At 68.9% G+C, this 230686-nt stretch carries 199 protein-coding genes, 2 tRNA genes, 1 pseudogene and 2 riboswitches (2 of these 204 only partly in view); of the genes and pseudogenes, 82 read left to right on the plus strand and 120 right to left on the minus strand.

The annotated features are described in order from the left end of the window. Positions 1 to 2144: the 3' portion of a helicase HerA domain-containing protein gene (locus ABT352_RS00685; RefSeq protein WP_350941423.1), read on the plus strand. 1279 nt of this gene lie to the left of the window's left edge; the window shows 2144 of its 3423 coding nt (coding positions 1280-3423); its start codon lies off the left edge, out of view; it ends in the stop codon at positions 2142 to 2144. Here ABT352_RS00685 and ABT352_RS00690 read toward each other — a convergent pair. Continuing rightward, positions 2104 to 2850: a nucleoside/nucleotide kinase family protein gene (locus ABT352_RS00690; protein WP_350941425.1), complete on the minus strand. Its 747-nt coding sequence runs from the start codon at positions 2848 to 2850 to the stop codon at positions 2104 to 2106. The genes ABT352_RS00685 and ABT352_RS00690 overlap by 41 nt on opposite strands. A gap of 119 nt (positions 2851 to 2969) precedes the next feature. Here ABT352_RS00690 and ABT352_RS00695 point away from each other — a divergent pair, with 119 nt between their 5' ends. Next, complete coding sequence (locus ABT352_RS00695) at positions 2970 to 3470, plus strand: SigE family RNA polymerase sigma factor (protein ID WP_350941426.1); 501 nt, start codon at positions 2970 to 2972, stop codon at positions 3468 to 3470. Further along, positions 3467 to 4696, plus strand: a complete 1230-nt coding sequence (locus tag ABT352_RS00700; protein ID WP_350941427.1) for a TolB-like translocation protein — start codon at positions 3467 to 3469, stop codon at positions 4694 to 4696. Before ABT352_RS00695 ends, ABT352_RS00700 begins: the two co-directional genes overlap by 4 nt. A gap of 151 nt (positions 4697 to 4847) precedes the next feature. Here the strand turns inward: ABT352_RS00700 and ABT352_RS00705 are convergent, their stop codons facing one another. After that, entirely contained in the window at positions 4848 to 5471 is a 624-nt protein-coding gene (locus ABT352_RS00705) for a TetR/AcrR family transcriptional regulator (RefSeq protein WP_350941429.1), read from the minus strand. A 104-nt stretch (positions 5472 to 5575) separates the two neighbouring features. Between ABT352_RS00705 and ABT352_RS00710 the strand changes: the two genes are divergently transcribed. Continuing rightward, positions 5576 to 6808 (plus strand): cytochrome P450, encoded by a 1233-nt coding sequence (locus tag ABT352_RS00710; RefSeq protein WP_350941430.1) that lies wholly within the window; start codon positions 5576 to 5578, stop codon positions 6806 to 6808. 8 nt (positions 6809 to 6816) lie between these two features. Further along, positions 6817 to 7020 (plus strand): ferredoxin, encoded by a 204-nt coding sequence (locus tag ABT352_RS00715; protein WP_350941432.1) that lies wholly within the window; start codon positions 6817 to 6819, stop codon positions 7018 to 7020. A gap of 151 nt (positions 7021 to 7171) precedes the next feature. On the opposite strand, the gene ABT352_RS00720 is transcribed toward ABT352_RS00715, so the two are convergent. Next, positions 7172 to 8110 (minus strand): SDR family oxidoreductase, encoded by a 939-nt coding sequence (locus ABT352_RS00720; RefSeq protein ID WP_350941434.1) that lies wholly within the window; start codon positions 8108 to 8110, stop codon positions 7172 to 7174. A gap of 197 nt (positions 8111 to 8307) precedes the next feature. Between ABT352_RS00720 and ABT352_RS00725 the strand changes: the two genes are divergently transcribed. Continuing rightward, positions 8308 to 8874 carry a TetR/AcrR family transcriptional regulator gene (locus ABT352_RS00725; RefSeq protein ID WP_350941435.1) on the plus strand — a complete coding sequence of 189 codons (567 nt, stop codon included), beginning with the start codon at positions 8308 to 8310 and terminating at the stop codon, positions 8872 to 8874. A 72-nt stretch (positions 8875 to 8946) separates the two neighbouring features. Here ABT352_RS00725 and ABT352_RS00730 read toward each other — a convergent pair whose 3' ends face one another. Together ABT352_RS00730 and ABT352_RS00735 are read right to left on the minus strand one after the other, a co-directional pair. After that, the gene (locus tag ABT352_RS00730) at positions 8947 to 11325 is read right to left on the minus strand and encodes an ATP-binding cassette domain-containing protein (protein WP_350941436.1); all 2379 of its coding nucleotides are present in this window, start codon (positions 11323 to 11325) and stop codon (positions 8947 to 8949) included. A 65-nt stretch (positions 11326 to 11390) separates the two neighbouring features. Then, positions 11391 to 11801, minus strand: coding sequence for a VOC family protein (locus ABT352_RS00735; RefSeq protein WP_350941437.1), 411 nt, complete (start codon positions 11799 to 11801; stop codon positions 11391 to 11393). A gap of 212 nt (positions 11802 to 12013) precedes the next feature. On the opposite strand from ABT352_RS00735, the gene ABT352_RS00740 reads away from it, so the two are divergent. After that, positions 12014 to 12913: a TIGR03619 family F420-dependent LLM class oxidoreductase gene (locus tag ABT352_RS00740; RefSeq protein WP_350941438.1), complete on the plus strand. Its 900-nt coding sequence runs from the start codon at positions 12014 to 12016 to the stop codon at positions 12911 to 12913. A 98-nt stretch (positions 12914 to 13011) separates the two neighbouring features. On the opposite strand, the gene ABT352_RS00745 is transcribed toward ABT352_RS00740, so the two are convergent. The 4 genes from ABT352_RS00745 to ABT352_RS00760 all read right to left on the minus strand — a co-directional run bounded on the left by ABT352_RS00745 (position 13012) and on the right by ABT352_RS00760 (position 14605). Beyond that, positions 13012 to 13356 carry an ester cyclase gene (locus tag ABT352_RS00745; protein WP_350941439.1) on the minus strand — a complete coding sequence of 115 codons (345 nt, stop codon included), beginning with the start codon at positions 13354 to 13356 and terminating at the stop codon, positions 13012 to 13014. Then, positions 13353 to 13787, minus strand: a complete 435-nt coding sequence (locus ABT352_RS00750) for a MarR family winged helix-turn-helix transcriptional regulator (RefSeq protein ID WP_350941440.1) — start codon at positions 13785 to 13787, stop codon at positions 13353 to 13355. Before ABT352_RS00750 ends, ABT352_RS00745 begins: the two co-directional genes overlap by 4 nt. A 174-nt stretch (positions 13788 to 13961) precedes the next feature. Continuing rightward, the gene (locus ABT352_RS00755; protein WP_350941441.1) at positions 13962 to 14381 is read right to left on the minus strand and encodes a hypothetical protein; all 420 of its coding nucleotides are present in this window, start codon (positions 14379 to 14381) and stop codon (positions 13962 to 13964) included. After that, on the minus strand, positions 14378 to 14605 hold the full coding sequence (locus ABT352_RS00760) for a hypothetical protein (protein WP_350941442.1): 228 nt from the start codon (positions 14603 to 14605) through the stop codon (positions 14378 to 14380). Before ABT352_RS00760 ends, ABT352_RS00755 begins: the two co-directional genes overlap by 4 nt. 179 nt (positions 14606 to 14784) lie before the next feature. Here ABT352_RS00760 and ABT352_RS00765 point away from each other — a divergent pair, with 179 nt between their 5' ends. Both ABT352_RS00765 and ABT352_RS00770 read left to right on the plus strand, forming a co-directional pair. Continuing rightward, positions 14785 to 16104, plus strand: a complete 1320-nt coding sequence (locus ABT352_RS00765) for a helix-turn-helix domain-containing protein (RefSeq protein WP_350941443.1) — start codon at positions 14785 to 14787, stop codon at positions 16102 to 16104. A gap of 150 nt (positions 16105 to 16254) precedes the next feature. After that, positions 16255 to 17016 carry a GntR family transcriptional regulator gene (locus tag ABT352_RS00770; protein WP_350941445.1) on the plus strand — a complete coding sequence of 254 codons (762 nt, stop codon included), beginning with the start codon at positions 16255 to 16257 and terminating at the stop codon, positions 17014 to 17016. Between the two features lie 207 nt (positions 17017 to 17223). Here ABT352_RS00770 and ABT352_RS00775 read toward each other — a convergent pair whose 3' ends face one another. From ABT352_RS00775 to ABT352_RS00785, 3 genes are all read right to left on the minus strand, one after another. Beyond that, positions 17224 to 17841 (minus strand): RloB family protein, encoded by a 618-nt coding sequence (locus tag ABT352_RS00775; RefSeq protein ID WP_350941447.1) that lies wholly within the window; start codon positions 17839 to 17841, stop codon positions 17224 to 17226. Next, entirely contained in the window at positions 17841 to 19130 is a 1290-nt protein-coding gene (locus ABT352_RS00780) for an AAA family ATPase (RefSeq protein WP_350941449.1), read from the minus strand. The genes ABT352_RS00775 and ABT352_RS00780 overlap by 1 nt, the downstream gene beginning before the upstream one ends. Positions 19131 to 19510: 380 nt before the next feature. Continuing rightward, entirely contained in the window at positions 19511 to 20113 is a 603-nt protein-coding gene (locus ABT352_RS00785; protein WP_350941451.1) for a TetR/AcrR family transcriptional regulator, read from the minus strand. Positions 20114 to 20231: 118 nt separating this feature from the next. On the opposite strand from ABT352_RS00785, the gene ABT352_RS00790 reads away from it, so the two are divergent. Beyond that, positions 20232 to 21251 carry an aldo/keto reductase gene (locus ABT352_RS00790; RefSeq protein ID WP_350941452.1) on the plus strand — a complete coding sequence of 340 codons (1020 nt, stop codon included), beginning with the start codon at positions 20232 to 20234 and terminating at the stop codon, positions 21249 to 21251. A 236-nt stretch (positions 21252 to 21487) separates the two neighbouring features. Here ABT352_RS00790 and ABT352_RS00795 read toward each other — a convergent pair whose 3' ends face one another. The 4 genes from ABT352_RS00795 to ABT352_RS00810 all read right to left on the minus strand — a co-directional run bounded on the left by ABT352_RS00795 (position 21488) and on the right by ABT352_RS00810 (position 25293). After that, positions 21488 to 22090: a response regulator gene (locus ABT352_RS00795; protein WP_350941454.1), complete on the minus strand. Its 603-nt coding sequence runs from the start codon at positions 22088 to 22090 to the stop codon at positions 21488 to 21490. 63 nt (positions 22091 to 22153) lie between these two features. Beyond that, on the minus strand, positions 22154 to 23290 hold the full coding sequence (locus ABT352_RS00800; RefSeq protein ID WP_350941455.1) for a sensor histidine kinase: 1137 nt from the start codon (positions 23288 to 23290) through the stop codon (positions 22154 to 22156). A gap of 316 nt (positions 23291 to 23606) precedes the next feature. Then, positions 23607 to 24326 carry an ABC transporter permease gene (locus ABT352_RS00805; protein WP_350941457.1) on the minus strand — a complete coding sequence of 240 codons (720 nt, stop codon included), beginning with the start codon at positions 24324 to 24326 and terminating at the stop codon, positions 23607 to 23609. 76 nt (positions 24327 to 24402) lie between these two features. After that, positions 24403 to 25293 carry an ABC transporter ATP-binding protein gene (locus ABT352_RS00810; RefSeq protein ID WP_350941459.1) on the minus strand — a complete coding sequence of 297 codons (891 nt, stop codon included), beginning with the start codon at positions 25291 to 25293 and terminating at the stop codon, positions 24403 to 24405. A 201-nt stretch (positions 25294 to 25494) separates the two neighbouring features. On the opposite strand from ABT352_RS00810, the gene ABT352_RS00815 reads away from it, so the two are divergent. Next, complete coding sequence (locus tag ABT352_RS00815) at positions 25495 to 26523, plus strand: class I SAM-dependent methyltransferase (protein ID WP_350941461.1); 1029 nt, start codon at positions 25495 to 25497, stop codon at positions 26521 to 26523. 28 nt (positions 26524 to 26551) lie between these two features. Here the strand turns inward: ABT352_RS00815 and ABT352_RS00820 are convergent, their stop codons facing one another. From ABT352_RS00820 to ABT352_RS00860, 9 genes are all read right to left on the minus strand, one after another. After that, on the minus strand, positions 26552 to 27859 hold the full coding sequence (locus tag ABT352_RS00820; RefSeq protein ID WP_350941462.1) for a lipopolysaccharide biosynthesis protein: 1308 nt from the start codon (positions 27857 to 27859) through the stop codon (positions 26552 to 26554). Continuing rightward, positions 27856 to 29907, minus strand: coding sequence for an asparagine synthase (glutamine-hydrolyzing) (gene asnB / locus ABT352_RS00825; protein ID WP_350941463.1), 2052 nt, complete (start codon positions 29905 to 29907; stop codon positions 27856 to 27858). The genes ABT352_RS00820 and asnB overlap by 4 nt, the downstream gene beginning before the upstream one ends. Beyond that, positions 29895 to 31061 carry a glycosyltransferase gene (locus ABT352_RS00830; RefSeq protein WP_350941465.1) on the minus strand — a complete coding sequence of 389 codons (1167 nt, stop codon included), beginning with the start codon at positions 31059 to 31061 and terminating at the stop codon, positions 29895 to 29897. The genes asnB and ABT352_RS00830 overlap by 13 nt, the downstream gene beginning before the upstream one ends. Before the next feature lie 231 nt (positions 31062 to 31292). Then, positions 31293 to 32183 carry an SDR family oxidoreductase gene (locus tag ABT352_RS00835; RefSeq protein WP_350941466.1) on the minus strand — a complete coding sequence of 297 codons (891 nt, stop codon included), beginning with the start codon at positions 32181 to 32183 and terminating at the stop codon, positions 31293 to 31295. A gap of 127 nt (positions 32184 to 32310) precedes the next feature. Then, entirely contained in the window at positions 32311 to 32919 is a 609-nt protein-coding gene (locus ABT352_RS00840; protein WP_350941467.1) for a GTP-binding protein, read from the minus strand. Continuing rightward, positions 32900 to 33247: a DUF742 domain-containing protein gene (locus ABT352_RS00845; RefSeq protein WP_350941469.1), complete on the minus strand. Its 348-nt coding sequence runs from the start codon at positions 33245 to 33247 to the stop codon at positions 32900 to 32902. The genes ABT352_RS00840 and ABT352_RS00845 overlap by 20 nt, the downstream gene beginning before the upstream one ends. Next, positions 33247 to 33672 carry a roadblock/LC7 domain-containing protein gene (locus ABT352_RS00850; RefSeq protein WP_350941470.1) on the minus strand — a complete coding sequence of 142 codons (426 nt, stop codon included), beginning with the start codon at positions 33670 to 33672 and terminating at the stop codon, positions 33247 to 33249. Before ABT352_RS00850 ends, ABT352_RS00845 begins: the two co-directional genes overlap by 1 nt. Beyond that, entirely contained in the window at positions 33653 to 36064 is a 2412-nt protein-coding gene (locus tag ABT352_RS00855) for a sensor histidine kinase (RefSeq protein ID WP_350941472.1), read from the minus strand. Before ABT352_RS00855 ends, ABT352_RS00850 begins: the two co-directional genes overlap by 20 nt. Positions 36065 to 36530: 466 nt before the next feature. After that, positions 36531 to 37340 (minus strand): class I SAM-dependent methyltransferase, encoded by an 810-nt coding sequence (locus ABT352_RS00860; protein ID WP_350941474.1) that lies wholly within the window; start codon positions 37338 to 37340, stop codon positions 36531 to 36533. A 278-nt stretch (positions 37341 to 37618) separates the two neighbouring features. Here ABT352_RS00860 and ABT352_RS00865 point away from each other — a divergent pair, with 278 nt between their 5' ends. From ABT352_RS00865 to ABT352_RS00875, 3 genes are all read left to right on the plus strand, one after another. Next, entirely contained in the window at positions 37619 to 39352 is a 1734-nt protein-coding gene (locus ABT352_RS00865) for a pyruvate dehydrogenase (RefSeq protein ID WP_350941476.1), read from the plus strand. 237 nt (positions 39353 to 39589) lie between these two features. Beyond that, on the plus strand, positions 39590 to 40018 hold the full coding sequence (locus tag ABT352_RS00870; protein ID WP_350941478.1) for an MmcQ/YjbR family DNA-binding protein: 429 nt from the start codon (positions 39590 to 39592) through the stop codon (positions 40016 to 40018). A 268-nt stretch (positions 40019 to 40286) separates the two neighbouring features. Then, positions 40287 to 41066: a hypothetical protein gene (locus ABT352_RS00875; RefSeq protein WP_350941479.1), complete on the plus strand. Its 780-nt coding sequence runs from the start codon at positions 40287 to 40289 to the stop codon at positions 41064 to 41066. A 59-nt stretch (positions 41067 to 41125) separates the two neighbouring features. Here ABT352_RS00875 and ABT352_RS00880 read toward each other — a convergent pair whose 3' ends face one another. The 9 genes from ABT352_RS00880 to ABT352_RS00920 all read right to left on the minus strand — a co-directional run bounded on the left by ABT352_RS00880 (position 41126) and on the right by ABT352_RS00920 (position 48630). Beyond that, positions 41126 to 42097, minus strand: coding sequence for an amidohydrolase family protein (locus ABT352_RS00880; protein WP_350941480.1), 972 nt, complete (start codon positions 42095 to 42097; stop codon positions 41126 to 41128). 3 nt (positions 42098 to 42100) lie between these two features. Continuing rightward, positions 42101 to 42616, minus strand: coding sequence for a 3-hydroxyanthranilate 3,4-dioxygenase (locus ABT352_RS00885; protein WP_350941482.1), 516 nt, complete (start codon positions 42614 to 42616; stop codon positions 42101 to 42103). After that, positions 42613 to 43035 carry a RidA family protein gene (locus tag ABT352_RS00890; RefSeq protein WP_350941483.1) on the minus strand — a complete coding sequence of 141 codons (423 nt, stop codon included), beginning with the start codon at positions 43033 to 43035 and terminating at the stop codon, positions 42613 to 42615. The genes ABT352_RS00885 and ABT352_RS00890 overlap by 4 nt, the downstream gene beginning before the upstream one ends. After that, positions 43032 to 43922, minus strand: a complete 891-nt coding sequence (locus ABT352_RS00895) for a 2-keto-4-pentenoate hydratase (RefSeq protein WP_350941485.1) — start codon at positions 43920 to 43922, stop codon at positions 43032 to 43034. The genes ABT352_RS00890 and ABT352_RS00895 overlap by 4 nt, the downstream gene beginning before the upstream one ends. A gap of 189 nt (positions 43923 to 44111) precedes the next feature. Further along, positions 44112 to 45125, minus strand: a complete 1014-nt coding sequence (gene dmpG, locus ABT352_RS00900) for a 4-hydroxy-2-oxovalerate aldolase (RefSeq protein ID WP_350941487.1) — start codon at positions 45123 to 45125, stop codon at positions 44112 to 44114. Then, positions 45122 to 46114, minus strand: a complete 993-nt coding sequence (locus tag ABT352_RS00905) for an acetaldehyde dehydrogenase (acetylating) (protein WP_350941489.1) — start codon at positions 46112 to 46114, stop codon at positions 45122 to 45124. The genes dmpG and ABT352_RS00905 overlap by 4 nt, the downstream gene beginning before the upstream one ends. After that, a complete protein-coding gene (locus tag ABT352_RS00910; RefSeq protein ID WP_350941490.1) occupies positions 46111 to 46302 on the minus strand; it encodes a hypothetical protein in 192 nt (63 codons plus the stop codon). The genes ABT352_RS00905 and ABT352_RS00910 overlap by 4 nt, the downstream gene beginning before the upstream one ends. An 83-nt stretch (positions 46303 to 46385) precedes the next feature. Continuing rightward, positions 46386 to 47183: a 2-keto-4-pentenoate hydratase gene (locus ABT352_RS00915; RefSeq protein WP_350941492.1), complete on the minus strand. Its 798-nt coding sequence runs from the start codon at positions 47181 to 47183 to the stop codon at positions 46386 to 46388. Then, complete coding sequence (locus ABT352_RS00920; protein ID WP_350941493.1) at positions 47176 to 48630, minus strand: 2-hydroxymuconic semialdehyde dehydrogenase; 1455 nt, start codon at positions 48628 to 48630, stop codon at positions 47176 to 47178. The genes ABT352_RS00915 and ABT352_RS00920 overlap by 8 nt, the downstream gene beginning before the upstream one ends. A gap of 73 nt (positions 48631 to 48703) precedes the next feature. On the opposite strand from ABT352_RS00920, the gene ABT352_RS00925 reads away from it, so the two are divergent. The 5 genes from ABT352_RS00925 (at position 48704) to ABT352_RS00945 (ending at position 52484) form a co-directional block, all read left to right on the plus strand. Continuing rightward, positions 48704 to 49462, plus strand: a complete 759-nt coding sequence (locus tag ABT352_RS00925; protein ID WP_350941495.1) for an IclR family transcriptional regulator — start codon at positions 48704 to 48706, stop codon at positions 49460 to 49462. 363 nt (positions 49463 to 49825) lie between these two features. Further along, entirely contained in the window at positions 49826 to 50539 is a 714-nt protein-coding gene (locus tag ABT352_RS00930; RefSeq protein ID WP_350941496.1) for a dienelactone hydrolase family protein, read from the plus strand. Between the two features lie 142 nt (positions 50540 to 50681). Continuing rightward, the gene (locus ABT352_RS00935; protein WP_350941498.1) at positions 50682 to 51224 is read left to right on the plus strand and encodes a VanZ family protein; all 543 of its coding nucleotides are present in this window, start codon (positions 50682 to 50684) and stop codon (positions 51222 to 51224) included. A gap of 150 nt (positions 51225 to 51374) precedes the next feature. Next, positions 51375 to 52127: a GntR family transcriptional regulator gene (locus ABT352_RS00940; RefSeq protein WP_350941500.1), complete on the plus strand. Its 753-nt coding sequence runs from the start codon at positions 51375 to 51377 to the stop codon at positions 52125 to 52127. Between the two features lie 126 nt (positions 52128 to 52253). Further along, positions 52254 to 52484 carry a hypothetical protein gene (locus ABT352_RS00945; protein WP_350941501.1) on the plus strand — a complete coding sequence of 77 codons (231 nt, stop codon included), beginning with the start codon at positions 52254 to 52256 and terminating at the stop codon, positions 52482 to 52484. 242 nt (positions 52485 to 52726) lie between these two features. On the opposite strand, the gene ABT352_RS00950 is transcribed toward ABT352_RS00945, so the two are convergent. Further along, entirely contained in the window at positions 52727 to 54013 is a 1287-nt protein-coding gene (locus ABT352_RS00950) for a polarized growth protein Scy-related protein (protein WP_350941503.1), read from the minus strand. Positions 54014 to 54153: 140 nt separating this feature from the next. Between ABT352_RS00950 and ABT352_RS00955 the strand changes: the two genes are divergently transcribed. After that, the gene (locus ABT352_RS00955) at positions 54154 to 54696 is read left to right on the plus strand and encodes a gamma carbonic anhydrase family protein (RefSeq protein WP_350941505.1); all 543 of its coding nucleotides are present in this window, start codon (positions 54154 to 54156) and stop codon (positions 54694 to 54696) included. 178 nt (positions 54697 to 54874) lie between these two features. Next, positions 54875 to 56218 (plus strand): hypothetical protein, encoded by a 1344-nt coding sequence (locus tag ABT352_RS00960; protein WP_350941507.1) that lies wholly within the window; start codon positions 54875 to 54877, stop codon positions 56216 to 56218. A 485-nt stretch (positions 56219 to 56703) separates the two neighbouring features. Here ABT352_RS00960 and ABT352_RS00965 read toward each other — a convergent pair whose 3' ends face one another. From ABT352_RS00965 to ABT352_RS00990, 6 genes are all read right to left on the minus strand, one after another. Then, the gene (locus tag ABT352_RS00965; protein ID WP_350941509.1) at positions 56704 to 56985 is read right to left on the minus strand and encodes a metal-sensitive transcriptional regulator; all 282 of its coding nucleotides are present in this window, start codon (positions 56983 to 56985) and stop codon (positions 56704 to 56706) included. A gap of 18 nt (positions 56986 to 57003) precedes the next feature. Next, positions 57004 to 58080 carry a glycosyltransferase gene (locus ABT352_RS00970; protein ID WP_350941510.1) on the minus strand — a complete coding sequence of 359 codons (1077 nt, stop codon included), beginning with the start codon at positions 58078 to 58080 and terminating at the stop codon, positions 57004 to 57006. Then, on the minus strand, positions 58077 to 58871 hold the full coding sequence (locus tag ABT352_RS00975; RefSeq protein WP_350943515.1) for a hypothetical protein: 795 nt from the start codon (positions 58869 to 58871) through the stop codon (positions 58077 to 58079). Before ABT352_RS00975 ends, ABT352_RS00970 begins: the two co-directional genes overlap by 4 nt. Before the next feature lie 168 nt (positions 58872 to 59039). Then, entirely contained in the window at positions 59040 to 61190 is a 2151-nt protein-coding gene (locus tag ABT352_RS00980; protein WP_350941512.1) for a heterodisulfide reductase-related iron-sulfur binding cluster, read from the minus strand. 351 nt (positions 61191 to 61541) lie between these two features. Continuing rightward, positions 61542 to 62294: a TetR/AcrR family transcriptional regulator gene (locus ABT352_RS00985; RefSeq protein ID WP_350941513.1), complete on the minus strand. Its 753-nt coding sequence runs from the start codon at positions 62292 to 62294 to the stop codon at positions 61542 to 61544. Between the two features lie 11 nt (positions 62295 to 62305). Next, the gene (locus ABT352_RS00990; RefSeq protein WP_350941514.1) at positions 62306 to 63115 is read right to left on the minus strand and encodes a sugar phosphate isomerase/epimerase family protein; all 810 of its coding nucleotides are present in this window, start codon (positions 63113 to 63115) and stop codon (positions 62306 to 62308) included. 162 nt (positions 63116 to 63277) lie between these two features. On the opposite strand from ABT352_RS00990, the gene ABT352_RS00995 reads away from it, so the two are divergent. The 5 genes from ABT352_RS00995 (at position 63278) to disA (ending at position 67661) form a co-directional block, all read left to right on the plus strand. Next, a complete protein-coding gene (locus tag ABT352_RS00995) occupies positions 63278 to 63976 on the plus strand; it encodes a class I SAM-dependent methyltransferase (protein WP_350941515.1) in 699 nt (232 codons plus the stop codon). A gap of 100 nt (positions 63977 to 64076) precedes the next feature. Then, a complete protein-coding gene (locus tag ABT352_RS01000; protein ID WP_350941516.1) occupies positions 64077 to 64457 on the plus strand; it encodes a MerR family transcriptional regulator in 381 nt (126 codons plus the stop codon). Beyond that, positions 64454 to 64768, plus strand: coding sequence for a thioredoxin (gene trxA / locus ABT352_RS01005; protein ID WP_350941517.1), 315 nt, complete (start codon positions 64454 to 64456; stop codon positions 64766 to 64768). The genes ABT352_RS01000 and trxA overlap by 4 nt, the downstream gene beginning before the upstream one ends. A 93-nt stretch (positions 64769 to 64861) precedes the next feature. Then, entirely contained in the window at positions 64862 to 66265 is a 1404-nt protein-coding gene (gene radA / locus ABT352_RS01010) for a DNA repair protein RadA (protein WP_350941518.1), read from the plus strand. Between the two features lie 310 nt (positions 66266 to 66575). After that, the gene (disA, locus tag ABT352_RS01015; RefSeq protein ID WP_350941519.1) at positions 66576 to 67661 is read left to right on the plus strand and encodes a DNA integrity scanning diadenylate cyclase DisA; all 1086 of its coding nucleotides are present in this window, start codon (positions 66576 to 66578) and stop codon (positions 67659 to 67661) included. A gap of 22 nt (positions 67662 to 67683) precedes the next feature. Here disA and ABT352_RS01020 read toward each other — a convergent pair whose 3' ends face one another. After that, a complete protein-coding gene (locus tag ABT352_RS01020) occupies positions 67684 to 68349 on the minus strand; it encodes a hypothetical protein (protein WP_350941520.1) in 666 nt (221 codons plus the stop codon). A gap of 286 nt (positions 68350 to 68635) precedes the next feature. On the opposite strand from ABT352_RS01020, the gene ABT352_RS01025 reads away from it, so the two are divergent. Then, entirely contained in the window at positions 68636 to 69511 is an 876-nt protein-coding gene (locus tag ABT352_RS01025) for an HhH-GPD family protein (RefSeq protein WP_350941521.1), read from the plus strand. A gap of 80 nt (positions 69512 to 69591) precedes the next feature. Next, positions 69592 to 70752, plus strand: coding sequence for an alanine racemase (locus ABT352_RS01030; RefSeq protein ID WP_350941522.1), 1161 nt, complete (start codon positions 69592 to 69594; stop codon positions 70750 to 70752). Between the two features lie 163 nt (positions 70753 to 70915). On the opposite strand, the gene ABT352_RS01035 is transcribed toward ABT352_RS01030, so the two are convergent. From ABT352_RS01035 to ABT352_RS01055, 5 genes are all read right to left on the minus strand, one after another. Continuing rightward, positions 70916 to 71866, minus strand: a complete 951-nt coding sequence (locus ABT352_RS01035) for a TIM barrel protein (RefSeq protein WP_350941523.1) — start codon at positions 71864 to 71866, stop codon at positions 70916 to 70918. A gap of 394 nt (positions 71867 to 72260) precedes the next feature. Continuing rightward, the gene (locus ABT352_RS01040; RefSeq protein ID WP_350941525.1) at positions 72261 to 74753 is read right to left on the minus strand and encodes an ATP-dependent Clp protease ATP-binding subunit; all 2493 of its coding nucleotides are present in this window, start codon (positions 74751 to 74753) and stop codon (positions 72261 to 72263) included. A gap of 279 nt (positions 74754 to 75032) precedes the next feature. Next, positions 75033 to 75365 carry a histone-like nucleoid-structuring protein Lsr2 gene (locus ABT352_RS01045; protein WP_350941526.1) on the minus strand — a complete coding sequence of 111 codons (333 nt, stop codon included), beginning with the start codon at positions 75363 to 75365 and terminating at the stop codon, positions 75033 to 75035. Between the two features lie 1286 nt (positions 75366 to 76651). After that, on the minus strand, positions 76652 to 77722 hold the full coding sequence (locus ABT352_RS01050; protein ID WP_350941527.1) for an RDD family protein: 1071 nt from the start codon (positions 77720 to 77722) through the stop codon (positions 76652 to 76654). 228 nt (positions 77723 to 77950) lie between these two features. After that, complete coding sequence (locus tag ABT352_RS01055) at positions 77951 to 78511, minus strand: amino-acid N-acetyltransferase (RefSeq protein WP_502992830.1); 561 nt, start codon at positions 78509 to 78511, stop codon at positions 77951 to 77953. Between the two features lie 461 nt (positions 78512 to 78972). Beyond that, a riboswitch (cyclic di-AMP (ydaO/yuaA leader) is annotated at positions 78973 to 79120 on the plus strand. Between the two features lie 5 nt (positions 79121 to 79125). On the opposite strand from ABT352_RS01055, the gene ABT352_RS01060 reads away from it, so the two are divergent. Next, the gene (locus ABT352_RS01060; protein WP_350941528.1) at positions 79126 to 80175 is read left to right on the plus strand and encodes a C40 family peptidase; all 1050 of its coding nucleotides are present in this window, start codon (positions 79126 to 79128) and stop codon (positions 80173 to 80175) included. A gap of 69 nt (positions 80176 to 80244) precedes the next feature. Here ABT352_RS01060 and ABT352_RS01065 read toward each other — a convergent pair whose 3' ends face one another. From ABT352_RS01065 to ABT352_RS01090, 6 genes are all read right to left on the minus strand, one after another. Continuing rightward, positions 80245 to 80445 carry a helix-turn-helix domain-containing protein gene (locus ABT352_RS01065; protein WP_030905642.1) on the minus strand — a complete coding sequence of 67 codons (201 nt, stop codon included), beginning with the start codon at positions 80443 to 80445 and terminating at the stop codon, positions 80245 to 80247. A gap of 775 nt (positions 80446 to 81220) precedes the next feature. Beyond that, positions 81221 to 82723 (minus strand): bifunctional lysylphosphatidylglycerol synthetase/lysine--tRNA ligase LysX, encoded by a 1503-nt coding sequence (gene lysX, locus ABT352_RS01070; RefSeq protein WP_350941529.1) that lies wholly within the window; start codon positions 82721 to 82723, stop codon positions 81221 to 81223. A gap of 84 nt (positions 82724 to 82807) precedes the next feature. Next, positions 82808 to 83590: a type III pantothenate kinase gene (locus tag ABT352_RS01075; protein ID WP_350941530.1), complete on the minus strand. Its 783-nt coding sequence runs from the start codon at positions 83588 to 83590 to the stop codon at positions 82808 to 82810. Beyond that, positions 83590 to 86238: an L-aspartate oxidase gene (locus ABT352_RS01080; RefSeq protein WP_350941531.1), complete on the minus strand. Its 2649-nt coding sequence runs from the start codon at positions 86236 to 86238 to the stop codon at positions 83590 to 83592. Before ABT352_RS01080 ends, ABT352_RS01075 begins: the two co-directional genes overlap by 1 nt. Before the next feature lie 203 nt (positions 86239 to 86441). Continuing rightward, positions 86442 to 87245: a pantoate--beta-alanine ligase gene (panC, locus tag ABT352_RS01085; RefSeq protein WP_502992832.1), complete on the minus strand. Its 804-nt coding sequence runs from the start codon at positions 87243 to 87245 to the stop codon at positions 86442 to 86444. A gap of 122 nt (positions 87246 to 87367) precedes the next feature. Then, positions 87368 to 88258, minus strand: a complete 891-nt coding sequence (locus ABT352_RS01090) for a Rossmann-like and DUF2520 domain-containing protein (RefSeq protein ID WP_350941534.1) — start codon at positions 88256 to 88258, stop codon at positions 87368 to 87370. Between the two features lie 253 nt (positions 88259 to 88511). Between ABT352_RS01090 and ABT352_RS01095 the strand changes: the two genes are divergently transcribed. Then, positions 88512 to 89546: an SAM-dependent methyltransferase gene (locus ABT352_RS01095; RefSeq protein WP_350941536.1), complete on the plus strand. Its 1035-nt coding sequence runs from the start codon at positions 88512 to 88514 to the stop codon at positions 89544 to 89546. Positions 89547 to 89718: 172 nt separating this feature from the next. On the opposite strand, the gene ABT352_RS01100 is transcribed toward ABT352_RS01095, so the two are convergent. Both ABT352_RS01100 and ABT352_RS01105 read right to left on the minus strand, forming a co-directional pair. Next, complete coding sequence (locus ABT352_RS01100; protein ID WP_350941538.1) at positions 89719 to 90918, minus strand: cytochrome P450; 1200 nt, start codon at positions 90916 to 90918, stop codon at positions 89719 to 89721. A 19-nt stretch (positions 90919 to 90937) separates the two neighbouring features. Continuing rightward, a complete protein-coding gene (locus ABT352_RS01105; RefSeq protein ID WP_350941539.1) occupies positions 90938 to 91885 on the minus strand; it encodes a TerC family protein in 948 nt (315 codons plus the stop codon). Positions 91886 to 92126: 241 nt separating this feature from the next. After that, positions 92127 to 92242, plus strand: a riboswitch (SAM riboswitch). Positions 92243 to 92294: 52 nt separating this feature from the next. Between ABT352_RS01105 and ABT352_RS01110 the strand changes: the two genes are divergently transcribed. The 3 genes from ABT352_RS01110 to ABT352_RS01120 are packed head-to-tail and all read left to right on the plus strand — an operon-like array spanning position 92295 to position 96123. Next, positions 92295 to 93584 carry an aminotransferase class V-fold PLP-dependent enzyme gene (locus tag ABT352_RS01110; protein ID WP_502992736.1) on the plus strand — a complete coding sequence of 430 codons (1290 nt, stop codon included), beginning with the start codon at positions 92295 to 92297 and terminating at the stop codon, positions 93582 to 93584. A gap of 17 nt (positions 93585 to 93601) precedes the next feature. Then, positions 93602 to 94786, plus strand: coding sequence for an NADH-quinone oxidoreductase subunit D (locus tag ABT352_RS01115; protein WP_350941541.1), 1185 nt, complete (start codon positions 93602 to 93604; stop codon positions 94784 to 94786). Between the two features lie 17 nt (positions 94787 to 94803). Further along, positions 94804 to 96123: an acyltransferase family protein gene (locus ABT352_RS01120; RefSeq protein ID WP_350941543.1), complete on the plus strand. Its 1320-nt coding sequence runs from the start codon at positions 94804 to 94806 to the stop codon at positions 96121 to 96123. A gap of 22 nt (positions 96124 to 96145) precedes the next feature. Here ABT352_RS01120 and ABT352_RS01125 read toward each other — a convergent pair whose 3' ends face one another. The 11 genes from ABT352_RS01125 to dacB form a co-directional block, all read right to left on the minus strand. Then, positions 96146 to 96598 carry a DUF3180 domain-containing protein gene (locus ABT352_RS01125; RefSeq protein WP_350941545.1) on the minus strand — a complete coding sequence of 151 codons (453 nt, stop codon included), beginning with the start codon at positions 96596 to 96598 and terminating at the stop codon, positions 96146 to 96148. After that, on the minus strand, positions 96595 to 97092 hold the full coding sequence (gene folK / locus ABT352_RS01130) for a 2-amino-4-hydroxy-6-hydroxymethyldihydropteridine diphosphokinase (protein WP_350941546.1): 498 nt from the start codon (positions 97090 to 97092) through the stop codon (positions 96595 to 96597). Before folK ends, ABT352_RS01125 begins: the two co-directional genes overlap by 4 nt. Beyond that, the gene (folB, locus tag ABT352_RS01135) at positions 97089 to 97463 is read right to left on the minus strand and encodes a dihydroneopterin aldolase (protein WP_350943518.1); all 375 of its coding nucleotides are present in this window, start codon (positions 97461 to 97463) and stop codon (positions 97089 to 97091) included. Before folB ends, folK begins: the two co-directional genes overlap by 4 nt. A 170-nt stretch (positions 97464 to 97633) precedes the next feature. After that, a complete protein-coding gene (locus ABT352_RS01140) occupies positions 97634 to 98074 on the minus strand; it encodes a nuclear transport factor 2 family protein (RefSeq protein ID WP_350941547.1) in 441 nt (146 codons plus the stop codon). After that, positions 98071 to 98922 carry a dihydropteroate synthase gene (gene folP, locus ABT352_RS01145; protein WP_350941548.1) on the minus strand — a complete coding sequence of 284 codons (852 nt, stop codon included), beginning with the start codon at positions 98920 to 98922 and terminating at the stop codon, positions 98071 to 98073. The genes ABT352_RS01140 and folP overlap by 4 nt, the downstream gene beginning before the upstream one ends. A gap of 312 nt (positions 98923 to 99234) precedes the next feature. Beyond that, the gene (gene folE / locus ABT352_RS01150) at positions 99235 to 99825 is read right to left on the minus strand and encodes a GTP cyclohydrolase I FolE (RefSeq protein WP_350941549.1); all 591 of its coding nucleotides are present in this window, start codon (positions 99823 to 99825) and stop codon (positions 99235 to 99237) included. Next, a complete protein-coding gene (gene ftsH, locus ABT352_RS01155) occupies positions 99822 to 101828 on the minus strand; it encodes an ATP-dependent zinc metalloprotease FtsH (protein ID WP_350941550.1) in 2007 nt (668 codons plus the stop codon). Before ftsH ends, folE begins: the two co-directional genes overlap by 4 nt. A gap of 280 nt (positions 101829 to 102108) precedes the next feature. Next, positions 102109 to 102666, minus strand: coding sequence for a hypoxanthine phosphoribosyltransferase (gene hpt / locus ABT352_RS01160; protein ID WP_350941551.1), 558 nt, complete (start codon positions 102664 to 102666; stop codon positions 102109 to 102111). 12 nt (positions 102667 to 102678) lie between these two features. After that, the gene (tilS, locus tag ABT352_RS01165) at positions 102679 to 103692 is read right to left on the minus strand and encodes a tRNA lysidine(34) synthetase TilS (RefSeq protein WP_350941552.1); all 1014 of its coding nucleotides are present in this window, start codon (positions 103690 to 103692) and stop codon (positions 102679 to 102681) included. A gap of 24 nt (positions 103693 to 103716) precedes the next feature. Beyond that, on the minus strand, positions 103717 to 104808 hold the full coding sequence (locus tag ABT352_RS01170; protein WP_350941553.1) for an Rv3626c family coenzyme F420 biosynthesis-associated protein: 1092 nt from the start codon (positions 104806 to 104808) through the stop codon (positions 103717 to 103719). Positions 104809 to 104859: 51 nt separating this feature from the next. After that, a complete protein-coding gene (gene dacB / locus ABT352_RS01175; protein ID WP_350941554.1) occupies positions 104860 to 106245 on the minus strand; it encodes a D-alanyl-D-alanine carboxypeptidase/D-alanyl-D-alanine endopeptidase in 1386 nt (461 codons plus the stop codon). A gap of 104 nt (positions 106246 to 106349) precedes the next feature. On the opposite strand from dacB, the gene ABT352_RS01180 reads away from it, so the two are divergent. Further along, entirely contained in the window at positions 106350 to 106847 is a 498-nt protein-coding gene (locus ABT352_RS01180) for an inorganic diphosphatase (RefSeq protein ID WP_350941556.1), read from the plus strand. 172 nt (positions 106848 to 107019) lie between these two features. On the opposite strand, the gene ABT352_RS01185 is transcribed toward ABT352_RS01180, so the two are convergent. The 4 genes from ABT352_RS01185 to ABT352_RS01200 all read right to left on the minus strand — a co-directional run bounded on the left by ABT352_RS01185 (position 107020) and on the right by ABT352_RS01200 (position 113201). Next, complete coding sequence (locus tag ABT352_RS01185; RefSeq protein ID WP_350941558.1) at positions 107020 to 108309, minus strand: C40 family peptidase; 1290 nt, start codon at positions 108307 to 108309, stop codon at positions 107020 to 107022. 160 nt (positions 108310 to 108469) lie between these two features. After that, positions 108470 to 110314, minus strand: a complete 1845-nt coding sequence (locus ABT352_RS01190) for a hypothetical protein (protein WP_350941560.1) — start codon at positions 110312 to 110314, stop codon at positions 108470 to 108472. Positions 110315 to 110713: 399 nt separating this feature from the next. Next, on the minus strand, positions 110714 to 111526 hold the full coding sequence (locus ABT352_RS01195) for a hypothetical protein (RefSeq protein ID WP_350941562.1): 813 nt from the start codon (positions 111524 to 111526) through the stop codon (positions 110714 to 110716). 64 nt (positions 111527 to 111590) lie between these two features. Next, on the minus strand, positions 111591 to 113201 hold the full coding sequence (locus ABT352_RS01200) for an ABC-F family ATP-binding cassette domain-containing protein (protein ID WP_350941564.1): 1611 nt from the start codon (positions 113199 to 113201) through the stop codon (positions 111591 to 111593). A 199-nt stretch (positions 113202 to 113400) separates the two neighbouring features. On the opposite strand from ABT352_RS01200, the gene ABT352_RS01205 reads away from it, so the two are divergent. Further along, positions 113401 to 113994 (plus strand): MarR family transcriptional regulator, encoded by a 594-nt coding sequence (locus ABT352_RS01205; protein WP_350941566.1) that lies wholly within the window; start codon positions 113401 to 113403, stop codon positions 113992 to 113994. Between the two features lie 327 nt (positions 113995 to 114321). Then, complete coding sequence (locus tag ABT352_RS01210; RefSeq protein WP_350941567.1) at positions 114322 to 115716, plus strand: hypothetical protein; 1395 nt, start codon at positions 114322 to 114324, stop codon at positions 115714 to 115716. Between the two features lie 179 nt (positions 115717 to 115895). On the opposite strand, the gene ABT352_RS01215 is transcribed toward ABT352_RS01210, so the two are convergent. The 3 genes from ABT352_RS01215 to ABT352_RS01225 form a co-directional block, all read right to left on the minus strand. Next, positions 115896 to 117068, minus strand: coding sequence for a WD40 repeat domain-containing protein (locus ABT352_RS01215; protein ID WP_350941568.1), 1173 nt, complete (start codon positions 117066 to 117068; stop codon positions 115896 to 115898). After that, positions 117065 to 117616: a SigE family RNA polymerase sigma factor gene (locus ABT352_RS01220; protein WP_350941570.1), complete on the minus strand. Its 552-nt coding sequence runs from the start codon at positions 117614 to 117616 to the stop codon at positions 117065 to 117067. Before ABT352_RS01220 ends, ABT352_RS01215 begins: the two co-directional genes overlap by 4 nt. 261 nt (positions 117617 to 117877) lie before the next feature. Next, positions 117878 to 118327 carry a MarR family winged helix-turn-helix transcriptional regulator gene (locus ABT352_RS01225; RefSeq protein WP_350941572.1) on the minus strand — a complete coding sequence of 150 codons (450 nt, stop codon included), beginning with the start codon at positions 118325 to 118327 and terminating at the stop codon, positions 117878 to 117880. 84 nt (positions 118328 to 118411) lie between these two features. Here ABT352_RS01225 and ABT352_RS01230 point away from each other — a divergent pair, with 84 nt between their 5' ends. The 9 genes from ABT352_RS01230 (at position 118412) to ABT352_RS01270 (ending at position 130804) form a co-directional block, all read left to right on the plus strand. Continuing rightward, positions 118412 to 118882: a MarR family winged helix-turn-helix transcriptional regulator gene (locus ABT352_RS01230; protein WP_350941573.1), complete on the plus strand. Its 471-nt coding sequence runs from the start codon at positions 118412 to 118414 to the stop codon at positions 118880 to 118882. 145 nt (positions 118883 to 119027) lie between these two features. After that, positions 119028 to 120863, plus strand: a complete 1836-nt coding sequence (locus ABT352_RS01235) for an ABC transporter ATP-binding protein (RefSeq protein WP_350941574.1) — start codon at positions 119028 to 119030, stop codon at positions 120861 to 120863. Continuing rightward, positions 120863 to 122689: an ABC transporter ATP-binding protein gene (locus tag ABT352_RS01240; RefSeq protein ID WP_350941575.1), complete on the plus strand. Its 1827-nt coding sequence runs from the start codon at positions 120863 to 120865 to the stop codon at positions 122687 to 122689. Before ABT352_RS01235 ends, ABT352_RS01240 begins: the two co-directional genes overlap by 1 nt. Positions 122690 to 122901: 212 nt before the next feature. Then, positions 122902 to 123672, plus strand: coding sequence for a GNAT family N-acetyltransferase (locus tag ABT352_RS01245; RefSeq protein WP_350941576.1), 771 nt, complete (start codon positions 122902 to 122904; stop codon positions 123670 to 123672). 88 nt (positions 123673 to 123760) lie between these two features. Beyond that, on the plus strand, positions 123761 to 124561 hold the full coding sequence (locus tag ABT352_RS01250) for an alpha/beta fold hydrolase (protein WP_350941577.1): 801 nt from the start codon (positions 123761 to 123763) through the stop codon (positions 124559 to 124561). Positions 124562 to 124574: 13 nt separating this feature from the next. Continuing rightward, positions 124575 to 125012: a GbsR/MarR family transcriptional regulator gene (locus tag ABT352_RS01255; RefSeq protein ID WP_350941579.1), complete on the plus strand. Its 438-nt coding sequence runs from the start codon at positions 124575 to 124577 to the stop codon at positions 125010 to 125012. Positions 125013 to 125535: 523 nt separating this feature from the next. Next, a complete protein-coding gene (locus tag ABT352_RS01260) occupies positions 125536 to 128871 on the plus strand; it encodes a tetratricopeptide repeat protein (protein ID WP_350941580.1) in 3336 nt (1111 codons plus the stop codon). A 324-nt stretch (positions 128872 to 129195) separates the two neighbouring features. After that, on the plus strand, positions 129196 to 129783 hold the full coding sequence (locus ABT352_RS01265; protein ID WP_350941582.1) for a helix-turn-helix domain-containing protein: 588 nt from the start codon (positions 129196 to 129198) through the stop codon (positions 129781 to 129783). Between the two features lie 121 nt (positions 129784 to 129904). Continuing rightward, complete coding sequence (locus tag ABT352_RS01270; protein WP_350941583.1) at positions 129905 to 130804, plus strand: class I SAM-dependent methyltransferase; 900 nt, start codon at positions 129905 to 129907, stop codon at positions 130802 to 130804. A gap of 89 nt (positions 130805 to 130893) precedes the next feature. Here the strand turns inward: ABT352_RS01270 and ABT352_RS01275 are convergent, their stop codons facing one another. Further along, positions 130894 to 131301: a RidA family protein gene (locus ABT352_RS01275; RefSeq protein ID WP_350941584.1), complete on the minus strand. Its 408-nt coding sequence runs from the start codon at positions 131299 to 131301 to the stop codon at positions 130894 to 130896. 142 nt (positions 131302 to 131443) lie between these two features. On the opposite strand from ABT352_RS01275, the gene ABT352_RS01280 reads away from it, so the two are divergent. Then, positions 131444 to 131824: a winged helix-turn-helix transcriptional regulator gene (locus ABT352_RS01280; RefSeq protein WP_350941585.1), complete on the plus strand. Its 381-nt coding sequence runs from the start codon at positions 131444 to 131446 to the stop codon at positions 131822 to 131824. A 115-nt stretch (positions 131825 to 131939) separates the two neighbouring features. Here ABT352_RS01280 and ABT352_RS01285 read toward each other — a convergent pair whose 3' ends face one another. Further along, a complete protein-coding gene (locus tag ABT352_RS01285; protein ID WP_350941587.1) occupies positions 131940 to 132257 on the minus strand; it encodes a hypothetical protein in 318 nt (105 codons plus the stop codon). 442 nt (positions 132258 to 132699) lie between these two features. Here ABT352_RS01285 and ABT352_RS01290 point away from each other — a divergent pair, with 442 nt between their 5' ends. Next, positions 132700 to 132966, plus strand: coding sequence for a type II toxin-antitoxin system RelE/ParE family toxin (locus ABT352_RS01290; RefSeq protein WP_350941588.1), 267 nt, complete (start codon positions 132700 to 132702; stop codon positions 132964 to 132966). Positions 132967 to 132996: 30 nt separating this feature from the next. Further along, positions 132997 to 134091, plus strand: a complete 1095-nt coding sequence (locus ABT352_RS01295) for an ImmA/IrrE family metallo-endopeptidase (protein WP_350941589.1) — start codon at positions 132997 to 132999, stop codon at positions 134089 to 134091. 217 nt (positions 134092 to 134308) lie between these two features. On the opposite strand, the gene ABT352_RS01300 is transcribed toward ABT352_RS01295, so the two are convergent. The 4 genes from ABT352_RS01300 to ABT352_RS01315 all read right to left on the minus strand — a co-directional run bounded on the left by ABT352_RS01300 (position 134309) and on the right by ABT352_RS01315 (position 138528). Then, positions 134309 to 135820 carry a flavin-containing monooxygenase gene (locus ABT352_RS01300; protein WP_350941591.1) on the minus strand — a complete coding sequence of 504 codons (1512 nt, stop codon included), beginning with the start codon at positions 135818 to 135820 and terminating at the stop codon, positions 134309 to 134311. A 126-nt stretch (positions 135821 to 135946) separates the two neighbouring features. Continuing rightward, positions 135947 to 136729 (minus strand): amino acid ABC transporter ATP-binding protein, encoded by a 783-nt coding sequence (locus ABT352_RS01305; protein WP_350941593.1) that lies wholly within the window; start codon positions 136727 to 136729, stop codon positions 135947 to 135949. A gap of 6 nt (positions 136730 to 136735) precedes the next feature. After that, positions 136736 to 137665, minus strand: a complete 930-nt coding sequence (locus tag ABT352_RS01310; protein WP_350941595.1) for an amino acid ABC transporter permease — start codon at positions 137663 to 137665, stop codon at positions 136736 to 136738. Next, the gene (locus ABT352_RS01315; protein ID WP_350941596.1) at positions 137662 to 138528 is read right to left on the minus strand and encodes a transporter substrate-binding domain-containing protein; all 867 of its coding nucleotides are present in this window, start codon (positions 138526 to 138528) and stop codon (positions 137662 to 137664) included. Before ABT352_RS01315 ends, ABT352_RS01310 begins: the two co-directional genes overlap by 4 nt. Positions 138529 to 138695: 167 nt before the next feature. Here ABT352_RS01315 and ABT352_RS01320 point away from each other — a divergent pair, with 167 nt between their 5' ends. Then, positions 138696 to 140321: a PucR family transcriptional regulator gene (locus ABT352_RS01320; RefSeq protein ID WP_350941598.1), complete on the plus strand. Its 1626-nt coding sequence runs from the start codon at positions 138696 to 138698 to the stop codon at positions 140319 to 140321. Positions 140322 to 140373: 52 nt separating this feature from the next. Here the strand turns inward: ABT352_RS01320 and ABT352_RS01325 are convergent, their stop codons facing one another. Then, entirely contained in the window at positions 140374 to 142569 is a 2196-nt protein-coding gene (locus ABT352_RS01325) for a transglycosylase domain-containing protein (protein ID WP_350941599.1), read from the minus strand. Positions 142570 to 142853: 284 nt separating this feature from the next. On the opposite strand from ABT352_RS01325, the gene ABT352_RS01330 reads away from it, so the two are divergent. Continuing rightward, entirely contained in the window at positions 142854 to 146246 is a 3393-nt protein-coding gene (locus ABT352_RS01330) for an AfsR/SARP family transcriptional regulator (protein WP_350941600.1), read from the plus strand. Positions 146247 to 146435: 189 nt separating this feature from the next. Here the strand turns inward: ABT352_RS01330 and ABT352_RS01335 are convergent, their stop codons facing one another. Continuing rightward, positions 146436 to 146648, minus strand: a complete 213-nt coding sequence (locus tag ABT352_RS01335; protein WP_350941601.1) for a hypothetical protein — start codon at positions 146646 to 146648, stop codon at positions 146436 to 146438. A gap of 1057 nt (positions 146649 to 147705) precedes the next feature. On the opposite strand from ABT352_RS01335, the gene ABT352_RS40730 reads away from it, so the two are divergent. Together ABT352_RS40730 and fmdA are read left to right on the plus strand one after the other, a co-directional pair. Beyond that, positions 147706 to 147987 carry an FmdB family zinc ribbon protein gene (locus tag ABT352_RS40730; protein ID WP_502992740.1) on the plus strand — a complete coding sequence of 94 codons (282 nt, stop codon included), beginning with the start codon at positions 147706 to 147708 and terminating at the stop codon, positions 147985 to 147987. A 37-nt stretch (positions 147988 to 148024) separates the two neighbouring features. After that, positions 148025 to 149281, plus strand: coding sequence for a formamidase (gene fmdA, locus ABT352_RS01350; RefSeq protein WP_350941602.1), 1257 nt, complete (start codon positions 148025 to 148027; stop codon positions 149279 to 149281). A 339-nt stretch (positions 149282 to 149620) separates the two neighbouring features. On the opposite strand, the gene ABT352_RS01355 is transcribed toward fmdA, so the two are convergent. Next, positions 149621 to 149824: a hypothetical protein gene (locus ABT352_RS01355; RefSeq protein WP_502992741.1), complete on the minus strand. Its 204-nt coding sequence runs from the start codon at positions 149822 to 149824 to the stop codon at positions 149621 to 149623. 727 nt (positions 149825 to 150551) lie between these two features. On the opposite strand from ABT352_RS01355, the gene ABT352_RS01360 reads away from it, so the two are divergent. The 4 genes from ABT352_RS01360 (at position 150552) to ABT352_RS01375 (ending at position 154518) form a co-directional block, all read left to right on the plus strand. Next, entirely contained in the window at positions 150552 to 151778 is a 1227-nt protein-coding gene (locus ABT352_RS01360) for a chymotrypsin family serine protease (RefSeq protein WP_350941603.1), read from the plus strand. 159 nt (positions 151779 to 151937) lie between these two features. Then, positions 151938 to 153200 carry a chymotrypsin family serine protease gene (locus ABT352_RS01365; RefSeq protein WP_350941604.1) on the plus strand — a complete coding sequence of 421 codons (1263 nt, stop codon included), beginning with the start codon at positions 151938 to 151940 and terminating at the stop codon, positions 153198 to 153200. A gap of 151 nt (positions 153201 to 153351) precedes the next feature. Then, positions 153352 to 153747: a hypothetical protein gene (locus tag ABT352_RS01370; RefSeq protein WP_350941605.1), complete on the plus strand. Its 396-nt coding sequence runs from the start codon at positions 153352 to 153354 to the stop codon at positions 153745 to 153747. 174 nt (positions 153748 to 153921) lie between these two features. Beyond that, positions 153922 to 154518 (plus strand): hypothetical protein, encoded by a 597-nt coding sequence (locus ABT352_RS01375; RefSeq protein ID WP_350941606.1) that lies wholly within the window; start codon positions 153922 to 153924, stop codon positions 154516 to 154518. Between the two features lie 59 nt (positions 154519 to 154577). On the opposite strand, the gene ABT352_RS01380 is transcribed toward ABT352_RS01375, so the two are convergent. Beyond that, positions 154578 to 155219, minus strand: coding sequence for a hypothetical protein (locus ABT352_RS01380; RefSeq protein ID WP_350941607.1), 642 nt, complete (start codon positions 155217 to 155219; stop codon positions 154578 to 154580). Positions 155220 to 156123: 904 nt separating this feature from the next. Here ABT352_RS01380 and ltrA point away from each other — a divergent pair. Further along, the gene (gene ltrA / locus ABT352_RS01385; RefSeq protein ID WP_350941608.1) at positions 156124 to 157545 is read left to right on the plus strand and encodes a group II intron reverse transcriptase/maturase; all 1422 of its coding nucleotides are present in this window, start codon (positions 156124 to 156126) and stop codon (positions 157543 to 157545) included. Positions 157546 to 157915: 370 nt separating this feature from the next. Here the strand turns inward: ltrA and ABT352_RS01390 are convergent, their stop codons facing one another. From ABT352_RS01390 to topA, 10 genes are all read right to left on the minus strand, one after another. Next, complete coding sequence (locus tag ABT352_RS01390; RefSeq protein ID WP_350941610.1) at positions 157916 to 158395, minus strand: hypothetical protein; 480 nt, start codon at positions 158393 to 158395, stop codon at positions 157916 to 157918. A gap of 209 nt (positions 158396 to 158604) precedes the next feature. After that, a tRNA-Thr gene (locus ABT352_RS01395) sits at positions 158605 to 158681 on the minus strand. 63 nt (positions 158682 to 158744) lie between these two features. Continuing rightward, positions 158745 to 160247 (minus strand): alpha/beta hydrolase, encoded by a 1503-nt coding sequence (locus ABT352_RS01400; protein WP_350941612.1) that lies wholly within the window; start codon positions 160245 to 160247, stop codon positions 158745 to 158747. Between the two features lie 300 nt (positions 160248 to 160547). Next, positions 160548 to 161405, minus strand: a complete 858-nt coding sequence (locus tag ABT352_RS01405) for a PSP1 domain-containing protein (protein WP_502992743.1) — start codon at positions 161403 to 161405, stop codon at positions 160548 to 160550. Positions 161406 to 161784: 379 nt separating this feature from the next. Further along, positions 161785 to 162939: a glycosyltransferase family 4 protein gene (locus ABT352_RS01410; protein ID WP_350941614.1), complete on the minus strand. Its 1155-nt coding sequence runs from the start codon at positions 162937 to 162939 to the stop codon at positions 161785 to 161787. Beyond that, positions 162936 to 163706, minus strand: coding sequence for a hypothetical protein (locus tag ABT352_RS01415; protein WP_350941616.1), 771 nt, complete (start codon positions 163704 to 163706; stop codon positions 162936 to 162938). The genes ABT352_RS01410 and ABT352_RS01415 overlap by 4 nt, the downstream gene beginning before the upstream one ends. A 595-nt stretch (positions 163707 to 164301) precedes the next feature. Further along, entirely contained in the window at positions 164302 to 165483 is a 1182-nt protein-coding gene (locus tag ABT352_RS01420; protein WP_350941617.1) for a DNA polymerase III subunit delta', read from the minus strand. A 30-nt stretch (positions 165484 to 165513) separates the two neighbouring features. After that, positions 165514 to 167574, minus strand: a complete 2061-nt coding sequence (gene tmk, locus ABT352_RS01425) for a dTMP kinase (RefSeq protein ID WP_350941618.1) — start codon at positions 167572 to 167574, stop codon at positions 165514 to 165516. Between the two features lie 248 nt (positions 167575 to 167822). After that, positions 167823 to 169274: a metallophosphoesterase gene (locus tag ABT352_RS01430; protein ID WP_350941619.1), complete on the minus strand. Its 1452-nt coding sequence runs from the start codon at positions 169272 to 169274 to the stop codon at positions 167823 to 167825. 327 nt (positions 169275 to 169601) lie between these two features. Further along, positions 169602 to 172256, minus strand: a complete 2655-nt coding sequence (gene topA / locus ABT352_RS01435; protein ID WP_350941620.1) for a type I DNA topoisomerase — start codon at positions 172254 to 172256, stop codon at positions 169602 to 169604. Between topA and ABT352_RS40735 the strand changes: the two genes are divergently transcribed. Further along, positions 172183 to 172599, plus strand: a complete 417-nt coding sequence (locus ABT352_RS40735; RefSeq protein WP_502992744.1) for a DUF5703 family protein — start codon at positions 172183 to 172185, stop codon at positions 172597 to 172599. The genes topA and ABT352_RS40735 overlap by 74 nt on opposite strands. Before the next feature lie 218 nt (positions 172600 to 172817). Here the strand turns inward: ABT352_RS40735 and ABT352_RS01445 are convergent, their stop codons facing one another. The 3 genes from ABT352_RS01445 to ABT352_RS01455 form a co-directional block, all read right to left on the minus strand. Then, positions 172818 to 175088 carry a chaplin family protein gene (locus ABT352_RS01445; RefSeq protein ID WP_350941621.1) on the minus strand — a complete coding sequence of 757 codons (2271 nt, stop codon included), beginning with the start codon at positions 175086 to 175088 and terminating at the stop codon, positions 172818 to 172820. Between the two features lie 246 nt (positions 175089 to 175334). After that, positions 175335 to 175823 (minus strand): hypothetical protein, encoded by a 489-nt coding sequence (locus tag ABT352_RS01450; protein WP_350941622.1) that lies wholly within the window; start codon positions 175821 to 175823, stop codon positions 175335 to 175337. Positions 175824 to 176073: 250 nt separating this feature from the next. After that, on the minus strand, positions 176074 to 177381 hold the full coding sequence (locus ABT352_RS01455) for a M20/M25/M40 family metallo-hydrolase (RefSeq protein ID WP_350941623.1): 1308 nt from the start codon (positions 177379 to 177381) through the stop codon (positions 176074 to 176076). A 168-nt stretch (positions 177382 to 177549) separates the two neighbouring features. On the opposite strand from ABT352_RS01455, the gene ABT352_RS01460 reads away from it, so the two are divergent. Then, a tRNA-Leu gene (locus ABT352_RS01460) sits at positions 177550 to 177635 on the plus strand. 825 nt (positions 177636 to 178460) lie between these two features. After that, positions 178461 to 178639: pseudogene (locus tag ABT352_RS40740) on the plus strand (IS701 family transposase); the annotation flags it as partial. Positions 178640 to 178753: 114 nt separating this feature from the next. Here the strand turns inward: ABT352_RS40740 and ABT352_RS01470 are convergent. Next, positions 178754 to 179632 (minus strand): hypothetical protein, encoded by an 879-nt coding sequence (locus ABT352_RS01470; RefSeq protein WP_350941625.1) that lies wholly within the window; start codon positions 179630 to 179632, stop codon positions 178754 to 178756. Positions 179633 to 180253: 621 nt separating this feature from the next. Between ABT352_RS01470 and ABT352_RS01475 the strand changes: the two genes are divergently transcribed. Further along, entirely contained in the window at positions 180254 to 180433 is a 180-nt protein-coding gene (locus ABT352_RS01475; RefSeq protein ID WP_350941627.1) for a hypothetical protein, read from the plus strand. Between the two features lie 235 nt (positions 180434 to 180668). On the opposite strand, the gene ABT352_RS01480 is transcribed toward ABT352_RS01475, so the two are convergent. Further along, positions 180669 to 181469, minus strand: coding sequence for a WbqC family protein (locus tag ABT352_RS01480; RefSeq protein ID WP_350941628.1), 801 nt, complete (start codon positions 181467 to 181469; stop codon positions 180669 to 180671). After that, positions 181411 to 183195, minus strand: a complete 1785-nt coding sequence (locus tag ABT352_RS01485) for an ElyC/SanA/YdcF family protein (protein WP_350941629.1) — start codon at positions 183193 to 183195, stop codon at positions 181411 to 181413. The genes ABT352_RS01480 and ABT352_RS01485 overlap by 59 nt, the downstream gene beginning before the upstream one ends. Positions 183196 to 183352: 157 nt before the next feature. On the opposite strand from ABT352_RS01485, the gene ABT352_RS01490 reads away from it, so the two are divergent. The 6 genes from ABT352_RS01490 (at position 183353) to ABT352_RS01515 (ending at position 191324) form a co-directional block, all read left to right on the plus strand. Continuing rightward, positions 183353 to 183796 (plus strand): serine integrase family protein, encoded by a 444-nt coding sequence (locus tag ABT352_RS01490; protein ID WP_350941630.1) that lies wholly within the window; start codon positions 183353 to 183355, stop codon positions 183794 to 183796. 992 nt (positions 183797 to 184788) lie between these two features. Then, the gene (locus ABT352_RS01495) at positions 184789 to 184962 is read left to right on the plus strand and encodes an FxLD family lanthipeptide (RefSeq protein WP_350941631.1); all 174 of its coding nucleotides are present in this window, start codon (positions 184789 to 184791) and stop codon (positions 184960 to 184962) included. Positions 184963 to 185024: 62 nt separating this feature from the next. Next, positions 185025 to 187049 carry a lantibiotic dehydratase family protein gene (locus tag ABT352_RS01500; RefSeq protein WP_350941632.1) on the plus strand — a complete coding sequence of 675 codons (2025 nt, stop codon included), beginning with the start codon at positions 185025 to 185027 and terminating at the stop codon, positions 187047 to 187049. Then, positions 187046 to 188104 (plus strand): lanthionine synthetase C family protein, encoded by a 1059-nt coding sequence (locus ABT352_RS01505; RefSeq protein ID WP_350941633.1) that lies wholly within the window; start codon positions 187046 to 187048, stop codon positions 188102 to 188104. The genes ABT352_RS01500 and ABT352_RS01505 overlap by 4 nt, the downstream gene beginning before the upstream one ends. Positions 188105 to 188140: 36 nt before the next feature. Next, positions 188141 to 190189 (plus strand): methyltransferase, FxLD system, encoded by a 2049-nt coding sequence (gene fxlM / locus ABT352_RS01510; RefSeq protein ID WP_350941634.1) that lies wholly within the window; start codon positions 188141 to 188143, stop codon positions 190187 to 190189. 16 nt (positions 190190 to 190205) lie between these two features. Next, entirely contained in the window at positions 190206 to 191324 is a 1119-nt protein-coding gene (locus tag ABT352_RS01515; RefSeq protein ID WP_350941636.1) for a hypothetical protein, read from the plus strand. Positions 191325 to 191576: 252 nt separating this feature from the next. On the opposite strand, the gene ABT352_RS01520 is transcribed toward ABT352_RS01515, so the two are convergent. The 6 genes from ABT352_RS01520 to ABT352_RS01545 form a co-directional block, all read right to left on the minus strand. Continuing rightward, positions 191577 to 192602, minus strand: a complete 1026-nt coding sequence (locus ABT352_RS01520; RefSeq protein ID WP_350941637.1) for a hypothetical protein — start codon at positions 192600 to 192602, stop codon at positions 191577 to 191579. A gap of 75 nt (positions 192603 to 192677) precedes the next feature. Then, positions 192678 to 193676, minus strand: coding sequence for a protein kinase domain-containing protein (locus ABT352_RS01525; protein ID WP_350941638.1), 999 nt, complete (start codon positions 193674 to 193676; stop codon positions 192678 to 192680). Between the two features lie 380 nt (positions 193677 to 194056). Further along, entirely contained in the window at positions 194057 to 197221 is a 3165-nt protein-coding gene (locus tag ABT352_RS01530) for a chromosome partitioning protein ParA (protein ID WP_350941639.1), read from the minus strand. Further along, the gene (locus tag ABT352_RS01535; RefSeq protein WP_350941641.1) at positions 197218 to 197889 is read right to left on the minus strand and encodes a hypothetical protein; all 672 of its coding nucleotides are present in this window, start codon (positions 197887 to 197889) and stop codon (positions 197218 to 197220) included. Before ABT352_RS01535 ends, ABT352_RS01530 begins: the two co-directional genes overlap by 4 nt. After that, positions 197889 to 198131 (minus strand): hypothetical protein, encoded by a 243-nt coding sequence (locus ABT352_RS01540; RefSeq protein ID WP_350941643.1) that lies wholly within the window; start codon positions 198129 to 198131, stop codon positions 197889 to 197891. Before ABT352_RS01540 ends, ABT352_RS01535 begins: the two co-directional genes overlap by 1 nt. A gap of 302 nt (positions 198132 to 198433) precedes the next feature. Beyond that, positions 198434 to 199660 (minus strand): hypothetical protein, encoded by a 1227-nt coding sequence (locus ABT352_RS01545; protein ID WP_350941644.1) that lies wholly within the window; start codon positions 199658 to 199660, stop codon positions 198434 to 198436. A 629-nt stretch (positions 199661 to 200289) separates the two neighbouring features. On the opposite strand from ABT352_RS01545, the gene ABT352_RS01550 reads away from it, so the two are divergent. After that, positions 200290 to 200448, plus strand: coding sequence for a hypothetical protein (locus ABT352_RS01550; RefSeq protein ID WP_350941646.1), 159 nt, complete (start codon positions 200290 to 200292; stop codon positions 200446 to 200448). Between the two features lie 601 nt (positions 200449 to 201049). Here the strand turns inward: ABT352_RS01550 and ABT352_RS01555 are convergent. Continuing rightward, positions 201050 to 201757 (minus strand): hypothetical protein, encoded by a 708-nt coding sequence (locus ABT352_RS01555; RefSeq protein WP_350941648.1) that lies wholly within the window; start codon positions 201755 to 201757, stop codon positions 201050 to 201052. 429 nt (positions 201758 to 202186) lie between these two features. On the opposite strand from ABT352_RS01555, the gene ABT352_RS01560 reads away from it, so the two are divergent. Then, positions 202187 to 202690 (plus strand): hypothetical protein, encoded by a 504-nt coding sequence (locus ABT352_RS01560; protein ID WP_350941649.1) that lies wholly within the window; start codon positions 202187 to 202189, stop codon positions 202688 to 202690. 700 nt (positions 202691 to 203390) lie between these two features. Here the strand turns inward: ABT352_RS01560 and ABT352_RS01565 are convergent. Together ABT352_RS01565 and ABT352_RS01570 are read right to left on the minus strand one after the other, a co-directional pair. Beyond that, positions 203391 to 204152 (minus strand): DUF2637 domain-containing protein, encoded by a 762-nt coding sequence (locus ABT352_RS01565; RefSeq protein WP_350941650.1) that lies wholly within the window; start codon positions 204150 to 204152, stop codon positions 203391 to 203393. Positions 204153 to 205111: 959 nt separating this feature from the next. Further along, positions 205112 to 205582 carry a MarR family winged helix-turn-helix transcriptional regulator gene (locus ABT352_RS01570; protein ID WP_350941651.1) on the minus strand — a complete coding sequence of 157 codons (471 nt, stop codon included), beginning with the start codon at positions 205580 to 205582 and terminating at the stop codon, positions 205112 to 205114. Between the two features lie 245 nt (positions 205583 to 205827). Here ABT352_RS01570 and ABT352_RS01575 point away from each other — a divergent pair, with 245 nt between their 5' ends. Beyond that, the gene (locus ABT352_RS01575) at positions 205828 to 207681 is read left to right on the plus strand and encodes an extracellular catalytic domain type 1 short-chain-length polyhydroxyalkanoate depolymerase (protein ID WP_350941652.1); all 1854 of its coding nucleotides are present in this window, start codon (positions 205828 to 205830) and stop codon (positions 207679 to 207681) included. A 262-nt stretch (positions 207682 to 207943) separates the two neighbouring features. Here ABT352_RS01575 and ABT352_RS01580 read toward each other — a convergent pair whose 3' ends face one another. Beyond that, on the minus strand, positions 207944 to 208258 hold the full coding sequence (locus tag ABT352_RS01580; RefSeq protein WP_350941653.1) for a hypothetical protein: 315 nt from the start codon (positions 208256 to 208258) through the stop codon (positions 207944 to 207946). Between the two features lie 32 nt (positions 208259 to 208290). Between ABT352_RS01580 and ABT352_RS01585 the strand changes: the two genes are divergently transcribed. Beyond that, entirely contained in the window at positions 208291 to 208542 is a 252-nt protein-coding gene (locus ABT352_RS01585) for a hypothetical protein (RefSeq protein ID WP_350941654.1), read from the plus strand. Positions 208543 to 208682: 140 nt separating this feature from the next. Then, the gene (locus tag ABT352_RS01590; protein WP_350941655.1) at positions 208683 to 209318 is read left to right on the plus strand and encodes a LysE family translocator; all 636 of its coding nucleotides are present in this window, start codon (positions 208683 to 208685) and stop codon (positions 209316 to 209318) included. Between the two features lie 135 nt (positions 209319 to 209453). Here ABT352_RS01590 and ABT352_RS01595 read toward each other — a convergent pair whose 3' ends face one another. The 3 genes from ABT352_RS01595 to ABT352_RS01605 all read right to left on the minus strand — a co-directional run bounded on the left by ABT352_RS01595 (position 209454) and on the right by ABT352_RS01605 (position 211917). Continuing rightward, positions 209454 to 210086, minus strand: a complete 633-nt coding sequence (locus ABT352_RS01595; protein ID WP_350941656.1) for a hypothetical protein — start codon at positions 210084 to 210086, stop codon at positions 209454 to 209456. Between the two features lie 358 nt (positions 210087 to 210444). Next, complete coding sequence (locus ABT352_RS01600; protein ID WP_350941658.1) at positions 210445 to 211014, minus strand: dihydrofolate reductase family protein; 570 nt, start codon at positions 211012 to 211014, stop codon at positions 210445 to 210447. A 750-nt stretch (positions 211015 to 211764) separates the two neighbouring features. Beyond that, positions 211765 to 211917 carry a hypothetical protein gene (locus tag ABT352_RS01605; RefSeq protein WP_350941660.1) on the minus strand — a complete coding sequence of 51 codons (153 nt, stop codon included), beginning with the start codon at positions 211915 to 211917 and terminating at the stop codon, positions 211765 to 211767. A gap of 108 nt (positions 211918 to 212025) precedes the next feature. Between ABT352_RS01605 and ABT352_RS01610 the strand changes: the two genes are divergently transcribed. The 6 genes from ABT352_RS01610 (at position 212026) to ABT352_RS01635 (ending at position 218843) form a co-directional block, all read left to right on the plus strand. Beyond that, a complete protein-coding gene (locus ABT352_RS01610) occupies positions 212026 to 212670 on the plus strand; it encodes a DUF4352 domain-containing protein (protein WP_350941661.1) in 645 nt (214 codons plus the stop codon). A 133-nt stretch (positions 212671 to 212803) separates the two neighbouring features. After that, the gene (locus ABT352_RS01615) at positions 212804 to 214372 is read left to right on the plus strand and encodes an ABC transporter substrate-binding protein (protein ID WP_350941662.1); all 1569 of its coding nucleotides are present in this window, start codon (positions 212804 to 212806) and stop codon (positions 214370 to 214372) included. Beyond that, a complete protein-coding gene (locus ABT352_RS01620; RefSeq protein WP_350941663.1) occupies positions 214369 to 215559 on the plus strand; it encodes a hypothetical protein in 1191 nt (396 codons plus the stop codon). The genes ABT352_RS01615 and ABT352_RS01620 overlap by 4 nt, the downstream gene beginning before the upstream one ends. A 1-nt stretch (position 215560) precedes the next feature. Further along, entirely contained in the window at positions 215561 to 216493 is a 933-nt protein-coding gene (locus ABT352_RS01625; RefSeq protein WP_350941664.1) for an ABC transporter permease, read from the plus strand. After that, positions 216490 to 217296 carry an ABC transporter permease gene (locus tag ABT352_RS01630; protein WP_350941666.1) on the plus strand — a complete coding sequence of 269 codons (807 nt, stop codon included), beginning with the start codon at positions 216490 to 216492 and terminating at the stop codon, positions 217294 to 217296. Before ABT352_RS01625 ends, ABT352_RS01630 begins: the two co-directional genes overlap by 4 nt. Beyond that, positions 217293 to 218843: an ATP-binding cassette domain-containing protein gene (locus tag ABT352_RS01635; protein WP_350941667.1), complete on the plus strand. Its 1551-nt coding sequence runs from the start codon at positions 217293 to 217295 to the stop codon at positions 218841 to 218843. The genes ABT352_RS01630 and ABT352_RS01635 overlap by 4 nt, the downstream gene beginning before the upstream one ends. Positions 218844 to 218855: 12 nt before the next feature. Here the strand turns inward: ABT352_RS01635 and ABT352_RS01640 are convergent, their stop codons facing one another. Further along, positions 218856 to 219698, minus strand: coding sequence for an alpha/beta fold hydrolase (locus ABT352_RS01640; protein ID WP_350941669.1), 843 nt, complete (start codon positions 219696 to 219698; stop codon positions 218856 to 218858). Beyond that, positions 219682 to 220566 carry an alpha/beta fold hydrolase gene (locus ABT352_RS01645; RefSeq protein ID WP_350941670.1) on the minus strand — a complete coding sequence of 295 codons (885 nt, stop codon included), beginning with the start codon at positions 220564 to 220566 and terminating at the stop codon, positions 219682 to 219684. Before ABT352_RS01645 ends, ABT352_RS01640 begins: the two co-directional genes overlap by 17 nt. A gap of 129 nt (positions 220567 to 220695) precedes the next feature. Here ABT352_RS01645 and ABT352_RS01650 point away from each other — a divergent pair, with 129 nt between their 5' ends. From ABT352_RS01650 to ABT352_RS01665, 4 genes are read left to right on the plus strand one after another with little or no spacing between them, the layout of a single operon-like run. Then, entirely contained in the window at positions 220696 to 221883 is a 1188-nt protein-coding gene (locus ABT352_RS01650) for a CaiB/BaiF CoA transferase family protein (RefSeq protein ID WP_350941672.1), read from the plus strand. Further along, entirely contained in the window at positions 221880 to 222878 is a 999-nt protein-coding gene (locus ABT352_RS01655) for an NADPH:quinone oxidoreductase family protein (protein WP_350941674.1), read from the plus strand. The genes ABT352_RS01650 and ABT352_RS01655 overlap by 4 nt, the downstream gene beginning before the upstream one ends. Further along, entirely contained in the window at positions 222875 to 224314 is a 1440-nt protein-coding gene (locus tag ABT352_RS01660) for an MFS transporter (RefSeq protein WP_350941676.1), read from the plus strand. Before ABT352_RS01655 ends, ABT352_RS01660 begins: the two co-directional genes overlap by 4 nt. 20 nt (positions 224315 to 224334) lie before the next feature. Continuing rightward, entirely contained in the window at positions 224335 to 225156 is an 822-nt protein-coding gene (locus ABT352_RS01665) for an IclR family transcriptional regulator (protein WP_350941677.1), read from the plus strand. Here the strand turns inward: ABT352_RS01665 and ABT352_RS01670 are convergent. The 6 genes in view from ABT352_RS01670 to ABT352_RS01695 are tightly spaced (at most 50 nt apart) and all read right to left on the minus strand, a layout consistent with a single transcriptional unit that may run on beyond the window. Further along, positions 225128 to 226147, minus strand: coding sequence for an amidohydrolase family protein (locus tag ABT352_RS01670; RefSeq protein ID WP_350941679.1), 1020 nt, complete (start codon positions 226145 to 226147; stop codon positions 225128 to 225130). The genes ABT352_RS01665 and ABT352_RS01670 overlap by 29 nt on opposite strands. Continuing rightward, positions 226144 to 227712 (minus strand): class I adenylate-forming enzyme family protein, encoded by a 1569-nt coding sequence (locus ABT352_RS01675; protein ID WP_350941681.1) that lies wholly within the window; start codon positions 227710 to 227712, stop codon positions 226144 to 226146. The genes ABT352_RS01670 and ABT352_RS01675 overlap by 4 nt, the downstream gene beginning before the upstream one ends. Beyond that, positions 227709 to 228230: a 3-hydroxyanthranilate 3,4-dioxygenase gene (locus ABT352_RS01680; protein ID WP_350941683.1), complete on the minus strand. Its 522-nt coding sequence runs from the start codon at positions 228228 to 228230 to the stop codon at positions 227709 to 227711. The genes ABT352_RS01675 and ABT352_RS01680 overlap by 4 nt, the downstream gene beginning before the upstream one ends. Positions 228231 to 228251: 21 nt before the next feature. After that, positions 228252 to 229820, minus strand: coding sequence for an amidohydrolase (locus ABT352_RS01685; RefSeq protein WP_350941685.1), 1569 nt, complete (start codon positions 229818 to 229820; stop codon positions 228252 to 228254). Further along, the gene (locus ABT352_RS01690; RefSeq protein ID WP_350941687.1) at positions 229817 to 230233 is read right to left on the minus strand and encodes a RidA family protein; all 417 of its coding nucleotides are present in this window, start codon (positions 230231 to 230233) and stop codon (positions 229817 to 229819) included. The genes ABT352_RS01685 and ABT352_RS01690 overlap by 4 nt, the downstream gene beginning before the upstream one ends. 50 nt (positions 230234 to 230283) lie before the next feature. After that, positions 230284 to 230686: the final stretch of an aldehyde dehydrogenase gene (locus ABT352_RS01695; RefSeq protein ID WP_350941688.1), read on the minus strand. 1028 nt of this gene lie beyond the right edge of the window; 403 of the gene's 1431 nt are visible here — the last part of the coding sequence; its start codon lies beyond the right edge, outside the window; its stop codon occupies positions 230284 to 230286.

Here is a 230686-nt window from a genome sequence, read left to right on the forward strand (position 1 = left end):
TGCGAGACAGGGCGGACGTGACCTCGGCGACCGCTCCCTCGACCGAGGACATGACGATGCCCGCGCTGCTCTCGGCGGGGCTCAACGCCTGGATCGCCGAACAGGGCGACGCGGAACGCCTGTTCAGCCAGGATCCCCCGCCGAGCTCGAAGCCTCCCCTGCACGCGCGTCTGCGCCGCAGCCTGGACGAGACCACCGAGGACGAGGCGCACTGGTGCTTCCGTGCGATCGCCACCAAGCACGCCAACGCCGCGCTGGTCCGCCTGCGCAACGCCTCGGTGGCGGCGGGCCTGGACGCCGAAGTCCCGAAGCGGAAACTGTTCGTGCTGCGGAACGCGGAGTGGGCGAAAGGACCGCGCACCCGGGAGGTCCTCGCGGAGTTCGAGCGGGCGGGCGGCAGGGTGCTGCGTGTGGACGACGAGGACCTCAGGATCCTCACGGCGCTCCGTGACCTGTTCGTCGAGGACCCCGCGAACCTGCAGTCCTGGCTCGTCTCGCGGAAGCCCAGTGGTGACGTCAAGCTGTTCAGCGAGGCGCTGGGTGACGGGTGGACCGTTCCCGGCGAGCCATCCGGCCCCGAAGGTCCGCCCTCTCCCGTCACCTACGACGAGCCGACCGACCAGGTCGCTCTCGAAGATGCCGAGGAGGTGGCGGGGCACGCCACCGTAGTGGCCGACCTCGGACACACCGCCATCGGAGGACACCCCGGCCAGGTCACTTCCTCACCGCAGGTCTCCCCCGTGGCAAGACCCGCTCTGAGGCCCGACACGGAGTCCGACGCGAGACCCGCAAACCACGGACCCTCGAACCACGCGAACCGTCGTACAGAATCCGACGCGAGCCCTCATGCGAGCCCCGCGAACCACGCGCCCCTTCGTACGAGACCCGACGCGAACCGCGCGCCTTCCGTCACCCTCGGCAGGGCGATGACCGACGGCACCCCTCTCGAACTCGACCTGGAATCGCTCAGGAAACACACCGCGATCTTCGCCGGCTCCGGGTCGGGGAAGACCGTGCTCATTCGCGGCCTGATCGAGAAGTGCGCGCTCCAGGGCGTGTCGGCCATCGTGCTCGATCCCAACAACGACCTGGCACGTCTGGGAGACCCCTGGCCGTACCCGCCGGCACACTGGGACGCCGATGCCCCCGCGAAGGCCGAGAGGTATCTCGCCGACACCGACGTCGTGATCTGGACGCCGCGTCGCAGCGCGGGACGTCCCCTCAGCTTCCAGCCCCTGCCCGACTTCGCGAGCGTCCTCGACAACCCCGACGAGTTCACCGAGGCCGTGGAGGTGGCCGTCGCGTCCATCGTGCCGAGGATCAAACTGGACGCGAGAACGACCAAGGCCCAGCTCGGGCAGGCGGTGCTCAGGGAGACGCTCAGACACTACGGAAGGCAGGGGGCGAGCAGCCTCAGGGGGCTCATCGCGATGCTGTCGGCACTGCCGGACGGGGTGAGCGAGCTCGACAACGCGGAGAAGATCGCGTCCGAGCTGGCCCAGAGCCTGACCGCGGCCATGGTGAACGACCCGATGTTCGGCGGTGAGGGCGCGCCGGTGGATCCCGGGCTCCTGCTCACCCCTCCCCCTGGAAAGAAGGCTCGCGTCTCGGTGATCAGCCTTGTCGGGCTGCAGTCGGACTACCAGCGGCAGAGCTTCGTGAATCAACTGCAGATGGCCCTGTTCGCCTGGATCAAGAAGAACCCGGCCGGTGACCGGCCGCTGGGCGGGCTGTTCGTGATGGACGAGGCCCAGACGTTCGCGCCGTCCGGCACGATGACGCCCTGCACGCACAGCACGCTCGCGCTCGCCTCCCAGGCCCGCAAGTACGGACTTGGTCTCGTGTTCGCGACCCAGGCGCCCAAGGGACTGCACAACCGGATTCCCGGTAACGCCGCGACCCAGTTCTTCGGCCTGCTGAACAGCCCGATCCAGATCTCCGCCGCGAGGGAGATGGCCCAGGCCAAGGGGAGCGACGTCACCGACATCTCGCGGCTGCGGACGGGCCAGTTCTACGCGGCCTCCGAGGGGGCTGCGTTCGTGAAGGTGCAGGTCCCCATGTGCCTGAGCCACCATCCGAAAGACCCGCTCAGCACCGAGGAGGTCATCGCGAGGGCGGGGAGACCGGTGGCGGACTTCCGCTGACCTCGCCGATCGAGCGCAGGACGGCGTCGGGGACGACGAGGTCGGCGCGGAAGCGGGTGGTGGCGATGAGGTCGGCGTTGCGCTGGTCGGTGCCCAGCGCCCAGGCCGCGGCGGCCTCGGGGTCCTTGCCGAAGCGCTCGTGCCGGGCGACGAGGCGGCGTACGCGCTCGTCCGGGTCGAGGTCGCAGTACCAGACCTCGTGGAGCCACGATCGCACGCGTGCCCAGTCGCCCCGGTCGAGCAGCAGGTAGTTTCCCTCGGTGACGACGAGCCTGGCGGCCCGAGGGACCGGGATGCTTCCCGCGATCGGCTGCTCCAGATCACGTTCGAACGCGGGCGCGTAGACCATGTCGTCCTCGTCCTCGCGCAGGCGGCGCAGGAGCGCCGCGTATCCGGCGGCGTCGAAGGTGTCGGGCGCGCCCTTGCGCTCGCGGCGCCCGAGCCGGTCGAGCTCGACGTCGGCGAGGTGGAAGCCGTCCATCGGCACGTACGCCACCCACTCCCGCTCCGGCAGTCCCTCCGGAGGCGCCGATCGCAGCAGGCCGACCAGGTGCTCGGCGAGGGTGGTCTTGCCCGCCCCCGGGCTCCCGGTGACGCCGAGCAGCGCGCGGTGCCCCTCCCGTACGAGGGAGCGCGCCCTGACCACCAGGTCGTCGAGGGAGGTTGTCGGGTCGTCCCCGGCCGTAACCGCCGAAGTGCTCGTCACGTGAACGAACGTAGCCGAGCCGCCCGCCGACCTCCAGCGCGGCCCGTACGTCCCGACGGCGCTGCAACAATTCCGGTCCCTGCGCCGTCTAGGCCGTAACGACGCAGAAAGGACGACAGTTGGCCGACGAACCCGGCTTTGACGACTTCGTGGTCGAACGAGGCGAGGCGCTGCTCCGCTACGCGTACGTCCTGACCGGCAACCCGCACGACGCCGCCGACCTCACGCAGGAGGCGCTGACCCGATTACGCACCGCCTGGCCGAGGGTGCGGCGCAAGAGCGACGCGCTCGGTTACGCCCGGACGACGATGGCTCGGCTGCACATCAGCATCTGGCGCCGGCGCAGGCGCGAGCATCTCACCGGGGAGCCGCCCGAGCAGACCTGGGAGGTGGTCTTCCCGTCCGACGAGGACCGGGGGCTCTGGAAAGAACTGGCCGCGCTGCCCCGCAGACAGCGCGCCGTGCTGGTGCTCCGCTACTACGAACAGCTGACCGACGCCGAGATCGCCGAGGTGCTCCGCATCTCCCAGGGGACCGTGCGCAGCCAGGTCTCCCGGGGCCTGGACAAGCTGCGATCCGCCGTCTCCACCTCACCGAAGGCCTACGGGGGCACGCGATGACCGAGATCGAAGACAAGCTGAGCCGCGTCCTGTCCGCAGCCGCGGAGCAGGTGCCCGAGCAGGCGCGGATCACGTTGTCCGCGGCGGTCAGGGAACGCCGTCGGCCTCGGCGGGCGCCCGCCGCGCTACTCGCGGCGGTGGCCGTGGTCGTGGTGGCCGGTGGGGCGGGTACGGCGGTGCGAACCCTGGGCGCGTCGGCCGTACCCCAGCCCGCGGTGAACGCCACGGGTGCGCAGAAATCCACGCCACCGCCGATCCCGGGATGGGATGACGACCTGCCACCGCACATCGAGCGGGTATGGCCGCAGGCCCTGCACAAGATCCCGGCCAGGCTGCCCGATGGCCGTGTCTACCATCCGCAGTTGCTTCTCGACGATCGGACGCTGCTCGTCATAACGAGAGTGGGCGCCGAGAAAAGGCGGCTCCTGTGGAGCTACGACCTGGTGAGCGGCAAGCTCCGGCGGATCGCCGAGTTCCCGAGCCGGAATTCGACGCTCATCGCCGAAAACGTCACCGTGAACGGCGGAAACATCGCCTGGTGGGCGTCGTACAAGGAGCCGGGCAAGCAACGGGTCGCGCGGATCTGGACGGTGCCCGTCGGCGGCGGCACTCCCCGTAAGGTGACCGACGTCCCGCTGGAGGACGTCATGAAGAAGGGCCACATCCGGGCATTGGAAGTGGTGGGCTCGGACGTGGTCTTCTCCCGCGAGAGCGGCGGGGTGTACACGGCACCGCTACGCGGCGGCACTCCGCACCTGGTGCCGGGCACCGAAGGACAGCACCTCCTGGGGTGGCCCTGGGTCGGCTCCCACAGCAAACAGGCCGTCTTCGCCAAGCTGTTCAATATCAAGACGCGGGAGCGGCGCGACGCCGTCGTCAGGCCCGGCGAGAAGTTCGTCAGGTGCGGCGTCAACCGATGCTATGGCCACAGCTCGTCCGGCGGGCCCGGCCCGCGCGTCTTCGCCCGCGACCGCGACGGCTCCCGGGAGCAGACGCTGCCCTCCGTGATCGAGGTAGGTGACGATCCTGGCCTGGAGCGGTTCTACAAGGGGACGCTCATGAAAGGCGTCGTCCTCCACGACGCGCTTACCGGCACCTCCGCCGACCTGGGCGTACGGCAGGACAAACAGGGGGTGATGACCATCCCCGACGGCGGCTTCGACCGGCTGATGGCCTATCAGGTCGGCAAGGAGATGTACGTCGTGGACCTGGCTGCCATCGAATAGCGAAGATGCCGGGACTCATGCCCACCCCGGCACCTTCGGGGAACGCTCCTCACCGCGAGAACAGCCGACCTCTCCCCCTGAAGGAACCCGGGGAAGACCGGCCGGTCCGAGGTGTACGGATCATCGTCGGGGGCCGAAGGCGGAGGCGTGGTCAGAGCGGCGGCGTGGAGGCGGTGCGGAGGGCGGAGAGGACGAGTGCGCTCGCCTCGCGGCCGGCCTTCAGCATCTCCTCCGCCGAGCCGCCGTTGCTCAAGCTGACGACGGTGGCGAGCTTGCCCCCGCCGATCACCGCGCCGACGATCGCCGACGCCTCGACGAGGCTCAGCTCCTCCGGGCATGCCCGGTGCAGGGCCTCGGCGAGCTCCCGCTGGCTCTCGAAGAGGAGCAGCAGGCCGCGGGCCCGCAGCGAGGGGACAGTCATCACGAGGTGGTTGATCGGGCCTATCTCGCCCTGGAGCTGCTCGTCGAGGGTGATCGCGGAGAAGCCGGAGTCGACGGCGCGGGCAAGGAGGTCGATCGCCCGGTCTCCCGGACGGGGCTCCGCGATCACCCGCAGCACGCTCTCGACGCCCTCCCGCGAGTTGGAGAAGATCACGTCCTCCTTGCTCGCGAAGTAGCTGAAGAAGGTGCGCGTCGAGACGTCGGCGGCCGCGGCGATCTCCGAGACGGTGGTCTGCTCGTAGCCCTTTTCCATGAAGAGATCCAGCGCGGCGGCGATGAGCGCGTGCCGGGTGCGCAGTTTCTTGCGTTCGCGCAGTCCCAGTGCCTCACTCATGCGGGCAGTTTAATCCATCAAGCCATACTTTGCACCTATTGAAACTTTGCACTTGATGTAGTTTTCTGGATGGGACGGAGCGCATCACCGCAGAGGAGCGCGAGATGACACAGTCCCAACCGGAAGCACAGGCCCACCGGGAACAGGCTCACCAGGAAGCGGTCACCTTCCCCTTCGGACGTCCCAGCCCCTTCGAACCGCCCGAGCGCCTGACCTCGTTACGCGAGGAGGGGCCCATCACCCCGATGGTCTACCCGGACGGCGCGACGGGCTGGCTCGTGACCGGCTACTCCGCCGTACGGTCGATCCTGGCCGATCCCCGCTTCAGCTCCCGGCGCGAGCTGCTGCACGTCCCCATGCCCTTCCCGCTGATGCAGGAGATGCGCCAACCGGCCGACCCCGGCATGTTCATCCGGATGGACCCGCCCGACCACACCCGCTACCGCAAGCCGCTCACCGCGCAGTTCACGGTGCGGCGGATGAAGCAGCTGGAGCCGAGGATCCACGAGATCACCGAGGAGCGGCTCGACGCGATGGAGAAGGCCGGGCCTCCCCAGGACCTGGTGAAGGAGTTCGCGCTGCCCATCCCCTCCCTGGTGATCTGCGAGCTGCTCGGCGTCCCGTACGCCGACCGCGACGAGTTCCAGCGGTCCACCGCGGTGCTGCTGAACCTGGAGTCCTCCGTCGAGGACATCCGCGCGACGATCGCCGGCTTCGGCGCGTTCTTCGCCCGGCTCATCGAGGCCAAGCGGGCCGACCCGGCCGACGACCTGCTCAGCGGGCTGATCGAGAACGGCGAGCTGACCGACCAGGAGCTGAGCAACATCGGGTTCCTGCTGCTCGCCGCCGGGCACGAGACGACGGCGAACATGCTCGGCCTGGGCACGTTCGCCCTGCTCCAGCACCCCGACCAGCTCGCCGCGCTGCGCGCCGACCCCTCGCTGATCGACAACACGGTCGAGGAGCTGCTGCGCTATCTCGGGATCATCCACGTCGGCCCGCTCCGCGCGGCCCTGGAGGATGTCGAGGTCGAGGGGCGGCTCATCAAGGCGGGAGACCCGGTGACCCTCTCGCTCGTGGCCGCCAACCGCGACCCCGCCCGCTTCGCCGACCCCGAGCACCTGGACATCACCAACCCCGCGACCGGGCACCTCTCGTTCGGCCACGGGCTGCACCAGTGCCTCGGCCAGCAACTCGCCCGCGTGGAGATGCGCACAGCGTTCCCGATGCTGTTCGACCGCTTCCCCGGCCTGCGCCTCGCCGTACCGGCGGAGGAGGTCCCCATGCGCGAGAAGATGTCCATCTACGGTGTACGGGAGCTGCCGGTCAGATGGTAGGAGGCGACATGAAGGTCACCACGGACGTGGCGCGGTGCATCGGAGCGGGCATGTGCGTGCTCACCGCGCCCGAGGTCTTCGACCAGAGCGAGGACGAGGGCACCGTCGTGCTCCTCGACGAGACGCCCCCGCCCGAGTTGCACGCCGCCGTCCGCCGGGCCGTGCAGCTGTGCCCCTCGGGCGCGATCTCGGTGAGCGATCCGGAGAGCTGAGGCAAACGGACCGGTCGGCCCTGAACAGGAGGACTGAGGCCGGCGGGCCTGCCGGTCCTGAACGGGAGAGCCGAGGCCGGCGGGCCCGCCGACTCTGAACGGGAGGGTCGAGGTTACACGGGCCCGTCGGTCCTGAACGGTAGGGCCGAGGCTACGCGGGCCCGCCGGTCCTGAAGTAGTGGCCCTTCTCCAGGTCCTCGATCAGGCCCGGCTGGGTGGGCTGCCACCCCAGCAGTTCGCGGGTGAGTTCGCCGGAGGCGGGGTTGTCGGTGGCGAGGAACCATGACAGCCACCCGAAGTGCCCGGCCGCTTCGTCGACGGAGACGGAACGGGTCGGCAGATCGAGGTGACGGCCGACGACCTCGGCGATCGAGCGGATCGGCACGCCCTCTTCGGCGACCGCGTGCAGTACCGATCCGGGCGGCGCCCCCTCCAGGGCGAGCCGGAACAGGTGCGCGGCGTCGAGGCGGTGCGTGGCCGGCCAGCGCTGGGAGCCGTCGCCGACGTAGCCGGAGAAGCCCTTGTCGAGGGCGATGCCGACCAGGGCCGTCATGAACCCGTTGTCGCCCTCACCGTGCACGGTCGGCGGAAGTCGTACGACGGACGAGCGGATGTTCCGGTCGGCGAGGGCGAGGGTGAGGTGCGCGGTGCTCATCCGGGTCCGCGGGCCGCCGTCCAGGTCCGCGGGCAACGCCTCGGGGGTGAGTCCGTCCTCTTCCGTGCTCGTACGGCCCGGGGTGAGCCCGAGCACCCCGGAGGCGAGCAGGAACGGCCGGGCGGACCCGGCGAGCACCTCACCGAACGTCTCGACGACGCGGCGGTCCGCGTCGGCGGCGCCCTGGAAGTCTCCCGCGAAGGCGCTCTCGTGCTTGAACGCGAGGTGGATCACCCCGTCCGAGGCGGCGGCCGCGTCGCGCAGGACGTCGAGATCGTCGAGCGTGCCGCGGACCACCTCGACCCCGACCCCGGTGAGGGCGGCGGCCGAGGCGTCGGAACGGGCGAGCCCGACGACCCGGTGACCCGCGTCGATGAGTTCGGGGACGAGTGCGGAGCCGATCCATCCGGATGCTCCGGTGACGAAAACGCGCATGAGTCATGCCTCCAGCCCGGGTCGGTCGCCCTCGCGCGGCAAAGACGCGTCGGGCGGCCGACTAATGTCAGTCACTGCCATCACACCGTAGCAACCGATGTCAGTCGCTGTCATCACCCGACGGCACATAATGTCAGCGACTGTCATCACGCGACGCCGACCGATGTCAGCCACTGCCATCGGGTACACTGCCCGACATGGGAAGATGGGAGCCGAACGCACGATCTCGGCTCGAACAGGCGGCGCTGGATCTCTACCTTGAGCACGGCTTCGAACGCACCTCGGTCGCGGAGATCGCCCTGCGGGCGGGGCTGACCGAGCGGACGTTCTTCCGCCACTACGCGGACAAGCGCGAAGTGCTGTTCTCGTGTCCGAGCCTGCTGCAGCAGCTCTTCACGGACGCGGTCACCCAGGCCCCCGAGTCCGCCACCCCGATAGAAGCCGTGGCGGCGGCCATCGAGGCCACCGCGGCCGTGCTCCAGGAACGCCGGGAGTACACCCTCCGCCGCCAGACCATCATCGCCGCCAGCGCCGAGCTGCAGGAACGCGAGCTGATCAAACTCGCCTCACTGTCGGCCACACTCGCCGACGCGCTGCGGCAACGCGGAGTCGAGGACGCCTGCGCGAACCTCGCCGCCGAGGCGGGCATCGCCGTCTTCAAGGTCGCGACCCGCCTCTGGGTCGAGCAGTCCGGCCAGGGGGACCTCTCCCGGTTCGTCAAGGAGTCGTTCGAAGGACTCAGAGCGGTGACCGCGGGCACCTGACCCGCGAGGCCCGACCGGCTCGGATTCCCGGCGCTCGACGTTCCCCTTGGTCAGGTGCCCGCGTTCTCCCGGTCAGCTGCCGACGTAGGCCGCGAGGTGTTCGCCGGTGAGGGTGGAGCGGGCGGCGACGAGGTCGGCGGGGGTGCCCTCGAAGACGATCCGGCCGCCGTCGTGGCCGGCACCCGGGCCGAGGTCGATGATCCAGTCGGCGTGCGCCATCACCGCCTGGTGGTGCTCGATGACGATGACCGACTTGCCGGAGTCGACGAGCCGGTCCAGCAGGCCGAGCAGCTGCTCGACGTCGGCGAGGTGCAGGCCGGTGGTCGGCTCGTCGAGGACGTAGACGCCGCCCTTCTCCGCCATGTGGGTGGCGAGCTTGAGCCGCTGCCGCTCGCCGCCGGACAGCGTGGTGAGCGGCTGACCGAGGCTGAGGTAGCCGAGCCCGACGTCGGCGAGCCTGCCGAGGATGGCGTGCGCGGCCGGGGTGCGCGCCTCGCCCGCTCCGAAGAACTCCTCGGCCTCGACCACCGACATCGCGAGCACCTCGCTGATGTCGCGACCGCCGAAGCGGTATTCCAGCACCGACGCCTGGAACCGCTTCCCCTCGCACTCCTCGCAGACGGTGGCGACGCCCGCCATCATCGCCAGGTCGGTGTAGATGACGCCCGCGCCGTTGCACTCGGGGCAGGCACCCTCGGAGTTCGCGCTGAACAGTGCCGGCTTCACGCCGTTCGCCTTCGCGAACGCCTTGCGGATCGGTTCGAGCAGGCCGGTGTACGTCGCCGGGTTGCTGCGCCGCGAGCCCCGGATCGCGCTCTGGTCGACCGAGACCACCCCCGCGCCCCGGGGGATCGACCCGTGGATGAGCGAGCTCTTGCCGGACCCCGCGACACCGGTGACGACGACGAGCACCCCGAGCGGGATGTCGACGTCGACGTTCTGGAGGTTGTGGCGGTCGGCGCCGCGGATCTCCAGCGTGCCCTTGGGTGTCCGCACCGTCTCCTTGAGCGTGGACCGGTCGTCGAAGTGGCGGCCGGTGATCGTGCCGCCGGTCCTCAGCCCCTCGACGGTGCCCTCGAAGCAGACGGTGCCACCCGCCGTACCGGCGCCGGGGCCGAGGTCGACGACGTGGTCGGCGATCACGATCGTCTCCGGCTTGTGCTCCACGACGAGGACCGTGTTGCCCTTGTCCCGCAGCCGCAGCAGCAGGTTGTTCATCCGCTGGATGTCGTGGGGGTGCAGGCCGATGGTGGGCTCGTCGAAGACGTAGGTGACGTCGGTGAGCGAGGAGCCGAGGTGCCGGATCATCTTCACGCGCTGCGCCTCGCCGCCCGACAGCGTGCCCGCGGGCCGGTCGAGCGAGAGGTAACCCAGCCCGATCTCCACGAACGAGTCGAGGGTGTGCGCCAGCGTGCCGAGCAGCGGAGCCACCGAGGGCTCGTCCAGACCGCGTACCCATCCGGCCAGGTCGCTGATCTGCATCGCGCACGCGTCGGCGATGCTGACCCCACCGATGCGCGAGGACCTCGCCGCCTCGCTGAGCCGGGTGCCGTCGCACTCGGGGCAGGTGGTGAAGGTGACCGCCCGGTCCACGAACGCCCGGATGTGCGGCTGCATCCCCTCCCGGTCCTTCGACAGGAACGACTTCTGGATCTTCGGGATCAGTCCCTCGTAGGTGAGGTTGACGCCGTCGACCTTCACCTTGACCGGCTCCCCGTAGAGGAAGTCGTGCAGCTCCTTCTTGGTGTAGTCGCGGATCGGCTTGTCCGGGTCGACGAACCCCGACTCGGCGTAGACCCGTACGGTCCAGAAGCTGTCCGACTTCCAGCCGGGGATGGTGAACGCGCCCTCGGCGAGCGACTTGGAGTCGTCGTAGAGCTGGGTGAGGTCGATGTCGGAGACCGCTCCCCGGCCCTCGCAGCGCACGCACATGCCGCCGATACGGGTGAAGGTCGCCTTCTCGGCCTTGCGGGCACCGCGCTCGACCGTGATCGCACCGCTCGCCCGGACCGTGGCGACGTTGAAGGAGAACGCCTGCGGCGAGCCGATGTGCGGCTGCCCGAGCCGGCTGAAGAGGATGCGCAGCATCGCGTTCGCGTCGGTGGCGGTGCCGACCGTGGAGCGGGGGTCGCCACCCATCCGCTGCTGGTCCACGATGATCGCGGTCGTCAGCCCTTCGAGGACGTCGACCTCGGGCCGCGCCTGCGTCGGCATGAAGCCCTGCACGAAGGCGCTGTAGGTCTCATTGATCATCCGCTGCGACTCGGCGGCGATCGTACCGAAGACCAGAGAGCTCTTGCCCGAGCCGGAGACACCGGTGAACACCGTGAGCCGTCGCTTCGGGATCTCGACGCTCACGTCCTTGAGGTTGTTCACCCGCGCGCCGAGCACGCGGATCAGATCGTGGCTGTCGGCGGCGTGCGGCTCGGACGACCTCTCGGTCATGCTCATCGGCTCTCCAACTGTCTGCGGGGGCGGTTGTGCGAGTTCTTCTTGGCTGCGCTTTCCCCGGGGGATCAGCGCAGCTCCTGGATGCGGACCAGGTTGCCCGCGGGGTCACGGACGGCGCAGTCTCGAACGCCGTACGGCTGCTCGGTCGGCTCCTGGCTGATCTCGGCGCCACCCGCACGCAACCGTTCGAAAATACTATCGAGATCGTCGGTGGAGAGGACAATACCGGCGTAGGTGCCCTTCGCCATCATTTCCACGATGGTGCGGCGCTCGTCGTCGGTGACTCCGGGGTCGGCGACCGGCGGTTGCAGCACGATGGAGGTGCTCGGCTGCCCGGGGGGACCGACCGTGATCCAGCGCATCCCGGCGTATCCGGCGTCGTTGCGGACCTCGAAACCGAGGATGTCGCGGTAGAAGGCGAGTGAGGCTTCCGGGTCGTCGTGCGGAAGGAAGCTCGCGTGGATGGTGATGTCCATGGCATTCACGCTAGGTGCGGCCCGGGGGTGGTCGCTTCTCCGATCCTGACCGGTCGGGTCACCTGTCCGGCCAGGCAGGACGGTATTTCCGCCGCCGCCCGGCCGAATCCGCACGGAGATTTCGACATCCCTCCCGGGGAGAGCGCAAAAATCTCATGGCCGCTCCGACTACCCATCGAAAGGACACACCTCAACGATCATCGGAGAACGAGATGGACCTTCCTCGTATCGGCGTCAGCCTGCCGCACTTCGGACCGTACGCGGGCCCGGACGCCGTCGTCGCCGTGGCGCGGGCGACGGAGCGGCTCGGGTTCCACGCCGTGTCCGTCAGCGAACGGCTGCTCATGCCCGCCGCACCGGACTGGACCAACGACGCCGGTCTGCCCGAGTCCCACGTCTGGGACTCGCTGGAGATCCTGACCTGGGCCGCCGCCCACACGGAGCGAATCCGGGTGAGCACCGGAATCGTCAATTCGATCTTCCAGTCGCCCGTCATCCTCGCCCGCAGGCTGGCCACCCTCGACCGGCTGTCCGGTGGCCGTCTCGACGCCGGTATCGGCCAGGGGGGCGGCACGATGGAACCGCCGTACTACATTCCCGAGGAGTTCGTCGCGGCGGGAGTGCCGGCCTCGCGCAGGGGCGCCGGGTTCGTCGAGCACATCGCCGCGATGCGGGCCTGCTGGGGTCCGGACCCCGTCTCGCATCACGGCCGCCACTACCAGATCCCGTCGTCCCTGGTCGGGCCGAAGCCGTTCGGGGACACCATCCCCCTGTTCATCGGCGCGCTCACCCGGCACACCATCGAACGGGCGGCGCGCGTCGGTGACGGCTTCATCGTCGTGGCTTTGGACTGGAAGGAGACCCGGACCAAGATCCAGTGGTACCGGGAGGCGGGCGGCACCGGCACGGTCGTGGTGAACACGATCCAGGCCTACCCCGACACCCCGATCACCCCCGCCACGTTCACGGACGCCATGCTGAACGACCTCGAACGCGCCGCGAAAGCCGGCGCGGACGAGATGCACCTCACCCTCAACCTCAAGCCCGTCTCCCCTGACGATCAGATCGAACTGCTGGAGGCCCTCGCCGGCAAGCTCGGCCTGCCCGCCTGACGAGGCGCCGGTGAACGCCTCGTCCCGCGTTCACCGGCACCTCTCCCGTCGGCTTCTACGAGAGCGACGTCGTCGCCGCTACGCGCCGGACGACCCCCTCAGGAGTCGCGTCGCAGCGACGACAGCCCCCACAGCTCGGCGATGCGCCCGTCACGCACCCGGAAGATCTCCAACATGGTGGGTGATTCCCGGCCGGGAATCCCGTGCACGCTCGTGCGGACGGCGACTGTGTCCCCTTCGACGACCATGTCCTCGATGACGACCCGGGCATCGGGGAACGCCTCGTGGAACCCCTGCCATGCCCGGGTGACGCTCGCGGGGCCGGTCGTGCCCAGAGGGTGGCTGTAGAAGTCCGCCGTGAATATCCCCTCCGTCGCGGCGTGGTCGTGGGCGTTGAACGCCGCGTACATCCGCCGGGCGGCGGCCCGCACGTCTTCGGTCATCGGCCCTCCTGTTCGAGGATGTTCGCGCGGACGCGACGCAGGACATCCAGCACGATCTCCCGCTGTTGCGGGGTGGTCCGGTCGAGAAGCCGTTCCTGGTACGCCTGGTGTGCTCGCTCCAGATCGGCCGCCACCCGCTCACCGGCAGCGGTCAGCGCGGCCAGGGTGTAGCGGTTGTCCTCCGGGTCCAGGCGACGGCCGAGCAGTCCTTCGGCCTCGAATTCCTTGACCAGCCGGGTGACGCTCGCGCCGTCGACGCTCAGTGTCCGGCGCAGGTCACTGTGACTGGTCTCGCCGTCACGCCACAGCCGGATGAGCAGCTGCACTCGCTGAGGGCTCATCCCCACGTGCCGGGCGAATGCCTGCCGCAGCTCAGCACAGGACCCGCCAAGCTCACGGAAGAACGTGTCCTCCACCGTCTCTTCACGCATGATCTCTTTATATTCTCAACTCTTGACTTCATCAAGAGATTTATCGCCCCGCCCAGGACACGGAATCGAGGAAGATCAAGAAGTGACGCCGAAGCCACCTCGCGCCCTGCCCGACGTCCGCCGGGAGCGGTGCCCTCGCCACCCCTGACAAGGGCACCGCCACGGCGACCGGGGTCATGAGTCCCGGTCGCCCCCGGCCCCGCGAGCGATCCCGGAAGGTTCGCACCACCGCTCGCGCTCGCGGGAGTCGTCGGCGCGACGATCACGAGACCGCCGCCGCGCCCGTCCGGGAGACGTACCGGAGCCCTCCACCTCGGGGCGGACGGCCAGAGCCATCACGATCCCGTACATCTGGGCTTCGAGATCGTCGGCGGTGGCCCCCTGGAGGATCACCGGGCCGGGCACCGGCCAGGCCGCGATCGCGTAGAACAGCCGCGAGTGCGCGCCGTAGAAGACCGTCCAGTCCTTCCACTCGCGATCCAGCCGCTCCGCCTCACCACGGGCACGGTGATCCCACGTACGCCGGGGAACGAGGGCGGGAGCCATCCCGTCGCGGTGCCGCCCTCCGCCGGACGCGGGCCTGCGCCGGATCACGAGACCGCCTGCCCGCTCACCTGCCGAGCGGCACTCTCCTGCCGCTCGACCTCCTCCCGCAACTCGTCGAGAGTGTCGGCGTCGACCGTACGCGCCGCCCCGGCATCGAACTCCGCATCGGTGAACGGAACGACACGAGACGCCCACAACCGCCCCTTGTCACTGAGAATGACCCGCCAACCGGAAATCACCGGCTCGCGGGGCGTTGATTTATCATCGTCCATGGATCGGACCTCCATCCGATCAAGGGGCCCGTTCCGGCGTGTAGTGCCGTGGCGGGCTCCGCAATTTCACGGGGATCTTCGCCGCGTCCATGTAATAGTGGAATTGCCGAACGAGATATCCAAGAGGTTTACTGGGGGAAGAGGCACACCCCCCAAACTCCCCAATCCCGGAGTACGAAATGCCACGTACGTCCCAGCCGGTTAATCCCGCTGATTCACCTTGGCACCTGCTTGGCAGCACTATTCGCCATTGGCGGGAAAATGCCCGTTTTTCGCAGCGCGACCTCGCCGCGATGATCCACATGGACCACACGATGATCTCCGCCTGGGAGCGTGCCGCCTCACGCCTGGACACCACCAACGTCCGGGCAATCGATACGGCATTAGAGGCGAATGGGCAGATCTCAGAGCTTCATGCCCTCGTTGTGGAAGTTGACCGATTCCGGGTAAGTAAGGTGGAAACAGACACCTCAATATGTAATGAGGATGATGTGGAGCGCCGTACCCTTCTCCAGCTCTTGGCGATGATGGGTGCCGGTGCCGGCATCCCCGCTTCCGCCGTAGACGCTCTCCACGCGGACCTGTGGCGGGTCACGGACGCGGCCGACAACAGCGTGAGCGACTGGGAGCAGATCGCGTGGGACTACGCACAAGGCGTGTGGACCGAGCCACCGGGTTCCAGGAGCGCCGACCTGGCGGGCGACATCCGTAACCTGGGCCTTGCTTTGACGCGCTCCCACACCCCGGCCGACCGCACCACCTTGCTGCGCGTCTACGCCCAACTGGCGGCCTTCATGGCCCTTGATCTGGCTGAAACCTCCAGCGCCCGCGCATGCTGGCGTTCATGGCGTGCGGCCCGGTCGGCGGCCGACGCCTCAGGCGACCGTGAGCTGAGCGTGTGGGTACGCGCCGAAGAGGCCACCAAGTCGTTCTACATGCGTCGTCCCGGACCGGCCGCAGGTGTCCTGGTCGAGGAGGCCGTGCATCTCGCGGACGGCCATGCGTGTCTCGGCTTGTTGGAGGCACTGAAAACACGGAGCCGCATTCTCGCCGCAGACGGGCGGGTGGCCCCCGCCCGTGAGGTTCTCGACGATTTCAGGGACGTTTACGAGCGGCTCCCCGACTCCGTGACCAATGACCCCATCTCCGTGTGGGGATATCCCCTGGAAAGCGCACAGTACGCCGAGGCTTTTGTGCTCTCCATGCTGGGAGACGGGAAGTCGGCGACGCCGATACTGGAGCAGGCTCTCGCCTCATGCCCACGAGAGAAGGCCGGAGGCAGGGCCAACATCGGCCTCATCCAGGCATGGGGGCTAATCCAGGAGCGAGATGTGACCGAAGGGCTCGACCATGCTCTCAACATCGCGACATCCCTCCCCACCACAACCGCCAGACGCAAAATCATGCGGGAGGTCGTAACCGCCCTCCCCGAACGCGCCCGAACCCTGCCCGCCGCCCGCGAACTCCACGCCCTGACGACAGGAACCCGTTCGGGATGACACCTTGAAGAAACGTCCGCGTGACGGTGGGCTCCAGAATCCCGACCAAGTATCAATGCCTAATTCCGTCAGTTGCAAGACAGGTGATCATGGTGGAACCGGCCCACCTGTACGCTCCCGTCAGGCCAGACTGAAATTCAGGAGGTAGACGTGACCGAAAGGCCACATGCCTATCTCCGTATTGCCGATCACCTGCGAGAACTGATCGTGTCGGGCGAGCTCGCCCCAGGAGCGAAGCTGCCGACGCAACGGCTCCTTGCCGAGGAGCACGGGGTCTCCGACATCCTCATCCGGCGGGCGCTGGAGATCCTTCGCAACGAGGGCTTGGTCGAATCGCGCCAGGGCTCCGGAACGTACGTCCGGGAGCGTCTGCCTGTACGCCGCATCTGCATGGACCGCTACCTGATCGATGCGGGGCCGCAGGACAGTCCGCAGACGAGTTTCACACATGATGTCGGGATCACCTGGTCGCAGTACCGTCTCGACAAGGCTTACCGGATGATTCAAGCCGACGAGCGCCTGGCCGGCCTGTTCGGAGTCCCGGCCGGAACCCGGGTCCTTGAGCGCCGGTTCGTCTTCTACGCCTCGGGCAACCCGAGCCAAATGGCGCGCTCGTGCCTGTTGGCCGCTGACGTGGAGGGCACGCCGGTCGCCAACCCGAATAATGAGCCGTGGCCGGGCGGCAACATCGGTCAGCTGCGGACTCTCGGGATCGAGATCGACAAGATCACCGAAGAGACCGCGACGCGCATGCCGACACCGGAAGAGACCGAGCTGCTCAGGATCGCGGCTGGAGTTCCGGTCTTCGCGATCACGCGACTGATGTACTCGAAGAAGCGTGTCGTCGAGGTCGCGGATCCGATCGTCATCCCCGGCGACCGGGCCGTGCGGGTGGATCACATCGTGCTGTGAGAGGCAGCCCGCTCAGGGGTCCCAACAGAGGGTAAGGCGTCGTCGGCAGCCAATCGTGAGGGCCACGAAGACCTCGTGAATATCATCACGCGTCTCCCTCTCAACGGATACGTGGTCGGTGAAACCAGCGCAGCGGGCGATCGTCTGCTCGCCCTCCATCAGTCCAGCCCAGTCAACTGGCCCGTTAATTACAGAAGCACCTCGACACTATTCACCTTCAAGGCTCCGCAGAAATTTATACATCCCAGAGGATGGGTTGTCATGTGGAAAAGATGTGCCATTTTGCGCGTGCCGTGCATCGAGGCGCTTGGCGTGCTCGGCCGCCTTCTTTCTTAGAGGCATATAGACTTCGGGGTCGATCCTCTTTCCTGATCGGCCGTCCAGCGAACGGGATCGACTGTCTGCGGAATTCGTGTCCATAAATGCACTGCAGTTGCTGTAGTGCAAGATCAGCCACAGCTCGAAACACGGGTTTGATATCGCAAGGTTTATCCCGTTCGACCTCGCGAGATCTATTGCCTGCGGCAGGTTCGGGTGATTTTGGGGCCACTCCACATCAAAAAGGCACCAACATTCATCGATTTCAGGATCGCTCTTGTACGCCATGGCCTTCTTGACCAAAGTAAGAGGCACGCCCTGTTCGGGATGGATCTCTATGCTCAGCGCGGTGTTTTCGGCTATGTGTGGAAGCCTCTTCAGGCCGTTTATGTAATCGGGTTCAGAGTTCTGCCCTTCACAGAAGACCATTATCGTGCGGAGCTCAGGCCGCTTTTCAGCGGTCCTTCTCAGTGATTTTCCGCCCCTTTGGCGCCTACTCGAAATCATCAGCCGATTAATCCAAGAGCGCGCAGCAGGGCAGTCTGGTCCACTTGGGGTAGCGCGCCGAACCTGCCGTGAAGATAAGCATTCTCAAGGTTCTGCGATTTGCGCACACGCTCTCCGGAAAAATCAGCCAATGCGCCGAGGCGGGTGGAGCCGTCGGCTTGCTTTTCGGTCAGCCAGACTTCGTCTCGATTGAGGTGATTCAGAAGACTGGTGTCGTGAGACGTAAAGATCAATTGAGCACCGCGTGGATTGGTCACCGGACTACGGAAGATCCGTAGCAATTCCGCTGACAAGGTTGGGTGCAGGCTCGCGTCCAGCTCGTCGAACAGGACGACCGAACCCTGCCGCAGGGCAGTCAGAACTGGGCCGATCAGAGCGAACCATGTTCTCGTACCCTCTGACTCGACATCTAAATCAAACGGGACGCTCTCCTCTGTGGTCTTATGTAGAAGTCGCACCCTGCGTTGAGTACGCACCTCCGAGTCGGAATAGATGACCTCTCGGCGATCGATGACCACGTCTTCGATGCCAAGGTCGGCCAGACGCAACAGCGCCAATGCTTGTTGGCGAACTCCGATAAATCTCCCGCCAAGTTCGTTGTCATCGAAAAGGGTCAGTTGGTTGCCCTCCTCTTCGAACCAGCGAATTGTTGAGCGATGACTTGGGTTTCGATACGCTCCCGCCGGGAGGCGAGACTTGCTACGCCTGGGCATGTGACCAAGGTTCTGTATGCCTAGAAGCTCTCGCGTGAATTCCGACACCAGCGGTTCATCAAAACGTCGCGCGATCGAAAGTGCCAGAGTCCTGTGCGTGATAAGTTCGCGAGTGCCGGACAGACCGCCAAGCCCTCTTTGCAGCTTCAGCTCCAACTCTTCTCGCTCAAATATTCTCCTGCGCTTTTTCTCTGGATAGTGAAACAAGCCTTCATAGATCACATGTTCGCGGTCCAACTCAAGTACATACTCAAAACGAACGCCATCGATTATGACTTCGACGCTGAACTCACTCGCAAGTGCGCGACCATCACCAAAGGCGAATGGCTCAACCGGTATTTCGTCCTCCCAAAAACGAAAAGAAAAACTGACCGCATCACACAACCAGGAGAGCGCTGCTACGACGTTTGACTTTCCAGAGGCATTTGGTCCATATATCGCCGCAATTGGTAGAAGGCTCTCTCCGAGCAGCGGTACGGGGCGCGCTTCTTCGCGATCTCGATCGATTGCGACCATTGAAAGATCGACTGGCCCTCGGATGGAGCGATGGTTCGTGGCTCCGAATCTGATCAACACGATCTCACCCTACATGCACTCCAACTGCTGACACAGGACCTACGCCGTAAGTTTAAGACGAAATCAGTCCTCTGTCTGCAGCACTCCTGCATGCACGCGCCTACGTTGATGCGCCCCGCGATGATCGCCACGCCGAGATCGAGGTCGGCACACAACTGGGGGCATCGTTGCCACCCTGCTTTCAGTCCTCGGGGTTTACATGCCATCGAATAACAAGGACGGCTGAATACAGCAAAACCGCCCTGAACGATCAAAAGCACCAGACCGCATCTGCCGCTTAGAACTCCTGACAGAATGCGGCCGGCAGTTGAGGCCGCACCCTTCTACATCACTCCCAAGCCGGACAAACAGCGACCAAGTTTCTTACAACCTCCGTCCGGTCAGCGCGACGAGTCGGAGGAGACACGCCGGTGCGGGGTGCGCAGCCCGTCGATGAGCAGCGCAACCATCCGCCAGTTGTGGTCGTGGCCTTCGCCGGGTACGGGCATGCACAGATTGGCGACGGCGTACAGGAGGTCCCGGGCGCTGACGTCGTCGCGCACCGACCCGTCGGCCACGGCGGCGTCGAGCAGTGCCGTGAGAACGGGGCCTGCCTTGTCGATGAAGTAGCCGGAGAGGGTCTCGTAGGCCGGGTCGCCGGAGTGGAGGGCGGGGGCCAGTCCTCGTTTGGTCCCCAGGAGTTCGGCGTACCGGCGCAGCCACCGGGCGAGCGCTTCCGCGGGCTCGTGGGCGGCGCTGAGCTCGGGTCCTGCCGCGGCGACGGCGTCGATCCCGCTTTCCACGACCGCCTTGACCAGGTCCGAGCGCAGCGGGAAGTGCCGGTAGAGAGTTCCGACGCCGAGTCCGGCCAGGTCGGTGATCTCTTTCGCGGGTGCATCGACACCGGTCGTGTCGAAGACCGTCTTCGCCGCCTCGATCAGGGCGTCGACGTTGCGCTGCGCGTCCGCGCGCATGCGGCGGGACGGCCCTGTCTTCTCGGTCATGAGATCCCTCCGGTTGCGTAACCGGAAAAGCTTTCCGTATAGTTCCGGAAAGCTTTTCCGCTTAGATGGAGCGTAGAGCACCCCGCGCACGCTCCACCACACCCCGAGGAGAAACCCCATGCAGTACCGTCCCCTGGGGCGCACCGGCATCAAGGTCAGTCCCTACGCACTGGGCACCCTCATGTACGCCACGCGCATGGGCAACGAGCCTGAGGAGTCGGCACGCATCATTCACAAGGCTCTGGACGTCGGCATCAACTTCATCGACACCGCCGACGCCTACGGCGACTCGGAGGAAGTGGTGGGCAGGGCCCTCAAGGGACGCCGTGACAGCGTCGTCCTCGCGACCAAGTTCGGCAATCCGATGGGCGAGGACCCCAACCAGCGGGGCACCTCCCGGCGCTGGATCACGACCGCCGTCGAGAACTCGCTGCGACGGCTGCGGACGGACCACATCGACGTCTACCAGATCCACCGCCTCGACCCCACGACCGATGTCGAGGAGACCCTCTCCGCGCTCACCGACCTGATCCGCAGCGGCAAGATCCGCGCGATCGGCTCCTCCACCACCCCGGCCTCCGACATCGTCGAGGCGCAGTGGGTCGCCGAGCGCCGGAACCTGGAGCGATTCCGGACCGAGCAGCCGCCCTACTCCCTGCTCAACCGCGGCATCGAGCGCGAGGTCCTGCCCGTCGCGCAGAGATACGGCATGGGCGTCATGGTCTGGGGTCCGCTCGGTCAGGGCATGCTCACCGGCCGCGTGCGCAAGAACGGGGAGAACGACCTGAGCCGCGCGGGCTTCTTCAGGCACCTCAACGACGAGCGCCGCATCGACGTCGTCGAACGACTCATCCCCGTCGCCGAGGAGGCGGGCATGCCCCTGACCCACCTCGCCATGGCATTCACCATCGCCCACCCGGGTGTCACCAGCGCCATCGCCGGCCCTCGCACGATGGCCCACCTCGACGACCTCCTCGCCGGCATCGACGTCCGGCTCGGTGACGACGTCCTGGATCGGATCGACGAGATCGTCCCGCCCGGCACCGACGTCGGCGCCCTCGACCAGGACTACCTGCCGCCCGCCCTGCAGACCGCGGCCCTGCGCCGCCGCCCCGTCGGCGAACGCGCGGCAGCCTGATATCCCGGCCCGAATCCCGCGGCCGGTTTCGTACGCCGAGCAGCCTGCTCGACCAGGTTCGAGCTCACTCTCGGCCCCGCCGGTGTTCCCATGGTCGACTCGGAGGCCGCCTCCCCTGTGGGCCGGCCGGGCACTGTCGCCCGGATGCCGACGCGGCCCGCGGTGACGCCGAGACGAGAGACGTCCGGCAGGCGCCATGACATCGAGGGGCCTTCCTCTTCACCGGCCTCGGGCGGTTACAGCCAGTCGTGTTCGCGGGCGTATCTGGCCGCTTCGTGGCGGGTGCGGGTCTGGGTCTTCTGCATCGCGTTCGAGAGGTAGTTGCGGACCGTGCCCTCGGCCAGGTGGAGCCGGGTGGCGATGTCGGCGGCCGAGTAGCCTTCGCCGGTCGCTCGCAGGACGTCGAGCTCGCGGTCGGTGAGCGGGCAGTCGTCGATCACGGCGAGGGCGGAGACGTCCGGGTCGATCCACCGCCTGCCCTCGTGCAGGGTGGTGATGACCGAGACGATGTGTGCCGGTTCGGCAGACTTGCTGACGAAGCCCTGGACGCCGAGCCTGAGTGCCCTGCGCAGCACGCCGGGTCTGGCGTGGCGGGTGAGCATGAGGATCACCTGGTCGGGCCGGGTACGGCGGATCTCCGCGACCGCGCCGAGGCCGTCCACGCCGGGCATCTCCAGATCGATGACGAGCACGTCGGGCCGGTGTCGCAGGGTGGCCTGGACGGCCGTCTCCCCGTCCTCCGCTTCGGCGAGTACGGTGATGTCGCCTTCGAGGGGGAGCAAAGCGGCCAGCGCCTTGCGGAGGAGGGCCTCGTCGTCGGCGAGCACCACGGTGGTCATGTCGGTCGATTCTCCTTCCACAGGTCGTCGATTTTCACAGGTCGTCGATTCTCCTTCCACAGGTCAGGGAGTGGCGTTCGAGGGGCCGTGGAGGAAAGTCGCGGCTGTGAGGAAACGTCCGTCCTTCTGCTCCACGGTCAGCTCGCCCCCGTTCGTCGCCACCCGTTCCCTGAGGGTGGCGAGCCCTCGGAGCGGGGGAAGCGGGGCGTCCGGGACGCCGTCGTTCACGATGACGATGCCCGACTCCGAGAGGGTGACGCGCACCTGCCTGGCCTGGGCGTGCCGCAGGATGTTGGTCGTCGTCTCCCGCAGGACCAGGCCGAGCAGTTCGCCCGCGCGGGCGTCGACCTCGGCCTCGCGGTCGACGCGTACGTGGATGCCCGCGGCCTCGAAGAGGTTCTTCGCGTTCTCCAGCTCCGCGGAGAGGTTGAGCCGCCGCTGGGCGTAGGCGAGCTCCTTGGTCTGGTTGATGGTGTCGCTGACCAGGGCGTGCACCTCGCGTAGCTCCTGCTCGGCCCGTTCGGCGTCGCTGCGGACGAGTCTCTGCGCCAGCGCGATCTTGAGCTTCACCACGTGCAGGGTGTGGCCCTGGATGTCGTGCAGGTCGCTGGCGAACCGGACGCGTTCGCGGATGACGGCCAGCTCCGCTTCGCGCTCTCGCGCCTCCTCCAGCTCCTCGACGAGGCCGTAGAACCGCTTGTTGGGGAACATGAGACCGATGACCGCGGCCGTGCCTCCCGTGGGAAAGACGAGGTACTCGATCAGGGCGGAGGAGTCGACCTCCTGGGTGATCAGCAGCCTTGTCGCCCCCACCGCGGCGACGTAGGCGACCACTCCCAGGGCCGCCGCGACCCGGTGGCGCGGCAGTTGGGGGATGACGTGGGAGGCCACGATCGAGATGCCGTAGAACGCCATGCCGCCGCCGACCACGAACACGGAGAAGGGCCACACGGCGGCGGTGACGATCAGGCAGGGGATCGCGACGCGCAGGACGTCGCCCGCCGCCCACCGTACGAAGACCACCAGGGCCGCCACCACGCCCGCGCTCAGGACGAGGGCCTCCCCCCAGGTCCGGGCGTCCTTCACCACCGTCAGCACCCCGACGCCGATGAGCAGCGGGAGGAACAGGGTGAGGTTGAGCCTGCGCAGCCGCCCTCGCGTGGACTCGGTCGCCTGGGGCACCGCGTGTGTCGGGCTCACTGATCCTCACCTGGTCGCCGGACGGTCGGTCCTCGCGGTCGGGCCGCTGGGCCGCGGGTCGTACACAGCCGCAGGTCGTACGCGTCGGCCGTGTCCACAGCCGGCGGCATCGCGCGGTGGTCCCGCAGGAACGGCTCTCCAGGGTCGAACAGCGGAGTCCGCCCCGGCATTCCTCTCGCTCCGGGGCACCACCGGTGACACCGTTTCATGGATTAAATGGATTGACCTGCGGAAACGTCACGACAGCCCTTCGCGTCCCGCCGCCGAGGCAGGAGCACACGAGGCACTCCCCTACGGTCGGCGACGTCGAGGGGCGTCATCGGCGCGGCTCCCAGCGGAAGATCCGGGAGGCGAGCACGACGGCGACGATCACCCAGCCCAGGGTGGGCCCGAGGAGGAGCAGGGAGTCGGTGAAGGGAACGCCGCCGTTCCAGGCGTTGACGGCGAGTTCGGTGGCCGAGCCGCCGGGGAGCAGCCGTTTGAGCAGGGCGAGTTCCGCGGTGCCGGTGATTCCCACCCAGCTGGCCACGGCGATGGCGCCGAGACTGACGGGCAGCGTGGTCACCTGGGCGTGTTCGGGGGAGTTCGTCACTCCCGCCGTGGCCAGTCCCAGGCCGAGCATCATGACCAGCATCGAGAGGACGGCCGCCACCAGGAGGAGGACGTTGTCCGGCCGGCCCGTGACCGCGGCCAGAACGGCCATGATCACGGCCACCTGGACGAGCGCGATGACGGCGACCGGGAGGATCAGCCCGGAGATGATCTCACTGTCGCTCGCCGCGGTGGAGCGGAGCCGCTTGAGGAAGAGATTCTGCCGACGTGAGGCGAGGGTCGTCACCACCGTGGTGTAGAGCCCGAACGCCCCCACGGTGAACATCGTGATCGCCGCGATGTATCCGAGGCTGCCGATGGCGGCGAAGCCCTCGTGCTGGTAGATGAAGAACCCGCTGACCACCATGGGCATGACGAGACTGGTGACCAGGACCAGCCGGTTCCTGAAGATCTGGATCAGCTCGCTGCGAGCGATCGAGAGCATGGCGAAGCTTCTTTCCTTTGAGGGTTCGGGGGTTTGCTGAGGGCTCGGGGGTCCACGCGCTTGAGGGGACGGAGGTCTACTCGCTGCCGAGGGCGCGGAAGACGTCGTCGAGCCGGGTCGATCCGGCCTGGAGGTCCCGCAGTTCCACCGAGTGGTCCTGCGCCCAGCGGAGCAGGGTGTGCAGGTCCTTCTGCAGGCCGAAGGTCTCGATCAGGAACGTGCCTTCGGCGTCGCGGGCGGCCTGCAGCGGGAGCGGCGCCTCGGGGAGGGTGCCCGGCAGGGAGAAGCGGATGGTGGAGGGGAGGGTACGCGTCAGTTCGGAGACGGTCCCCTCCCGCTGAAGGGTGCCCTGGTGCATGAGGCCGATGCGGTCCGCGTACTGCTGCGCCTCCTCCAGGTAGTGCGTGGTGAGAACGATGGTGGCGCCGTCTTCGCGCAGCCGGCCGACGGTCTTCCACAGGTCGTCCCTGGACTGGATGTCCAGGCCGGTGGTGGGCTCGTCCAGGAAGATCAGCTCAGGCGTTCCGTACACGGCGGTGGCGAAGTCCAGGCGTCGCTTCTCGCCGCCGGAGAGCTGGGCCACCTTGGTGTCGGCCTTGCGGGTGAGGTTCACGACGCCGAGGACGCGGTCGACCGTGTCCGTACGCCGGGTGAGCTTCCCGATCAGCCGGACCGACTCCCGCACCGTCAGGTCCGGGGAGAAGCCGCTTTCCTGCAGCATGATGCCCATCCTGGGCCGTACCGCGCTCCTGTCGTTCGGGCTCTGCCCGAAGACCCGCACGGTGCCCGAGGTGGCCCTGCGGTGGCCTTCGACGGTCTCCAGGGTCGAGGTCTTCCCCGCCCCGTTCGTGCCGAGCAGCGCGTAGAGCTCTCCCTGCCGCACCTGGAGGGAGAGGTCCTTCACTGCGTGGAAGTCGCCGTAGGCGAGATTCAGACGTTCAACGTCGATAACCGGTGTCGAGGACATGCGTCGATCTCAACAGCCGCCGCGCTCATCGGGCAGTGCGACCACGTCATGAGCTTGTCATGACATTTATCGCGCGAACGTATGACGTGGCGTCACTGTTACCGCCATCCCGGAATGTCTTCTCAGTGTGACCGATCGACTGCGATAGGTTACGGATCGTCGTTCGGGAAGTCCTCGTGCGGCATGGGGCAGGAGGCGATGGTGGACGAGATCCTTCTGCAGGTCAGGCGGGGTGAGAGGTTCGCCTTCGGCCGCAACTGGAAGTCCTTCGTCGATCTTGTCGACGAGAGTCGCGTCCAGCGCGCGATCGACTCGCTGCGGGCGACCCTGGAGGTCGAGGATCTCGCCGGGCGCACCTTCCTCGACGTGGGCTGCGGCAGCGGCCTGTTCTCGCTCGCCGCGCATCGCCTCGGGGCCCGCGTGCACTCCTTCGACTCCGACGCCGAGGCGGTGGAGTCCGCCGTACGGCTACGGCACGTCTTCGCTCCCGACGTCTCCCTGTCGGTCGAGCGGGGAGCGACCGACGCCCCTCGGACGGCCGAACGGAGGGCGGCCGACGTCCCCCGGACTGTCGAGTGGGGAAACATCGACGCCTCCCGGATGACCGAACGGGAAGTGGTCGGCGCCTCCTGGACGATCGAGCGGGCATCGATTCTGGACGACGGTTACCTCGCGGGGTTGGGGACCTTCGACGTGGTCTACTCCTGGGGGGTGTTGCATCACACCGGGGCGATGTGGCGGGCCTTCGACGCCACCGTCGGGCTCGTCGCCCCCGGCGGGCTGCTGTTCGTCTCGCTCTACAACGACCAGGGCAGGCAGAGCCGGGTCTGGACCGCCGTGAAGCGGCGCTACAACCGGTCGGGGCCGGTGACCCGCGCCGCCCTGGTCGCCGGGAGCGCGGCGTACGTCTACCGGGCCTGGCCCCTGATCAAGGCCGCGCGGCTGCTCCGTGGCCGGGCCGATCCCACGGTCCCTCCGCCACGGGGCATGTCGCGACGGCACGACATGCTCGACTGGGTGGGCGGCTACCCGTTCGAGGTCTCCAAACCCGAGCAGGTCCTCGCCCGTGCCCGCGCGCACGATCTCAGCCTCCTGCTCCTCAAGACGTGCGGAGGCGGGCTCGGCTGCAACGAGTATCTGCTCGGGCGACCGGCCGAACCAGCCCGGCCGGCCGGACCAGCCCGATCAGCCGTATCGGTCGGGTCGGCCATATCCACCGAATCAGCCTGACCAGGCGGGTCGCCCCCGATCGGGTGGATCAGCGGACGCGCAGGAGTCCGCGGAGCCGGCGGGCGATCTCGCGCACCTCGACGGCACCCGGGACCAGCAGCCGCAGGGGCAGTCCCGCCGATCGCGCGAACCAGCCCAGCTGGGTCGCGGCGAGGGCCGTGTAGGCGATCGTGGACGCCAGGGCGCACCCCGCGGCACCCGCTTCGGGGATGAGCAGGACGTTCAGCACGAGGTTCGCCGACAGCGCCGCGCCGTACATCAGCGAGGTGGCGAGCGGCAGGTCGAGGCGGAGCAGGTAGGCCGCGGCCGGGGCCGCGGTCGCGGCGGCGGCCACGCCCGGTGCGAGCACCAGCATCGGGACGACGCACCCGGCGAAGGCCGGACCGGCCGCGGCGACCACCAGGAACGGCCCCGTCAGGCAGAGGAGGACGAGTGACGAGGCGGCGAGGACGGCGGTGATCCGGATCGTCCGCGCCGTGTACGCGGCGGCCGTCTCCCGGCTCGACTCCATCTGCCGGGGCAGTGCGACCTGAACCACCGCGCCGGTCATCGCCCGCAGGAGTTCGGCCGGCGTCACCGCCATGGAGTAGATCCCCACCGAGGCGGGCGTGCTCATCGCGTTCAGGATGAGGACGTCGAGCCGCAGCAGCAGGAAATGACAGACGTAACCCGGGTGGTAGCGCAGCCCGCACGAGAGCGTACGGGCGACCAGCCGCCCCTCTCGCGGTCGGCGTACGGGCAGGGACGGCAGCAGGAGCAGCAGGTTCACCACGCAGGAAAGGGCCCAGACGATCACCACTCCCTCGACGGTGAGCCGTCCGGGAAATCCCAGGGCCGCCAGGGCGAAGCACTGCAGGGCGGCTCCGGCCAGCGAGCCCCGGTTGACGACCCCGGTGCGGGCGCGCAGGACGTGCACATTGTTGACGTAGACGATCGTCATCATGACGGGTACCGCGGCCAGCCCCCAGACCAGCGTGGAACGGTCGGCACCGACGCCTGGCAGGGGCGCGACCGTGAGGAAGGCGATCCCCGCAGCCACCGCGCCCGCGGCGAGCCCCAGCCACGGGGCGTTCGCCGCGATCGCGGGCCGATTCTCCTCCCGCGTCCACAGTGCCGTCTGCGACTTCTCCACCGACAGGTTTCCCATCGCCGCCGCTGTGGTCGCGAGGGTGACGATCACCCAGTAGGCGCCACGGTCCCCCGGCCCCAGGGCGCGGGCCACGATCACGCTGGTGAGCCCTCCGGCGACGGTGAGCGTGAGGTGGGTGAGGAGCAGGTGGGCCAGGCGGGTGGCGGTCGCGTCTCCGCCGCGCCTCGTCGTGACCGGGGCACTCATGTGAGCCGGGGTCGCCGACAACGGTCCTCGGCCGGTTGTACGGCGGGTTGTTCGGCCGATCGTGCGACCGGTTCTGCGGCGGGTCGTGCGACGAGTTCCTCAGTCAATCGCGTGACCGGCTGCCCAACCGGTTGCACGACGGACTGTTCGGTCGATCGTGCGACCGGTTGTACGGCGGGTTGTTCCGGCAGGTGGGTTCGGTGCCAGAGCTCGAACTGCAGCAGGGCCCAGATGCGCTTCGAGTGGTCCTGCCCTGCGGCGTGCTCGGCGAGCAGGCGGGCGACGACCTCCGGATCGAAGATCCCCCGGTCCCGGGCGGTGGCGTCGGTGAGCAGGTCGTGGGCGAGGGGACGCAGCCCGCTCCTGAGCCAGGAGGCGAGCGGCACCCCGAACCCCATCTTCGGGCGCCTCAGCAGGTGGGCGGGCAACCAGCCGGCGAGGGCGTGCTTGAGGAGGTACTTCGTCGTACCGCCACGGACCTTCAGCTCCCCCGGCAGGCCCGCGGCCCATTCCATCAGGACGTGGTCCAGGAAGGGGGAACGCGCCTCAAGCGAGTAGGCCATCGTGCTGATGTCGGTCTTCACCAGCAGGTCACCGGGCAGATAGGTGTTGACGTCGACGTCCATGACCCGGGTGAGATCGCAGCCCGCCGAGGACTCCTCGAAGGCCCGCTCGATGATGTCGCCGCTGTGGACGCCCGCCACCAGGCCACGCTGCCACGGGGTGTAGACCTGCCACTTCTGTTCCTCGGTGAAATAGGACATCAGGCGCGCGTATCCGCCACTCGTCGGCAACCCGGCCAGCTCCATGCCCCACCCCGCCTTGTGGAGCATCGATCCCGGGCGCGACAGAGCCCGCACGCTCCTGCCCGCCGCGCCCAGCAGCGGTGACGTCGCCGACGGCAGTCGCAGCCGGGAGATCCACCGCAGCAGCGCGTAACGGCGGTAGCCGCCGAAGGACTCGTCCCCGCCGTCCCCGGTGAGCACCACCGTCACCTCCCGGCCGCTCAACTGAGCCACGAGGAGGCTGGGAATCGCCGAGGAGTCGGCGAACGGCTCGTCGAAGTGCCAGGCCAGGGTGGGAAACACATCCAGCGGAGCGCCGGAGACGACGAGCTCGGAGTGGTCGGTGCCATACAGGGCGGACACCTCCCCGGCGTGCGCGCGCTCGTCGAAGGCGGCCTCCTCGAAGCCGACGCAGAAGGTGCGGACCGGCCGCGAGGACTGCCGCGCCATCGCCGCGACGACCGCGGAGGAGTCCACTCCCCCCGACAGGAAGGCTCCGATCGGGCGCTCGCCGGTCATCCGCAGCCGGGTCGCCTCCAGCAGCAGCTCGCGGAGCCGTTCGGCCTCCTCCTCGACGGCGGCCACCGGACGGGGGGTGGCGTCCAGCCGCCAGTAGCGGTCGACGCGCACCCGGCCTTCCTGCCACACCAGGGTCGAGCCCGGCGGGAGCTTGCCGATCCCCTCGAAGATCGACCAGGGGGCGGGTACGTACTGCAACGTCAGATAGTGGTGCAGGGCGACCGGATCGATCTCGCCGCGCCGGCCCGGGTCACGGATCAGCGCCTTCAGTTCGGAGGCGAACCGCAGCGAGCCCGACCTCGTCTCCCAGTAGAGCGGCTTCTTGCCGACCCGGTCACGGGCGAGCAGCAACCTCCGCCTGCGACCGTCCCACAGGGCGAAGGCGAACATGCCGCGCAGGCGGTGAACGAGGGCGTCGCCGTGTTCCTCGTACAGGTGGACCAGGCACTCGGAGTCGCCGTTCGCGGCGAGGCGGTGTCCCTTGGCCAGCAACTCGGCCCGCAGCTCGGCGAAGTTGTAGATCTCGCCGTTGAACACCGCGACGACGCGGCCGTCCTCGCTGTAGACGGGCTGGTCGCCACCGGACACGTCGACGACGGCGAGGCGGCGCGTGCCGAGCACGACCGAGTGCTCCGTGTGCAGGCCACCGCCGTCGGGGCCGCGGTGCGCGAGCGTCTCGCACATGTCGCGGACCGTGTCCGGGTCCACCCCGTCCGGGCAGAGGGCACCGGCTATCGCGCACATCGCTCCCCCAGAAGGCGCCGGTACAGCGTCAGATGCCGGTCGATCATGGAATCCACGCGGAGGTTGTCCAGCGCCCAGGCGCGGGCCGCGCCGCCGAGAGACGCTCCCAAACCAGGGTCGCCCAGCACACGCTCCAGGGCGTCGGCCAGCGCCCCGGGATCTTGCGGGGGGACCAGCAGCCCGCGCCCGTTCAGCAGCTCGCGGGTACCGCCCACCTCGGTGGCGACGATCGGCCTGCCCGCCGCCATCGCCTCCATGACCGCGTTGCTCATCCCCTCCTGGAGTGAGGCGAGCACCACCACCGACGCCCGGTGCATCAGGGCCTCGACGTCCCTGCGAAGGCCCAGGAGGCGCAGGTCCACCCCCAGCCTCTCCGCCTGGGGTGTCAGGGCGTCGCGCTCAGGTCCCTCTCCCGCGAGCACCAGCGTGCACGGCGTACCCCGCTCCGCCAGCAGCGCCATCGCCTCGATGAGGTAGCGGTGGCCCTTGTACGTCAGCAGGTTGGCGACGCAGCACACGACCGGCAGGTCGGTCGCGATCGACGCGGGCGCGGCGGGCAGGAAGGCCGACTCGGGCAGCCCGTTGTAGATCACGCTGATCTTCTCAGGGGCGAGCCTCTCCACCCTTCTGGCGTCCTCCGCCACGGCCACGGCGTTGGCCACCACGTGCCGCGTCAACCGGACGGCGGGGCGCTCCAGCGTGTGGCTCCCGTACGGGAGCCGTTTGAAGACGCTCAGGCTGCGCCGTCCCGCCACGATGACGGGAACCCTGGCCAGCCAGGCGATCGGCGCGCCGATCACATAGGCGTGGTAGAGGAAGGCGTGCAACACGTCCGGCCTGAGTCGCCGCACCAGCCTGACGAGGCGTACCGCCGCGAGCAGGTTGCGGGGAAGGGCGGTGATTCCCATCGACAACGCCGTGAACCCGGCGTTGTGCACGGGGATGCCGGCCCGTTCGAGCGCGTCACCGTAGGGTCCTCCCGAGTGCAAGGTGACCACGTCGACCTCCACGCCGCCGCGAACCAGACCCGTGGCCAGGAGGAAGATCTGCTTCTCGGTGCCACCGACTCTCAACTGCCCGGTCAGCAGCAGGACGCGGCGGAGCCTGCCGGAGGCCGTTTCCCTGTCCGAGATCACCCTGAAGCTACTCTTCACGTTCGCGATCTTACGTTCGGTCATCATCGGCGTGAGGGAGATCGTGGCCGGTGAGCGTGTCGCGGCCCTGCGGGCGAGGGATCGCCCCGTCCGCCCCTCTCCACGCCGACACCGAGAACGCCATGGCCACGCCGTATCCACACCATGGCCGCGCCGCCGACACGCCCGTCGTCGGCCCGGCCTGCCCAAGCCCGGCCACGCGACCCGCCGGCCCCGGCCGGTCAGTTCAGGTCAGGTCCGCGGTCCCGGGGCCCGGCGGAAGGCGAATGGCTGGCTCTCGCGGCCGGGGACGACGAACCAGCACTCGCCGGTGCCTTCGCTGTCGAGCAGCCGGAAGAAGGTGTCGACGACGGACGAGACGTCGAGGATCGGGAAGCCGAGTCCCTCCAGCACCGCCTTGCTCTCACCGAGGATCGCGGTGTCGGCGAAGGACGGGCAGAGCGCCTGCACCCTGATGCCGTGCGGCCGGAGGTCTTCGCCGAGCGAGCGGACGAGTCCGACGACGGCGTGCTTGTTGGCGGCGTAGACGGGGTCGGAGGGGATGCCGACGATGCCCGCCATGCTCGCGGTCGCCACGATCGTGCCGCCGCCCGACGCCCGCAGGGCGGGGATCGCGGCGTGCGCCCCGAAGACGACGCCGTCGAGGTTCACACCCATCGCGAGGCGGTAGCGCCGGATGTCGAAGTCCTCCCCCAGGCCGCAGCCCGAGGCGATGCCCGCGTTGAGGAAGGCGAGGTCGAGCCTGCCGTACCGCTCGACCGCGGTCGCCACCGCCGCCTCGTTGTCCTCCAGCCGGGACACGTCGCAGTGGACGTACGTCGCTCCCAGCTCGTCCGCGAGCCTGCCGCCCGCGACGTCGTCGATGTCGGCGAGGACGACGCGGGCACCGCCCTCGGCCAGCCGCCGGGCCACTCCCGCGCCGATGCCGTTGCCGCCGCCGGTGACGAGGGCGACCCTGCCCTCCAGCTCGTCGGCGCGGACCACGTTGAACGCCTCCGCCGGGCTCCCCAGGCTCCCCGTTCCCAGCCCACTGAGCAGCCCGCCCCCGGTGAGGCCGGCCTTCGCACCCGCGCCCGCCTTCTCCGGGCCCCCCGTCCCCGTCCCTGTCCCCGTGACCTCCATGCTCGTGTTCTCCGTGTTCACAGGGGCGGCCCTCCGGTGGCGGCGTTGGTCGAGCCCGTACTCCGGTACGCCGCGATCGTACGCTCGGCGGCACGGTCAGGGGAGGTTCACGCGGGTGCGATCGGACTCAGGCGCCCGCGTGGGCCGCCTGGAAGGCGCCTCCCGCCGCGTAGGTGACCAGCGTGGTCAGCACCTCCTTGACCGAGTCGCGTCTGCGCACGTCACAGAGGATGATCGGTGCCACGCCGTCCAGGCCCAGTGCCCGCCGTACCTTGATCGGGTCGTGCCGGCGCGCGCCGTCGAAGCAGTTGACCGCGACGACGAACGGGAGCCCGCGCTGCTCGAAGTAGTCCACGGCGGGGAAACAGTCCTGCAGGCGGCGGGTGTCGGCGAGGACGACCGCGCCGAGGGCGCCGACGGACAGCTCGTCCCACATGAACCAGAACCTGTCCTGGCCCGGGGTGCCGAACAGGTAGAGCCAGAGCCCGTCGCGGATGGTGATCCGGCCGAAGTCCAGCGCGACGGTCGTGGTGATCTTTGACTCCACGCCCGCGGTGTCGTCCACGTGGATGCCGCGCTCGCTCAGCAGTTCCTCGGTGTGCAGAGGCCTGATCTCGCTGATCGTGCCGACCATGGTCGTCTTGCCGACCCCGAAACCACCGGCGACAAGGATCTTGATGGCCATCGCGGGGGTGTCGCCCGGGGGCATGCCCGGCTCAGAGGCCGCGTATTCCATGCAGCACTTCCCTGTAGATGCGTTCGTCGATCGTCTTCCCCATCGGCCGGGGCTTGTCGATGGTGACCAGGCCCTCGCGTCGCAGCTCGCTGAGGAGTACGCGGGTGATGTTGAGTGGCAGTTTGAGATGCGCGGCGACGTCGGCCACGGTGGTGGGCCGACGGCACGCGTGCAGCACGTTGAGATGTTCGGGCATCAGCCCGACCGGCTCGAAGGGCATCTCGACGGTCGTGACGATGGCCACCAGGTCGAAGCTCTCCCCGACCGGGCGCGCCCTGCCTCCGGTCACCCCGAAGAGCCTGACCAGAGGCCCGGGATCCTCCCCCATCACGTCCTCGTACCGTTCCAAGCGGGCGCTGGGGCGGCTCCCCTCGGCTGAGCGGACAGGTGCTCACCGACGCGCTTGACCAGCAGCGCCATCTCGTAGGTCACCATGCCCAGTTCGGCGTCGCCCGCGGCGAGTACGGCCAGCCTGGCTCCCTGTCCCGCCGCGGTGACGAACAGGAAACCCCCCTCCATCTCGATGATGGTCTGCCGTACGCCTCCGAGGCCGAAGTGCCGCCCCGCGCCCAGCGCGAGGCTGTGGCTTCCCGCCGAGATGGCGGACAGGTGTTCGGCGTCCTCCCGGGTCAACCCTCGGGAGCCGCCCATCGCCAGGCCGTCGGCGGACAGCACGATGGCGTGCCGGATACCGGTGACCCGCTGGGTCAGGTCGTCGAGCAACCAGCTCAGTTCAGATCTGGGGTCGGGCATCGGAGTGGCCGTCCTTTCGCTTCCACACGTCCGTTTCCTGCTCCGCATGGCTGCGGCCCTGCTGCCAGCCTCGCTGCATGGAGGACATGAGGTGTGAGAGCTCCTCGGGGGTTCGCGCGGTGGTGTCGCACGGTTCGGGGGAGCGTGTCTGGCGGAGCTGGGGGGCAAGATTAGCCTGCCGTACCCGCATCGGCAGCCCGTCCAGGTCGTCGTCGGTGTCCGGGATGAAGACGGCCCGCCGCACGGGTATCGGGGCGGGGGCATCGGGAGCCTCGCGCCGCTCCTGGGTGGGGAACCAGCTCGACGTGGTCTCGGGAGCGCGGGCCGCCTCGTGGTCCTCGGTGGGGAACCAACTCGACGTGGTCTCGGGAGTGTGGGTCACCCCGTGGTCCTGGGCGCCGGAGAGCGCCCTGGGCCAGTCTTCCGATGCCGCGCTCAGCGCCCGCGCCGGTCCGCCCGGGTGCGCGCCGTCCTGACGCGCCCGGTTCGGCATGGTCTCGACGGCGAGCGACTCGCAGGTGGCGAGCAGGCTCTGCGGCAGCAACACGATCGCGGTGGTGCCGTCGTACGGCGAGGGGCGCAGTACGACCTTGATCCCGTGCCGGGCGGCGAGCCTCGCCACGACGAACAGGCCGAGCCTGTCGCTGTCCGCCAGGTCGAACTCCGGCGGGTCGGCGAGCTTGGCGTTGAGCTCGTCGAGGTTGGCCTGGCTCAGTCCCAGGCCGCGGTCCTCGACCTCCAGCGCGAAGCCGTTCGCCGCGGCCATGCTCCGCACGTGGACCGCGGTGTTCGGCGGCGAGAAGGTGGTGGCGTTCTCCACCAGCTCGGCGATCAGGTGGATCACGTCGGTGACCGCGGCGCCGACCAGCAGCGGCGCGTGCGGCATGGGGAGCACGGTGACGCGGGTGTAGTCCTCGACCTCCAGGATGGCGCTGCGCACCACGTCGAAGATGGGCACCGGGTCGCGCCACCTGCGGGACGGAGCCGCGTCGGACAGGATGATCAGGTTCTCCGCGTGCCTCCGCATGCGGGTGGTCAGGTGGTCGAGCTTGAAGAGATCCTCCAGGATCTCCGGTTCTTCGACGCGGCGCTCCATCGTGTCGAGGAGCGTGAGCTGGCGGTGCAGCAGCGCCTGGTTGCGCCAGGCGAGGTTCAGGAAGACCAGGCCGACACCCTTGCGGAGCGTCGCCTGGCCGACCGCGGCCTCCACCGCGGTGCGTCGCACGGCGGAGAACGCGTGCACGACGCGGTCGACCTCGGCGGTCCTCGCGGGGGCGAGCTCGGGGGCCTCGATCGCCGGGTTCACGTCGTCGCCCCTGCGCAGCCGCTCCACCAGCCGGGGCAACCGCTCCTCGGCCAGTTCCACGGCGGACGCCTGGAGCCGCTTCAGCTCGGCGACCAGGGAGCGGCCGAACCGGTAGGAGGCGAGGATCGAGACGACGATCGCGAGCAGGCCCAGTCCCAGGATCAGCCCGATCCGCAGGTAGGTGTCGTTCCTGAGCGCCTCGCCCCTGGTCGCCGAGCGGGCGAACTCCCGCACGCTCTGCTTGTTGACAGCGACCAGAACGGCCTCGGCGTCACGCTTCCACTCGGCGGCGTCCAGCGGGGGCTTACCGGCGAGGTTCCACGAGAAGATCCTGTCCTCGCCCGCGGTGAACCGCTGGTAGGCGGGGCTCTGCAGGAAGGCCTCGTGATCCGCTTTCAGGTCCGGGCTCATGTCCCGCTCCGCGTAGACCAGGTAGTTTCTCCGGCTGGTCATCGCCGAGACGAAGGCCGCGTGTTCCGCGGGCGTCATCGCGCCGCGCTTCAGCGCCGCGGTGAGGACGGCGTGCTCCCTGCTCGCGAACTCGGCGGTGGTGCTGTAGGCGCCCATGCCGCGGACGTTACGGAATGCCTCCAGGTCCGCGATCGCGGTGGCGTCACCGATCTGCCGGTTGGCGGCGCCGACGAACTCGTTGTAGCCGTCGGTCACCTGGACGGGGCTGAGCGCACCGCGGTCGGTGAGGGTACGGACCTGGCTGAGCCCTTCCATCGCCGCGATCAACGCCCGGATGTCCGTCGGGGCGTTGTCGGGCTCGTACGCCTCGGCGGACGCGACCGCCTGGCGTACCCGGTCCAGTTGGACGTTCGTGATTCGCCGCTGCTCGGAGAGGGCCTCGTTCTGGGCGGTGGCACCGGCCAGCTCGGCGGAGATCTGACGCTCCCGCTGGATCTCGAAGATCAACCGCCGGATCGGCTCTCCGATCACCTCCCAGCGGCTCTGGGTCTGGGCGATGCCGGCGACCTGCGCGACGGTCGAGTAGGCGACGAATCCCCACAGGACGATCAACGAGAGGATGGGAAGGAACAGGATCGCGAGGATCTTCGAGCGAATCGGAGGGGGGTTGCTCATTCGGACTTTCCAATCCGCGGTTCCTGCGCCTGGCCGGCGCCCGCAGGCCGAACGGGCCCCGCGGTCGCACGCCGCGACTGGTGCGTGTGTGATTCGACACACTATGCCCATGGGACTTATCACGCTTCAAGTCACCAGAGCGAAGATTGAATATCAATGTTCAGGGTGGGTAGGGCGGTTTTTTATCAATAAGAAGTGGGTTTCTGGCGATCGCCCAGCTCACACCGGGTGCGGACCGCGAGTGAGCACTCTCCGCCGTCACCACTGATCGAGACGGTTTCGTCACCATCCGCCGATGGACCGCCGGTCAGGCGCCGAGCCCCTCCGCTCCCTCGCGCAGTGGCGACACCGGATCCGTCGTCTCCCGGGGCGGTGCCGGTCCCTCCGTTCCCCTGCGGAGTGCTCGACACCGGATCCGTCGTCTCCCGGGGCGGTGCCGGCGCCCTTCCGCTCCCTCGCGGAGTGCTCAGTCGTCGGCCCTGCGGGCGAGGATCGAGTGGATCTCGAAGGAGGGGGCGCTGAAGCCCGGAGCCGACATGACCTCCCGGACCTCCCTGAGCTGCCCCGAGGTCATCCCCGCCGCCATCAGGTGCTCCTCCAGATGGTGGCTGTTGCTGATCAGGAGGCCGAGCCCGGCGGACCCGCGCTCCCACACCTCGGTCCAGCGCACCTGGTCGATGTCGACCAGGCCCGCCGCCGCGATGTCCCGCGCGGCCACACTCCCCCAGGTCGGATCGCTACCCGCCGCACCCAGGACCCGGGCCATGGCCGTGACGTAGATCCCGTACACCTCCCCTTCGCGCCCGCCGGAGGCTGGGGGCGCCACCCAGCGGGTGATGTCGATCTCGTCGAGCTGCAGCCGGCCGCCGGGCCGCAGCGCGGCGCGCAGGCGCCTCAGGACCTGGCGGCGCTGCGGCAGGTGGCTGAGCACGAGCCGGGCGTGGATCAGGTCGAACGCGTCCTGTGGCAGCGGGTCGACGACGATGTCGTGACGGGCCACGGTCAGCCCCGGTCTGGACGGGATCAGGCCGGGCTTGATGTCGGTCGCCAGCACGTGTCCACCCGGCGTCACCCGTTCGGCCAGCCAGAGGGCCACGCTGCCACCGCCCGCCCCGACCTCCAGGCACCTCCAGCCGGGCCCGACACCGGTCAGGGCGAGACGCTCGAACGTGAGCGGGTCGAGAAGCCGGGCGAGGTAGTGGTGCTGGTCGGACGAGTGGTCCCCGTCGTTGTCGAAGACGTAGTCGGACGCGGTCGCCGAGTTCTGCCCGGTCATCTGGCCCCTTCCGAGAGCGGTCACCTCGTCCGCATGGTAAGTAGGTTGACACGGAAAGTGACAGGCATCCGGCCGGACCTGGCCGTCTTCTCTGGAGAACCTATCCCTCCGGCTACACTCTGTACGTATAAAGAACTTTTGTTCGATATATGAACGATGATGGGCCGTGAGACACAAGTCCCCTCGACACGCGCCGCCCTGACTCTTCCCGGGCGATCCTGAGTGATCCGGCGAAATACGGTGAGGTACCCCGGTGACGCCGGACATGAGGGGGCACCATGGCGACCGTCGCCGAGCAGTTCATCGAGGTTCTCCGCCAGGCCGGGGTGGAACGGATCTACGGGGTGGTGGGCGACAGCCTCAACCCGGTGGTCGACGCCATCAGGAAGGCCGGTGACATCGAGTGGATCCACGTGCAGAACGAGGAGGCCGGGGCGTTCGCCGCCTCGGCCGAAGCACAGGTCACCGGGCGCCTCGCGGTCTGCGCGGGCAGTTGCGGGCCCGGCAACACCCACCTGCTCCAGGGCCTCTACGACGCCCACCGCAGCGGTGCCCCGGTGCTCGCGATCGCCTCGCACATCCCCGCCGCGCAGATCGGCACGGGCTTCTTCCAGGAGACCCACCCCGAACGACTGTTCGTGGAGTGCAGCCACTTCTGCGACATGATCAGCACTCCCGAGCAGATGCCCCGGGTGCTGCGCACCGCCGTCCAGCAGGCGATCGGCCTCGGTGGCGTCTCCGTCGTGGTGCTTCCCGGTGACGTGGCGGAGCTGTCCGCCGCCCACCCCACCGGCGAGCACGACTTTCTGACCACGACCGGCACGGTCGTACCCCCCGCCGACCAGGTGGCCGAGCTGGCGGCGGCGCTGAACCGCGCCGAGAAGGTGATGCTGTTCTGCGGCGCTGGGACACGTCACGCCCGCGACGAGGTCATGGCGCTGGCCGGACGCGTCCTGGCACCGGTCGGGCACGCGCTGCGCGGCAAGGAGTGGATCCAGTACGACAACCCGTACGACGTGGGGATGAGCGGGCTGCTCGGGTACGGCGCCTGCCACGAGGCGATGCACGACGCCGATCTGGTGGTGCTGGCCGGGACCGACTTCCCGTACGACGACTTCCTGCCGGGCGCGCGGACGATCCAGATCGACCACGACGCGGGGCGGCTGGGCCGCAGGACCCCGCTGGAGCTGGCCGTGCACGGCGACGTCGGCGCGACGATCCGCGCGGTGCTGCCCCATGTCACCCAGAAGACGGACCGCCGCCATCTCGACAGGACGCTGCGCAAGCACCTGAAGGTGCTGGAGAACGTCGTGGAGGCGTACACCCACGACATCGAGCACCACCTGCCGATCCACCCCGAGTACGTCGCGAACCTGATCGACGAACTGGCCGCGGACGACGCCGTGTTCACCGTGGACACCGGGATGTGCTGCGTCTGGGCCGCCCGTTACCTCAGCCCCAACGGGCACCGCCGCGTGATCGGCTCGTTCGTGCACGGGAGCATGGCCAACGCGCTCCCGCAGGCCGTCGGCGCCCAGTTCGCGGACCGGCGCCGCCAGGTCGTCTCGCTCTCCGGGGACGGCGGACTCGCCATGCTCCTCGGGGAGCTTCTCACCGTCCGGCAGCACGATCTGCCGGTGAAGACGGTGGTGTTCAACAACTCCTCGCTCGGCATGGTGAAGCTGGAGATGATGGTGGAGGGGATGCCCGACTTCGGCACCGACCACGCCCCCGTCGACTACGCGGCGATCGCCGGTGCGGCCGGGATCGGGGCGTTGCGGGTGGAGAATCCCTCGGACGTACCGGAGGCCCTCGCCACGGCCTTCTCGACCCCCGGCCCCTTCCTGCTGGATGTGGTCACCGACCCGGACGTGCTCGCCATGCCGCCGAGCGTCAGCGGAGCGCAGGTGAAGGGGTTCGCCCTCGCCGCGAGCAAGATCGTGCTCAACGGCGGGGTGGGACGCATGATCGACATGGCGAAGGCGAACCTGCGCAACATCCCCCGTCCATGAAACCGGCGGGTCGGGACATCCGGTCACCGTCGTTTCGAGATGAAACCGACAGGTTCGGCCGTCCGGTCACCGTCGTTTCGAGATGAAACCGACGGGTCCCGCCGTCCGGTCACCGTCGTTCCGAGATCCGGACCGCCCCGAAGCCGACCCGAGGCGGGGCCGAAGCCTGGCCGACCCGGGACGATCCCGGTGGATCCACACCGGCCCGGGGTGGAATCGTCGGCGCAGAGGTTCAGAATGGGCGCCATGGACAACTGGCGTGAGGTCCGCGAGACGCTGCGCGAGTTCGCGTTGCGCCTGCCGGAGACCTACGAGGACCACCCTTGGGACGACACGGTCGTCAAAGTCAACAAGAAGATCTTTCTCTTCCTCGGCGTCGAAGAGCCGACCGAGAAATGGAGGCCGAGAGTCGGGATGAAGTTGCCGGAGTCGAGCGGCCACGCGTTGGCGTTCCACGGCGTCAAGCCGTCCGGCTACGGACTGGCCAAAACGGGATGGGTCTCGATCTCCCTGATGAACGCGAGCGCGCTCCTGGAGACCGAGATACTCCTCGACTGGGTCGAGGAGAGCTACCGCGCCATCGCTCCCAAGAGGCTCGTCGCCACGCTCGACGCGCCCTCACAGATCGGCGACGAACCGTCGCCCGTGGACGATCGATCAATGTAGTTCCCTTCCGTGCACCCTTTCCTTTTCCAGTGGACTTGGTCTCGGCGTGTCATCACATGGCCCTCACGTGAGGCTGTAAGCATCGTCACTGTCACGATGAAGCGGCTCGGCGCACCGGTAAAAACCGCATTCCGGTCAGTGGATTGGTCGCGACCACAGACTGTGTCTCGAAGGGAATGGTGTCTCCATGCTCACTCCCCACCCTCAAAAAAGCGCCGCAACCATACGTAAACGACGGAAAGGGTACCGGCCGAAGAAAGGGCCGGCGATGCCGGCCCTCACCGGATTCCTCTGTCTGGCCCTCACGGTCACCGTGCCCTCCGCTCTCCCCGCACCCGCCACCGCGTCCGCGCTCGGCGACCCGTCACCCGACTCCAATTCGTCCGCGCTCGGCGACCCGTCACCCGACTCCGACTCGTCCATCACGTCGACCAGCACCTCCACCAGCGCCTCCCCCTCCTCCAGAGACAGAGACACCGACAACGGGGTCGGCACCGGAACCGGCAACACCGCGACGGGCACGGAAACCGGAAACGACACCGACGGTCCCCGCCACACGCTTCTGGATCAGGCGCGCAAGAAATGCAGGCCGAGGTCCTTCTTCAGGTTCCACTCCTTCAGACCGAGGAATTTCTTCGTTCCCCGCACGCGCTTCATCGACGGCCCCGGCGGCACGATGACGGTTTCCGTCACCCGGCAGCACCGCGTCTACGCCGAGATGGAACTGGAAAGGGAGAAACTCAGCGAGATCGACAGGGGCGAGTTGATCCGCCAGTTGAGAAATCTGGTCAGTCCGCTGCTCGCCGAGGAATACATCGTCGAGACCGGGCACGAATACGCACAGGAGATCACCGACGGCAAGTACGGAAACATGTGGTATCGCGTTTTCGGCTACCGGGTGGGATTCTCCGCGTGGCGCCAGATCTACACCTGCCGGGTGCGCAAGATCGCCGCCGGAGTGGCCAACGTCCCCGCGCGGGTGGAGGGCTGGAAATACTGGGAGACCAACCACCCGATGTACAGGGGACGCCGCCTGAGCAGGCGCTGAGCCTCCCGGTCCCCCGGCGGCGCGTCCCTTCCGGACTTCGGCCCGGCGGCCGGTCCCGCTCAGCGTCCGAGAAACCGGGTGGCGTTGCCGCCGAGCAGCTTGGCGCGGGCGGTGTCGGAGAGAAACCCCGCCCGGCGGATCAGCGAGCCCACCGGTGACTCGCCCAGCGGGTAGGGGAAGTCGGAGCCGAGCATCACCCCGTCCTCTCCCATCGTGTCGACCAGCAGTCGCAGTGCCCGCTCGTCGAACACGACCGAGTCCACGCTGAACCGGTCGAGATAGTGCGACGGGGGAAACTCCGAGACCCCGACCAGGTCGTTGCGACGGTGCCAGGCGTTCTCGAAGCGGCCGAGCCAGAAGGCGAACGAGCCGCCGCCGTGCGCGAAGCACAGGCGCAACGTCTTCGGCACCCGGTCGAGGACGCCGCCCAGGATCAGGGCGAGCACCGACAGGTGCGTCTCGGCGGGCATGCCGACCAGCCACTGCGCCATCCAGCGCTCCAGCCGGGGACCACCCCCCATGTCCCAGGGATGGACGAAGACAGGTGCCCCCACCGAGGCGCAGTGCTGGAGGAACTGGACGATTCCCTCGTCGTCGAGGTCGCGGTCGCCGACGTGGTTGCCGATCTCGACGCCCGCGTGCCCGGAGGCGAGGCACCGGTCCAGCTCGGCGCAGGCCAGATCGGGATCCTGGAGCGGCACCTGGCAGAACGGCACCAGCCGCTCGGACGCGCAGATCTCCAGCGCCAGGTCGTTGAACACCCTCGCGACCCGTACGGCCTCGGCCGCCGGACGCTCGTAGGAGAAGAAGACCGGCGTCGGGGAGACGACCTGAACGTCCACCCCGTCGGCGTCCATCCGTTCCAGGCGGACCGAGGGATTCCAGCAGTCGTCGGCGATCCGGCGGAACTCCCGATCCCCGAGCAGGATCACGGCCTCCCGCTCGGAGTCGACCCTGAGCCGGGGCGCCCCCGGCCAGCCCAAATCGGGCCAGCCCTTGGGGACGTGGTGCGTGTGAACGTCGATGATCAACGGCTATCCCTTGCCGGGGTGGACGGTGCCGCAGTTCCCGCAGGTACGCGCCTTCTCGTCGTCGTAGAACGCCTGGAAGATCGGCGGCAGGTCGGTCACGATGTCACGGACCTGGAGTTCCACCTCGTGGACCACGCCGCTGCACCGCGGGCAGTACCAGAGGAACTTCTCCAGCACGCCTTCCGGCCTGATCCGCTCCACCACCAGGCCGATCGACCCCTCCTCCGGGCGCTGCGGCGAGTGCGGCGTGTTCCCCGGGAGCAGCCACATCTGGCCCTCGCGCACGTGCACGGTCTCCGGCCCCTCGGGGGTCATGATGTTGACGTGCATGTTGCCGCGGATCTGGTAGAAGAGCTCCTCGTACGGGTCGATGTGGAAATCGGTCCGCGCGTTCGGCCCCCCGACGACCATGACGATGAAGTCGCCGGTGTTCTCGAAGACCATCTTGTTGCCCACCGGCGGCTTGAGCAGGTGGGCGTGCTCGTCGATCCACTTGGTGAGGTCGATGGGGGCGGTCATGGGCGAACCTCCGGTCGATGGGCCACGGCCTGAATCTCGATGAGCAGGTGCGGGTGGGGCAGTTGGTGGACGGCCACGGTGGTGCGTGCCGGGCCGGTCTCGTCGAAGTACTCCGCGTAGACCGCGTTGTATCCGCCGAAGTCATTGATGTTCACCAGGTAGGTGGTGATCTGCACGAGATCGCTCAGGTCGGCTCCCGCCGCCTTGAGGATGTCTCCGATGTTCTCTATCACCGCCCTGGTCTGCTCGGCGATGTCGAGCTTCACCGTGCCGAACTCGTCGACCTCGGCTCCCACGATCGTGTTGTCGGGCCTGCGTGAGCTGGTCCCGGACACGTACAGGAGGTCTCCCGCACGCTTGACGTGCGGAAACCTTCCTCGCGGCGTCGCCTTTCCCTCGACGACGAGCCCTTCGCTCATGATTCCTCCCCAGAAGTGCCCGGCCTCTCCGAAGCCCCCCGTACCCCGGAAACCCCCGGCGTCTCGGCCGAGGCCCCCGGCGTCGTCGGACCGGGTGCGGAGGCGGATTCGGACGCGGAGGCAGGTTCGGGCACGGAGGCGGTGAACGAGACCGAGCCCAGGTGCTGGATCTCGGCCCGCACCCGCGCACCGGGCACCAGCGGCTCGGCGGGCGTGGCGGCACCGGCGAGCAGGACCCAGCCCGGCTCCAGGACCATCCCCGCCTGGAGGGCGAGGCGCACGGCCTCGGCGAGTGCCCTGCGCGGGTCGCCCAGGATCGCACCGGTCGATCCGGTCTGGACCACGCGCCCGTCGATCTCCAGGACGACGCCCAGGTTCCAGCGCGACGGGTCGTACGGCTGCCAGGGGCCGACGACGTACCCGGCGGCCGAGGTGTTGTCGGCGATCACGTCGGGCAGCGAGAACCTGAAGTCCTCGTAGCGCGAGTCGATCACCTCGATACCGGCCGCGACGGCCGCGACGGCGCCCGGCGCGAGCGCGTCGCCCGGCGACGCGATGCGCCGGCCGATGAGGTAGACGACCTCCGGCTCCACCCTCGGATGGATGAATCCAGAAATATCCGCGTACGAGCCGTCGAGGATGGCCGACGACTCCGGCACCCGGCCGAAGATGACGTCGTGCACCCCCATCTGGCGGCGCTTACCCTCGCTGGTGAAGCCCAGCTTCACCCCGGCGAGCCGGTCCCCGCGCTCCAGGCGGAGCCGGATCAGCTCCTCCTGGACCCGGTAGGCGTCGGCCACGCCGTAGTCCTGCTCGGGCCTCGGCACCGCGCGACCGGTGCGGGCGGCCTCGTCCAGGACGGCGGCGAGCTTGTGCAGGTCGGTCACTGGGACACCATCTTTCTCGCGGGCGCCACTGCGGCGCTCGGTGAAGGGACTCGGCGGGAGCCGGGGGACGGTGACATCGCCACAGCGTTCGGTGAAAGGGCCCGGCGGGAGCCCGAGGACGGTGACACCACTACGACGCTCGACGAAAGAGCTCGGCGGGAGCCGGGGAGAGCCGGAGGACCGCCCGTGTCACGACGGCTCCCCGGTCCGTGCCAGGTCCAGCGCGATGTCCACGATCATGTCCTCCTGGCCGCCCACCATCCGGCGGCGGCCCACCTCGGTGAGGATGGTCCGGGTGTCGACCCCGTAGCGCGCCGAGGCCGCCTCCGCGTGCCGCAGGAAGCTGGAGTAGACACCCGCGTAGCCGAGCGTCAGCGTCTCCCTGTCCACCCGGACCGGCCGGTCCTGCAGCGGCCTGACCAGGTCGTCGGCCGCGTCCATCAGGGCGTGCAGGTCACAGCCGTGCTCCCAACCCATCAGGTCGGCCACCGCGACGAACACCTCGATCGGGCAGTTGCCCGCCCCCGCGCCCATCCCGGCCAGGGAGGCGTCCACCCGGTAGGTGCCGTTCTCCACCGCGACGACCGAGTTGGCCACGCCGAGGCCCAGGTTGTGGTGGGCGTGGATGCCGATCTCCGTACCCTCGTCGAGCACCGAGCGGTAGGCCCTGACCCGCTCCCGCACCCCGTCCATGGTCAACCGGCCGCCGGAGTCGGTCACGTAGACGCAGTGGGCGCCGTACGACTCCATGAGCGCCGCCTGCCGCGCCAGTTCGTCGGCGGAGGTCATGTGGGACATCATCAGGAACCCGGCCACGTCCATCCCGAGCTCGCGCGCGGTGGAGATGTGCTGGGCGGAGATGTCGGCCTCGGTGCAGTGGGTGGCGACCCTGACCGAGGTGACACCGAGGGCGTGCGCACGCCTGAGGTCGTCGATGGTGCCGATGCCGGGCAGCAGCAGGGTGGTCAGCTTCGCCCGCCGTACGGCACCGGCGACCGCCTCGATCCACTCGTCGTCGGTGTGCGCGCCCGCGCCGTAGTTGAAACTGCCCCCGGAGAGGCCGTCGCCGTGCGCGATCTCGATCGCCGCCACCCCGGCGGCGTCGAGGGCCGCGGCGATCTCGGCGGCCTGGGCGACGGTGTAGCGGTGCCGGATGGCGTGCATGCCGTCCCGCAGTGTCACGTCCTGCACGTAGAGCTTCACGCGCCCACCTCCGCGTCCGTACGAGCGGCCAGGTCCGTGCGGTCCCGGTCTTGCGCGCGGCCCGCGTCCGCGGCCCGCTCCGTCACCTCGGCGAGCCGCTCGGCGGTGCGCAGCGCGGCGGAGGTCATGATGTCGAGGTTGCCGGCGTAGGCGGGCAGGTAGTGGGCGGCGCCCTCCACCTCCAGGAAGACGGTCACCTTCACACCGCCGTCGCGGGTGCCGTCGGGGAGCGGCTCCCCAGCCGGGATCGTCTCAAGCTGTATGTCCTGTTTGAGGCGGTAGCCCGGCACATAGTCGTTGACCCGCGCCACCATTTCCAGCACGGCGTCCTTCACCTCCGCCACGGTCGCCTCGTCGCACTCGTCCACCAGGCAGTAGACCGTGTCCCGCATGATCAGCGGCGGCTCCGCCGGGTTGAGGATGATGATCGCCTTGCCCCTCGCCGCCCCGCCGACCCGCTCGATCGCCCGGGAGGTCGTCTCGGTGAACTCGTCGATGTTGGCCCGCGTGCCGGGCCCCGCCGACCGGGAGGAGATGGAGGCGACGATCTCCGCGTACCGGACGGGCACCCGCGAGGCGACCGCCGCGACGATCGGGATGGTGGCCTGCCCACCGCAGGTGACCATGTTGAGGTTCGGTTCGGTGAGGTGGTCCTCCAGGTTGACCGGAGGCACCACGTAGGGGCCGATCGCGGCGGGGGTGAGGTCGATGACGCGCTTGCCGTGCGCCCTGAGCACCCGGTCGTTGTGCCGGTGCGCCCCGGCCGAGGTCGCGTCGAGGACGACGTCCACCTCGGCGAACCCGGGCAGCGCGACCAGTCCTTCGACGCCTTCGTGGGTGGTGGCGACCCCGCGGCGGCGGGCGCGGGCCAGTCCGTCGGAGTCGGGGTCGATGCCCGCCATCGCGACGACCTCGACCTTCTTCGACAGCAGTGCCTTGAACATCAGGTCGGTGCCGATGTTCCCCGAACCGATGATGGCGATCTTCACAACAGGCCCGCTTTCACACGTCGTACGAGTTCCCCTGGTCCTTCGAGCTCCCCGAACTCCCCGAACTCCCAGGACGCCCCGAACTCCCAGGACTTGCCGGACTCCCCGAGCTCTCCGGGATTGCCGACTCCCCAGGACCTGCCGGGCTCCCCGGGCTTCACGGGCCGGTCCGGTTCGTGGGCTCTCACGAGAAGGTCGTGGGCGGCGGGGCGGCGGCCGACTCCCGGCTGAGGACGAGGTTCGTGGGCTCTCACGAGAGGTTCGTGGGCTCTCACGAGAAGACCGTCCTGACCGAGCCGAGGCCCTCGATGTGGGCCTCGAACACGTCGCCCGGCTCGACGCCGACCATCGGGCCGAGCGCGCCGGTGAGCACGACGTCCCCGGCGCGCAGTGGGAAGTCCGTACCGCCCAGCGCGTCGGCGAGCCAGACCGCGGCGTTGAGCGGATGCCCCAGGCAGGCCGCGCCCACCCCGGTGGAGACCTCCTCGCCGTGCCGGTTCATGGTCATCCCGGCGAGGCGCAGGTCCAGGCCGCGCAGGCTCACCGGGGTGTTGCCGAGGACGAACGCGCCGCTGGAGGCGTTGTCGGCGATCGTGTCGACGAGGGCGATGTCCCATCCCGCGACGCGGCTGTCGACGATCTCGATCGCGGGCAGCGCGAAGTCGACCGCCCGGATGACGTCGGCGACCGTGAACGGACCGCCCTCCAGGTCGCTCCCGAGGACGAGCGCGACCTCCGCCTCGACCTTGGGCTGCAGGAAACGGCCGGTCGGCACGGGCAGGCCGTCGAGATAGGCCATGTCGGCGAAGAGCATCCCGAAGTCCGGCTGGTCCACGCCGAGCTGGCGCTGGACCGCGGCGGAGGTGAGCCCGATCTTCCTGCCGACCAGCCTCCTGCCCTCGTCCAGCGCCCGCCTGGTGTTGATCTCCTGTACGGCGTAGCCGGTCTCGGCGCTCCCGCTCGGCAGCATCTCGCGCACCGGGGCGCACGGCTTGCCGCTCCTGGCCGCGTCGAGCAACCGGTCGGCCGCCTCCACGCGCACGTCGGTGGCCTCGCTCCACTCAGTCATGTCCAGGCTCCAGCTTGATGGTGATCGTGGTGGGCTCGGAGTAGAAGTCCAGCGAGCGCGTGCCGCCCTCGCGGCCGATGCCGGACAGCTTCACCCCGCCGAAGGGGGTGCGCAGGTCGCGCAGGTACCAGGTGTTGACCCAGACCAGCCCGGCCTCCAGCGACCTGGCGACCCGGTGGGCCCGGCTCAGGTTGGAGGTCCAGACGGTCGCCGCCAGGCCGTACTCGCTGTCGTTGGCGAGCCCGACCGCCTCGGCCTCGGTGTCGAACGGGGTGACGTGGCAGACGGGTCCGAAGATCTCCTCCCGGTTCACCCGGGAGTCCGGCGGCAGGCCGGTCAGCACGGTGGGTTCGACGTAGTAGCCGCCGTCGCGGTCGTCGCCGAAACTCGGCACCCCGCCACCCGCGCGGATCTCGGCGCCCTCGTGCTTGGCCAGCTCGTAGTAGGAGAGCACCTTGTCCCGGTGCTCGGCGGAGATCATCGGCATCATCGTGGTGTCCTCGTCGGAGGGGCGGCCGAACCGCAGGTCACCGGCGCGCCTGGCCAGCCGCGCGGTGAACTCCTCGAAGACGGGCCGCTCCACGTAGAGCCGCTCGGTGCACAGGCAGACCTGGCCGCCGTTGGTGAAGACCGACCGCACGCTTCCCTCGACGGCCGCGTCCAGGTCGGCGTCGGCGAAGACCAGCCCGGCGTTCTTGCCGCCCAGCTCGAACGAGACGGGCTTGACCCGGTCCGCGACCGCCTTCATGATCGTCGATCCGGTACGGCTCTCGCCGGTGAAGGTGACCGCGTCCACGCCGGGGTGCTCCACCAGGAACTGGCCGGTGGAGCCGCCGCCGAAGCCGTTCACGACGTTGAGGACACCGGGCGGCAGACCGATCGAGGCGGCGATCTCCGCGAGCACCGCGACCGAGCCCGGCGTGTGCTCCGAGGGCTTGACCACGACGGTGTTGCCCGCGACGAGCGCGGGACCGAGCTTCCAGGTCGCCAGCAGGAACGGCAGGTTCCACGGCACGATCACCGCCACCACGCCGAGTGGCTTGCGCACGGTGTAGCTCAGCACGTCCGTGAGGTGGAACGCGTCCTCCGGGTGCTGGGCCGCGATCTCGGCGAACGACCGGAAGTTCGCGGCTCCGCGCGGGATGTCCAGGGTGCGGGTCTGGGTGATCGACTTCCCCGTGTCGGCGATCTCCGCCGCCACCAGGTCCTCGAACCGCTCCTCGATCGCGTCGGCGAGACGGCGCATCCAGGTGGCGCGCTCCGCCACCGGCAGCGCGGCCCATCCGGGCAGGGCCTCGCGGGCCGCGGAGACCGCCCTGTCGACGACGTCCCGGTCCGCCTCGCGGACCTCGCGCACCGGTCGGCCGGTCACCGGGTCATGGGTGGCGAACGTCGCGCCCTCGGCGACCGGCACCCCACCGATGAAGTGGTTCACCTGGTCAGACAAGTCTGCTCCTCGGGAAGATGCTCCTTCAGGTCACTACGTACGGGTATAGGGCCGCAAACGGCCGTAGGCAAGAATGGGTTCCGTGAAACGGAACCCCGACCGTCTGTCCCTGCTGGAGAAATCCTGGCTCGTACTCGACGCGTTCCGCCCCACGGGAGGACCGCTGCGGCTGGCCGACGTCGCCGAGCGCTGCCACCTGCCCAAGACCACCGCCTTCCGGCTGCTCACGGAACTGACCGCGATCGGCGCGATCACCCGCCGCCCCGACGGCTACTATCTCGGCCGTCGCCTCTTCGAGCTCGGGAGCATCGTGCCCCTGGAGCGCGACCTGAGACACGCGGCGCTCCCCTTCATGCACGACCTTTACGAGGCGACCCACGAGACCGTCCACCTCGGTGTGCGCGACGGCCTCGACGTCGTCTACGTCGAGAAGATCCGCGGTCAGGAGACGTTCGCCCTGCCCTCGCGCGTCGGCGGGCGCCTCCCGCTGACGTGCACCGGGATCGGGAAGGCCCTGCTCGCCTACTCGGGGCCCGACCTGATCGACGAGGTCCTCGGCCGCCCGCTGCGCCGGTTGACCCCGCACTCGATCGTCGACCCCCGGCGCCTGGAGGAGGCGATCGGCCAGATCCAGGCGGCGGGGCTCGCCTACGAGCGGGAGGAGGCCCAGCTGGGCGGCGCCTGCATCGCGGCCCCGGTGTTCGGCGACGGCGTGGCCGTGGCCGCGCTCTCGGTCTCGGTGCCGCTGGCCCGCTTCCAGCCCACCCGGCTCGCCCCGGCCGTCAAGGCCGCCGCCCTGGGCATCTCCCGCGCTCTGGCCAGGACCATCTGACGGGCGGTCGGCCGCGCCGAGGTGACCGAGACGCGGGTGGCGATCCGGGTACGGTCCCGCGCCGAGCGGGGCGACAGGCCGTCTCTCCCCAGCCCGGGGTGGAGGCGGCGGGAGCGTCGACGGGAACTCGAAGCCGCCTGGTGATGACGAGGCTTTCCAGGGTGTCCACAGGCGCACCTTATCGGCGGAACACGTCCATACTCGGCGGGTTTTCCGGGCCTGCGCGACCAACCATCCGTTCTCCGGCAAAGGGGCCGATTCGATACCGCACATCTGTCCGCGTTCGGCGGGTATACGGTTCGCCGACCGTTCGTCCGTCATACGCCGGAACGCCGGCGGTCGACACGCCAGCAGGAGGATCCCGTGGAAGTTCGCACCGAGACGGTCACCGTCGCCGACGGCTCGTTCGACCTGCACCTGTGGCTTCCCCCGAGCGGCCGGGGCCCGGTCATCCTGCTGGTCCAGGAGATCTACGGGGTGGGACCGTACATCAGGAAGGTCGCCGAGGACCTGGCCGCGCTCGGCTACGTCGTCGGCGCGCCGGACCTGTTCTGGCGGATCCGGCCCAACTGGGTGTCAGGCCACGACGACGCGGGAACGGCCCTGTCGGTCGAGATGGTCTCCACGTTCGACGTCCCCCAGGGGGTGGCCGACTCCGCCGTCGCCCTGACGCACCTGCGGGAACTGCCCGAGGCCGAGGGTGGGGCCGGGGTGGTCGGGTTCTGCCTCGGGGGTTCCATCGGCTACCTGCTCGCGGCCACGGTCGAGGTGGACGCGGTCCTGTCGTTCTACGGGTCCGCCGTCCCCGACGCCTCGGGCATGCTGGAGAAGATCACCTGCCCGCTGCTGCTCGTCTTCGGCGGTTCCGACCCCTACATCCCTCGGGAGCGGGTCGCCGTGGTGGAGGAGGCCGCGTCCGGCCGGCCGAACGTCAGGGTGTACGTCGCCGAGGAGGCCGGGCACGCCTTCCACAACCACGAGGCCCCCCAGTTCTACGACCGGGAGGCCGCGCGGGCCGCCTGGGACCAGGCCGTGCACTTCCTCGGACGCAACCTCCCGTTGCCCACCCTCCCCTGAAGGGCGTCACCCTGGCGGGCCGGGCACCCTTTCGCCGTTCGGGGAGCCGCTCACGGGGTGAGAACGCCCCTTGCCTGGAGGTCACCTTCTCGTAACCTCGAAGGCCGCCCGAGAGGACTCCGCGCACCCCATCATGTGCCTTGTGCACCAGACGTGGCAGCAGTGGGGGAATGTCGTTCTGGCGGCCTTGCTCGCGGTCCCCGCGGTCGTCGTCGCCGCCTGCCTGCTCACCCTCCGCCGCACCCGCTCCGGCCACCCCTTCCCGGCGCGCACCGCCCTGGCCGACGTGGTCGCGGTGGCGGGGACCGCACCCTGGATCTGGATGATCCTCACCCCCGGAGCGGGGATCTCCGGCGTCAGTCCTGTCCCGTTCTCGGATCTGTGGGCGACACTTCACGGACCGGGACAGACGGCGTTCGTGCAGGTCGGGGGGAACCTCCTGGTCTTCGCCGCGCTCGGGGCGATGCTTCCCGTCCGTTCTGCGCGGTTCGCCTCGCTCACCCGGATCGCGGCCGTGGCGGCCGGGGCGTCGCTCACCGTGGAGGTCCTCCAGTACGCCCTGCGCCTGGGGCGGGTCAGCTCCGTCGACGACGTGATCCTCAACGCGGCGGGGGCCGTGCTGGCCGCGGCCGTCACGCGCCGATGGTGGGCCGCACGAATACCGGTCAGGACCGTTCCACGGTAACGGACCGGGAAAACTCTTTAAGATCGCCACACGGGCACGATCCTCCCAAAAGAAGCACGATACCAACCTCCGTATCTGTGCGATCGTGGACAAGGCGGGGCAAGTTCTCTGGAGACGCCAAACCCGGTTGGTGACAGAGGGTGATCGAACGTGCAGCATTCCCCGGTACCTCCCGAGCCCCCGATCTATCGGCGCATCGCCGACGGGCTTCGCGAAGCGATCCTGTCCGGCGATCTCCGAGACGGGGATCGGCTTCCGGGCGAGAACGCCCTGATGGCCAGTCACGGCATAGCCCGTGCCACCGCCAGGCAGGCCCTGTCCGTACTAATCAACGAAGGCCTCGCCGTCCCCAAGCGCGGCTCAGGGGTGTACGTCAGGCAGTTCCGCCCCATCAGGCGGCACGGCTCCCGGCGGCTCTCCCGTGACCATTGGGAGCGCGGTGAGGCGATCTGGGACTCCGACACCAGGGGGCGCCCCTACACCGTGGACCAGGTGGACATCGACCGGGAGACCGCCGAGGACGCCGTGGCCAGAGTGCTGGGCAGCTCCGAGGTGTGGGTCCGCAGGCGACGCTACTCGGTGGACGAGCGGCCGGTGCAACTGTCGGTCTCCCACTTCCCCGCCCTCCTGGTGGACGGAACCGCGATCACGAGAGAGGACACGGGCCCCGGAGGCGTCTACGCGCGCCTCGGCGAGCTCGGCCACGCCCCGGCGCACTTCACCGAGGAGATCAGGGCCCGCATGCCCCATCCCCACGAGACCGTCCAGCTCGACCTGCCCGCGGGCACCCCGGTCATCGTGATCGCCCGGGTCGCCCGCACCGTGGACGGCGTCGCCGTCGAGGTGAACGAGATGACTCTCGACGCCGCCTCTTACGTACTTCAATACGACTTCGACTCATAGATCAAGACCATCCGTCAACCGATAGGTTGACCTGTCCCCCGCGATCATTGATTTCTCTAGAGAAGTGCCTCACCGTCAGAGGTGGAGCGTCGCACAGACGGGCCTGGGCGCGGGGAAGGTGCACAGATGTCTCTCGACCGACATCTCGCTGAGATCGCCCGGGAGTTTCCCGACTGGACGATCTGGCGGAGCGACGCGGGTCGGTGGTGGGCAACCCGCCACCACCCGCTGACCTCCGCCCAGCGTGATGTCGGCTGCGCGATGACCATCGACGCGGACGATCCGGAAGGGCTGCGTGAGCAGCTACTCGACCAACGGGAACGTTCCGGCGACACCGAGCCGGAGACGGACCCCTGAAGACCGCCCGGTGCCGGGATGAGCGGATCCGATGCGGTCCCGGCGCCGGGCCCCCAATCGCGGAAGTCCCCGACCCGATCGGGGGCGGGGGCTTCCGCTTGATCCTCACCCCCCGTCGGGGCGGAGGCTTCCGCGAGTCTCCTCACCCGTCTGCACGGCCGTGCGAGCCCCTCACGGTCTTCGGGGCCGACGTCTCCACGGCCGTGCGGGTTCCCCCCTCATGCCTCCGAGGGCGAGGGCTCTTACTTTCTTCTGGGGGTGGCGTACTTGTCCTCGTCCTTGCCGGCCTTCTCCGCGGCCGGACCGAGGTCGGTGTCGCCGGCGAGGTCGGTGTCGTCGTACACCTCGACGCGCGTCTCCTCGGCACGGTCCTCGTCCTTGCCACGCCGCTCGTCCGCGCCCCCGACGGTGTCGTCGTCCACGATCACGCGTACGGACTCCAGGTCGGGTGAGTCGAACCCGGCGTTCCGCCCGCCCATGGACGCGTCCCCGGATCCGGTGGGCCCGGCCTGTCCCGGCGACGCCTCCGCGTCGGAGGACGCGACGGCGTCCGCGGCGCCGGGTGTGCCGTGGACGTCGTCTGGCGTCTCCTCGGGGGCGGCCCCGGAGACGGCGTCAGGCCCCGTGGCGGGGGCGGCCAGCGCCGGCTGGACGCGGGCCGGGGGCAGCACGGAGCTCTCGTCGATCAGAGGTCCCGCCGAACTCTCACGGTGGAGCAGGTCGCCCAGGACGGTGCCCATCTCGTGCAGACGGCGCATGACCTCGTGGTGGGTGTCGGTGAGGTAGACGACCCGGCGGCCGGTGGTCTCGTCCAGGGCGGCGGCGCGCTGCTGTGCCGCCGACAGGGTGGAGTGCGCGTCGTTGTTGGCGGCGAGCACGGTCGCCTCCGCCTCGGCGCGGGCGGCGCTCAGCGTGGAGTCGGCCTCGGCGCGGGCCTCCTGGACCGTCCGCTCGGCCTCGTTCCGCGCCGAGGTGACCATCCGGTCGGCCTCGGTGCGGGCGCTGCGCAGGGTGTCCTCGGACTCGGCGCGGGCCGCGTTGAGCGTCTCCTCGGCGTCGTTGCCCGCCTGGGACAGCATCTGCTCGGCGGCCGCGGTGGCCTCGGCCACCCGGCGCTCGGCCTCCTGCTGCGCGGCGTTCAGGATGCCCTCGGCCCGATCCTGCGCGGAGGTGATCAGCCGCTCGGCCTCCATCGCCGCGTCGTCGCGGAGCTTGATCGCCTCGGCCTCGGCGACCTGCTTCTTGGAGGTGGCCTCCTCCTCACCGAGTTTCAGTATCTGGCTGAGCCGCTGGCCGAGCTCGTCGTAGTCCTGCGGGGCGTCGGAAAGCCGCTTACGAGCCTCGGCCAGCTCGATCCGGCTCTGTTCGGCCTGGTCGATCGCGCGCCCGAGCCGCTCCTCCAGGTCGCGGATCTGGTGGCGGTGGCGGTCCATATAGTCGTGAACCTGACGACGGCTGTAGCCGCGCATGACGACCTCGAACGAGTCCTCATGCATCAGGTCGGGAAAGCTCTCGTGCTGGTTTGTCATAGCACTACCCGTGGAGGTTGTGTGGCGGAAAAGGAGACGTCAGGAGACGACTTTCCTGCTTACTGCCCAAGTCTGCAACCGGAACGCCCGACGTGCTTGCGGAAATACCGGACAGATCGACTCCTCGTAACATCGTTCACATGAACGTCACGCCCTACATCGCGGCCCTCGACGGCGACGCGATCCCGCAGATCCATCCGGACGCCTACATCGCCCCCGGAGCGGTGGTCGTCGGGAGGGTACGGCTGGGCCGTGCCGCGAACGTCTGGTACGGCTCGGTCCTGCGCGGCGACGACGAGGACGTCGAGGTCGGGGAGGAGTGCAACATCCAGGACCTGTGCTGCCTGCACGCCGATCCCGGTCAGCCCGCCGTGCTGGAGCCCCGGGTGAGCCTCGGGCACAAGGCCATGGTGCACGGGGCCCATGTGGAGACCGGTGCGCTCGTGGGCATCGGCGCGATCGTGCTGGGCGGCGCCAGGGTCGGCGCGGGATCGCTGATCGCGGCGGGTGCCCTGGTGGCGCCGGGGAAGCGGATCCCCGCCGGGGTGCTCGTCTCGGGCGTCCCCGGAAAGATCGTCCGTGAGCTCACCGACGACGACCGCGCCCTGTTCGCCGGTACTCCGGCCGGCTACGTCGCCAAGGCGGCCCGCCACCGGGCCGCGACCCCCGTGCCACCGGCCTGACTCCCGACCCGGGTCGTGGCGCACGCTCCCCGACACGGTGGCGGGGAGAGCCTTACGATCGTGCGAGGCCCGATCGGGGGATCGCGGGGCCTGGCAACGACCTTGACCGCTTGACCGAAGGGAGGCAGGGGCGTCCCGCCCGTGGCACCAGGCTGTGGGTACTCGCCCCGGAATGCCGATGACCGGCATGTGGCAGTGGGATGGGTTCGACGCCGTCGAGAACGACGTGCGGACCATGGTCACCGACCCACGGTGGACGGCGCTGCCGCCGCTCGCACGCGCCCAGGCCATCGCCCAGCGCACGCTGTCCACCCCGGACGGCGGGCGCTGGCTGTTCGGCGCCCACGCCCGCTGGTACCGCCAGGATCCCGCCGACGGCCGCTGGCACCTCACCGCTCCCCCCGCCGACCGGGGCTTCCGCGCCGCGGCGCACGTGGTCAACGTCACCTCGATGATCATGCAGCACCTGATACCGACCGGCGCCGACTTCGCCGTCGACCGGGGGTCGGTCCAGGGGTTCGTCGGCCCCGACGTGCCGTACGAGATCACCGAGAGGGTCCGCGAGCTGGTGATCGCCCAGCGCGGCAGGCGCAGGGAGGACTTTCCCGTCACCGGGCCGTTCGCCGGACTCTTCGCCGGGGAGGTGGCCAGTCCCGTCGCCGCGATCTGGGGCACGCTCATGTGGTGCGCCTACGCCCCGGCCTTCGACGGCAACGAGGTGTTGCTGTCGATGTTCGGGGAGTTCCTGGCCCGCCCGCTGCCCGGCGACGAGTGGGTCCGCTGGCTGCCGCCCACCTCGCTGGACGACCTGGTCGCGCTCTACGGCGAGCGGGTCAGGGCCGGGCACCCCGAGGCGGGCCTGCGGCTGGTCGCGCTGATGGCCGACACCGCCGCCGTGGTGCGTGCGGATCCGAGGTTCAGGCCGAAGGCCGACGCCCTGCTGTCCATGATCGAGCCGTTGCTCCGCCGGGCCTGTCAGGATCCCGCCATCGCGCACCAGGGCGACGACGCGGTGCGGAACGCGTGGCTTTCCCGCTGCCCGCCCCACATGACGCTGCCCGACGACTCGCCGGGCGAGCACTTCCAGCACGCGCTCTACGACCTGGTCCAGTCGCTGGGGTTCCTCGCCCCGATGGGCGCCGACCCGCGGGCGGTGGCCGCCTCACTGCTCGCCGCCGACCTGTCGGGTGTCGCGCCCAGGGCGGCCGACCGTCTCTACCCGTGGCTGGATCCCGAGCTGCGGCACATCCTCCACGTGGTGCTCACCGACGCCTCGCATCCGCTGAGGGGATGCTGGCCGCGCTCGGGCGAGCTGCCTTCCGCGCTGCACCCGCCGGACCGCAACGCCGCCGCGGCTCTGCTCGGTGCCGCCTACGCCACGGGGCTCGCGTGGTGCCGCCTGACCGGGACCGAGATACCGGAGCGCGGGTTCGCGACGGCCTCGGCGGTGGTGCACCGGCTGACGCACGAGCGCGACGACCCGGTCCCTCCTGTGTCAGGGACTTACCCCCGCCACTTCTGACCCACATCAGTATGCTTAAACCACAAATTTAGTTATTTCATCCTTACTCCCCCTATATCCTTCTAGCCCCCTGCGCATCGGACAATTAGCTGAATTGTGATCTCCTAAACGGGAAATGATCCTCCGTGAGGACGTGTCGGGCGGGGCGAGGAATGGTCCCGATGGGCCATGGGCACCGATGACCGCCCGCCGTAACCTCGAAGTGGGTGTGGGCTGCGGAAGGAAGGACGACGCGGTGGGGCACGACGACCTGGACTCTAGGGTCCACGACCGTGTCGCGTTGGACGAGATCGCGCTCTATGCCGAGGTGCTGTCCGCCGTCGCGATGAGCGAACGGCCCCTCACCTCGGTGGAGCTCGACAACGCGCTCGGATTGAGCGCTTCGGCTGTTTGCTGAGGCCTCGGGAAGAACCGTTTCCAAGACCTTGTCCCGGACCCTTCGACGGGGTCCGGGACGTGGTCGGAAAAGATAGTCATGTGACTAGTCACGAACGGACGAGACGGGCGATCGCGGCCGACGCCTCCTTGACCTTCTCCTCCGCCTCCGGCCCCCCGGCGCTGATGGCGTCGGCGACACAGTGCCCGATGTGGTCCTCCAGCAGGCCGAGCGCCACCGCCTGGAGCGCCCGCGTGGCGGCCGAGACCTGGGTCAGCACGTCGATGCAGTAGGCATCCTCTTCGACCATCCGCTGCAGGCCCCTGATCTGCCCCTCGACACGCCGCAACCGGGTCAGATAAGCCTGTTTGTCACCGCTGTACCCATGCATGTCCCAACGGTACCGGTGTCAGGCGCGGCGGGATGTCGCCGCGATCAGTTTCTCCCAGCGGTCGGCCACCGAGGACGCGCCGTGGCCCGCCGCGACCTCCAGCGCCCCCGCGGCCAGCTCCCTGCGCCGCCGCTCGTCGTCGATGAGCGCGAGCATCGCGGACGCGTACGCCTCGATCTCGTCCTCCCCCTCGGCGACCAGCACTCCGTTCCTGCCGTCGGCCACGAGCTCGCCCGGTCCACGGGGGCCGCCGAACGCGATCACCGGTACCCCGCTCGCCATCGCCTCGATCACGGCCATGCCGAGCACCTCCGTCCTGGAGGTGCTCGCCACGATCGACGCCTTGGCGAACTCGCCGGTGAGGTCGGAGGTCGTTCCCATGAAGTAGACGTGGTTGTGCAGGTCGAGGTCACCGACGAGGGCGCGCAGGCGCTTCTCCTCCGGCCCCCCGCCGTACAGGCGCAGCCGCCAGTCGGGGCGTTTGCCCGCGACGACGGCGAACGCGCGGATCAGCCGGTCGTGCGCCTTCGCCGGCACCAGACGCCCTCCGGCGGCGACGATGCGGTTGTCCATCCGCGAGCGCGGCCACGGCCCCGCGGGCAGCGCGTCGGGGATCACGTTGACCGGCACGTTCCCGCCCAGGAGGTGGTCCCACTCCTGCCGGCTCGTCTCGGTGGCGGTGGCGACCGCGTCCAGGCGCGGGTAGAACTTCCTGATCGGCCCCGGTACGGGCGGCCGGCCCCACTCCCGGGCGATCCGCGTGATGTCGCGCGGCGCGTGCCTGGCCACCTGGACGCTCAGCACCGGCCGGGTGCTGACGAGCACGTCGGCCCTCAGCCCGCGCAGCCGCCGCCAGAGGGCGACCTCGGTGCGCATCTGGCCCCGGGGAAGCAGGGATCTGCCGCCCGGCTGGGCGTCGACCACCCAGGAGAGCTTCACACCGGACGCCACGGGGAAGAACGGTTTCTCCCGCTGGCGGCGGACGCTGATGATCTCGACCTCGTGACGTTCTGCCAGCTCTCCCGCGAGGTTGACGATCGAGCGTACGTCACCGCGCATGCCGTAGACGGATGGGGTGAGCAGGCAGATCCTCACCCGCCGACCTCGATCCTGAGCTCGTCGTCCGCCGTGTAGCAGGGACGGATCGGCACCCCGTCGATCTGCGCGGCGGGGTAGTGCAGGCGGCGGCGCTTGCCGTCGACGTCGTCCAGCCGGGAGCCCAGCCGCAGCGGCGTGGCCACGCCGCGTACCTCCAGGGAGGGCTCCCAGGTGCCGGTCTGGTCGGGGGCGGCGGCGAGCACGTCGCACAGCGAGAGCGCCGCGTGGAAGCGCACCCCCTGGACCGTTGCAATGGAGGTCAGCTCGGCGTCGGGCCGGCTGCGGCGCAGGGCGAGCTTCGCCTCGTGCCTCGCCTCGTCGTCGTCGAGGCCGGTGAAGGCGAGCAGCCCGGTGACCTCGAAGCGCCCCTCCCTGAACCAGACGGAACGGACCTCCGCCGTCGGCCGGGCGTCGTCGATCTTCAGGGCGAGGAAGCCGTTGCGGGTCCGGTAGGCGCGGTAGGCCAGCGTGCGGCGGCTCAGCGCGTACGCCTCGAGATGGTCGAGGGAGAATCCGGGGTCGACGCTGCGCAGCCGCGTGCGCGCCTTGCCCTGTTGCAGGTAGGTGTCCCAGCGGCCGGGACCGAGGGCGAGCGGGGCGAGTGAGACCGCCAGCTCCGCCTTGCGCATCCGTGCGTCCGGAGTGCCCAGCGGCACCCGGCTCTCGACCGAGGTGGCCCGGTTACGCAGGACCAGTTCGGTGCCGTCGGCCAAGGGTTCGTCGACGGCCAGCCGAAGTGAGAGAACATCGGCCAGGGTAACCTCGGCATCGCTGACGACGGCTGGCATCGTCAAGCCCCCTCCCCGTTGAATGAGCTACGCGACGTTGAGGTTACCGTGATTTTCCCGTTATGTGGAGAAAGGTTTTCGGACCTTACGTCCTTTTCACGTTGACTTGACCCTATGTCAAAGGGAACATCGGGAAAATGTCCCCTCTGACGGATGACACACCCGCTGTCAGGGCGCCTCTACCGGTCGGCCTTTGATCGACTTGATCAGCAGCTGGGAGACGTCGACGACCTCCAGCGTCTCCTTGGCCTCGCCCGCGTTCTTCTTCTCGTTGATCGAGTCGCCGAGCATGACCAGACAGAACGGGCACGCCGTGGAGATGGTGTCCGGCTCGGTGGTGAGCGCCTCGTCCACCCGCTCGGTGTTGATGCGCTTGCCGAGCCGCTCCTCCATCCACATCCGCGCGCCGCCGGCGCCGCAGCAGAAGCCGCGGTCCTTGTGGCGGTGCATCTCCTGGGTCTTCACACCGGGCACCTTGGCCATGATGTCGCGGGGCTGGGAGTAGACCTTGTTGTGGCGGCCCAGGAAGCACGGGTCGTGGTAGGTGATCTTCTCCTCGATCGGCGTGATCGGGACCAGCCTGCCCTCGTCCACGAGCTTGGCGAGCAGCTGGGTGTGGTGCACCACCTCGTAGGTGCCGCCGAGCTGGGGATACTCGTTGGCGAGGGTGTTGAAGCAGTGCGGGCAGGTCGCGACGATCTTCTTGACCCCCGCCTCGTTCAGCGTCTCGATGTTCTGCTTGGCCAGCATGTCGAAGAGATACTCCATGCCCAGGCGGCGCGCCGGGTCGCCGGTGCACGCCTCCATCGGGCCGAGCACCGCGAACTTCACCCCGGCGACGTGCAGCAGCTCCGCGACCGCCTTGGTGGTCTTCTTCGCCCGGTCCTCCAGCGCTCCGGCGCACCCCACCCAGAACAGGTACTCGGTGTCCTCAGGCATCTTCTCGTCGACGAGCGTGATCTCGATGGGGTCGACCTCGCGGCTCGCCAGCTCCTCGACCCAGTCGGCCCGCTTCATCTCGGACATCCCCCACGGGTTGCCCTTGTTCTCCAGGTTCTTGACCATGACGCCGGCCTCGGAGGGGAAGTTGGACTCCACCATCGCCTGGTAGCGGCGCATGTCGAGGATGTGGTCGATGTGCTCGATGTCGACCGGGCACTGCTCGACGCAGGCGCCGCAGTTGGTGCAGGACCACAGCACGTCGGGGTGGATCACGCCTTCCTCGCCCACCAGCGGCTTGTCCAGCAGGGCCAGCACGTCCTCGTGCAGGCCCGCGCGCTGCTCCCCGGTGGCCGTCAGGTACGGGGCGACCTTGAAGGCGTGGTCACGCTGCTCGAGGATGAGCATCTTCGGCGAGAGCGGCTTGTCGGTGTTCCAGGCGGGGCACTGGTCCTGGCAGCGTCCGCACTCGGTGCAGGTGTAGAAGTCGAGGAAGCCCTTCCAGGTGGTGTCCTCGATCTTGCCGCGGCCGAGCCGGTCGCCGTCGAGCTCCTCGTCCTCGAAGTCGACGAGCTTGCCGTCGATCCGCATCGGCTGGGCGGGGCCGTTGCCGTCGGGACGCCGGGAGAACGCCACGTTCAGCGGCGCGGTGAAGATGTGCAGGTGCTTGGAGTTCACCACGATCACGAGGAAGACCAGCATCACGCCGATGTGCAGGAGCAGCCCGACGTGTTCGAGCGTCTCGTTGGCCGAGGGGCCCAGCGGGCGCAGCAGGGCGGCGGTCGCCTCGGAGGCGAACGCTCCCGAGGCGTACGGCAGGTTGCCGGTGTTCGCCGCCGCGCCGCGGAAGAGGAGCATCGTCCAGATCACGTTGAAGATCATGAAGAGGACGAGCCAGGCACCGCCGAGGTGCGAGCCGAAGAACCGGGACCTGCGGCCCAGCTTCTTCGGCGAGTTCTTGATCCTGATGACCGCGAAGGCGATGAGTCCGAGCAGGGCCGCGACCGCGATGAAGTCCTGCAGGAAGCCCAGGATCGGCCACGTCCCGATGAGCGGGATGTGGAAGTCGGGGGTGCCGGTGACGGCCCCCTGGATCAGCGCGCCGTACGCCTCCAGATAGACGGTCGCCAGGATGAGGAACGCCCACATGACGAAGAAGTGCGCGACACCGGAGGCCGTCCACTTCAGCAGCTTCCGCTGCCCGAACACCTCGACCAGCTGGGCCTTGATCTCCTCACCCAGGTTGGCCCTGGCGTACTCGACGCGCTCGGGCGCGGGAGGCCCTACGGTGGCGAGGTTGTACAGGAACAACACGCGGCGCGCGGCGAGCGCGAGCGCGACGGCTGTCATGACCAGCCCGATGATCGCTACCCAGAGCACTGGTCCTCCCACAGACGGCGTTGGCTGCCAGCGTACGACCGCCGGTCATCCACGATGACAGAGGGTCCCCACAGATACTACCGGCGAGTAACTTCTCTTCGCCGGGAGACCCCCCGGTGACCGTCGTCACCCTACGGTCAACACCGTTCCCAGAACAATGCTCTGCATGCCTCCGAACGGCATCGAAGTGACCTTCGAGCTTCACGGGGCTCGGCGGGCGCGACCTGGACGTCGGCGGGACGGGGACTCGGCGAGGCGCGCCGGCACCTCGGCCCGAATGGTGGGAACGTGTGAGATACGGCGGTATATGGCGGGAAGACCTCTATGGGCGCCCCCGGGGGGCGGGGAAGCCTACCGCGGTGGGTCGAGATAACCCTGGATCGTGGGTGTGAGCAATTTCACCAGCTCTTCAAGATCCACCGAGGCGAGCGGCTCCAGTTGGAGGACGTAGCGCATCAGGACCACGCCGAACATCTGCGCGAAGGCCGCCTCCATCCGGATCAGCGGGATGTCCAGGCTCTCCGCGACCCGGTTGAGCAGCGCGCGGGTCACGAACTCGCGGATCATGACGACCATCCGCTCGTTCGTCATCGCGGTGCGGGCCAGCGCCAGCACCGGCTGGCGCGCCCCGGCCTCCGAGGTGATCGTCAGGATGAGCCTGACCAGCCGCTCGCCGACCTCCTCGCGGGGCCCCGCCGTGATCGCCGCGAGGACGTTCTCGGGGTTGATCGGCAACTCCATCGCCTCGACGAACATCTTCTCCTTGCCGGAGAAGTAGTGGTGGACCAGCGCCGGGTCCACCTCCGCCCGCCGGGCGATGCCCCGGATGGTCGCCTTGTCGAACCCCTTCTCCGCGAAGGTCTCGCGCGCCGCCGCGAGGATCTGCCCTCGCGTGTCGGCCGAGCCCGGCCTGCGCCCCGGACGCCTTCTCCCCTCCGCCGGCCCGGCCGCGGACCTCTCCGCAGGTCCGTCCGTGGACCCGTTCGCGGGTCCGTCCGCGGACCCGTTCGCGGGCGTGGCCGTTGACCTCCCGGAGGGACCGTTCGCGGGCGCGTCCACGGACCCGTCCGAGGAGCCGTTGGAGTGCCTGCCCGTGGTGCTCATGACAGGCCCACTCACGCGGGGGTGGAGGCCGCGAGGTGCAGCCGGGCGAACGCGAGCGCCTCCGCGAGGTCGTCGATCCGCTCGGAACGGCTGGCCGCCTTGCGCGTATTGATCTCCAGCACGACCAGCCCCGAATATCCGTTGCCCGCCATCCGCTCCAGGATCGGCGCGCACGGCTGGTTGCCCCGCCCGGGAACCAGGTGCTCGTCCTTGTTCGGCACCCCGACGCCGTCGGCCAGGTGCAGGTGGGCGAGCCGGTCGCCGAGCTTGGTGAACATCTCCAGGGCGTCGGACCCGGAGACCGCCGTGTGCGACAGATCCAACGTCACCTGCGGGAAGTCGTAGTCGACCGGGTTCCAGTCGGGAGAGTAGGGGACGACCTCGTTGCCTCTCGCCCTCAGCGGGAACATGTTCTCCACCGCGAAGACCACGTCGGTCTCCTCACGCATCCTGGCCAGGCCGATCTCGAAGTCGCGCGCGTAGTCGCGCTGCCAGCGGAACGGCGGATGCACCACGACCGTCCTGGCACCGACCCGCTCGGCGGCACGCTGCGCGCGCTGGAGCTTGGCCCACGGGTCCTTGCCCCACACACGCTGCGTCACCAGCAGGCACGGTGCGTGAATGGCCAGGATCGGCAGGTGGTAGTGGTCCGACAGCCGCTCCAGGACGTCGACGTCCTGGCTCACGGGGTCGGCGCCCACCATGATCTCCACACCGTCGTACCCCAGGCGCGCGGCCAGTTCGAAGGCGTCGGGCGTACGTTCGGGATACACCGACGCGGTGGACAGCGCGATCTTCGCGCTGGATACACGGACGCTCATACCGCTTCCTCGTCTCCGGCTCGGAGCGCACACTCGCGAACACCGCCGGGCCGACCGGCCCGATCGCTCACGTCGCTCACATTTGCCAGCCTAAGCGGGTCCGGCGAGCAGTGCTGTCCGCCACCACCGACACGGCCTGGATCACACCATTACGGTGAGGGCATGCCGAGGTTCTTGAGGGGCTCCATCCCCAGCCCCAACATCTGGAACACCCCCCAGACCTACGAGTTGGAAAACCGGGCGGTGGACCCCGAGGGACACGCCGAGGCGGCGATGTCGGCGATCCGGTCGTGGACCGGGGCGACGGTCCTCGACATCGGCTGCGGTACCGGCTACCACCTGCCCGCCCTCGCCTCGACCGCCACCCGGGTGATCGGCGTGGAGCCGCACGAGGACCTCGTCCTGCTGGCCAGGCGCCGCTGCCGCGCCCTGCGGAACGTCGAGATCCACGCCGCCACCGCCCAGGCGATCCCGCTGCCCGGCGCCTCCGTGGACGTGGCCGTCGCCCGCTGGGCGTACTTCTTCGGCCCCGGGTGCGAGCCGGGCCTGGCCGAGCTCTCCCGGGTGATGCGGCGCGGCGGCGCGGCCTTCGTGATCGACATCGACACCACCCGCGGCGCCTTCGGCCGCTGGTTCGGCCAGTCCGTCCCCGCCTACTCCGCCAGGTCCGTCGAGAACTTCTGGAGCCGCCAGGGCTGGCAGACGGACAAGCTCGATCTGCGCATGTCCTTCGAGCGCCGCGCCGACCTGGAGGCCGTGCTCCGCATCGAGTTCACCCCCGCGGTCGCCGACCTGGCCATCGCCGAGACCCCCGGCCTGGAGATCGCCTACCCCAACCTGCTGCGCTGGAAGCGGTTCTGAAACGGCGACGACCTCCGCGGGGCCGACCGGGAACAACGGGACGGGGCCTTGACCTTGACGTTGATGTCAAGGTCTATCGTCGTGCCGTGGGGAGGGCCGGATGCGGATCGGCGAGTTGGCGCGGCGGGCGGGTGTCAGCACCCGGGCACTGCGCTACTACGAGCAGCAGGGACTGATCACGGCCCGGCGCTCGGCCAACGGCTACCGGGAGTACGGGGAGGAGGATCTCAAGCTCGTCTCCGAGATCCGCTCGCTGCTCGCCGTCGGCTTCACCCTGGACGACGCCCGCCCGTTCGTCGCCTGCCTGCGGGCCGGTCACGAGTCAGGGGGGTCGTGCCCGGACTCCGTCGCCGTCTACCAGCGCAAACTGGCGGAGATCGACGACGAGATCCGCACGCTTCTCACCCGGAGGGCGGAGGTGGCGGCGCAGCTGACCACCGCCTGCCCAGGATGCGTACTGAGGAAAGTGGGAAAATCATGATCACATTGACCGCGGAGAACTTCGACGAGCAGGTGCTGCGGAGCGACAAGCCCGTCCTGGTCGACTTCTGGGCCGAGTGGTGCGGGCCGTGCAAGATGATCGCGCCGATTCTCACGGAGATCGAGGCCGAGCTCGGCGACCGCGTCACGATCGCGAAGCTCAACGCCGACGACTACCCCGAGATCACCGCGAGGTACGGCGTCCTCGGCCTGCCGACGCTCAACCTCTACAAGGGCGGCGAGGTCGTGCAGCAGATCAAGGGCGCCAAGCCCAAGCGCCTGCTCCTCGCCGAGCTCGAAGGCCACATCTGAGGAAAGCGCGCTCCGTACCTCCCCGCGACTTTCACCCGGTACGGCATGCCGTACCGGGTGAAAGTTGTCGGGCTCTGCCGGTAACGTGCGGCCATGGCGAAGAAGGCTGGTGGCTACCGCTGTGCCGAGTGCGGGTGGCAGACGGCCAAGTGGGTGGGGCGCTGCGGCGAGTGTCAGGCCTGGGGCACGGTCGAGGAGGAGACGGCTCCCGCGGGGGCACGCGTGGCCTCCGCCGGGGCGGTCTCGGCACCGGCGGTGCCGATCGGCCAGGTCAAGGCCGAGGTGGCGCACGCGCGCGGCACCGGTGTGCCCGAGCTCGACCGGGTCCTCGGCGGCGGTCTGGTTCCCGGAGCCGTCGTGCTGCTGGCCGGCGAGCCCGGCATCGGCAAGTCGACCCTCCTGCTGGAGGCGGCGGCCAAGATCGCCCGACAGCAGACGGTCCTCTACATCACGGGTGAGGAGTCGGCCGCCCAGGTGCGGATCAGGGCCGACCGGATCGGCGCGATCCAGGACCGCCTCTACCTCGCCGCCGAGACCGACCTGGGCGCGCTGGTGTCACATGTCGAGAAGGTCCAGCCCGACCTGCTCATCGTCGACTCGGTGCAGACGATCGGCTCCACCCAGGCGACGGGCGTGCCCGGCGGGGTGACCCAGGTCAGGGAGGTCGCGGGAAACCTGGTGCGGCTCGCCAAGGAGCGCGGCATGGCCACCGTGCTGGTCGGCCACGTCACCAAGGAGGGCTCGATCGCCGGCCCCCGCACCCTGGAGCACCTGGTCGACGTCGTGCTCCACTTCGAGGGCGACCGGCACTCCCGGCTCCGCCTCGTCCGTGCGATCAAGAACCGGTACGGCCCGGTCGACGAGGTCGGCTGCTTCGACCTCCACGAGAGCGGCATCGAGGGCATCACCGACGCCAGCGGCCTGTTCGTCTCCCACCGCACCGACCCGGTGCCCGGCACGTGCGTCACGGTCACCCTGGAGGGCACCCGGCCACTGCCCGCCGAGGTGCAGGCCCTGGTCGCGAGGACCGAGGCCCAGCAGCCGCGCCGATCCTCCTCCGGACTCGACACCTACCGGGTCACGATGGTCCTCGCCGTGCTGGAGCGGCGGCTCAACGCCAAGCTGGGCGGATGCGACGTCTTCACCGCCACCGTCGGAGGGATCAAGCTCAGCGATCCCGCCGTGGACCTGTCGGTGATGCTCGCGGTCGCCAGCGCGGCGGGCGACAAGGCGCTCCCCTCCGGCCTGGTGGTGCTCGGTGAGGTGGGCCTGGCGGGAGAGTTGCGCCCGGTGCGCGACGTGCGGCGCCGCCTGTCGGAGGCCGCCCGGCTGGGCTTCACCCGCGCGCTCGTCCCCACCGGCTCCCTCGACACGGGCAAGAAGCGCAACGGCGACCACTCCCTGGTCCGCATGGCCGGACGCGGAGCGCCCTTCGCGCCCGGCTTCGACGTCGTCGAGGCGGAGAACGTCTGGGACGCCCTCACCCATGTCACCTGAGACGCGCCACGGGCTCCAGGCGCGGCACGGCCGGCGGCCCCGCGACGGTGCGACCGGTCACCGGCACCGCAAGGAACGCGGCCGGCGACCCCGCGACACCCGCCGCCACGAGATCCACGCGGGGCACTCGCGACGGCTCCCGGACGCTCGCCGTCACGAGGTCCACGCGGGGCGCGCCCGGCGGCTTCCCGGCGCCCACGCCGGTGCGGCGCGTCACGGGCTCCGCACGGCGCGTGGCATCCACCGATTCCGGACCGCGCGGATCCTCCGCCGGTAAGCTTGAGCGCTATACGCAGACCACGGGGGTCATGTGCCAGCAAACTACAAAGGACTCGACGAACGTCGCAGAGCCGTCCTGGCCGCGGTCGCACCCGGCACCGCGTTGCGCGACGGACTGGAGCGCATTCTCCGCGGGCACACGGGTGGCCTGATCGTGCTGGGATACGACGGCACGGTCGAGGAGATATGCAGCGGCGGCTTCGAGCTGGACGTCGAGTTCTCCGCGACGCGGCTGCGCGAGCTGGCCAAGATGGACGGCGCGATCGTCCTCAACTCCGGCGATCTCAGGATCGTACGCGCGGCCGTGCACCTGATGCCCGATCCGTCCATTCCCACCGACGAGTCCGGCACCCGGCACCGCACCGCCCAGCGCGTGGCCCTGCAGACGTCACTGCCGGTCATCTCGCTCAGCAAGTCCATGCGGATCATCGCTCTTTACCTCGACGGCATCCGCTACGTGGTGGAGGAGTCGGCGGTCATCCTGTCCAAGTCCAACCAGGCCCTCGCCACGCTGGAGCGCTACAAGCTCCGCCTGGACGAGGTCTCCGGCACACTCTCCGCGCTGGAGATCGAGGACCTGGTGACGGTCCGCGACATCGCGGTGGTCGCCCAGCGGCTGGAGATGGTCAGGCGCATCTCCGAGGAGATCGCGGGATACGTGGTCGAGCTCGGCACCGACGGCCGGTTGCTCTCCCTGCAGCTGGACGAGCTCGTCGCCGGCACGGAGAGCGACCGTGAGCTGATCGTGCGCGACTACCTGCCCGCGGCCGGCCGCCGCCCGCGCAAGTTCGCCGAGGCGTTGCACGAGCTCGACCAGCTCTCCTCCGCCGAGCTTCTCGACCTCTCGGTCGTCGCCCAGATCCTCGGCCACTCGGGCAACGACGCCCTGGAGACCCCGGTGAGTCCGCGGGGCTACCGCCTGCTGGCCAAGGTCCCGCGTCTGCCGAACACGGTGGTCGATCGCCTCGTCGACCACTTCGCCAGCCTGCAGAAGCTCCTCGCGGCCAGCATCGGCGAGCTCCAGGAGGTGGGCGGGGTGGGCGAGGCGAGGGCCCGCCACATCCGGGAGGGCCTCTCCCGGCTCGCGGAGTCGTCCATCCTGGAACGCTACGTCTGAGACCCCGGTCCTCGCCAGGCGACTACCTGAGGTGGAAGACCGCCTTGCGGCTCTTCAGGCCGGGAGCGTGAACCACCGCGACGTAGGTGCCCGGCAGGGCGGCGGCGCGGTCGGCGGTGCAGTCGCCACCGGAGCGGCGGCGGTCCCACACCAGCTCCCTGACGTACGGGATGCCCCGGTCGAGTTCGCGGATCTTGACGGCGTCGCCGCCGACGCAGTCGGAGGACGACCACACGCGGTCGTTGCCGGAGGTGATGCGCATCTCCATCGCGCGCGGCCCGACGTCGGTGGTGCACATCACCTTGCCGACGTTGACGAGGGTGAGGACGAAGCGCGGCTGGACTCCCGCCGGGTAGATCGTCCCCTTGCCCTCCATGCTCAGCACGAGCTGCGGGGAGACGCAGGCCTCGCCCGGCCGTCTGGGCCGCGCGGCCGCCTTCGGCGTGGGCGTCGGGCTCGCGGACGTCGAGGGGATGACCGTCATGGTCGGCAGGACGGCCGTCAGCGGGTCAGGCGTCTGCTGTCCGGCGGCCGAGGTGCTCCTCTCCCTGACGTCATCCGGCCCGCCCGTCGACGAGCAGGCCCACGCCACGACGGCGACCACCACGAGCACACCGACAAGCGCGGCTATCCGGCGCCGCCAGTAGACGTCGGCTCCGACGTCACCACGGAACGTGTCGGGATCCATACGCTCAGTATGGTTAGTCCTGGCGGACCACAGGAGACGACCCGCCGCTTCCGGCCTGTTTCGGCCGCAGGTCAATGGTCGGGGCGGGCACGGACAGGCACGGAACAGGCACGGAACAGGCACGGAACAGGCACGGAGCGGGCACAGAGCGGGCACAGCCAGGCGCGGACAGAAACCGCCAAGTGCAGACAGGCGCAGACAGACGAAGCCGGGCCGAGGCGTCCGCGCCTGCCCGCGCCTGCCCGTGCCTGGCTGCGCCTGTCCGTGCCCGCACTATCGTCGAAAGGTGCCCGAGCCGAACCGCTTACTCGAACCCGTCCTCGACTGGTACGCCGGCAACGCCCGCGACCTTCCCTGGCGTACGCCCGGCGCCTCCCCCTGGTCGATCCTGGTCAGCGAGATCATGCTGCAGCAGACCCCGGTGGTCAGGGTGCTTCCCGTCTGGACCGAATGGATGGAGCGCTGGCCCACGCCCGCCTCCCTCGCCCGCGAGTCCCCCGGCGAGGCGGTACGCCACTGGGGCCGCCTCGGCTACCCCCGCCGGGCACTGAACCTGCACGCGTGCGCCCGCGCGATCACCGAACGGCACGGCGGAGAGGTCCCCACCGGCCACGACGCCCTGCTCGCGCTTCCCGGCGTCGGCGAGTACACCGCCGCCGCGGTCGCCAGTTTCGCCTTCAAGGGCCGCCACGCGGTTCTCGACACCAACGTGCGGCGGGTCCTGGCGCGGGCCGTCAGCGGGCAGGAGTATCCGCCCAAGGCCACCACGCCCCCGGAACGCAGGCTCGCCGCCTCCCTGCTCCCCGACGCCGACCGCGCACCCGTCTGGGCGGTCGCCGTGATGGAACTGGGCGCCCTGGTCTGCACCGCTCGCGCCGCCCGCTGCGCCGACTGCCCGATCAGCGACCTGTGCGCCTGGCGCCTCGCGGGCAAACCTGCCCACGACGGCCCGGCGCGCAAGGGCCAGACGTACGCGGGAACGGACCGCCAGTGCCGTGGCCGCCTCCTCGCGGTGCTGCGCCAGGCCCACGGCGCCGTACCCAAGGACGCCCTCGACGTGGTCTGGGACGACGCCCCGCAGCGCGAACGCGCCCTCGACGGTCTGATCGCGGACGGCCTGGCCGAGGTCCTCGACGACGGCACCTACCGCCTTCCCGGCTGAGTCACCAACCGGTGCGGTACGTCGAATCCACGTTTTCTCTCACCTGATCTTCGGCATCCCACATCCATCGGAGATTTTTTGTGGACGCTCTCACCGTAAGAGCCCGTGAGCTGGCGGCGGCCGGAAGGCTACCCGCCTATGTGTACGACCTGGCCGCCCTGGACGCGCACGCGGCGGCGGTGCGGGCGGCGCTTCCGGGAGTCGAGCTGTACTACGCGGCGAAGGCCAACCCGGACCCGGAGTTGCTGCGGGTGCTGGCCCGGCACGTGGACGGGGTCGAGGTCGCCTCCGGTGGCGAGCTGGAGCATGTGCGGGGTGTGCTCCCCTCGGCCAGGATCGCGTTCGGCGGCCCCGGCAAGACCGACGACGAGCTCCGGCTCGCCCTCGATCACGGCGTCGAACGGCTGCACGTGGAAAGCCCGAACGAGTTGCGCCGCCTGATCGCCACCGGGCGGGAGGCCGACGTGCTGCTCCGCGCCAACCTCGCCCTCTCGCTGGGGGACGTGGCCCTGGCGATGGGCGGCGGCGCGACCCCCTTCGGCATGGACCCGGCCGGCGTCGAGGAGTGCCTCGCGCTTCTGGAGCGCCAGGACGCGGTGCGCCTGCGCGGCGTCCACGCCCACCTGGCCAGCGGCCTGGACGCCCCGCGCATGCTGGAGGTCGCCGACGGCGTGCTCGGCTACGCCCGCGGTCTTGGCCTGACCGAGATCAACCTCGGTGGCGGCATGGCCGTCGACTACGCCGACCCCGGCGCCGTCTTCGACTGGGAGACCTACGGCAAGGGTTTGGCGGGGCTGCGCCGCCCCGGTGAGACGCTGCGCGTCGAGCCCGGCCGGTCCGTGTCGGTCTACTGCGGGCGGTACGTGACCCGTGTGCTGGACGTCAAGCGGGTCCACGGCGAGTTGTTCGCCATCGTGGCGGGTGGGACCCACCACATCCGCACGCCCGCGACCAAGGGCCACGACCAGCCGATGGTCATCGCCGAGGAGGGCGATCCGGTCACGATCGTCGGCCAGCTCTGCACTCCCAAGGACACCCTCGCGCGCCGGGTCCCGGCGGCTTTGGCGACCGGCGATCTGGTGCAGTTCCTGATGGCCGGCGCCTACGCCTGGAACATCTCCCACCACGATTTCCTGATGCACCCGCATCCGGAGTTCTCGTACGTCCGAGGTGTGCCGTCCCGACGCCGCGAAAGCCCTCGGCTCTTCCTGGAGCCGAGGGCTTCGACGATTTCCCGGTGATGGGCGCCGTGACACTTCCCGGTGATGGGCGCCGTGACACGGAGAGATCAGGACACCTCTCTCGGAGCCGTCCGGCGCCGAGGGCGGTGAGAGTCCGCCCTCGACATCGACACGACAGTGCGTCGAGCGAGGCTCGACACGACGGGGTGTCGGGCCGGGAAGGTCAGGCGGCGAGGCGCAGACCGAGGGCGGTGAGGCTGGTGCGGGCCCAGTCGAGCTCCTCGGCGATCACGTTGACCAGGGCGCCGGGGCCCTTGCCCCGCAGGGGCACGGCCAGATCGTGGGTCTCCACCTCGATGTGGGCGGTGCCGTTCACCGCGCCGGAGAGCATCGCGGTGAGGGTGTCCTCCAGGACCGGGCGGGTGCTGGGAAGCTCCTGGCACGCGGCGGCCATGTGGTTGTGTACGTGGCCGAGCTTCACCACGGGGGCTCCGGTGTCCGCCAGGCCGCGCAGGGCGGCTCCCGGCTCCTCAGAGCCGCCCGCGAGATAGCAGGCGTCCAGGCAGATGCCCAGGTGCTCGGAGTCGATGCCGCCGACCCGGTCGAGGGCCTGCTTGGTGGTCTCCAGCACGCATCCGGGCCACGGCTCGAAACCGACCCTGATCGTCTTGCCGGTGACGCTGTACAGACCGCGCAGCTCGCGGGCGAGGCGCTCCATCCGTCGCGAGGCGATCGAGTGCAGGTCGGCGGGCCAGTCGCGGCGCCAGCCGATGGGGATGGTGGAGATGCTCCCGAAGCGGACGTCCTGCGGGAGCAGGAAGGCGAGGATCCTGGCCAGCGCCATCGTGTAGCGGTAACGCTCGGGCTTGGCCCAGTCGGGGCCGGGGACCTCCTGGTTCCTGCCGCCGGTGCCGTTGAGGCTGACGACCTCCAGGCCACGCTCCTCAAGGGATCGGCGCAGGCGCACCAGCTCGATCCTGTCGGAGGTGAGATGGTCGGCGACGCTCGGGGAGAGCCAGAGGCCGACCCCCATGCGCTCCACCCCGAGGCGCTTGCGCACCGGCACCGCGTACCGGGTGAGGTGCGCGATGAGGTTCTCCAGATCCTCGGCGGGGTGCACGCCCGCGTTGTAGGCCAGGTGAACGAGCGTCCCGTCCTCATGCCGTAAACGCATGCGTGCCTCCAAAGCGTGCTTCCGTGTAAGCGTCCTCGATGACCCCCGCGCCGCTCGTCGACGGCGGCGCGAGCCGGAGCCCTCCCGGCCGGGAGTCCGGCCCGGTCGTCTGAAGCATCCCGCGCGGGCACCGATCTCCGCGTCACTCTCGGAGCTGATTCCTCGGTACGTCGCCGGGCTTACCTCGATACCGCTCTCACCGCAGCCTGTACTGCTTTCAGATCATCCGGGTGAGAGCCACCGAACTCACTCTACAGAGTGTAGTACTACCTGTCGTGGCGAAACACCGTCTTAGATAACAAATGAGCAGACCCCGCCGTGAGTCTCCTCACGGCGGGGTCTGCTCATTTGGCCTGAATCAGGCCATGTCCGGCCTGCCCCGGTCCTGGATCGGCTACACGATGGCCGCGGCCGAGTCGGGGACCTGGGGAGACGGCGCGTTCTCACCGATGAAGGTGAACTTCGCGTTCTCCCCCTCGCCCTCGATCCCGATCTTCACGATCTGGCCGGGACGGAGCTCCCCGTACAGGATCTTCTCGGACAGGATGTCCTCCAGCTCGCGCTGGATCGTACGGCGGAGCGGACGGGCGCCCATCACGGGGTCGTAGCCACGGTCGGCCAGCAGCTGCTTGGCCTCCTGCGTGAGCTCCATCCCCATGTCGCGGTCCTTCAGACGCAGGCTCACCTGGGCCAGCATCAGGTCGACGATGCGGATGATCTCCTTCGGCGTGAGCTGGTGGAAGACCACGATGTCGTCGACACGGTTGAGGAACTCCGGCCGGAAGTGCTGCTTGAGCTCCTCCTGGACCTTCGACTTCATCCGGTCGTAGTTGGACTCGGCGTCGTTGTTCTTCGCGAAGCCGACGCCCTGCCCCTTGGAGATGTCTCGGGTGCCGAGGTTCGTCGTCATGATGATGACGGTGTTCTTGAAGTCGACCACCCGGCCCTGGGCGTCGGTCAGGCGACCGTCCTCCAGGATCTGCAGCAGCGAGTTGAAGATGTCGGGGTGGGCCTTCTCGATCTCGTCGAACAGGACGACCGAGAACGGCTTGCGCCGCACCTTCTCCGTCAGCTGACCGCCCTCCTCGTATCCGACATAGCCGGGAGGCGAGCCGAAGAGACGGGAGACGGTGTGCTTCTCCATGAACTCCGACATGTCCAGCATGATCAGCGCGTCCTCGTCCCCGAACAGGAACTCGGCCAGCGCCTTGGACAGCTCGGTCTTACCGACACCGGACGGACCGGCGAAGATGAACGAGCCACCCGGACGGCGCGGGTCCTTCAGACCGGCGCGCGTACGGCGGATCGAGCGGGACAGACCCTTGATGGCGTCGTCCTGGCCGATGATCCGCTTGTGGAGCTCGTCCTCCATGCGGAGCAGTCGCTGGGACTCCTCCTCGGTGAGCTTGAAGACCGGGATGCCGGTGGCGGTCGCCAGGACCTCCGCGATGAGCTCCTCGGTGACCTCGGCGACGACGTCCATGTCGCCGGCCTTCCACTCCTTCTCACGGCGCTCGCGCTTGAGCTGGAGCTGCTTCTCCTGGTCACGCAGCGCGGCGGCCTTCTCGAAGTCCTGCGCGTCGATCGCGGACTCCTTGTCGCGCCGCACGTTGGCGATCTTCTCGTCGTACTCGCGGAGGTCCGGCGGCGCGGTCATGCGGCGGATGCGCATGCGCGAGCCGGCCTCGTCGATGAGGTCGATCGCCTTGTCCGGCAGGAACCGGTCGCTGATGTAGCGATCGGCCAGCTGCGCGGCGGCCACCAGGGCGCCGTCCGTGATGGAGACGCGGTGGTGTGCCTCGTAACGGTCGCGCAGGCCCTTGAGGATCTCGATCGTGTGGCTGAGGCTGGGCTCGGCCACCTGGATCGGCTGGAAGCGTCGCTCCAGCGCCGCGTCCTTCTCCAGGTGCTTGCGGTATTCGTCGAGGGTGGTGGCCCCGATGGTCTGCAGCTCGCCTCGGGCCAGCATCGGCTTCAGGATGCTGGCGGCGTCGATCGCGCCCTCGGCGGCACCCGCGCCGACGAGCGTGTGGAGCTCGTCGATGAACAGGATGATGTCGCCTCGGGTGCGGATCTCCTTGAGGACCTTCTTCAGCCGCTCCTCGAAGTCACCGCGGTAACGGGAACCGGCCACGAGGGCGCCCAGGTCGAGGGTGTAGAGCTGCTTGTCCTTGAGCGTCTCCGGCACCTCGCCCTTGACGATCTTCTGGGACAGGCCCTCCACGACGGCGGTCTTGCCGACGCCGGGCTCTCCCACCAGGACCGGGTTGTTCTTGGTCCTGCGGGACAGGACCTGCATGACCCGCTCGATCTCCTTCTCCCGGCCGATGACCGGGTCGAGCTTGCCCTCACGGGCGGCCTGCGTCAGGTTGCGGCCGAACTGGTCCAGCACAAGGGAGGTCGACGGTGCGGCCTCGGTCGGACCGCCCGCGGCGGCCGGCTCCTTGCCCTGGTAGCCGTGGAGCAGCTGGATGACCTGCTGCCGGACCCGGTTGAGATCGGCCCCCAGCTTCACCAGCACCTGGGCGGCGACGCCCTCGCCCTCACGGATGAGGCCGAGCAGGATGTGCTCGGTGCCGATGTAGTTGTGTCCCAGCTGCAGGGCTTCGCGGAGCGACAGCTCAAGGACCTTCTTGGCACGCGGGGTGAACGGAATGTGCCCCGACGGCGCAGACTGACCCTGGCCGATGATCTCCTCGACCTGCTGACGCACACCTTCAAGACTGATGCCGAGGCTCTCCAGAGCCTTGGCGGCAACGCCTTCACCTTCATGGATCAAGCCAAGAAGAATGTGCTCCGTACCGATGTAGTTGTGGTTGAGCATCCGGGCCTCTTCTTGGGCCAGGACGACAACCCGCCGTGCGCGGTCGGTGAACCTCTCGAACATCTCGTCGCTCCTCACAGAGCGGTCAGGCAGGTCCGGGATATCCGAGCCCTGTCATCCCGCATGGTAGCCCCGACCCGGCGACCGCTCTATGCAGAAGACGTTCCCCGAGCGCAGGGCGTTCACCCTCCATCCAACTACTTATGGGGGGTGCGATGTTCCCGCTACGCCGCAAGCGAACGACGTTTGTCTTCCAGTAAAACGCATCATGCGGTCATGGCCGCCACCGGACCCCACCGTGACCGCCATAACCGCATGATTCACTCGATCTACTGAGCCGATCTAGTGAGCCTGCTCGTACTGCTCGACGATCTTCGAGGCGATCCGACCGCGCTCGCTGACATTGAGTCCGTGAGACTTCGCCCACGCCCGGATGTCGGCGCTCTTCTCTCGCGTGAGTGCCCGCGCTCCGCCTGCGCGGCGGCGGCGGGGAGCCAGGGCGCCGGAACGGCGGGCGCTCTGCACGAAAGGCGACAGGGAGTCGCGGAGCTTCTTCGCGTTAACGTCACTCAGGTCAATCTCATAGCTGGTGCCGTCAATCGCGAAGGCGACAGTCTCATTGGCCTCGCCCCCATCGAGGTCGTCGATGAGAATCTCCTGGATCTGCTTGGCCATCTACACAATCCTTTCGCGGAGTATTGTTTCATTCGCAAGCTAAACATATACCCGCGATCGAAGAGCGGCAATTCCAGGAGCTCGGCGATTCTCACAGGCAACCGAGACTCACCGGTCGAGCCTCCGGTGGATCAGCTCTTCTGCGACTCGGGGTCGGGCCGTTTTGCCGGACGTCGGCCGGCGGCTTCACTCCGAAGTAGCTTGACGACTCCGAAGATGAAGGCCCCGCCGACGACCGCCGGGGGTATCAACGCGGACAATACGTCGTACATTCGCCCTCGCTCCGCACCGTGGGTGGCTTTCTGGGGACCATGAAAATGTGGCGGCGGCTCTCCGGGCCTCGCGAGCGCACCCGATCGCTGGAACCGCCCATAGATGACCATAGCGCCACCGACCGGCGACACGCGCGCAGGGGCGACCATGCCGTCTTCCTCCAGCCTAATGCTTCTCTCCAGCTCTCTTACCGGTTGTGGTCGTAAAGGCACGAGGAAAAACCAGGTGGACGATCAGGTGATCATCATCGTCGCCGTAATACCAATGCCGCACGGCTTCCGCGCCGCCGCGCCACCGACCTCCCGGCGACGAAGTCCCTGCTGAAGGGGGCTGTCCGCCGGGATGAACAACACCTTGCCATGGAGCCTGAGATCGCCGCCGACGACTTCATCGCGAGAATGCCCTCCGTCGACAGAACGCCCGGACGGGGAGCTGCTCGCTTCATCACCTCGGTGTGAACCGATGTGACACAAGTGTATGGAACAAGACGGATCTTCAACACTTTCTTGCCAAGAGTACGACCCACTCCGGCACGGAGTACATAGTCGTAGACCGTATAACCACCAAACGCGATGCACTCCTCAGACAACCTCGCCAACACCGGGCGCCCCGATCCGGATCCGTAAGAAGGTCTTCACCGGCCGCCCCGAACACACGGCGGAAGGCGAAGAAGAGAATCCGACGCGAGGTCACCGAGGATGCCGGAGGCGCGCGGCGCCGACCATTCGGCGAGTAGTGCACGAACCCCCGACGGGGACGGATCCGGCATTGACCCCTCATAGGGCGCCCAGGGCGGACGTGAGCCCGTTGTGGGCAACGTACGCGAATATTCCGGCGAGCGGGTCGAGACTCGGTCATAACTTCCCCCGCGTTGCTCAGGGCGCGGCAAATGGTTTTGAGGCTTCCACGCCCCGGCCCCCGAGACCCTTACGGGCCCCTAAGGGCCCCCGTTTTCTCACCCGCGCACGAAAACGGGGCCGGCGGTTGAACCGCCGGCCCCGTTATTCAGGGGACTACTTGATCTTGACGACGACCGTCCCCGCCACCTTGTCGTGCAGGGCCTGCTGCAGCGGCTTGTCCCACAGCAGCCACAGGACGTTCACGAGGCTGAAGATGTTGAAGAGGAAGCCGACAAAGGGGATCCAGCTCAGGAACTGCGGGCCGAAGAACACCCCGGCGCGCTTGACCGCCATGTCGGAGCCGAGCCCACCGGGCGGCAGGGCACTGCCGACCGGCACGACCTTGATGCCCATGACCATCTTGCCGACCGTCTGGCCGCCCCTGCTGAGCATGAGGAACTCGTAGGCCATGTAGATCGACGCGCTGACCAACGCGATGAGGAGCCCGGCGAGGAAGGTCCCGCTCCCCTCCGTGATCGACGTGCCGTCGAAGGTGGGGGCGGTCACCAGCATCGCGGTCAGCACCAGGCTGATGATGACCCCCGGGATCGCCAGGATGATCCCGTCGACCAGCCTCGCCAGCAGCCGCTGCCACCACTCCGCGAGCGGGGCGGGCGCCCCGGGAGGACCGCCGTACGGCTGACCGTAGCCCTGCTGCCCGTACCCGGGCTGCTGGCCGTAGCCCTGCTGCCCGTAGTCGGGCTGCTGACCGTAACCCTGCTGGCCGTACTGCTGCCCGTAGTCCGGCTGCTGCCCGTAGCCGGGCTGCGGGGCCCCCTGCTGGCCGTAGCCCGGCTGCTGGCCGTAAGCCTGCTGGCCGTAACCGGGCTGGGACTGCTGGCCGTAGCCCGACTGCTCGTGGGACGCCTGCTGGCCGTAACCGGGCTGCTGCTGCCCGTACGACCCCGTCCCGCCCTGCTGGCCGTAGCCGGGCTGCTGGCCGTAACCCTGCTGCTGGGACTGCTGCCCGTAGCCGGGCTGCTGCTGCCCGTACGACCCCGTCCCGCCCTGCTGGCCGTAGCCCTGCTGCTGGGACTGCTGCCCGTAGTCGGGCTGCTGGCCGTAACCCTGCTGGCCGTAACCGGGCTGCTGGCCATAGCCCTGCTGCCCGTAACCCTGGCCGTAGCCGGGCTGGCTCTGTCCTGGGCCGGTGTTCGGCTGTGAGGCCTCCGACCGATATCCCATGACCGTTACGTCGGGATCGAGTTCGCCAGCGGCTCGACCCGCGTTGTGCTGTCCGTAATCCGGGTGTCCCGACGGTGTGCGATCGCGGTCGGGATCATCCTGTGGATACGGCGGCTGTCCGGTGCTCACCGCGTCACCTCACTTAGACTGCGCATGTGGCAAATGTCAGACGCACATGCTTGCTGCTGCACAAGGTATCGACATAGGTATCGACAGTCACCTTTCCGATCAGTCAGCTCTAAAGTCATCACAGTCGGGCTCACGTGTCAGGTGGAGCAACATCCGGGTGTTTCCCAAGGTGTTGGGCTTGACGTGCTCCAGATCGAGAAACTCCGCCACGCCCTCGTCGTAGGAGGCGAGAAGCTCCGCGTAGACCGCGGGGGCGACGGGCGTGCCCTGGATCTCGCGGAAACCGTGCCTGGCGAAGAAGTCGACCTCGAAGGTGAGACAGAAGACCCGGCGCAGGCCCAGCTCCGCGGCCGTGCGAATGAGGGCGGAGACGATCCGGTGGCCGATTCCCATCCCGCGACGGGTCGGATCGACGGCCACGGTGCGGATCTCGGCCAGATCCTCCCAGAGGACGTGGAGAGCCCCGCAGCCGATGACCGCCCCCTCGGCGTCGGTGGCGACCCAGAACTCCTGAACGTCCTCGTACAGGGTGACGGTGGCCTTCTCCAGCAGGCGGGGGCCGACGCCGCCGTAGGTGTCGACGAGCCGCCTGATCGCGCGGACGTCCGGGGTCCGGGCACGACGGACCGAGACCTCGGCGACCTCGGCGGCCTTGGCGATCTCCGCGACCTCGGCCGCCTCGGGCAGGGGCGGGTCAGGCTCCGCCCCCTCGGGTCCCGCGCGTCGCTCCCCGCCGCCCGGGGTGCGCACGACCGGCACGGGAGAATGCTCAGCAAGCTGCTCCATGACCGTTCAGCGTACGTCCTCACCGGTCTTCAATTACGGCTCCTCCTTAACTCGCGGCACACCCCCCTCACATGACCGCCGGTAATCGCTTTACCACACTGGGCGCGCGGCATCTCACGTGTGCCACAACTCACCTTTGGTACGGTCCCGGACCTGGGAAGACCTTCCCCACACCCCCCGCCGGGGAGGTAAAGGCAGCGTAATGGCCATGTTGATCATATTGACATGTGATCTTTCCGTGACACTTCAGTTGCGGAACCTCCACTGAATTCGCAGTTCTGGTTGAGCAGGAACCACGGGTGCACTAATCTCCGTGCTCGATGTCAGAGACGTAAAAGCCTGACCCGCCGAATCCCTCACCACGGGGAACCGGGGACCCACCACGTCCTTGGGGGTGAATCCGAGTGCCAACGGCGCACTCGGTAGGGCTGCCTCCGGCCCGAACCCGTCAGCTAACCCGGTAGGCGGCCGAGGAGAGGAGCCCGTTGGTGAAGCGCGAGCGCGACCGCGGAGGAAAGAACGCGGGCGACGACGCCCGCCGTCGAGAACGCGCGCCGCGCGGGCTGCGCCGCCGCATGGCGGTGATCGGCCTGGCATTCGCCACCCTCACTCTCGGCACACCGACGGTCGCGGCCACCGCCGACCCCGAACCCAGCCTCCAGCAGCTGGCCAAGCAGGCCGAGAAACTGCACGAGGAGATCGGCGTCCTCGCCGAGCGGTACAACGGCGAGCGGGTCAAGCTCAGGCAGGCCCAGCGGGCCGCGGAGAGCGCCGAGAAGATCCTCGCGTCGAGCGAGTCGGAGCTGGCCTCCCGTCGCACCAAGGCCACCCTCCTGGCGCAGAGCACCTACATGTCGGGCGGCCTGAACTCCGGACTCGCCTTCACACAGGCGACGGACCCCGACACCTTCCTCGATCAGGCCACCACCAACTACGCGCTCCAGCAGCAGCAGAGCGAGGAGGTCGCCCAGGTCGCCCGGGCGATCGAGGCCGCCGAGCGGGCGAAGGCCGGCGCCAAGGCGAGGACGGCGGAGGTCAAGAAGCTCCTGGCGGAGATCGACGGCAACCGGACCAAGATCGAGCGTCTGGTCGCGCGGGTCGAGAGCGACCTGTTCAGCGAGGTGCGTGCCAGGGCCGTCGGCAACAGGGGCGCCCGGGTGAAGACCAACGTGCCCATCGTGGGCAGCGGCAAGGCCGCGGAGGCGACCCGCTGGGCGCTCACCCAGCAGCTCAAGCCGTACGTCTGGGGCGCCGAGGGTCCCAACTCCTTCGACTGCTCCGGGCTGGTCATGTGGGCCTACCAGAAGGTCGGCATCAGCCTGCCGCACTACACCGGCGACCAGTGGACCGCCGGCACCCACGTCTCCAGGAAAGAGCTGCGCCCCGGAGACCTGGTCTTCTTCTACAGCGACCTGCACCATGTCGGGATCTACATCGGCGCGGGCCTGATGGTCCACGCGCCCCGGACGGGTGACGTCGTCCACATCACCACGATCGACAACCGGCCCTTCGTCGGAGGCGTCCGCATCGCCGCCTGAGCGTGCCCCGCCCTGTCCTGCCCGCACGCGTGCCCGGCCCGACCTGCCGGGCACGCGTGCGGTGCCGTGTCAGATCAGACGACGGCGTGCGGCCCAGGCGACGGCCTCGATCGCCGTGGCGACACCGATGCGGTCGCAGATGCCTCTCAGCCTGCGCCTGACGGTCCGCCCGCTGATGTCGAGGCGACGCCCCACCCGATCGACCGTGACACCCTTGGCGAGCTCAGCCAGCAGCACGAGATCGTCATCGCTGAGACCGATATCGCTCATGCCCAGGGGGCTGTCGCCATGGCGTGAATCCACTTCTGGATATGCCATCAAGAGTCACTCCCCCCACTCTGGAAACCGGGTGCGAGACGCCGGAAATGAATACCGTCCGCCAGGAACGGTAAACGCCTTGTTCAAAGGTCGTCAAGTTCCGCTCTTCATAGCGCGCGTCCAGTATTGACATAGTAGGCGCTACATGAAGTACTCATGATATGTCAGTGCCTTTGCGGCTATGTCATGACCCATCCCGAGCACGAGCCGGCAGGTACACCTGGCTGCGGTGATCGAAGTCCTGGCAGAACAAGGTTTCGCGGGAGCCCTCGCCCCGCCGGGCACGCCGGAGCGGGCCCTCCGGAGATCCGGACTGCCCGCATTTCCCGGCAAAAACCGATCTCTTCCCGATAGTCTTCGGCGACCATCACCATCCGCCACCTTGACGACACACCGCGAAAAAGACGGAAATATAGGGGTTGAGGAAGCAACTTCGCGGCATTCGCGAAGTATCACGCGATGGCGGTAGGCCGCGAAAGCGATATTGGACGTGCTGGAAATGGATTTCTGATCCGCACGGAAAGGCGTCCGGCATTATGGGGGACCATGGGTGCGACGACCGTTTCCAGCCCTCCGCTCTCGTCCCGCCCGTCCCGTCCGTCTCGTCGACGGCCCCGCGGCACTTACGGCGGTCTCACCGCGCCACCACATGAAAACGGCGCCGGCCCCGGGCGGTGCCCGGGGCCGACGCCACCGCAAGATCCCTGCGTGCCGCCCTTCGCCGTGCTCAGGCGGTCGGCTTGACCAGCGGGAACAGGATGGTCTCGCGAATGTTCTTGCCGGTGAAGGCCATGATGAGACGGTCGATCCCAAGCCCCATGCCACCGGTGGGCGGCATCGCATATTCCAGGGCCGTGAGGAAATCCTCGTCAAGCTGCATGGCCTCCGCGTCGCCGCCCGCGGCGAGCAGGGACTGCTCGGTGAGGCGGCGGCGCTGCTCGACCGGGTCGTTCAGCTCCGAGTAACCGGTGCCCAGCTCGGTGCCGAAGCCGATCAGGTCCCACTTCTCGGTGAGGAGGGGGTTGTCCCGGTGGTTGCGCGCCAGCGGGGAGGTCTCCAGCGGATAGTCCATGACGAACGTGGGCTGGATGAGCGTGTGCTCGACGAGGGCCTCGAAGATCTCCTGGACCAGCTTGCCCTGACCCCACTTTGCGTCCCAGTGGATCTCCCGCGCGTCCGCGAGCTTGCGGACGTGCTCCAGGGGCGTCTCGGTGGTGACCTCCTCGCCCAGCGCCTCGGAGACCGATCCGTACAGGGTGATCCGCGGCCACTTCGCCAGCCCGAGATCGACCTCCTGGCCCTGGTGGACGACGACGGAGTGGCCGAGGGCCGCCATCACGGCCTTCTGGATCATCCGCTGGGTCAGGTCGGCGATGTCGTTGTAGTCGAGATACGTGCCGTACGCCTCCAGCATCGTGAACTCGGGGTTGTGGGTGGAGTCGGCGCCCTCGTTGCGGAAGTTGCGGTTGATCTCGAAGACCTTCTCCAGGCCGCCGACCACCAGCCGCTTGAGGTAGAGCTCGATCGCGATCCGGAGGTAGAGCTCCATGTCGTACGCGTTGATGTGGGTCCTGAAGGGCCTGGCCGTGGCTCCGCCGTGGATCGGCTGGAGCATCGGCGTCTCGACCTCCAGGTAGCCCTCCTCGTGCCAGAAGTCGCGGACGGCCCGGACCACGGCGCTGCGGGTGTGGGCCATCTTCCTGGCCTCGTCGTTGACGATGAGGTCGACGTAGCGCTGACGGACCCGCGCCTCGGGGTCGGTGAGCCCGGCGTGCTTCTCCGGCATCGGGCGCAGGCACTTCGACGTGATCGCCCAGCGGTCGGCGAGGATGGACAGCTCGCCCCTGCGGGAGGTGATGACCTCGCCCTCGATGCCCACGTGGTCACCGAGGTCGACGTCGCGCTTCCACGCGGCGAGGGACTCCTCGCCCACCCTGTCCAGGGAGACCATGATCTGGAGATCGCCCGAGCCGTCGCGGATGGTGGCGAAGCAGAGCTTGCCTCCGGTCCTGGACAGCATCACGCGGCCGGTGACACCCACTTTGTCGCCCGTCGCGGTGTCAGCGGAGAGATCGGCGTATTTCTGGCGGATCTCGGCGTTGGTCGCGGTGCGCGGGAAGTTCACCGGATAGGGGTCGACGTCCTCGGAACGGAGGCGGTCGAGCTTCTCCCGGCGTACGCGCATCTGCTCGGGCAGATCCTCGGCGGGGGTGGTCACGTCATCGGTCACAGTTCCAAAGGGTACCGATGCGGCGAACCCCGTGAGTTCCCCCCGTCCGGCACCGGGAGGGACTCTCCCGGTGCCCCGGCGTCCTCAGGGCGTGTTGCGGTGGTAGATCAGGCGCAGGCCGATCAGCGTGAGCCAGGGCTCGTGCATGTCGATCGAGCGGGCCTCGCTCACCACGAGCGGCGCCGCGCCGCCGGTGGCGACCACGGTGACGTCGTCGGGGTCGTCGGCGAGCTCCGCCGCCATCCGCTCGACGATCCCGTCGACCTGGCCGGCGAAGCCGTAGATGATGCCGGCCTGAAGCGCCTCGACGGTGTTCTTCGCGATCACGGAGCGAGGACGGATCAGCTCCACCTTGTGGAGTTGCGCCCCCGCCGTGGCAAGCGCGTCCACCGAGATCTCGATGCCGGGGGCGGTCACCGCGCCGACGTACTCCCCCTTGGCGGAGACGGCGTCGAAGGAGGTCGCGGTGCCGAAGTCGACGATGACGCACGGCCCGCCGTACAGCTGGATCGCCGCCAGCGCGTTGACGATGCGGTCGCTGCCGACCTCCTTCGGGTTGTCCATCCGCACCGGCACCCCGGTGCGGACGCCCGGCTCGACGATCACCGCGTTCACGTCGCCGTAGTAGCGGCGGCACATCTCACGCATCTCGTTGAGCACCGAGGGGACGGTGGAGCAGATCACGATGCCGTTGACGTCGGCGCCCTTGAGCAGCGGCGACTGCCCGAGCAGCCCCTGGAGCACGACGGCGATCTCGTCAGCCGTGCGCCGGGCGTCCGTGGCGATCCGCCAGTGCTCGATGACGTCCTCACCCTCGAAGAGTCCGAGAACGGTGTGAGTGTTGCCGACGTCGATGGCAAGCAGCATCAATTCCCCCGAAGGTCCAAGGCGATGTCCAGCGCCGGCGCCGAATGCGTGAGCGCGCCCACGGCAAGGTAGTCAACACCCGTTTCCGCCACGGCACGAGCGACCTGGAGGGTCAGTCCCCCGCTGGACTCCAGCCGCGCCCTGCCGTCCACCAGCCGTACGGCCCGCGCCAGCTCCTCGACGGTGAAATTGTCCAACAGGATCTCCTCCGCTCCCTCGGCCAGCACCGGCTCGATCTGGTCGATCCGATCGACCTCGACCTCGATCGGCAGGCCGGGAAAGGCGTCACGGACCGCCCGGAACGCCTCGGCGACCCCACCCGAGGCCACCACGTGATTGTCCTTGATCAGCGCGGCGTCCGAAAGTGACATGCGGTGATTGGTTCCGCCGCCGCACCGGACGGCGTACTTCTCCAGGGCCCGCAGTCCCGGCAGCGTCTTGCGGCTGTCCCTGATCCTGGCCCCGGTCCCCTCGACGGCCCGGACCCAGTGGCCGGTCAGGGTCGCGATGCCGGACAGGTGGGTGAGCAGGTTGAGCGCGGTGCGCTCGGCGGTCAGCAGGTCCCTGGTGGGACCGGTGACGGTCATCAGCACGTCGCCGACGGCGACGCGCTCGCCGTCCTTGACCCTGCGCTCGGTCACCAGGCGGCCCTGGCTGAGGTGGGAGAACGCGCCCTCGGCCACGGCCAGCCCCGCGACCACGCCGTCGGCGCGGGCCACCACGTCGGCGGTGGCGGTCTGGTCGGCGGGGATGGTGGCGACACTGGTGACGTCGCCCCCCTCCTGCAGGTCCTCGGCCGCGGCGGCCTCCAGGACCGCGGTCACCGCCCTCGGGTCCAGGCCCGCCTCGATGAGGTCGTTCTCCACCTGGGGCGGCAGCGCGCTCGCGCGCCGCCCGTGCGGTGCGTATGTCATGGCCAGCCCCTCCGCTGTCAGGGTGATGTCGAGGTGGCCCAGCCACCGGTCGTCGTTCCGCTCGGGAAAGTCCTCACGCCAGTGTGACCCCCGGGTCTCCTCGCGTTCGCGGGCGGCCGCCACGAGCGCGGAGGCGACCGTCAGCAGGTTGGTGGTCTCCCAGGACTCGGTGCACGGCTCGACCACCACCGGGGTCCACCTGAGGTTCAGCAGGGCCCTGGCGACCTCTCCCAGGGACTCCTGGCCGCGCAGCACGCTCGCTCCCCGGCTCATGTGCCCCTGGATCCTGCTCCGGGCCCTGGGGTCGATCAGTCCGGTGGGCCGTTCATCGGCGACCGGCCCACCCGTCGCCGGCTCGCCCACGACCGCCCCACTCGCGGCCGGCTCGTCTTCGACCGGCCGCGTCACACTCCCGACGCTCCCGGCGCTCCCGGCGCTCCCGGCGCTCCCGGCGCTCCCGGCGAGGACGGTACGCGCCTCGTGGATGTCGGCGGCGATGCGCCCGGCGAAGACCAGACCTTCCAGCAGGGAGTTGGAGGCGAGCCGGTTGGCGCCGTGCACGCCGGTGCACGCGACCTCGCCGCACGCGTACAGGCCGGGCACGCTGGTACGGCCGCGCAGGTCGGCGCGGACACCGCCGCTGGCGTAGTGGGCGGCGGGCGCGACGGGGATCGGCTGGGTGACCGGGTCGATGCCGTGTTCCAGGCAGACCGCGTGGATCGTCGGGAAGCGGGTGCGCCACTTCTCCTCGCCGAAGTGGCGGGCGTCGAGATAGACGTGGTCGGCGCCGGTGGCGCGCATCCGCCGCATGATCGCCTTCGCCACGACGTCGCGGGGGGCGAGGTCCGCGAGCTCGTGGACGTCGCGCATGAACCGGGTGCCGTCCGCGTCGACCAGCACGGCCCCCTCGCCCCTCACCGCCTCGGAGATCAGCGGCTGCTGGCCGGTGGAGTGCTCGCCGAGCCAGAGGACGGTCGGGTGGAACTGGACGAACTCCAGGTCCCTGACGACGGCGCCCGCGCGCAGCGCGAGCGCCACTCCGTCGCCGGTGGAGACGAGGGGGTTGGTGGTGGCCGAGTAGACCTGTCCCATGCCTCCCGTGGCCAGCACCACGGCCCCAGCCGTGACCGCGCCCACCCCGTCGCGCTCACCCTCGCCCATGACGTGCAGGGTCACCCCCGCGGTGCGGCCCTCGGCGTCCTTGAGGAGGTCGAGGACGAGCGCGTGCTCGATCACCTCGATCCCCGACTCCCTCACGGCCTGGACGAGCGCCCTCTGCACCTCGGCCCCGGTGGCGTCGCCTCCCGCGTGCACGATGCGGTCGCGCCGGTGGCCGCCCTCCCTGGTGAGCTGGAGTGCCCCCGAGGCGTCGGTGTCGAACCGGGCGCCCATCGCGATCAGGCCGCGCAGCGCGTCGGGCCCCTCGGTCACCAGGGTCCGGACGGCCTCCTCGTCGCAGAGGCCCACTCCGGCGACGAGCGTGTCGGAGAGATGTTCCTCGGGGGTGTCCCGCGGGTCGAGCACGGCGGCGATGCCGCCCTGTGCCCAGCGGGTCGATCCCGAGGACAGGACGTCCTTGGTGACGACGAGGACCTTCGCCCCGGGGTCGAGGGCGGCGGACCGCAGTGCCAGGGTGAGGCCGGCGATGCCGGAGCCCACCACGACCACGTCCGCCCGTACCGTCCAGCCCGGAGCGGGAGCGGTCAACCTCTGGGGAATGGCCGGGATGCTCATAGCCGCCTCCTCGCGGGGCTCGTTAGAGGCCGTTCATTTCGTCAGTGTGACGATAACGCCCCCCGCGAATCGGCTGTTCCCCGGGGTAGGACATTTCGCCCGAATGCCGAAATCATGGCAGCTCGGGACCGTACACCCCGACGGAGGTCGAAACGGGAGCCCTCCTCCGCGACTCACGGGCCCCGCCGCCGAACGGCCGCGGATCAGCGAATGTCGAGCGTGACGTTGTCGATCAACCTGGTGGACCCCACCCTCGCGGCCACCGCGAGGATCGCCTCACCCGTGTGGTCGTCGCCGACCTCCGCGAAGGTCGCCGGGTCGACCAGGACGAGGTAGTCGACCGCGAGCGACGGCTCGGCCTCCAGGACGGCGAGGGCGGCCCGGCGGATCTCCGCGGGCGCGCGCCGCCCGGCTCCCACCCCAAGGGTGCGGGTCGCGCCGTCACCGCGGTCGAGAGCCTGCCCGGCCCCGGCCTCAAGGGCGCGGGACAGGGCGAGGGCCGCCACCCGATCGTCCCGCGACAGGTAACGGTTGCGGCTGGACAGCGCCAGACCGTCCGGCTCGCGGACCGTGGGCCCCCCGAGGATCGAGACCGGCAGGTTCAGGTCGGCGACCATCCTGCGGATCATCGCGAGCTGCTGGGCGTCCTTCTGCCCGAACACCGCCACGTCCGGCTGGACCAGGTTGAACAGCTTCAGCACCACGGTCAGCACGCCGTCGAGGTGGCCCGGCCTGAACTCCCCCTCGACGACCGAACCCATCTCGCCCGCGGACACGCCGACCTGCCTGTCCGGCAGGTACATGTCCTCGGCCGAAGGGGCGAACACCACGCCCACCCCCTCGGCCGCGCAGGCTTCGAGGTCGGCGTCGAACGTACGGGGATAGCGGGAGTAGTCCTCGGTGGGCCCGAACTGGAGCGGGTTCACGAAGATGCTCACCGCCACGTGCGCGGCCCTCTCGCGGGCCAGCCGGATGAGCGAGCGGTGTCCCTCGTGCAGCGCGCCCATCGTCGGTACGAGCGCCAGCGCGCTTCCCCCGGAAAAGGCGCCCGCGCCGATCCCCAGGGTCTCGCGGGCCTTGAGCAGCCCCGCACGGTCGTCCGCCACGATCATTGGAACCTCCCGGGGGTTCAGGTCCATTTGTTGCCGCCGAGGGCGTCCAGAAGGCGCTCGGCGGCCTCGGGCTTGAGCAACCCGGCCGCCAGCGCCCGGTCGGCGGTGAGTCTGGCCAGCGCCACGTAGGCGTCCGCCGCCTCGGGGGCGGCGAGGATGAGCGCGTCCACGTGTCTGCGGACGGTCCCCGCGTCGCCGCGCACCACCGGGCCGGTCAGCCCCGCGATGCCGAGCCGCAGCACGTTCTCCAGGGCCGCGCCGAGCAGCGGGCCGAGCATCCTGCCCGGCTGCTCCACGCCGATCCTCTCCAGCAGTTCCGAGGACTCCGCGACGAGCGTCACCATGTGGTTGGCCGCCCCCGCCAGGGCCGCGTGGTAGAGCGGCCGGTCCTCGTCGGCGATCCAGACCGGCTCGCCCTCCATCTCGATGACAAGGGCCTCGGCCACCGGGCGAAGCGCGTCGGGAGCGGTCACCCCGTACGAGATCCCGGTGAGGCGGCGCAGGTCGTCGTCGCGGCCGGTGAAGGTCATCACGGGGTGCAGTGCGAGCGGCAGCGCCCCGGCCTTGATCGCCGGGTTCAGCACGGCGAGGCCGTACGCGCCGCTGGTGTGCGCCACCAGCTTGCCGCGCAGGTCGGCGCCGGTCTCCACCAGGCCGGAGACCAGGTCCGGCAGTACGTCGTCGGGGACGGTGAGCAGGACGAGATCCGCGCCCGCCACCACGTCCTCGGGTCTCGCGGGGACGAGCCCGAGCCGCTCGACCGCCCGCTCCCTGGAGGCGTCGGAGACGCCGCTCGTCGCGACCACCCGGTGCCCCGCCCTGACGAGCGCGGCGCCGAGCGCCGAACCGACCTTGCCCGCTCCAACCACTCCGACGGCCAGCCGTGCCGGGCGATCGACTGCGTCCATGACGTCCCGTCCTTCGACCATGTGGGTTCCGTGCCCGATTGACCAGAGTAACGGGCCGTGCTGTCGCGACCGCGTCAAGACGCGTGTTCGGCAACGGAGGCGAGGTCTCCTCCCGGTATGCCCGGATCGGGCACACCGGGAGCGTACGTGACCCACGAAAGAGCCCGGAAACCCGGCCCATACGGTGATTCGGACGGCGACGCGCCGACGTGGCGTCGACAACGATCGTGCAAACCGATGACAGAATGCGGTCATGCACTCACTCGAAGCGTCGGCGCGCGTCGATCTCGTTCCCTCGCCCCGGCGGGTAGCGTCTGAGAGCGTGTGGCTCACCTGGCGTGCCGCGATGGAGCACGCCCTCTACGGCGAGAGCGGCTTCTATCTCCGGGAGCGTCCCTCCAGCCATTTCCGGACCTCGGTCGGCGCCTCCCCCGTCTTCGCCGAGGCCGTGCTGCGCGAGCTGGCCGCGATCGACGAGGCTCTGGGCGGCCCCGAGGTGCTCGACCTGGTCGACATCGGCGCCGGTGAGGGCAGGCTGGCGGCCGGTGTGCTCGCCGCGGCGCCGCCCGCGCTCCGGTCGAGACTGCGGGTCACCGCGGTCGACCTGGCGCCCCGGCCTTCGGCGCTGCCCGAGGAGATCGTCTGGGCGAAGGCCGCGCCGGACGGGATCCACGGGCTGGTGATCGCCAACGAGTGGCTCGACAACGTCCCCGTCGACATCGTGGAGCAGACGGCCGACGGCCCCCGGCTGGTCCTGGTCAACATCACGAACGGTGAGGAGCGGCTCGGTGACAGCCCCTCCGAGGCGGATCTCGCGTGGCTGGCCCGCTGGTGGCGGATGCGGGCCCCCGGCGAGCGTGCCGAGATCGGCAGGCCCCGCGACAGGGCGTGGGCCTCGGTGATCGTACGGCTGGCGCGCGGCCGGGCGATCGCGATCGACTACTCCCACGCGCTGGACGACCGGCCGCCGTACGGCACGCTCGCCGGATACCGGGACGGAGCGACGGTCGCGCCCGTGCCCGACGGGTCGTGCGACATCACCGCCCACGTGGCGCTCGACGCCTGCGCGGCCTCCGGCGAGAGCGCCGGAGCCGTCACGACGGCGCTGACCACGCAGCGCGAGGCGTTGCGCGCCCTGGGCGTCACCGGGAGCCGTCCGCCGGTCGAGCAGGCGGGAAACGACCCGCGCGGCTACCTGCGGGCCCTCACAAGGGCCTCCGAGGAGGCCGAGCTCATCGCCCCCGGCGGCCTCGGCGGCTTCGGCTGGCTCTCTCAGAGCCGCCACTGAGAGTGGCGAGCCCCCGGCGGAACGACCGATCGCTTCGCCGACACCGATGGGATGCGCCCCGGACCGGGCCGTCGGGCCGCGGGATGTCGCGGGATACGGTGCGGTCCGGGTTGTCGCGGTCCGGGTTGTCGCGGTCCGGGTCGTCGCCGGCCACCGTGTGCTCCGGACCGGTTCAGACCCGCACATCGAGGGCGGTGAGGCCCCGGATGACGTAGCCGGGACCCCAGGTGGGTTCGGTGACGAGTTCCATCTTCGGCGCCTTGCGCAGGAGGGCGCCGAAGGATTCGATCAGCTCCACCCTGGCCAGCGGCGCCCCGAGGCAGAAGTGGATGCCGGCGCCGAAGGAGATGTGCGGGTTGTCGGCCCGGCCCACGTCCAGGCGGGCGGGGTCGGCGAAGACCTCGGGATCGCGGTTGGCCGAGCCGAACAGCAGCGCCACCTCGGAGCCGCGCGGGATGTCGATCCCGCCCACCGAGACGTCCTCGAGCACCCAGCGTTCGAACATCTGCAGCGGGGTGTCCCAGCGCATCAGCTCCTCGATCGCCGTGGGCAGCAGGGTGTGGTCGGCGCGGAGCCGGTCGAGTTCCGCCTGGTTGCGGAAGAGCGACCACCAGCCGTTGCCGGTGACGTTCACGGTGGCCTCGTGTCCGGCGTTGAGCAGCAGCACGCAGGTGCCGACCAGTTCCTCCTCGGTGAGCCGGTCGCCCTCGTCGGCCACCAGGGCGAGCGCGCTGATCAGGTCGTCGCCGGGGTCGGCCCTTCGGGCGCGGGCCAGCTCGACGAGATAGGCGGAGAACTCCTCGGCCGCCCGTACGGCGGTGTGCTGGGCCTCGACCGACGGCTGGAGCTCGTACATGCCGCAGATGTCGGCCGACCAGGGGCGCAGCAGGTGCCGGTCGGACTCGGGGATGCCGAGCATCTCGGCGATCACGGTGACCGGGAGCGGCTCGGCGACCTCGGCGATCAGGTCGCCTCCGCCGCGCTCGACGAAGACGTCCACGAGCTCCTCGGCCATGCGGGCGATCTTGGGGCGGAGGGCCTGGACCATGCGGGGGGTGAACGCCTTCGAGACCAGCCGCCGGAGCCTGGTGTGCACCGGCGGCTCGACGTCGAGCATCCCTGCCCTGATCACCCGCCAGAACGGGTCCTGGAACTCGGGGTCGTCCGGCCTGCCGAACTCCTGGTGCGAGGCCATGTGCAGGTAGGACCGGCCGAGCCTGCGGTCTCGCAGCAGCGCGTTGACGTCGGCGTGCCTCACCACCAGCCATTGGCCGGTCGGCTCGAAGAAGCCGACCGGCCGCTCCCGCCTCAGCTCGTCGTAGACGTCGTAGGGATGGGCGACGAATTCCGGATTCCAGGGATCAAAGCGCACGTAATCATCGTAATCCTGGTCAGGAGTCGGGCCGCTTGTCCGAATTTCCCTTTTCGGATGATTCATCCACTCCGTCCGCGGGACCGGTCCGGCTCGCCGGAACCCCCTGGGCCACCGCGGTCACCGGAGCCTCAGGATCGGCCCGGTGCGCAAGGTCCACCGAGTCCTTCGGGGCCGTGCCGTCCGTGCCGTCCACCGAGTCCGTACGACCCGACTGGTCCTCGGCACCGTAGCGAGAACGCAGCTCGACCGGCTTGCGCCTGCCCGCCTTGCCGCGCATCCGGATGTTCAGCAGCTCCACCAGCAGCGAGAACGCCATCGCGAAGTAGATGTAGCCCTTGGGGATGTGCTGCTCGAACCCCTCGGCGATGAGCACGACGCCGATCAGCACCAGGAAGGACAGGGCGAGCATCTTGATGCTCGGGTGCCGGTCCACGAAGCGGCTGATCGGCCCGGAGGCGATCAGCATCACGATGACCGAGACGATGACGGCCGCGATCATGACGCCCAGCTCGTCGACCATGCCGACCGCGGTGATCACCGAGTCGAGCGAGAAGACGACGTCGAGGATCATGATCTGGATGATCACCGAGGTGAAGGACGCCGCCACCTTGCCCTCGGAGTGGTGGGAGTCCCCCTCCAGGCTGCTGTGCATCTCGTGGACGCTCTTGCCCAGCAGGAACAGGCCTCCGAGTATCAGGATCAGGTCGCGCCCCGATATCCCCTGCCCGAAGACCTCGAACATCGGCGTCGTGAGCCTCACCACCCACGACAGCGCGAACAACAGGAGGAGACGGCTGAGCAGGGCGACGGAAATACCGATCTTGCGTGCCCTGTCACGCTGCGCGGGCGGGAGCTTGCCCACCAGGATCGAGATGAAGATGATGTTGTCGATCCCCAGGACGATCTCCAGGGCGACAAGGGTGAAAAAACCTATCCATATCTCGGGGTTGGTCACCCAATCCATGGCCTTCTCCTTCTTCGGCCGATTTCTTCGGCCAACGCTCGAACGCGCGATCATCCAGCCGGCTTGACCTTCTTCGGCTGACTCCAGGACGACCGGGAAAGGCCCCGAGTTCCTTCCTTTCATCACAACTCGCCGTCAATTCGCCGGACGCTCCCAGGCGCCGGCTCCTGCCCCGGATACCAGGACGCTCACCTTTCGGACTTGCGGGCCACCGCGGGACGTCGGTTATAGTGCCTCCGTAGGTCATGAGTGCCAGTGACAAGCCCCGGCTCGCTGGCCGGCAACCCTCGCGTCCGCGGCGGGGTGCCCCGGGTGAGGACCTGGTCCGGCACGAGGTATGCCGGGCAAGCGCGGGCTCCAGGCACCTGTGCCATGGGTTGGGGTCCGATGACCTCGAAGGAGCCATGGCGTGTCCACCCTCACGATCAGCACCCCCGCCACCCCCGCCGTCCCCGAGACCCGCGCGTCCGGTGACCGGCCGATCCCGGCCGTGCTCGGCTCGGACCTGGAGGTCCCGGTCAGGGGCGGCAGGCTCGTCCGCTACGCCAACCTCGACTACGCCGCGAGCGCCCCCTGTCTGGAGCCGGTGAGCGCCGCCGTCGCCGCCGCGCTCCCGGCCTACTCCAGCGTCCACCGCGGCGCCGGGTACGCGTCCCAGCTGACCACGGCCCGCTACGAGCAGGCCAGACACACGGTGCGGGCCTTCGTCGGCGCCCGCCCCGACGACTCGGTGATCTTCACCCGCAACACCACGGACGCGACCAACCTGCTGGCCCGCAGCCTGCCCGAGGGCACCACCACCGTGGTCTTCGACACCGAGCACCACGCCTCGCTGCTGCCCTGGGAGCGGGTCGTGCGGCTCGCGGCCCCCGCCTTCCCCGGTGAGGCCGTCCGCGCCGTCGACGACGCCCTCGCCTCGATCGACGGCCCCAAGCTGCTCGTCGTGACCGCCGCCTCCAACGTCACCGGGGAGCTGTGGCCGATCGCCGCGCTCGCCCACATCGCCCACCGCCACGGTGCCCGCGTCCTCGTCGACGCCGCGCAGCTCGTCCCGCACCGCCGCCTCAACCTGACGGCCCTCGACCTGGACTACGTGGTCTTCTCCGGCCACAAGCTCTACGCGCCGTTCGGCACGGGCGCGCTGATCGGCCGTTCCGACTGGCTCGCCGACGCCGAGCCGTACCTGCGGGGCGGCGGGGCGGTGAAGGCCGTGAACGACGACGACACCGAGTGGCACGACGACCCCGAGGCGCGGCACGAGGCCGGAACCCCGAACGTGCTGGGCGCCATCGCGCTCGCCGCGGCCTGCGACGCGCTGTCCGCCACCGGCTGGACCCCGCTGGTCCGCGAGGAGGAGCACCTCCTCCGGCGCCTGAGGGCGGGCCTCGCAGGTGTCCCCGGCGTCCACGAGCTGTCCCTGTGGGGCCCGGACCACCCGCGCGTCGGCATCGTCTCCTTCGTGGTGGACGGCTTCACCGCCCGCGAGGTCGCCGAGGCCCTGTCCGGCGACTACGGCATCGGGGTCCGCGACGGCAAGTTCTGCGCCCACCCCTTCGTACGGCACCTGCTGGGCGCCAAGGACGGCGGCTGCGACGACGTCACCGCCTCCGCCGTCCGCGCCTCCATCGGCATCGGGACCACCTCCGAGCACGTCGACCGACTGATCGGCGCCCTGCGGGATCTTGCCTCGCGCGGCTGACGTGACAGCATGGCCCTATGACTGAAGGCGCGCGCCGTGAGCTGAGCGTGGGGATGGGGGCTGGAGCCGAGGCCGTACGGGGGGCGGACGGCAAGGACCTCGCGACCGAGGACATGGTCCTCAACATCGGGCCGCAGCACCCGTCCACGCACGGTGTGCTGCGGCTGCGGCTCACGCTGGACGGGGAGCGGATCGGCTCCGCCGAGCCGATCGTGGGCTACATGCACCGGGGCGCCGAGAAGCTCTTCGAGGTGCGCGACTACCGGCAGATCATCGTGCTGGCGAACCGGCACGACTGGCTGTCCGCGTTCGCCAACGAGCTGGGCGTCGTGCTCGCGGTGGAGCGGATGCTCGGCATGGAGGTGCCGGCGAGGGCGGTCTGGACGCGCACGCTGATGGCCGAGCTCAACCGGGTGCTCAGCCACCTGATGTTCCTCGGCTCCTACCCGCTGGAGCTCGGCGCGATCACCCCGGTCTTCTACGCGTTCCGGGAGCGCGAGACCCTCCAGGCCGTGATGGAGGAGATCTCCGGCGGGCGCATGCACTACATGTTCAACCGGGTCGGCGGCCTCAAGGAGGAGATCCCCGCGGGGTGGACGGGCCGGGTCGCCCAGGCCGTGGCCGACGTGCGGCGGCGACTGCCCGACATCGAGAACCTCATCGCCGACAACGAGATCTTCCTCGCCCGCACGCGCGGGGTGGGCGTCCTCGACCGCGAGACGATCATGCAGTACGGGGTGAGCGGCCCGATCGCCCGCGCCTCCGGCGTCGACCTCGACCTGCGCAGGGACGAGCCGTACCTCGCCTACGGCGAGTTGCCGGTGAAGGTCGTCACCCGGTCGGCGGGAGACTGCCACGCCCGGTTCGAGGTGCTGCTCGAACAGGTGAAGGTCTCCCTCGACCTGGCCGACGCCTGCGTGGAGCGGCTCGTCGACCTGCCCCCGGGGCCGGTCAACCAGCGCCTGCCCAAGGTGTTGAAGGTGCCCGAGGGCCACACCTACGCCTGGACGGAGAGCCCGCTGGGCCTCAACGGCTACTACCTGGTCTCGCGCGGGGAGAAGACGCCGTGGCGGATGAAGCTCCGCTCGGCCTCCTTCAACAACGTCCAGGTGCTGCGCGAGATGCTCCCCGGCCACCTGGTCTCGGACATGGTCGCCATTCTGGGCTCGATGTTCTTCGTCGTCGGCGACATCGACAAGTAAGGCACGGTTGTAACCGCATGATCGAATCCGGCGGAGACCAGGAGGGGGCGCCCCCCGTACCCTCCACACCTCCTCCCGCTCCTCCCGCGCCCTCCGCCTCGAAATCCCGGGAAACCCCCGGAACGCCGAAAACCTCCGGGCCATCCGGAACGCCAGGGACGCCAGGAACCTCTGGGACTTCGGAAACCACCGAGAGCCGCCCCGGAACCACCGCGACCTCGGATTCCGTACCGGCCGAGCTGCCTCCCGCCACGGACGGGCCGCGGCGGGACCGCTACGTCGACTGGCTGCGCGCGCTCAGCCTGATCGTCGTGGTCGTCTGGCACTGGGCGTTCACGATCCTGCAGTGGGGGCCCGACGGCCCCTCGCCGACGAGCCCGCTGGGCTTCACCTCGGGGCTGTGGATCCTCACGTGGCTGCTGCAGGTGCTGCCGCTCTTCTTCTACGTGGGCGGATACGTGCACCTCCTGTCGTGGAACCGGGCCTGCGAGCGCGGGGTCGGCATCGGCACCTTCGTGTGGCGGCGCATCCGGAGTCTCGCGATCCCCGCGCTCGCGCTCGCCGGGACCTGGATCGTGTTCGGTGCGATCGTGACGTGGGCGTTCGGGATCGAGTGGATGGGCCGCGTGGTCCTGCTCGTCATCAGCCCGCTCTGGTTCATCGGCGTCTACCTCGTGCTGATCGCCCTGCTGCCGATCGCGCTCTGGCTGCACCGGCGCTACGACGTGCTCGCCCTGATCTGGCTGGCGGGGGCGGCGCTCGTCGTCGACGTGCTGCGGCTGCGCTACGGGTACGAGGCCGTGGGCTGGCTCAACATGATCATCGTCTGGGGACTCGCCCACCAGGCCGGATTCTTCTACGACCGGGTGGTGGCGCTTCCCCGCCGCTTCGACGTCGCCATCCTGTGGACCGGGCTGTTCGCCCTCTTCGGCCTGGTCTACTCGGGCATCTACCCCGGGTCGATGGTGGGCGTTCCCGGCGACAAGCTGTCCAACATGGCGCCGCCCACCTTCGTCATCGTGGCCCTGCTGATCTTCCAGATCGGCCTGGTGGAGGTGCTGAGGCCGTCCATGGAACGCCTGCTCGTACGGCCCAGGTGGCAGCGCGTGAACGAGACGGTGAACCGGTTCGCGCTCCCGCTGTTCCTGTTCCACACGACCGGCATGGCGATCTGGGTGGCGCTCACCTGGTGGCTGGTGGGCAGCGGACCCGGCGAGAGGGTACGGCTGGACCTGTTCTGGTGGCTGGAGCGTCCCCTCGCCATCGCCGGAGCGCTGATCTGCACGCTTCCGGTCATCATGCTCTTCGGACGCCAGTGGACGGCGAGGCGCCGCTAGCGCGGTGTCTCAGCGCGGGGTCTCAGCGCTCGTCGCCCGCGGAGTCCTTGGGAACCCGGCAGCAGTGCTCCAGGTACAGGGCCGCGCAGACCAGCAGCACGCACGCCAGCAGCGACCCGCCGGTGATGAAGAAGTCCCTGCGGGGGACCTCCTGCTCCAGCATCTCCACCGTGTGGACGGTGAACCCGGCGAAGATCCCGCCGAAGACCGCGCCACCGAACGCGGAGGCCTTGGCGAGGGCGGCCAGACGGGCCACGGCGAGGGGCTCGACCGGCTCGGTGTCGGGCTTGCGCTCGATCCTGGCCTTCGTCATCCACCCGGTGTAGAACTCGCCGATCGCGAGCAGCAGCACCGTCGGGATCGCCGTCCACGGCACGGTCGGCAGGGACGAGTAGAGCGGCCTGAGCAGCGCCCAGGTGAGGATCGCGAACACGATGAGAAGCCCGACGAGAACGCCGGGGCGGGTCGGCCTCACGCGGGCCCCCGCAGGATCAGGTCGGGACGCGGCCGTACGTAACCCTGGTCGAGACCGGCGAGCAGGTCGGCCACCCGGCGCCCGGACAGGACCGCCCCGGGATCGGCCCGCACCCAGGGGACCAGCACGAACGCGCGCTCGTGCGCTCTGGGGTGCGGCAGGGTGAGGTCGGGATCGTCCATCACGACGTCCCCCACGGTGATCAGGTCGATGTCCAGCGTGCGCGCTCCCCAGCGCTCCACCCGGACCCTGCCGAAGGTGTTCTCCACACTGTGAGCACGATCGAGGAGCGCCCGAGGTTCCAGCGCGCTCTCGGCGATCACCACCGCGTTGAGATAGGCGCCCTGCTCGGGACCGCCGACCGGGTCGGTCTCGTAGACCGGCGACACCGCGACGAACGTGAGATCCGGCTTCTCGAAGAGGGCGTCGAGCGCGCCCCTCAGGGTCTCGAACCGGTCGCCCAGGTTGCCGCCGAGCGCCAGGACCACCCTCATGCCCGGCCCCGGGTGATCGTCACGATCACGTCGTCGAACGGCAGCGGGATCGGCGCGGCGGGTTTGTGCACGCTCACCTCCGCCACCTGGACGAGCTCGCGGGCGAGACAGACGTCGGCGAGGCGCTGGGCGAGGGTCTCGATCAGGTCGACCGGCTCGCCCCGCACGACCTCCGCGAGGTCCTCGGCGAGCTCGCCGTAGTGGACGGTCCTGGTCAGATCGTCCCCGGCCGCCGCCGGCGCCGTGTCGAGGAAGAGGGTGACGTCGACGACGAACTCCTGGCCGAGCTCCCGCTCCGCGGCCAGCACGCCGTGCCGGCCGCGCACCCGCAGCCCCTTCAGGCTGATCCGGTCGGCCGCGCCCGGCGGCAGGCCGTGCGCCGCGTCCCCGTACGCGCCGGGGGCCGGACCTTCCAGCGGGTCTCGAAGCGAACCCTCGGCCGGGCCGCCGACCGGCTCGTCGGCCGGATCCCCGATCAGGTCGCTGACGGCGTCGTCGATCCGCAGGGGCGTCTCGGGGGACGAGGGGGTCTCGGCGTCGATCACGCGGCCTCCTCGTCCTCGTCCTCGTCGTCCCCCTGCAGCACGGGCGAGCCGTGGTGCAGCCAGAGCCGCCACCCCGCCGACGTCCGCACGAAGGTGTTGCTCGCGACCACCTTGCCCGCCGCGAAGCTGGCGTCACCTTCGTCGCCGGCGGTGAGGATGTTCTCCTCGCAGGTGAGGATGGCGACGTCGCCCAGGACCATGACCCGCACGTCGGTCAGCACGAACTGGATGTAGGGCGTGTTGGCCATGATGAGCGCCCACGAGCGCAGCACCTCCTGCCGGCCGTTCACGATCGGCCAGCCGGGGTGGACGCAGCTCACCTGCTCACCCTCGATGTCCTCGGCCCAGATCTCGGTCATCCTGTCGAGGTCGGCGTCCTCGATGGCGGTGTAGAACGCCTGGTTGACCGTCTCGACGGCGGTGGTGTCGACGCTCATGATCTCGCTCCCTGAACTGCGGCAGCCACACGGACGGCGTCCGCGTTCGGGCGGACGTCGTGCACGCGTACACACCAGGCCCCCGCCTGCGCGGCGAGCGCGGTCACGGCGAGCGTGGCGTCGTCACTACGACTGAAAGGGCGCGGCGCGCCGTCCCGGTCGGCCAGGAGGCGACCCAGGAAGCGTTTCCGCGAGGCTCCGATGATCAGCGGGTATCCCAGCTCTCCGAGCCTGTCGATGCCCGCGATCAGAGCCCAGTTGTGTTCGGGGTGCTTGGAGAAGCCCAGCCCCGGATCGAGCACGATCTGCTCCTCGGCCACGCCTTCGGCCAGCACGGAGGCGACCCGCTTGGCGAGCTCCTCGCGCACCTCGGTCACCACGTCGCCGTACACGGCCCTGCGGTCCATGGCGTGACTGTGCCCCCGCCAGTGCATCACCACGTACGGCACGCCCGAGGCGGCCACGACCCTCGGCATCGCCGGGTCGGCGAGCCCTCCGCTCACGTCGTTGACCAGTTTCGCCCCTGCCTCCACGGCCATCTGGGCGACCTCGGCCCGCATGGTGTCGACGCTCACGGTGACGCCCTCGCGGCTCAGCTCCCTGATCACCGGCTCGACCCTGGCCAGCTCCTCCTCCAGGGGCACCCGCGCGGCGCCGGGCCTGGTGGACTCGCCGCCCACGTCGACGATGTCGGCGCCCTGCTCGACCAGCTCCAGGCCGTGACGCACGGCCACCACCGGGTCGAACCACCTGCCGCCGTCGGAGAAGGAGTCGGGAGTGACGTTGACCACGCCCATAACGAGGCACCGGCCCGCGTCCGGCAGCCCGGGCACACTCCACGTCGTCATGGCGACCAGCCTAGGCGTTGCGCACCATACGCCCGTCTCGTGGGTCCGGCTTGTGCCATAACGAATCCGCACACCCGTCACCGGGCGGACGGCCCTCGGGGACGTCTGGCCGGCATGCGTTCTCCTCCAGCTCCTGCGGACGCGGGCGGCGTACGCCCGGCGGCGTCCGACGCGAGCAACGTACCAGGCACCGGTCGGCCGTGACGGAGAATCAGGGCTTCCGGCCACAACCCTCCACAACGCGGAAACCCCGCCGGGGCCGCCGATCGGCGGTCCTGACGGGGTGTGTCTCGAATGCACGCGTGAAGGCGATCAGCGGATGATGAGGGCCATCGCCTCGGCGCGGGTCTTGTCACTGTCGCGGAAGCTTCCGCGCACGGCCGAGGTGATCGTCTTGGCACCGGGCTTGCGCACACCCCGCATGGTCATGCAGAGGTGCTCACACTCGATCACCACGATCACCCCCCGCGGCTCCAGCACGTTCATGAGCGCGTCGGCGATCTGGGAGGTCATCCTCTCCTGCACCTGGGGACGCCTGGCGTACACGTCGACGAGGCGGGCGAGCTTGGACAGGCCGGTGACCTGGCCCTTCTCGTTGGGGATGTAGCCGACGTGGGCGACGCCGTGGAACGGCACGAGGTGGTGCTCGCAGGTCGAGTAGACCTCGATGTCGCGGACGAGCACCATCTCGTCGTGGTCGACGTCGAAGACCGTGGTCAGGACGTCTTCCGGGGTCTGCCCCAGCCCGGCGAACTGCTCGGCGTAGGCGCGGGCGACCCTGGCGGGGGTCGCCTGGAGCCCGTCACGGTCGGGATCCTCACCGATGGCGATGAGGATCTCACGAACAGCGTTTTCCAGCCGGACCGTGTCGACCTGGAGCGGCCTGGCACCCGCCACGCTCAATTCACGTCCTTGGGCGCGGTGTCGGGGTGCCCCGTCCCCGCCGGAAGGGCGCCGTTGCCGTCGGCCTGCTCGCCCGGGGGGAGCGTGCCGTTGCCCGACTGCTCCTTGCGGGAGAGGATCGGCGGGCGGTTGGAGGGCAGCCGCTTGCCGTAACCGGAGTAGGAGGGCCTCTTCTCCCTGACGACGACCGGGGCGAAGATCTGCAGGACCTGGTCGCGGGAGAGGGTCTCCTTCTCCATCAGCTCAAGCACCAGGTTGTCGAGCACGTCGCGGTATTCGACGAGGATCTCCCAGGCCTGGTCGTGGCCGGACTCGATGAGGCGGCGGACCTCCTCGTCGATCGTGGAGGCGATCTTCTCGGAGTAGTCGCGCTCGTGACCCATCTCGCGGCCGAGGAAGACCTCGCCGTTGCCGCTGCCGAACTTACGGGCGCCGAGCTGCTCGCTCATGCCGTACTCGGTGACCATGCGGCGGGCGATGGAGGTGGCCTTCTCGATGTCGTTGGAGGCGCCGGTGGTGGGCTCGTGGAAGACGAGCTCTTCGGCCGTACGGCCACCGAGGAGCATCGCGAGCTGGTCCAGCATCTCCGAGCGGGTCGCGAGGAACTTGTCCTCCATCGGCAGCGTCATCGTGTAGCCGAGGGCGCGTCCGCGGGACAGAATCGTGATCTTGTGGACCGGGTCGGAGTTGGGCAGCGCGTGCGCGACCAGGGCGTGTCCGCCCTCGTGGTACGCGATGATCTTCTTTTCCTGGTCCGACATGAGGCGCGACTTGCGCTCGGGACCGGCCATCACCCGGTCGATGGACTCCTCGAGCAGCTCCATCGTGATCAGCTTCTGGTCGGCCCGGGCGGTGAGCAGCGCGGCCTCGTTGATCACGTTGGCCAGGTCGGCACCGGTGAAACCGGGCGTCCTGCGGGCGATGATGTCGAGGTCGACGCCCTCGGCGAAGGGCTTGCCGCGGCCGTGCACCTTGAGGATGCCCTTGCGGCCCTCCAGGTCGGGGCGGTCGACGGTGACCTGGCGGTCGAAACGACCGGGGCGCAGCAGCGCCGGGTCGAGGATGTCGGGGCGGTTCGTCGCGGCGATCAGGATCACGCCGCCCTTGACGTCGAAGCCGTCCATCTCGACGAGGAGCTGGTTCAGCGTCTGCTCGCGCTCGTCGTGGCCGCCGCCGAGACCGGCACCGCGGTGGCGGCCCACCGCGTCGATCTCGTCGATGAAGATGATCGCCGGAGCGTTCGCCTTCGCCTGCTCGAACAGGTCGCGGACCCGGGAGGCGCCGACGCCGACGAACATCTCGACGAAGTCGGAACCGGAGATGGAGTAGAACGGCACCCCGGCCTCACCGGCGACGGCCCTGGCGAGCAGGGTCTTACCGGTGCCGGGCGGGCCGTAGAGCAGGACGCCCTTGGGGATCTTGGCGCCGATCGCCTGGAACTTCGTCGGGGCCTGCAGGAACTCCTTGATCTCCTGGAGCTCCTCGATCGCCTCGTCGGCACCCGCGACGTCGGCGAAGGTGGTCTTGGGGGTGTCCTTGGTGATGAGTTTCGCCTTCGACTTGCCGAAGTTCATCACCCGCGAGCCGCCGCCCTGCATCTGGTTCATGATGAACAGGAAGATCAGCACGATGATGACGATCGGCAGGAAGCTCACCAGGAGCCCGAGAAGGAAGTTCTCCCTGGGCACCTCGACGTTGTATCCACCGGGCAGCTTGTTGGCCGACTCCGCCGCCTGCAGCTTGTCGGCGAGCTGTATGCCCTGGCCGGTCACCCACATGGAGTAGTAGCGCTTCTTGTCGGTCAGAGTGACCTCGATGCGCTGGTCCTTGTCGATGATCTTGGCGTTGGAGACCTTGCCCTCGTCGATCCAGCTGACGATCTGTGAGGTGTCTCGCCTCTCGAAGTCGCCCTCACCGCCCCACATCGTGGTGACGAGAAGGAGCAGAACGACGATGCCCAGGATCCACAGCAGTGGCCCACGTGTAAATCGCTTGAGATCCATCCGATGCGGAACCCCGGCGGGCCCGTCCCTTCCTGACCAGAGCCTGGCAACCCCGGGCGAACCCGGGGCTCGCGGTATCCCTAACCGCTCCAACTGACTACCCAGAGACGGCGGGAGGCCACCTCTTCGGTTGTCCGAAGGTACACCGGCATGGCGCGCGGGGTCACCGCGCGGACAGACCGGCTTTGCCCTACCAACGTACGTCAGGTAGGTCCGTGTTCCCCGCCGCTATGGGCAATGTCGCGTTTGTGAATGACACACTTCGCGCAGGGCGTACTTTTCAGCCCGCTCCGTATACGTGAGGGGCGAGAGTTCCGATGAAGGGAAGGTTGCGATAGCGCTCGGCGTAGTCGAGGCCGTAACCGATCACGAACTCGTTGGGAATGTCGAAACCGATGTACTTCACGTCGATCGGCACCTTGATCGCGTCGGGTTTGCGCAGCGCGGCGCAGATCTCCACCGAGGCGGGGTTGCGCGACTTCAGGTTGTGGACCAGCCACGACAGGGTGAGACCGGAGTCGATGATGTCCTCGACGACCAGCACGTGGCGTCCCGCGATGTCGGTGTCGAGGTCCTTGAGCACCCGCACGACACCCGACGACCTGGTGCCCGCCCCGTAGGACGAGACGGCCATCCAGTCCATCTGCACGGGCAGGCGCAAGGCCCTGGCCAGGTCCGCCATCACCATGACCGCGCCCTTGAGCACGCCCACGATCAGCAGGTCCTGCCCCGCGTAGTCCTCGTCTATCCGGCTCGCGAGCTCCTTGATCTTGGCCTGGAGCTCATCCTCGGGAATGAGGACCTTCGAGAGGTCCCGGCCCATGTCAGCTGCGTCCACCTGGAATTTTCCTTACGAAACGGGGCTGGCTGGCTGTCTGGCGAGTATCAGGGTGTCATACCGGCGAACCACCCTCACCCCCCCGGGCACCTCCACGCACCGCTGCCCCCGCCACGCGGTGATCAGACGGTCGACCTGGAGGACGTGCGAGGCGGCGAGCGTGCCCGGTGGCGCTCCCGCGTCGATCGCCGCCCTGCGCAACACCCTCCGCCGCACCGCGACGGGAAGATCCTCCAGGTCCCGTACGGCCACCGTCACCGTCGCGATATCGCTAAGAGCGCAATCTTTCACGGCGACGCGGGCGTAGGACTCCCCGGCCCAGGCGTCGAGCGCGTCGGCGTCGTCGCGGCACAGGGACGCGGTCCTGGCGAGCGCCTCGGCGACACCGGGGCCGAGCTCGTCCTCCAGGGCGGGCAGCAACCGCTCCCGGACCCGGACCCGGGTGTAGCGCGGGTCGAGGTTGTGCGGGTCTCCCCACGGGGACAGGCCGAGCGCCGCGCAGGCCGCGACGGTGGTCGCGCGGCCGAGTTCCAGCAGCGGACGCCGATAGATCCCGGTCCGCGCGGGCATCCCGGCCAGCGACCGGGTGCCGCTCCCCCTGGCCAGCCCGAGCAGTACGGTCTCCGCCTGGTCGTCCCTGGTGTGCCCGAGCAGCACGGCCGCCGCCCCGAGGCGTTCCGCGGCCTCGGACAGGGCCGCGTACCTCGCCTGCCTCGCCGCCGCCTCGGGTCCGCCCGAGGTGCCGACGGAGACGGGCAGCGCCTCGGCGAGATCGAGTCCCAGCCCTGGCGCGAGCCGCACGACGTCGCCCGCACGCTCGCCCGAGCCCTCCTGCAGGCCGTGGTCGACGCTGAGCAGACCGGCACGGAGCCCCGCGCGGGGGGCGACGAAGCCCAGCGCGGCGGCCAGGGCGAGGGAGTCGGCGCCGCCGCTGCACGCGGCCAGTACGAGAGCACCGGGCTCCAGATCGTCCAGTGCGAGCCGTACGGCGCGTCGGACGTCGGCGACGGCGGGATGCGGACCCATGCCCGCCATTGTCCGCCCTGCCGGTCAGCCGACCGCACCCCCGGCGGGAATGGCCGGAGTGCCGTTCACCCTGGCGATCCAGCGCGCGGGATTGGAGATCTCGTCCTGGGTAGGGAGCGTCTCCGGCGAGGTCCAGACCTTGTTGAAGCCGTCGATGCCCACCTGTCCCGCGACCGTGCGGACGAAGGCGGAGCCCTCGGCGTACTGCTTCATCTTGAGGTCGAGGCCGAGCAGCCTTCGGACCGTGCGGTCGAGACGGGACCCGCCCTCGCGACGGTGGTGGAACTTGGCGCGGATGTCGGCGACCGAGGGCACCACCGAGGGGCCGACCGCGTCCATCACGTAGTCGCCGTGCCCCTCGACCAGGGTCATCACCGCGGTGAGCCGGTCGAGGATCACCTTCTGCTCGGGCGTCTGGATCGCGTCGATCAGGTTGCCCTCACCGCCCCTGACGACGTCCGTGAACGTGCCGGCGGCCGAACGCAGCCGCTCGAGCAGCGCGGGCAGGTCGATGTCGGAGGCGAGCAGGAAGTCGGTCGTCTGCGACCTGACGTACTCACGCAGCCAGGGGACGCCGGTGAACTGCACCCGGTGGGTCTCCTCGTGCAGGCAGACCCAGAGGCGGAAGTCACGCGGGTTGACGTTGAGTTCCTGCTCGGCGTGGACGATGTTGGGCGCGACCAGCGTGAGGCGCCCCGTGGGCGCCTGGCCCGTCGGGTCGGGCGGCAGGAACAGCTCGTACTGCCCCAGGACGCGGGAGGCGAGGAAGGCCAGCACCGCGCCCACCTCGACCCCGGTGATGCGTGAACCCACGGCGCCCACGATCGCCGGCGCCTGGCTCCCCCTCGCCGCCATCCGCTCGGTGAGCGGCTCCAGCACCACCCGGAACCCGTCGATGTTGGCCTTGATCCAACCCGGCCTGTCGACGACGGTCGCGGTCTGCGGCGCGGTCTCGGTGTCGATTCGGGTGAACTCGCGGACATGCCCCTCGGCCTCGCGCGAGAGCCGCCGTAAGTCGGCGACGGCCTGCCGGGCCTCCTCTCGGCTCACTTGCGGCCCGGGGCGCACCAGGCGCGTTCCGGTCGCTACGGCAAGATCCCAGTCGATCACCTGCATACCGTCCACCGTACGTGCTCTCCCCCCGAGTCGCGCACCCGGAACCCGTGATCAACCGGCGGCGACCGCGGCGGCGAGCCTGTCGAGGGCTGCCTCCGCCTTGCCCCAGCCGGGCGGGACCTTGTCCGCCATGAAGGCGAAGGTCACCATGCGTCCGCTCCGCGTGGTGGTCATGCCCGCCAGCGTGTTGACCCCGTCGAGGGTGCCCGTCTTGGCGCGGATCAGCCCGTAGGCGGAGTGGAGCTTGTCGAACCGGTGCCCGAGGGTGCCGCTGAAGCCGGCGACCGGCATACCGCTGATGATCGGGTGCAGGCCGGGATTGGCCGGGGAGGCCGCCGCCGCCACCAGCCGGGCGAGCGCCTCCGGGGCGATGCGGTTCTTCGGCGACAGCCCGCTGCCGTCGAACACCAGCACCCCCTTCGCCGCGCCGAGCCTGGTCAGCACCTTGCCGACGGCCGCGGCGCCGCCGTCGAACGAGGCCGGCTCCCCCTCCTTGATCGCCACATGCCTGGCCAGCGCCTCCGACAGGTCGTTGTCGCTGAGCGTGAGTGCCCGCTCGACCAGGGCGTAGACCGGCGCGGAGTCGACCCTCGCGATCTCCTGCGCGCCCGCCGGGGCCTTGGACCGCCTGGCGGACTTGGAGACCGTGATCCCGTACTTCGACAGCAGCGACACGAACGCGCCGTGCGCCGTACGGGAGGGGTCGGAGACCCGCCGGTCACTTCCCCGCGCGGCCCTGCCCTCGTCGACCATGAGCGCCGTGACGGGGGCGACGCTCCCCTCGGGCACGTAGCCGGGCTTCCACGTGGCGGCGGTGCGCGGCCCCGTGTAGAGGAAGTCGTCGTAGGCGACCGTCACCTTGGACACCCCGGCCTCCTTGAGCGCCCTGGCGGTGCGTGCGGCGAGGACGGTGAGCGAGGCGGGCCGGGGATAGACCGGGCTCGCCGCCGTTCTGGGACTGGCCAGGGTGGGGTCGCCGCCCCCGACGAGGATGATCGAGCCCGGCGAGGCCCCCCGCACCACGCGGGTGCTCAGCCTGGCGTCCGGTCCCAGTGAGGCCATCGACGCGACCGCGGTGACGACCTTGGTGGTGGAGGCGGGGGTGATGCCCGTGGCGGCCCCGCTGTCGAAGAGCAGGGCGCCCGTCTCCGCGTCGAGAACCGCGGCGCCGACACTTCGTCCCAGTGCGGGGTCACCCAGCGCCTCGGTCAGCCGCCCCGCCAAAGTACCCTTGGCGGGGAGAGGGCCGCTCCCCCCCGCAGCCAGCACCGGACCCGCGGTGATGATCGGGACGGGAGGCGGCTCGGCCGACACGACGACCGTCTCAGGCTCACCCGCGACCAGCACACCGCTGGCGAGCAGGTGCGCCCCGGCCGCGACGACGAAAACCTGCAGCAGGACGAGAGTGACCAACGCCACCCACCGCTCACGCCGCATTACCGTCGCCGTCCTCTCATCATCCGTATCCAAAAGGCATAAAACGCCTACGAGACATTAACGCCCAACCGGGGGTGCCCGGGGGGTTGAGTGGAGGAAACGCGGTGGAGTTCGACGTTCTCGTTGAGATTCCCAAGGGGCAACGGAACAAGTACGAGGTGGACCACGAGTCAGGCCGCATCAGGCTCGACCGCATGCTCTTCACCTCCACGCAGTATCCCGCCGACTACGGCTTCATCGAAGACACCCTCGGCGAGGACGGTGATCCTCTCGACGCCCTGGTGCTGCTCCAGGAGCCGACCTTTCCCGGCTGCCTGATCAAGTGCCGGGCGGTCGGCATGTTCCGGATGACCGACGAGAAGGGCGGCGACGACAAGGTCCTGTGCGTCCCCGCCACCGACCCCCGGATGGAACACATTCGCGACATCCACCACGTTCCCGAGTTCGACCGCCTGGAGATCCAGCACTTCTTCGAGGTCTACAAGGACCTGGAGCCCGGCAAGTCGGTCGAGGGCGCCAACTGGGTCGGCAGGGTGGAGGCGGAAGAGGAGATCGTCCGCTCCATCAAGCGCGCCAAGGACGACACCCACGGAAAACACTGATCCTTGACCGGATAATTACCCGGTCCTCAGCCCGCTCCCCAACCGTTCGCCCCCTGACCGATCATCCTCCGACCGACTCACACTCCCCGACGGTTCGCCCCCCGAACGGTCACTCCCCGACCGGTCGCCCTCCGACCGGTCACCGCTCAACCGGTCGTCCTCTGGCCGGTCGTCACGTGGGACGGGTCGCGCCGACAAGATCGCTACGCCACATCGGCGCGACCCTCACCACGTCCCCCGTCTGCGGGGCGTGCACCATCAACCCTCGGCCGACGTAGATCCCCACATGGTGGATGTCTCCGGGATCGCCGGTGATCTGCCCGTAGAAGAGCAGATCACCCCGCTGGAGCTCACTGAGCCGCACGTGCGGGCCCGCGGTCCACTGGGTGCCGGTCCAGTGGTCCAGGGCGACCCCCACCCGCTCCCAGGCCCGCATGGTCAGCCCCGAGCAGTCGTAGGCGGACGGCCCGGCCGCCGCCCACACGTACGGCTTGTCGAGCTGGGTGAGCGCCCAGTCGGCGGCGATGTCACCCCTGGCGGAACCGGCCGTCACATTGAGCGCCCAGCGCGAAGCGGTCTCTCCGGAGGCCACCGCCATCCGCGCCGCCTCCCGGCGCACCGCGGCGGCCTGTTGTCGAGCGCGCTCGGCGCTCTCCCTCGCGATCCTGGCCTGCTCCAGGGCCGCCTCGCGCCTCCTGGCGAGCAGGTCGGCGGCGTCGCGCGCCTCGTCGGCCAGCTTCTCCAGCCGAGCCTGCTCCTCCTTGATCCGCCGGGTCTCCTCGACCTGCTCGGCGACGGCCTCCTCGGCGGCGAGCTTCGCCTCCTCCGCCCTCGCCTGCGCCTCCTGTCGCTCGGTGTAGGCGTCGTCCGCCTGCGCCTTCAGGATCGCGAAGACCTCCTGGGCGTCCCGCAGCTGCTTGAGCGTCTCCGCCTGCCCTCCGCCCATGTGGACCAGGATGCTGGCCCGGCGCAGATAGCCGTCGTCCATGGGGCCGCCGCTGTCGGTCATCATCGCCATCATGGGCTGGGTGATGTCCAGGCCGCCGTAGCTCTGAGCGGTGATCGCGGCCACCGCCTCACGGGCCTCCCCGACCTCCAGGCCCGCCGTCCTCGCCCGCTCCGCCGCCTGCTCCGCGAGCTCCTTGGCGCGAGCCGTCTTGACCAGCTCCCCGTTGTACGACTCGACGAGGCGCTCCGCCTCGGCGACCAGCTCCTCCAGCCTGGCCTGCGCCTCGGCGACCTGGACCGTGGTCGCGCCGAGCCTCTCACCGCGCTCGCGGGCGACGGCCCGCGCTTCGGCGACCTCACCCGCCGACGGAGCCGGTACGCCGCCCCGTACGGCGTCGTCGGCCGGTCCCGGCCGGCCGGGAACAGCGCCGGCGGGGAGCCCCGGCCCGGCGATCAGGCAACAGGCGAGGCCCGCCACCGCGGCGGCATGACGGCGCCGTCTGACTGAATGCATGCGTCTCCCCCCGGAGTCCCCCTTGTCACCGCCTCTTCGCGGTCCGGCCACGTGTCGCGGTCTTGTCCGCGCGACGCGGCGCGACGCGACACGACGCGTCACCGCGTGCCAGGCGGCCTACCTCAGCATTCCCGTTCGTCACTCTGAACACACATGCCACTTACTCACCGTAGCCATCGCCCGCCACACTATCCTCGCCGACGGGGGTCTGCCCGCGATCCGCGCTGGTCGAGATCCGTTCCGGACCCGCCCCCTCCCCGGTCCGTCCAGGACCGGTGGACGCGGGCCGGAAATCGTCAGGGGCCTCCCCTCGGCCGGACGTCAGGTGGTCGGGGTTGGCACGCGAACGTCGCGGGTGGGTGAACGTGGCTCGCGAAGGTCCGGGCTCGGCTCGCGGAGGTCTCGCGTCGGCTCGCGGGGGCCTCAAGTCGGTCCGCCGAGGTGTCGGGGCCATGCGCGGAGGCCGGTGCTCTCCCCTCGGGCCTGTCACGTCGCCCGGTGGCCTTGGATTCGCCCGAGGAGAGCCTGGTGCCGTCCACGGGGGCGCCGGGGTCGCCGGCCGATGAGGAGTCCGGCAGCGGCGGGAGGAGTGTCCGTGGTGATCACGGGATGGGTGGTGCCTGTCCGGCGCGCCGATCCCGGGGGCACCCGGCGGCACCGGCGACGGGGGCGGAGAGGGCATGGCCGGGTTCTCCGCGGGAGCGGCCGGACGGTCGGCCGCTCCATCACCCGGCGCCCCGTCATCGGATGCCCCTTCGTCGGCAGGCCCTTCGCCGGACGACCCGTCACCGACCGGACCGGGTGGCCCTTCGCCCGGAGGTTCGTCACCCGGCTGCCGAGACCGGCTCTCCCCCCGGTGGCCGACCGGGCCCGGCACTCCCGGCCGCCGGTCGCTCCGCAGGTCGGGTCCGGTGGCACTGACCGGCTCCGTCACCCCGAGCGAACCGATCCGCTCGACGGCCGCCCCCTCCCCGACGGGTTCCGACGTCACGGGCGCGCCCTCCCGCCCGGATTCTCCTGCTCTCCAGGAGTCCGAAGGCTCCACCACCGCCGGGAACGCGTCCGAGGCGGCATCGGAACCCGTGCCCTGCGACCCGATCCCCGCCTGGACCAAAACCAGGGCCAGCGCCGTCACCGCGGCGACCGCGGCCGCCGCGCCGGCGAGCGCGTAGGGCCTGCGACGGCTCCCGCGAACCCTGCCGACGGGGAACCCGGCACCGTCGAGAGGACCGGCTCGATCGGCGACGTCGCGCCGGTAGGGGACCCGCTCGGGGTCGGTGAAATGACTCATCACCCACGCGCGCAGCGTGGGCGGCAACGCGACGAGGGGGAGCAGGTCGTAGACCTTCGCCGCGGAGACCTGCCTGACCCGGTGCGGGGCGCAGGTGTCGCAGCGGTTCACGTGGCGGATGACCCGCTCACGCGCCTCCGGTGTGAGCTCGCCGCCGAGGCCGGTCAGCATGCGGGCCCGGCTCGCGCAGTCGTAGGGCCCCTTTCGGACGAGGACCTCCGTGGTGACGACGTCGCGCAGGCGCTCCCTCGCCGACTCGTACAGCGCGCCCGCGACCTTGGGGGTGACGCCCAGCACCGCGGCGAGGTCGATGGGGCCGAAGCCGTGGCGGCAGCTCAGGTCGAGGATCTCCCGGTCGTCGGGTGACAGGCTCCGCGTGGCGTTCCAGGCCATCACCCGCAGGTCCGCGTCGCCTCCGGCGGCGACCGCCGGAGCGGGGTCCTGCGGGCCGTTCCCCTCGCCGGGATCACGCCGTACGCACTCCCCCCGAGCGAGTGCGTACAGCCACGCCTCCAGCCGACGGGCGTCGGTGAGCGCGTGAACATGGGCCTCGGCGGCGATGAGGGTGTCGAGGAGCGCCGACTCGGCGGCGCCGGAGGTGGCGAGCATCGAACGGCAGTATCGGTAGATGCTTTCCGCGTATGAGTCGTAGAGATCGGCGAGGGCTCCGGGACTCCTCGCGCACAGCGCTGCGACCAGGGCACCGTCAGTCATGTAATCGAAGGTAAGCGCTGAGTAACCGCGAGTGCAGCACTTCGCGGACGGCAACTTCGATTGTCTTTGAAATGTCATCGAATCAAGTAAGAATCTGACGTGAATGACAATTATAAATACCAGAGAATGGCCATATAGCCCGAATTGAGCGTGCATATCGGAGCACTGTGGAAGGTCTCCCGACCGCGGGCGTCCGGCCCCGCGGCCAAGGACGGACGACCACGGGCGGACGGCCGGAACGTCCGGCGATCACGGGCGGACGATGACGAATCTCCCGCGACCACGGGCGGACGGTGCCGGACCTCCCGCGACCACGGGCGGACGGTGCCGAACACCCGGCCGAACACCCGGCTGATCACGGACGAGCGACCACGGGCCGTCAGGGCGTTCGGCGATCACTCACGGGTGGCCGGCACCCGCGAGGGGCGCCTGCCTGCCCCGGTCCTTGGCGAACGGGGGCATCTTCGGCTTGACCGTGTTCAGCGGCAGGGAACCGCCGAGGGCGAGCTGCTCGAAGGGACGGCTGCTCGACCCCCAGGTGCGTGCGCTCACCTCGGCGGAGGCGATGTCGCGGGTGTTCTGGACACTCTTGATCTGCATGATGAACCGGCGCTTCTGCCCCGCCTGGACGTTGTCCACGAACGTGCTCCCGCCGCCGAGCAGCTTGCCCCGCTTGTCGCGCAGGAGCGCGGTGACGGCCAGGCTGCGGGCCGGTATCACGTACGGGGTGCCGACGTAGCCGGTGACGAGGTAGTCGCCGTCGGCGGTGCGGTCGGTCAGCACCTCGCGGATCGGGAAGGGCTGGAACGCCGAGACGATCCGGCCCGCCTGGTGCCAGTGCGCCGGACGGTACGTGATGCTCACGGTGGACGGTTTGTCCTGGGTCACCGCCTGGCCGGTGAAGGGGAGCGTCCCCGCGGGGGGCACGGCGTCCAGCGGCTGTTCGAGCCGGACGACCTCCTTGCCCTGGGAGTTCTTGGCCACCACGGTGGCCACGACGTGCTCGCCGAAGTGCCACGGGTTGGTGTTGGCCAGCACTCCTGCCCAATTCACCACATACCCATCGTCACCCTTGACGATGGAGGAGGCCTGCTCCCTGACCGCGAGCGGTTGGAGCGCGGCGGCCTGCTTCGTCTGCTCGTCTTCGGTGCATCCGGCGCATCCGATGAGGAGGAGGGCGAGGGCGCCGACGATTCGGGTGCTGTGCGTCACCTAGCCGTGATAACCGGCCCGCGGTCCCCGGCCCACCTGGACACGCCGGAAACGGCCGGAGTCTTTACCTCTGCCGGACCACTCTGGCCTCGTCCCATACCGGTTCGGATGATTCGTAGACCTTTCCGTCGGCGCCGAAGACCAGGTACCGGTCGAAGTCATCGGCGAACCAGCGGTCGTGGGTGACGGCGACCACGGTCCCGTCGAAGGCGTCCAGCCCTTCCTGAAGAGCCTCGGCACTGGCCAGATCGAGGTTGTCGGTCGGCTCGTCCAGCAGCAGCAGGGTGGTGCCCGACAGTTCGAGCAGCAGGATCTGCAGCCTCGCCTGCTGGCCGCCGGAGAGCGTCTCGAAGCGCTGCTCGGCGATGGTCCCGGCCAGCTCGTAACGGGACAGCACCTTCATCGCCTCGTTCTTGAGCCGGGCGTGCTCGGTCATGACGATCTCGCAGGGCGTCCGGCCGATGAGCTCGGGGCGTGCGTGCGTCTGGGCGAAATGGCCGGGGACGACCCGTGCGCCGAGCCTGGCCACACCGGTGTGCCTGACCTCCTCCCCGGCGATCAGACGCAGGAAGTGTGACTTGCCCGAGCCGTTGGAACCCAGCACCGCGACCCGCTCGCCGTACCAGATCTCCAGGTCGAACGGCTTCATCAGGCCGGTGAGCTCCAGCTTCTCGCAGATCACCGCCCGCTTCGCGGTCCGGCCGCCCTTGAGCCGCATGCTGATGAACTGCTCCTTGGGCGCCGCCTCCGGCGGCCCGGCCTCCTCGAACCTGCGCAGCCTGGTCTGGGCCGAGTGGTACGCGGCGGCCATGGTGTCCATGTACTTGGCCTTCTGCTTCAACATGAGGACCAGGCGCTTGATCTTGGCGTGCTCCTCGTCCCAGCGCTTCTTCAGCTCGTCGAGGCGCTCGTTGCGCTCCCTGCGCGCCTGGGCGTACGTGCGAAACCCTCCGCCGTGCACCCAGATGTTGCCGGACTCGACGGTGATGATCCGGTCGGCCGCGTTGGCCAGGAGCTCCCTGTCGTGGCTGACCAGCAACACCGTCTTGGCCGTCTCACGCAGCGCCCGCTCCAACCAGAGCTTGCCCGGCACGTCCAGGTAGTTGTCCGGCTCGTCGAGCAGCAGCGTCTGGTCGGGTCCTCGCAGCAGCGCCTCCAGCACCAGCCGCTTCTGCTCACCGCCCGACAGCGTGTTGACCTCGCGATACTTGCAGTCGTCGTACGGCATGCCGAGGGCGGCCATCGTGCAGGTGTCCCAGAGCACCTCGATGTCGTAGCCGCCCGCGTCGGTGTAGTCGGTGATGGCCTGCGCGTAGCGCATCTGCGCCTTCTCGTCCTCGCGCTCCATCATCACGAGCTCGGCGGCCTCAAGCTGCTCGGCCGCCTGCCGCACCCGCTGCGGGGCGACGCTGACCAGCAGGTCGTGCACGGACCTGCCGTCGCGGATGCTGCCGATGAACTGCCGCATGATGCCCAGGCCACCGGAGCTGGCGACGCTCCCGTCGACCGGCTGCAGGTCGCCCGCGATCAGCCGCATCAGCGTCGTCTTGCCCGCCCCGTTGGGTCCGACGAGCGCCGCCTTGACCCCCTCGCCGACCCGGAAGGACACGTCGTCCAGCAACGGCCGCCCATCCGGCAGAACGTACGTCAGATGCCCGACCTCAACGTGCCCCACGACGATTTCCTTTCAAAAGGCCCTCGCGCAGGGTACCCGCCGGTTTCGCCTATGGGCATCTGGATTCCGCTGGTACGACACGGCATCGCGATCGGTGCCACTACGAGGCAGTCCTCCACTTCCAAAAACAGGAGTGATTTGAAATCAAACGGCTACCCAGAGTAGCAAGTATGCTATAGATGCATAGTACTATTCATCTATGAGGGACATCCCGCCGTTGCTGCTCCCCGTGTTCCGGTCCAACGCCGTCGGCGAACTGCTCGCCTGGCTGTACCTCCACCCGGAGAAGGAGTACTCGACGACCGATCTCGCCAAACGGACAGGCGTATCCCAGCCGACCGTAAGCCGTGAGATGGACCGCTTCACCGCCGCCGGACTGACTAAGGAGAGACGGCACGGCAACCTCCGCCTCATCCGCGCCGACACCGACACGATCGTCGCCAGGCCGCTCACCGACCTGCTGGCGGTGACCTTCGGCCCGGCAGCCGTCCTGCCACCCCTCCTACGGCCGATCCAGAACATCGACGAGGCGTACATCTACGGCTCCTGGGCCACCCGGCACGCGAACCAGGCCGGGCCGCCCCCGCGTGACATCGACGTCCTCGTGGTGGGCTCCCCGGACGAGGACGAACTGTACGACGCGGCACGAGCGGCGGAACATCTCCTCGGCCGCGAGGTGAACATCAGCCGGATCTCCCCGGCGTCGTGGAACGCCGACCAGGGCGACCCGTTCGTGACGTCCCTGCGGAGCAAGCCCCTCCACCCCCTGATTCAGAACCGGAGAACATCGTGAGATGGATGCAAGGACGCGACCGGGTCGACGCGATGCCGGCCGGTTGCCGGTCCGTCGACTCCGTCATATGGTACAAAATTCACAAATCATCCTTTTTCTTGACATGAGTAATTAAATCCATTTAAGGTGCTTTGTCGGGATTTTTGTCAGAAAAAGATGATCAACCGAAACCGTTATCGGTATTGCACTTTTGGTTACGGACAATCCCATACCAGGGCAAGACTGTACGTTTATTCATAAGTCTGAAAATGTTTGCAATGAGGTATTTGTTTCGCCAGTGGCGCTGATTACTCTCCCGATCATGGGTTCTCAACGGGAGGAGCACCTTTGTCGCTGAAACTGCGTCGCATCATGTCGGCGATCGCCGCGGGGGGACTCGTCGTTCTGACAATGGCGAGTCCGGTGGCCGCATTCGCGCCGCCGTACATCAACGAACCCACCGGTCCGTACACACTGCCGGTGGACGCCAACGTGCCCAAACGTGGCTGCACCACAACACTGTCCGACCCCAAGGACGCGAGCGGAAGCACCCCGGCCATCCAGGTGATCTACGCCTGGCACGACGGCGGAGGGAACAACTACGAGACCCACGTCGAGCAGATCGCCAAGCTGGTCGACCGGATGGACCTGGAGCTGGACGAGTCCACCGACTACGACCAGCACCTGAAGCTGAGCTGCCGCACCGGCTACGACACCAGCACCTACTCCGGTTACGCCCGCGCGCTGGTGATACCGGAGAAGATCGAGGCCGGCGTGATCGGCGGCGAGACCTCGGTGGACAAGGTCACCGATGATCTCGGCGCGGCGGGATACGACAACGCCAACCGCAAGTACGTGGTGTTCGAGGACTTCAACGGGACCGCGAACGGCTGGTGCACGACGACGTGCGCGGCGACCACCGACGACTGGTCCAGCGCCACCATGCTGCACGAACTGATCCACATCGGCGCGGACAGTTTCTACGTGGACCATCCCAAGGTCACCGAGACCATCGACTACCTCAGCTATCCCGACATCATGTCCAGCCAGGTCTACGACTGGCAGCTGGACCATGACTTCAACAACTACTACGACCCGAGCGAGACCACGGCGACCTTCTACACCGGCAACGAGGCCGGTGACACCCGCAAGGTGAACGTCGCGGCCTGGCCCTACTTCACCACCCCCACCTGCTGCGACATCGGCTACAGCAACGACCTGCTGACCGCGCAGGAACGCACCGTCGAGGCCGACGCGCCGTACGCCACCCCGACCGGGTTCAGCGTCTCGGGCGGCGGCTGGATCCAGGTGACCCCGCCCGGCCCGACGTCACAGATCTCGGCCAAGCACTACGACGGCCGCCGGTCGCTCACCATGAACGTGCAGTCGCACGCCGACGGCGTCGTATCGGTCACCCGCAAACCCGCGGTGACCGCCGGCCAGACCTACAAGTTCTTCGCCAAGATGACCACCGCCACCTCCGGCAACGTGAAACTGCGCCTGTCGTGGTACAACTCGTCCAACACCCTGATCTCCAGCAGTGACGGTCCGAGCACCGCGCTGACCACCACCTGGACGGAATACCGGCACAGGGCGACCGCCCCGACCGGAGCGGCCAGCGTCCAGATCTCGGTGGTCAGCCCCGCCGGCCAGACCTTCGCCTACCAACTCGACGCCCTCCAGCTCAACCACTGCAACAACGGCAAGACCACCGACGGCTGCCGCCTGGACAGCTGGCAGTGACCTCCGGCTGACGAATCGACCCAGCGCCTCCCGGCGGTGACCCGGTACACCGGAGCCCGCCGGGAGGCGCTGGGGCGCCCCTTGCCGCGACCAACGAAATTTCTCCGTCACCCGGTTCTCAGCCGCCCTCTCCAGGTGGGTCCGCGCGGTTCGCGATCATGGGTTGGGACGGACCGTCGCTACCAGGCCGCCGACGTCTCCTGCGGGGCCCCGAGGGAGTCCAGGGGCTCCTGACGAACGAGGACGGTCACCTGTCCGTTCTCGTCCAGCCTGCTCAGCGGGTAGAAGTTTCCCGTGAAGAGCAGGTGGCGTCCGGTGGCGTCGTACTGGAACAGCTTCCACCGGGGAATGCTCCTGCCGGCGTGTTCCGCGCCGAACAGCGTGCGGATCTTCCGGCCGTCCACGACGGAGTACTCCTCGATCGTGTAGCGGTGCGGTCCCCGGCCGTCGGACAGGTGCCTGCGGCCGACCAGCATCCTGTGACCGTCCGGGCTGATCGTCGCGGCATCCGGGGCGTCCACCCCCTGAACCACCGTCCGGCCGGCTTTGAGCGTGTCACCGGCGGCGGCCGTGTCAAGGACCCGGGCCTGCGACATGGTCACGAAGCCCAGCGTGCGGCGGTCGGCCGCCCACGACAGGCTCCAAAGGTCGCCGGTGGCGTCCGTCGTCCAGGTACGCGCCTTCCCGGTGGGCAGGTCGACGACCGTGAGCCGTGCTCCGGGGCAGAAGCGCAGCGTCGCGTCCTTGCCGCACACCTCACCGTCGACGCTGTAGGCCAGTCGGGTGCCGTCGTCGGTGACAGCGAGAGAGGACGCGGCCGTACCGGTCACCGGGGAGATCACGTCGCGTGCCAACTCCGTGACCTTTCCCCGCTCGTCGATCCGTATCCGGTGGAACCACGTGGTGCCCACCGCCGTCTGACGGGACAGCACACTCTGGGCGACGTAGAACGTTCTGCCCTCTCCGGTTCCGGCGAGCAGATATCCGCCGCGCACACCCCGGGTGCTCCCTTCCGGGGATCGGGGCATCACAACCCGGTCGGTGACCTTGCCGCTGTGGGCGTCGCGGACCGTCAACCCGTCGTTCCCCGCGACCAGGAGGAAGCCGGGGCCGGGCGGACCTTCCGTCACGGGTTGTACCGCCCCCGAACCGCGCAACCCGGCCCCGACGGCGACGCTCACCACCACGACCGCCAGTGCGGCCAGCAGCGGAGCCATACGGAGGGAGCCACGAAGGCGACGGGCAGCCCTCGGCCGTACCACCTGGTCGGCGGGTCGCAGAGTCTCGGCGCCCACCAGTTCGGCACCGGCGGCGAAGGCGTCACGGAGCCGGTCTTCGGTCTGCGGGGTCATCGGTCCTCCTCCAGTTTCGCGGCGAGCGTCCTGAGGGCTCGGGACGTGGACGACTTCACCGTTCCGCGGCTGACCCCCATCACCTCGGCGATCTCCCCCTCCGACAGGTCGAGGTAGTAGCGCAGCACCACCGCCTCACGCTGACGGCGCGGCAGTGCTCGAACGGCGAGGAAGACCTCTCGCCGGGTCTCCCCGAGCAACACCTCGGCCTCCGCGGACCAGAACGGCACTTTCCGGTCGCCACCAAAACGCCGAGTGATCACTCGGCGCCGGTGGACCATGCGGCAACCGTTGAGCACCGCCGTCCGCAGATAGGGGAGCATCTGGTCGTGGTCGGTCAACCGGCTCCACCGGCGGTGAATCGCCGCGAAGGCGTCCTGCACGACATCCTCGGCCGTCTCCCGGTCCCCCACCAGCAGAAAGGCGAAGCGGACGAGGCCGAGACGGTGGGTCATGAACAAATCGGTGACGACGGCGTCGCCCGGAGCGGTCGCCGCGTGAGCCTCCGGCGGCGGTTTCTCCACGACACTCCTGATCTCAGACTGCATGCCTGCTCCATGCGTATCCCGTCGATCAGGTTGCCTCGGGACGGCGGATCGGTCCCCTTCTCAGTGAAGTGAGGTGGATGTGCGCCTCTCCCCGCAGCATGGCGTGGGGGTCCAACCGACATGTGACGAGAACAAAAACCGACAGTTCGCGAGTCGATCACCGACATTCGACGGGAAGAAAAACCGGCACACCGCGGATCCGCAACCGACATTCGAGAAGACACTCGGCCCCTTCCCGCGCGGTCAGCGCGGTCAGCGCGGTCAGCCTTCCCTGTGGCGTCGGCCCAGTTCCGCGACGAAGGCCGTGAGCAGGCGGGCGAACTCCTTCCTTTCCCGCTCGGACCAGTCACGCATCGCCGCGTCGAAGATCTCGCGGCGGAAGCGATGGACCCGCTCGGCGTGCCCGACACCCAGTTCGGTGAGTTCCAACGTGCTGCGGCGGCCGTCGGCCGGGTCGGCCACCCTGCGAACCAGCCCCGCCTCGACGGCCCTGGCCACCAGGCGGCTGGCACGGGGCTGGTCGACGCCCATCCGGCCCGCGACGGAGGTCACCGTCGCGGCCTCCGTTTCCTCCTCCACGGCGTCGATCACCCCGAAGAGCGCGGGGTCGAGCTCGACGTCACCCGCGAGGCGCTGGAGGGCTCGGCGGGTCTGGCTGCGCCGGATCGCCACCATCGCCCGTTCGACGGCGGCCACCTGAGGGTCTTCCATCCCTCGATGGTACATGTATTAATACATGTTATTGCCAAAGAACATGTATCGACGAAAGATCGAGAAGCAGGGAGAGGCGGCACCGTGAACACCTCCGGGATCACCGGCCAGAGGCGTCCCATCGGCTACTGGATCAAGCACCTCCACGGCCTCGTCGAGAGTTCTCTCGACGACCTCCTCGCCGACCAGGGGCTGACCCGCCGCCACTGGCAGGTGCTGAACGTCGTCGCCGTCGACTCCCCCACCCTCGCCGGCCTCGACACCACCCTCGCCCCCTTCCTCGACGACCGGCTCCCCTCCCTGCGCCCGTTCGTGGACGATCTGCGCGAGCGGGGCTGGCTGGAAGGAGCGGAACGGCTCTCCCTCACCACCGCCGGAATCCGGGCGCACGAGGAGTTGCGACGGCGGGTGGACATCGACCGCGCCCGCCTCACCGAGGGAATCAGCGCCGAGGAGTATCTGGCCACGATCGACGTCCTGACGCGGATGTCGGCCAACCTGACCAAGCCCGGCGAAACCGGCGAGACCCGCGACCCACCTTCAGGCCCCGCCTGACCTGGCCCCAGAGGACCCGGCCGGGACCCGGTCGGCGGGCCGCCACCCGCGACATGCGGGGGCGAGAAAATGCGTGGGAAAGTGTCGGCGCCCGGTGATAGAAAGCAAGTTCGACTTTCATCCTCAACGTGCTCGGGGGCGAGCTGTGACCACCAGTAGTTCGGAGTTCTCCGTCTCCGGCCGCCCGCATGACAGGCGGGGGCCGGTGCGCTGGCTCTGGTCCCATGTTCGCCGCCACCCGCTCCAACTCGTCGGATTCCTCGGCGCGTCACTGATCATGGTCGTGCTCAACGCCATGGTCCCCGGATTCACCGGCGAGGCCTTCGACGCCGTCCTGAGCGAGGACGGCGGCGGGGCGCGGGCGCTGGGCATGATCTCGCTGGGGCTGCTGGCGATCGTGCTCGCCCGCGGCCTCTTCGACGTCGTCGCGCGCCTGGCCAGCGAGGTCCTCGCCAAGCGACTGGAGCGGGACGCGAGGGACGAGCTCTACGTCAGCCTGCTCGGCAAGAGCCAGACCTTCCACAACAGGCAGCGGGTCGGCGACCTGATGGCGCGGGCGGCCAACGACATCCGGCAGCTCTCCACCATGATCAGTCCTGGCGTCGACCTGATCGTCGACTCCGGTCTCAGCGGCCTCGTGCCCCTGGTCTTCATCGCCGCGATCGATCCTCGCCTGCTGCTGGTGCCCGGCGTCTTCGCGGTCGCCTTCGTCTTCGCGCTCCGGCACTACATGAGACGGCTCAACCCCGTGGCCACCCGCATGCGAGAGCAGTTCGGCGATCTCAACGCCGGGCTGAACGAGGCGGTCAGAGGCATCGAGGTCATCAAGGTGACCGCGCAGGAGGGCCAGGAGCGGCGGCGGTTCCAGACACGCGCGCGGCGTTACCGCGACTCCTTCGTCCACAACGGCCTGGTCCAGGCCCGCTACCTGCCGACCCTGCTCTTCGCCTTCGCGATGGCCGGCTCACTCTGGCACGGTCTCCTCCTGCACACGGCGGGTGCCATCACGATCGGCGACCTGGTCGCCTTCATGGGCCTGGTGGCCATGCTGGGCTTCCCGACCAACATGTCGATCTTCACCTTCTCGCTGGTCCAGATCGGCATCGTGTCCTCCCGCCGGATCCTGAGCATCATGAACACCGAGACCGAGCTCCGGCAGCCCGACGACGGCCACACCGCGCCGATCAGCGGATCGATCGTCTTCGAGAACGTGACGTTCGGCTACGGGGACGACGATCCCGTGCTGCGCGACGTGACGTTCACCGTGAAGCCGGGCGAGACCGTGGCGATCGTCGGCGAGACCGGCTCCGGCAAGAGCACCCTGACCAAGCTGGTCCCTCGGATCTACGACGTCACCGCGGGCCGGATCCTGGTCGACGGCGTGGACGTACGCGAGTGGGACCTCGACTCGCTGCGCTCCCAGATCTCCACCATCGAGCAGGACATCGTGCTCTTCTCCCGGTCGGTCGCCGAGAACATCGCCTTCGGGCTGGGCCAGCGAGTGGAGCGGGACGCCGTCGTCCGGGCGGCCGAGGAGGCTCAGGCCGCCGAGTTCATCGGCGAGCTCGACGACGGCTACGACACCGTCATCGGTGAGCGCGGCATCACCCTCTCCGGCGGCCAGCGCCAGCGCCTCGCCATCGCGCGGGCGCTGCTGACGGATCCGGCGATCCTCGTGCTCGACGACTCGACCAGTGCGATCGACTCCGCCACGGAAGACCGGATCCAGCGGGCCATCGGCCGCCTTCTCGACGGGCGCACCACCCTGCTGATCACCCACAGGCTCTCCCAGATCCGGTGGGCGGACAAGGTCCTGCTGCTCCGCCGAGGCGAGCTGGTCGACTACGGCACGCACGACGAGCTGCTCTCCAGGAGCCGTCTCTACCGGCGGATCTTCTCCCACTACGACGAGGCCGACGTGACCGGCGACACCATCGATCCGGCCGTGGTCCTCGCGGGCGAGCAGGGAGGGCAGGGCTGATGGGCTTCCTCATGGACGGCCTCGACGCCGAGGACTACGACCGCAGCTACAGCGATCGTGAGCTCCTTCGCCGGATCCTGTCCTACTTCCGGCCGAAGCTCGGATCGATGATCCTGGTCGCGGTCATGATCGTGCTGTTCTCGCTGAGCCAGGCGGCGATGCCGTTGCTGGTCAGCTGGGGCGTGGACGGGATCGAGAACGGCACGATCGCCGACGTGGGCCCACAGCTCACCGCAGGCCTGCTGATCGCCGGCGTGCTCGGCTGGCTGTTCAACTTCGTCCGCCAGTGGCACAGCGCGAAGGTCACCGGCGACGTCGTCCTGCGTCTGCGCGAGGACGCGTTCGACGCCGTGCTCAAGCGTGACCTGTCGTTCTACGACGAGACCCCGTCAGGCAAGATCGTCAGTCGGGTCACCTCCGACACCGACGACTTCGCCACCGTCTCCACTCTGACGATGGACCTGATCAGCCAGGTGCTGATGGTCGGCTTCGTCACGGTCATGCTCTTCCTGCGCAGCGTCGAGCTCGCCCTGCTGACCCTTCTCGTGGCGCCGATCGTGATGGGCATCGCCCTGCTGTTCCGGCGGGTCGCCCGCAGCAGCACCCGCCAGGCGCAACGCTCGCTGAGCCGGGTGAACGCCACCCTGCAGGAGACCATGGGCGGGATCACCGTCGCCAAGAACTTCCGCCAGGAGCAGCGGGTCTACGACGAGTTCCGCCCCATCAACCGGCAGAGCTACCAGGTCACCCTCAAACAGGGTTTCGTCTTCTCCGGCATCTTCCCCGTCCTCTTCTTCGTCGCCGGGCTCGCCACGGTCGCGCTCGTCCAGCTGGGCGGCACCGCCGTGCTCGGCGGCGCTCTGTCCGGCGGCGACTGGTTCCTCTTCCTCCAGGGCGTCGCGCTCTTCTGGTTCCCGCTCACCTCCATCGCCGCGTTCTGGTCGCAGTTCCAGCAGGGCCTGTCCGCCTCGGAGCGGGTGTTCGCCCTGATCGACGCGCCACCCCGGGTGGTGCAGATCGACCCCCAGCCGGTCGGCAGGCTCGCGGGCCGCATCGAGTTCCGGGACGTCAGGTTCGGCTACGAAGCGGAGAGCACCGTCCTTCGGGACTTCAACCTCACGATCGAGGCGGGCGAGAGCGTCGCGCTGGTCGGCCACACCGGGGCGGGCAAATCGACGCTCAGCAAGCTCATCACCCGGTTCTACGAGTTCCAGGGCGGCCTGTTGACGATCGACGATCGCGACGTCCGCACGCTCGACCTGGCCGAGTACCGGCGGCAGATCGGCGCGGTGCCGCAGGTTCCGTTCCTGTTCAGCGGCACCGTCGCCGACAACATCCGCTATCCGAGGCCGGAGGCGAGCGACGAGGAGGTGCTCGCCGCCGCCACGGCGGTCGGCGGGGGCGACTGGATCGACGCCCTGCCGGACGGCCTGCGGACCGATGTGGGCGAGCACGGCCGCGCCCTGTCCATGGGCCAGCGCCAGCTCGTCGCGCTGGCCCGCCTGCTCATCCAGGATCCGGCGATCGTGGTCCTGGACGAGGCCACCGCCAGCGTCGACCCACTGACCGAGGCCCAGATCCAGGAGGGCCTGGACCGGGTGCTGGCCGAGCGCACCTCCATCGTCATCGCCCACCGGCTCTCCACGATCGAGCACGTCGACCGCATCATCGTGCTGGATCACGGCCGGATCGTCGAGGAGGGCGACCACACCACGCTGCTCGCCCGCGGCGGTCACTACTGCCAGGTCTACAACACCTACTTCAGACACCAGTCTCCCGACTACCGGCCGGGTTCCGGCTTCGTCTCCGTCACCGGTTCCGCGTGATCGGCGCCGCTCGAATCGGGCCCCGATTCGAGCGGTCTCGATCACGTCTCGCTGGAGCGGCTCACGCTGGGCGCGCAGCCGGTCCGCCGAGAGGCGCGGGAAGGCGACCGGAGACCTCTGACCTCGCGGCGGACGGAAGCCTGGTGAGGTCGGGAGGGTGCCAGTATGTTCTGCTCATGACGGTGCGGTCGTTGGGGTTTCGGAGCGATCTGATGTTGCTCAGGCTGCAGGGCGGCACCGTCGACCGGCGCGAGGGGTACCTGGTCGTCCGGACGCCCGCCAATCCGACCTATCACTGGGGAAACTTCATCCTGCTGGACGCCCCGCCGGCCCCTGGAACGGTGTTCTCGTGGGTGGAGACCTTCCGCCGCGAGTTTCCCGACACCGGCCACGTCGCCATCGGCGTCGACGGCGTCACCGGCGACGCGGGCGAGCCGGAGGAACTCGCCGCGGCGAACCTCGACGCCGAGCGAAGCACCGTGATGACGGCCGGTGCGGTGCACCCGCCGCCGCGACCGAACCGTGAGGCTCACTTCCGCGTCCTGGACGGCGACGAGGACTGGGCCGCCGCGCTGGCGCTGCAGGAGGCCACCAATCCGGGCACCGACGTCGAGGGATACCGGGTGTTCGCGCGGCGCAACCTGGCGGCGATGCGCCGGCTGCAGGAACGCGGATGCGGCGCGTGGTTCGGGGCCTTCGTGGACGACCGTATGGTCTCCGGGCTCGGCCTGTTCACCGACGGTTCGGGCCTCGCGCGTTACCAGGCCGTCGACACCCACCCCGCCCATCGGAACCGCGGCCTTTCCGGCACCCTCGTGTACACGGCGGGCCGACACGCCCTGGAACATCTGAACGCGCACACGCTCGTCATGGTGGCCGATCCGGCCTACGTCGCGATCCGCGTGTACCGCTCGGTGGGCTTCACCGACTCCGAGACCCAGGTCCAGTTGGAGCCGTCGGCGAGTGCTCCGGCATCACCGTGACCTTCACGGGCGCTCCGGCATCACCGTGACCTTCGCGGGTGCGAGGGGCCGGTGCGCGCCCGCCAGGAATGTTCACTATATTTAGCAAATGGTGAATCTAACCTCGGTGCTCTCACTGCACGGTTGCGCTCTCCGCTATGCCGACAGCGGTGGTGACGGTGTGCCGCTGGTGTTCTCGCACGGCGCGGGGGCCGATCATGCGATGTTCGACGCCCAGCGCGAATACCTGCGTGCCCGGGGATACCGGGTGATCACCTGGGACATGCGCGGCCACGGCCGCTCTCGCCCGGCCGGGGCTCCGTTCACCGCCGAGCGGGCGATCGCGGATCTGTGCGCGCTCGTCGAGCACCTCGCGCTCGACCGCCCCGTGCTCGTGGGACAGTCCCTCGGCGGCAACCTCGGCCAGGCCGTCGTCCGGCGGCGTCCGGGCCTCGCCCGAGCGCTGGTCGTCATCGGTTCGACGTGGAACACCGCGCCGCTGTCTTGGAATGAGCGTCTGCTGCTGAAGGCGGCCGCGCCGAGTCTCTCGATGATCTCCGCCAAACGCCTTCCCGGCATGATGGCCGACGCCTCGGCGGTGACGGAGGAGGCGCGGGCGGACGCGCGGCGGGCGTTCTCCCAGCTGTCGAAGCAGGAGTTCGTCCAGGTGTGGCGGGCGACCGTCGAACTCCTCGACCCGGATCCCGGCTATCGCACGCCCGTACCTCTGTGCCTGATCCGCGGCGAACGGGACCGCACCGGCAACATCGCCTCGGCGATGCCCAGGTGGGCCAGGGCCGAGGGCGTCGAGGAGGTCGTCATCCCCGGCGCGGGCCATATCGCCAACCAGGACGACCCTCGTGCGGTGAACGTGGCGATCGAGGCGTTCTTGCGTAGGATCTCGGCATGAGGCGGGCACGGCGGTGAGCGCGACCAGGCGTCGCGCGTTCATCACCTCGGTGGGTGACCTGCTGGCCTCGTGGAACCTCCCGCACGCGACCGGCCGCGTCTACGGACTGCTGCTGGTGACCGAGGAGGCGATCTCCCTCGACGCGATCGCCGCCGAGCTCGAACTGAGCAAGGGAGCGGTGAGCACCGCGGTACGGCAGCTGGACTCCTGGGGGCTCGCGAAGGTGATCCCGCAGCCCGGCAGCCGCAGGCTCCTGGTCGAGGCCACGGGAGGGATCGAGTCGCTGCTGGAGGCGAGCCATTCGCGGGCCAGGACCCTGATCGCCGCACTGCGCGATGGCGAGGCCCTGGTGAGCCCCGGTCCCGCGCAGGATCGGCTCAGGGACGTGATCGGGCTGTTCTCCGGCTATGTCGACGTCGGAAGCGAACTGCTGGACAGATACCGCCGGTAGCACCGCTGGATCGGGTGCTCGGCTCACCGCGGAACGTTCGCCCTGGCCTGAACCGGGGGTCACCGAAGAACATCTGGATTCGGACTCGCCGACGGACGTCCCCCTCGTCGAGGATCAACCCGGCGACGAACGTCCCTTTCGCCGGAGACCGATCCGGCGGCGGACGCCCGCCCTCATCGGGGACGGATCCGGTCACGGACGTCTGCCCTCACCGGGGGAGGAATCCGGTGACGGACGTCCGCGCTCACCGGGGGAAAGACCGGGAGCAGCACACCAAAACCGTAAATATCCCCTGATCTTGCATTAATAACGACCAAATACTCTTTATCGGCTCGGACAGCAGAAAGGAGCCTTTCCCGATCGACGGCCCCGCCGACGCGCGCTCACGCTGCGGATTCATACATCACGAAATCGAGCTACTTCTTACGACAGAAGTATATTTGTCACCTTATTAGTGATGACTGCCGCCTTTATCAACCTGTATGACGAGCGATGAAGTTGCGATGAGTGGCGGTGAAAGATGATGAACGGCGATGGAAACAACGGCCGGGTACGACGACGACGACCGCTCCCGATCACCCGCTCACAGGTCCCTCCCGGACCGCTGCGTGATCTCAGAGACCTGCTGTACGAGCTGTACATGGAAGCGGGGGCACCCGCACTCGACGACATCGCCGGGGAGATCTCCCACGAACTCCCCGGACCGGGTGCTCCCGAACGCGACACCGTCCGCCGGATACTGGCCTCGGCGGAGATCCCCTCCGACCAGGCCGGCCTGACGGCCGTCATCACCGTGCTGGCCCGTCTGGCCGGGCGGGACCCCGCCGTCGCCGCCGATCGGGGCCGCGAGCTGTGGAGGAGCGCCCGCCTGACCTCGGCGGCCGGGTCGCCGGGTCACCGAAGATCGTCGGCCGACCCGTTCTCGCTGGGGGTGCACCGGGCGATCGACGCGGGCGCGGAGGCCGTGGGAATGGGCGTCCTGCCCGTCTACGTGCCGCGCCCCCACGACGACCACCTCGCCGCCGTCGTACGACGGGCGGTGGCCGGGCGCAGTGCGGTGGCGATGCTGGTCGGCGACTCGTCGACCGGCAAGACCCGGGCCTGCCTGGAGGCGGTGCGGCTCCTGCCCGGTGGGTGGCGGCTGTGGCACCCGGCCGATCCCGTCCATCCGGAGGCGATCGCCGTGGCCCTGGCCTCCCTCCCGCCGCGGACCGTCGTGTGGCTCGACGAGTCGCAGTCCTACCTGCTCACCCCGGCGGGTGACCTGGGCGAGCGCGTCGCCGCCGGGCTGCGTGCCCTGGTGGACGACCCGGAGCGCGGCCCGGTGCTGGTCCTGGGCACCCTGTGGCCCGAATACTGGGCCGCCCTCACCGAGGTCCCCACCACGGCCGGCGCCGACCCCCGTGCCCAGGCACGGGCGCTGGTGACCGGCGCCGCCATCCACGTCCCCGACCGTTTCACCGGCTCCCACCTGGAGGCGGTGCACGGCGCGGCGCACGGCGATCCGCGTCTGGAGCGCGCGTACGTCGGGGCCCGCGACGGCCGGATCACCCAGTACCTGACGGGCGTGCCCGGCATGGTCGAGCGCTACCGCAACGCGCCCGCCCCGGCCAGAGCCGTGATCGAGACCGCGATGGACGCCAGGCGGGTGGGAGCGGGCCCCGCCCTCTCCCACGCCCTCCTGAAGACCGCCGCGTTCGACTGCCTGACCGGCTACGAGTACGGCGCCCTGCCCCGGGACTGGTTCGAACGGGCCCTCGCCTACGCCTGCGGTGTCCACGGCCCCCTCACCCGCGTCGGCCCCCACCACGACGAGCCGTCCGCCTCCCGCCGCTACCGGCTCGCGAACCACCTGGAACAACTCGGTCGCGCCGAGCGCCGTACGCGTCCCGTCCCCGCAGCCCTGTGGGACGCGCTCGCCTTTCACGCCGCCCCCGAGGACCTGCCCCGCCTCGCGGCCCAGGCTCGGACTCGCGGCCTCTACCGTCACGCCCTCCTGCTGTACGGTGCCGCCGCCGCGGCCGGGGACCTCGACGCCCCACGACAGGCGATCGCCCTGCTCGGAGAGACGGGACGCACCGAGGAGGCGCTCACCTGGCTGAGGTTCCACGGCGAGCAGGACGACGCGTGGGCACTCGGCCGGAGCGCCGCCGTCCTCGACGGGGCCGGTCACCGTGAGAGGGCGATCACCGCCTACCTGCGCGCCGCGGAAGCGGGAGACCCCGATGCCCCGAGGAAGGCGATCACCCTGCTCGTGGACGAGGGAAGGACCGGGGAGGCGATCGCCTGGCCGCGAGCCCACGGCTGGTTCGGCGACGTCGGCCTCCCCGTCTGGACGGCGGCCCTTCTCGACAGGGCGGGATATTACGAGGAGGCTCTCATCGCCTACCGGTACGCCGCGAAGCTGGGGAACGCCGACGCCCCGGAGTGGCTGGCGTCCCTGCTGTACAGGACGGGCCACGGACAGCAGGCGCTCGTCGCCTGCCGCCGCGCCGTGCGAACCGGTGACGGCCACGCCCTCAGGCAGGCCGTCGCCCTGCTGCGGGAGATGGGACGGACCGAGGAGGCGATCACCTGGTTGCGGACCCGCGCCGAGCACGGCGACACCGACGCCCTCTGGGAGGCGGTCGAACTGCTCCGGGAGTCGGGACGGATCGAGGAGGCGATCACCTGGCTGTACGCCCGCGCGGAGTCGGGCGACCGTCGCGCGATCTCCAGGACGGTCGATCTGCTCCAGGAGAACGGCCGGACCGAGGAGGCCCTCACCTGGCTGAACGCCCGCGCCGAGAACGGCGACACCTACTCCTACCGGCGATCGATCGGCCTCCTGCGGCGGACGGGACGGATCGAGGAGGCGATCGCCTGGCTGCGGACCCATGCCGAGCACGGCGACCGCCTCGCCCTCGAAGAGGCCGTCGACCTGCTGCGGGAGTCCGACCAGGCCGGGGAGGCGATCACCTGGCTGAACGCCCGCGCGCAGGCCGGTGACCGCTTCGCGCTCGACCCGCTCTCCCGCCTGCTGGAGAAGGTGGGCAGGACCGAGGAGGCGATCGCCGCCTATCGGCGCGCCGTCGAAGCGGGAAACAACGGTTCACACTGGCCGATGGCCGTCCTGCTGCACCGGGAGGGCCGCCTGGAGGAGGCGCTGACCGCGTACCGGCGCGCCACCGAGACCGGGCACCCCGGCGACGGCTGGGGAATGGTCGAACTCCTTGAGGAGACGGGCCGTACCGAGGAGGCACTGGCCGCGTACCGGAACGCCGCCGAGGCGGGGAACCCCGACGCCGTCTGGCGGCTGGTCGAGTTGCTCCAGGAGAGTGGCCGTACCGAAGAGGCGATCACCTGGCTGCGGGCCCGCGCCGAGAACGGCGACACCGACGCCCTGTGGAAGGCGGTCGAACTGCTCCAGGAGGCGGGCCGAGTCGAGGAGGCGATCACCTGGCTGCGATTCCGCGCCGAGCACGGCGACACCGACGCCCTCGGCCGGTTCACCGCCCTGCTGTACCAGATGAACCGTTCCGAGGAGGCGATCGCCTGGCTCAGGACCCGCGCCGAGGACGGCGACCCTCGCGCTCTGAACCACGCGGTCGACCTGATGTACGAGTCGGGCCGGGCCGAGGAGGCGCTCACCTGGCTGAACGCCCGCGTCGAGACGGGTGACGCCGGTGCGCTGACCTGGATCGCCGTCCTGCTGCGCGAGACCGGCCGGCCGGAGAAAGCGGTCCTCGCCCACCTGCGCGCCGCCGAGCTGGGCTTGCCCGGCGCCCTGCGCGCGGCGATCGACCTGCTGAGACGGCTGGGCCGCGTCGGCGAGGCCGAACGGCTCCGGAGGTACGGGATCACCCCCGGCAGGACGTGACCCCCTGCGGGAGAACACCGCCATTGAGCGCCAACTGAGAAACGTGCTCCGGACACCACTTCTCAGTTGGTCTCAGTGACGGCCCCGGCTTCTCAGTTGGTCTCAGTGACGGGCCGGCGAGACCGCCGTGGCGGCGTTGACCGGTTCAGCCGTGACGTGGCGGTTCCGAGGTCAGGAAGTCGCGGATCCGGTCGGCGACGGCGGGGTAGTCGTTGTCGAAACAGATGAAGTGGCTGCCTGCCCGGCTCTCGACGAACTCGGCGCCGGTCTTCCGCGCACGACGTTAACCCTGCCTTGCATCATGGGCATACTATTTTGCCCGTGATGCAAGAAATCGGAGATCTGGACAGCCTTGTCCGCAAACGCATCCGCGCCCTGCGCGTCGCACAGGGCTGGTCCCTGGAAGAACTGGCCAGCCGCGCCAACCTCAGCCAGTCCTCACTGAGCCGCATCGAGAACGGGCAGCGACGCCTCGCCCTGGACCAGCTCGTCACCCTCGCCCGCGCCCTGGACACCACCCTCGACCAGCTCGTCGAGAACGCGACCGACGACGTCGTGATCAGCCCGATCGTCGACGGCGCCCACGGCCGGCTGCGCTGGCCCGTGAAGAGTGACCCCGACATGAGCGTCATACGTCAGCGCATGACCGAGCCACCGCCCGACAACCCCTCGCGCATGCGCGCCCACCCCGGCCGGGAGTGGCTCGTCGTCCTCTCCGGCACCGCGATCCTCATGCTGGGCCACCGGCGCTTCCGCCTTGAGACCAACCAGGCCGCCGAGTTCCCGACCATGTTGCCGCACGCCATCGGCGCCGAAGGCGGGCCGTGCGAGCTTCTGGGCATCTTCGACCGCGACGCCCGCCGAGGACACCAGCGCGACAACGACGGCGACTCCCCCGAACTCCGCCGATGACGGCGACGCGCACCCTCCGTGTACGGATACGCCTTGCGCATGGGGCACCGTCTCGCATCGATAACTTGCGCGTTCCGGGAGCCATCATGCTTTTGCAGCAAATCCGCCTTACGGTGACGGCATGACCCAAGCACACTCGCACGCCTCCCACGGTGCGCGGCACGACCACCACCGACACGACCACCACACGCAAGACGACCGTCACCGGCAGGACGACGCCGACCAGGCGGAGATCCTCGACCTGGACGCGGAAGTCCTCGCCGAGCACATCGCGTCCATCACCGCGTGGTTGCCGCTGAAGACCGGCCCGCGCCACATCGTGGACCTGGGCTGCGGCACGGGAACGGGCACCTTCGCCCTCCTCGACCGTTTCCCCGAAGCGCACGTCATCGCCGTCGACGCCTCACCCGAACACCTGCAGCGCCTGCGCAAGAAGGCCTGCGCCCGGGACATGGACGACCGCGTACGCACCGTGCAGGCCGACCTCGACGCCGCCGACTGGCCCGACCTCGGTACGCCGGACCTGGTCTGGGCCTCGGCCTCGATGCATCACATGGCCGACCCCGGCCATGCCCTGCGCAACGTCCACGACATGCTCCCGTCCGGCGGTCTGTTCGCCGTCGTCGAGTTGGCCGGCTTTCCCCGGTTCCTTCCGGAAGACGCCCCCGAAGAGCGGCCCGGTCTGGAGGACCGCTGCCACGCCGCGACCGACCGCTTCCACGCCGAACACATGCCTCATCGGGGCGCCGACTGGGGACCGATGCTCACCGCCGCCGGGTTCACCCTCGACGGCGAGCGCACCGTCATCGTGAACATCGACGGCACCCACAACGAAGCCATCGGCCGTTACGCGCTGAGCACCCTTCGGCGCGTCCGCGGCGCCGTCGCGGACACGCTCTCCGCCGAAGACCTCGCCGCACTCGACCGGCTGCTCGACACGAGCGGTCCCGACAGCATCCTGCGCCGCGACGACCTCTCGGTACGTACCGAACGCACCGTATGGGCCGCACGCCGTACCTGACCCTCACCCCACCCGGATCGCCCGCCGAGCGGGGAGGGGATGTGGTCCGCGGGCGATGACACGGCGATCCGGACCCTGTCGCCCCGGACTCAGTCGATGATCGCGGTGGCCTCGACCTCGACGAGAAGGTCGGGTACGGCCAGCGCCGCGACACCCAGCAGCGTGGCCGGAGCGACCGGGGTGACCCCCAGCTTCGCGGCCGCCCGAGCGACCCCCTCCAGGAACAGCGGCATCTTGTCGGGGGTCCAGTCGACGACGTAGGCGGTCAGTTTCGCCACGTCCTCGAAGGAGGCGCCGACCTCGGCCAGGGCCGTGCCGATGTTGAGATAACACCGCTCGACCTGAGCCGCGAGGTCGTCTTCGCCGACCGTGACCCCACCGGCGTCCCAGGCGACCTGTCCGGCGACGAAGACCAGCTTCGTCCCGGTCGCGATCGACACCTGCCGGTAGACATCGATCTCCGGCAGTCCGGCGGGGTTCACCAGGGTGATGGCCATGCTGTCCGCTCCCTCCTCAGGAGAGTCCTCGGGCCCGCTTCCGGCGACCCCGAACACTCTCGGTCTCTTGTGGTTACTTGGGAACCATAGGAGAGTGTCCACTGACATGGAAGAACGCACTTTTCAGTGACTGGGGAACCTTATGGTGACCAAGCAGTTCAGCGGCTCGGCCCAGGACGCGGACCTGACCCGCGCGGACTCCCTGGCGCGGGAGATCTTCTCGGACATCGCCAACAAGTGGGCACTCCTGATCATCGAGACCCTGGGGGACCGCACCCTGCGCTTCGGCGAGTTGCGGAACGAGATCGACGGCATCAGCCACAAGATGCTCACCCAGAACCTGCGCATGCTGGAGCGCAACGGCCTGGTCGAGCGGGAGGTGCACCCCACCGTGCCGCCACGGGTCGAGTACACCCTCATGGAGTCGGGCCAGGCGTTGCGCAAGACGGTTGACGGCATGTGCGACTGGACCAGCCGATATCTCGGCCACATCGAGGACTCCCGCCGCCGCTTCGACGCGTAGCCCGAACCGGACACGACCCCACCCCGCCACGCACCGCGCTTCACCGCACGCGGTACGTCTTCCCCGGCACGGCGACCCCGCACCGGGGAAGGGACGGGGCCGCCGTGCCCGTTTGTCAGAAGTGGCCGATGGTGACCGAGGTGGAGGTCAGTGCCCAGCGATGCAGCACGGTCGTCTCGGCCTCGCGCATCTGCGCCTTCAGTCCTTCGACCGTACGGTCACAGATGATCAGCGGTTCGGGGGTGGGCCAGGTGGCGATGGCGTGGAAGAGGCGGCTGCCCGTGCCGTACAGGACGGACCAGCCGGGCCGGGTGATCTCCAGCATCGCGGCCTCGGCACGCGCCTCGTGGTCCCAGGTGTGGTGGGGTACGGGCAGGGCGGCCTGGCCGTCGCGGTGGCGTCCGCGAGAGCGGATGGGCCGTCGCCGGATCATGAGATCACCTGCCCGACAGTGCTCTCCGCTTTCAAGCCACACCAAAACGGTTGCCGGCGGGCGGCGTAGGGGTTCCCCCAGGTGTCCTCGCCGGAGCAGCTCATCTTGCGTGCCTTGCTGCGCCAAGGCTTCTTTGAACAGTCTGCTGAGAGCAAACCTGGGCGGACGCATCGATCGCAGGCGACCAAACCGCCGCCACCGAGTACTTCCTCCAGGTCGCCCTCCTCGACCCAACGGGTGCCCCGGACGCCGGGACATAGCTCTGCCTGTGGCGATGTGCCTTTGGAGAACACCTCTCGGGCAACAGACCGTGACGCTATCTTCTCCGCGTGGGGTAGTGCTTCGTTTACCAGATTGGTTAATACTCGGGAGAGGGCCGACGCAGTTGGAGGTGTTCTATGCGGACCGTCGTCTCCAACTCGTCTGCGAGTCCGACAGGGAGATGCGCAAGGTCTACGGCGCCGAAGGAGCTCGGAAGCTCAGGCAGCGTCTGCAGGCCCTCCGCGTCGCGGACACTCTGGACGATCTCTTTCACCTGCCGGGACGCTGCCACCCGCTGCGCGGCGGCTACGCGGGTTGCCACGCGATGGATCTTCATCAGGGCTGGCGCCTCGTGTTCCGGCTCATGACCTCCGAAGAGAAGACAGGCCAGGAGCTGGAAGAAAAGGAGGCCGCACTGGTCATAGAGATCGTCGACTATCACGGATGACCACGAAGCACGAAAGGAGCGTAGAAGCCGATGTCGACACCTGAATTCCATCCTTCCGGCGCCCCCGACTACGCCGTGCCACCTGGGGAGACCATCCGGGAGCATCTCGACGAGCTTGGGATGACCCAGCGTGAACTCGCCACCAGACTGGGCCTCAGCGCGAAGCATGTTAACAGGTTGGTTCAGGGGCTTGTGCCACTAAGTCACGAGATCGCGCAACGCCTGGAACTGGTCACCGGCATGCCCGCGAAGCTCTGGAACCGTCTAGAGGCCGACTACCAGTCCGCCCAGCAGCGCCTGCGCATGGAGCACGAGATGTTGGACGCGGTCTCCTGGCTGGATGAGATGCCGGTTCGCGAGCTTGTCAAACGAGGCGCTCTTCCAGAGGAACCGAAAGACAAGATCTCACGGGTTCAACAGTTATTCGCTTTCTTTGGTGTCGCGCATTTGACGACATGGCGCGATCTTTACGAGAGGCCCGCCGCCGATTTCCGTCAAACAAAATCCTTCGAGGCCAACCCCGGCGCGGTTGCCTCTTGGCTACGTCTGGGCGAGCTCGCCGCACGCGATATCGAATGCAAGCCATTCGACAGCCTGGGCCTTCGTCGTGCGCTGCCTCGGCTGCTACAGCTGACCTCTCAGCCTCCCGAACTCATGGTTCCGATAATGCGGGACATCTGCGCGCAGCACGGAGTGGCAGTGGTCTTTGTCAGGGAGATCACCGGCGCGCGCGCAAGCGGGGCCACCAGGTGGATATCCAGCGAAAAGGCCATGCTCATGCTCAGCCTCCGATACAAGACCGACGACCATCTCTGGTTCACCTTCTTCCACGAGATGGGTCATATTTTATTGCACGGGAAGAGCGACACCTGGATCGAGAACAGCATCTCCGATGATGACCCAAAAGAAGAGGAGGCCGATCAGTTTTCCTGTGACCTACTGATTCCAAAGAAGCATCTTACAAAGCTTCGCTCTTTGAAGTCTCTGGGTTCGGTTCGCGCATTCGCCGGTGACATAGGCGTGTCTCCGGGAATTGTTGTCGGCCGTCTACAACATGACGGCATCTGGCCTGCCAGGCAGGGAAACGGCCTCAAGCGGAAAGTCGAGTTGGCGAGCGATTTTTAAGTCACACTCCTGGACGCTTTCCGTCCAGCGGAGCGGAACGCGTTCAGACGTAGCCGGACGGGGAACCGGTCAGCGGGTTCGGACGGTGTCCCCGACAAGCGTGCGGGGAACGTCGTCCGGGCCGTGTGTGCGTATCGCGACGGCCCGATGGGCCGCGGGGGCCGTTCGGTTCTTCTCACGGCCGGGACGTCGCCCTCCCAGGATCCGGGACAGGCCCTCACGGCACGGAGAGGTGCCGGTTGTCCGGTGAGGCCGACGCGCCGGGGGCGCGGAAGAACCGTGCGGAGCGGGCGTGCAGGGTCCGGGTGAGCAACCAGTAGACCGAGGCGCCGTCCGGCCACTGGGTGACCACCCGGCCGCTCGCCGAGCGGAAGTAGTTCGGTGCCTGGGCGAACGAGCTGGCGTCCAGGCGACGCTTCAGCCAGCGGTTCAGCCGTCTGACCGCCTCCGGCCTGACCTCGACCGCGCCGGCACCGCGGCGGCGCATCTCCCGCAGGGAGCGCACCACGAACTTCGCCTGCTGCTCGAAGTTGAACACCGGGGCGTAGTAGTTGGTGTTGGGGCCGTACATCATGAAGAGGTTCGGCATCTCGTCCACCATGATGCCGAGGAACGCCATGGGGTCGTCGCCCCACTTCTCCTTCAGGTCGCGGCCCGCGCGCCCGTGGACCTCCAGGCCGCAGAGGAACTCGGCCGCGCGGAATCCCGTCGCGGTGATCACGACGTCGAGTTCGTGCTCCCGGCCGGTGGCGTCGACCACGCCGGTCTCGGTCACTCGTTCCACGGCGTGCGGAACGAGGGTGACGTCGTCGCGCAGCAGGGTCGGATAGAAGGTGGAGCTGTGGATCGCCCGTTTGCCCAGGTAGGCCGAGGTCGGTGTCAGAGCCGTCCTGAGGTCGGGGTGGTCGGCGAAGACCTCTGCGAGGTAGTCCTGACAGATCTTGACCGCCCGGGTGTCGACGGCCCCGCCGGGCCGGATGATCCTGCCGCCGAGCCACTTGCGTTCCAGCTGCAGGAACAACCGCCACCGGATGAGTCGCCGCGTCACCGGGTGACGCCGTCGAGCACGTTCCTTCTCGGTGAACGGGAGCGAGACCTTCGGGTCCACCCATGCGGGCTGACGCTGGAACACCGTCAGATGCCTGGCTCGGCCGCCGAGCTCCGCGACGATCTGGGCGGACGTCGAACCGGTGCCGACGACTCCCACCCGGCGTCCGTCGAGCGTCACGTCGGAGCGCCACCGCGCCGTGTGGAAGATGTCGCCGGTGAACAGTTCGCGGCCCGGCCAGGCGGGCTCGTTCGGGACGTTCAGGAGTCCGACGGCGGTCACCACGGCCGTGAAACGCAGCACCTCACCGGTGTCGAGGTGCACGGCCCACCGCTGGCCGTCCTCCTCCCAGACCAGCCGCCGGACGGTGGTGCCGAACCGGAAGTGGGCCCTGAGCCCGAACCGGTCGGCCACGTGCTCAAGGTAGGACTGCAGTTCCGCCTGGCCGGGGTAGGAGCGTGACCAGTCGTACGGGGCGAACGAGAACGAGTACATCGGGGCCGGAGTGTCGACCTCGGCACCGGGGAAACGATTGACGCGCCAGGTGCCGCCCGGCCCGTCCTCGGTCTCGAACACGGTGAACGAGTACCCGTGCCGCTTCAGTTGGTGGGCCGCCGCGAGTCCGGCGAACCCGCCACCGATCACGGCCACAGAGGGCATGGCTCCGCCCGTCGATGGCATGACTGCCTCTCTCTGTCGAGCTCGTGCCTGGGCACGATGATGTCTGTCGGGCTCGTGCCTGGGCACGACGATGCTGTCGAGCTCGTGCCTGCGCACGACGATGTGCGGCGCCCACGGGCGCCGGGGCTAGAGGACCTTGCTGAGGAAGTCGCGGGTGCTCGGATGCTCGGCCTCGCCGGACAGCCGGCTGGACGGGCCTTCCTCGACGATGCGGCCGTCCTCCATGAACACGAACCGGTCGCAGACCTCGCGGGCGAACCCGATCTCGTGGGTGACGATGATGGTGGTCATCCCGTCGAGCACGAGTTCGCGGATGACCTGCAGCACCTCGTTGACCATCTCTGGATCAAGCGCCGAGGTCGGCTCGTCGAAGAGCAGCACCTGCGGCTTCATCGCGAGGGCACGGGCGATCGCGACGCGTTGCTGCTGGCCGCCGGAGAGCTGGGCCGGATAGGCGTCGGCCTTCTCGGCGAGGCCGACCCTGGCGAGCAGTTCGCGCGCCTGGCGGCGCGCGTCCGCACCCGGGCGTCGTAGCACCCGGGTGGGCGCTTCGATGACGTTCTCCAACACGGTCTTGTGCGAGAACAGGTTGAACTGCTGGAACACCATGCCGAGGCGTCGGCGCTGCCTCGCCTCCCGTCGCGCCGACAGCCGGTGGATCTTGCCGCCGCGTTCCTCGTAGCCGAGCAGCTCACCGTCGAGCATGATCACCCCCGAGTCGGTGCGTTCGAGCAGGTTGAGGCAGCGCAGAAAGGTGCTCTTGCCGCTGCCGGAGCGTCCGAGCAGGCAGACCGTCTCCCCCTGGTGGACGTCCAGCGACACGTCGTGCAGGACCGTGTGCCGGCCGAAGGACTTGCGGACGTTCAGTGCGCTGATCAGCGGTGTCGTCATGACCTGGCTCTCACTCATCCCGGTTCACCCGGTGCGGCGCGTCGTGGCGGTGCTGCGGCCGAGCGTGCGCTCCAGGTGGTACTGGGCGACCGACAGCAGGCTGACGAGGATCATGTACCAGATGGTCGCCACCATGAGCAGCGGGACGACCTCGAACGTACGGTTGTAGATCTGCTGGACGCTGTAGAGCAGGTCCGAGACCGAGATGAAGGCGACGAGGGAGGTGGCCTTCAGCAGGTTGATGAGGTCGTTGCTCACCGGCGGCACCGCGATCTTCATCGCCTGAGGGAAGACGATGCGACGGAACGTGTCCAGCGGCGTCATGCCCAGGGCGAGCGCCGCCTCGCGCTGCCCCTGGGGAACCGCGAGCAGCGACGATCGGATGATCTCCGAGGTGTAGGCGGCCTGCTGAAGGCCGAAGGCCAGCACGGCCGACCAGTAGGCGGTCATGAGGTTGCGCGTGTCCAGCGCGAACAGGTCGCCGCCGAAGGGGTTGGGGAGGCTGAACGTCGGATAGATCAACGAGACGTTGAACCACAGGATGAGCAGGACCAGCAGCGGGATGGACCGGAAGAACCAGACGTACGTCCCGCTGACGGCGCGCAGGACGGGGTTCGCCGAGAGCCGCATGTTCGCGATGACCACCGACACCACGAGGGCGAGCCCCATCGACAGGGCGGTCAGCGTGATGGTGTTGACCAGGCCGTTCATGACCTGCTCGGAGAAGAAGTAGTCGGCCACCGTGCCCCACTCGAAGGCGGGGTTGCGGGCGACGCTGATCGCGAGGCCGGCGACGGCGGCCACCATCAGTACCGCGAAGGTCAGCCGGCCGAGGTGGAGCGGACGTCCGTGGGGAAGCCGTGAGATCGATTCCATCCGCCGGCGCCAGTCCTCCGGCGTCCCGTCCTTTCCCGCCTGTTCCGCGGGGGACCCGGCCGTGCCGACCTCACTCATGCGTGCGGCTCTGGGTTGATCACGGAAGCCTTGATCGACATGTTCTCGGTACCGTACTTGGCGAGGATCTTGGCGTAGGTACCGTTCTTGATCAGCGCTTCGGTGGCCTGTTGCAGCTTGGCCGCCATGCCGTCGCCCTTCATCGAGGCGAACCCGATGTCGATCGCCTGGTAGATCGGTCCGGTGATCTTCCATACGCCGGGCTCGGTGCGGGTCTGGTAGCCCAGGCCGCTGGAGGTGGCCGTGGAGGCGTCGGTCCTGCCGCTCTTGACGGCGAGGTCGGCGGTCGCTTGGTCGGCGAAGGTCTGCACGTCGACGGGCTTCTTCCCGGCGGCCTCGCACTTCTTGGACTGGTCTTCGAGTGTCGACACCGGGCTCGAACCCGCGGTCACCGCGACGGAGACGCCGCACAGGTCGTCGAGTGAGTCGCCGATGGTGATGCCGTCGGCCTTGACACGGAAGCCGTAGCTCTCGACGAGGGTGGTGGCGAAGTCGAACTTCTTCAGCCGCTCGGCCGTGACGTCGGCGCCGGGCACCCAGGCGTAGGCGCCGCGCTGCAGGCCCAGGAGCGAGTTCTCGAACGACGCCTGCTCGTTCTTGACGGTCACCCCCATCTCCTCGCCGAGCGCGGTGGACAGGTCGGGCAGGAGTCCGGCGAGTTTGCCGCCGTCGTCGAGGAAGCTGTACGGCGGGACACCGACCTGCTGGGGGATGACGTAGACCTGCGACTCGGCGGCACCGGAGGTAGGAGCGGAGGCGGACACGGATTCCGTCGAGGAACCGCCGCACGCCGAGAGGACGGTGGTGCCGAGCACGCCTACGGCGACAACGCCGAGGGCGCGTCGGATGCGAACCAACGCCATGTTGGTCCTCCTGGTTTCTGGGGGTTTCGGTCGGTCGACCGTTGGGGGTGCTGTCACCCTAAAACGACGGACTGTTCACAAGCTTTGTGGAGATGTATATATTTTCGTCCTGTTTGATAGATAGTTGGCCAAGTAGATAACGTCCATGTCACAGAGTGCGGGGTCGTGTGAAATCTGGGTATCCGCGCTGGTCATCCACCCTGGCCGAACTCATCGACGTCGTACGCGACCCCTTCGTGTCGGTGGTCCACGCCCCCGGCGGCCTGGACGTCCCCGTCGGCGGCTGCGTCACCCTCGACGTGTCCGACGGCACGACCCCGCCCGATGACCACGAAATGGACGGTGCCGTCGTCCTGCTCCTCGGCGTCCGCGGCCGTGACGCGGTCGAGGCCGCCGTCGATCTCGCCCGCCACCGGCCCGCCGCGCTCGTCGTGAAGCTCAAGGACGCCGACCCGCGGTCGCTGCGCGAACTCCCGGTCCCGATCATCGGGATCACCGACCGGACGCCGTGGTGGCGCCTGGTCACCGTGGTCGAACGCTTCGTCCGGGAATCCGATGGATACGAGCGACTGGCGCGGAGGACCGGTCCCGCGCTCGGCGAGCACAACGACCTCTTCGGACTGGCCAAGGCGCTCGGCATGATGACCGGCACGCTGATCTCCATCGAGGACGTGCAGGGACGGGTGCTCGCCTTCTCCCCCTACAGCGACCAGGCCGACGACATCCGGCGTCTCACCATCCTCGGGCGCGAACCCCCGGCGGAACACATGGCGGAACTGCAGGCCATGCGGGTCTACGACCGGTTACGGCGTCCTCGTGCCACGGTGGCGCTGGACGAGAAGGACGGGTTCCGGCGCAGGCTCGGGGTCGGCATGCACGATCCGCGGTCCGGCGAGTACCTCGGCACCATCTGGATGCAGGAGACGAACCGGCCCTTCTCCCAACAGACCGAGGAGCACCTGGTCGCGGCCTCGATCTTCGCCGCGCGACTCGTCGGCCAGAGCCGTCTCATCCACACCATGGGCACCGAGTTCGTCCAGCGCATGCTCGCCCCCGGCTCCCAACGCGACGAGACCGGGTTCGTGCGGCAGTTGAGCCTCGACGCCCCCCGGGAGTTCGCCGTGGTCGCCTTCGAGGCGGTCGGTGACGCCGACGCGCGCCAGTGGCTGTCCTCCACCGAGGCGGTGACGATGCTGACGGTGCACGCCCACTCCGTCCGTGACGAGTCGATGGTCGCCCCGGTCGGACTCCGCCTGTACGCCGTCCTCCCCGGCCAGGTCGAGGTGGACCGCTACCTGAAGTGGGCCCGCCGCACCCTGGTGGCGTTCGAGCGGCACCGGGGAGCCGTCTTCCGTGCGGCGATCGCCTCGTCCCTGTCGGTGCCGACCGTGGCCGCGGCCCGCGCGGAGGCCGACCGCGTGTGCGAGACCGTCGCCCACACACCCGACCGGCCGGTGATCAGTCTCGACGGCCAGCGCACGGCGGTGTTGCTGTCGGAGGCGCTCACGACACTGGGGGAGACGGATCTGCTGACCGACGACCGCTTCCTTCGCCTGGTCAAATACGACCGGAGCCACGGCAGCAGTCTCATCGACACCGTCGCCGCCTACCTCGGCGCGCTCGGCGACGTGGGCGCCACGGCGCGTTCACTGCTCGTGCACCCCAACACCGTTCGCTATCGCGTGGCACGGCTGGAGCAGGTGGGCGGCTACCGCCTCGACGACCCCGACGACAGGGTGGTGCTCGACCTGCAGCTGCGTCTGTGGCGCCGTGAAGGGCCCGGCACCGCCTGATCGACGCGCTCCCGGGCGGGGTCGGGACGGCCGCCCCGACCCCGCTCGGCCGTTACTCGCCCTGGCCGATGGGAACCTGCGCCTCATCGCCGCCGCCACCGTCGGGACCGTCGGCGTTGTTGTCGGGGCCGTCGTTGTTCGACGGGGGCGGCGCGGGCTGGCAGCTCTGGCCACATCCGCCGAACCGCTCCGTGTTGAGCGGGGTGAAGGACGTCGGCTCGACGTTCTTCAGCGCCGCCAGCATCGTCTCCTTCCAGATCGGGCCCGAGATGCTGGCGCCGACGACCGAGCCGTAGTAGCGGCCACCGATCGTGACGCCGTTCAGCTTGTACTTCTGCGAGCCGCGCGGGTCACCGATGCTGACCGCGCCGGCCAGGTCGGGGGTGAACCCGGCGAACCACGCGGTGGCGTAACTGTCGGTGGTGCCGGTCTTGCCCGCCGCGTCGCGGCCGATGCCGCCGACGCCCCGCATCGTGCCCTTGGTGAACACGCCGGACAGCACGTGGGCCGCCGCGTCGGCGACCTCGGGGTCGAGGGCCTGGCGGCACTTGGGCTTGTAGTCGGTGACCTTGCCGTTCCTGTCGGTGATCCGGGTGATCGCCATCGGCGCGCAGTACTTGCCGCGCGCGCCGATCGCGGCGTACGCGTTGGCCACGGTCACCGGGTCCATCTCGTTGGTGCCGAGCGTGAACGTCGAGAACTCAAGGAGATTGAGACCGTCGGAGCGGTGGATACCCAGCGACTTCGCGGTCTTGATCGTCTCGCAGAGCCCGACGCGCCGCTCCAACTCCATGAAGAACGTGTTCACCGACGCCCAGGTGCCGGTCTGCAGGGTCTTCCAGCCGGGGGCGCCCTCGTCGTTGGTGACGGTGTGGCTCGGGTCGCCGATGTTCTCGCCCTTGCAGTTCTTGAACGCCGAGTAGCCCGAGGCGCGGAAACCTGCACCGGCGCTGAAGCCGTCGTTCACCTTCATGCCCTGCTTCAGCGCGGTGAGCAGCGTGAACGTCTTGAAGGTCGAGCCCGCCTGGAAGCCGACGCCGCCACCGTGCGCGGCGTCCGCGACGAGGTTGTAGGACATCTCGTTCTTGGCCTTGCTCCGGCCGTACTTCCTGCTGGCCGCCATGGCCTTGATCGCCCCGGTGCCCGGCTGGACCAGCGCCTCGGCCGCCACCGGGTTGTCGGAGGGGAAGACCAACTTCCTGATCGCCTTGTCCGCCGCCGCCTGCATGGACGGGTCGAGCGTGGTCCTGATCGTCAGGCCGCCGCGGTTGAGGAACTGCCCCCTGGCCTTGGCCGTCTTGCCGAAGTCGGGATTGTTCAGGACCTCGTTGCGCGCGTAGATGCAGAAGTACGGGTAGTCGCTGGACTCGCAGCCGCCGGGAAGCTTCGTCCCCTTGTAGCCGAGCTTCGCCTTCTTCGCCTTCTGCGCCTCTTCCGGGGTGATCTTGCCCAGCTCGGCCATCCGGTCGAGCACGACGTTGCGCCGGTGCAGCAACCGCTCGCGATACTGCTTGCCCCGCCGGTTGGGGTCGGTGGCGTTGGGGTCCTGCACGGCGCCGGCCAGCGTCGCCGCCTGCGGCAGGGTGAGATCCTTGGCCTTGACGCCGAAGAACCGCTTCGCCGCCGCCTCCACGCCGTAGGCGCTCGCGCCGAAGTAGGCGATGTTCAGATACTTCTCCAGGATCTCGTCCTTGGAGTACTTCTCCTCCACCGCCATCGCGTAGCGCAGCTCGTTGAGCTTGCGCGCGTAGCTGGCCTCCAGCGCCTTGTTCTTCTCCTCGTCGGTGGCCGCGGAGTTGAGCAGGACCTGCTTGACGTACTGCTGGGTGATGCTGGAGCCGCCCTGGCTCACCCCTCCCGCGTGCAGGTTCTTGGCGAACGCGCGGATCGTGCCCTCAAGGTCGATCGCCCCGTGCTGGTAGAAGCGGTAGTCCTCGATCGAGATGATCGCGGTCTTCATGATCTCGGCGACCTGGTCGAGCTTGACGACCTCGCGATACTCCTCGTAGAACCGCGCGATCTCGTTGCCCTTGGCGTCCTGCACGATCGAGACCTCCGCCGGCGGAGGTTCCTTGAGATCCTCGGGCCTGAGGTTCAGCTCGTTGGTCGCCGAGACGATGCCGAGGCCCGCGCCTCCCACCGCCGGTAGTGCGATCCCCGCGACCAGCAGACCCGCCGCCGCCGCGATGGCGGCGAGACGCCCGACACTGGACGCGACCCCTGACTGTCCTTCACCCCGTTCAGACATAAGCCATAGATTATGGGATTTTCCAGGTGCTCCTCGCCGTAATCCGCGATACCCGGTCCCCCTCACGGCGGTGATTCCCGGTCACCACGGCACGGTTTTCCGCCGGGTTCGCACCACGACCGCAGTGCCGAGGTGCTGTTTCGCACATCAGGATGAGCTGTACACGGATGGTGGTAAATGCCATGATCACGCCTCATGGACACCGACGCCCTCCGAAAGACGATCAGGGCCGTCGAACCTGAAGACCGGCCACCAGGTGAAGCCAGGAAGCGGGGTGGCCGTTGATGGAGTTCCAGGTGCTGGGACCGCTTCGGGTGATCCGCGACGGTCAGGAGGTCTTCGTCGGTGCCGCGTACAAGCCCCGGCTCGTGCTCGCCGTCCTCCTCGCCCGCGGAGCCGGGCGGACGGTCTCGGTCGACCAGCTCGTCACCACCGTCTGGAACGACAGCCCCCCGGCCTCCGCGCGGCGCAACATCCAGCTGTACGTGCACCGGCTGCGGAGCGTGCTCGGCAACGACCGCATCGTCCGGCAGCCGGGCGGATACACGATCGTCACCGGCGACGGACTGGACTCCACCCGCTTCCGTGAACTCGCCGCGGAGGGGAGCCGGACGTTCGACGGCGACCCCGCGCGGGCCGGCCGCATCCTGCGCGACGCCATCGACCTGTGGCGAGGTCCGGCGTTCGCCGAGTTCGGCGACTGCGAGCCGATCGCCGAGGAGGCGGCGCAGCTGGAACAACTCCGGCTCGTCACCCACGAACGGTGGGCGGAGGCGGAGCTCGCCCTGGGCAGGCACGGCGAACTGATCGGCGAACTGACCAGGCTCGCGCTCGCGCACCCGTACCACGAAGGGTTGCGCGCCCACCTCATGGTCGCGCTGAACCGCAGCGGTCGCCAGGCCGAGGCACTGGAGGTCTTCCAGCAGACGCGCGCCCTGCTCCACGAGCAGCTCGGGGTGGAACCGGGCCCCGCGCTCCAGCGGCTGCACCAGGACATCCTCCGCGGCGACGACCGGCCCCCCGCACCCGAGCGCGCCGCGCCCGCGACGACGGTCACAGCGTCGGACGCCGCCCGTACGACACCGCCGGTGCCCAGAGAACTGCCCACGAACATTCCCGGCTTCATCGGGCGTGAGGACGCGTTCGAGGCCCTGGACAGGATGCTGCCCGGCGGAGCCACCGACCCGATCACCATCTCCGCCATCACCGGGATGGGAGGCGTCGGCAAGACCGCACTCGCGGTGCGGTGGGCACACCGGGTGGCCGACAGGTTCCCCGACGGGCAGCTCTACCTCAACCTGAGGGGGTATTCGCCCGGAGCGCCGGTACACCCCGCGGACGCGCTCGCCGGTTTCCTCCGGGCGCTGGGCGTCTCGCCGGGACAGGTGCCCGTCGAGGCGACGGAGGCCGCCGCGCGCTACCGCTCGCTCATGGCGGGACGGCGGATCCTCATCCTGCTGGACAACGCGAGCTCGGCGGAACAGGTCCGGCCCCTGGTGCCGGGCAACGCCGGCTGCGCGGTGCTCGTCACCAGCCGCGACCGGCTCACCGGACTGGTCGTCCGCGAGGGCGCCCAGCGCATCACCCTCGACACACTCGTGCCCGCCGAGACCGAAGCCCTGTTCGGCCACCTTCTCGGCGCGGACCGCGTACGGGCCGAGCCCGAGGCCGTCGCCAGGCTGGGAGAGGTGTGCGCCCACCTGCCCCTCGCGCTGCGCATAGCGGCGGCGCGCCTGCTGGACCGCCCGAACTTCCCGATCGGGGACTACGTCACCGAGCTGAGCACCGGCAGCCCGGTGAACGCGCTCACGATCGAGGGCGACGAGGAGACCGCCGTCCGCGCCACCTTCGACCTGTCGTACCGGCTCCTGCCCGAGCACGTACGGCGGATCTTCCGGCGGCTCGGGCCGGTCGCGGTCCCCGACTTCACCCCGGCCGCGGCGGCGGCCCTCGCGGACGTCTCCGAGCAGGAGGCGGCGGCGGCACTGGAGCGGCTCACCGGCGTCCACCTGGTCGACCAGCACGGCCCCGACCGCTTCACCGTGCACGACCTGCTCCGCCGGTACGCCGACGACCTCTCGTCCGCCGAGGACGGCGCGGAGGAACGGGCGAAGGCGACGGGCAGGCTTTTCGAGTGGTACCTGTCAATGGCCGGCGACGCCGCGAAGGTGCTCTACCCGGACATGCTCCAGCTGCCCGCGCCCGACGAGATCGTGGCACGGACCGCGACCGCCGGCACCCCCGCCACCACGCGAACCGTGACCGTCGACGACCCGGCCGCGGCACAGGCGGCCATCGACGACCCGGTCGCGGCACGGACGCCGACCGTCGACACCACCGCCGCCGCGCGAACGCCGGTCATCGACAACACCGCCGCCGCCATGGCGTGGTTGAGCGCCGAACACCACAACGTGGTCGCGGCGATCGGTCACGCGGTCCGGTACGGTCCCAGACCCATGGCCTGGCTCCTGGCCGACCGGCTCCGCGGCTATCACAACTTCTCCAGACGCATGGTCGACTGGCTCGCCACCGGTCGCGCCGCACTCGCCGCGGCCCACGCGGAACGGGACCGGCGGGCGATGGCGTCCGCGTTCCTGAACCTCGCCCACGCCTACCACTGCCTCGCCCGCTACAACCGTTCGATCACCTACCTGAACAGGGCGATCGCCCTCAGCCACGAGACGGGATGGACGCAGGGCGAGGCGAGCGCCCTGAGCAATCTGAGCACCACGTTCATGTTCGTCGGGCTCCCCGACGAGGCCACCCGCCCCCTGTCCAGGGCGCTCGAACTCCACGGCCGTCTCGGCTCCGAGCAGATACGCGCCAAGATCCTGAACAACCTCGCGAACGCCTGCAGAGAGTCCGGCCGGCTCCGCGAAGGGCTCGACCACGCCGTCCAGGCGTTGACGCTGATCCGCGAGACCTCGGCACCGAGAGCCGAAGCGGTCGCGATGACCACCATCGGCGAACTCCACCACCAGCTCGGCCACCTCGCCGCCTCCGCCGACCACCTCACCGCCGCCCTGGTCCGTCACCGGGAACTCGGTGACCGATATCTGGAGGCCGACACGCTGGCGTGGCTCGCCCTGGTACGCCGCGACTCCGGCCGGCTGGAGCAGGCCCACGACACCGCCGAGGCCGCGCTGGGGATAGCGGTGGACATCGGCGACCGATTCACCGAGGTCCAGGCGATGAACACGCTCGCCTCCATCCGTGACCACTCCGGGAACCCCGAGGAGGCCCTGCGTCTCCACCGGACCGCGCTGGGCATCGCCAGGGAGATCAACGCCCGCCACCTCGTGGGCGAGGCGCTCCTCGCGCTGGGCATCACCCACCACCGCGCGGGCGACCACACCGCCGCCGCCGACCTCGCCGAGCAGGCGCTGGAACTCGTCGGCGAACCCCATTTCCGCGTCGTCGAAGGACGGGCGCTCACCGTGCTCGCCTACGCCTGTCACCGGCGGGGGCTCCTGACGGAAGCCGAGAAGTACGGCCGTCGCGCCCTCGACAACCACCGGGCGACCGGGCACCGGATGGGCGAGGCCCAGACCTGGGTCGTACTCTCCGCGATCTCGCGTGACAACGGCGACACGCCCACCGCGGAAACCCAGGAACGCCTCGCCACGGAGTTGTACGCGGAGATCGGGGCCCCCTTCTCGCGGGAGCTGACCGGCTGATCCCGGCGTTCCCGCGCCTCGGGCTTTTCCCGTACTCCGGACCGTCTCCATACCCTGGGCCTTTCCCGTGCCCTGGGCCGTTTCCGCACCCTGGAGCGGAGAGTGCGCGTCCTCGACGTCGGCGAACGCGGCGAAACCGCGCAGCCGACGCCCTTCCCCGGAGGACGGCAGGCTTTCCACTGGTTCGGATCAGGGACAGATGCCGTAGAGGTAGCAGTCGTCGAAGACCGGACCGGACCGGTTCTCGGCGATGACGGGCCTGAACCAGTCGTACGGGTCGGGATACTCGAGGGGAGGAATCTCGGCGACCGCGCTGTGAGCGGACAAACCGACAACCGCGGTGGACAGCGACGTGGTCAGTACGGTCAGCATCGCGAGCGTCGCCCAGCGCTTACGCAACATGATGAGTGTCTCCTTGCTCGACGCGCCGCCAGGCCCCGCCAGCGAAACGCTGCGCCAGAGTACGGAGCATGTGTATATCGGCGGTATATCACCTGCTCAGCGAGGGTTTTCTGGGTAGCGGAACCTTGGCGCGACCTCCCCCCACCCATTTTTCCCGACAAACCCGGCTTTCCCGACAGCGCCCCGGTACCGTTTTCCGGCCGGGACCTCGAAGCCGGAACCCGGAGCCGGAAACAGTCCGGCGGACACGGCTCCGACCTGCGGGTCCACGACGGGGACGCGCGATGCACGGCTGTTATACCGCCGCTATACCGGGTCACCGCAGAATCCTTCACAGCACCACGGCGTCGGCTCGGATCTCCCGCAGGACCCGGACCGGCGTCCTGGTGCCGGTCCGGTTCCGCCGCGGGACCCGGACCGGCCACCGTCGTGCCGGCTCGGATCTCCCGCAGGACCCGGGCCGGCATCGGAGAGACAGTCTGGTTTGCAACGGGGCCGCGAACCAGCTGCGATCCACCGCGTACCTTCGGGTTCGAACGGGAAAGCGGTGGATCGGCTGAGCGGACAAAGAAATAGACGGCTCGGACTCTTGAAGAAGTCCCTGGTCCCGTCGTTCCGGCGGGACCAGGGACTTCTCTCCGTGTGGCGAGAGCCGATCCGGCGGTTCGGCGCGCGACTTGGAGCACATCGGGCCGACTGTCGCTTGACTCAAGGTCGGCACGACGGATGTCGGGCGGCCGGGGTCAGCGCCGGTGCCGGACTACCCGGGGAACCTCGCAGGTAGTCGGCGAGGCACCCGCTCCAGGAGGGGCGGCCGGCAAACAGAAATATATTTATGCGTTTATCGCAAGGGAACATATCCTCGCACTTTTGCCCGGAAACCAAGGTATCTACCTTACTGTGCGGGCAAGTTGACGGAAGCGAGACGGATTGCTTTCCATTCACGCGTTAAGTTGCGGATACATTCGACTCTGAGACTGTTTTCCCAGGTGACGGCGACAGAGCGGGATGCACGACCGAAGAGGACGGGTTCGAAGTCGCTCGAAGGGCGCACGCTATGACGGTATATGCCTATCGGTGCCCTCACTGCTCCGAAATCGAGGTCGCTTTTCCGATCGGAACGGCATCCGCCGCGGTGCGGTGCCCAGACTGCGGCGCGGTCTCGGCTCGGATGTTCTCGGCGCCGATGCTGGCGCGCTCCCCGGACGCCGTGTCCACCCTGGTGCAGCACGCGGAGCGCAGCGCCCACGAGCCCGAAGTCGTCACGTCCCTGCCGCGGCGCCGCACCGGACGCGCGGTGACCACCCATCCCGCCACCAGCCGCCTGCCGCGGCCGTGACCGTCTCCGTCTCACAGCGCCGAAAGGAATCCGAACCGTGCCGGAGCTGATTTTCCCACTCGACTCATCCAGAAGGTTCACCGACCAGGCCAAGATCGGTCACAACCGCTGGCACCCCGAGATCCCGCCTGTGGCATGGGTAAAGCCCGGCGACAGCTTCCGGGTCCACTGTCGGGAGTGGTTCGACGGTGCGATCCACAACGACGACTCCGCCGAGGACATCCGCGATGCCCCGTTGACGACGGTGCATGCGCTCAGCGGCCCGTTCGCGGTCGAGGGGGCCGAGCCGGGTGACCTGCTGGTCGTGGACATCCTCGACCTGGGGCCCATCTCCCAGGAGGACAGCGGCCCGCTGGCCGGTCAAGGCTGGGGTTACACCGGGATCTTCCCCACCAGGAACGGCGGCGGGTTCCTCACCGAGCAGTTCCCCGACGCCTACAAGGCGATCTGGGACTTCTCCGGTCAGGTCGCCACATCACGCCATGTCCCGGCGGTGTCGTTCACCGGCATCACCCACCCCGGACTCATGGGCACCGCGCCGTCAGCGGCGCTGCTGTCGAAGTGGAACGCGCGAGAGTCGGCGCTGAGAGCCACAGACCCGGAGCGAGTGCCGCCGTTGGCCCTGCCTCCCGAGCCTCGGGACGCCGTCCTCGGCTCCGTCTCCTCCTCCGAATTCGACCGAATCGCAGCCGAGGCGGCCCGCACCGCGCCACCGCGAGAAAACGGCGGCAACCAGGACATCAAAAACCTCACCCGGGGATCCCGCGTGTTCTATCCGGTGTACGTATCCGGTGCGAACCTGTCGGTCGGCGACCTGCACTTCTCGCAGGGCGACGGCGAGATCACCTTTTGCGGTGCCATCGAGATGGGCGGCTTCATCGATCTGCGGGTCGACGTCATCAAGGAGGGCATGCGGACGTACCGTGTCGACGAGAACGCCATCTTCATGCCGGGCCGCACCGCCCCCCAGTACAGCGAGTGGCTCGCCTTCTCCGGGGTGTCCGTCACCCTGGACGGCGAGCAGCGCTATCTCGACTCGCAGCTGGCCTACCAGCGGGCCTGCCTGCACGCGATCGACTACCTGACGGCGTTCGGCTACAGCCCCGAACAGGCATACCTGTTGCTCGGCGCCGCGCCGATCGAGGGCCGGCTGTCGGGGGTGGTGGACATTCCCAACTCCTGCGCCACCGTCTACCTGCCAACCGCGATCTTCGACTTCGACATCCGCCCCGGCGCGTCCGGCCCATTCCGCGTACCCCAGGGCACCAGCGCACCACACGCCGCCTTCGACTGACCTCTCTGACAGCATTTGGCTGATAAGCAGGGTGTTTCGTGCTGTTCCTGCGAGCAGCGGAAAGCACAGGGAGTGAAACATCCGGGGAAGCCGGTACCCATAGTGACATCTGGTGTGGGTGCGACAGTGATTTACGGCTTTTCTCCCATCTGGCTCAAAGATGGTCTGTTGTGGGTTTTTGTGGCTGGCGGTGGTGCCGTAGTTCGCTGTCGTGACCTGCAAGTTTCCGGGCTCGACGATCTGGTCGGCGATAGACCACCGCCATGGCTGGACCTCCCCCTTATTCCAGCCCTCTCTGTCAGATTTCTGCGATACGCGGACATATAACTCCTTTTAATGTTAAGCAGGGCGAGACGGGACGATCGAGACAGCGACGATGACCTTCGCCGACCAGGCCGCCATGACGCCGAATCCGACCGCGGCCTCGGCGAACGTCTCCCCTTTGCGCGGGTGGACCAGGACCGGCATGGCCCGCTGTCCGGTGTTGAGCCGGCGCCAGGGCGACCCGGTCGCTTTGCGCCGCCGGCGTATCAGCCCAGCCACGTAGTTCGGCGTTGAACGCGACAACCCACGGCGGCGCGCCGGAAAAGCACTCGAAGCTCCTGGTTCCGACGGCCTGGTTGTGGTGATCAACCCGTCCACCAGGAGCTTTCCACATTCGTCAGGCGAACACCGAGTCCGCGGCCACTCCGCGATCAGCAGACCGTCACAGGGGGATGAAAATCGTTCAATGCGCGGCTGAAGAGCCGGCGGATACTACGGAAGTCACGCTGCCGCCCCAAAGGGCAGGCCGGCCGATCAAGTAATTCACGTCCCGCAGATCCATGAAGCGGGCTGAAAAGCGCTCGGCACGCGACCCAAAACCCCCTACGAAACATCGAGGCCAGTGCGCCGGGTCTACCTGCCGGTAACGACTTTCTTATGCGCCGGGCTGCCCAGGGGCGCCCTCAACCGATGATCGCCATTTTTCCGCCATGTCCAAAAGCGGACAACTAATGACATGTGCTATTGGCTGGAATTATGACGGACTGTAAATACATATCCGCAGGTCAAGTCACGGTTAGCGCTATCACTTCCCCGTGGACACAAAGCCGGAAAACCAGCATGCGGACGACGCTTTACCAGTCCAAATAACAAGAGTCAAGTCATTGATTAACTACTTAATTCATGGAATACCGGATGCATCCGATCAAGCCTCCCATAGAGGAGTATTCCGGTGGAAATCCCCCCAACTGCTGCAAGACCCCCACGATCCTTCCGTCGTCTGGCAGTGGCGCTTGGCACCACCCTCGTCCTTGTCGGGATGAGCGCCGGGCAGGCCATCGCCGCCCCCGCCCCCGCGCCCGCCAAGGACACCACCACCCGGCCCATCGAGCCGGCCGGCGCGGTCCCAGGCGGTTTCACCTCCTGGAAGGACCTGCTGGCCACCCAGGAGAAACTGGTCAAGGCCGCCGACCGCGTCACCGCCGCGGTCAAGGCTCAGGGTGGCGCCGGGTTCGCCGGCATCGTGGCCGCGCCGGAGAACCATGAGCTGCGCGTTTACTGGAAGGGGAACACTCCCAGGTCCGTCCGCGACCTGCTGGGCCAGGTGCGCCAAGAGGTGCCCGTCAGCGTCCTGCCCGCCGCCTACTCGGCCCGCGAGCTGGAGCGGGAAATGAACCGCCTGATCCGCACGTCCGGCGACGTGATCACGGCGATCGCGCCGAACGTCGACGGCTCGGGCCTCACGGTATCGGGCGCCGACTTCGGCCTCACCCGCTCGAAGGTCGCCGACTCGGCGGTTCCGGTCACCGTGGAAGCCGGTGTCAAGCCGACGCTGGCCACCCGCTGGGACGACTCCCCGCCCTGGTGGGGCGGCGCGGCCTGGCGTAACGCCAGTACCGGCGGTGGCTGCTCGACGGGCTTCGCCGTCACCTACGGCGGGACGAGCAGGATGCTGTCCGCGGGCCACTGCGGCGATGCCGGTCAGACGGCCACCGACCCGACCGGCCAGGTGATCGGCTCGATCTCACCGGACAACAACGGCCTTGACGTGCTGCTGATCAACGGCACCTCCGCGGGCCGGGTCTTCAACAACAATGTCGGCTCCACCTCGCCGGAATTCAGCACCTCGGTCATCGGCACCACCAGTTCCTACGTGGGCCTGTGGGTGTGCACCTCCGGCGCGTACTCGGGCACCAACTGCACCATTCAGGTGCAGCAGGTCGGTGTCACGATCAATGTGGGCTACCTGATCACGGGCACGGTGCGGGCCGAGCAGTCGGCGCGCCTCAACGCGGTCGGCCAGGGCGACAGCGGCGGCCCGGTGGAGGTCGTCAATTCGGCCAACACCAGCCAGGTGTACGCGGCGGGCGTCAACACCGCGATCGACGGCGGCACCGCGGTGCCCTGCACCGGCTACGTGACCACCGGCCGCATCTGCGCCTGGCGGATGTACTACTCCCCGTGGAGCAACGCGACCGCCGCGTTCCCCGGCATCGCCATCACCCTCGGATGATCGACGAGATCTGATTCGAGCGATCAGGGACCGGCGCGCGGGCGCCGGTCCCTGATCGTCGTCCGCACGCGGCCGGCCAGGCCCCGGCCGACGTGGACGAAGTACTGGTCGGCCGTCGCTTGCCGGAAGTGCCGAGGTCGTCGCCTAGGAGGATCCAAAGTGCGCACCCCCCTGAGAACCCGCAGGTCAACTCGATTCCGTTACCTCGCCACGGCGGTCGGCGTCATGATCGCCGCCGCCGGGATGGGCACCGCCCAGGCCGCCGGCGCACCGGACCCGGTCAAGCCCCGGGCCACGGGATCCGTGGAGCACACCGGGCCGGTGCCGGGTGGCTACGCCTCGTGGAAGGACCTGCTGCTCGATCAGCAGAAGATGGTCAAGGCCGCCGACCGGATCACCGCCGCGCTGGCGGACGACGGCGACGGCTACGCGGGCGTCATCGCGGCGCCGGAGGACCGCGAACTGCGCGTGTACTGGAAAGGCAAGCCTGCCAAGGCGATCAACGACCTCGTGGACCGGTTGCGGCGCGACGTGGCGATCAGCGTCCTACCGGCGCGGTACTCCGCTCGTGAGCTGGAGGGCGAGGCGAATCGCCTCATCCGGGCAAACCGCGATCTGATCACCTCCATCGAGCCCCTTCAGGACGGCTCGGGCCTGAAGGCCACCACTGCCTCGGCCGGCGCGACCCGCACGGCGATCTCCGGCGCGGCGGTGCCGGTCACCCTTGAGCACGGTGTGCAACCCAAGGTGGCCAGCCGCTGGAACGACAGCCCGCCTTGGTGGGGCGGTTCGGTGTGGGGCACTCCGTCACCCGCCTGCACGACCGGTTTCGCGGTGACCTACCAGGGCGTCCCCAAGATGCTGACCTCGGCGCACTGCGCGTCGGTCGGCCAGACCGCGGTGGACCCCACCGGCCAGGTCATCGGCACCGTCACGCACAGCAACTCCTCCCGTGACGTGCTCCTTGTCGACACCAACGCCGGGGGCCGAGTCTTCAACAACCCCGTCGGCAGCGTCGCCACGGAGTTCAGCAGCAGCGTGGTCGGCACCACCAGTTCGATCGTCGGCCAGTTCGTCTGCACCTCCGGCGGCTTCTCCGGTACCAACTGCACCATCAAGATCATTGCGGTCAACGTCACGATCAACGTGGGCTGGCTGATCCAGGGCACCGTCCGCGCCGAGCAGCAGGCGTTCACCAACGCGGCCGGCGGCGGTGACAGCGGCGGCCCGGTCGAGGTCACCAACCCGGCCAACACCGACCAGGTTTACGCCGCCGGCACCATCGCCGCCACCGACTACGGCACCCAGGTCCCCTGCACCGGCTACCGGCCCACCGGCCGCGTCTGCACCTGGCGCATCTACTACTCCCCGTGGAGCAACGCGACCACGGCGTTCCCCGGCATCGCCATCATCCCTGGATGACCGACCTGACACCTTTCTGAGTCGAGTGATAGGGACCGGGGCCAAGGCTCCGGTCCCCTTTGCCGTTTCCCCCGAACGCTTTCGTTTCATCGACTCCCGCAGGGAGGACCTCAATCCGGCCGGCAACATATTCACGGAATACAGCAACCCGATGACCGGCACTCAGAATTTCCACGTCGGTCTTCTCGTCTGCCCCTCCAGCGCCTACTCCGCGACCAACTGCAACATCCGGGTCATCACGGTGGGTGTGACCCTCAATATTCCGAGCGTCCCTGGAGGTTTTCACTTCGGCATGGTCCGGGCCGAGCAGCGGGCGTTCATCAACGCGATCAGCGAGGGCGACAGCGACGGTCCGGTCGAGGTCGTGAACCCCAGCGGCAACACCCAGGTGTACGCCGCCGGTGTGGCCTCCGCCCACGACAACGGCACCTCCGTACCGTGCACCGGTCATGTGAACGCCGGCCGTACCCGCGCCTGGCGCATATACCACTCCCCGTGGAGCAACGTGATCGCGGCCTTCCCTGGAATGACCATCGTCACCGGATGATCGGCGAGCTTGGGTGTGACATGCGATGACCGAAAGGGGTGCCGACCCCTTTTTCGCGCCATGAGCCGATCGTTCCCCGGAAACAGCGGGTCATCTTTTCAGTCCCGGTTCGAACGCATCCCGTCCGCTTTTCGTTCTAACTGTTTGTCGGACAATATGATCGGAGGCGTCCTCATGAATGCGAGGAATCACATCCGCACCACGGCCACCGTCCTGGGCGCGGCCCTCTGCCTGGCCACCACCACGGCGGCGTGCGCGACTCCCGGCGGCGACACGGCCGCGCCCCCCGAAGGCCCCACGCCCTCCGTTCCCCACCTCACCGCCGCGAGTTCCACACCCACGGGCCAGGCCGAGGCGCCCTTCCTGGCCGACCGCGTCAGCGAGTACCTACGCCAGACCTACCCCGACCAGTATGCCGGGATAGCCGTCGACGGCTCCAAGCTGATCGTCTACCGCGTCCCGTCCTCCACCCTGGACAGCGCTCTGCGTAGCAGGTTCCCCGCCGCCCCCGTAGAACTTCGTGACGCTGCCCACTCCGCTCGCCGGCTGGAGGCCCTGGCTCAGCGCATCACCGACGACATCGACTACTGGACCCGCAAGGGGGTCCCCATCACCACGGTGGCCGCCCGCTTCGACGGCGCCGCCGTAGAGATAGGCACCACCGACCTCCAAAAGGCAACCGCCGAACTCCCCGAACGCTACGGCCCCGTCCCCCTGCGATTCACCGAAGCCTCCCCCACCCTCCTTCTCCCCACGACGACCCCAACCTAGCCTCGGGCTTTCACCTGGAAGGTTTGCGTAAGTCGATTCAACGTCGACTTCGAGACCGTTTACTGGGCGTCCCGCAGCTTTGGTACCGCCACCCTCGCGGCCCGCTTGCTGAGGCCGGGATCGAACGTCGCAAAAAAACCGTCGCTCACCAGCAGCGTGACGGTGTTCTTGACTCTGATGAGCACAACGTCCATCGCGTGGATTGGACTGATTTTCGCCTCCGGGACCGTCTCGCTGTACCTGATCCCATACACCCAGTCCCCGAGTTTGCCGACGGAGAGCTTGGTGATCCTCTCCCTGACACCATCGGCACTCGTGTTGCCCCTGGTGCAGTCACGAACCATGACCTTGCCCACCGTCTGCCAACGAGCCATCTGGGCGGGAGTACCGCTTATGGCGAACTGCTTGACGCCCGACGGCTTGCCCTCCTCGTCGATGAAGACCGCCGCCTTACTTCCGAGGAGGGGTTTCAGCGCCTTGATAACCTTCACGCACTTTTTTGTGCGGGCCGTTTTGGAGTCCAGCGCCTCGCGGTTGCGCTTCGAGTTGGGGGTGTAATCATCGCCCAGGTCCTCAGGAGTGATGAGGGCGGCGCGCAGCTGGGCCGAAGTCAGAGGCTTGACGGGGGCTGCGACCATGGCGGGAGCGGTGGAAGCCAGCAGAACAGCGGCGGCGAGGCCGCCTAAGATCGCGGGGGGCATGGAACGGCATCCTAGATTTTCTCGACCCAAACGATCAATGAGCGCCATGAGGCGGCGCAGATTGCCGATATTTCCCATGCGCACGATCGGGACGCGACACGACAGAGGCCCTTCCGGACGAACCGGGAGGGCCTCTGACTTGGGAGCCGCCTTGGGGAATCGAACCCCAGACCCCTTCATTACGAGTCAACGGCACGTCCCAGGTCGGTGGGCTCACGCGCTGGTCGGACGGTAGATGCGGGTCGGTGGCGTGTGGTCGTGTGAGGCGGTGTTGCTGTACGGCGCTGCTGTAGTGCGCCACGAGGCGCTGTGTGACCGAGTGGAGGTGAAAGGACTCCACCGCCTGGCTGTCGCAGCAGCCGGGTGGAGCTGAGGGCAGCCTGATCCGGGGGACGCCGGGGAGGGTGGGAAGCAGCCCTGACAACGGGGAGACGGGCCAGGACTGCCAGATGGCTTGGGCTCCTCTAGCGAGACGAGAAGGTGCACGCGAGAAACCAGTGCTAAAGCCCCGTAAGTGACGTGCCGGCTCCAACCTGGTGGATATGGGCCGGTGTGCAGCGCGTGACCGCCCGGGACATCACCCGAGGTGGTCAACTCCGAAGCCGGTCGACAGCGCCGGTGGGGAGGCCACGCTGAAGGTCTGCGGCGTAGGCGTGGCGATGCTGTCGGGGCATGAGCTGGGCGCCTCCCTCGTCGATCGGTCACATGGTGAACGTGGGAACCGCCCGCGGTCGCTCCCGGTTCCGGTCTGCCAGGCCGAGGTCGGGGGCAAGGTCCGTCGCCGACTGATGGCCGTGGGGTGGGACGGAGGTCTCGTAGTAGTCCGAGGGCGGGAAAGCCGCTCGCATGGCGAAGGAGACCAGTAGATCCACAGGAAGGATGCTGGAATGCCGGGAGCGCGTCGGTGAACATCGATGATCTGGAGTCGGCCCTGCTCGGGGCTGAGCGCCGGGTACTGGAGATCCAGACCAAACTGCACCGTTGGGCGGCCGATGATGTCGGTCGCCGGTTCGACGACTTGTTCAACCTGGTGTGTGACCCGGCCTTCCTGCTGGTGGGCTGGAATCGGGTGCGGGGCAACAAGGGGGCCCGCACGGCCGGGACCGACGGCCAAACCGTCATCTCCATCCAGGCCCGTATCGGCGTGGAGGAGTTCCTGGCCGGGCTGCGGACCAGTTTGAAGGGCGGAGTGTTTCGCCCGTTGCCGGTGCGCGAGCGGATGATCCCCAAGCCGGGCACGGCCAAGCGCCGCCGGTTAGGGATCCCGACCGTGGCCGACCGGGTGGTCCAGGCGTCCTTGAAACTGGTGTTGGAGCCGATCTTCGAGGCGGATTTCCAGCCGTGTTCCTACGGCTTTCGCCCGAACCGGCGCGCGCACGATGCGGTGTCGGAGGTCCAGTACCTGACCACCCGCTCCTATGAGTGGGTGGTAGAGGCCGACATCGCGGCCTGCTTCGACGAGATCTCCCACCCGGCCCTGATGGACCGGATTCGCGGACGCATCTCGGACAAGCGGGTACTCGCGCTGATCAAGGCGTTCCTGAAAGCCGGGATCCTCGGGGAGGATCAGGTGCGCAGGAACACCGACACCGGCACCCCGCAGGGCGGCATCTTGTCGCCACTGCTGGCCAACGTGGCCCTGTCGGTCCTGGACGAGCATTTCGCCGCCCAGGTCGGCGACTACTTCAGCAGGCGACGGCGTCGCAACCACGGGCTGGCCAACTACCGGCTGATCCGGTACGCGGACGACTTCGTGGTGGTGGTCTCCGGAACAAGAGAACACGCCGAAGCCGTGCTGGAGGAAGTAGCGGAGGTTCTCTCACCGCTGGGGCTGCGGCTCGCAGCCGATAAGACCCGCGTCGTGCACATCAATCAGGGCCTCGACTTCCTGGGCTGGCGCATCCAGCGTCACCGCAAGCGAGGAACCAAAGACCGGCACTTCGTCTACACCTACCCGTCGAAGAAGGCGCTGGCCGCCATCACGGCGAAGGTGAAGGACTGGTGCTGGAAGGACGTGAACATGCCGTTCCCGGTCCTGGTACGTCGGCTCAATCAGATGCTCCGGGGCTGGACGGCCTACTTTCGGCCTGGCGTCTCCAGCGCCACGTTCGGCTATCTCAGCCACGTGCTCTGGAGGCAGGTCTTCGGCTGGCTCCGGCGCAAACACCGCCGCACCACCTGGAGACAGCTACGACGCCAGTACTGCCGAGGAGGCTGGTGGCCGGCCACCAACGAGGCAACGCTGTTCAACCCGGCGACGGTCAGCACCACCCGATACCGTTACCGGGGAACAGCCATCCCCTCGCCCTGGCCACTCACGGCATGACGAACCACTCCCCGCAACGGGATCTGTGGAGAGCCGGATGCGGTGAAAGTCGCATGTCCGGTTCGGGAGGCGGGCCGAGGAGACGGGTCGAATTCGATACCGCGCCTCGGCTCGACCTCACCACCACTTCCGTGGACGCAACCTCGATGCAACCGGCGGATCTCCGCCCAGTCCTCCACCTTGATCACCCTCCAGAGTGACTACAAGGGGGTCAGTATTCGGCCGTCGCCACGGGGTCACCGTTCGCGCGTCGTCAACACGGCTGAACCAGCGGTTGGACGGAGGCCACTGATCAAGCCGTTGCAATGACGTCAAGGGGGCCTCTGGAGTCTGCCGGAGGATCCCTCTTCTATTGTCGGGAGTGATTGCGCTACATCCCTGCAGACGACTGCCAGAGCTGCATGTTGTACAAGTCCACTTGATAGATGTTGGCGGGAAAGCTCGGTTCGCGATCGTTCTCCAGGAGCTTCGCCTGTATCCGAACCCGCCAGGTCGCTTCACGCTGGCCCACATCAAAGAGGAGGTGGCGGAAGTCGACTTCGCTGTAGTTCATGATGTGGATCTTCCCGGACGCCAGGAAGAGCTCCCCCTCCCATGACTTCTGCCATGACTGGTCGGCGGGAGGCTGTCCACTCCACAACTCGAACCGAACGTAACGCGCGGCGTCACGAGTAGAACCCCAGAGGATCACGCTACTAGAGCCGACATCCAACCAGTCCTGCCCCGGTGGACTGGACTCCTGGCCCCACGAACCTGGACCGTCCGGCTGGTTGCCTTCGAAGATCTCCCCGTCCAACACGTAGAAGGCTTCACGTACCTCATGCACCACACTCGCAAGAAGCTCTGCCACGCAAACCACCTCTTCCACCAGAAAGCACATCCCCTCGGACAGGAGCCCGCGCCTTCCCGGTCACCCAAGCAGATAGGTATGACAGTTCACGATCATCGGCTTGGGGTGCATTCGACGCTATAGCCGTAGTCGGCTGACGTCGTTGCTGTATTTCGCTGCTGTACGGCACGCAAAAGGCCCCCACCGGAACCCGGTGAGGGCCTCTGAGCTGGAGCCGCCTTGGGGAATCGAACCCCAGACCCCTTCATTACGAGTGAAGTGCTCTGGCCGACTGAGCTAAGGCGGCGTGCCGTGTTCACCACGGCCTACGGCAGTCTACAGGCTCCCAGAGCCTTCTCGCGCCTTGGAATCACCCGATCTTGGGGCAGCGGGTCCCGTTCTTGGGGACGGCCAGATCGATCAGGTAGTCGTCCACCAGGCGGTCCACGCACGTCGAACCGGTCAGGTACGCGGTGTGCCCGTCACCGTCGAAACCGACGAGGACGCCGGAGGAGAGCTGGGAGGCGAGGGCCTCGGACCACTGGTAGGGGGTGGCCGGGTCGCGTAGGGTGCCGACGACCATGATGGGCGGGGCTCCGGGGGCGTCGATCTTCTCCCGTGGGCCTCCCTTGACCGGCCAGTACGCGCAGGGCAGCGAGCTCCACATCACGTACGCGCCGAAGAGAGGGGCTTCCTTGGCCGCCTCGCGGGCCGCCGCGGCGTAGGCGGCCGAGTCGGCGGGATAGGGGGCGTCGACGCAGTTGACGGCGAGGTTGGACTCGGTCTGGTTGGTGTACTCGCCGCTCGCCTCGCGGTCGATCAACAGGTCGGCCATGCGGAGCAGGGTGGTGCCGTCACCCTTCAGCGCCCGATCGAGCGCCTGCCTGAGCACCGGCCAGGCCTGCCGGTCGTAGAGCGGGGTGATCAGGCCGAGGGTGGTCCAGGCCTCGGTCACCGTACGGCCGTCGCCCGTCCCGTTGCTCAGGGGGGTCGTGTCCGCGCGGCGGAGCAGGGCGGCGATCTCCTCGCGGGCGGAGGCGACGGAGCCGCGGAAGGGGCAGTCGGTGGCCGCGAGGCAGTCTTCGAGGAACGCGTCGAGGGCGACCTCGAAACCGCGTGCCTGCGCGGTGTTCATCTCCAGCGGGCCGAGCGAGGGGTCCACGGCGCCGTCCAGGACGAGGGCGCGGACGCGGTCGGGAAAGAGGTCCGCGTAGGCGGCGCCCAGCTGGGTGCCGTACGACTTGCCGAGGTAGGTGAGGCGGTCGTCGCCGACGGCGGCGCGGAGCAGGTCCATGTCCCTGGCGGCGTTGGCCGTGCCGACGTACGGCAGGAGTTTGCCCGAGCGGGCCTGGCAGCCGGAGGCGAACCGCCGCGAGCCCTCCTCCAGCACGGTGACCTCGCCCGGCGAGTCGGGCGAGCTGTCGAGGCCGACGTAGGTGTCCAGCTCGCTCGACGACAGGCACCGGACGGGCGAGGAGTCGCCGACCCCGCGCGGGTCGAAGCCCACGACGTCGAAGCGGTCTCGTACGGCCTTGCTCACCGCCGTGCGGGCACTTCGGGCGTACTGGACCCCGGAGGCGCCGGGGCCGCCGGGGTTGATGAGGATCGAGCCGATCCGGTCACCGGAGGCGGGGAGCCGGATCACGCTGATCTCGATCTTCTCGCCGTCCGGCTTGCCGTGGTCGAGGGGAACGGGGAGTTTCGCGCACTCGAATCCGTCCCCGCAGTCTTTCCAGGCGAGCGACGCCCCCCCTACCTCGCCACCGCCCGTACCGCTGCCCCCGCCGCCGCTGCCGGCGTTGGCGCCGGTTCCGGTGCACGCGCTCGCCAGCAGGGCCACCGCCGCCAGTACGGCGGCCACCTGGGATCTCACGCCTTGTCCGCTCCGTAGTCCGTGGGTCGGGATCGCACGCGGGTCCGGCGGGGGGAGCCGACGCGCGCGGAGAGGCTGACCGCTCGCATCCTACGCCCGCGCGGGCTCAGTCGGCCGTCGAACCCGAGCGCCACACGGGCTCAGCGGTCATCGAAACGCGAACCCTCGCGCGGGCTCAAGCGATCGGCGACCACACAGGCTCCGCGGCCGTCGGGCCCGAGCCCTCATGCGGGCTCAAGCGATCGGCGACCGCACGGGCTCGGGCGGCCGCTGAAACCCGGGCGCCCCCGCGGCCTCCGGTCATCCCTCAGGGCCGCCGTCGGCGACCTTCACCGCGTCCCCGTACGCCGCGTCGTGCTGCTTGCGCGGGGAGCACACCGACGCGGACGGGCACGCGCAGCGGCGGCCGCCCTCCTCAAGGCGGACCACGACGGAGTCGGAGGGCACGTTGCGGCCCACGACGGTTCCCGCCCCCTCGGGAGTGTCGACCTTCAGCCCGACGCGGGGCATCCTGCTGTGCGCGTCGAGGTAGAGGGGGTGCTCGTACTTCAGGCAGCACATCAGCCGTCCGCACGCCCCCGCGATGCGCAGCGGGTTCACCGGCAGGTCCTGGTCCTTGGCCATCCGGACGGAGACCGGCTCGAAGTCCTTGAGGAAGGTGGCGCAGCACAGGTCGCGGCCGCAGGGGCCGATGCCGCCCTGGAGGCGGGCCTCGTCGCGGGGGCCGATCTGGCGCAGCTCCACCCGGGCGCGCAGGTTACGGGCCAGGTCGCGGACGAGGGCACGGAAGTCGACCCGCTGGGGGGCGGAGAAATAGACCGTGTAGACGTTCTCGGCGTCGGTGTAGTCGACGCCGACGACCTTCATGGGCAGCGCGTGCCGCTTGATCAGACGCTTGGAGACGCTGCGGGCCTCGGCGCGGCGCCGCTTGTTGCCCTCGTCGCGGGTGAGGTGCTCCTCGGTCGCGATGCCCTCGCACACCGGCAGCCCGCCGACCTCCTCGCTCGTCCACTGGGGCGCCCAGACGCATTCGGCCACCTCGGGGCCCGCGTCGGTGGGAACCAGCACCTTGTCTCCGACCTTGGGAGTGTGCTCACCGGGATCGAGGTAGTACAACCTGCCGTAGCGGGTGAAACTCACCGCCATGATCATGCCCATATGGCTCCAAACCTGGGGGTACGGCTCGTGCTCACCTTATGCGTCATGCCCTCGGATGTGGGGTGCCATCCGAGAGCGATCATGGACAAGCCACCCGACTCCGGCGTCGTCGAGCCGGGCACGCGACACCGCCCGGCCGTGCTCGCGAACCGTCCGAGCCGCCGTCACCCGCTCGGTCCGCTCCCCTTCAGGAACCCGGGGGCCTGAATGCCGGGAATGGGAGAGCAGTTCGACTTCCACATCACAGAGACGCCGTGCCGGGCCTTCTGCTGCTTCGCCCGGCCAACGGGTTCCGCCCCATCCGCGCTCTCCCCGCCTGCGGCCCCCTTCCGGCCCACGTGTCCCGTCCGGTGCGCTCCGCCCGGCGCGCGGGCTCGGCTCAGCGGCCGAGTTCGGCGAAGGACTTCTCCCAGCGGTCGGCGATCATGGAGATGTCGTAGCTCCTGGCCGTCTGGAGGGCGTTCTCGGCCATCCGGCGGCGCCCCTCCTCGTCGTCGATCATCTGGATCAGTCCGGCGGCCAGGGCGTCCACGTCGTCCGCGGGGACGAGCAGCCCGTCGATCCCGGGCGTGATGATCTCGCGAGGCCCGCGGGGGCAGTCGAAACTGACCACCGGCACCCCGGAGGCGAACGCCTCGATGATGGTCATGCCGAAGCCCTCGAAACGGGAGCTGACCACGTGGATCGAGGCCTTGGCGAGCTCGCCCTCGATGTCCCCCGTGGGCCCCATGAACGTGACGTTGTTGTGCAGGCGCAGCTTGACGGACTGCTTGATCAGCTTGTCGCCGACCCGGCCCTCGCCGTAGATGCGCAGCTTCCAGTCCGGGCGCTCCCTGGCCACCCGGGCGAACGCCTTCAGCAGGCGGTCGTACCCCTTGACCGGCACCAGCCTGCCCGCGGCCAGCACGATCCGGTTCTCCTGCCGGGAGCGCGGACGCGGGCCGCCGGGCAGCCCGTTGCCGATGGTGAACACCTGGGTGGGCGCTCCGTCGAGCATCTTCCGGTAGTCGTGCTCGTCGGCCTCGGTGAGGGTCACCACGGCGTCGAGCTTCGGATACCACGTCCGGATCTCCTCGAAGATCCCGGGCTGGTGTGCCTCGAAGTGCAGGTGCTCCTGGGCGATCGTGATGACCCGTTTGCGCGCGTACCTCGCGGCCATGATGTTGAGCCCCGCGCGGGTGGTGATCAGCACGTCGCTGCGGAGCCTGCGCAGCTCGCGAACGAGAACCTCGTCGCTCCAGGCGCTGAAGGAGGCGTACGCGCGCTCCTCGGGGTGGATCAGCGCGCTCTCCCGCGCGCTCAGCCGCTCGGCCTTCTTCGTGTACGGCCAGCGGACCCTGGCCCCCTCCCGTAGGTCCACCAGTGACCGCAGGCGAACCTGGGAGCCCAACGGCAGGAAGGGGACGTCGGCGTGCTGGAAGACGCTGACGATCTCGACCTCGTGCCGCTCGGACATCGCCGTGGCCAGGTCGAAGGTGGCGCGGATGGTTCCGCCCATGCCGTAGGCGTTGAGGATGAGGAAGGAGATCTTCACGCGCTCTCCTCCTCGACGCTGAGCGCGACGGCGAGGCTGTCGGTCTCGGTGTAGTACGGCCGGACCCTCACCTGTCCCACGCGCTGGGCCGGGAACCGAATTTTGGTCTTCTTATCCGTTATGTCGTCAAGGCGAGTCGCGAGCGGCAGGCGGGTTCCGGAGAACTCCGCGTAGAGATCCCAGAAGACCCGGCGCCGTACCTGCGCCTCGGCCATGGGCGCGATCTCGATCCCGCCGTCGAACCATCGCCCCTGGAAGTTCGCGGGCCCGCTCACGGGCTCGGGTCCCCGGCGGGCCACCGCCACGAGCTTCGCCGCCCCCCGGATCGGCTCGCCGTACGCGACGGCGCCCTCGACCTCGATCACCCCGTCCTCCGCGGTCACGCGGATCACCTCGACGTACGGCTCGACCTCGCGGACCCGCAGGCCCAGCGTCCCGACAGAGGTGCGAAACGCCCTGATCTCTCGGTTTCTGGGGGTCTCCGCGTAGGCCCACAGGCCGTCGAGCGAGAACCCCGGGTCGTCGGTGGCGATCGGCTCACCGCCTCGCGACGCCGTCCAGATGCCGGCGGAGAGTGCCTTCAGATTCGTGGCCTCGCACTCCTCGCCGGTCTCCACGTGCCGCAGAACGATCCCGGGATCGTTCCCGTCGGCCCCGTGGACCGGCTGCGGCCACTCGATTCTCAGCGTGTCGTCTTCGCCCACACGGCTCGTGACGGCCCGCTCCTTCGCGGGCGGAATCCCGCCGTAACGTGCCCCAATGCTCACCAAGAGTCCCCCGGTCCTCGCTGCTCATCCCCATAGAGCAGGACACTGTCCACCGATTTATAACGAAATAATCCTATTTTGCCGTTTAATCTTAACGACCCGTACTCGTACTTTGAGGTGACTTAGCGATGAATGGTTCCACCTAATCGGAAACAGACAGATAGCGACTACTTGATGAGAGTTACCAACTACCCTCCCACCAGCAGATATTCAGCCACCGACCAGGAAAACCGGAAAATGTCCGATGTCGGCCAGAGCCTTCCCCGAACGGCCCCGGCCCGGATGTCGCGACGAACGAGCGGGCAGCGCGCCGTCGATCCGCGCCCCGGGGACGGCGGGCGGTAATCGGGCCCTCGCGGCGTGGAACCGGCCCCCTGGACGGCACTCCCTGAAAGCGGCACCCCAAGCCCCGCGTGATCTCACAGCCGGGTCCGGTGGCCCCGTACGACCGGATAAGACCGGTCCGGAATCGGCCTGGTAAGGCGGTCAGGGCCGGTTCACAGCTGGTTCAGGCTGGTTTAATCGGGTTCAGGACGTTTTAAGCCCATTCAAGGTCGGCGAACCCCGCCCAGTCCGGTCCGGGGACGGCCGCGGCTCAAAGCACAGGCCGGTGCAGCGAGATGGTCATCGACTCGACCGCCATCTGCGGACTGACGTTGGACGCCAGTCGCCTCCGGCAGCGCATGATCGCGTCGATCCTGCGCAGGGTGTCTTCCGGTGTGGAGGCACGGGCCAGTGCGTCCAGGTCGGCGCGGCGGTCCTCACTCGCCAGCTCCACGTACGCGCCGAACTGCACCGCCAGCACATCGCGGTAGAACGCCACCAGGTCGAGCAAAGCGGCGTCGATGACGTCGCGCTTGGTACGGGTCGCCCGGGACTTCTGACGGTCCTCGAGATCCTTGAGCGCCCCGGCGCCGCCGCGGATCAGGCCCCTGTTGAGCCCCTTGCCCGTGGAGCCCTCGCCGTAGGCCTGCCGCAGCTCGGTGATCTCCGACTCGTTCAGCACCGCGGTGACCGCGGCGGCCTCGTCCTCGGCGGTCTTCACCAGCCGCTCGGCGGCCATCACGCACTCCCCCACACCGGTCAGCGACCGGGGGATGGACAGCACCGCCTCGCGGCGCGCCCGCGCGTCCCCGTCCAGGGCGAGCCTGCGGGCACGGTCGATATGCCCCTGGGCGGCCCTCGCCGCGAACTCCGCCATCGCCGGCGGCACGTTCTCACGGGTGGCCAGCACGTGGGCGACCGCCGCGGTGGGCGGGGTGACGAGCGTGACGATCCGGCATCGGGACCTGATGGTGATCATCATGTCGTCCGGGGAGGGCGCGCAGAGCAACCACACCGTCCTCGGCGGAGGCTCCTCGATGGCCTTGAGCAGCGCGTTGGACGCCCCCTCGGTCGCCCGGTCGGCGTCCTCGAACAGCACGACCCGCCAGCGGCCCAGCGTCGGCGCCCCGGCCGCGCGCAGGATGAGCCGCCGGGTGTCCTTGATGCCGTACGAGAGCCCCTGCGGGCGGACGATCTCCAGGTCGGGGTGGGAGCCGACCGCCACCTGGTGGCACATGTCGCAGTGGCCACACCCCTGGTCCGGGCAGAACAGCGCGGCGGTGAACGCCCGCGCGGCCTCCTCACGACCGGATCCGGGCGGCCCGGTGAACAACCACGCGTGGGTCATCCCTGCGCCGCGCCCTCCGGCCAGCAGATCGGCCCCGGCCGCCGCCGCCCGGCGGAGCGTCGCGGCGGCCCGCTCCTGCCCCACAAGATCGTCAAAGACTCCCACGCCCCCAACCTACCGCTGAGGGAGGCGGGCTCAGTCTCGGATCGCGGGCATCGTCCCGGTGACGTCCTCCGACTCCTGCGGCACCGGGTCGGGCAGGATCTCGCGGATCCGGTCGTGGACGATCGAGGAGATCTGGTTCTGGGGCAGGGTCCCGTCGACGACCAGGTAGCGGTCGGGCTCGGCGGCGGCCAGTGCCCGGAACTCACGACGGACGCGCTCGTGAAACTCCAGGGGCTCCGACTCGATGCGGTCGGCGGCCCCGCCCAGCCGGGCCAGTCCCACCGAAGGCGGGGTGTCGATGAGCACGGTGAGATCGGGAACGAGCCCCCCGGTGGCCCAATTGTTGATCATCGTGACGTCCTCGGTGTCCAGGGCACGGCCCGCGCCCTGGTAGGCGAGCGACGAGTCGACGTAGCGATCGGAGATCACCATCGAACCCCGGTACAGCGCCGGGCGGATGACCTTCTCCACGTGCTCGGCCCGGTCGGCCGCGTACAGCAGCGCCTCGGACCTCGCCGACAGTCCCTGGTGCACGGCGTCGAGCAGGATCGCCCGCAGCCGCATCCCCACCTTGGTCGAGCCGGGCTCGCGGGTCTGCACCACGTCGAAGCCCTGGTCGCGCAGCCAGATCGCGAGCAACCTGGACTGGGTGGTCTTCCCCGACCCCTCACCGCCCTCGAACGCGATGAACATCCCGCGCCCCTGCTCGGCGCTCTCGGGGGCGAAGCGCTCCCCGCGCACCGCGGCGAACAGGTCGGCGACGATCGAGACACCCCTGCGGTCGTCCATCTGCCGCAGCGCGACGATCCCGACGATCACCGCGAGCAGCCCGCCGACCAGCAGGACCAGATTCGAGCCGTCGAACCGGTAGACCGGCTCCAGGCCGACCCTGATCAGGCGCTCGCCGAACAGGCCCGCCAGGGTCGGCGCGACCGCGACGACCAGCAGCAGGGTCACCCGGGCGAGCGACTGCAGGAAGGAGAACGTACGGCCCCGCAGGCTGTCGTCCACCTCCAGCCCGATCATGGTGTAACCGATGATCCAGGCGATTCCCGCGCACGCGCCGAGCAGCACGGTCAGCAGGACGACGATCACCAGGTTGTGGACGAGGGCGACCGCGACGAGGACGAACCCCGCCACCACGATCGACAGACCGAACAGCCTCCGCCGCGACAGCTCCCTCAGCAGCCTGGGCCCGAAGAACATGCCGGAGGCCATACCGACGAAGACCGCGCCGAAGACCACGCCGTACGCCGCGTCACCGCCGCCCAGCGCCTCCACGTAGATCTTGGCCACCCCGACCACCGCGCCACCGGCGGCGAACGCGCCCAGCATGCCGATGATCAGACCGCGGATCAGCCGGTTGCCGCCGACGAACCGCCAGCCCTCGAAGATCTGCCGCAGCACCGACGGCGTGGAGGTGGCCCGCGCTCCGCTCTTCGGGATGTCCTTGAGCGAGAAGATGATGACGGCGGAGACCAGGTAGGCGAGCGCGTTGATGAACAGCGCCAGGTAGGTCTCGCGCTGGGCGAGGAACGGCACCAGCCTGCCCAGGACGTCGTCGGCGACGGAAAGCAGCGCGAACAGCAGCGCGGCGACGGGCGCCGTGCCGTACGTGACCAGGAGGTTGAGCTGGTTGGCCTCCTCCAGCCGCTCCTTGGGCACCAGGTTGGGCACCGTGGCGTCCTTGGCCGGAACCCAGAAGAGGTTGACGCACTCGACCAGGAACGTGGCGATGATCACCCACTGGTAGCTGCCGACCAGCGGGATCGACAGCACCAGCGCGAAGCGCAGGAGATCGCAGAAGAACATCGTCAGCCGCCGGTCGAACCGGTCGGCGAACGCCCCCGCGAGCGGCCCCAGCAGGATGGCGGGAAGCATCTTCGCCACGAAGACGCCGCCGATGGCCAGGCTCTGAACCTGGTAGCCCGACGCCGCGGTGAGATTGCCCGCCAGGGCGGTCAGCGCGAGGAGGTTGAGCCAGTCTCCCAGGCTGCATACCGACATCGCCGTCCACAGCTTGCGGAACGGGGCGTTGGCCAGCACGTGGGGGGTCTTGCGTCGCGCGGTGCTCCGGCCAGGGGTGGTCATAGTGTCAGCGTATCCAGATGCTCGCTGGGCTTGGGAAAACACGAGCCAGGCGGAGATACCCGGCTGCCCGTCGCACGAGGGTAATACGCCGGCACCGCCCCCCGCAGGTCACACCCGCGAAAAGAGGCGCTCGGTACGACTGTTTCCAGAGGTGCTGCCGTTGGGGCCCCAAAAGTGCCTCCGGTGGAATTTCCAGAGGTGCTCGCCACGGGCTCCGGGAAGGTGTGCCCAAGACCGGGTGTCCGGGGTCACTCGTTCCGGACTTCCAGAAGAGTGATCTCGGGCGGTGCGCCCACCCGGACCGGCGGCCCCCAGAAGCCCGCGCCCCGCGTCACGTAGACCTGGGTGCCGTCCACCTCGCCGAGGCCGGAGACGACCGGTTGCTGCATCGGGATGACCAGGTTGAACGGGACCATCTGGCCGCCGTGCGTGTGGCCGGACAGCTGGAGGTCCACGCCGTACGTCGCCGCCTGGACGGCCTGGACCGGCTGGTGGGCGAGCAGGACGGTGGACCGGGAACGGTCACGACCGCCCAGCGCCCGCTCGAAGTCGGGACCGTCACCCGAGACGACACCGCCGAGATCGTTGACCCCGGCGAGGTCGAGAACGGCTCCCCGGTGGGCGATCTCGACGCGCTCGTTGCCGAGAGGGCGGATGCCGAGCCCGCGCAACTCCTCGATCCACTCCTGCGGACCGTTGGCGGTGTAGTACTCGTGGTTGCCGGTGACGAAGTAGGCGCCGTAGCGAGATTCGAGGTCCTTCAGCGGCACGGCCAGCGAGCCGAGTTCGGCCACCGTACCGTCGACCAGGTCACCGACGACGGCGACCACGTCGGCCTCCAGTGAGTTGATCATGCGGACGAGGCGACGGGCGTGTTCCGTACCGGTGAGCGGGCCCAGGTGGATGTCGCTCACCACCGCGAACCGCAGGCCGCTCAGGCGCGGATCCAGCCTGGGCAGGACGACCTTGACCGGTTCGATCACCGGGTCGCCGAGAGCCGTCCTCACCCCGAACCCGACCGTGCCCAGCGCCCCCGCCCCGGCGGCGACCGCCGCCGTACGGGCGATGAACAGCCTCCTGCTCATCCCTGCCGGGCCGTACGACCCTCCTGGGAACCCTCCGTCGCGCCGCGCGTCCCCGGCACCCGGAACGACGATCACGCCACCGATCTCGGTCCCCGGCTTCGAACTCGCCTCGGCCCTCCTCCCGGACCCCGCCTCGAACCCGGGCCGACCGTCGACATCGGACCGACCGTCGACATCGGACCGGTCGGCGACATCGGACCGAACGGCGGGCACCGACCGGGCGGCGGGCACCGGCTGGGCGGCCATGAACGCGGTCCGCTTCCCCCGAGCGTCGGCCGCGTCAGGCGAAACCGGGCGGCCCTCCGCCCGCCGCTCCGTCCATCTCAGGACCAGCAGGGCCACGCCCCTGGGAATCTCCAGGATCACCAGGAACACGAAGAGGTAGAACATCACCGCGATCCAGAAGAACCCCGGCCAGGCCAGGAAATGGCCCCACTCACTGCGGGAGGCGACCAACGTCACCGGGGCGAGCACGGCCAGGGCGACGAGAGCCCACGTCAGCACCCGGCGGGTCCGGCCGGGCCTCGTGGTCGAACCGATCAGGCGACGCCACAGGTAGAAGTGGACCAGCGTGATCGCGCAGATGACCAGCGACACGAAACCCACAACCGTCACTCGCCCCTCCCGCGCCCACCGGCCGTTCCCGGTGCGCTCCGAAGAACGCCCGGGCCGACGAATGCGTTCCCGGAAGCCGGAAGTTCAGAAACCCGGAAGGGTTCCGGTGCCCGGAAGCTCAAAAGCCTGGAAGCCCCTGAAAGCCCGCGAGCCCCCGAAACCCGGGAGCCCGCAGGCTCCCAAAAGCCCGGGAATCCAGAAGTCTGGATTCTCCCGAGGCTCAGAAGCCCCGAAGCTCCCGAAAACCCGGAAGCTCAGGTGCCTGAGGGCTCCAACGACCCGAAGCTCCAGGTGCCTGGAAGCTCCCGAAACCCTGGAAACGGGACGTCAGGCCTTCGCCTTGGCACGGGTGGTGCGGGGACGCTTGGGCGCCGGGCCGCGGGCGCGGCGGTCGGCGAGGAGCTCGGCGGCGCGCTCGGTCGTGATCTGCTCGACCTCGTCACCCTTGCGCAGGGAGGCGTTGGTCTCGCCGTCGGTGACGTACGGTCCGAACCGCCCCTCCTTCACCACGATCGGCTTCTTGGAGACCGGATCCTCGCCCAGCTCGCGCAGCGGGGGCGCCGCCGCGGCCTGCCTTCCCCTCGCCTTGGGCTGGGCGAACAACTCCTTGGCCCGCTCAAGAGTGATCGTGAACATCTCCTCCTCGGACGCCAGCGAGCGCGAGTCGGTGCCCTTCTTGACGTACGGCCCGAATCTGCCGTTCTGGGCGGTGACCTCCTGGTCGTCGATCACCCCGAGCACGCGGGGCAGCGAGAGGAGCTTCAGGGCGTCTTCCAGGGTGACGGTGTCCAGGGACATCGACTTGAGCAGCGAGCCGGTGCGCGGCTTGACGGCGTCGGCCTTCTTGGTCTTCTTCTTGGCACCGTCGGCCGGCGGCGGCTCCTCGGGAAGGATCTCGGTGACGTACGGACCGTAACGTCCGTCCTTGGCCACGATCACGTGCCCGGTCACCGGGTCCTTGCCCAGCTCCCTGTCACCCGTCGGACGGGAGAACAGCTCCTCGGCCATCTCGGCGGTGAGCTCGTCGGGCGCGAGGTCCTCCGGCACGTTCACCCGGGCGCCGTCGCGGTCAAGGTACGGGCCGTAGCGACCCACCCGGATCATGATGTCGGTGCCCCTGATGGGGAACGAGCTGATCTCCTTGGCGTCGATCTCGCCGAGGTCGGTGACCAGCTCCTTCAGGCCCTCGTCGCCCTCCGCACCGAAGTAGAACCGGCGCAGCTCGGGCACCCGCTCCGCCCGGTCGTTCGCGATGTCGTCGAGGACCTTCTCCATGTCGGCGGTGAAGTCGTAGTCGACGAGGTTTCCGAAGTGCCGCTCCAGCAGGTTCACCACCGCGAACGCCAGGAAGGACGGCACCAGGGCCGTGCCCTTCTTGAAGACGTAGCCGCGGTCCAGGATCGTCCCGATGATCGACGCGTACGTCGACGGGCGGCCGATCTCCCGGTCCTCCAGCTCCTTGATCAGCGACGCCTCGGTGTATCGCGCGGGCGGCTTGGTCGCGTGCGCCAGCACGTTGAGCGCGGACGCGGTGAGCGGGTCGTTCTCGGTGAGGTTCGGCAGGCGCTTCTCGGAGTCGTCCCGGTCGGTGGACGGGTCGTCGGCGCCCTCGACGTAGGCCTTCAGGAAGCCGTGGAAGGTGATCGTCCGGCCGGAGGCGGTGAACTCGACCAGCTCGCCCGAGCTCGACGTGCCGTTCACCTTGACGGTAACCGACTCGCCGACCGCGTCCTTCATCTGGGAGGCCACGGTCCGCTGCCAGATCAGCTCGTACAGGCGGAACATGTCACCGCTCAGCCCGGTCTCGCCCGGCGTGCGGAACTCCTCGCCCGAGGGACGGATCGCCTCGTGCGCCTCCTGCGCGTTCTTGACCTTGCTCGCGTACACGCGCGGCTTGTCGGGCACGTACGCCGCGCCGTACAGCTTGATCGCCTGGCTGCGGGCCGCCGCGACGGCGGTCTCCGACAGCGTGATGCTGTCGGTTCGCATGTAGGTGATGAAGCCGTTCTCGTACAGGCGCTGGGCGACCTGCATGGTCGACTTCGCGGAGAAGCCCAGCTTGCGGCTCGCCTCCTGCTGCAGCGTGGTCGTCCTGAACGGGGCGTACGGCTTGCGGGTGTACGGCTTGCGCTCGACGGACTTGACCTTGTACGAGACCCCGGCGAGGCGCCCGGCCAGGGCACGGGCCGCCTGCTCGTCCAGGTGGAGCACGTCGGCGTTCTTGAGGGTGCCGTTGCTCGCGAAGTCACGGCCCTGGGCGACGCGCTTGCCGTCCACGCCGGTCAGCATGGCGGTGAACTCGTGCGGGATCTCGTCGCGGCCGGTGTCGAGCAGCGCCTGCAGGTCCCAGTAACTCGCGCTGGTGAACGCGAGACGCTCGCGCTCGCGCTCCACGACGAGCCTGGTCGCCACGGACTGCACCCGCCCGGCGGACAGGCGGGGCTTGACCTTCTTCCACAGGACCGGGCTGACCTCGTAGCCGTAGAGGCGGTCGAGGATGCGCCGGGTCTCCTGGGCGTCGACCAGCCTCAGGTTCAGGGCGCGGGGGTTGGCCACCGCCTCCTGGATCGCCCGGGGAGTGATCTCGTGGAACACCATGCGGTGGACCGGCACCTTGGGATTGAGCACCTCACGAAGGTGCCAGGCGATCGCCTCGCCCTCGCGGTCCTCGTCGGTGGCGAGATAGAGCTCGTCGGCGTCCTTGAGCAGCTGCTTGAGCTTGCTCACCTGCGCCTTCTTGTCGTGGTTGACGACATAGAGCGGCTCGAACTCGTGATCCACGTTGACACCGAGGCGTGCCCAGGACTCCCCCTTGTACTTCTCGGGGATGTCGTCGGCCTTCTCGGGGAGATCGCGAATATGTCCGATGCTGGACTCCACGACGTAGCCGCGGCCGAGGTACCCGGCGATGGTCTTCGCCTTGGAAGGCGACTCGACGATCACCAGGCGGGTTCCACCGGCGTTGCCGTTCTTGGCTGGCACGCTGCTTCCTACCTCGCTGTTCGCATTCGTTCCCCGTTTTCTTCCCCTCGGGTTACCCGGTCTCGACCGGGAACACTCCCAAGGGAAGCCGCAAGGACGCAGAATAAAGCCCTATGAGTGTCGACGTCCCCCAGCTCACCCTCGGAGACTAATCGCTGTGCTCGACTACTCCTACTTGGTCCTCCACCTTCCGCGTGGCACATCCCGGGACGCAGCCCGGCGGATACTGACCGAACATGCAGAATACGGCGACTGGGAGCTCGACCGCCTGCGACTGTATCCCGACGGCCGCCGAGACGTTCGACTGCGCCGAAAGATAATACGTGTGACCAGGACGATGTGACTCCGGGTGACTCCGGACATGGCTTTGCCCGCTCCGGGCCGCGCCCCCGGAACGGGCAAAGCTTCGGTGCCTCGCAGGCCGAGCGGACGCCGCGCCACGAGGGCGCGGTCGTCCTGTCTCGCCGCCTTCGAGGCGTTTAGGTGCCTTCCTCAGCGGCTCTGGGAAAGCATGTCCAATGGGTTACTAATGTCTTACTTCTCGCCTTGCTTCCCGTTCCCCTACTTCTTGCCGAAACGGATCCGGCGGGTGGTGCCGAAGACCGTCGCGGCAGCCGCGGCCAGCGCACCGACCAGGAGGGTGACCAGAGAACCGACGTTCATCCCGGTCACGCCGACGGGCTGGGCCGCGCTCATCAGGCCCAGGTCACCGACCGGCAGGGCTCCGGCCGGGGTCGAGGAGGTCAGGTCGGCGACGGGAGCCGACAGCGAGCCCTTTCCGGCCTTCGTGGCCCGGTCGCCCACCTCGCTCGCGGGCGCCGCGGGAACGGCGGGGGCGGCGGGGAACTCGGGCAGCCTCTCGGCGGCAGGGAAGCGCGACCGGTCCGCGGTCGTCGACGACATGCCGGAGGCGGACGTCTGTCCCGCGGCGCCGCCGAGAGCCGGGACGGCCGGGAACGCGGGCAGCAGACCGCTCGTCCTGTGCTTGCCGGGCTTGGAGTCCCAGTCACCGTGGCCCTTGCCGTAACCGCCGTGCCCACCGTGCCCACCAGGGCCGCCGTGGCCACCGGGGCCGCCCCAGTGACCACCGCCGGGGCCACCCCACTGGCCGCCGCCCGGACGCCCGGACGGGCCACCGGCGCGGGAGCCTCCGAGGCAGCCGGCGGCGGCGTCGCCCAGGACCGCCACGGCGTTGCCGCAGATGTTGATCGGCGCGGTGATCGGCGCCACCACCTGGTTGCCGCCCAGCACCGAACCCCGGCCGGACGTGACGTTGCCGCCCGCGCCCGTACCCGCGCCCGCACCGCCCGAGACCGAGGCGCCGCCCCTGCACCCGGCCGCGGCCTGGCCGAGCACGCCGACGGCGTTGCCGCAGACGTTGATCGGCGCGGTGATCGGCGCCACCACCTGGTTACCGCCCAGCACCGAACCCCGGCCGGACGTGACGTTGCCACCCGCGCCGGCGCCACCGCCGCCGCCCACGACGGACGCGCCACCCTGGCAACCGGCGAACGCTCCGCCCAGGACGGCCACCGCGTTGCCGCAGACGTTGATCGGCGCGGTGATCGGCGCCACCACCTGGTTACCGCCCAGCACCGAACCCCGGCCGGACGTGACGTTGCCACCGGCGCCACCCGCACCGCCACCCCGGCCCGTCCCGGCCGACGCCCCTCCCGGGCAGCCCACCGGGCCGTTGCCGACGCTGTTGCCGCAGACCTCGGCGGGGGCGGTGATGGGCGCGACCACCTGGTTGCCGCTACCGGCGCCGAAGCGCCCGTCGGTGTCGTTCCCCGGCCGGCCGTAGCCCCCGGGACCGCCGGGACGGGGACCGCGCTCCCAGTCGTCGCCGTGGCCGCCCGGACGCGGGCCGTGGTCCCAGCCGCCACCGGGACGCGGCCCCTTCCCGTGGTCACCGTGGCCGGGTCCGCCGTGACCGTCAGGCTTACCCGGCCACCCCGGACCGCCGGGGTGACCCGGACCGCCCGGGTGCCCAGGCCCACCGGGGCGACCGGGACCACCCGGGTGGCCAGGACCGCCAGGGTGGCCAGGACCGCCAGGGTGCCTCGGGCCACCCGGCCCGTCGGGCGTGCCGCCGCCGACCTCGGCGCCGCCCTCGCAGCCGGAGAAGGCCTCGCCGACGACGGCGACCGAGTTTCCGCAGATGTTGATCGGCGCGGTGATGGGGGCGACGACCTGGTTGCCGCCCAGCACCGAACCCCGGCCGGACGTGCGGTTGCCGCCGGCTCCACCGGCACCGCCCTGGCCGCTCACCGAGGCACCGCCCCGGCAACCGGCGGTCGCCCCGCCGAAGATCGCGAAGGAGTTGCCGCAGGCGTTGATCGGCGCGGTGATCGGCGCGACCACCTGGTTGCCGCCGCCGATGCTGTGGTCGCCGTTCGTACGGTTGCCACCGGCCCCGCCGCCGCTCCCGCCCTCGTTCCGTACCGAGGAGCCGCCACGGCAGCCCGCCTCGGAGCGGCCGAAGACCGACACCGCGTTGCCACAGGCGTTGACGGGTGCGGTGATGGGGGCGACGACCTGGTTGCCGCCCAGCACCGAACCCCGGCCGGATGTGGTGTTGCCACCGGCGCCCGCACCGCCGCCGTCGCTCTCGACGGCGGCGCCGCCCTCCGAGGAGGCGGACGACTCCCCGGCCACGGCGGCGGAGTTGCCGCTGATGTCGATCGGCAGGGTGATCGGGAGGTTGACCTGGTTGCCGCCGCCGATCGAATGGTCACCGTCGGTGTCGGCGAAGGCCGTACCGCCGCCCATCGCCATGACGCCCAGTGCGAGCAGTGCCGCGGGGGCCGTACCCGTAACCCACGTACGCATGATTGAAGCTCCTAGCATTTCGGGGGGGGACCTGACCCTCGTGAGGGCGTGCGAGGCCATGGGAGGGCCGGAAAGACCCGCACAGCGGAGGCCCCGAGGGCCGTCACGAGGAATGGCAATTGCCTTTTCTTCGGCCTGCTGATCGCTCACCGAACGGAGCGGTTCTCCTGGGGACGGAGGATGAAGGCAGGCTCCGCGACCGGCGGATCACCAGAAAAAAGGGATGGGCCGGTCCGCGAGACGAGATCAGTCAGGAGAGAAAGAAGGGTCGTCCGCCGCTGTGCGGACGACGGGGGGAAGCACGAACGCGGGCGGAACACGCTGCGTCGTCGGCCGCGGGTCGTAGGCGAACCACGCGACATCCCCCGGACCCGGCCCTGGGGTGCCGGATCCACTACCGCTCTGGGGCACGAATCCATTCGCGCCAGAGCCCTGCTCGACGGGGGCGGGCGCCGGGAACTCCGGCTGGGACTGGCTGGTGAGCCCGTCCACACCTCGCCCCGCCATGGCCTCGGCGTTTTCCGTCGCCGAAGGCCCGCCGCCGACCGTGGGGAAGACACCGGCCCCGAGGGCCGGTCCGGAGGCGGCGGTGTGAGCTGTGTGAGAGGTCTGGGAGTGGGCCTCCCCTGCCGTCGCGGTGGTGTCCGCGACCGCGGGAGCGGCACCGAGGAGCCCGAAGACGACCGCGAGCAGCCATGCGACGGCCAGGAGACCGCCGATGGCGAGGGCTCGCATGAAACCCCACCGAGTGCCGGCCGCGAACCGCGCCATCCGGTCAGCCCGGCCGGGGATCGTGTCGTCGACGGGAGGAGTCACGGGCGCGCGTCGAGCAGCGGGCGATGACGCCCTCCACTGCTCGTGCGGCACACGTGCCACGTGACCTCCCCAAACTCCTGGACGGGCCCGCTTGGACGCGGACCATCCCTCAACGGAGAGTTACGGTAGCACCACATCGAGTCAACACAACGGTTTTCCCGGTAAAGGCTCAGCAGCCGTCCAGGAAACGGTCAAGGACCCGGACCCCGAAGCGGAGCGAATCCACCGGAACCCTTTCATCGATGCCATGGAACATCCCGGAGAAGTCCAGGTCGGCGGGGAGCCGCAGCGGCGCGAAGCCGAATCCCCGGATGCCCAGCCTGCTGAACGCCTTGAGGTCCGTTCCTCCCGACAGCGTGTAGGGCACGGCCAGCGCGCCCGGGTCCTCGGCGAGGAGCGCGTCGGCCATCGCGCGCACCAGCGGCCCGTCGAAGCCGGTCTCGATGGCGATGTCGTGGTAGACGAACTCCCTGGTCACGTTGGGGCCGAGCAGTTCGTCGAGCGTCTCGAAGAACTCGTCCTCGTATCCCGGCAGGAAGCGGCCGTCCACGTGCGCGGTCGCGGTCTGCGGGATCACGTTGGCCTTGTACCCCGCCTCCAGCATCGTGGGATTGGCGGTGTTGCGCAGCGTGGCGCCGATCATCCGGGCGAGCGGCCCAAGCTTGGCGACGGTCTTCTCCGCGTCGTCCAGGTCGAGTTCCAGCTCCAGGACCCGGGAGGTCTCCTCAAGGAACGTCCGCACCGTCCGCGTCATCCGGACCGGCCACTCGTACCGGCCGATGCGGCCCACCGCCTCGGCCAGCTCGGTGACCGCGTTCTCGGCGTTGAGCATCGAGCCGTGCCCGGCCCTGCCGGTGGCGGTCAGGCGCATCCAGGCGATGCCCTTCTCCGCGGCCTCGATCAGATAGAGCCTGCGCGCCTCGTCGACGGAGACGCTGAACCCGCCCACCTCGCCGATCGCCTCCGAGCACCCGTCGAACAGGCCCTTGTGCTCGTCGGCGAGCCACTGGGCGCCGTAGTTGCCCCCCGCCTCCTCGTCGGCGGTGAAGGCCAGCACCACGTCCCTCGGCGGCCTGCGCCCCTCGGCGAGCCGCTGCCGCACGACGGCGAGGATCATCGCGTCCATGTTCTTCATGTCGACCGCCCCGCGTCCCCAGACGCAGCCGTCGGCGACCTCGCCGCTGAGCGGGTGCTGGGTCCAGTCGTCGGCGTTGAAGGGGACGACGTCCAGGTGGCCGTGGAGCAGCAGGGCGTCCCGGGAGGAGTCCTCCCCGGCGATGCGGGCGACCACGTTCGCCCTGCGGCTGTCCGACTCCAGGATCTTCGGCTCCAGCCCGACCTCCGCCAGCTTCTCGGCCACGTACTCGGCGGCGGCACGCTCACCGGGCCCCGAATTGTCGCCCGCGTTGGTCGAGTCGATCCTGATCAGGTCGCGGCACAGCCCGACGACCTCGTCCTCAGCGTTGATCGCCGTCATGGTGGACTCCTTGGGGTTTCGGTACGGCTTCCACCTCCCATCCTGCCGCCGGGCACCCCTTCCCGGCACCCCGCCCGCAGCCGCCCTCTTACCGATATGACGGCGGCTCAAGAGTTTGCTAACCTAAGTCCGCCGACGCGGGATGACGGTCCCACGTGCAGGCACCACGTCCGGGTGGCGGAATAGGCAGACGCGCTAGCTTGAGGTGCTAGTGCCCTTTGCGGGGCATGGGGGTTCAAGTCCCCCCTCGGACACGTTCGATTCGCCCATGAGGTCCTGGTCAGACGTAGAGCTGACCAGGATTCTTCTTTTGCCGGGATGATAGGTCAGCCGAACGCCGAGCCCGGCGTACAGCCGGGCCTTCCTGACCGGCTCAGCCTTTCCCAGAATTCGTACTGCGTCACCCATGGTGTTCATCACCTTCGCGAGGTCGTCTCGGGTGAGCTGCCGCCTGCGGTTCGGTTCACGGCGCAGCTGTGCTTCGGCTCGGATCTTCTTGGCCTGTTCCTCTCGGATCCAGCCGGCGACGACAACCGAGAGAGCTTCAACCGTTCGCCCATCTCCTTAGTAGCGTCGATGCCCGGTGGCTGCACGATCCCGGCATGTTGAAGATGTGCCCGCTCACGGTGATTTGAGTTCATAGGTCGAACAGGGCGCGCAGGCGACGAGCGTCGTTTCGGTAGTGTCGCCGGGCGTGGGTCATATTGACGTGCCCGACGTGGCGGAACGCGCCGATCGCGAAGTTTCTACAGGTCGCCATCACCTGGGGCAGACTGCCGGTACAGATCTGACAGGAATCCTCACGGAAGGTGACGTCGCGGATGTGGTGCAGGGCCTCCACTCCGGTGCCAGCGGACGTAGGTGCTTAGATGGGCGGGTCCGGCCAGGTCGACGGGCAGGTTCGTGATGACATAGGCCACCTTTTACTGCTGCCCGAGCCGCGCAGATCGGCGACGTGCCGCACGATCCGCATGACCTGAACCGCGCCGGGGAAGTCGACGCCGTCGGCGAGGGCGGTACGGACGGTGCGGCGTTCGCTGCGGCCGTGACCCCGGTCGCTCTCGGTGTAACCGGTGCCGCGGCACATCACTCTGGCCATGCTCGCCCTGGCCTTCTTGTCCGCGATCGCCGCCACCCAGCACCCCTGCGACGAGGAGTACATCGCGCTGACCATGCCCGAGATCCGCCAGTTGCTGACCGTCCTCGTCCTGAACTCGTACCCCGCACCGCACCGCAGGTTCTGCACCGGTCACAATGACACCGACGTCATCAAGCCACCGCTCGCCGCTGCCACTACCAGCGCAGATCCCAACCATGATCCCGAAGTGTCACTGGAGTCTAGGCGCCGGGTGATCGGAACGCGGAGTCTCTGTCAAGAGACGAAATCTGCGGAGAACTCCGCGATCTCCACAGGTGGCGGAATCGTTAGATGCTCGCGCTCGACGACAGAAGGGGCCTGCTGTTCCTGCGCAAGTATGCTCTTGAGAAGATCGACTTCATGCTTGGTGAGAACCGGCTCTGGCAGTGAGGTGTAGACCTCGCAGTATGCGATGTCGATCTGTTGAACTTGGTTCGGCTCCAATGGGGCGTGACGGGTCGGGTTCAGCTCCAAGACATCGTCCATGACAGCGTGCCGCCCAAGTGGGGAGAGAACTCCGATCACCGGGATACCATCCAGGCTCTGGGCATAGCGTTGCCACTGACGTGACATCTCATCAAGTCCACACCACGAGTAGCCAACGGCAACCCTGCGACAGATATCCTTCGGGATCTTGCCGTAGAGATACGCTCCCTGCCGGAGACTCACCTTCAAGGCCAGGCGAGGGTCTCGCTGGGCCGCTTGGCGCAGGAATTCTCCGCCTTCGGCCAGAGAACCGGCGTTCAACAGGAGGACACCCAGTTCGAAGGCTGCCAGGGCTTGCTGTTTGTCAGCCCAGCCGAGGAGGTCGACACCCCGCGGTCCGAACCACGTCAGCATTCGCTTCCGCTCGGGTGAATCCGATTTTGAGGAGCCAAGGCCGGTCCCAGTGGAGGCGGTGCTACCTGTGGTGTTGCCCACAGATTGATCGATGCTTCCAGCAGAGGCGTTGGGCTCGGAGGCGGAAGAGAGCGTCTTGCCGGCAGCACGGTCGACAACAGCTTCTTCGTCGGCCTGCCGAGGGGCGCCGTTGTGAAGGTAGCTGCAATACCGCTGGTGCCAGTCCGCCATCGTTCCCAGTGCTTCATCAGGATCGATACCGGTCTGTTCCAAGACCTCACGGCAGGCATGCACGAGGCTGGAGACTGTCTCCCACCGAAGGGGAGTCACCCGAATCCCGTTCAGTATGTCGTGGACAGCAGTTTTGCTCAGCGGATGACGTCTGGGCGTGTGGCGAGACAGTGCGCCGTACGACGGGTTTCCTGCTATATCCCGTGCTTCCCTGAGCGCTGCGACGAGCTGTTCGCGCCCCCGGCTTGGGGGATGGCCATTCACGACCATGGACACCGCCGTTCATCATCATTGATGCGATCTCCGAATTGTCCCGCATATCCAAAGCATCAAGAGCATCTACGCGTCCGATTCGATCATCTCGAACCCTCTCGGAACGAACAAGACCAATGATCAACATCTCAATGTGATCATTCTAAATCGTTCCGAATCACCCTGAGCAGCTGGAACGACTCAGAACGATCCGGTGTAGCGCAACGAGGCTTCGAAACAGATGGCTTAACAGAACCTTTGTTCGTTCCACTTCGTTTCGCATCGATCTGACCCCTCCCGCGATGGTCTGTATAGATATGTCCACATTGAGAAGGCGATAGACAGGTAAGCAAGCAAAAGGGAGCTTCCGGTCAATCAATGGTCCGGAAGCTTTTTCAATCCGGAGGTTTGATGATCCTGTACGGCGTGGTGATCAAGGCGATCATCGCTATCGCCCTCTCTGTTGCTGTGGGAGGGGGCGCCGCCCTGCTCGCGCTGCGTTCAGGCAAGTCGCCATCGGCTTCCCTGTTGGTAGGGCTGACCGTCGGGACCGCTGCCTTGGGCGGCTTCTCCCCGATCTTGTTCGGTTAGAGCAGGACCGGCAGAGAACGAAAGGTGTAAAGGAGGGGCCTTTACATGTCGGAGCGCCAACCGTATGGCCGGATACGGCTGGCGCTTCATCACCACCGGTCGTGCGAGCCCTACCCGGTGAGCCGCATCGCAGCACTGGGTCACCGTCGGGGCTGTCGGGATCCTTGCCGAGGAACCAGAGTGCCATGAGTCGGTATGGCGAGGAGTGCGAACCGATCTCCAAAGCCCGGCAGGGCTAGGCCCCAGATTGGAGATCGTCCTCAAGAACTCGTCCGCGCAGGGCCTCTAGTTCCCGCCCCAGAGCGCCCGACCCGACAAGCATCAGGGCGTGTACCGCGCTCACCTCCCGGGCGGATGCCCAAATGCCCGATCCGCAGGCCTGGAACGGGAGGACCTCGATCGAGTGGACCCGGAAAGCGGCCGGGTCCAGGTATCGCATGCCCCCGGTCCCGCACAGGTAGGTTGTGGCGCCTGTCAGCCAGGCCAGATCGGCCAGGCGCTGCGAACGTTCACCGGGTGCGAGCAGATCGCTGCTGTGCAGGATCTGCCCCCGCCACCCGACCTCCTCCAGTAACAGGCGCGTGGACAGCTCCGTCACGTCCGCCAGTCGATCCGTGCTCTCAAACGCGGCGAGTACGAGTTCGAGCCCCCTCTTGAACGACGGCCAGTAGGCACTGTGCCGGTAGTGGTCGGCGAGGAGCTGAGCGACACGGCGACGGCAGCGGGAAGGATCGGCCAGACGCGCTCCGCGGATGGAGGTGGAGCGGCCGTGCGGCAGATGGGTGGAAATGGAGAGCCACTGCGGCTGCCGCGAGCCGTCGAGCGAGGCGAGGCGCGCGCGGTGCTGGTAGTCCCTGCGTGCGAACTGCACGTCGTCCAGGACGATCCAGTAGTCGGCGGTGAACAGCTTGGCCAGCGTCACCAGCCGGGGGAAGAGGTTGGGCTGGTGGATGGCGCACACCTCGCCGTACGGCAGGTCAGGGCGTAAGGAGCCTGCTGTCGAATCCGGCGCGGAGAAGAGCCTGGTAGGCGTCATGGACCTCTCCTGGGACGGGCTGCTTGATGGCGTAGCCAAGCTTGGGGTACTCGATCACGCGCTGGAGGTCGCCGACGAGCATGTCGATGACCAACTTCGGATCACCGATCGAGCTGACGTAGTCATCCAGCTCAAGCGGCTCGGAGGCGCACACCACCTCGACCTCGGGCCATACCTTTCGTGCCGTGGCGTAGGCCCGGCGCTCCATGTACGGCTTGGAGATCAGGAGCACCGAACCGGGCTGAATACCCGCATCGGCTAGCACCTGGCGGGACAGTGCGATGTTCTGGCCGGTGTTGGTAGCGTTCGGCTCCAGCAGAATCGCCTCGTCGGACATGCCGAGGTCGAGCGCGTGCTCGCGGTAGTGGACGGCCTCGCCTCGGGGGAAGCGCGCCGCGGTGGTGGGGCTGGTGGCACCGGAGAAGACAAGCAGCGGGAACCAACCAGCGCGGTGCAAGTCGACCGCCGCGCGTGCCACCCCCAAATCGTGGCTACCCAGGCCGATAGCCACGTCACACCGGCTCAGGTCGTGGTGCATCTGGTGGTAGTCCCAGATGGTGTAGGCGTGCTGCCACTGCTCGTCGGTGATGACCTGCTGCTTGACGCTCACTCGATTGCTCCCTGGTCGCCGTGGCAGAGGAAGGCGGATCTCCCCCTGGATGGTCCGCTGGATGCCCTCGATGCTGCGCAGTTGGTGCGCGAGCCCGTGCTGCGCGGCCTCGCGCGCGGCACGGTCGAGGATCACCACCCCATCATCCACGGTGGCCCGATCCGAAAGCAGGACGTGCCCGTAAGCCGTCTCCAGCCGGACCCGCTGCATGGGCGCATCGGTGACTGCGGTAACGCGAGCGAGGTCGATGAGGCGTAGCGCCTCCGAGAGGTTTCCTGCGCCACGGTGGGCCAGAGCGAGTTTCTGGTGCGCGACGGACCAGTCCTCGGGTTCACCGAGGTTCTCGAACTCGCGGATGGCGGTCGTCATCAGGCGGGCGGCGTAGTCGTTCTTGTCGTTCTTGCTCAGGGCGGTCCCCACCCACAGCCGGGCTCGCGCCCTGTCGCGTGGCGAGAGCCGGTCGTCCACCGCCAGCGCCTCATATTCCTTGGCGGCCTCGTCCAACCGGCCCCCCATCTCGGCGACCACCGCCAACGAAAGGTCAAGCTGCGCGATACGACGGGGGATGTCGAGCTGTCCGTAGATTGATCGGGCGTTGAGGTAGGAGCGGCGAGCGGACAATGGGCCGGCGACTGCTCCTTGGTCGCGTTGGAGGTCGCCGAACAGCGTCGTCGATCGTGCGAACAGGTAAAGGCCCTTGTCGTCCAAGGCGTGCGGGTCGTAGCGGGTGAGCCATCGGTTCAGCAGGTCGGTGGCGTAGCTGAAGCTCTGGCGGCTGAGAGCGACCACAGCCCGGTCAAGGTCGTCCGTCCAGCTCTCGTAGTCCCAGGCCCGTGGTCCCATCTGGGTGACTCTCAGCCCTTGGTCCACGTCCTGGCCGAGTTCCAAGAGCAGCGTCTCGAACCGCAGGTGAGTGGCCGAATTCGCGCGGGCGAGCGCGGTGTCCAGGATGGCTTGGGTGTCCGGACGTGGCCGAGTAGTGGTACCGAGCTGGTCCCACTTCGCCACGGTGCGGGGAGCCACGCCGAGGTGCTGCGCGAACACCCGCACGCTCATCCGCAGGGCTCGGCGAAGTGCACGCGCTTCGAGGCCGGTCCACTCATGCACGGTCGTCACGTCGCTGCTCCCTTCCACGGCCATGGAAGCACGTAGCGGTACCGAGGGCTTACGGAAGTGCAACGCAAGTGCGACAGCGGGTCGTATCCAGCGGGGTCGGGGCTGGCCATGCTCGAAGAGCGGGCCATCAGCCCCGACCACGGTAAGGACGGCTACCTTGTGGACACTCACCGAACAACACGATGTGGACGGCCCGATCGTCTACGGGTACCTGCGGCTGCATCGTTCGACGCCCGAGCGGCACGCCGCCCTGACGGTAGCCCTCGCCCAATACTGCGAGCAGCACGAACTGCAGCTCTGCGGCATCTTCACCGATCGAGGGGCCGCATCGTCGGACGACCCGGCCTTCGCCGGCCTGCTGGACGTCCTTCTCATGTCCGGCGCCTACGGGGTGGTTCTGCCCACTACGCACCACCTGGGCGAGAAGTCCATCGCGACTCGGCGGCGGGAACAGCTGAACGCGATTGGGGCGCGGCTGCTGGTCGTGCGGGGAGCCCTCCGTACCACTGGCTCTTCCGCCGGCCGACCAGTCGTGACTCTGGCCCGCGCCGTTCCCCATGGCCAGCTCGAACCAACTCGCCAAGGACCCCATGATGATTGACACCTTCGTGGCACCACCGCCTAGCAGCGAATTCAACCCGAACGTGCCAGCGGTAGAGCGCACGTACGCCGCGCTCGCAGGCTCCGACAAGGACGGCTTCGAGGCCGACCGTGCAGCCGCCGGCAGGCTGAAGGGGGCGATTCCTGGAGTAACCGAGGTCGTCCAGGAGAACGCAGCGGCTGTCGCGCGGGCTGTCGCCTCCCCGTACACCTTCGTGAAGTGCTCGATGCAGCCCCGGTATGACCCCGGCGCCGTCGAGGTCGCCCAACTGATACAGGCGCGGGCGCCGCGCTGGGTTGTCCTGTGGCGCCCGTACTGGCAGGTCCTGCAGGCGTGGGAGTGCTCCGACCCGCGGCTGTGTCGCACCGTCATGGGGCACAGCGCCGCCGAGCTGTGGCAGCGCATGCAGGAAGCTGAACTTGATCTCTGGCGGGCCTCCCCGCGCGCCATGACCGCGAACCGGCCACCCACCACACCCGTCCCGGGTGGCCGTGAGGATCTGCCAGAGGCGGCCCCGAGACGATCACCGGACCCGGCAGCACCCCGCCGGCCCGGAAGACCTCGGGGCCCCAGACCACACCAGGAGGGAGCGCATCGTGTTCGCGTTTAGTGACGCGTTCCTGGCGGTCGCCGCCGGGTGGCCGTGTTGTTTCTCCTCGTCTTGGCGTGGACAGCCCAGCAGGCTCACAACGTGCGGCCGTCCACGTACTCCGGCGCGGGCCCGTGCCCCTACCCAGCACCCATGCTGCCCCGCGCCGCCTACGACGCCGACGGGCGCGGGCACGAGCAAACCAGCCGAGGCCGGGCCTACCGCGACGTCATCCAGATGTACGCCGCCTGGTGCGCAAGCACCACCTTGACCACACCAGCCGCGGCGAATGGTACGAGGCCGACCCGTACGTGAACCAGGCGGAAGCGGGCTGACTATGCCCCTGCCCGGCTGACGTGGGCACCCCACGTCAGGAACCCGAAACAGGACAAGGAGTAGAGACATGAGCACTCTGACCCCGGAGGAGACGGTCACGGTCGACACGGGAGAGACGTTCGACCCGTTCGCCCTCAACATCGAATTCATCGAGAACACCCCGGCGGCCGACACGGTGCTGATGTGCAGCACCGGCGACAACTGCGGAACCTCCTGCCCGAGCGCCTGCACGACCTCGTAGTCCGCGGGGCGCGAGTTCATACGGGCCCGCGCCCCCCTTTTCCCCAGAACGGAGCGTGAGTGATGACGCGGTCGCGGCGGACCCTGTACCGGTGCACGGGCGCCGGGATGCTGCGCGCGGCGGTGAACCTTTCCGCCCCCGCCTTGCCGCAGTGGCCGGGGCCCGCCGCGTCCCCCGAGCAGTGGCGTTCCTGGCTCGGCCCGATCTGGGCCGATGACACGTTCCGGCGCGCGGTCTCTAGTGCCAGCCTGGACCTGGCCCGCCAGGTGGAGGCAGTCCTGGACGGGCGGTTGTCGAACGCTCGCCGGGCGCGTCGCGCCGCGCTCGCGGTCGCCCGGTACGCCATCAGGTATGAGCACCGGTCCACGCCGTTCGGCCTGTTCGCCGGCGTCTGCCTGGTCGACTTCGGCGAGACATCCGCCGTGCTTGTCGGGGATGAGCATGAGATCGTTACCCGAGCCGCCCCCCGGGCGCTGGACAAGGTGATCAGCGCCCAGGAAGCCGACAGCGTGTCGATGGCGGCCGTCGAGGTGTGCGTCAACAACCTGGTGTATGTGCGCGGCGGCCGCGTCTTCGTGCCGTCCGAGGGCGCGTCGGAGTTCTCCCTCGCACTGACGCCCGCGCTGACGCTCGTTTTCCAAGCGGCCACATCGCCCATCCGGTATGCGGCGCTCGCGGGCAAACTCGCCGCAGAGTTCCCGCAGATGGAGGAACACCGCCAGGCGGCGTTCCTCGCGGAGCTGCTGCGGCTTCGGCTGCTGCTGTCGGCGCTGCGTGCCCCCGCCACGGTCATTGACCCGGCAGCCGTCCTGCCTGCCGTCGCCTTGGACGCCCGCGATCGGGACGCGTGCGTGGACCTACGGCTGGACGCCAAGGTTCGACTACCGGAGACAGTCGCGGTCGAGATGGAAACCGTAGCAACGGTACTGGCCAGGCTCACAGCCAACCCAATCGGCACCCGGGCGTGGCGGAGCTACACCGAGCAGTTCGCCGCCCGATGGGGCGAAGACGCCGAGGTCGGCCTGGAGCAGCTCGTTGACCCAGACAACGGGTTAGGCCTGCCTGACGGGTTCGGCTCGGTGTCCGAGCCGCCACGACCGATGTCGCGGCGCGACCGGCTGCTGTTGGATCTCGCAGGGACCGCCGCCGTCGAACGCCACCGGACGGTGATCCTGTCCGAGCCGCTCATCGAGGAGTTGGAGGCGGCCGCAGGCGAACCCACCGCCCTTGCCCCGCACTTCGAGGTGTGCGCACAGGTCCAAGCCCGTTCCCTCCCAGCGCTTGACCGAGGCGACTTCCGCGTCCGCGTTCACACCGCCTCCAGGGCGGCAGGCACGATGACGGGACGATTCGGGCACCTGTTCCCGCAGGCCGCCGAGCAAGTGGCCCTTCCCACGGTTGACCCTGTGGCGGAACTGGCTCAGTTGTCGTTCCATCCCTCCCGCGTCGAGGCCGACCTGCTCACGCGCACCCCGCAAGTCCTGCCGAAGCTGGTCAGCGTCGGAGAGCACCGGGGCAGCGACGCCATGGTGTTCGTTCCCTCTGATCTGGTCGTGGGTCTGCGCGGTAGCCACCTCTACCTCGCGGTGGCCGCCACCGGGGAGCGCCTAGAGCTGCTCGCGCCGACCGCGCTCAACTTCATGTGGAACAACTTCACCCCGCCGCTGGCCCGGTTCCTGGCCGAGATCAGCCGTGCCGCGACTCCGCAGGTGACCTGGTTCGACTGGGGTGCGGCGTGGACGCTGCCGTTCACGCCGGGGCTGCACTATCGGCGCAGCATCGTCGTTGCCGCCCGCTGGCAGCTTCGGGCCCGCGCCCTGCCCGGCCGTGCGGCATCCCTGGAGGAATGGGCCGCGCAGCTGCACGCCTGGCGCGGCCGAGCGGGTGTGCCGGAGCGTGTGCTCCTGGCCATGGACGACCAACGCCTACTGCTGGACCTCACCGGGGAGATGGACCTGGACGTGCTCCGTACGCACCTGCGCGGCTCCCCCATCGCGGTGCTCTACGAGGCGCCGCCGCCGGACATGAATGGATGGATCGGCGGGCGGGCCCACAGCATCGTCGTCGCGGTCAAGGCGGGCCGATGAGCCCGCCCACGACGCAGGCCCTGGCCGAGGGCGCGCTGGGGATAGCGTTGCTGCACATCGAGCGCGGCAACCTTGCCGCAGCCCGGCCCCTGCTGACCGAGGCGGTCACCGGTGGCGTCAGCACCGGCTCCAACGCCTCTCTGTTCCACGGCGCCCCGGCCCTGGAGTTCGTGCTTGGCCGTGCCGGGCGCGCCGACCAGACCATTCAGACAGCCGTCGACCGGGTCGTGGCCGCCCGGCTCGCCGCGGCCCGCTGCCGACGAAAGGCAACCCGGCTCCCGGCACTGGCAGAGTTCGATCTCATCCGGGGGCTCACCGGGCTGGGGGTGGTGCTGCTTGCCCGAGCAGGCTCGCCGCCGCTGCTGCAGGAGGTGCTGGCCTACCTGGTGACGCTGGCAGTCCCGGCCGAAGCCGATGCCCAGATCCTGCCTGGGTGGTGGTCGCCGGACAGCCCCACGCATGAGGAGATCACCGGTGGCCACGCGAACAACGGTGTGGCCCACGGCATCGCCGGCCCGTTGGCGCTGCTGTCTCTCGCCGCCCGCCGCGGCGTCCTGGTGGAAGGCCAGATAGGCGCCATCAAGACGTTCACGGCCTGGCTGGAGAAGTTCGGCTCCTTCTATTGGATCACCCTGGACCCGCTCGCCGCTGAGGCGTTGCAGGCGCCGCCCCTGCGCCCTTCCTGGTGCTACGGGGACCTTGGTATCGCCCGCACGCTGCAACTGGCAGCCTGCGCGCTCGGCGACGACGCCCGCAGGCAGAAGGCCGAAGAACTCGCCATCGCCGCCCTCACCGATCCGGCCCGGCTGAGCCGGGTCACCGATGCGTCCCTCTGCCACGGCTGGGCCGGGCTGCTGACCGTCACGACCGCCCTCGCCGCCGACAGCCGTACCCCCGACCGGTTCGCCGAGCCCATCCGGCGGACCCGCCAGAGGTTGGAAGCGGGGATCCCCGCACTGTCCAAGCCCGGGTTCATGGAAGGCCGAGCCGGAGCCGTCATGGCGCTGAAGGGCTCCAACGTGACCGGCTGGACCCGCGCCCTGTTGATCAACTGACCCGCCACCACAACCGAGTAGGAGCGTACCGAGGACATGGAATGGAACGACGAGAACCTACCGTTGCCCGACGAACCGAAGTGGTGGCACGCCACCATCCGCTTTCCCGGCGATGCCGGAGCGACCCCGAAGGCTGCGACCGCACTCGCGGCCGCGCTGTCCGGCTGGCGTTTCCACTTCCTGCGCAAGGAAGGCAATCTCCGGCTGCGCACCGAGAGGTCCGCTGCCGACCTGCTCGATCAGCTCGTCGCCGACGAGGTCGCGGCCGGTTGGGTTGGCGGCATCTACGAACCGGAGATCGAAACCTTCGGCGGCGAGCAGGGTATGGCCATCGCCCACGAGGTGTGGTGCGCCGACAGCCCCGCCGCCTTGGCCGAGACCGGCAGCCCGTACGCCCGCGAGCGGTGCATCCTGCTGCTCTCCGCCATGAATCGCGCGGCGGGCCTCGACCCGTTCGAGATCAGCGACGTGTGGGCGACATTCGGTAACCTCCGCCCGGTAATCGACCCACCGCAGGTGGCCCACCAGGCGTCTGCGATCACTGCCATGCGGCGCCTCATGAACGCCGACGCCGCCAAGCGGGACACCACCGAACCCGGCTGGCCTGACCGCGTCGCCGCGTTCGAGGACGCCGGCCGCCGCCTGGCCCGGCTCGCGACCGGTGGGCAACTTCGGCGGGGACTGCGCGCGGTCCTCGCCCACCATGCGATCTTCGCTTTCAACCGCGCGGCCACACCCGTGGCCGAGCAGGCTGCCGCAGCCTGGCTGGGTTGGAACGTCGCCTTCGGAGACGGCACCCCAGCCACCGTGTCCAGCAGTCAGTCCGCACCCGTAACCCTTGTTTCCAAGAGGATGGAGAGCACCATCACCACGACCGACCCAACCGAGCTGCGCAAAACCATGGTGGACAAGCTCACCGGCTCCGGCCACCTGCGCACCCCTGAGATCATCGACGCCTTCCGGAATATCGAGCGCCACCGGTTCATCCCTGACGTCGAGGTCGTCGCCGCCTACGTCGATGACGCCGTGTCGGTGAAGAACGATCGAGACGGCGAGATGATCTCCTGCATCTCCGCGCCGTCGATCGTCGCCACCCAACTGGAGCAACTGGGCGCAGAGCCCGGCCACAAGGTCCTGGAGGCCGGGGCGGCCACCGGCTACAACGCCGCCCTCCTCGGGCGGCTCGTCGCCCCCGGTGGCCGCGTGTGGACGGTGGACGTCGACACTGACCTCGTCAATACCGCAGCGAAGCATCTGGCCGCTGCCGACGCGTCGAACGTGACCGCGCTGCTGGCCGATGGCGCGGCCGGTCTGCCCGAGCATGCCCCGTTCGATCGGATCCAGTTCACCGTGGGCGCCGGTGACATCCCCCTTCCCGTCCTGAATCAACTGGCCCTGGACGGCCGCCTCGTCATCCCGATGCGGATCCGCGGCAGTATCTCCCGCTCCTTCGCCTTCGAGCGCGACGGCGACAGCGAGACCTGGAAGACCGTCTCCTGCGAGATGGCCACGTTCGTCCCGCTGCGCAAAGGCGTATGTGACGACGTCCGTACCGTGGTCCCCATGGCCGGGGAGGGCAATGTCCGGCTGGAAACCTACAGTGAGCAGCTCGTGGACCGGGAGGCGATGCGGACCGTCCTGGACGAGCCCTCCCACCAGGTCTACACGGGCGTGAAGCTCCGGCAGGGTTCACCCTGGGAGTGGGTCTATCTGTGGTTGGCGTGCGTCCTGCCCAACGGCCTGTCTCGGGTACCTGGCCGGCGGCCCGGGTTCACCCCGCATTTCGGGTGGGGTTCGATGGCGGCGCTCGACGGCGACAGCCTGGCCTATCTGACCGTCCGCGAGGGTGAAGACACCGTGGGCCGGTTCTGGGAGATCGGCGTCATCGGTCACGGCCCGCGCGCCGCCTCCCTCGCCGAGCAGGTCGCCTCCGCGATCCAGGAATGGGACCGTGACTACGGCAACGACGCCCCGGCCCCCGGCTTCCGCATGGCCACAGCCGCCAACCGCGACCTGCTGAAGGCCGCTGACTCACGCTTCGTCATCGACAAGACCAACAGCCGACTCGTCATCGACTGGCCGTAGGAAGGGGAGCAGCGTGATGAACCCTGCGATCGCCGCCCGTATCCCGCTGGTCTGCCGACCCAAACCCCCCGGGCTTCCACTGGACAAGCGCATTGCAGAGCTCACCGCGCTAACCACCGAAACACCCGGCGCGGACCACTCCAAGCGGGTGGCCCGCGCCTGCGGTGTCCTCAACTTCTCCGCGCTCATCGCCTCCGACAGCGGCATGCCCGACCTCGCAGCCGAACTGTGCTGGCGGCAGCACAAGATCTTCGCCGAAGCCGAGAGCCTGGACCAGGACATCGCCGTGATGTCGCTGATGCCGCTGGTGAACATCGCCCGACTCCTGATCCGCGAAGGTGAAGGTAGCGCTGCCTTCGCGGTGCTGCAGCAGTTGTACCGGGCCGCCGAGCAACGCGGCGCCACCGTCATCCGCGATCACGCCGTCGACCTGTCGCCGTTGATCCGGACCGTCGCAAACCATCGCACGATCTGTACGGAGCTATGGGTCGCCCTGCTGATCGACGGCGCCAGAGCCCTCGCGAGCGTCGGCCGTTGGACCGAGGCGGCCGAATCCATGGCCGCGCACCGCGGCGTCGGTCAGCGGCTTCTCGACGGCCGCCAGCTCACGATCATGTCGCTGATGGAACAGGGCCTCCCGCAGCAGGCCGCCACCATGATCGACTCCAGTGTTCCCACAGAGCCCTGGGAGAACGCCGTCGCCGCCATCCTGCGTATCTACTGCCGTCCTCCGACCACGTCGACACCACAGGACGAACTGGACCATGCGGGGCGGGAAACTCTCGCGCTGATCATCGACCCCGACCCGATGACCGCAGCGTTCCGGACCCGGCTCGCCCTGACCGTGCTCGACCTGACCGCCGACCGAGCCACGGCATATGACTCCGACCTGCGGTCCGCTGTCGTCGGCGTGGCCTGCTCGGACGCCTACGCTGCCCGAGAGGTCATGGGGCACCACGGGATGCGCTCCCGCATGACCCCGCAGCAGGAACAGGAAGTCGCCGGCATGCTCACCGCCTCGGGGTTCGGCGCCGGGCACCTCCCAGCAGCCCACCTGGATGCCCTCACTGCCGCAGTCCGTCACGGCGAGGACAGCCTGCGTGCCCTGCTTGCCGAGCTACACGGAGCGGCCTGAGCCGACCTATGATCGCTACTCCGGCCGTGGTTGCAAACCCCGCACTCCAATCACGGCAACCGCCCGGCGCAGGCCCGAACCGGGTTTCGGTCGTACAGCCGCCGAACCTCTCCCGCCGTGAATCGCTCCGATTCTGATGGAGGCTCTGGTGTGTCTCGAGTCCGGTGGAGTCGCGTTTCTGGCACACGACACCAATTTCCTGTTGACCTCCGCCCCGGACATCAGGGCCGTAGGGTTCCTGTTCCTTCGGTTCTACAGAGGCGAACGTGCTGGGATTACCGGGAGCAGACCCAGAGACCTCAGTATGCGTCCGGTATCGGCTCCGTCAATGATCATATAGAAACGGGGGTGCCGGACATCGTGAGCGTAGGCGTCCATCATGCCAACCACGCTCGGCTTGATCTGATGACAGTGCTGCAGAACGAATAGCTCCGCGGGCTCGGTGAACAGCCGGTCGATTTGGTCACCGTTCTTGCCGAGGGCCTTGACGTCCATCACGCGAGGGAAGCCCGGCCCCTTGAACAACCACGCAGCCGACATTTGGCGCCCGCGGGCGAACACTCGTGACGTATAGAGGTCGGAACGCTCGCCACCCCAGTCCTTCGGAACGTACGACTCGCCGACCAGCCCGGCAAAGGCACGTTTCACTGTGTCCTCCGGCACACGGAGGACCGCTTCGCTTTCGGCCTCAGTGAGGGGAGAGGTGAAGTCGATCCCGCTGAACTGGCTGATATCGCTGGGGTAAACCCGAGCTCCCGGCGCTGGGCCGGCGGCAAGGTCGTCATCGACGAATGATCTAGTTCCGATGAAGACCGGCCTGAGCTCGATTCGCTCTGCGCCTAGATTGGTGACCGTCCCGATCAGGTAGACCTGCCTGTTCCCGCTGAGGCTACCGGGCGCGGAGGAACTGGCGATTCTTGCCGCGTTGAATGTCCCGGTGACGCGCACTGGGTCGCCCGCGTCGAGCACTGCTGTGAAGCTCGCGGGCTTGAAGCCTGGGGCGTCGCGGTCCCGGTCTCGCTGGAACGCAAACTCCAGCTCGGTGCCGACGACTTGCCCCACGCGTAGGTCCCGCTCCAGTACACGCCTCGCCAGTTCGCCGACTCCCAGCGAGGAGAGCGCCTCGGCGAGTTCTGCAGCGAGCACGTAGGGCAGCGCTGCCTCAGGATCGTTCCTGCGGGCCGCCCTCGCCCGTGCGGACTCCGTTCGCTGTTTTCCGAGGAGGGACTGAACCTGGTCCTGGTGCAGGAAGTATGGCTCGAGCGCAATGCGCACCATCGACAACATGATCCTTTCAGCTGAGGTAAACCAGAATTTTCTGTGCCTGGCAGTGCTGGGACGGCGAGGAAACGGTCACAGGACGTCCTTGAGCAGGCGGAGGAATTCGTCCACGTCTTGTGGCCGGTCGGTTGGCCTGTGGCGGGTAGCCTCCGTTACTGCGGCTACCCATGGCCCCCTGGCGGGCAGCAATGGGAGATTCTGCTCCGGTCGTTCCCCGGTCAGGATGGCTGCGATGAGCCGCCCGATGCTGTAGACGTCGGCAGCGGCCGTGACGTTGTGGGGGTTTCCGGACGACAGCTCCGGTGCGGCGAATCCCTCGGAGCCGAAGCCGGTGCCGGTCCGAGTACGGCGCGGAATGCTAGTTTCCCCTCGGGGCTGTCTGCCGAGCCCCCAGTCCGCTACGACCCACTTGCCGTTGAGAAGCAGGACATTGGCTGGCTTAATATCTCGGTGGATCCTGCCGTCGGTGTGTGGGCGACGCAGTCCTTCGCAGACCGCTATGACGAGCTCCCGGAGGGCTCCTGTTTCCCGCTGTAGGCGTTCCACATGGCTGGCGGCACTGCCGTTCGCGAGCGGCATGACGAACCATCGCCCGTCTGGGTCGGAATCCAGGACCGGCATGACGTTTGGGTGCTCTCCGTAGAGGTGCCCGATGAAGATCTCGCGGCGCATGCGGTGTAGGGCGTCTTCATCGCTGAAGCGGAGTTGCTTCAGCGCAATGGGGATGCGGGTGTGTTTGTGCATACCGCTGTAGACCGCACCCTGACCACCTTCGGCGAGCGGCTCGTGGTCCCTGTTGTAGTCCGCCTTCGTTCCGCGCTTGAGCCAGTGCACAGCGGCCCACGGCGCGGCCCCGCCTGTGTCGGTCGTGGCGTCGTCAGTAGGGAAGGCGCGGGCTGCCTCGATGACGTGGTCACGGTAGGGCCCGTCCCGTTGTGCTCTGAGGATGGCTACCAGTGGTGCGGCGGCGGGATAATTGGCGAGCTCTGCAGCGAGAAGGCATGCCTCGTCGTCCTGAGCGGCCCGGCGAGTGGCGCGCTGGCTGTCTTGCTCTTGCCTGGCCGCCCGCAAGTCAGGATTAGGGATCCAGCCTCGGGGTGGGTGACAGATTGTGCCTGATCGGTAGTCGAGTTCGAGGCCAACGCACCCTGCTCGGGCCAAGGCGAGCGACACGTCATCGGTACGATCACCGAGTCTGGTGGCGATGGTGTTCCATCGGCGAGGCGCGCTGGTGGCCCAGTTCCAATCAGCGTTGTTGACGAGTCCGTCTGGCCGCTTTGGTGGAGTGGGTGGGTACGCGCGCAGGTGTACCCGCCGGACTTTCGGGCGGCCGTAGCGGTCGTGGTCGAAGGTGCCATCAGCGTGTGTTGGCTGTGCATAGGCGCGGAGCCCCTCGGGCACACCGGGGTGGCCGGGCATGGGAAATTCCCCCGTTGGATGAGAAGGTTCGGTCATGCCGCGCCCTCATCAGAGTTACCCTCTTCGGGCTCATCGCCGGCGATGTCGGCGGCAGGGCGGTAGGAAGTCAACCATTCCCGGAGTAATTCGACGCGGGCGCGGTTGCTTTCATCTCCAACGATGACAGGTGCTTCGTTATAGGCCATGCTGTCGGAGCGGCGACGGAGTTTGATGTAGAGCCCAGTTGCCTGAATGGCATAGCGCTCCATGTCATCTTGTAATGCACCGATCACGGTAATGTCGCGATCCTTCCCGATTCGCTCGAACAGCGCGACCGCCTCACGGCGATGCTCCTTGCCGAGGTTGCGGCCGAGTTCGTCGAGGACGAGCAGCAAGGGGCGACTGCCTCCTCCGGCAAGCGCAGCTGCGCACACCAGCTTGACGGCCTTCTCGTCCATTTGGGCGGTGTTGCTGCGAAGGTTGTAGACGGACATCCGTTGTCCCTCAGCACGCCGCCACTTTGGAGTAACGGTCCATCGCCACGGCTGATCAGACTCTGCGGGCGGCTCGGGTTCCGGGTAGTCCAGGCTCGCCCCGTAGCCGCCGTATCCCAGGTCGAGGCGATCGAATTCTTCGCTGACTTTTTTGAGCCTCGCCTTGATCCCCAGAGCAAGCGAAGCCCGGTGCGCACGCGAGGTCTGCTCAGCTTCGCTCAAGCCCTTCCGAGCCACCTCCAAGTCACCGGTGCGTTGTGCACGTTGCTGGGCGATTTGCTGCTGCTCGTAAAGGTCATGCTGTTCGGTCTGGGCCAAGTGGGTACGCAGAGCGCGGATGAGCGCGGGAATCAGTCCGACTCGAGTGTCCAACCCGCCGCGTTGCCAGCCTTGTCCGATGAAAAGTTCCCGGATCTCGGCGGGCATTTCATCGTGCGGTGCGCCCTCGGGGAAGCACCGACGCAGGACCTCATTGACTTGATAGCAGGTCTCCTCGTTCCACCCTGTGGTGGTACGGACCTGCTGCTCGGCGTCCAGGTCCAGTAGAAACCGTTGCGCGGAACGGGGTGAGTCTCCCCAGGCCGCCTCGCGACCCGGCAGGTCCAGAGCCAGCCGGTCATCGATGAGCTTCATCTTGGTCTTGTCCTGCTCAGTCAGCTCACCCTCAAGACGACGTTTGGTGCCACGCAGGTTCTCGATCCGTTCCTCGCGTGCTTTCCTCGTGCCCAGCGCGTCGATATAGGCCAGGTGGGCGGCGTCCAACACGGGCTTCAGCGCATCACGTCGTTCCATTCTCACCCGATTGGCATCTCGCAGCTCGGACATCTTCAGCGCGGTCGCGTCCGCTTCTTCGCCGGCCACGGCCGCTTCGGTACGGGTTGTAGCTCGGAACAGCGTCAATCGGACCCTGGTGAGAAGCTTGTTGGCTTCGGCGAGAAGATCGGCTTTCTCTCGATGTTCAGCGCGGGCAGAGGCGATGCGCGCGGCTCGGCCCGTGAGTGGTTCTGCGAATTCGCCCACCACAATTACCCCGGCGGTCACGTCGATCTCTGCGGGATGGGTGCCCGCCCGGTCGACCATCGCGGTCAAGAATGTGGTGAGGTCGAACCTCCTATCTGCGCTCACAGGCAGGTTGTTGCTGTGGGTGGGCGCGTGCGCACGAGGCGGGTCAGCGATGACCAGCATCGTCGCCCCTGATCGACCCGCTAGCATCTCTTGGGCTCGGTCAACGTACCCACGTAGAACCACGACAGCACCGCGATAGGGTATAAGGCGGGGCTCCCAACTACGCCGCTGGTCAGGGTTGAGCTGGATGACATCCAACAATGCGGCGGCGGGGATATTCTCCTTACGCAACACCTGTAGCTCGTCCGCGGCAATGTCCTCACCGGATTCAGTGGCGGCCAGCAGCGCGCTCGCTCGCTTCTCGGCATCTTCAGCGACTCCCTGTGCACCGAGCGCTTGTTCGACGGCCGTGTGAGCGTCGGCCTCCTCAGCCTGCGCGGTCTCGACGCTACGTCCGTCAGCAGCGCGAGCCTTATCCCGGAGCTCCCGATGTTTCGTGTCCAGGTCTTCCAAATTCCGGACGGCGACTTGATGTTCGGTGTCCAGGCCCTGATCTCGCCCCTTGAGTTCTTCCCAGCGTCCTACGGCTTCGCTGAAGCTCCGGTTGAACTCCTCATCGTCGGTCAGCCTGGCAAGGTCGCCATCCACGGTGGACAATTGTGTCTGCAGTTCTGCAGCACGGATGTCCAACGCGCTGAGCTCGATGCGGATCTCGTCGAAGCGTGCGACCCCGTCAACGAAATGTCGGGCACAGCGGGCTCCCCACGAAACGTTCGCATCGCCCAATAGGCGACGAGCTTCGCCGCGCAGGGCGATGCCAGCCTCAACGACCGCCATTTCGTCTTCCCAGCCCACGAGGTCGCTTACCGCCTTGCGAACTTCGGTGCGATGGGTGTGCTCAGCCGACCTGAGGGCCTGCTCTTGCTCGAGTTCGCGATCCAACCCGGTCAGCGTGGCGATGGCGTCGAAGATCCTTCGTGGGTCCAGGTCGTTGAGAGGTTGGGCCAACAGGTTGGCCGCTGGGCTGGAACGCACCGAGGTCGACAGAAAAGACACACACCGCACGTGTCTGCCGTAGAGGACGGACGCGAGCCGGTTCGCGTGAAAATCGGTGCGTCCGTTGCTGGCCGGGAGTGCGTCCCAGAGCGCGTCGACTCCTGCGGCACGTTCGGACTCGGTCGCCCCGTAGGGGACATAGAGGCTGTCCTGCCAGCGCAGGTGTACGTATGAGGCTTTGCGGTTAATCCGCAGCCACACGGTCAGGGCGCTGGCCGACAGCTCGTCGGCCGTGTCAGCGCGGGGGTCGGCGAACACTCCGATCACGTATCCCCAGTCAACGTTGGACCAGCGGCCTTCTTGTGCGGCAAGTTCGGCGGTGAACAACAACTCCGCGGCCCCGGCAGCGCCACTGGCCAGCCGCCATTGCTCATCGGCGTGCAGCAGGCTCACAGCGGCGATTAGTGAGGACTTCCCGGCGCCGTTGGAGTCCTTCGGGCCTTGGCCCGCGACCGTAACCAGGCCCCGGCTGACCATCGGTATGGGGTGTGTGGACAGCCGGGAGATGTTGACCACTTGGACTCCGACCAACACCCGCTCGCCGACAACGTCGAACGGGCCGGAATCGCCGCCCGCCGCAGACCAGGTTCGGGTTGTGCTCACCGTTCTCCTCGGGGATGTGCGCGGCGTGCTCGTATCGCGGCAGCCAGCGGGCTGTGCGGTGCGGCGGCCAGAATCAGCTCTTGCTGCAACGCGTGACGTGCCATGGGTGTCAGCCGGTGAAGTTGGGGACCGGGCAAGTAGGCAGGCCCGCCCGCAGAACCTTGTCCACGAGTAGGCGCGAGCTGCACGAGTCCAGCGGCGCGCAACCTCTGCAGAGCGGCACGAACGTCGCCCTTTCCTAGCTGTGCGTAGCGAAGCAACTCATCGGCCGGCGTCGGTCGCGCGGAGATCCAGGAGTCGCCGGACAATATTCCCTGGCTGCGGGGAATCGCGACCGAGTGAATCAACACCAGCACGAGCACGGCCCGGTCGATGACCGGGAGGGCGTTCCAACCTTCGGCAGTCAGCTCGGCGGCGATGTCGTCGCGGTACCCCGACGTCCACTGCGCGTCTCCCACCGGTACCAGCGTCCGTCCCACTCGATACAACAGCCGCTGAAGAACCCGGCGTAGGGTGGCATCCCGCAACGCCAGCATCTGCGCCTCGGGCACCGGGTGGGCGCTGTGTTCTACCGCCGCCAATGCAGCCAGGACTTCGTCGCGGTGCTGTTCGCTTAGCTCGGCGAGGATCGGCTCGAATACCGGATTCGCCGCGTTTGCGCTGGTCATCACAGCCCCTCAGCGTCGCTGCGGCTGGTGTCGGCGGAGGAGGGCAACATCCGCCTCAGCTCGCGTAGGGCGCTGAGGTCCGCAGATCCCCACGCCGCGACTCGCGGACCGAGCCGCACCGTCTGGCCGGGCTCGTCCCACAGGAGCCAGGCGGCGCCAGCCAGGCGCCGGAGTGCAGCGAGCAAGGCTCGGTTGGAGGCGGCCTCGTCCCGGTTGGTGATCTCCCCGAACACCGCTGCCACTTCATCCTTAGACGCGCGCGTCCCTGGCCATATCGGTCCGGTCGGTTCCGCCCAGCAGCAGCGCAGGCACGCGACGAGCACGCGCGCGGTGTCGTTGGGTTGTTCGACGGCAAGCACAGGCAGTCCCAACTCTTCCGACACGCTTGGTCTCGCCCCCTCGGGAAGCACGGCCAGCAGCCACACCGCCGTGACATCGGGCTCGACCAGGCGCTGCATTCCCGCTGGGAAGGCGCTGCTCGGTGCTACGCGCTGCGGGCCGGCGGCGCGGACGCGCGCCCACCACAGTGCCGTTTCCGGCTCGTTCACCCCGCGTCTCCCCACACCCGGTCACCGCGCCGGAAGCACCCATGCGATGTCCAGGACGGGCTGGCCGCCACCTCGATCCGTACGCCGTCCCGCCACACGAGTTCGTAGTCGAGGTCAGGGTGGTGATGGATGGCGGTGACCTCAGCGAGCACGCGACGTACGGACATCCAGTCGCCAGCGTCATCCAGCACATCGACAACGCTCACCGAGTTCGAGTGCGCTAGCAGTCGCTCCGCGATGGCCCTGAGTTCCTCCACGTCATCAGCGATACCAGCATCGGCCTCGGGTTCCAGCTCAGTGTCGTCCGAGCGAGGAGGCGGAACCCGCGCCGTGCTGATCTGGCGTCCCGCCTCTACTGCCTCGATCAGCGCTTGTGGTGAGAACCAGGGCGCGGGCGCGTCGAAGACGAACCGGTCGAGCACCGCAGCTAGTGCCTTGGGGCTCGACTCGCGGCCGAAGGTACGCCATGCTTCCACCGGAAGCAGGCCCAACGCGCGAGTGGTGCCTGCTTGCGCGATCAGGCGGCCCGCCGCCGCGTCGATCGCGTCCGCGTAGGCGGCGAGCGCGATCCGGAGTTCCGCGCAGTCGCGATCGAGTTCGGGCCATCTACCCAGCACGACAGCGTGGACGTCCTTGGCCTGGCCAATCAGCGACTCGTTACCCCACAGGAGTTGAGCGTTGTCGCCGAGTGTCTCGGCTGTGCTGCCCGCTGCCAGGATGGCCAGTTCATTACCCAACAACCTGAACACCTTGGTCAACCGGCGCACCGAGGCCGCGCCGTCGGCGGATGTGGCGTTGGTGCTCTTGACGTTCAATTGCTCCAGCGTCAGTAGCTGGTGCAGTTCCGACTGGCCGCCCTGCTCTGCCATACGCCGCAAGAACAGCAGCATCACATAGGGCGCGAACGCTGCGCGATGGTAGCGCTCATTCGGCCGGTCAACGACTTTGTTGATCGCGCCGTAATCACGTAGAACCTCGAACCGCCGCCCTGCTATCTGAGCGCCCCATTGTCGGCAGGCGGCGACCGCCTGTTCCGCGGTCAGCCCCTCGCTGCCCGCCTCGGCGAAGGCTTCCAAGATTGCTTCATCAACATCGATCGTGGTCGAATCCACGATCATCGCCCCGGCCTCGCGAGCGAGCACCGCGAAGATCTGGCGGTAGACCCGCAGCACCGCTGCCTCACTGGCGAGATCGTCCAAGGTCAGCTCTGGCGGGTCGGTCAACGCGATCGCTCCTGTCTCCGGCCGTGCACGGACCCCATTGCGCTCGGCGCCGACGCGGAGCGCGGCGTCCAAGTTTAGGCACAAACAAGATGTCTCGCGATGGACTGTAGGCAGGTTGATTAGGACAGTTTCATGTGGGCTCTGTCCCACGTTTCGTGATCGAGACGAGTACCGCTCCAGAATCCACCGTGTGTTACCTGGCGTGGTCGTTCACCAAAGCGATTAGCTTAGGATGATCGTTTCGCCTCGCCCCGCTTCAAAACTCGCACACACGGTCTGGGCTGGTGCTCATTTGGGGCACTGCACGACTCAAGGGTGGTCGTTGATCGTCCTGCGGATAATCTCCACCGCTGTATCCGGCCTCCAATTGGTGTGGCAAATAGAGCCAAAATGCATCGAACGGGTATAAATTGGATGCTTAAGGCCGCGCCACGGGCGTCGAGGGCCCGGGAACTCCGAAGCGGCGGTAGCACGACGACCCGTCTGGATTCCGCGTCAGGCTGCACCTCTTCGGCCCCGACCACTACGACCGGCCCCACAACCACCGCTGGACCTACTCCGCCCACCCGCTGTCCGGCACCGAAGACGGCTTCGACGACACCACCGACGTCGCCGCCTTCCAATCCCTAATGGTCCGCACCAAACAGCCCGGCCCCGGCTACACCCTGCACCACAGCATGGTGCACGCCGCCATCGCCCAACCCCACACCGTCTCCCTCATTGTGCGAGAACCAGCCGTCAAGGACCGCTTCCTCGTAACCAACCGAACCACCGGCCAGGTCTGGTGACAGTACGGAGCCGCCGAGTCAGTGGCCGAGGCCGCCGCCAACCGAATGGCACCCGCCCAGATCTCCGACTGCGTAGCTCGATTGGAAAAGCTCGTGCTCATTTGACCCGCCTCGTAATAGGCTCAGCTTCTGCGACAGGCTTGATGTTGACCGGCCGCCCAGCACAGTCGGTCAACATCGTCACCACCGCGACAGCAACCGCCGAGGCGTCCCTCAGTCTGAACACGGATTCGACCAGATGACGGATGTCAACATCAGTTCATCGAACCCACGTCGGCGCTGAGTTCGCGGTGAGCCCTGGTTCAGGATCGGCGTCCTCTGCCGAGAGGTAAACGGGCTCGCTCTGCGCCGACGAGCCAGAAGTGATGATGATCGACATGAGCATCTTCTCGGCGATCGAGCGAACCGACGGGTCTCACGCCCGGCATGGAGAAAGCCACTCCCAATTCATCGACTGTGTCGCAGGCAACTACTGGAACCAAGTCAGGGATCTGATCGAGACCTGGTTCTCTCACCTCTGTTCAGATGCCCAAGAGGTCCTTCATCCGGCTAATTCCCTAAGCAGCTAGTGTCCGACCGCGCCACAGCGCCTCAGAAATGTTCATTTGTAGTTAATAAACCCGAAGCTAGAGGTCATATAGAAGAGGCTCTCCATTACGGAATCCTCCACCTGATGGTCAGATATGACAAGTGGTGTGGTAATTGATGTCGACATCGATGGAGGCAAAAGCGACGGCGCCTCGCCAAATTCAGTAAAGTCGATCATGTCCATCAGACCCAAAACCCGATCATGACCAAGATTAGGTGGCCGTTCACTGTCAATGTGCAACTCAACTCTGGTAGGACCTGCTGGCCGCATCCGAAGTAAATCGTTGGTCACTGCCAACGGGAGGCTTCGCGTGGCCAGCATCCACGCCACGATGAACATTTCTCCCAGTTCGTCGGCGCTCAACCGGCGTACAGAACTGACCAGAGAGGAGTCATCCTTTTGCACATCGTCAGGGAGTGCCGAGAAATCTACCCGGAAATCGACTGTGCTCAATAACTGGAACTGCATCCCTGCGGGAAGTTGCAGGCGCGCCCAAGCGGCAACGGCCGTGCGGCCGTCTACTCCCGGAACTTTAATACGGTAGCTGACATTTCTTCGATTGTTGCTTCCCTCACTGTCTGGGGTCCGTTCCCATCTATCGGGGATTGAGCCACAGCCCAGTCGATCGGCGACCGAGCCAACGGTCCCGTGGAACCATCCTTGCGGGAGCATCTCCTCCAGCAAGCGGCGACGTTCGCCTGCGACCTCGAGATCATCCACTGCCCATGCAATTCGCGCTGCACACCGCAGACGCAAGTCCATTGGGGACAACCCGATGCTCCATCGATCTCGCTCGCGTGTTTCCAATGTGCATTGCCGCTGGGGCTCCCAGCCCCAGCTACCATCAGAACGGCGGCTCAAATTTCCAGGACCCCAACTGCCACCGGCAAGCACAACCGGAGACGTATCGGCTGTAATTAGAGTCGGCTTACCGATTGGAGAGAAGGGATAGCCGACCGCATCGAGTCGGCCCAATCCGGATCCGGCAGCACCAATTGAGTCCCAGACCTGAGCGTCTACTACGACAGCTCGATCAGGGTGCCCCCGTAGAGCGCAAATTACTACCGGCCCACGACTAGGAGTTCCAGTGAAGTGCTGAACCCACCCTGGGCCGTCCTCATACACCTCACCTGAGGCGGTGCCCATAATATGTCGTCCACCAGTGGCCTGATAGGCCGCTTGGAAAGCGCGTTCAAGGTGGGGTTGTGCCTGACCCACGCGAAAAAATTCTGCACCTTTCACGCTGCCATCACTATCCAATTGATGGAACACCGCTGGCCACAGTTCGGCTACAGCTTCGTCGATCCTGGAGAGGTCGAATTCTCGGTGACCGTTTCTGACTTGGCGGGCCACCCAGTTAGCCCCGGACTCTACGTCCTTCTCCCGGTATGGCAGTCCGAGAGCACGCATATGTGCTGCGACCTCATTACACAGCCGCGACATATTAACTCCGGCATCGAATCGGAGGATCTCCAGCAATTCCAGCAGAACGGGCTCGGTGACACCGAGAAATTCCATCCACTGCCGACGGGCTTTGCCCACCGCCGAACCCGGCCCACCCTCACCTGCTCGGGGCATCAGCAATTGAGTTCGAGCGTCGCACAGCGAGGTCAGCGGATCTGCGGGATCCATCGACCGATTGGTGATCAGTGAGAGCTCTACCGGAGTGCCGCTGGTGGTCAGTTCCCGCCACGCCACAACAATCTTGCTGAGGATCGACGGCCCGCCAGAGCTGCTCAGCTCAAGAAGATACGGCCTGTTAATGAGCCTGCTGGCGTCCACGGCGTACTTGACTTGACTATAGGAGTGCGGTGGCTCGCGCCGGCGCCGGACGACATCGTCTAGATTCCCTGCACCATCGACTTCAGCCCCTACCGCAATAACCGGATTTGCCGCTCCAACGGCCCTATCGGTCAAAGCCGCGACGCAAGCGTCCCAGGCATGCACCCACTGGTAGTGGTCACCAGCGATACGGACACCAGTTCTGGACGGCGACGGCAACGAACCCACGTTCGCATTCTCCCGCAACGCGAGAGCTGCTTGCAGCCTTCTGGCTACAAGCAGTCGAAGGCGGTCAAGGCATCGCCTCTCGAACGCAATCTTGATCTTCAGTCCACCGATGTGGTCGCGCAAGTTCTAGTCCATGGCTCCGCCCACACGGGTGGGGAACACGATCGCACCGTCGACGACGCGGCAGTTCACCGGCAGACCATCGGAGCGTACGAGCCTCCAAATGCCACCCGAGCGAAGCGGCCGAGGGGCATTAGACGAGCACACTCCTCGCGGCTGAGTTCCTTGAGCGTGCCGCTGATCACCGGATCGCCACCGAGCACCCCGTTACCGATGTCCTTTACTACGCGCCACAAGCCTCGCTCGTGCCGGTCGAACGGAGGCCTTCCGTCGGCGGCACGACACTCTCTGAATCGGCCACCTCGACGATGGCGTGGGCCCGCTCCTTCTCCACCTCGGCGATGATCTCCTCGGCCTCACGCTGTTCCAGTCCCCACCGGCTCATCAGCGGTCGTCGGCCGACCCGCTGATTGCCCTCACCGAGGCTCTCGATATAGGTGAGCCGCGCCGCCTCGTACCGGTCGGTGGGCAGCAGCGGCACTACGCGTTCCACCTCAACGAGAGTCTCAACGGGCTGGCACACGTGGTCCTTGGCTAGCGTCTCGGTGGACGGTTGCCGGGTGTTTCGGACGATCCACATCAGTAGCTCGTACGCACCCGCGAAGGCCAGCGGTGCCAGAGCGCTGACCAGGCGCGATCCGAGTCCGCCGGACCAGCCGTGCGCCACGTTCGCCGCCAGCGTCACCGCCCCGCCCAATGCAAGCGCCACCCATGCCAGCACCGGCACACGTAGCCGACGACGCGAGCAGTAAACCATCACCAGCGACGCCATGACGATCACACCGTCGGACATCGCCGGATACAGAATGGCCATGTCGTGCCGCTCGCCCAGAGCGATCGCCAGACCGTAGAAGTGGTGGTACGAGACGTAGGCGGCCGCGCCGGCGACCGCCAGCAGGACAGCCACCGCAAAGCCCAGGATGATCCGGTCCCCAGCCCGATCGCGCTGGGTGCGCTCGCCCCAAGCCCCTTCGATCGGAACCACCTCCCCGGCGATTTCTGGTGTCGAGGGGCGGCGCAGGGCCTGGCTTCCGGGTTGATCTGGTTGCTGGGATGCAGGAAGGGGTTCGGTGCTGCGATCACCGAGCTCCTGCCCCCTTACCACCGCTGCCCTGAGCGCAGTTGAGATCGTCTGCTGAGGATCCTGAACTGGCGGTTGCCGAGCTTCCCTGGCATAGTCGTGTGCCGCGAAATCAGACCTGACCTCGTTGAGGTGGGTGTGGGCACCGCCCCCTCTCCGCGCGCCTATTCCGGGCATGAGAGGTCCAGCCACGGAGCGTCGGTGCTGCTCAGGAGATGGGCGAACGGTTCAAGTCCCCCCTCGGACACGTTCGATTCGCCCATGAGGTCCTGGTCAGACGTAGAGCTGACCAGGATTCTTCTTTTGCCGGGATGATAGGTCAGCCGAACGCCGAGCCCGGCGTACAGCCGAGCCTTCCTGACCGGCTCAGCCTTTCCCAGAAGAGGTTTCTGCAGGTCGCCATCACCTGGGGCAGGCTGCGGGTGCGGATTGGGCCGACGTTCTCACTCGCGGATGTGGTGCAGGGCCTCCCCCCGGTGTCGGCGGACGTAGGTGCTCAGATGGGCGGGTCCAGATCCCGTGCTTCCCTGAGCGCTGCGACGCGCCGTTCGCACCCCTGGCTCGAGGGATAGCCATTCACGACCATGGACACCGCCGTTCATCATCATTGATGCGATCTCCGAATTGCCCGCATATCCAAAGCATCAAGAGCATCTATGCGTCCGATTCGATCATCTCGAACCCTCTCGGGACGAATAAGACCAATGATCAATATCTCAATATGATCATTCTGATCGTTCCGGATCGCCCTGAGCAGGGGGAACAGCGTGATGAACCCTGCGATCGCCGCCCGTATCCCGACCGTTCAAGAAGCAGGCCGCTCGGCCCGCGCCATCCTGCTTGCCTCATCCGAAGGACCGGGGTCAGGGGTGTGTGCCCGGGTGAAGGGCTCGGGCACACAGCGTGAGCGCTTCCGTGAGTGTCGTGCGGTCCGGGTCGTAGATCTCGGCGAGCATGACGGCTTCGATGCTGTTGAGGGAGCGGTCGCATCGCCGGAGGGTGCTCAAACCTTTCGGGGTAAGGCGGGTGCGCAGAGCGCGGCCGCCACAGGGATGCGGATCGCGGCGGATCAGGCCGCGTTGTTCGAGATCGCGGATGACCAGGTTCATCGCCTGCGGAGTGACGAAGGCGATACGGGCCAGGTCGGCCGAGGACGGGGCGTCGCGCAGGCGCAGCTCGCTGAGCGCCATGTATCCGGTGGTCGTCATGCCGTGCCGGGCGAGCGCTTCATCCAGGCAGGCGCGGATGCGGCGTTCCAGCCGGAGCACCAGGTAGCTCACACAGGGCGGCGGTGCGTCCGGCGCAGCGGCCGCCGGGACACCCGGATCGGTCACCAGAAGACGATATCGCGCCCCGTCAGAACGGGCTCCAATGTAAGTTTCTCACACCGTTATCAAGGATGTTGATAACAAGTTACTTGATAACCAGGGAAAACGGCTCGCTGCCAGGCGAACTGGCGGGCATGCGCACCGAGCGGGCATTGACGGCAAATCGTGGCCCTTCTATTTTCCAGCGACCGACGTCAATACGCGGCGGACCGATCCGCGGCGCGCCGCGGACATGCAGAGGAGGAGCACGAATGAGACGCTTGACCACGGTGCTGGCTAGTGCCTGCGCCGCGGCGCTCTTTGCCGTCATGACCGTGGTACTCGGATCGCCGGCCGTCGCCGCCACCCTGATGGAGGTGACCAACTTCGGCAACAACCCGGGCAACATGCGGATGCACGTCTATGTGCCGGACTCGCGCCCGGCCTCGCCTGCGATCGTGGTTGCGATGCATGGCTGCGGCGGGTCCGGTCCCGGCTTCTACCAGGGCAGTGAGTTCGCTTCGCTGGCGAATCAATATGGCTTCATCGTCATCTACCCGACCGCCACCCAGTCGGCAGGGTTCGGCAACTGCTTCGACACCTGGTCAAACGCGGCCAAGCAGCGCGGCGGCGGCAGCGATCCGGTCTCGATCATCTCGATGATCGACTATGTCAAGCAGAATTATCAGGGAGACCCGAACCGGGTCTACGCCACTGGAAGCTCGTCCGGCGGCATGATGACCCAGCACATGCTCGCCGTCCACCCGGACGTGTTCAAGGCAGGGGCCTCCTTCATGGGTGTGCCCTTCAACTGCTTCGCCGGCGCCTCCGACTACCCGCCCGGAAGCAGCAGGTGCACCGGCGGGAGCATGGACCGAACACCCCAGCAGTGGGGCGATGCGGTCCGCCAGGCGTACCCGGGATTCTCCGGCACTCGCCCGCGCATGCAACTGTGGCACGGCACCGCCGACACCCTCGTGCCCTACTCGCTGCTGCGCGAGTCGATCGAGCAGTGGACGAACGTGTTCGGGCTGAGCCAGACTCCGACCAGCACCGACACCCCGCAGGCGAACTGGAACCGCAGCCGGTACGCCAATCCGTCCGGCACCGTGCAGGTGGAGGCGTACAGCATCCAGGGCGCCGGGCATGCTCTTCCGCAGAGCGGTATGGCCCGCTACGCCATCGAGTTCTTCGGCTTGACCACCAGTCCGACCGACACCACGCCGCCGACCACGCCAGGCACGCCGGTCGCGTCCAACGTGACCGCCACCAGTGCCACGCTGACCTGGACCGCCTCCACCGACCAGGGCGGCTCCGGCTTGGCCGGCTACAACGTCTACCGAGAGCAGGGCACCACCGACCCGCAGCTTGGCCAGTCCACCACCACCTCGATCACCCTGACCGGGCTGAGTGCCAACACCCAATACCAGGTGTACGTACGGGCGCGTGACGGCGCGGGCAACCTGTCGGGCAACTCCGCGTTGGCCACCTTCACCACGGCCGCCACCGGAGGCGACACCACGCCACCGACCGCCCCTGCCGGACTCACCGCCTCGGGCACCACCACAACCGGCACCAGCCTGACCTGGACGGCCTCCACTGACGACACCGGTGTGACCGGCTATGAGATCCTGCGCGCTCCCGGCGCGACGGGCGGCACGTTCGCCCAGGTCGGCACCTCGGCAACGGCCTCGTTCACCGACACGGGCCTGTCTGCGGACACCACCTACCGCTACCAGGTCCGGGCGCGCGATGCCGCCGGTAACGTCTCGCCGGTCTCCAACACCGTCCAGATCACCACTCAGGGAGGTACGACCGGCGCCTGCTCGGCCACCCCGACCGTGCAGTCCCAGTGGGGGAACGGGTATGTGATCCAGCCGCTGACCATCACCAACACCAGCACCTCGACGATCACCAGCTGGACCGTCACCTTTACCCTGCCGGCCGGGCACACCCTGACCGGCTCGTGGAACGCCACCGTCACCACCAGCGGCCAGACCGTCACGGTCAGAAGCGTCAGCCACAACGGCACGCTCGCGCCGGGAGCCAGCACCACCAGCTTCGGCTTCCAAGCGAGCAGGCCCAACGGCAACACCGCCCTGCCGTCCGGCTACACCTGCGCCTGACCATCAGCCTCACGCGGTACGGAGACATCGCGAGCAATGATCGAAACCCGTGGATCTGCCGGGGAGGGGGGTACCTTCCCGGATCATCCGATGATGGTTTCGGGATAAGGCCGATGTTGGCGCGTCGGCCGGGAAGGCACACCCGTGCCGCTTACCACAGTGCCCGAGTTTCCCGCTGACGACCTCGACGGTACGGCGGGCGCCGCCTCCCTGCACACCTAGTCCGGACATGAAAGGTCCAGCCACGGAGCGTCGAAGCTACTCAGGAGATGGGCGAACGGTTCGAGTCCCCCTCGGACACGTTCGATTCGCCCATGAGGTCCTGGTCAGACGTAGAGCTGACCAGGATTCTTCTTTTGCCGGGGTGATAGGTCAGCCGAACGCCGAGCCCGGCGTACAGCCGGGCCTTCCTGACCGGCTCAGCCTTTCCCAGAATTCGTACTGCGTCACCCATGGTGTTCATCACCTTCGCGAGGTCGTCTCGGGTGAGCTGCCGCCTGCGGTTCGGTTCACGGCGCAGCTGTGCTTCGGCTCGGATCTTCTTGGCCTGTTCCTCTCGGATCCAGCCGGCGACCACGGCGGGTCCGCACCCGCCTCCAGCGCGGCGCGATGCTGGGCGAGCTTTCGATCGCATTCAGCCAGTTGACGCCGCGCCACGGCGAGACTCTCCTGCTCCGACGGCTCGATCCGCTGGGCTTCGACCAGAAGGGCGAGCGTCTCATCGACTCGGTGAGGAGCGAACAACCTCCCCAGCCAGCGATCAAGCTTCGGAACGATCGCGTCCTCTATCTCGCATGCGCCGGCCTTCACCGCGGCCGCCGCCACCCGCCTGCTCGCCACAAACACGCCCGTGCGCGGTGAGGGAAACGGGGCCAGTAAAACGGCCGCGCGAGCGACCGCCGCGGCCGCGCTGCCGGCCCGCCTCGACGCTCGGTAAGAGTCGGTGGTCAGTGAGCTGGACTTCTGTGGGGCGGGCTCTGCGAGGTTATACCGTGGCCGCCGTGACGAATGTGGCGCAGATGGTGGCTTTCGCCGGTGTGATGACGCTCGGGGCGATGTCTCCCGGGCCTGACTTCGCTGTGGTCGTCCGGCGTTCCGCCGTGTCCGGCCGCGCGTACGGCATGGCCGCTGCGGCCGGGGTCTCGGCCGGTGTGTTCGTCTGGGTGCTGGCCACGGCGAGCGGCATCGCGGCTCTGCTGGCGACCTCAGCCGTGGCGTTCACCGTGGTCAAAGTCGTCGGGGCCGGCTACCTGCTGTATCTCGGGGTCAAGGCCTGGCGTGCGGCTTTGCGTAAGGGCGGCGAACTGCGGCTGGATCTACCCGACCCGGGAAAGCGCGGCCCGCTGGCGGCGTTCACCGAGGGGCTGCTGACGAACATGCTTAATCCCAAGGTGGCACTGTTCCTCATCGCGCTGGTGCCCCAGTTCGTCTCCGGCGACGCCGGACTGGGTGACGCGCTGGTGCTGTCGTTGATCGCGGTGGCGGGGACCGGAGTATGGTTCTTCCTGGTGGTCAACATCGTGGGGGCACTGCGCCGACTGTTCGCCAAGCCGGCCGTACGCAAGACCGTGGACGGGCTCACCGGAACCGCGTTGATCGCCCTCGGCATCAAGCTGGCCGTCGCCGGTCGCTCGTAGAAGGGGTGCCGTTAACGAACGTGTCACCAGCCCCGAACGAGCAGAGTTTCCCCTGTCAGACAGCCCCCCTTGGACGACCTGACCTGGGACGACCTGACCTGGGACGACAGCACTGCTTTGCGGCTGGGCGTGGCTTCAGGAGTTCGAAGCCCTGACCTGGCGATCGGAAGAGCTTTTTGGCCCGCGATAAGTAGCGTTATCACAGGTCAGAACAGGTTTGGCTGCTGCTGACACGTTCGTTAACGGCATCCCAAGTACTGCTCCGACGCCTGCCGGTGGGCTTTCGGCCGCACGCGCGTCAGACGCCGGCGCCCCCTTACCCAGCGCCACCAACGCCAGGACGACACCCGCAAGCAGCGCCGTCACATCCGCGACCAGGCCGAACGCCTCGCACAGGCAGCCGGGAAGCTTGCCCTGGACCTGCACGCCGAAGACCTCGCCCCGCCCACTCAGCAGACCGGCCGGAAGCCTGGGCCCATCGCTGGCTACACCGCCGCCGCCCTGCCCCTGCTCGCCCAGGCCCGCGCCGTCCTGGCCGCCGTCGCCGCCGACCGGGCGACCGGCGCCACCTGGGACGAGATCGCTGCCGTTCTGGATGTCAGCCCCGACACCGCCGCCCGCCGCTACCGAGCCTGACCGCACCCCCGTGAACGCAACCGACGACAGCTGCGGCACCTGGACGTTCATCACCCGCCACGCCCGCGTGCTGATCGCGATCGCTCGCGCTCCAGAGGCACGGATCCGCGACATCGCTGTCACGCTGGGCATCACTGGCTATGTACGTGAGTTGCGGAGGCGTTTGTTGCTGGGGCGGGGAAGGCGACTTCGTGTGGTGAGGAGTGATGTCGCCGAGTTTTGACGGCAGTGGGGTTCTTGCGGTGGGAGAGTCGGTGTGCTTCTCCCGTTTGGGGGCCCACGCGCATATCGGCGACCAAGGTCGAGCTGTATACGGCGATTCGCAACGTTTGCCCTGTCCGCTACCGACACCTCGGGGCGATGTCCCCCGTCGATATGTCCGCGCGTTCGGGGGCACGGCCAGCACGGCCAGCACGGCCAGCACGGCCAGCGCGACTCCGGGCCGTCGTTCCGTCGCGAGGGAGCGGCCAACGTGCCCGGATGAATCACGTCAAGCCGTGACTCGCGTGGGCCGGTATCGCAGGGCGACCGCCCCCGACCGGAACTCACGGCGGTCCACGGGCTCGAGCTGGATGCGCTCGCGCAGACCGGCGAGCAACGTCGGCCCGTGTCCGGCAAGGACCGGCTGCACAAGGAACTCGTACTCGTCGATCAGTCCCCGATCCGCCAACGCCTGGGGGAGCGTCACGCCACCCACCCACAGGCCCTCGCCTGACTCCTGCTTGAGCCGCTGAACCGCTTGCCCGAAGTCGCCTCGCACCAGCTCGGCATTCCAATCGACCGCGCTCAGCGTGCTCGACACGACGTACTTCTTCGCCCGGTCGATGGCCTCGGCGAACGGGATCTGCCACTCATCCATCCAGTCAGGCCACGTGCCCGTGGCCGGCTTCCGCCACGCCGACTCCATCATCTCGTAGGTCACCCGGCCGAACAGCAGGGCATCGGCTCGCTCCATCTCAGCGGTCCAGTAACGCATCGACTCCTCGTCCGGGGGGAGCCCCGCCTCGTGATGGCAGCAGCCGTCGAGCGTGACGTTGATCGAGTATCGAAGTGGTCTCATCTCGTTGCTCTTCCTTGATGCGCGCAGCGCGTTTTCACCGGACGTCTACTTAGACGGCTGTCGGCGCCATTTCTCATCGGCGCTCGATCCCACCTGCTCAACACCGTCGTGATGCGAACCAGACCGCAGACCGAGCGCGCGACCGATTCGGGCGCTCGGGGCGTTCAGGGTCGCAACGAGTCTCGAAGCGCCCTGCGAGACCTACTGCCCCTCCACGACATCCTCGCCAATGATCCGGTCCCCAACCCGATCGCGCTGAGTACGCTCGACCCGAGCTCCTTCGACCGGAACCACCTCCCCGGCGATTTCTGGTGTCGAGGGGCGGCGCACGGCCTGGCTTCCGGGTTGATCAGGTTGCCGGGATGCAGGAACGGGTTCGGTGCTGTGATCACCGAGCTCCCGCCCCCTTACCACCGCTGCCCTGAGCGCAGTTGAGATCCTCTGCTGAGGATCCTGAACTGGTGGTTGCCGAGCTTCCCCGGCATAGTCGTGTGCCGCGAAATCAGACCTGACCTCGTTGAGGTGGGTGTGGGCACCGCCCCCTCTCCGCACGCCTATTCCGGACATGAGAGATCCAGCCACGGAGCGTCGGTGCTGCTCAGGAGATGGGCGAACGGTTCAAGTCTCCCCCTCGGACACCAGGGAAACCCTGAGTCTCGGCAAGTCGGAGACTCGGGGCTTTTTCGTTTTCGCCCCCGAAACGGGTTCCTGGTCCTGCTCCGAATACCTCCGGTCCGCGGATCATGGTTTTCAGGCTTCGGCGACGAGCGACGCGAACCGATCGGACGCCGGGTTCGACGTCGCCCGCATCGCGATCCGCAAGGTGACCGCGCAGCCGGCCATCATGACGCCCGGCACGGGCTCGTTCGCCGCACCTCGCGGGAGGCCGGTCGCCGAGTGCACCTGTCCTCATCCGGCCCATGCCTGACGCGTCTGTAATGCCCTCCCCACCCGTCTCAGGCGCGTCTCCTGATGTCACCGATACATCACACGGTCGAGACGGAGAGTCACATGGCCTACCCACCTGCGTCCGGGCCGCACCACCAGGCCCACCCCTCCCCCGGGTACCCGCCGTACCACCACCCCGGCCCGCCGCCGAAGAAGAAGGGCGGCGCCCTGAAGTGGCTGCTCATCATCGGCGCCCTCCTGCTCCTGCCGGTCGGCTGCGCCGCTCTCCTGGCCGGCGCCGACGGCGACCAGGCAGGCACGACGAGCGCGACCTCGGAGAAGGTCGGTGCCGCGGGCGGGGCGCGGCAGGACACGCCCCCGGGGATCGGCGACCTCGTGAAGGACGGGAAGTTCGCCTTCAAGATCACAAAGACCGAGAAGAGGACCACGATCGGCGGTGAGTTCCTCAGCAAGAAGGCCCAGGGCGAGTTCCTGCTGGTCCACGTGACGGTGAAGAACATCGGCGACGAGGCGCAGGCGTTCGCGGGGAGCGCGCAGAAGCTGTACGACGACCGTGGCCGGAAGTTCGAGGCCGACGACGGCGCCGCGATCTACCTTGAGGACTCCAAGTCCCTGTACGAGGACATCAACCCGGGCAACAGCGTGAAAGGCATCGTGCTGTTCGATCTGGCGAAGTCCGTGAAACCGGCGTACGTGGAGCTGCACGACTCGGTGTTCTCCGAGGGGGTGAAGGTCGACCTGAAGTAGCCGGTGTCCCGGCCGTGGCACCCTCGCGCCAGGGTGTCATGGGTGGGTTCCGCCGAGTGAAAACCCCGCCGCTTTCCACAGAGTGAGAACGGGGACCCCGGGATCTCGGGTGCGGGCTCGCAGACTGGTGCCCGTGTCCCGATTGACCTCTGTACTCGCGTGCTGCGCCGTACTGCTCACCGCCTGCGCGACCGCGGACGCCGAAAGGCCCGCCAACGACTCCCTCACCGTGGGGCTCGCCGCGCCGGTGAGCTGTCTCGACCCGCACCAGACCCCTCAGACCTCCAACCTCCAGGTGTCGCGCCAGCTCGTGGACTCGCTCACCGACCAGGACCCGCGCACCGGAGAGATCGTGCCGTGGCTCGCGACGTCGTGGAAGGTCGACAAGCAGGCCAAGCGGTTCACCTTCACCCTGCGTGACGGTGTGACGTTCAGCGACGGCGCACCGCTGGACGCCGCCGCGGTCGTCGCCAACCTCGACGACATCTCCGAGCTCGGCGCGCGGTCCCCGCTCGGCTCGGGCTACCTCGCCGACTACGAGGGAGCCTCCGCGCCCGACGCGAGGACCGTCGAGGTGCGGTTCGGCACCTCGAACGCGCAGTTCCTCCAGGCCACCTCGATGGCGACGCTCGGCATGCTCTCCCCGGGCACGCTCGGGAAGACCCCGCAGCAGCGCTGCGCGGGCGCGCTCGTCGGCTCCGGGCCGTTCGTGCTCGGCCAGGTCGCGCTCAACGAGGAGGTAAGGCTCTCGGCGCGCACCGGATACGCCTGGGCGAGCACGCTCGCCGCCCACCAGGGCGTCCCGCGGGTACGCGCGCTGACCTTCGCCATCGTCACCGACCCGAGCGCCAGGCACGGCAGCCTGTTCTCCGGGCAGCTCGACGCCGACCTGCAGGTGCTCCAGCAGGACCAGCGGTCCTTCGGCGACCGCGGCCCCCGGCTGCTGTCCGCCACCCGGCCCGGCATCGTGTTCACGCTGCTGCCCAACGAGTCACGGCCCGCGCTGAGCGATCCCGCCGTGCGGCGGGCGATCAGTGCCGCCCTCGACCGGTCGCGGTTCGCGCCGCTGCTCGCGGCGGGCGAACGCCCGGCGACCGACGTGCTCGCCGACACGACGCCCGGCCACGCCGACCGCTCCGCCGACCTGGCGTTCGCGCCCGACGAGGCGGCCAGGCTGGCCGACGCGGCCGGCTGGCGGCTCGGCCCGGACGGTGTGCGTGCCAAGGGGTCGCAAAGGCTGTCGTTCGACCTGGTCTACTCGGCCAACGAACCCTACGGCTCGGTGTATCAGCTCATGGCCCAGCAGCTCGCCGAGGCCGGGATCGAGCTGCGACCGACGCCGCTCGACGACGCCACCAACAGCGCGCGGCAGGGCTCGGGCGACTACGACTTCGTCTCCTGGGCGGTGACCAGGGGAGATCCCTCGGTCCTCGCCAGCGTGTACCCGGTGAAGAGCGCGAACCCGCTGCGGCGCACTCGGCCGGACAAGGTGGACAGCACGATCGCCCGGATCGCCACGGTGCTCGATCCCGCCGAGCGCGCCGACGCCGTGGACGCCGCGGCGAAGGCGATCCTTTCCGAAGGCCACGGCATCCCGCTCTTCGAGCAGGCGTCGTCGGTGGGACTCGCGGAGCGGGTGACAGGGATCCGCCTCGACGCGTCGGGGCGGCCGATCTTCCAGGACGTGGAGGTAGGCGCATGACATGGAACGACTTGGCCGGAGGCCGTGCGGTGGATCCCGCGGCCTTCGTCGCCGCCGCGAGCACGCTGCTGGAGTCGGCGGTCACCGCCGCGGGCGGCGGCGAGGCCACCAGGGCCGACTTCGTCGCCGGGCTCCAGGCCACCCTGAGCACGTCGGGCCCCTATGGGACGCTGCGGCTGGACATCGGGCTCGCCGACCAGGACGTGCGGGGCGAACTGCGGGAGAACGCCGTCGCGGTGTCCGAGGTGGTCCTGGACCTGGTGAGAACCGTGCCCGCCACGGGAGCGCCCGGCCCGTCGGACATCCACAGCAGTTGCGTGGGGTACGCCTGGATTCCGCCGGTGGTCGAACGGCTCATCGACGGGCCCGGCCTGCACGCCGCGCGCAACCTCTACAACGAGTGGCTGTGGCAGCTCGTGCTGCTGCGGGACGCCCTCATCCCGTTCACCGACCCGTCGCGGGTGCGGGTGCTCGCCGACGCCGACGGTCTGACCAGGCTCCAGGACGCCCGCGACCGGTTCGTCGTCCAGGTGATGACCCGGCGGATCGCTCACGCGGCGATCGTGCGATTCGCCGCCGAGGCCCTGACGGGCGGGTATGCCGAGGGGGCCTACGGGTTCCAGCACGGGGGCGCGACGGTCCTGCCGCCGGTGGCCCTCGACGGCGAACTTCTCGGCCCGGCGTACCTGCTCGGCGTGCGCGAGGGGACGCTGGTCGAAGAGGACACCGCGTACTTCGTCGAGGAACGGGAGGACGGTGAGTCCGCGGGCACGCTGTCCGTCCCGGCGCGCGTGATCGGCGATGTCGAGGTGGTCGGCCTGGCCGACCGGCTGGTGCCCGGCCCGCCGGGGCCGGATGCGACCCGCACGCTCAGCCTGGTGGTGGGGTTCGACGGCCACGAGTGGACGGCCGACCTCGGGCGCGCGCTGCGCGGCCATCGCTACGCCGCCCGCCCGGCCGCCTCGGAGGACTCACCGGCCGCGGCCCCGTCGATCGACGCCTGGTCGGGGTGCGCGGTGCTGCGGCAGGACGGGGAGGTGGCGGTGCCAGAGGGTGGCGTCATCCCGACCGGGGGTCAGCGCGCGCTGACCCTCGCGCTGCTCGGCAGGCTCCGGCCGGGCAACGTGGTGCTCTACAGCGGCCAGGAGGTCGGCGGGCAGCGGATCCTCCTGGACATCCGGAGCTGAGATGACCCGGTTCGTGGCGCGGCGCCTCACGCAGGCGGCGGCCGTGGTGCTGGCGGCGTACACGCTCACCTTCGCGGCCTTCAACGTCCTCCCCGCCGATCCCGTGCGGATCATGATGGGGCCGGAGAACGGGGTGGACAAGGCTCGGGTGGCCGCGCTGCGGGCCGAGTACGGTCTGGACCGCCCGGCGGTCGAGCGTTATCTCGACGGGTTGCTCGGCGCCCTGCGCGGCGATCTCGGCACGTCGTTCCAGACCGGGCGGAATGTCGGCGCGACGATCGCCGAAGCGGCGCCGCGCACCCTCGCGCTGGCGGGCGGCGCACTGCTGGTGGCGCTTCCGCTCGGTTTCCTGATCGCCTGGTCGGCCGCGTACACCCGGCAGCTGTGGCTGCGTCGCCTGCTCGGCGCGCTGCCCGGCCTGTCGCTGTCCGTCCCGACCTTCTGGCTCGGCCTGGTGCTGTTGCAGGCGTTCTCGTTCGGCCTGCCACTGTTTCCCGCCCGTGGCGAGGACGGGCTCGCCGGTCTGGTGCTGCCCGCCGTGACGCTGGCGGTGCCGTCGTCGGCTTTCGTGGCGCAGGTGCTCCTCGAACGACTGACCGCCGAGATGCGGCAGCCGTACGTCGACACCGCGCGGGCCAAGGGCGCGTCGCGGGCGCGGGCGGTGACGGCGCACGCGCTGCGCAACGCCGCCATGCCCGCGCTGACGATGATCGCGCTGCTGGTCGGCTGGCTGGTGTCCGGGTCGGTCGTGGTGGAGACGGTCTTCGCGCGCAACGGGCTCGGCCGGTTGATCGAGTCCGCGGTCACGACGCGGGATCTGCCCATGCTGCAGGGCCTGGTCGTGGTGGCCACGGCGGTCGTCACGCTGCTGACGCTCGTGGTGGACGTGGCGTATCCGCTGGTGGACCCCCGGCTGCGGGAGCGTGCCGCGTGAGGTTCGCGCGGCGGCTCGGCGCCGTACCGTCGGCGATCGTGCTGCTGGCGGCCGTGGCCGCCGCGTTCGCGCCCGCCCTGTTCTCCTCCGCCGACCCGCTGCGCGGCGATCTCACGAAACGGCTGCTCCCGCCGGGGGACGGCCATCTGCTCGGCACGGACGAGCTGGGCAGGGACGTGTTGTCCAGGGTCGTGCACGGATCGGCTCCCTCACTGCAGGCCGCCGTCATCGCGGTGGGCATCGCCGTCGTCGTCGGCTCGGCGATCGGGCTGGTGGCGGGAAACGCGCGGGGGCGGCTGGACGACCTGGTCATGCGCGCGGTGGAGGTGCTGCTCGCCGTGCCGTCGTTCCTGCTGGTCCTCGTGGTCGTGGCGGTACTCGGGCCGGGCACGCGCGAGGTGGCCGTCGCGGTCGGCGTGTCGGCGGCGGCGGTGTTCTCCCGGATCATGCGCGCCGAGGTCATCAGGGTGCGCGGGTCCGGATATGTCGAGGCCGCCGCGGTGTGCGGGACCGGGCGTCCCACCGTGCTGCTGACCCACGTCCTGCCCAATGCCGCGGGGCCGCTCGCCGCGCTGGCGACGCTCGAACTGGGCAACGCCGTCCTCACCGTCGCCGCCGTGAGCTTCCTCGGCTTCGGGGCTCCGCCGCCGACGCCCGAGTGGGGCTCGCTCATCGCCGCGGGGCGCCCGTTCCTCGCCTCGGCGTGGTGGCTGACGACCGTGCCCGGTCTCGTCATCGTCACCGTGGTGCTCGCGGTCAACCACCTTGGACACGTGCTGCGCACGCGATCGGAGAGACGATGACACCCCTGCTGGCCGTACGCGGCCTGACCGTCCGTTACGGACTGTCCAGGCGCGGCCTGACGGCCGTGAAGGGCGCCGACCTGACGGTGGAGGCCGGGCAGATCGTGGCGGTGGTCGGCGAGTCGGGGTCGGGCAAGTCCACGCTCGCGCACGCGCTGGCCGGTCTGCTGCCGGACACGGCCAGGGTGACCGGCGGCGAGATCACCTTCGACGGCGAGCGGGTGGACGGCCTGCGGGAGCGGGCGTGGCGGCGGCTGCGCGGACGGCGGATCGCGTTCGTGCCCCAGGATCCGGGGACCGCGCTCAACCCGCTGATGACCGTACGCGCCCAGCTCGCCGAGGCCCTGCGGCTGACCGGGACCCCTCGGCCCGGCGAGGCCGTCCTTCAGGACGCGCTCGGCCGGGTGGGCGTCCCCGACCCGGCGGCGGTGCTCGACCGCCACCCGCACCAGCTCTCCGGAGGCTTCCGGCAGCGGGTGCTGCTGGGCATGGCGCTCGTCGGACGGCCCGCGCTGCTGATCGCCGACGAGCCGACCTCCGCGCTCGACACCACCGTGCAGAAGACCGTGCTCGATCTCATTCGGAAGGTCGCGGCCAGGGACGGCACCAGCGTTCTCCTGATCACCCACGACCTCGGCGTCGCCGCGGACCGCGCGGACCGCGTGGCCGTCATGACCGAGGGCCGCGTCGTGGAGGAAGGCCCGGTGGGGCGGGTGCTCGGCGCTCCGGAGGCCGCCTACACCCGGCTGCTGCTCGACGCGGTCCCCAGGCCGTCGTCCGGGCCCGCGCCGATCACGGGAGAGCCGCTGCTCACGGTCCGCGACCTGCGCAAGGTGTACCCGGGCGGCACGGTCGCGGTCGAGGGCGCCTCGTTCACACTGGCCAGGGCCGACACGCTCGGGCTGGTCGGCGCGTCGGGGTCGGGCAAGTCCACCGTCGCCCGTATGATCACCGGGCTCGTCGAGCCGACGAGCGGAGGCGTGCTGCTGGACGACGCGCCCGTGCGGGCCGGCCGCGTGCAGTTCGTCGCGCAGAACCCGTACGCGTCGCTCGACCCGCTGATGACCGTGGGCCGGATCATCGCCGAACCGCTGCGCGCGCTGCGCGCCGGCACCCGGGCGGAGCGCGGGGAACGGGTGCGACGGCTGCTCGAAGACGTCGCCCTGCCCCCGGAGGTGGCCCGGCGACGGCCCTCGGCGCTCTCCGGCGGGCAGCGTCAGCGCGTCGCCATCGCCCGCGCGCTCGCGCCGTCACCCGACCTGATCGTGCTCGACGAGCCGGTGTCCGCCCTGGACGCGGTGACCCAGGCCCAGATCCTCGCGTTGCTGCGCCGGCTCCAGGACAGGCACGGGATGGCCTATCTGCTGATCTCGCACGACCTCGCCGTGGTGGCCGCCGCGGCGGGACGGCTCGCGGTGATGCGGGACGGCAGGATCATCGAGTCCGGCTCGACGACCGAGGTGCTCGCCGCCCCCGAGGCGCCGTTCACCCGCGAGCTGCTCGCCGCCATCCCGGGCGGGCCGTCGGTGGGCCGCCCCTCGGCGTGACGGGCGTGGTCGTCACCGTCGTACCGGGGCACGGTGGACGATGTCCGCCACCTCGGCCGGGGCTCCGGCGAAGACCGCGTGCCCCGCGTCGAGGGTCACCTGGACGAACGCGGTCGCGGGGGCCAGCTCGTCGGCGTGCCGGATCATCACGTCCTGGAGTGCGACGGGCAGCGCGCGGTCGCGGGTGGTGCGAACGTAGGTCCGCGGCACGGTTCCCCAGCGCTCGGCCGTGGCCCCGGTCGGGGTGGTGAGGAACGCCAGCGGCTGGTCGGGGGTGAGGAGGGCGGCCATGGCCTGGAAGCCGGGGCGGTCGAGGTCGCTGAAGTAGGCGGCGTGCAGTTCGTCCTGATAGGCGGGGTCGGTGCTGCGCGGGTTGATCCGCACCGCGCCGAGGACCGCGGGATCGCCCAGGTAGAGTCCGCCGCCGAGCGCGCTCCGCGCCTCCGGCAGGGCCAGGTAGGCGCCCGCGGGACCCAGCGAGGTGGGGACGAACGCGGTGACGTACACCAGCCCGGCCACCAGTTCGGGGGCGAGTTCGGCGACCCGGGTGGCGACCGTCCCGCCCATGCTGTGCGCGGCGACGATCGGCGGGGCGGCGAACCCGCGCAACCTGTCCACCACGTCCGCCGCCACGTCGTCGAGGCTCAGGCCCGCGAGCGGGGACACCTCCGTACGCAGCGCGGCGACGTCTCCGCCGAGGTAGCTCGCCGGGAAGCGGGCCCGGATGCCGTGCCCCACCAGGTCGAGCGTCAGGACGCGCCGGCCCGTGGCGGTCAGCGCCCCGGCGAGGGCCACGAGGTGTCCGGCCCCGTGCCAGGCCCCGTGGATCAGCACCACGTCACTCGTTTTCTTCACGCGACTCGACCTCCCGCCACATCTCCGTCAGCAGCCGCGTCAGCTCGGCGGGGCGCTCCTCCGGCACATAGTGGCCGCATTCTTCCACCCAGTGCGCCGACACATCCGCGACGGCCTCCTGGACGGTGTCCAGCCAGCCGAGTCCGACGCCCTGCCGCGCGCCCACCACCAGCGTGGGCACCCGCAGCGGCCCGGCGGCGCACAGCTCCCGGTTGTCGGCGATGTCGGTCGGCAGCGCCCGGTAGTAACCCATGGTGGCGCGCACCGCTCCGGGGGCGGCCAGGGCACGCGCGTAGACGTCCATGGCCGCGTCGTCGATCGCCCCGGTCACGTACAGGCCCACCGTGTCGCGGCGGAACATGAACTCCAGGTAGCCGCGCTCGCGACCGGCGAGCAGGAACTCCGGCAGGTCGGGCACCATGTTGAAGCCGAAGTGCCAGGACCCGCCGGTCAACGGGTTCGCCGCGGCGAGGCTCCCGCCGAGCCCGGGGATGCCCGCCTCGACGAACGTCAGGCTGCGCACCGACTCCGGGTGCAGCGCGGCGAGCGGGTAGGCGACCTGGCCGCCGACGTCGTGGCCGACGAGGTGGTAGCGGGTCAGCCCGAGGGCGGCCATGAGCCGGGCCAGGGTGCTCGCCACCGTGCGCTTGTCGTACCCGCCGTCCGGTCGCGAACCGGCCCCGAAGCCGGGCAGGTCGGGGGCGACGACGGTGTACCGGTCGGCGAGCAGTGGCACCACCTCGCGCCACGCGTGGGCGGTCTGCGGCCACCCGTGAAGGAGGAGCACCGCGGGCCCCTGCCCCGCGACCACACAGTTGATCACATGGCCCGGCAGCCGGACGCGTATCGGAGAGAACCCTCTTGCCATGGCGACCATGGTGCCGGACCGGAGCCCGCCCGATATGGGGGCGTTCCCACCCAGCGGGAACGCGACATTGGGGCTGGAGCCGCGCGTTCCTACGGTCGCACTGCCGGGTAACCGCTGCTGGGAGGGTACATGATCGACTCGATGAGGGTGCTGAGCTTCTCGCACTTCGTGCAGGGGCCCGCGGCCTCGCAGTATCTGGCCGACCTCGGCGCCGACGTCGTCAAGGTCGAGCCGCCCGGCGGGTCGTGGGAGCGCAGGATCGGCAGCGCGGGGATCCGGGTCGCCGGGCGCAGCGTGACGTTCCTGTCGGTCAACCGGAACAAACGCTCGATCGCCGTCGACCTCAAGCACCCGGATGCCCTCACCGTGCTCCGGCCGCTCATCGAGCGGGCCGACGTGCTGCTGGAGAACTATCGGGGCGGCGCCCTGGAACGGCTCGGCCTCGGGTACGAGGCGGTGCGCGCGATCAAGCCGGACATCGTCTACGCCTCGGCCAGCGGCTGGGGATCTCGCGGCCCGATGGCCGAGCGGCCGGGGGTGGATCTGCTCGTGCAGGCACGTACCGGACTGGTGAACGTCACCGGCGACCGCCCCACCGCGGCCGGCACGCCCGTCGTGGACCAGCACGGCGCGGCACTGCTCGCGATGGGCGTCCTGGCCGCCTACGCGCGCAGGCTGACCACCGGCGAGGGCACCCGGGTCGAGTCGAGCCTGCTCGGCGCGGGGCTCGACCTGCAGGCGGAGTCGCTCGCGCTGTACTACTCCGGCCGCAGGACCGAGGCGGACGTCCGCCGCCCCGCCGAGTCGGCGTGCTGGTCGATCGACGCCCCCTACGGCGTGTACCGGCTGCTGGACGCGTCGATGGTGATCGCGCTGAACGGGTCGGAGGACGACCTCGGCGACACGCTCGGCTCCCCCGCGCTGGCCGGCTACGACCAGGGGGCCAGGCGGGCCAAGCGGGAGGAGTACACCGCGGCGGTGGCCGGGGTGCTCGCCGGGATGACCTACGCGGAGGTGGCCTCCCGGCTGGAGCCGCGCGGATTCTGGTTCGAGCGGGTGGCCACCTACGACGACGTGCGCGACGACCCCCAGGTGGCGGCGGAGGGACTGCTCGCCGAGTTCCCGGTGGGCGAGGAGCGGGCGACCGTGCTGCGGCACCCGGTCCGCTACGACGGTGAGTTGCCCGGCCTGCGCACGACACCCCCCGAACTCGGCGCGGACACCGTGGAGGTGCTGCGCGCGGCGGGGTTCTCCGCGGCCGAGGTGGACGGCTTCCTGGCCGCGGGCGTCGTGTCCGCCCCCGGGGGCGGCGCGTGAACGGGCGCGCGCTGGTCTGCGCCCGGCTCGGCGTGCCCGAGGATCTTGAGCTGGCCGACGTGGCGACGCCGGACCCGGGGCCGGGCGAGGTGGTGGTCGCGGTCAGCCACGTGGGGCTGAACTTCCACGACACGCTGATCATCGCGGGCACGCACGTGGTGCGGCCGGAGCCGCCGTTCTCTCCCGGCAGCGAGTACGCGGGGACGGTCGTGGCCGTCGGCGAGGGCGTCACGTCCGTGCGGCCCGGCGACCGCGTGACGGGCAACGAGGAGTACGGGTGTGCCCGCGACTCCGTACTGGTCCGGGCGGACCGGGTCAGCGCGGTGCCCGACCGCGTCACCGACCGGCAGGCTGCGGCGATCCTGGTGGCCTACTCGACCGCCTACCACGCGCTCGTCCAGCGGGCCGGGCTGCGCGCGGGCGAGACGCTCGCCGTGCTCGGCGCCGCGGGCGGGGTCGGTTCCGCCGCCGTGGACGTGGGAAACCTGCTCGGCGCCCGGGTGATCGCGGGCGCCTCCACGCCGGAGCGGGCGGAGTCGGCCCGCCGGCACGGCGCGCACGAGACCTTCTCCTACCGCGGCGACGGCGACGCCAAGACAGCGATCAAGGAGTTGACCGGCGGAGCGGGCGCGGACGTGGTGTTCGACCCGGTGGGCGGTGCGGTGGCGGAGGCGGCGGTCCGCGCCGTCGCGTGGGGCGGCCGGTACCTCGTGGTCGGGTTCGCCTCAGGCGGCATCCCGCGCGTCGGGCTGAACATCCCGCTGGTCAAGGGCTCCGCGGTGGTCGGGGTGTTCTGGGGCGAGTTCGTCCGGCGGGACCGGGCGGCACAGGAGCGGAACCTGCGCCAGATCTTCGACTGGGCCGCGGCCGGCCGGTTGCGCCACCACGTGCACGACGTGCTCCCGCTCGAGGAGGGGCCGCGTGCCCTGCGCGAGCTGGCCGACGGCCGGGTCCGGGGCAAGCTTCTGCTGCGGGCGGGTGGCCCCGCAGGATGACGAACACCGTCCGGCCGGACCGCAGGGCGAGGACGGCGCTGACGGCGCTGCTCGCGGGCACCCTGCTCGCCCCGCTCAACTCCTCGATGATCGCGGTGGCGCTCGCCCCCATCCAGCGCGATCTTGCCCAGCCGCTGGCCACGACGACGTGGGTCGTCACCGTCTTCTACCTGACCGCGTGTGTCTGCCAGCCGGTGCTCGGCCGGGTGGCGGACCGTGTCGGCCCGCGCAGGCTGTTCGTGGCCGGGATGGCGGTGGCGGCCGTCGCCTCCGCGGTGGCGGCCACGGCCACGTCGCTGCCACTGCTCGTGCTGTGCCGGTGCGTACAGGCCGCCGGCGTGTCGACTGCGTTCCCGTGCGCGATGGTCGTCATCCGGCGGAACGGCGACGCGACGCGGCTGTCCACCGTCGCGACGGTCAACACCACCGCGGGGGCGGTCGGCCCGGTGCTCGGCGGACTGCTGACGTCCCTAGCCGGGTGGCAGGCCATCTTCTGGGTCAACCTGCCGGTCATGCTGGGAGCGCTGGTGCTCGCCTGGCGCGCGATCGGCCCCGAGGAGCGGCGGCCCGCACGCGGGAGCCTGGTCCGCGCGCTTGGCCCCGAGGAGCCTCCGTCCGCACGCGGGGGCCTGGTCCGCGCGATCGATCCGGTGGGGGTCGTCCTGTTCGCGGGGACGGTGATCGGCCTGCTGGATCTGATGCTCGCCCTCCCGAAGGTCTCGGTTCCCGGCCTGGCCACCGTGATCGTCGCCGGAACCGGGTTCCTGTGCTGGGAACGGCGTGCCGCCGAGCCGTTCGTGAACGTCCGCGCGCTCGCCGCGGCACCCGGGCTGGTGCCGGTACTCGGCACGTTCACGCTGTTCAACCTGGCCTATTACGGCGCGTTCTACGGGCTGCCGCCGTGGTTGCAGACCGCGCTCGGGTTCGACGCGGCGCACACCGGGCTGTTGATCATGCCGATCGCGGCCACCAGCGTCGTGGCGACCGTGCTCGGCGGTCCCGTCATGCGCCGGCTCGGCGTAGGGCGCACCCTGCTGGCCGGCGGCGGGCTGCTGCTGGCCGGCGTCGCCGCGATCACCACCTTTGACACGGCGACGCCCGCGTGGGTCGTCGTGGTCGACGGCGTGGTGCTCGGTGTGCCGTACGGGTTGTGCAACCTCGGGTTGCAGCGGCTGATGTACGAGCGCGCCCCCGCCGGGATGTCCGGTGTGGTCGGCGGTCTGTTCCAGTCGGCCCGCTACGTCGGCGCGATCCTCGCGGTCGGGCTGGTCGGCGCGTCCGCCCCCGGCGACCCCGCCATGCCCGTCGACCTGCGTGCGCTCGCGGTGGCGATGACCGCCGTCGCGACGGCCGTGATCGTCATACTCGCCCTTGACCTGCGGCGATCTCGAAACGATGAGGTACCATCCATGCACCGGACGGCTGATCCGCGATGACTCGACCCACGATTGTCCCCATGAGCGCACCCCGAGACGCCCACAAGCCCGGCCGGACCGTGTCCAGCCGGGTCTTCGCCCTGCTCAACGCCTTCTCACCGGAGCGGCCCGCGCTCCGCCTCGTCGAACTGACCGCCCTCACCGGGCTGCCGGTCTCGACGGTGCACCGTATCGCGGCCGAACTCGTCGAGCTGGGGGCGTTGAAGAAGGAGCGCGACGGGGTCTACCGGATCGGGCTGCGCATGTGGGAGCTGGGCTCGCTGTGCCCGCAACCGCGCACGCTGCGGGACGTGTCGCTGCCGTTCATCCATGATCTCTACGAGACCACCGGGGAGAACGTCCACCTCGCGGTGCTCGACGGCGACGAGGTCCTCTACGTCGAACGCGTGTGGGGGCACCGCTCGGTCGACGTGGTCAGCCGCGTCGGCGGGCGATCTCCGCTGCACGCCACAGGGGTCGGCAAGATACTTCTGGCCCACGCGTCGCGCGAGCTGCAGCAGGCCGTGCTGACAGCCGGGCTGAAGCGCTACACCCCGCACACCATCGTCATGCCCGGCCTGCTGATGCGGTCGCTGCAGGAGATCCGCGCGACCGGCATCGCCCGCTGCGCCGAGGAGCTGTCGCTGGGCACCGTGTCCGTGGCGGCCCCCATCCACGGGCCCGACGGCAAGGTCGTGGCGGCGCTCTCCGTCGTCTCGCACACCGTCACCCGCACGCGGTCACTGGCGGCGGTGGAGCCCGCGCTACGGCTGGCAGCGAAGTCGATCTCCCGTGAGCTGGCCAAGGGCTACACGAGCGGGCAGGCCGGCACCGTCACTCCGATCCGGTCAGCAGCGCGGTAGCCGTCCCCGCCAGGACGGCGGCGGCGTTCCCCGGCGCGAGCCCGAGCGCCGCGACCGTACCGAGCGGGTCGGTGTCGGCGAGTTCGAACGGATAGTCCGTGCCGACGAGCACGTGGTCCACGCCGAAGTCCTCGACGAGCCGTCGCAGCAGCGGGGTCGAGAAGGTGGCGGTGTCATAGTAGAGGCGGCGCAGATAGTCGCTCGGTGGACGCGGCGTGGTCCTGGCGACCGGTTTGCGCGACCAGCCGAGGTCCAGCCTGCCGAGCAGGGACGGCAGGCACCCGCCGCCGTGTGCCAGGCACAGCGACAGGTCGTGCCTTTCCAGGACGCCGCCGAGCACGAGCCGTGAGACGGCGAGCGCGGTCTCCATCGGGAAGCCCGCGAGCTGAGGTAGCCAGTAGTCGGCGAGCCGCGGGCCGCCGGGGGCGCTGTTGGGGTGCAGGAAGACGAACACCCGGCGCTCCGCGAGAAACTCCCACAGCGGCTCGTGCACGGGATCGTCCAGTTCCGCGCCGAGGCCGCGGGTGCCGATGGCGATGCCCGCGCACCCCAGCTCGTCCAGGCAGCGGCGGGCCTCGTCCGGTGCGGCCGGCGTGCCGAGCGGCACGTACCCGAGCGGGTCGAGCACCCCGCGGTGCCCGGCGAGGAGATCGGCGAGCGCGTCGTTGCCTCGGCGGGCCACGGTGAGGACGTCCCGCTCGTCGGCGACGTCGGCGCACGTCACGAACGGCGGCACCGACACGAGCTGGCGGGTGACGCCCATCCGGCGCATGTCCTCCAGCCGCTCGGTGACGTCGTACTGGGCGGGCGACAGCGGGATCGGCGCGCCCTTCGGTATCCCGGACACCAGCGGGTCGATCCTGACCACGCCCGCGGCGAGGTCGGACAGGTCGGCGAGGCCGCGGCCGGACAGCCAGGTCAGCAAGGACATCGGCAACGCGTGGGTGTGCACGTCGATCACCGGAGCGGGTACCGGCGTGGTGTCGCTCATCCGGCCACCTCGGCGAGCCGGGCGCGGTCGAGCCGTCCCATGACGTCGCGGGGCAGCCGCTCGGCCGGGAGGACCGCGTCGATCACGACGGGGGCGTCGCGCAGCGCGTCGCGCACGGTCTTCTCCACCGTGTCCCACGACGCCGTACCCGGCGACGTCGTGTCCCGCGACGTCATGTCCCGCGACACCGTCCCCAACGACGCCGTCTCCCGCGACGCCGCCCCCCGCGGCCCCGTGTCCGGCGGCGCGACGCCCTCGACCAGAACGGCGACGCCTCCAGGACCTGTCGGGACGACCGCCGCCGGATGCCCGATGTGTCGCGACACGACGGCCTCCAGATCGCTCGGGCACACGTAGGCGTCTCCGATCCGCAGCACATCCTGGACGCGGTTGACGTGGTGAAGGCGACCGTGGGCGTCCCGTCGGCAGACGTCGCCGGTGCGCAGCCACCCGTTCTCGAACGGTGTGCCCGAAGGGAAGGCGTAGCCGCGCGCGGTGGTCGGGCCCCGTACCCACAGCTCCCCCGGCTGCCCCGCCGGGAGGTCACAGCCATCGGGACCGCACACCCGGACCTCGGTGCCGGGGAACGGCACGCCGAGCGAGGAGCGAAAGCGCGGGTCCAGGTGGTCGGCCGGGCGGGTCCACGCGATCGTCTTGGGCACCTCGACCTGGCCGAACACCCCGCACAGCACCTCGCCGAACAGCGCGTGCGCACGGTCGATCTCCTCGTCGGTGAACGAGGCCCCGCTGTAGACCACCAACGCCAGGGACGACCAGTCGTGCCCGGCGGCACCGGGGTGGACCGGCAGCGCGCGCAGCGCGGGCGGCATCGCCATCAGCACGGTCGGACGGTGCCGGACGGCGGCCTCCAGCAGCGCGTCAGAGCCGGGACGTTCCGGGACGACGAACGTCCCGCCCAGCATCAGCGTCGGCAGCACCATGTTGCCGAAGCCGCCGGACACCGACTCCGGGCAGAGCACGCGCGGCCGTTCCGGCCACGGCAGGGTGTCGCGCAGCACGGTCGCCACCGTGCCCAGCGCACCGCCGGACAGCTCGACGCCCTTGACCGGACCGGTGGTGCCGGAGGTGAACGCCAGCCGTACCACCGCGCTCGCGGGCGCGGGCGCGGGTACGGCGGTGCCGGGCTCCCCGGCGACCGTCACCGTGGCCGTCAGGTCGCGATCGGTCAGCACGCGAACCTCCGGACGTGCCCGCAACCACGCGTCCAGATCCGGGTCACCCGGTTCGGTGAGCACGGCGTCCGGCGCGACGAGGTCCAGCCGCTCGGCGAGTGCCGCGCCGCGCAACGCCCCCGGCGACAGCGCGGCCGAACGGTGACCCGCCACGTAGCAGGCGGCGTTCACCAGCCACTGCAGCGGGTCGTTGGGCCGGATCTGCAGCACCGTGTCACCCGGCCGCAGGCCTGCCCCGGCCAGCGTGTCCGCCACGCCCAGCACCAGCCGCTCCGCCTCACGGTAGGTCAGCCCGGCCCCTCCGTGCAGAAACGCGACGTGGTCGGGACGCGCGCGCAGCGCGTCGAGCACCAGGTCGCCGATCGCCGTCACAGCCGTTCGTCCGGCATGACCGTGCCGCAGGACTTGCAGGTCCTCGCCACGACGTCGCCGTAGAACCGCTGGTAGGCGCCCGCCACCGGGTCGGTGCGGTAGTCGCTCACGTGGACGGCCTCCTCGTGGAGGAACTCATCGCAGGCGGGACAGAACCAGCGGAAGCGGTCCAGCTCGCCCGGCCGCCGCAGCCGTTCGATGACCAGCACGAACGCGTCCGGCGCGAACCGGGGCGAGTGGGCGATCCCGGTCGGGGTGAAGATGGTCCCGCCCTCGGGGATCACCGCGATGTCCGAGCCGCCCTCCGGCTTGCGGTAGTGCAGGTCCATGGAGCCCTCCACCATGAACATCACCTCGTCGCTCGGGTTGAGGTGGAACTCGCTGCGGTATTCGCGGCCACGGGCGAGGAAGGCGAGCGACTCGCTCTCCTGCCACAGCACCTTGACCCGTTTGCCGCTCTCCCGCAGCTCGTCGGCCGCCTTGCGCAACTCGATGATGGGCATCTGGCTGGGGTGCATGGTTACCTCCTGAGGTTCTGCTCAGCCGAGCAGGCCGGTGTCGTACACGATCTGGCCGCCAACGACGGTCATCAGGACCTCGGTCGCGCGGAGTCGGTCGTCGGGCGCGGTGAGCGGGTCGGCGCCGAGCACGGCCAGGTCGGCGAGCGCGCCCGCGGTGAGCCGGCCCTTCACCTCCTGCTCCCCGGTGTGCGCGGCGCCGGACGTGGTGTAGAGGCGCAGGGCCTCCGCCCGGGTGACCGCCTGTGCGCCCCCCACGACGTCGCCGGCCGCGTCGTGCCTGGTCGTCATCGCGTAGATGTTCTGGAACGGGTCGAGGGTGTTGATCGGATAGTCGGTGCCGGCCGCGACACCGTCGAGCCCGAGGCCGTCCACGAGGTCGCGCAGCGGCACGGCGGCCTCGGTGCGGGCGTCTCCGAGGTGACCGGCGATGGCCGCCCGGTTGCGCCACAGGAACGGGATCTGCGCGGCCACCTGGACGCCCAGCGCGCGGGCGCGGGCGATCTGGTCGGGCTGGATCAGGCTGGCGTGGATGAGCACGTCCGGGAGGAGGCCCGGATGCCGGGTGGCCGCGTAGACGTCGAGCGCGACGTCGATCGCGGCGTCGCCCACCACGTGCGTGCCGACCGGCCAGCCCGCGCGGTGCGCCGCGCCGACCAGCTCGGCGAGCCGGTCCCGGTCGGCGATCAGCTCGCCGTGATAACCGGGACGGGTGCGGTACGGCTCGCGTGTAGCCGCCGTACCGAGCGTCATACCACCGTCCACCTGCAGCTTTATACCCCGGGTGAGGTAGTGCCTGCCAATGGGCGCGGGCGGGCCAAGGGCCAGCGCCGCCTCCCAGTCCGCGATCTCGACCGACGGGTTGAGCTCGCCGGTCGGCGTGACCATCGCGGCCACGCGGAGCGTTGAGCGTCCGTCCACGGCCAGCCCGCGCACCGCCTCGACGTCTTCCGGCGGTAGCGCGCCCGCCACGACCGAGGTGACGCCGCACCGGTTGAGCGCTCGCATCGCGGCGGTGAGCTGGGCAGCCCGCTCCTCGCGGGACCAGGCCGGCACCACCCGGGCGACGGCGTGCATGGCACCCTCGACCAACCGGCCGTCGTGCCCCTCCGGGGCGATGCCGGCCCGTTCCAGCGCGGCGGTGCCAGCCGTCGCGGCGTGGCCCTCCGGCAGATAGACCGGGCGTCCGCCCGCCGCGCGATCCAGCTCGCGCCGGTCGGGCCCCCGGCCCTCGGCGAGCTGGAGCGCCGGGTTCCACGGCTGTCCCAGCACCCATGCGCCGGGCTCGCGGGTGGCGGCGAGGGTGGCGATCCGGTCCAGCGCGGCGTCCAGCGTGCGGACGCCCGCGAACGACACGGTGTACCCGTCCATGCCCGCGTTCTCGAAGTGGCAGTGCGAGTCGATCAGCCCGGGGATCACGGTCCGGCCCGCGAGCCGTACCACCCTGGTGGACGGGCCGGCCAGGTGTTCGACATCGGCGTCCGAGCCGACCGCGGACACCCGGCCACCGGTCACCGCGACCGCCTCGGCGACCGTGCCGCGCGCGTCCAGCGTGTGCACCCGGCCGCCGAGCAGGACCAGGTCGGTCATCGCCGGATCACGGCGGCGACGCACTCGACCTCGACCTGCACGCCGGTGCGGTGCGGGGTCGCGATGACCGTGGTCCGCGCGGGGAAGTGCGGGGCGCCCTCGAAGAACTCGCGGTAGACGGCGTTGAACACCGGGAAGTTCGCCACGTCCCGCACGAAGCAGGTGCACTTGAGGATGGACTCCCGGCCACCGCCCGCCGCCTCGACGACCGCGACCAGGTTGGTGAGCGTCTGCCTGACCTGCTCGGCGAAGTCGTCGGAGACGATGGTGCGGGTCTCCGGGTCAAGCGGCCCGGTGCCCGAACAGTAGATGGTGTCACCGTGCACGATCGCCTGGGAGAGCGGTGCGGCCGTACCCGTGGAGAAGCCCACGGTGGGTGCGTTGCGGGTGCTGACGGCTCGGATGTCGGTCATTGTCTGCTCCTTGCGAGTCGGACGCGCGGGTCGCGGTGAGGCGGCCCCCGTCACGAGATCTCCATGATGACGGCCTTGGGTTCGGTGAAGAACTCCCGGCTGTACGTGCCGCCCTCGCGTCCGACGCCGGAGTTCTTCGCGCCGCCGAAGGGCGCGCGGAGGTCTCTGACGAAGAAGCAGTTCGCCCAGACGGTGCCGACCCGCAGCGCGCGTGCGACGCGGTGGGCGCGGGAGAGGTCCTGGGTGAACAGCATGGCGTTCAGGCCGTACGGCGTGTCGTTGGCCGCCGTCACCGCCTCCGCCTCGTCGTCGAACGGGAGCACGACCACGACGGGCCCGAAGATCTCCTCCTGGGTGACCCGGTCGCGCTGCCCCGCGCCGACCACCACGGTCGGCCGCACGGCCCACCCCTCGCCCAGACCGCCCGTGTGCAGCCGCGCGCCGGCCTCCGTC

Origin of the sequence: Streptosporangium sp. NPDC000563, from assembly GCF_040299985.1 — a bacterium.
Lineage (GTDB): Bacteria > Actinomycetota > Actinomycetes > Streptosporangiales > Streptosporangiaceae > Streptosporangium.

What these genes read in the sequence shown, in the direction of transcription:
- ABT352_RS01330 (WP_350941600.1), top strand. Translation starts at nt 142,854, where the DNA reads ATGGAGTTCCAGGTGCTGGGACCGCTTCGGGTGATCCGCGACGGTCAG.
- ABT352_RS00845 (WP_350941469.1), bottom strand. Translation starts at nt 33,247, where the DNA reads ATGGGGGAGGATCCCGGGCCTCTGGTCAGGCTCTTCGGGGTGACCGGA.
- ABT352_RS01225 (WP_350941572.1), bottom strand. Translation starts at nt 118,327, where the DNA reads ATGGAAGACCCTCAGGTGGCCGCCGTCGAACGGGCGATGGTGGCGATC.
- ABT352_RS01575 (WP_350941652.1), top strand. Translation starts at nt 205,828, where the DNA reads ATGAGACGCTTGACCACGGTGCTGGCTAGTGCCTGCGCCGCGGCGCTC.
- ABT352_RS01305 (WP_350941593.1), bottom strand. Translation starts at nt 136,729, where the DNA reads ATGAGTGAGAGCCAGGTCATGACGACACCGCTGATCAGCGCACTGAAC.
- folP (WP_350941548.1), bottom strand. Translation starts at nt 98,922, where the DNA reads ATGACGACGTGGAGTGTGCCCGGGCTGCCGGACGCGGGCCGGTGCCTC.
- ABT352_RS01075 (WP_350941530.1), bottom strand. Translation starts at nt 83,590, where the DNA reads ATGCTGCTTGCCATCGACGTCGGCAACACTCACACCGTTCTCGGACTC.
- ABT352_RS00915 (WP_350941492.1), bottom strand. Translation starts at nt 47,183, where the DNA reads ATGACTGAGTGGAGCGAGGCCACCGACGTGCGCGTGGAGGCGGCCGAC.
- ABT352_RS00995 (WP_350941515.1), top strand. Translation starts at nt 63,278, where the DNA reads ATGCCGAGGTTCTTGAGGGGCTCCATCCCCAGCCCCAACATCTGGAAC.
- ABT352_RS01650 (WP_350941672.1), top strand. Translation starts at nt 220,696, where the DNA reads ATGATCGACTCGATGAGGGTGCTGAGCTTCTCGCACTTCGTGCAGGGG.
- ABT352_RS01315 (WP_350941596.1), bottom strand. Translation starts at nt 138,528, where the DNA reads ATGGCGTTGGTTCGCATCCGACGCGCCCTCGGCGTTGTCGCCGTAGGC.
- ABT352_RS01625 (WP_350941664.1), top strand. Translation starts at nt 215,561, where the DNA reads ATGACCCGGTTCGTGGCGCGGCGCCTCACGCAGGCGGCGGCCGTGGTG.
- ABT352_RS01600 (WP_350941658.1), bottom strand. Translation starts at nt 211,014, where the DNA reads ATGAGACCACTTCGATACTCGATCAACGTCACGCTCGACGGCTGCTGC.
- ABT352_RS00805 (WP_350941457.1), bottom strand. Translation starts at nt 24,326, where the DNA reads ATGCTCTCGATCGCTCGCAGCGAGCTGATCCAGATCTTCAGGAACCGG.
- ABT352_RS00745 (WP_350941439.1), bottom strand. Translation starts at nt 13,356, where the DNA reads ATGACCGAAGACGTGCGGGCCGCCGCCCGGCGGATGTACGCGGCGTTC.
- ABT352_RS01405 (WP_502992743.1), bottom strand. Translation starts at nt 161,405, where the DNA reads ATGGGCATGATCATGGCGGTGAGTTTCACCCGCTACGGCAGGTTGTAC.
- ABT352_RS00960 (WP_350941507.1), top strand. Translation starts at nt 54,875, where the DNA reads ATGACCGGCATGTGGCAGTGGGATGGGTTCGACGCCGTCGAGAACGAC.
- ABT352_RS01265 (WP_350941582.1), top strand. Translation starts at nt 129,196, where the DNA reads ATGCAAGAAATCGGAGATCTGGACAGCCTTGTCCGCAAACGCATCCGC.
- ABT352_RS01215 (WP_350941568.1), bottom strand. Translation starts at nt 117,068, where the DNA reads ATGACCCCGCAGACCGAAGACCGGCTCCGTGACGCCTTCGCCGCCGGT.
- ABT352_RS01035 (WP_350941523.1), bottom strand. Translation starts at nt 71,866, where the DNA reads ATGCGTTTACGGCATGAGGACGGGACGCTCGTTCACCTGGCCTACAAC.
- ABT352_RS01370 (WP_350941605.1), top strand. Translation starts at nt 153,352, where the DNA reads ATGACCGGCACTCAGAATTTCCACGTCGGTCTTCTCGTCTGCCCCTCC.
- ABT352_RS01375 (WP_350941606.1), top strand. Translation starts at nt 153,922, where the DNA reads ATGAATGCGAGGAATCACATCCGCACCACGGCCACCGTCCTGGGCGCG.
- ABT352_RS01475 (WP_350941627.1), top strand. Translation starts at nt 180,254, where the DNA reads ATGATCCTGTACGGCGTGGTGATCAAGGCGATCATCGCTATCGCCCTC.
- ABT352_RS01455 (WP_350941623.1), bottom strand. Translation starts at nt 177,381, where the DNA reads ATGACGGCGATCAACGCTGAGGACGAGGTCGTCGGGCTGTGCCGCGAC.
- ABT352_RS00730 (WP_350941436.1), bottom strand. Translation starts at nt 11,325, where the DNA reads ATGAGCATGACCGAGAGGTCGTCCGAGCCGCACGCCGCCGACAGCCAC.
- ABT352_RS01500 (WP_350941632.1), top strand. Translation starts at nt 185,025, where the DNA reads ATGACGCGGTCGCGGCGGACCCTGTACCGGTGCACGGGCGCCGGGATG.
- ABT352_RS01245 (WP_350941576.1), top strand. Translation starts at nt 122,902, where the DNA reads ATGTTGCTCAGGCTGCAGGGCGGCACCGTCGACCGGCGCGAGGGGTAC.
- ABT352_RS00885 (WP_350941482.1), bottom strand. Translation starts at nt 42,616, where the DNA reads ATGACCGCCCCCATCGACCTCACCAAGTGGATCGACGAGCACGCCCAC.
- ABT352_RS01620 (WP_350941663.1), top strand. Translation starts at nt 214,369, where the DNA reads ATGACATGGAACGACTTGGCCGGAGGCCGTGCGGTGGATCCCGCGGCC.
- ABT352_RS01595 (WP_350941656.1), bottom strand. Translation starts at nt 210,086, where the DNA reads ATGCCCAGCGTGACAGCGATGTCGCGGATCCGTGCCTCTGGAGCGCGA.
- ABT352_RS01300 (WP_350941591.1), bottom strand. Translation starts at nt 135,820, where the DNA reads ATGCCATCGACGGGCGGAGCCATGCCCTCTGTGGCCGTGATCGGTGGC.
- ABT352_RS01090 (WP_350941534.1), bottom strand. Translation starts at nt 88,258, where the DNA reads ATGGACGCAGTCGATCGCCCGGCACGGCTGGCCGTCGGAGTGGTTGGA.
- ABT352_RS01190 (WP_350941560.1), bottom strand. Translation starts at nt 110,314, where the DNA reads ATGACTGACGGTGCCCTGGTCGCAGCGCTGTGCGCGAGGAGTCCCGGA.
- ABT352_RS01250 (WP_350941577.1), top strand. Translation starts at nt 123,761, where the DNA reads ATGGTGAATCTAACCTCGGTGCTCTCACTGCACGGTTGCGCTCTCCGC.
- ABT352_RS00790 (WP_350941452.1), top strand. Translation starts at nt 20,232, where the DNA reads ATGCAGTACCGTCCCCTGGGGCGCACCGGCATCAAGGTCAGTCCCTAC.
- ABT352_RS01690 (WP_350941687.1), bottom strand. Translation starts at nt 230,233, where the DNA reads ATGACCGACATCCGAGCCGTCAGCACCCGCAACGCACCCACCGTGGGC.
- fxlM (WP_350941634.1), top strand. Translation starts at nt 188,141, where the DNA reads ATGGAATGGAACGACGAGAACCTACCGTTGCCCGACGAACCGAAGTGG.
- ABT352_RS01290 (WP_350941588.1), top strand. Translation starts at nt 132,700, where the DNA reads ATGCGCAAGGTCTACGGCGCCGAAGGAGCTCGGAAGCTCAGGCAGCGT.
- ABT352_RS01170 (WP_350941553.1), bottom strand. Translation starts at nt 104,808, where the DNA reads ATGCAGGTGATCGACTGGGATCTTGCCGTAGCGACCGGAACGCGCCTG.
- ABT352_RS01495 (WP_350941631.1), top strand. Translation starts at nt 184,789, where the DNA reads ATGAGCACTCTGACCCCGGAGGAGACGGTCACGGTCGACACGGGAGAG.
- ABT352_RS01275 (WP_350941584.1), bottom strand. Translation starts at nt 131,301, where the DNA reads ATGGCCATCACCCTGGTGAACCCCGCCGGACTGCCGGAGATCGATGTC.
- ABT352_RS01240 (WP_350941575.1), top strand. Translation starts at nt 120,863, where the DNA reads ATGGGCTTCCTCATGGACGGCCTCGACGCCGAGGACTACGACCGCAGC.
- panC (WP_502992832.1), bottom strand. Translation starts at nt 87,245, where the DNA reads ATGGGCGCGCTGCACGAGGGACACCGCTCGCTCATCCGGCTGGCCCGC.
- ABT352_RS01260 (WP_350941580.1), top strand. Translation starts at nt 125,536, where the DNA reads ATGAACGGCGATGGAAACAACGGCCGGGTACGACGACGACGACCGCTC.
- ABT352_RS01660 (WP_350941676.1), top strand. Translation starts at nt 222,875, where the DNA reads ATGACGAACACCGTCCGGCCGGACCGCAGGGCGAGGACGGCGCTGACG.
- ABT352_RS00855 (WP_350941472.1), bottom strand. Translation starts at nt 36,064, where the DNA reads ATGAGCAACCCCCCTCCGATTCGCTCGAAGATCCTCGCGATCCTGTTC.
- ABT352_RS01310 (WP_350941595.1), bottom strand. Translation starts at nt 137,665, where the DNA reads ATGAGTGAGGTCGGCACGGCCGGGTCCCCCGCGGAACAGGCGGGAAAG.
- ABT352_RS00740 (WP_350941438.1), top strand. Translation starts at nt 12,014, where the DNA reads ATGGACCTTCCTCGTATCGGCGTCAGCCTGCCGCACTTCGGACCGTAC.
- ABT352_RS00925 (WP_350941495.1), top strand. Translation starts at nt 48,704, where the DNA reads ATGGGTTCCGTGAAACGGAACCCCGACCGTCTGTCCCTGCTGGAGAAA.
- ABT352_RS01685 (WP_350941685.1), bottom strand. Translation starts at nt 229,820, where the DNA reads ATGACCGACCTGGTCCTGCTCGGCGGCCGGGTGCACACGCTGGACGCG.
- ABT352_RS00785 (WP_350941451.1), bottom strand. Translation starts at nt 20,113, where the DNA reads ATGACCGAGAAGACAGGGCCGTCCCGCCGCATGCGCGCGGACGCGCAG.
- ABT352_RS01505 (WP_350941633.1), top strand. Translation starts at nt 187,046, where the DNA reads ATGAGCCCGCCCACGACGCAGGCCCTGGCCGAGGGCGCGCTGGGGATA.
- ABT352_RS00870 (WP_350941478.1), top strand. Translation starts at nt 39,590, where the DNA reads ATGGGCGCCATGGACAACTGGCGTGAGGTCCGCGAGACGCTGCGCGAG.
- ABT352_RS00810 (WP_350941459.1), bottom strand. Translation starts at nt 25,293, where the DNA reads ATGTCCTCGACACCGGTTATCGACGTTGAACGTCTGAATCTCGCCTAC.
- ABT352_RS00985 (WP_350941513.1), bottom strand. Translation starts at nt 62,294, where the DNA reads ATGAGCACCACGGGCAGGCACTCCAACGGCTCCTCGGACGGGTCCGTG.
- ABT352_RS01665 (WP_350941677.1), top strand. Translation starts at nt 224,335, where the DNA reads ATGAGCGCACCCCGAGACGCCCACAAGCCCGGCCGGACCGTGTCCAGC.
- ABT352_RS01205 (WP_350941566.1), top strand. Translation starts at nt 113,401, where the DNA reads ATGAGGGACATCCCGCCGTTGCTGCTCCCCGTGTTCCGGTCCAACGCC.
- ABT352_RS01450 (WP_350941622.1), bottom strand. Translation starts at nt 175,823, where the DNA reads ATGCGAGCCCTCGCCATCGGCGGTCTCCTGGCCGTCGCATGGCTGCTC.
- ABT352_RS01585 (WP_350941654.1), top strand. Translation starts at nt 208,291, where the DNA reads ATGCTGGGCGAGCTTTCGATCGCATTCAGCCAGTTGACGCCGCGCCAC.
- ABT352_RS00840 (WP_350941467.1), bottom strand. Translation starts at nt 32,919, where the DNA reads ATGGAATACGCGGCCTCTGAGCCGGGCATGCCCCCGGGCGACACCCCC.
- ABT352_RS01610 (WP_350941661.1), top strand. Translation starts at nt 212,026, where the DNA reads ATGGCCTACCCACCTGCGTCCGGGCCGCACCACCAGGCCCACCCCTCC.
- ABT352_RS40730 (WP_502992740.1), top strand. Translation starts at nt 147,706, where the DNA reads ATGACGGTATATGCCTATCGGTGCCCTCACTGCTCCGAAATCGAGGTC.
- ABT352_RS00710 (WP_350941430.1), top strand. Translation starts at nt 5,576, where the DNA reads ATGACACAGTCCCAACCGGAAGCACAGGCCCACCGGGAACAGGCTCAC.
- ABT352_RS00865 (WP_350941476.1), top strand. Translation starts at nt 37,619, where the DNA reads ATGGCGACCGTCGCCGAGCAGTTCATCGAGGTTCTCCGCCAGGCCGGG.
- ABT352_RS01480 (WP_350941628.1), bottom strand. Translation starts at nt 181,469, where the DNA reads ATGACGCCTACCAGGCTCTTCTCCGCGCCGGATTCGACAGCAGGCTCC.
- ABT352_RS00735 (WP_350941437.1), bottom strand. Translation starts at nt 11,801, where the DNA reads ATGGACATCACCATCCACGCGAGCTTCCTTCCGCACGACGACCCGGAA.
- ABT352_RS01560 (WP_350941649.1), top strand. Translation starts at nt 202,187, where the DNA reads ATGTCGTCCACCAGTGGCCTGATAGGCCGCTTGGAAAGCGCGTTCAAG.
- ABT352_RS01065 (WP_030905642.1), bottom strand. Translation starts at nt 80,445, where the DNA reads ATGAGCGATATCGGTCTCAGCGATGACGATCTCGTGCTGCTGGCTGAG.
- ABT352_RS01120 (WP_350941543.1), top strand. Translation starts at nt 94,804, where the DNA reads ATGATCGAATCCGGCGGAGACCAGGAGGGGGCGCCCCCCGTACCCTCC.
- ftsH (WP_350941550.1), bottom strand. Translation starts at nt 101,828, where the DNA reads ATGGATCTCAAGCGATTTACACGTGGGCCACTGCTGTGGATCCTGGGC.
- ABT352_RS01000 (WP_350941516.1), top strand. Translation starts at nt 64,077, where the DNA reads ATGCGGATCGGCGAGTTGGCGCGGCGGGCGGGTGTCAGCACCCGGGCA.
- ABT352_RS00860 (WP_350941474.1), bottom strand. Translation starts at nt 37,340, where the DNA reads ATGACCGGGCAGAACTCGGCGACCGCGTCCGACTACGTCTTCGACAAC.
- ABT352_RS01220 (WP_350941570.1), bottom strand. Translation starts at nt 117,616, where the DNA reads ATGCAGTCTGAGATCAGGAGTGTCGTGGAGAAACCGCCGCCGGAGGCT.
- ABT352_RS01185 (WP_350941558.1), bottom strand. Translation starts at nt 108,309, where the DNA reads ATGCATTCAGTCAGACGGCGCCGTCATGCCGCCGCGGTGGCGGGCCTC.
- ABT352_RS00875 (WP_350941479.1), top strand. Translation starts at nt 40,287, where the DNA reads ATGCCGGCCCTCACCGGATTCCTCTGTCTGGCCCTCACGGTCACCGTG.
- ABT352_RS00990 (WP_350941514.1), bottom strand. Translation starts at nt 63,115, where the DNA reads ATGAGCGTCCGTGTATCCAGCGCGAAGATCGCGCTGTCCACCGCGTCG.
- ABT352_RS01115 (WP_350941541.1), top strand. Translation starts at nt 93,602, where the DNA reads ATGACTGAAGGCGCGCGCCGTGAGCTGAGCGTGGGGATGGGGGCTGGA.
- ABT352_RS00725 (WP_350941435.1), top strand. Translation starts at nt 8,308, where the DNA reads ATGGGAAGATGGGAGCCGAACGCACGATCTCGGCTCGAACAGGCGGCG.
- ABT352_RS01045 (WP_350941526.1), bottom strand. Translation starts at nt 75,365, where the DNA reads ATGGCCAAGCAGATCCAGGAGATTCTCATCGACGACCTCGATGGGGGC.
- ABT352_RS01645 (WP_350941670.1), bottom strand. Translation starts at nt 220,566, where the DNA reads ATGGCAAGAGGGTTCTCTCCGATACGCGTCCGGCTGCCGGGCCATGTG.
- ABT352_RS00890 (WP_350941483.1), bottom strand. Translation starts at nt 43,035, where the DNA reads ATGAGCGAAGGGCTCGTCGTCGAGGGAAAGGCGACGCCGCGAGGAAGG.
- ABT352_RS00965 (WP_350941509.1), bottom strand. Translation starts at nt 56,985, where the DNA reads ATGCATGGGTACAGCGGTGACAAACAGGCTTATCTGACCCGGTTGCGG.
- ABT352_RS00945 (WP_350941501.1), top strand. Translation starts at nt 52,254, where the DNA reads ATGTCTCTCGACCGACATCTCGCTGAGATCGCCCGGGAGTTTCCCGAC.
- dacB (WP_350941554.1), bottom strand. Translation starts at nt 106,245, where the DNA reads ATGCGGCGTGAGCGGTGGGTGGCGTTGGTCACTCTCGTCCTGCTGCAG.
- ABT352_RS00700 (WP_350941427.1), top strand. Translation starts at nt 3,467, where the DNA reads ATGACCGAGATCGAAGACAAGCTGAGCCGCGTCCTGTCCGCAGCCGCG.
- ABT352_RS40735 (WP_502992744.1), top strand. Translation starts at nt 172,183, where the DNA reads ATGGTCTTCGCCTTGGAAGGCGACTCGACGATCACCAGGCGGGTTCCA.
- ABT352_RS01280 (WP_350941585.1), top strand. Translation starts at nt 131,444, where the DNA reads ATGGTGACCAAGCAGTTCAGCGGCTCGGCCCAGGACGCGGACCTGACC.
- ABT352_RS00715 (WP_350941432.1), top strand. Translation starts at nt 6,817, where the DNA reads ATGAAGGTCACCACGGACGTGGCGCGGTGCATCGGAGCGGGCATGTGC.
- ABT352_RS01295 (WP_350941589.1), top strand. Translation starts at nt 132,997, where the DNA reads ATGTCGACACCTGAATTCCATCCTTCCGGCGCCCCCGACTACGCCGTG.
- ABT352_RS00705 (WP_350941429.1), bottom strand. Translation starts at nt 5,471, where the DNA reads ATGAGTGAGGCACTGGGACTGCGCGAACGCAAGAAACTGCGCACCCGG.
- radA (WP_350941518.1), top strand. Translation starts at nt 64,862, where the DNA reads ATGGCGAAGAAGGCTGGTGGCTACCGCTGTGCCGAGTGCGGGTGGCAG.
- ABT352_RS00835 (WP_350941466.1), bottom strand. Translation starts at nt 32,183, where the DNA reads ATGGAGGTCACGGGGACAGGGACGGGGACGGGGGGCCCGGAGAAGGCG.
- ABT352_RS01105 (WP_350941539.1), bottom strand. Translation starts at nt 91,885, where the DNA reads ATGGATTGGGTGACCAACCCCGAGATATGGATAGGTTTTTTCACCCTT.
- ABT352_RS00775 (WP_350941447.1), bottom strand. Translation starts at nt 17,841, where the DNA reads ATGATTTCGAGTAGGCGCCAAAGGGGCGGAAAATCACTGAGAAGGACC.
- ABT352_RS01680 (WP_350941683.1), bottom strand. Translation starts at nt 228,230, where the DNA reads ATGCACCCCAGCCAGATGCCCATCATCGAGTTGCGCAAGGCGGCCGAC.
- ABT352_RS01520 (WP_350941637.1), bottom strand. Translation starts at nt 192,602, where the DNA reads ATGGTGCGCATTGCGCTCGAGCCATACTTCCTGCACCAGGACCAGGTT.
- ABT352_RS01285 (WP_350941587.1), bottom strand. Translation starts at nt 132,257, where the DNA reads ATGATCCGGCGACGGCCCATCCGCTCTCGCGGACGCCACCGCGACGGC.
- folK (WP_350941546.1), bottom strand. Translation starts at nt 97,092, where the DNA reads ATGAGGGTGGTCCTGGCGCTCGGCGGCAACCTGGGCGACCGGTTCGAG.
- tmk (WP_350941618.1), bottom strand. Translation starts at nt 167,574, where the DNA reads ATGACCACCCCTGGCCGGAGCACCGCGCGACGCAAGACCCCCCACGTG.
- ABT352_RS01040 (WP_350941525.1), bottom strand. Translation starts at nt 74,753, where the DNA reads ATGTTCGAGAGGTTCACCGACCGCGCACGGCGGGTTGTCGTCCTGGCC.
- ABT352_RS01335 (WP_350941601.1), bottom strand. Translation starts at nt 146,648, where the DNA reads ATGTTGCGTAAGCGCTGGGCGACGCTCGCGATGCTGACCGTACTGACC.
- ABT352_RS01445 (WP_350941621.1), bottom strand. Translation starts at nt 175,088, where the DNA reads ATGCGTACGTGGGTTACGGGTACGGCCCCCGCGGCACTGCTCGCACTG.
- ABT352_RS01550 (WP_350941646.1), top strand. Translation starts at nt 200,290, where the DNA reads ATGGTCCGCACCAAACAGCCCGGCCCCGGCTACACCCTGCACCACAGC.
- ABT352_RS00950 (WP_350941503.1), bottom strand. Translation starts at nt 54,013, where the DNA reads ATGACAAACCAGCACGAGAGCTTTCCCGACCTGATGCATGAGGACTCG.
- ABT352_RS00720 (WP_350941434.1), bottom strand. Translation starts at nt 8,110, where the DNA reads ATGCGCGTTTTCGTCACCGGAGCATCCGGATGGATCGGCTCCGCACTC.
- ABT352_RS01270 (WP_350941583.1), top strand. Translation starts at nt 129,905, where the DNA reads ATGACCCAAGCACACTCGCACGCCTCCCACGGTGCGCGGCACGACCAC.
- ABT352_RS01380 (WP_350941607.1), bottom strand. Translation starts at nt 155,219, where the DNA reads ATGCCCCCCGCGATCTTAGGCGGCCTCGCCGCCGCTGTTCTGCTGGCT.
- ABT352_RS00955 (WP_350941505.1), top strand. Translation starts at nt 54,154, where the DNA reads ATGAACGTCACGCCCTACATCGCGGCCCTCGACGGCGACGCGATCCCG.
- ABT352_RS01095 (WP_350941536.1), top strand. Translation starts at nt 88,512, where the DNA reads ATGCACTCACTCGAAGCGTCGGCGCGCGTCGATCTCGTTCCCTCGCCC.
- asnB (WP_350941463.1), bottom strand. Translation starts at nt 29,907, where the DNA reads ATGTGCGCGATAGCCGGTGCCCTCTGCCCGGACGGGGTGGACCCGGAC.
- ABT352_RS01080 (WP_350941531.1), bottom strand. Translation starts at nt 86,238, where the DNA reads ATGAGCATCCCGGCCATTCCCCAGAGGTTGACCGCTCCCGCTCCGGGC.
- trxA (WP_350941517.1), top strand. Translation starts at nt 64,454, where the DNA reads ATGATCACATTGACCGCGGAGAACTTCGACGAGCAGGTGCTGCGGAGC.
- ABT352_RS01050 (WP_350941527.1), bottom strand. Translation starts at nt 77,722, where the DNA reads ATGGGATATCGGTCGGAGGCCTCACAGCCGAACACCGGCCCAGGACAG.
- ABT352_RS00765 (WP_350941443.1), top strand. Translation starts at nt 14,785, where the DNA reads ATGCCACGTACGTCCCAGCCGGTTAATCCCGCTGATTCACCTTGGCAC.
- ABT352_RS01020 (WP_350941520.1), bottom strand. Translation starts at nt 68,349, where the DNA reads ATGGATCCCGACACGTTCCGTGGTGACGTCGGAGCCGACGTCTACTGG.
- ABT352_RS01670 (WP_350941679.1), bottom strand. Translation starts at nt 226,147, where the DNA reads ATGAGCGACACCACGCCGGTACCCGCTCCGGTGATCGACGTGCACACC.
- ABT352_RS00760 (WP_350941442.1), bottom strand. Translation starts at nt 14,605, where the DNA reads ATGGACGATGATAAATCAACGCCCCGCGAGCCGGTGATTTCCGGTTGG.
- ABT352_RS00820 (WP_350941462.1), bottom strand. Translation starts at nt 27,859, where the DNA reads ATGAGTGCCCCGGTCACGACGAGGCGCGGCGGAGACGCGACCGCCACC.
- ABT352_RS01635 (WP_350941667.1), top strand. Translation starts at nt 217,293, where the DNA reads ATGACACCCCTGCTGGCCGTACGCGGCCTGACCGTCCGTTACGGACTG.
- ABT352_RS00975 (WP_350943515.1), bottom strand. Translation starts at nt 58,871, where the DNA reads ATGCCAGCCGTCGTCAGCGATGCCGAGGTTACCCTGGCCGATGTTCTC.
- tilS (WP_350941552.1), bottom strand. Translation starts at nt 103,692, where the DNA reads ATGGGTCCGCATCCCGCCGTCGCCGACGTCCGACGCGCCGTACGGCTC.
- ABT352_RS01515 (WP_350941636.1), top strand. Translation starts at nt 190,206, where the DNA reads ATGAACCCTGCGATCGCCGCCCGTATCCCGCTGGTCTGCCGACCCAAA.
- ABT352_RS01535 (WP_350941641.1), bottom strand. Translation starts at nt 197,889, where the DNA reads ATGACCAGCGCAAACGCGGCGAATCCGGTATTCGAGCCGATCCTCGCC.
- ABT352_RS01325 (WP_350941599.1), bottom strand. Translation starts at nt 142,569, where the DNA reads ATGTCTGAACGGGGTGAAGGACAGTCAGGGGTCGCGTCCAGTGTCGGG.
- ABT352_RS00795 (WP_350941454.1), bottom strand. Translation starts at nt 22,090, where the DNA reads ATGACCACCGTGGTGCTCGCCGACGACGAGGCCCTCCTCCGCAAGGCG.
- ABT352_RS00750 (WP_350941440.1), bottom strand. Translation starts at nt 13,787, where the DNA reads ATGCGTGAAGAGACGGTGGAGGACACGTTCTTCCGTGAGCTTGGCGGG.
- ABT352_RS00850 (WP_350941470.1), bottom strand. Translation starts at nt 33,672, where the DNA reads ATGCCCGACCCCAGATCTGAACTGAGCTGGTTGCTCGACGACCTGACC.
- ABT352_RS01140 (WP_350941547.1), bottom strand. Translation starts at nt 98,074, where the DNA reads ATGAGCGTCGACACCACCGCCGTCGAGACGGTCAACCAGGCGTTCTAC.